Origin of the sequence: Priestia sp. FSL P4-0332 (genome assembly GCF_038005845.1) — a bacterium.
In the GTDB taxonomy this organism is placed as follows: domain Bacteria; phylum Bacillota; class Bacilli; order Bacillales; family Bacillaceae_H; genus Priestia.
The window spans coordinates 710,344-941,029 of the sequence record NZ_JBBOUA010000001.1; the positions used below are offsets into that span (position 1 = coordinate 710,344).

Annotated in this window: 223 protein-coding genes, 1 tRNA gene, 2 pseudogenes and 4 riboswitches (2 of these 230 running past the window's edge); of the genes and pseudogenes, 154 read left to right on the top strand and 72 right to left on the bottom strand. The window is 38.1% G+C overall.

The window, feature by feature from the left end:
• The 4 genes from mgtE to MKY06_RS03755 form a co-directional block, all read left to right on the top strand.
• On the top strand, positions 1–1,015 hold the 3' portion of the coding sequence (mgtE, locus tag MKY06_RS03740; protein ID WP_029324775.1) for a magnesium transporter. Its footprint begins 362 nt before the window's first position; 1,015 of the gene's 1,377 nt are visible here — the last part of the coding sequence; its start codon lies off the left edge, out of view; the stop codon is at positions 1,013–1,015.
• A gap of 158 nt (positions 1,016–1,173) precedes the next feature.
• On the top strand, positions 1,174–3,033 hold the full coding sequence (locus tag MKY06_RS03745; protein ID WP_013055442.1) for a monovalent cation:proton antiporter family protein: 1,860 nt from the start codon (positions 1,174–1,176) through the stop codon (positions 3,031–3,033).
• Between the two features lie 209 nt (positions 3,034–3,242).
• Positions 3,243–3,935, top strand: a complete 693-nt coding sequence (locus MKY06_RS03750; protein ID WP_029324777.1) for a CotO family spore coat protein — start codon at positions 3,243–3,245, stop codon at positions 3,933–3,935.
• 77 nt (positions 3,936–4,012) lie between these two features.
• The gene (locus MKY06_RS03755; RefSeq protein WP_013055444.1) at positions 4,013–4,348 is read left to right on the top strand and encodes a DUF1360 domain-containing protein; all 336 of its coding nucleotides are present in this window, start codon (positions 4,013–4,015) and stop codon (positions 4,346–4,348) included.
• Positions 4,349–4,395: 47 nt separating this feature from the next.
• Here the strand turns inward: MKY06_RS03755 and MKY06_RS03760 are convergent, their stop codons facing one another.
• Positions 4,396–5,229 carry a hypothetical protein gene (locus MKY06_RS03760; protein WP_013055445.1) on the bottom strand — a complete coding sequence of 278 codons (834 nt, stop codon included), beginning with the start codon at positions 5,227–5,229 and terminating at the stop codon, positions 4,396–4,398.
• A 138-nt stretch (positions 5,230–5,367) separates the two neighbouring features.
• A complete protein-coding gene (locus MKY06_RS03765) occupies positions 5,368–6,102 on the bottom strand; it encodes a hypothetical protein (RefSeq protein WP_013055446.1) in 735 nt (244 codons plus the stop codon).
• 261 nt (positions 6,103–6,363) lie between these two features.
• Between MKY06_RS03765 and MKY06_RS03770 the strand changes: the two genes are divergently transcribed.
• From MKY06_RS03770 to MKY06_RS03790, 5 genes are all read left to right on the top strand, one after another.
• The gene (locus MKY06_RS03770) at positions 6,364–6,756 is read left to right on the top strand and encodes a hypothetical protein (RefSeq protein WP_029324779.1); all 393 of its coding nucleotides are present in this window, start codon (positions 6,364–6,366) and stop codon (positions 6,754–6,756) included.
• Positions 6,757–6,823: 67 nt separating this feature from the next.
• A complete protein-coding gene (locus MKY06_RS03775; protein WP_171843210.1) occupies positions 6,824–6,994 on the top strand; it encodes a hypothetical protein in 171 nt (56 codons plus the stop codon).
• Positions 6,995–7,055: 61 nt separating this feature from the next.
• The gene (locus tag MKY06_RS03780; protein WP_029324780.1) at positions 7,056–7,235 is read left to right on the top strand and encodes a hypothetical protein; all 180 of its coding nucleotides are present in this window, start codon (positions 7,056–7,058) and stop codon (positions 7,233–7,235) included.
• An 87-nt stretch (positions 7,236–7,322) separates the two neighbouring features.
• Entirely contained in the window at positions 7,323–7,454 is a 132-nt protein-coding gene (locus tag MKY06_RS03785; RefSeq protein WP_098239230.1) for a YjcZ family sporulation protein, read from the top strand.
• 132 nt (positions 7,455–7,586) lie between these two features.
• Complete coding sequence (locus tag MKY06_RS03790; protein WP_097813390.1) at positions 7,587–7,844, top strand: stage VI sporulation protein F; 258 nt, start codon at positions 7,587–7,589, stop codon at positions 7,842–7,844.
• A gap of 47 nt (positions 7,845–7,891) precedes the next feature.
• On the opposite strand, the gene MKY06_RS03795 is transcribed toward MKY06_RS03790, so the two are convergent.
• The 3 genes from MKY06_RS03795 to MKY06_RS03805 are packed head-to-tail and all read right to left on the bottom strand — an operon-like array spanning position 7,892 to position 8,698.
• Positions 7,892–8,263, bottom strand: a complete 372-nt coding sequence (locus tag MKY06_RS03795; protein ID WP_306471709.1) for a M48 family metalloprotease — start codon at positions 8,261–8,263, stop codon at positions 7,892–7,894.
• A 5-nt stretch (positions 8,264–8,268) separates the two neighbouring features.
• The gene (locus MKY06_RS03800) at positions 8,269–8,430 is read right to left on the bottom strand and encodes a hypothetical protein (RefSeq protein WP_335550459.1); all 162 of its coding nucleotides are present in this window, start codon (positions 8,428–8,430) and stop codon (positions 8,269–8,271) included.
• Positions 8,417–8,698: a hypothetical protein gene (locus MKY06_RS03805; RefSeq protein ID WP_340960251.1), complete on the bottom strand. Its 282-nt coding sequence runs from the start codon at positions 8,696–8,698 to the stop codon at positions 8,417–8,419. The genes MKY06_RS03800 and MKY06_RS03805 overlap by 14 nt, the downstream gene beginning before the upstream one ends.
• 86 nt (positions 8,699–8,784) lie before the next feature.
• Between MKY06_RS03805 and MKY06_RS03810 the strand changes: the two genes are divergently transcribed.
• Positions 8,785–8,958, top strand: coding sequence for a hypothetical protein (locus MKY06_RS03810; RefSeq protein ID WP_155727962.1), 174 nt, complete (start codon positions 8,785–8,787; stop codon positions 8,956–8,958).
• 117 nt (positions 8,959–9,075) lie between these two features.
• Here MKY06_RS03810 and MKY06_RS03815 read toward each other — a convergent pair whose 3' ends face one another.
• Positions 9,076–11,394 (bottom strand): ATP-dependent helicase, encoded by a 2,319-nt coding sequence (locus MKY06_RS03815; protein WP_078081471.1) that lies wholly within the window; start codon positions 11,392–11,394, stop codon positions 9,076–9,078.
• A gap of 385 nt (positions 11,395–11,779) precedes the next feature.
• Here MKY06_RS03815 and MKY06_RS03820 point away from each other — a divergent pair, with 385 nt between their 5' ends.
• Entirely contained in the window at positions 11,780–12,031 is a 252-nt protein-coding gene (locus tag MKY06_RS03820) for a hypothetical protein (RefSeq protein ID WP_029324782.1), read from the top strand.
• A gap of 76 nt (positions 12,032–12,107) precedes the next feature.
• On the opposite strand, the gene MKY06_RS03825 is transcribed toward MKY06_RS03820, so the two are convergent.
• From MKY06_RS03825 to MKY06_RS03845, 5 genes are all read right to left on the bottom strand, one after another.
• Complete coding sequence (locus MKY06_RS03825) at positions 12,108–12,785, bottom strand: DUF421 domain-containing protein (RefSeq protein ID WP_029324783.1); 678 nt, start codon at positions 12,783–12,785, stop codon at positions 12,108–12,110.
• Positions 12,786–12,874: 89 nt separating this feature from the next.
• Entirely contained in the window at positions 12,875–13,309 is a 435-nt protein-coding gene (locus tag MKY06_RS03830) for a GNAT family N-acetyltransferase (RefSeq protein ID WP_013055454.1), read from the bottom strand.
• A 5-nt stretch (positions 13,310–13,314) separates the two neighbouring features.
• Positions 13,315–13,827, bottom strand: coding sequence for a YjcG family protein (locus MKY06_RS03835; RefSeq protein WP_013055455.1), 513 nt, complete (start codon positions 13,825–13,827; stop codon positions 13,315–13,317).
• Between the two features lie 82 nt (positions 13,828–13,909).
• The gene (locus MKY06_RS03840; protein WP_013055456.1) at positions 13,910–14,635 is read right to left on the bottom strand and encodes an alpha/beta hydrolase; all 726 of its coding nucleotides are present in this window, start codon (positions 14,633–14,635) and stop codon (positions 13,910–13,912) included.
• Between the two features lie 162 nt (positions 14,636–14,797).
• Positions 14,798–15,184 carry a hypothetical protein gene (locus MKY06_RS03845; RefSeq protein WP_029324785.1) on the bottom strand — a complete coding sequence of 129 codons (387 nt, stop codon included), beginning with the start codon at positions 15,182–15,184 and terminating at the stop codon, positions 14,798–14,800.
• A 172-nt stretch (positions 15,185–15,356) separates the two neighbouring features.
• Between MKY06_RS03845 and MKY06_RS03850 the strand changes: the two genes are divergently transcribed.
• Positions 15,357–15,893 carry a phosphatidylglycerophosphatase A family protein gene (locus tag MKY06_RS03850; protein WP_013055458.1) on the top strand — a complete coding sequence of 179 codons (537 nt, stop codon included), beginning with the start codon at positions 15,357–15,359 and terminating at the stop codon, positions 15,891–15,893.
• A 125-nt stretch (positions 15,894–16,018) separates the two neighbouring features.
• Here MKY06_RS03850 and MKY06_RS03855 read toward each other — a convergent pair whose 3' ends face one another.
• Both MKY06_RS03855 and MKY06_RS03860 read right to left on the bottom strand, forming a co-directional pair.
• Positions 16,019–16,498, bottom strand: coding sequence for a GNAT family N-acetyltransferase (locus tag MKY06_RS03855; protein WP_013055459.1), 480 nt, complete (start codon positions 16,496–16,498; stop codon positions 16,019–16,021).
• Positions 16,499–16,667: 169 nt separating this feature from the next.
• The gene (locus tag MKY06_RS03860) at positions 16,668–17,513 is read right to left on the bottom strand and encodes a MurR/RpiR family transcriptional regulator (protein ID WP_013055460.1); all 846 of its coding nucleotides are present in this window, start codon (positions 17,511–17,513) and stop codon (positions 16,668–16,670) included.
• A gap of 150 nt (positions 17,514–17,663) precedes the next feature.
• Between MKY06_RS03860 and gnd the strand changes: the two genes are divergently transcribed.
• The 5 genes from gnd (at position 17,664) to MKY06_RS03885 (ending at position 24,300) form a co-directional block, all read left to right on the top strand.
• Positions 17,664–18,563, top strand: a complete 900-nt coding sequence (gnd, locus tag MKY06_RS03865) for a phosphogluconate dehydrogenase (NAD(+)-dependent, decarboxylating) (protein ID WP_013055461.1) — start codon at positions 17,664–17,666, stop codon at positions 18,561–18,563.
• Positions 18,564–18,588: 25 nt separating this feature from the next.
• Positions 18,589–20,130, top strand: a complete 1,542-nt coding sequence (gntK, locus tag MKY06_RS03870; protein ID WP_013055462.1) for a gluconokinase — start codon at positions 18,589–18,591, stop codon at positions 20,128–20,130.
• A gap of 278 nt (positions 20,131–20,408) precedes the next feature.
• Positions 20,409–21,935 (top strand): NCS1 family nucleobase:cation symporter-1, encoded by a 1,527-nt coding sequence (locus tag MKY06_RS03875; RefSeq protein WP_097813387.1) that lies wholly within the window; start codon positions 20,409–20,411, stop codon positions 21,933–21,935.
• Positions 21,936–22,205: 270 nt separating this feature from the next.
• Positions 22,206–23,534: a GntT/GntP/DsdX family permease gene (locus tag MKY06_RS03880; RefSeq protein WP_013055464.1), complete on the top strand. Its 1,329-nt coding sequence runs from the start codon at positions 22,206–22,208 to the stop codon at positions 23,532–23,534.
• Positions 23,535–23,688: 154 nt separating this feature from the next.
• Positions 23,689–24,300: a DUF1349 domain-containing protein gene (locus MKY06_RS03885; RefSeq protein WP_013055465.1), complete on the top strand. Its 612-nt coding sequence runs from the start codon at positions 23,689–23,691 to the stop codon at positions 24,298–24,300.
• Between the two features lie 38 nt (positions 24,301–24,338).
• On the opposite strand, the gene MKY06_RS03890 is transcribed toward MKY06_RS03885, so the two are convergent.
• Positions 24,339–24,959 (bottom strand): YitT family protein, encoded by a 621-nt coding sequence (locus MKY06_RS03890; protein WP_029324789.1) that lies wholly within the window; start codon positions 24,957–24,959, stop codon positions 24,339–24,341.
• 172 nt (positions 24,960–25,131) lie between these two features.
• Here MKY06_RS03890 and MKY06_RS03895 point away from each other — a divergent pair, with 172 nt between their 5' ends.
• Entirely contained in the window at positions 25,132–25,581 is a 450-nt protein-coding gene (locus MKY06_RS03895; protein WP_013055467.1) for an Lrp/AsnC family transcriptional regulator, read from the top strand.
• Between the two features lie 27 nt (positions 25,582–25,608).
• On the opposite strand, the gene MKY06_RS03900 is transcribed toward MKY06_RS03895, so the two are convergent.
• Both MKY06_RS03900 and MKY06_RS03905 read right to left on the bottom strand, forming a co-directional pair.
• Complete coding sequence (locus MKY06_RS03900) at positions 25,609–26,364, bottom strand: arylamine N-acetyltransferase family protein (protein WP_013055468.1); 756 nt, start codon at positions 26,362–26,364, stop codon at positions 25,609–25,611.
• Between the two features lie 20 nt (positions 26,365–26,384).
• Positions 26,385–26,996 carry a DsbA family oxidoreductase gene (locus MKY06_RS03905; RefSeq protein WP_029324791.1) on the bottom strand — a complete coding sequence of 204 codons (612 nt, stop codon included), beginning with the start codon at positions 26,994–26,996 and terminating at the stop codon, positions 26,385–26,387.
• A 130-nt stretch (positions 26,997–27,126) separates the two neighbouring features.
• Between MKY06_RS03905 and MKY06_RS03910 the strand changes: the two genes are divergently transcribed.
• The 3 genes from MKY06_RS03910 to MKY06_RS03920 all read left to right on the top strand — a co-directional run bounded on the left by MKY06_RS03910 (position 27,127) and on the right by MKY06_RS03920 (position 29,506).
• Positions 27,127–27,198 (top strand) — tRNA-Val (locus MKY06_RS03910).
• Positions 27,199–27,366: 168 nt separating this feature from the next.
• Positions 27,367–28,812: a DEAD/DEAH box helicase gene (locus MKY06_RS03915; protein WP_098278235.1), complete on the top strand. Its 1,446-nt coding sequence runs from the start codon at positions 27,367–27,369 to the stop codon at positions 28,810–28,812.
• A gap of 64 nt (positions 28,813–28,876) precedes the next feature.
• Positions 28,877–29,506: a copper homeostasis protein CutC gene (locus MKY06_RS03920; RefSeq protein WP_013055471.1), complete on the top strand. Its 630-nt coding sequence runs from the start codon at positions 28,877–28,879 to the stop codon at positions 29,504–29,506.
• Positions 29,507–29,794: 288 nt separating this feature from the next.
• Here the strand turns inward: MKY06_RS03920 and MKY06_RS03925 are convergent, their stop codons facing one another.
• Positions 29,795–31,186, bottom strand: coding sequence for an amino acid permease (locus tag MKY06_RS03925; RefSeq protein WP_063670565.1), 1,392 nt, complete (start codon positions 31,184–31,186; stop codon positions 29,795–29,797).
• A gap of 445 nt (positions 31,187–31,631) precedes the next feature.
• Between MKY06_RS03925 and MKY06_RS03930 the strand changes: the two genes are divergently transcribed.
• The 12 genes from MKY06_RS03930 to lrgB all read left to right on the top strand — a co-directional run bounded on the left by MKY06_RS03930 (position 31,632) and on the right by lrgB (position 43,200).
• Positions 31,632–31,970 (top strand): general stress protein, encoded by a 339-nt coding sequence (locus MKY06_RS03930; protein ID WP_013055473.1) that lies wholly within the window; start codon positions 31,632–31,634, stop codon positions 31,968–31,970.
• A gap of 282 nt (positions 31,971–32,252) precedes the next feature.
• Complete coding sequence (locus MKY06_RS03935; RefSeq protein ID WP_098278236.1) at positions 32,253–32,975, top strand: MBL fold metallo-hydrolase; 723 nt, start codon at positions 32,253–32,255, stop codon at positions 32,973–32,975.
• A gap of 4 nt (positions 32,976–32,979) precedes the next feature.
• The gene (locus MKY06_RS03940; RefSeq protein ID WP_013055475.1) at positions 32,980–33,558 is read left to right on the top strand and encodes a TetR/AcrR family transcriptional regulator; all 579 of its coding nucleotides are present in this window, start codon (positions 32,980–32,982) and stop codon (positions 33,556–33,558) included.
• Between the two features lie 260 nt (positions 33,559–33,818).
• A complete protein-coding gene (locus tag MKY06_RS03945) occupies positions 33,819–35,768 on the top strand; it encodes a BglG family transcription antiterminator (RefSeq protein WP_098278237.1) in 1,950 nt (649 codons plus the stop codon).
• Positions 35,769–35,928: 160 nt separating this feature from the next.
• A complete protein-coding gene (locus MKY06_RS03950; protein WP_013055477.1) occupies positions 35,929–36,234 on the top strand; it encodes a PTS sugar transporter subunit IIB in 306 nt (101 codons plus the stop codon).
• Positions 36,235–36,247: 13 nt separating this feature from the next.
• Positions 36,248–37,606, top strand: coding sequence for a PTS cellobiose transporter subunit IIC (gene celB / locus MKY06_RS03955; protein WP_340960258.1), 1,359 nt, complete (start codon positions 36,248–36,250; stop codon positions 37,604–37,606).
• A gap of 13 nt (positions 37,607–37,619) precedes the next feature.
• Complete coding sequence (locus MKY06_RS03960) at positions 37,620–37,949, top strand: PTS lactose/cellobiose transporter subunit IIA (protein ID WP_013055479.1); 330 nt, start codon at positions 37,620–37,622, stop codon at positions 37,947–37,949.
• The gene (locus tag MKY06_RS03965; RefSeq protein WP_013055480.1) at positions 37,946–39,274 is read left to right on the top strand and encodes a 6-phospho-beta-glucosidase; all 1,329 of its coding nucleotides are present in this window, start codon (positions 37,946–37,948) and stop codon (positions 39,272–39,274) included. The genes MKY06_RS03960 and MKY06_RS03965 overlap by 4 nt, the downstream gene beginning before the upstream one ends.
• A gap of 121 nt (positions 39,275–39,395) precedes the next feature.
• On the top strand, positions 39,396–41,147 hold the full coding sequence (locus tag MKY06_RS03970; protein ID WP_013081809.1) for a sensor histidine kinase: 1,752 nt from the start codon (positions 39,396–39,398) through the stop codon (positions 41,145–41,147).
• A 1-nt stretch (position 41,148) separates the two neighbouring features.
• Complete coding sequence (locus tag MKY06_RS03975) at positions 41,149–41,889, top strand: LytR/AlgR family response regulator transcription factor (protein WP_013055482.1); 741 nt, start codon at positions 41,149–41,151, stop codon at positions 41,887–41,889.
• Between the two features lie 162 nt (positions 41,890–42,051).
• Positions 42,052–42,486 (top strand): antiholin-like murein hydrolase modulator LrgA, encoded by a 435-nt coding sequence (gene lrgA / locus MKY06_RS03980; protein ID WP_013055483.1) that lies wholly within the window; start codon positions 42,052–42,054, stop codon positions 42,484–42,486.
• A 33-nt stretch (positions 42,487–42,519) separates the two neighbouring features.
• Positions 42,520–43,200, top strand: a complete 681-nt coding sequence (gene lrgB / locus MKY06_RS03985) for an antiholin-like protein LrgB (protein ID WP_013055484.1) — start codon at positions 42,520–42,522, stop codon at positions 43,198–43,200.
• Positions 43,201–43,255: 55 nt separating this feature from the next.
• On the opposite strand, the gene MKY06_RS03990 is transcribed toward lrgB, so the two are convergent.
• The gene (locus tag MKY06_RS03990) at positions 43,256–43,690 is read right to left on the bottom strand and encodes a hypothetical protein (protein ID WP_016763097.1); all 435 of its coding nucleotides are present in this window, start codon (positions 43,688–43,690) and stop codon (positions 43,256–43,258) included.
• A gap of 337 nt (positions 43,691–44,027) precedes the next feature.
• On the opposite strand from MKY06_RS03990, the gene nirB reads away from it, so the two are divergent.
• Complete coding sequence (nirB, locus tag MKY06_RS03995; RefSeq protein WP_218812817.1) at positions 44,028–46,373, top strand: nitrite reductase large subunit NirB; 2,346 nt, start codon at positions 44,028–44,030, stop codon at positions 46,371–46,373.
• Positions 46,374–46,392: 19 nt separating this feature from the next.
• Positions 46,393–48,543 (top strand): assimilatory nitrate reductase catalytic subunit NasC, encoded by a 2,151-nt coding sequence (nasC, locus tag MKY06_RS04000; protein ID WP_098287295.1) that lies wholly within the window; start codon positions 46,393–46,395, stop codon positions 48,541–48,543.
• A 49-nt stretch (positions 48,544–48,592) separates the two neighbouring features.
• On the opposite strand, the gene MKY06_RS04005 is transcribed toward nasC, so the two are convergent.
• Positions 48,593–49,774, bottom strand: a complete 1,182-nt coding sequence (locus MKY06_RS04005; protein ID WP_098278240.1) for an MFS transporter — start codon at positions 49,772–49,774, stop codon at positions 48,593–48,595.
• A 369-nt stretch (positions 49,775–50,143) separates the two neighbouring features.
• Between MKY06_RS04005 and speE the strand changes: the two genes are divergently transcribed.
• Positions 50,144–51,031, top strand: coding sequence for a polyamine aminopropyltransferase (gene speE, locus MKY06_RS04010; RefSeq protein WP_029324801.1), 888 nt, complete (start codon positions 50,144–50,146; stop codon positions 51,029–51,031).
• 3 nt (positions 51,032–51,034) lie between these two features.
• On the opposite strand, the gene MKY06_RS04015 is transcribed toward speE, so the two are convergent.
• Positions 51,035–51,709, bottom strand: coding sequence for a hypothetical protein (locus tag MKY06_RS04015; protein ID WP_013055489.1), 675 nt, complete (start codon positions 51,707–51,709; stop codon positions 51,035–51,037).
• A 245-nt stretch (positions 51,710–51,954) separates the two neighbouring features.
• Between MKY06_RS04015 and MKY06_RS04020 the strand changes: the two genes are divergently transcribed.
• From MKY06_RS04020 to MKY06_RS04045, 6 genes are read left to right on the top strand one after another with little or no spacing between them, the layout of a single operon-like run.
• Positions 51,955–54,576 (top strand): putative amidoligase domain-containing protein, encoded by a 2,622-nt coding sequence (locus MKY06_RS04020; RefSeq protein WP_013055490.1) that lies wholly within the window; start codon positions 51,955–51,957, stop codon positions 54,574–54,576.
• Positions 54,573–55,982 carry a Mur ligase family protein gene (locus MKY06_RS04025; protein WP_098278241.1) on the top strand — a complete coding sequence of 470 codons (1,410 nt, stop codon included), beginning with the start codon at positions 54,573–54,575 and terminating at the stop codon, positions 55,980–55,982. The genes MKY06_RS04020 and MKY06_RS04025 overlap by 4 nt, the downstream gene beginning before the upstream one ends.
• 13 nt (positions 55,983–55,995) lie before the next feature.
• Positions 55,996–57,513, top strand: coding sequence for a phosphoenolpyruvate mutase (aepX, locus tag MKY06_RS04030; protein WP_078081477.1), 1,518 nt, complete (start codon positions 55,996–55,998; stop codon positions 57,511–57,513).
• Positions 57,506–58,636 carry a phosphonopyruvate decarboxylase gene (gene aepY, locus MKY06_RS04035; protein WP_013055493.1) on the top strand — a complete coding sequence of 377 codons (1,131 nt, stop codon included), beginning with the start codon at positions 57,506–57,508 and terminating at the stop codon, positions 58,634–58,636. The genes aepX and aepY overlap by 8 nt, the downstream gene beginning before the upstream one ends.
• Positions 58,629–60,470: a 2-aminoethylphosphonate aminotransferase gene (locus MKY06_RS04040; RefSeq protein WP_013055494.1), complete on the top strand. Its 1,842-nt coding sequence runs from the start codon at positions 58,629–58,631 to the stop codon at positions 60,468–60,470. The genes aepY and MKY06_RS04040 overlap by 8 nt, the downstream gene beginning before the upstream one ends.
• 7 nt (positions 60,471–60,477) lie before the next feature.
• Complete coding sequence (locus tag MKY06_RS04045; protein WP_013055495.1) at positions 60,478–60,900, top strand: NUDIX hydrolase; 423 nt, start codon at positions 60,478–60,480, stop codon at positions 60,898–60,900.
• Positions 60,901–61,011: 111 nt separating this feature from the next.
• Here MKY06_RS04045 and budA read toward each other — a convergent pair whose 3' ends face one another.
• From budA to MKY06_RS04075, 6 genes are all read right to left on the bottom strand, one after another.
• A complete protein-coding gene (gene budA, locus MKY06_RS04050) occupies positions 61,012–61,725 on the bottom strand; it encodes an acetolactate decarboxylase (RefSeq protein WP_029324807.1) in 714 nt (237 codons plus the stop codon).
• A 16-nt stretch (positions 61,726–61,741) separates the two neighbouring features.
• The gene (gene alsS, locus MKY06_RS04055) at positions 61,742–63,421 is read right to left on the bottom strand and encodes an acetolactate synthase AlsS (protein WP_098278242.1); all 1,680 of its coding nucleotides are present in this window, start codon (positions 63,419–63,421) and stop codon (positions 61,742–61,744) included.
• Positions 63,422–63,645: 224 nt separating this feature from the next.
• On the bottom strand, positions 63,646–63,810 hold the full coding sequence (locus tag MKY06_RS04060; protein ID WP_078081481.1) for an aspartyl-phosphate phosphatase Spo0E family protein: 165 nt from the start codon (positions 63,808–63,810) through the stop codon (positions 63,646–63,648).
• An 870-nt stretch (positions 63,811–64,680) separates the two neighbouring features.
• The gene (locus MKY06_RS04065; RefSeq protein WP_013055498.1) at positions 64,681–64,878 is read right to left on the bottom strand and encodes a YwbE family protein; all 198 of its coding nucleotides are present in this window, start codon (positions 64,876–64,878) and stop codon (positions 64,681–64,683) included.
• A complete protein-coding gene (locus tag MKY06_RS04070) occupies positions 64,878–65,057 on the bottom strand; it encodes a hypothetical protein (protein ID WP_013055499.1) in 180 nt (59 codons plus the stop codon). The genes MKY06_RS04065 and MKY06_RS04070 overlap by 1 nt, the downstream gene beginning before the upstream one ends.
• A gap of 84 nt (positions 65,058–65,141) precedes the next feature.
• The gene (locus tag MKY06_RS04075) at positions 65,142–65,510 is read right to left on the bottom strand and encodes a winged helix-turn-helix transcriptional regulator (RefSeq protein WP_013055500.1); all 369 of its coding nucleotides are present in this window, start codon (positions 65,508–65,510) and stop codon (positions 65,142–65,144) included.
• 329 nt (positions 65,511–65,839) lie between these two features.
• Between MKY06_RS04075 and MKY06_RS04080 the strand changes: the two genes are divergently transcribed.
• The 8 genes from MKY06_RS04080 (at position 65,840) to MKY06_RS04115 (ending at position 74,584) form a co-directional block, all read left to right on the top strand.
• Positions 65,840–67,039 carry an MFS transporter gene (locus tag MKY06_RS04080; RefSeq protein WP_014461498.1) on the top strand — a complete coding sequence of 400 codons (1,200 nt, stop codon included), beginning with the start codon at positions 65,840–65,842 and terminating at the stop codon, positions 67,037–67,039.
• Between the two features lie 57 nt (positions 67,040–67,096).
• Complete coding sequence (locus MKY06_RS04085; protein WP_289911463.1) at positions 67,097–68,053, top strand: LLM class oxidoreductase; 957 nt, start codon at positions 67,097–67,099, stop codon at positions 68,051–68,053.
• 433 nt (positions 68,054–68,486) lie between these two features.
• On the top strand, positions 68,487–69,413 hold the full coding sequence (gene mdcH, locus MKY06_RS04090) for a malonate decarboxylase subunit epsilon (RefSeq protein WP_098321942.1): 927 nt from the start codon (positions 68,487–68,489) through the stop codon (positions 69,411–69,413).
• Positions 69,414–69,450: 37 nt separating this feature from the next.
• A complete protein-coding gene (gene mdcA, locus MKY06_RS04095; RefSeq protein ID WP_064471322.1) occupies positions 69,451–71,103 on the top strand; it encodes a malonate decarboxylase subunit alpha in 1,653 nt (550 codons plus the stop codon).
• 5 nt (positions 71,104–71,108) lie between these two features.
• Positions 71,109–71,975: a triphosphoribosyl-dephospho-CoA synthase gene (locus tag MKY06_RS04100; RefSeq protein ID WP_029324813.1), complete on the top strand. Its 867-nt coding sequence runs from the start codon at positions 71,109–71,111 to the stop codon at positions 71,973–71,975.
• A 23-nt stretch (positions 71,976–71,998) separates the two neighbouring features.
• Positions 71,999–72,301: a malonate decarboxylase subunit delta gene (locus tag MKY06_RS04105; protein ID WP_013055506.1), complete on the top strand. Its 303-nt coding sequence runs from the start codon at positions 71,999–72,001 to the stop codon at positions 72,299–72,301.
• Positions 72,288–73,988 carry a biotin-independent malonate decarboxylase subunit beta gene (mdcD, locus tag MKY06_RS04110; RefSeq protein ID WP_289911473.1) on the top strand — a complete coding sequence of 567 codons (1,701 nt, stop codon included), beginning with the start codon at positions 72,288–72,290 and terminating at the stop codon, positions 73,986–73,988. The genes MKY06_RS04105 and mdcD overlap by 14 nt, the downstream gene beginning before the upstream one ends.
• Entirely contained in the window at positions 73,976–74,584 is a 609-nt protein-coding gene (locus MKY06_RS04115) for a malonate decarboxylase holo-ACP synthase (protein ID WP_098287299.1), read from the top strand. The genes mdcD and MKY06_RS04115 overlap by 13 nt, the downstream gene beginning before the upstream one ends.
• 39 nt (positions 74,585–74,623) lie before the next feature.
• On the opposite strand, the gene MKY06_RS04120 is transcribed toward MKY06_RS04115, so the two are convergent.
• Together MKY06_RS04120 and MKY06_RS04125 are read right to left on the bottom strand one after the other, a co-directional pair.
• On the bottom strand, positions 74,624–75,562 hold the full coding sequence (locus MKY06_RS04120) for a response regulator (protein ID WP_013055509.1): 939 nt from the start codon (positions 75,560–75,562) through the stop codon (positions 74,624–74,626).
• Positions 75,563–75,566: 4 nt separating this feature from the next.
• Entirely contained in the window at positions 75,567–76,817 is a 1,251-nt protein-coding gene (locus tag MKY06_RS04125) for an ATP-binding protein (RefSeq protein ID WP_013055510.1), read from the bottom strand.
• A 266-nt stretch (positions 76,818–77,083) separates the two neighbouring features.
• Here MKY06_RS04125 and MKY06_RS04130 point away from each other — a divergent pair, with 266 nt between their 5' ends.
• A complete protein-coding gene (locus MKY06_RS04130; RefSeq protein WP_035439364.1) occupies positions 77,084–78,073 on the top strand; it encodes a glutaminase in 990 nt (329 codons plus the stop codon).
• A 103-nt stretch (positions 78,074–78,176) separates the two neighbouring features.
• A complete protein-coding gene (locus MKY06_RS04135; RefSeq protein WP_078081485.1) occupies positions 78,177–79,607 on the top strand; it encodes an alanine/glycine:cation symporter family protein in 1,431 nt (476 codons plus the stop codon).
• Between the two features lie 30 nt (positions 79,608–79,637).
• On the opposite strand, the gene MKY06_RS04140 is transcribed toward MKY06_RS04135, so the two are convergent.
• From MKY06_RS04140 to MKY06_RS04150, 3 genes are all read right to left on the bottom strand, one after another.
• Positions 79,638–81,137: a sodium:solute symporter family protein gene (locus tag MKY06_RS04140; protein ID WP_013055513.1), complete on the bottom strand. Its 1,500-nt coding sequence runs from the start codon at positions 81,135–81,137 to the stop codon at positions 79,638–79,640.
• Positions 81,137–81,340, bottom strand: coding sequence for a DUF3311 domain-containing protein (locus tag MKY06_RS04145; protein WP_013055514.1), 204 nt, complete (start codon positions 81,338–81,340; stop codon positions 81,137–81,139). Before MKY06_RS04145 ends, MKY06_RS04140 begins: the two co-directional genes overlap by 1 nt.
• Before the next feature lie 378 nt (positions 81,341–81,718).
• Entirely contained in the window at positions 81,719–82,219 is a 501-nt protein-coding gene (locus MKY06_RS04150; protein ID WP_029324820.1) for a cupin domain-containing protein, read from the bottom strand.
• A gap of 485 nt (positions 82,220–82,704) precedes the next feature.
• Positions 82,705–82,783: riboswitch (ZMP/ZTP riboswitch) on the top strand.
• Positions 82,784–82,839: 56 nt separating this feature from the next.
• Between MKY06_RS04150 and MKY06_RS04155 the strand changes: the two genes are divergently transcribed.
• From MKY06_RS04155 to MKY06_RS04180, 6 genes are all read left to right on the top strand, one after another.
• A complete protein-coding gene (locus MKY06_RS04155) occupies positions 82,840–84,435 on the top strand; it encodes an APC family permease (RefSeq protein ID WP_013055516.1) in 1,596 nt (531 codons plus the stop codon).
• A 182-nt stretch (positions 84,436–84,617) separates the two neighbouring features.
• A complete protein-coding gene (locus MKY06_RS04160) occupies positions 84,618–85,664 on the top strand; it encodes a DUF5105 domain-containing protein (protein WP_289920543.1) in 1,047 nt (348 codons plus the stop codon).
• A 151-nt stretch (positions 85,665–85,815) separates the two neighbouring features.
• The gene (locus MKY06_RS04165; protein WP_013055518.1) at positions 85,816–86,325 is read left to right on the top strand and encodes an acyl-CoA thioesterase; all 510 of its coding nucleotides are present in this window, start codon (positions 85,816–85,818) and stop codon (positions 86,323–86,325) included.
• Between the two features lie 464 nt (positions 86,326–86,789).
• Complete coding sequence (ppc, locus tag MKY06_RS04170) at positions 86,790–89,558, top strand: phosphoenolpyruvate carboxylase (RefSeq protein WP_013055519.1); 2,769 nt, start codon at positions 86,790–86,792, stop codon at positions 89,556–89,558.
• A 217-nt stretch (positions 89,559–89,775) separates the two neighbouring features.
• Positions 89,776–90,219, top strand: coding sequence for a hypothetical protein (locus MKY06_RS04175; RefSeq protein ID WP_013055520.1), 444 nt, complete (start codon positions 89,776–89,778; stop codon positions 90,217–90,219).
• 392 nt (positions 90,220–90,611) lie between these two features.
• On the top strand, positions 90,612–91,619 hold the full coding sequence (locus MKY06_RS04180; RefSeq protein ID WP_064471328.1) for an aromatic ring-hydroxylating dioxygenase subunit alpha: 1,008 nt from the start codon (positions 90,612–90,614) through the stop codon (positions 91,617–91,619).
• Positions 91,620–91,649: 30 nt separating this feature from the next.
• On the opposite strand, the gene MKY06_RS04185 is transcribed toward MKY06_RS04180, so the two are convergent.
• The 3 genes from MKY06_RS04185 to MKY06_RS04195 form a co-directional block, all read right to left on the bottom strand.
• On the bottom strand, positions 91,650–92,405 hold the full coding sequence (locus MKY06_RS04185; protein WP_289911490.1) for an ABC transporter permease: 756 nt from the start codon (positions 92,403–92,405) through the stop codon (positions 91,650–91,652).
• A complete protein-coding gene (locus tag MKY06_RS04190) occupies positions 92,402–93,139 on the bottom strand; it encodes an ABC transporter ATP-binding protein (protein WP_029324823.1) in 738 nt (245 codons plus the stop codon). Before MKY06_RS04190 ends, MKY06_RS04185 begins: the two co-directional genes overlap by 4 nt.
• Positions 93,140–93,236: 97 nt before the next feature.
• Positions 93,237–94,544: a homocysteine synthase gene (locus MKY06_RS04195; RefSeq protein WP_289911495.1), complete on the bottom strand. Its 1,308-nt coding sequence runs from the start codon at positions 94,542–94,544 to the stop codon at positions 93,237–93,239.
• Between the two features lie 236 nt (positions 94,545–94,780).
• Between MKY06_RS04195 and MKY06_RS04200 the strand changes: the two genes are divergently transcribed.
• Genes MKY06_RS04200 through MKY06_RS04215 form a run of 4 tightly spaced genes read left to right on the top strand, consistent with a single transcriptional unit; the run spans position 94,781 to position 98,426 of the window.
• Positions 94,781–95,416: a YIP1 family protein gene (locus MKY06_RS04200; protein WP_289911497.1), complete on the top strand. Its 636-nt coding sequence runs from the start codon at positions 94,781–94,783 to the stop codon at positions 95,414–95,416.
• The gene (locus MKY06_RS04205) at positions 95,417–96,547 is read left to right on the top strand and encodes an efflux RND transporter periplasmic adaptor subunit (RefSeq protein WP_013055526.1); all 1,131 of its coding nucleotides are present in this window, start codon (positions 95,417–95,419) and stop codon (positions 96,545–96,547) included.
• Positions 96,544–97,233, top strand: a complete 690-nt coding sequence (locus MKY06_RS04210; RefSeq protein WP_098980046.1) for an ABC transporter ATP-binding protein — start codon at positions 96,544–96,546, stop codon at positions 97,231–97,233. Before MKY06_RS04205 ends, MKY06_RS04210 begins: the two co-directional genes overlap by 4 nt.
• On the top strand, positions 97,230–98,426 hold the full coding sequence (locus tag MKY06_RS04215; protein WP_016763129.1) for an ABC transporter permease: 1,197 nt from the start codon (positions 97,230–97,232) through the stop codon (positions 98,424–98,426). Before MKY06_RS04210 ends, MKY06_RS04215 begins: the two co-directional genes overlap by 4 nt.
• A gap of 69 nt (positions 98,427–98,495) precedes the next feature.
• On the opposite strand, the gene MKY06_RS04220 is transcribed toward MKY06_RS04215, so the two are convergent.
• Positions 98,496–99,488, bottom strand: coding sequence for a S8 family peptidase (locus tag MKY06_RS04220; protein WP_176550157.1), 993 nt, complete (start codon positions 99,486–99,488; stop codon positions 98,496–98,498).
• 347 nt (positions 99,489–99,835) lie between these two features.
• Here MKY06_RS04220 and folP point away from each other — a divergent pair, with 347 nt between their 5' ends.
• From folP to MKY06_RS04235, 3 genes and pseudogenes are all read left to right on the top strand, one after another.
• Positions 99,836–100,684 (top strand): dihydropteroate synthase, encoded by an 849-nt coding sequence (gene folP / locus MKY06_RS04225; RefSeq protein ID WP_078081492.1) that lies wholly within the window; start codon positions 99,836–99,838, stop codon positions 100,682–100,684.
• A 118-nt stretch (positions 100,685–100,802) separates the two neighbouring features.
• Positions 100,803–101,263 (top strand): annotated as a pseudogene (locus MKY06_RS04230) (alcohol dehydrogenase catalytic domain-containing protein); the annotation flags it as partial.
• A gap of 370 nt (positions 101,264–101,633) precedes the next feature.
• On the top strand, positions 101,634–101,828 hold the full coding sequence (locus MKY06_RS04235) for a hypothetical protein (protein ID WP_013055532.1): 195 nt from the start codon (positions 101,634–101,636) through the stop codon (positions 101,826–101,828).
• A gap of 26 nt (positions 101,829–101,854) precedes the next feature.
• On the opposite strand, the gene liaG is transcribed toward MKY06_RS04235, so the two are convergent.
• Complete coding sequence (gene liaG / locus MKY06_RS04240) at positions 101,855–102,724, bottom strand: LiaG family protein (RefSeq protein ID WP_097813374.1); 870 nt, start codon at positions 102,722–102,724, stop codon at positions 101,855–101,857.
• A gap of 387 nt (positions 102,725–103,111) precedes the next feature.
• Positions 103,112–103,213: riboswitch (purine riboswitch) on the top strand.
• A gap of 138 nt (positions 103,214–103,351) precedes the next feature.
• Here liaG and MKY06_RS04245 point away from each other — a divergent pair.
• The 6 genes from MKY06_RS04245 to MKY06_RS04270 all read left to right on the top strand — a co-directional run bounded on the left by MKY06_RS04245 (position 103,352) and on the right by MKY06_RS04270 (position 109,364).
• Complete coding sequence (locus MKY06_RS04245; protein WP_013055534.1) at positions 103,352–104,545, top strand: NupC/NupG family nucleoside CNT transporter; 1,194 nt, start codon at positions 103,352–103,354, stop codon at positions 104,543–104,545.
• A gap of 316 nt (positions 104,546–104,861) precedes the next feature.
• A complete protein-coding gene (locus MKY06_RS04250) occupies positions 104,862–106,298 on the top strand; it encodes an amino acid permease (protein WP_057274357.1) in 1,437 nt (478 codons plus the stop codon).
• 137 nt (positions 106,299–106,435) lie between these two features.
• Entirely contained in the window at positions 106,436–106,999 is a 564-nt protein-coding gene (locus tag MKY06_RS04255; protein WP_013055536.1) for a biotin transporter BioY, read from the top strand.
• Positions 107,000–107,031: 32 nt separating this feature from the next.
• Positions 107,032–107,754: a dethiobiotin synthase gene (gene bioD / locus MKY06_RS04260; RefSeq protein WP_013055537.1), complete on the top strand. Its 723-nt coding sequence runs from the start codon at positions 107,032–107,034 to the stop codon at positions 107,752–107,754.
• Positions 107,735–109,108, top strand: coding sequence for an adenosylmethionine--8-amino-7-oxononanoate transaminase (bioA, locus tag MKY06_RS04265; RefSeq protein WP_013055538.1), 1,374 nt, complete (start codon positions 107,735–107,737; stop codon positions 109,106–109,108). Before bioD ends, bioA begins: the two co-directional genes overlap by 20 nt.
• Positions 109,109–109,229: 121 nt before the next feature.
• Positions 109,230–109,364 (top strand): hypothetical protein, encoded by a 135-nt coding sequence (locus tag MKY06_RS04270; protein WP_255283898.1) that lies wholly within the window; start codon positions 109,230–109,232, stop codon positions 109,362–109,364.
• A gap of 81 nt (positions 109,365–109,445) precedes the next feature.
• Here the strand turns inward: MKY06_RS04270 and MKY06_RS04275 are convergent, their stop codons facing one another.
• On the bottom strand, positions 109,446–109,628 hold the full coding sequence (locus MKY06_RS04275) for a YolD-like family protein (protein ID WP_013081858.1): 183 nt from the start codon (positions 109,626–109,628) through the stop codon (positions 109,446–109,448).
• 377 nt (positions 109,629–110,005) lie between these two features.
• Here MKY06_RS04275 and MKY06_RS04280 point away from each other — a divergent pair, with 377 nt between their 5' ends.
• Positions 110,006–110,671 (top strand): TerC family protein, encoded by a 666-nt coding sequence (locus tag MKY06_RS04280; protein WP_013055539.1) that lies wholly within the window; start codon positions 110,006–110,008, stop codon positions 110,669–110,671.
• Between the two features lie 131 nt (positions 110,672–110,802).
• Entirely contained in the window at positions 110,803–110,940 is a 138-nt protein-coding gene (locus tag MKY06_RS04285; RefSeq protein WP_170960135.1) for a hypothetical protein, read from the top strand.
• Between the two features lie 75 nt (positions 110,941–111,015).
• On the opposite strand, the gene MKY06_RS04290 is transcribed toward MKY06_RS04285, so the two are convergent.
• The gene (locus tag MKY06_RS04290; RefSeq protein ID WP_013055541.1) at positions 111,016–112,284 is read right to left on the bottom strand and encodes a dicarboxylate/amino acid:cation symporter; all 1,269 of its coding nucleotides are present in this window, start codon (positions 112,282–112,284) and stop codon (positions 111,016–111,018) included.
• A gap of 145 nt (positions 112,285–112,429) precedes the next feature.
• Positions 112,430–113,488: a DctP family TRAP transporter solute-binding subunit gene (locus tag MKY06_RS04295; protein ID WP_155660575.1), complete on the bottom strand. Its 1,059-nt coding sequence runs from the start codon at positions 113,486–113,488 to the stop codon at positions 112,430–112,432.
• Positions 113,489–113,596: 108 nt separating this feature from the next.
• On the opposite strand from MKY06_RS04295, the gene MKY06_RS04300 reads away from it, so the two are divergent.
• The 4 genes from MKY06_RS04300 (at position 113,597) to gdh (ending at position 117,747) form a co-directional block, all read left to right on the top strand.
• On the top strand, positions 113,597–115,165 hold the full coding sequence (locus tag MKY06_RS04300; protein WP_029324833.1) for an ATP-binding protein: 1,569 nt from the start codon (positions 113,597–113,599) through the stop codon (positions 115,163–115,165).
• Between the two features lie 12 nt (positions 115,166–115,177).
• Entirely contained in the window at positions 115,178–115,864 is a 687-nt protein-coding gene (locus tag MKY06_RS04305; RefSeq protein ID WP_013055544.1) for a response regulator, read from the top strand.
• A 219-nt stretch (positions 115,865–116,083) separates the two neighbouring features.
• Positions 116,084–116,944, top strand: coding sequence for a RhaT/GlcU family sugar-proton symporter (locus tag MKY06_RS04310; protein WP_028407570.1), 861 nt, complete (start codon positions 116,084–116,086; stop codon positions 116,942–116,944).
• A 17-nt stretch (positions 116,945–116,961) separates the two neighbouring features.
• The gene (gene gdh / locus MKY06_RS04315) at positions 116,962–117,747 is read left to right on the top strand and encodes a glucose 1-dehydrogenase (RefSeq protein WP_013055546.1); all 786 of its coding nucleotides are present in this window, start codon (positions 116,962–116,964) and stop codon (positions 117,745–117,747) included.
• A 32-nt stretch (positions 117,748–117,779) separates the two neighbouring features.
• Here gdh and MKY06_RS04320 read toward each other — a convergent pair whose 3' ends face one another.
• The 6 genes from MKY06_RS04320 to MKY06_RS04345 form a co-directional block, all read right to left on the bottom strand.
• The gene (locus MKY06_RS04320) at positions 117,780–118,358 is read right to left on the bottom strand and encodes a ferric reductase-like transmembrane domain-containing protein (RefSeq protein WP_029324835.1); all 579 of its coding nucleotides are present in this window, start codon (positions 118,356–118,358) and stop codon (positions 117,780–117,782) included.
• Entirely contained in the window at positions 118,333–119,256 is a 924-nt protein-coding gene (locus MKY06_RS04325; protein WP_013055548.1) for an FAD:protein FMN transferase, read from the bottom strand. The genes MKY06_RS04320 and MKY06_RS04325 overlap by 26 nt, the downstream gene beginning before the upstream one ends.
• A gap of 12 nt (positions 119,257–119,268) precedes the next feature.
• On the bottom strand, positions 119,269–119,679 hold the full coding sequence (locus MKY06_RS04330) for a hypothetical protein (RefSeq protein ID WP_240524170.1): 411 nt from the start codon (positions 119,677–119,679) through the stop codon (positions 119,269–119,271).
• Positions 119,680–119,869: 190 nt separating this feature from the next.
• The gene (locus MKY06_RS04335) at positions 119,870–120,337 is read right to left on the bottom strand and encodes an MFS transporter (RefSeq protein ID WP_223268937.1); all 468 of its coding nucleotides are present in this window, start codon (positions 120,335–120,337) and stop codon (positions 119,870–119,872) included.
• Positions 120,330–120,548 carry a helix-turn-helix transcriptional regulator gene (locus MKY06_RS04340; protein WP_013055551.1) on the bottom strand — a complete coding sequence of 73 codons (219 nt, stop codon included), beginning with the start codon at positions 120,546–120,548 and terminating at the stop codon, positions 120,330–120,332. Before MKY06_RS04340 ends, MKY06_RS04335 begins: the two co-directional genes overlap by 8 nt.
• Positions 120,549–120,696: 148 nt before the next feature.
• The gene (locus tag MKY06_RS04345; protein ID WP_013081871.1) at positions 120,697–120,879 is read right to left on the bottom strand and encodes a YolD-like family protein; all 183 of its coding nucleotides are present in this window, start codon (positions 120,877–120,879) and stop codon (positions 120,697–120,699) included.
• Positions 120,880–121,273: 394 nt separating this feature from the next.
• On the opposite strand from MKY06_RS04345, the gene MKY06_RS04350 reads away from it, so the two are divergent.
• Positions 121,274–123,202, top strand: coding sequence for an LTA synthase family protein (locus MKY06_RS04350; protein WP_029324836.1), 1,929 nt, complete (start codon positions 121,274–121,276; stop codon positions 123,200–123,202).
• 76 nt (positions 123,203–123,278) lie between these two features.
• Here MKY06_RS04350 and MKY06_RS04355 read toward each other — a convergent pair whose 3' ends face one another.
• Positions 123,279–123,479 carry a YolD-like family protein gene (locus tag MKY06_RS04355; protein WP_074893948.1) on the bottom strand — a complete coding sequence of 67 codons (201 nt, stop codon included), beginning with the start codon at positions 123,477–123,479 and terminating at the stop codon, positions 123,279–123,281.
• Between the two features lie 229 nt (positions 123,480–123,708).
• Positions 123,709–124,179 carry a GNAT family N-acetyltransferase gene (locus MKY06_RS04360; RefSeq protein ID WP_098278253.1) on the bottom strand — a complete coding sequence of 157 codons (471 nt, stop codon included), beginning with the start codon at positions 124,177–124,179 and terminating at the stop codon, positions 123,709–123,711.
• A 111-nt stretch (positions 124,180–124,290) separates the two neighbouring features.
• Between MKY06_RS04360 and pdxR the strand changes: the two genes are divergently transcribed.
• The 10 genes from pdxR to MKY06_RS04410 all read left to right on the top strand — a co-directional run bounded on the left by pdxR (position 124,291) and on the right by MKY06_RS04410 (position 134,649).
• Positions 124,291–125,688, top strand: a complete 1,398-nt coding sequence (gene pdxR / locus MKY06_RS04365; RefSeq protein WP_064471334.1) for a MocR-like pyridoxine biosynthesis transcription factor PdxR — start codon at positions 124,291–124,293, stop codon at positions 125,686–125,688.
• A 134-nt stretch (positions 125,689–125,822) separates the two neighbouring features.
• Entirely contained in the window at positions 125,823–126,758 is a 936-nt protein-coding gene (gene mmuM / locus MKY06_RS04370; RefSeq protein WP_013055555.1) for a homocysteine S-methyltransferase, read from the top strand.
• Between the two features lie 335 nt (positions 126,759–127,093).
• Entirely contained in the window at positions 127,094–127,726 is a 633-nt protein-coding gene (locus MKY06_RS04375; RefSeq protein ID WP_035439371.1) for a fumarylacetoacetate hydrolase family protein, read from the top strand.
• 178 nt (positions 127,727–127,904) lie between these two features.
• Entirely contained in the window at positions 127,905–128,087 is a 183-nt protein-coding gene (locus tag MKY06_RS04380) for a hypothetical protein (RefSeq protein WP_098278254.1), read from the top strand.
• Positions 128,088–128,703: 616 nt separating this feature from the next.
• Positions 128,704–129,267 carry an ImmA/IrrE family metallo-endopeptidase gene (locus tag MKY06_RS04385; RefSeq protein ID WP_013055557.1) on the top strand — a complete coding sequence of 188 codons (564 nt, stop codon included), beginning with the start codon at positions 128,704–128,706 and terminating at the stop codon, positions 129,265–129,267.
• A gap of 328 nt (positions 129,268–129,595) precedes the next feature.
• Positions 129,596–130,900, top strand: a complete 1,305-nt coding sequence (locus MKY06_RS04390; RefSeq protein ID WP_013055558.1) for a CitMHS family transporter — start codon at positions 129,596–129,598, stop codon at positions 130,898–130,900.
• A gap of 153 nt (positions 130,901–131,053) precedes the next feature.
• Entirely contained in the window at positions 131,054–132,643 is a 1,590-nt protein-coding gene (locus tag MKY06_RS04395) for an ATP-binding protein (RefSeq protein WP_098278255.1), read from the top strand.
• 27 nt (positions 132,644–132,670) lie between these two features.
• The gene (locus tag MKY06_RS04400; RefSeq protein WP_029324842.1) at positions 132,671–133,342 is read left to right on the top strand and encodes a response regulator; all 672 of its coding nucleotides are present in this window, start codon (positions 132,671–132,673) and stop codon (positions 133,340–133,342) included.
• Positions 133,343–133,366: 24 nt separating this feature from the next.
• Positions 133,367–134,335 (top strand): tripartite tricarboxylate transporter substrate binding protein, encoded by a 969-nt coding sequence (locus MKY06_RS04405; protein ID WP_029324843.1) that lies wholly within the window; start codon positions 133,367–133,369, stop codon positions 134,333–134,335.
• A 134-nt stretch (positions 134,336–134,469) separates the two neighbouring features.
• Complete coding sequence (locus MKY06_RS04410) at positions 134,470–134,649, top strand: hypothetical protein (protein WP_098278256.1); 180 nt, start codon at positions 134,470–134,472, stop codon at positions 134,647–134,649.
• Positions 134,650–134,680: 31 nt separating this feature from the next.
• Here the strand turns inward: MKY06_RS04410 and MKY06_RS04415 are convergent, their stop codons facing one another.
• Entirely contained in the window at positions 134,681–135,553 is an 873-nt protein-coding gene (locus MKY06_RS04415; RefSeq protein WP_013055563.1) for a LysR family transcriptional regulator, read from the bottom strand.
• 140 nt (positions 135,554–135,693) lie between these two features.
• On the opposite strand from MKY06_RS04415, the gene MKY06_RS04420 reads away from it, so the two are divergent.
• Positions 135,694–136,812: an AbrB family transcriptional regulator gene (locus MKY06_RS04420; RefSeq protein WP_013055564.1), complete on the top strand. Its 1,119-nt coding sequence runs from the start codon at positions 135,694–135,696 to the stop codon at positions 136,810–136,812.
• Positions 136,813–136,877: 65 nt separating this feature from the next.
• Positions 136,878–137,651: a class I SAM-dependent methyltransferase gene (locus MKY06_RS04425; protein WP_013055565.1), complete on the top strand. Its 774-nt coding sequence runs from the start codon at positions 136,878–136,880 to the stop codon at positions 137,649–137,651.
• 37 nt (positions 137,652–137,688) lie between these two features.
• Here the strand turns inward: MKY06_RS04425 and MKY06_RS04430 are convergent, their stop codons facing one another.
• The 3 genes from MKY06_RS04430 to MKY06_RS04440 are packed head-to-tail and all read right to left on the bottom strand — an operon-like array spanning position 137,689 to position 140,631.
• The gene (locus MKY06_RS04430; protein ID WP_013055566.1) at positions 137,689–138,534 is read right to left on the bottom strand and encodes an ABC transporter permease; all 846 of its coding nucleotides are present in this window, start codon (positions 138,532–138,534) and stop codon (positions 137,689–137,691) included.
• Positions 138,527–139,732, bottom strand: coding sequence for a glycine betaine/L-proline ABC transporter ATP-binding protein ProV (gene proV, locus MKY06_RS04435; protein ID WP_013055567.1), 1,206 nt, complete (start codon positions 139,730–139,732; stop codon positions 138,527–138,529). The genes MKY06_RS04430 and proV overlap by 8 nt, the downstream gene beginning before the upstream one ends.
• 35 nt (positions 139,733–139,767) lie before the next feature.
• On the bottom strand, positions 139,768–140,631 hold the full coding sequence (locus tag MKY06_RS04440) for a glycine betaine ABC transporter substrate-binding protein (RefSeq protein WP_013055568.1): 864 nt from the start codon (positions 140,629–140,631) through the stop codon (positions 139,768–139,770).
• Between the two features lie 596 nt (positions 140,632–141,227).
• Between MKY06_RS04440 and MKY06_RS04445 the strand changes: the two genes are divergently transcribed.
• The 6 genes from MKY06_RS04445 (at position 141,228) to MKY06_RS04470 (ending at position 148,371) form a co-directional block, all read left to right on the top strand.
• Positions 141,228–141,815 (top strand): TetR family transcriptional regulator, encoded by a 588-nt coding sequence (locus tag MKY06_RS04445; RefSeq protein ID WP_029324845.1) that lies wholly within the window; start codon positions 141,228–141,230, stop codon positions 141,813–141,815.
• 135 nt (positions 141,816–141,950) lie between these two features.
• A complete protein-coding gene (locus MKY06_RS04450) occupies positions 141,951–143,438 on the top strand; it encodes an aldehyde dehydrogenase family protein (RefSeq protein ID WP_013055570.1) in 1,488 nt (495 codons plus the stop codon).
• A 25-nt stretch (positions 143,439–143,463) separates the two neighbouring features.
• On the top strand, positions 143,464–144,840 hold the full coding sequence (locus MKY06_RS04455) for a putrescine aminotransferase (RefSeq protein WP_013055571.1): 1,377 nt from the start codon (positions 143,464–143,466) through the stop codon (positions 144,838–144,840).
• 122 nt (positions 144,841–144,962) lie between these two features.
• Positions 144,963–145,919, top strand: coding sequence for an agmatinase (gene speB, locus MKY06_RS04460; protein WP_029324846.1), 957 nt, complete (start codon positions 144,963–144,965; stop codon positions 145,917–145,919).
• A gap of 299 nt (positions 145,920–146,218) precedes the next feature.
• On the top strand, positions 146,219–147,598 hold the full coding sequence (locus MKY06_RS04465; RefSeq protein WP_064471338.1) for an APC family permease: 1,380 nt from the start codon (positions 146,219–146,221) through the stop codon (positions 147,596–147,598).
• Positions 147,599–147,714: 116 nt separating this feature from the next.
• Positions 147,715–148,371, top strand: coding sequence for an HAD family hydrolase (locus MKY06_RS04470; RefSeq protein ID WP_029324848.1), 657 nt, complete (start codon positions 147,715–147,717; stop codon positions 148,369–148,371).
• A gap of 44 nt (positions 148,372–148,415) precedes the next feature.
• On the opposite strand, the gene MKY06_RS04475 is transcribed toward MKY06_RS04470, so the two are convergent.
• The 3 genes from MKY06_RS04475 to MKY06_RS04485 are packed head-to-tail and all read right to left on the bottom strand — an operon-like array spanning position 148,416 to position 151,019.
• Positions 148,416–149,264 (bottom strand): MetQ/NlpA family ABC transporter substrate-binding protein, encoded by an 849-nt coding sequence (locus MKY06_RS04475; RefSeq protein ID WP_013055575.1) that lies wholly within the window; start codon positions 149,262–149,264, stop codon positions 148,416–148,418.
• Positions 149,265–149,297: 33 nt separating this feature from the next.
• A complete protein-coding gene (locus MKY06_RS04480) occupies positions 149,298–149,948 on the bottom strand; it encodes a methionine ABC transporter permease (RefSeq protein ID WP_340960275.1) in 651 nt (216 codons plus the stop codon).
• Between the two features lie 21 nt (positions 149,949–149,969).
• Positions 149,970–151,019, bottom strand: a complete 1,050-nt coding sequence (locus MKY06_RS04485; protein ID WP_013055577.1) for a methionine ABC transporter ATP-binding protein — start codon at positions 151,017–151,019, stop codon at positions 149,970–149,972.
• 251 nt (positions 151,020–151,270) lie between these two features.
• Here MKY06_RS04485 and MKY06_RS04490 point away from each other — a divergent pair, with 251 nt between their 5' ends.
• The 7 genes from MKY06_RS04490 to MKY06_RS04520 all read left to right on the top strand — a co-directional run bounded on the left by MKY06_RS04490 (position 151,271) and on the right by MKY06_RS04520 (position 159,706).
• Complete coding sequence (locus MKY06_RS04490; RefSeq protein ID WP_029324850.1) at positions 151,271–152,656, top strand: LLM class flavin-dependent oxidoreductase; 1,386 nt, start codon at positions 151,271–151,273, stop codon at positions 152,654–152,656.
• Entirely contained in the window at positions 152,653–153,834 is a 1,182-nt protein-coding gene (locus MKY06_RS04495) for an acyl-CoA dehydrogenase family protein (protein WP_013055579.1), read from the top strand. The genes MKY06_RS04490 and MKY06_RS04495 overlap by 4 nt, the downstream gene beginning before the upstream one ends.
• 107 nt (positions 153,835–153,941) lie before the next feature.
• Positions 153,942–155,075 (top strand): FMNH2-dependent alkanesulfonate monooxygenase, encoded by a 1,134-nt coding sequence (gene ssuD, locus MKY06_RS04500; protein WP_013055580.1) that lies wholly within the window; start codon positions 153,942–153,944, stop codon positions 155,073–155,075.
• A 15-nt stretch (positions 155,076–155,090) separates the two neighbouring features.
• Positions 155,091–156,281, top strand: coding sequence for an acyl-CoA dehydrogenase family protein (locus tag MKY06_RS04505; RefSeq protein WP_013055581.1), 1,191 nt, complete (start codon positions 155,091–155,093; stop codon positions 156,279–156,281).
• Positions 156,282–156,625: 344 nt separating this feature from the next.
• Positions 156,626–157,570: an ABC transporter substrate-binding protein gene (locus MKY06_RS04510; RefSeq protein ID WP_029324852.1), complete on the top strand. Its 945-nt coding sequence runs from the start codon at positions 156,626–156,628 to the stop codon at positions 157,568–157,570.
• A gap of 79 nt (positions 157,571–157,649) precedes the next feature.
• Positions 157,650–158,684, top strand: a complete 1,035-nt coding sequence (locus MKY06_RS04515; RefSeq protein ID WP_013055583.1) for a FecCD family ABC transporter permease — start codon at positions 157,650–157,652, stop codon at positions 158,682–158,684.
• Between the two features lie 5 nt (positions 158,685–158,689).
• The gene (locus MKY06_RS04520; protein WP_013055584.1) at positions 158,690–159,706 is read left to right on the top strand and encodes a FecCD family ABC transporter permease; all 1,017 of its coding nucleotides are present in this window, start codon (positions 158,690–158,692) and stop codon (positions 159,704–159,706) included.
• A 176-nt stretch (positions 159,707–159,882) separates the two neighbouring features.
• Here MKY06_RS04520 and MKY06_RS04525 read toward each other — a convergent pair whose 3' ends face one another.
• Positions 159,883–160,884, bottom strand: a complete 1,002-nt coding sequence (locus tag MKY06_RS04525) for a DUF3231 family protein (RefSeq protein ID WP_013055585.1) — start codon at positions 160,882–160,884, stop codon at positions 159,883–159,885.
• 249 nt (positions 160,885–161,133) lie between these two features.
• Between MKY06_RS04525 and nei the strand changes: the two genes are divergently transcribed.
• The 12 genes and pseudogenes from nei to MKY06_RS04585 all read left to right on the top strand — a co-directional run bounded on the left by nei (position 161,134) and on the right by MKY06_RS04585 (position 171,667).
• Positions 161,134–161,952: an endonuclease VIII gene (nei, locus tag MKY06_RS04530; protein WP_013055586.1), complete on the top strand. Its 819-nt coding sequence runs from the start codon at positions 161,134–161,136 to the stop codon at positions 161,950–161,952.
• Between the two features lie 104 nt (positions 161,953–162,056).
• A complete protein-coding gene (locus tag MKY06_RS04535; protein ID WP_013055587.1) occupies positions 162,057–162,434 on the top strand; it encodes an FAS1-like dehydratase domain-containing protein in 378 nt (125 codons plus the stop codon).
• 278 nt (positions 162,435–162,712) lie between these two features.
• A pseudogene (gene murQ / locus MKY06_RS04540) lies at positions 162,713–163,114 on the top strand (N-acetylmuramic acid 6-phosphate etherase); the annotation flags it as partial.
• Positions 163,115–163,126: 12 nt separating this feature from the next.
• Positions 163,127–163,981 carry a MurR/RpiR family transcriptional regulator gene (locus MKY06_RS04545; RefSeq protein ID WP_029324857.1) on the top strand — a complete coding sequence of 285 codons (855 nt, stop codon included), beginning with the start codon at positions 163,127–163,129 and terminating at the stop codon, positions 163,979–163,981.
• 89 nt (positions 163,982–164,070) lie between these two features.
• On the top strand, positions 164,071–165,432 hold the full coding sequence (locus tag MKY06_RS04550) for a PTS transporter subunit EIIC (protein WP_013055590.1): 1,362 nt from the start codon (positions 164,071–164,073) through the stop codon (positions 165,430–165,432).
• Complete coding sequence (locus MKY06_RS04555) at positions 165,429–166,439, top strand: MupG family TIM beta-alpha barrel fold protein (RefSeq protein ID WP_029324858.1); 1,011 nt, start codon at positions 165,429–165,431, stop codon at positions 166,437–166,439. The genes MKY06_RS04550 and MKY06_RS04555 overlap by 4 nt, the downstream gene beginning before the upstream one ends.
• A 219-nt stretch (positions 166,440–166,658) precedes the next feature.
• Positions 166,659–166,761: riboswitch (TPP riboswitch) on the top strand.
• Between the two features lie 114 nt (positions 166,762–166,875).
• Entirely contained in the window at positions 166,876–168,153 is a 1,278-nt protein-coding gene (locus MKY06_RS04560; protein WP_078081505.1) for an acetylornithine deacetylase, read from the top strand.
• Between the two features lie 5 nt (positions 168,154–168,158).
• Entirely contained in the window at positions 168,159–168,830 is a 672-nt protein-coding gene (gene tenA, locus MKY06_RS04565) for a thiaminase II (protein WP_029324860.1), read from the top strand.
• Positions 168,823–169,587 (top strand): ABC transporter ATP-binding protein, encoded by a 765-nt coding sequence (locus MKY06_RS04570; protein WP_013055594.1) that lies wholly within the window; start codon positions 168,823–168,825, stop codon positions 169,585–169,587. The genes tenA and MKY06_RS04570 overlap by 8 nt, the downstream gene beginning before the upstream one ends.
• On the top strand, positions 169,584–170,327 hold the full coding sequence (locus tag MKY06_RS04575) for an ABC transporter permease (protein ID WP_013055595.1): 744 nt from the start codon (positions 169,584–169,586) through the stop codon (positions 170,325–170,327). Before MKY06_RS04570 ends, MKY06_RS04575 begins: the two co-directional genes overlap by 4 nt.
• Positions 170,324–171,334, top strand: a complete 1,011-nt coding sequence (locus tag MKY06_RS04580) for an ABC transporter substrate-binding protein (protein ID WP_078081506.1) — start codon at positions 170,324–170,326, stop codon at positions 171,332–171,334. Before MKY06_RS04575 ends, MKY06_RS04580 begins: the two co-directional genes overlap by 4 nt.
• 87 nt (positions 171,335–171,421) lie before the next feature.
• Positions 171,422–171,667 (top strand): ferredoxin, encoded by a 246-nt coding sequence (locus tag MKY06_RS04585; protein ID WP_013055597.1) that lies wholly within the window; start codon positions 171,422–171,424, stop codon positions 171,665–171,667.
• Positions 171,668–171,790: 123 nt separating this feature from the next.
• Here MKY06_RS04585 and hxlB read toward each other — a convergent pair whose 3' ends face one another.
• The 3 genes from hxlB to MKY06_RS04600 form a co-directional block, all read right to left on the bottom strand.
• Complete coding sequence (gene hxlB, locus MKY06_RS04590; RefSeq protein ID WP_013055598.1) at positions 171,791–172,348, bottom strand: 6-phospho-3-hexuloisomerase; 558 nt, start codon at positions 172,346–172,348, stop codon at positions 171,791–171,793.
• Between the two features lie 10 nt (positions 172,349–172,358).
• Positions 172,359–172,988 (bottom strand): 3-hexulose-6-phosphate synthase, encoded by a 630-nt coding sequence (gene hxlA, locus MKY06_RS04595; protein WP_013055599.1) that lies wholly within the window; start codon positions 172,986–172,988, stop codon positions 172,359–172,361.
• Between the two features lie 268 nt (positions 172,989–173,256).
• The gene (locus tag MKY06_RS04600) at positions 173,257–173,622 is read right to left on the bottom strand and encodes a winged helix-turn-helix transcriptional regulator (RefSeq protein ID WP_013055600.1); all 366 of its coding nucleotides are present in this window, start codon (positions 173,620–173,622) and stop codon (positions 173,257–173,259) included.
• Between the two features lie 256 nt (positions 173,623–173,878).
• Between MKY06_RS04600 and MKY06_RS04605 the strand changes: the two genes are divergently transcribed.
• Together MKY06_RS04605 and MKY06_RS04610 are read left to right on the top strand one after the other, a co-directional pair.
• Complete coding sequence (locus MKY06_RS04605) at positions 173,879–174,460, top strand: hypothetical protein (RefSeq protein ID WP_098526738.1); 582 nt, start codon at positions 173,879–173,881, stop codon at positions 174,458–174,460.
• 16 nt (positions 174,461–174,476) lie between these two features.
• Positions 174,477–174,800: a DUF3243 domain-containing protein gene (locus MKY06_RS04610; protein WP_013055602.1), complete on the top strand. Its 324-nt coding sequence runs from the start codon at positions 174,477–174,479 to the stop codon at positions 174,798–174,800.
• 43 nt (positions 174,801–174,843) lie between these two features.
• Here the strand turns inward: MKY06_RS04610 and MKY06_RS04615 are convergent, their stop codons facing one another.
• The 3 genes from MKY06_RS04615 to MKY06_RS04625 are packed head-to-tail and all read right to left on the bottom strand — an operon-like array spanning position 174,844 to position 177,242.
• On the bottom strand, positions 174,844–175,029 hold the full coding sequence (locus tag MKY06_RS04615) for a FeoB-associated Cys-rich membrane protein (RefSeq protein ID WP_013055603.1): 186 nt from the start codon (positions 175,027–175,029) through the stop codon (positions 174,844–174,846).
• 15 nt (positions 175,030–175,044) lie between these two features.
• Complete coding sequence (gene feoB / locus MKY06_RS04620; protein WP_340960283.1) at positions 175,045–177,015, bottom strand: ferrous iron transport protein B; 1,971 nt, start codon at positions 177,013–177,015, stop codon at positions 175,045–175,047.
• Entirely contained in the window at positions 177,012–177,242 is a 231-nt protein-coding gene (locus tag MKY06_RS04625) for a FeoA family protein (RefSeq protein ID WP_013055605.1), read from the bottom strand. Before MKY06_RS04625 ends, feoB begins: the two co-directional genes overlap by 4 nt.
• 175 nt (positions 177,243–177,417) lie before the next feature.
• Between MKY06_RS04625 and MKY06_RS04630 the strand changes: the two genes are divergently transcribed.
• From MKY06_RS04630 to MKY06_RS04640, 3 genes are all read left to right on the top strand, one after another.
• Complete coding sequence (locus tag MKY06_RS04630; protein ID WP_029324863.1) at positions 177,418–177,903, top strand: GNAT family N-acetyltransferase; 486 nt, start codon at positions 177,418–177,420, stop codon at positions 177,901–177,903.
• A 187-nt stretch (positions 177,904–178,090) separates the two neighbouring features.
• A complete protein-coding gene (locus MKY06_RS04635) occupies positions 178,091–180,466 on the top strand; it encodes a YhgE/Pip domain-containing protein (protein ID WP_029324864.1) in 2,376 nt (791 codons plus the stop codon).
• Between the two features lie 98 nt (positions 180,467–180,564).
• Entirely contained in the window at positions 180,565–181,416 is an 852-nt protein-coding gene (locus MKY06_RS04640) for a class I SAM-dependent methyltransferase (RefSeq protein WP_013055608.1), read from the top strand.
• A 57-nt stretch (positions 181,417–181,473) separates the two neighbouring features.
• Here the strand turns inward: MKY06_RS04640 and rpoN are convergent, their stop codons facing one another.
• Both rpoN and MKY06_RS04650 read right to left on the bottom strand, forming a co-directional pair.
• On the bottom strand, positions 181,474–182,808 hold the full coding sequence (gene rpoN / locus MKY06_RS04645; protein WP_013055609.1) for an RNA polymerase factor sigma-54: 1,335 nt from the start codon (positions 182,806–182,808) through the stop codon (positions 181,474–181,476).
• Between the two features lie 215 nt (positions 182,809–183,023).
• Positions 183,024–183,371 carry a winged helix-turn-helix transcriptional regulator gene (locus MKY06_RS04650; RefSeq protein ID WP_034668472.1) on the bottom strand — a complete coding sequence of 116 codons (348 nt, stop codon included), beginning with the start codon at positions 183,369–183,371 and terminating at the stop codon, positions 183,024–183,026.
• A gap of 163 nt (positions 183,372–183,534) precedes the next feature.
• Here MKY06_RS04650 and MKY06_RS04655 point away from each other — a divergent pair, with 163 nt between their 5' ends.
• Entirely contained in the window at positions 183,535–184,518 is a 984-nt protein-coding gene (locus MKY06_RS04655) for a zinc-binding dehydrogenase (protein ID WP_057274386.1), read from the top strand.
• Between the two features lie 87 nt (positions 184,519–184,605).
• On the opposite strand, the gene MKY06_RS04660 is transcribed toward MKY06_RS04655, so the two are convergent.
• From MKY06_RS04660 to MKY06_RS04670, 3 genes are all read right to left on the bottom strand, one after another.
• Positions 184,606–184,740 (bottom strand): hypothetical protein, encoded by a 135-nt coding sequence (locus MKY06_RS04660; RefSeq protein WP_013055612.1) that lies wholly within the window; start codon positions 184,738–184,740, stop codon positions 184,606–184,608.
• Between the two features lie 112 nt (positions 184,741–184,852).
• Complete coding sequence (locus MKY06_RS04665; protein ID WP_035439422.1) at positions 184,853–186,637, bottom strand: ABC transporter ATP-binding protein; 1,785 nt, start codon at positions 186,635–186,637, stop codon at positions 184,853–184,855.
• 16 nt (positions 186,638–186,653) lie between these two features.
• A complete protein-coding gene (locus MKY06_RS04670; RefSeq protein WP_098287314.1) occupies positions 186,654–188,396 on the bottom strand; it encodes an ABC transporter ATP-binding protein in 1,743 nt (580 codons plus the stop codon).
• A 126-nt stretch (positions 188,397–188,522) separates the two neighbouring features.
• On the opposite strand from MKY06_RS04670, the gene MKY06_RS04675 reads away from it, so the two are divergent.
• A complete protein-coding gene (locus MKY06_RS04675) occupies positions 188,523–189,008 on the top strand; it encodes a DUF6985 domain-containing protein (RefSeq protein ID WP_013055615.1) in 486 nt (161 codons plus the stop codon).
• A 40-nt stretch (positions 189,009–189,048) separates the two neighbouring features.
• Here MKY06_RS04675 and MKY06_RS04680 read toward each other — a convergent pair whose 3' ends face one another.
• Together MKY06_RS04680 and MKY06_RS04685 are read right to left on the bottom strand one after the other, a co-directional pair.
• Positions 189,049–190,599: a solute symporter family protein gene (locus MKY06_RS04680; RefSeq protein ID WP_013081928.1), complete on the bottom strand. Its 1,551-nt coding sequence runs from the start codon at positions 190,597–190,599 to the stop codon at positions 189,049–189,051.
• Positions 190,600–190,615: 16 nt separating this feature from the next.
• On the bottom strand, positions 190,616–190,951 hold the full coding sequence (locus MKY06_RS04685) for a DUF485 domain-containing protein (RefSeq protein WP_034275644.1): 336 nt from the start codon (positions 190,949–190,951) through the stop codon (positions 190,616–190,618).
• A gap of 499 nt (positions 190,952–191,450) precedes the next feature.
• Between MKY06_RS04685 and MKY06_RS04690 the strand changes: the two genes are divergently transcribed.
• From MKY06_RS04690 to MKY06_RS04705, 4 genes are all read left to right on the top strand, one after another.
• Positions 191,451–191,759 carry a hypothetical protein gene (locus MKY06_RS04690; protein WP_013055618.1) on the top strand — a complete coding sequence of 103 codons (309 nt, stop codon included), beginning with the start codon at positions 191,451–191,453 and terminating at the stop codon, positions 191,757–191,759.
• A 216-nt stretch (positions 191,760–191,975) separates the two neighbouring features.
• Positions 191,976–192,731 (top strand): IclR family transcriptional regulator, encoded by a 756-nt coding sequence (locus MKY06_RS04695; RefSeq protein WP_013055619.1) that lies wholly within the window; start codon positions 191,976–191,978, stop codon positions 192,729–192,731.
• A 31-nt stretch (positions 192,732–192,762) separates the two neighbouring features.
• Positions 192,763–193,590, top strand: coding sequence for an aldo/keto reductase (locus MKY06_RS04700; RefSeq protein WP_013055620.1), 828 nt, complete (start codon positions 192,763–192,765; stop codon positions 193,588–193,590).
• 121 nt (positions 193,591–193,711) lie between these two features.
• Positions 193,712–194,473: an SDR family oxidoreductase gene (locus tag MKY06_RS04705; protein ID WP_098476326.1), complete on the top strand. Its 762-nt coding sequence runs from the start codon at positions 193,712–193,714 to the stop codon at positions 194,471–194,473.
• 93 nt (positions 194,474–194,566) lie between these two features.
• Here MKY06_RS04705 and MKY06_RS04710 read toward each other — a convergent pair whose 3' ends face one another.
• A complete protein-coding gene (locus tag MKY06_RS04710; protein ID WP_013055623.1) occupies positions 194,567–195,022 on the bottom strand; it encodes a MarR family winged helix-turn-helix transcriptional regulator in 456 nt (151 codons plus the stop codon).
• A gap of 353 nt (positions 195,023–195,375) precedes the next feature.
• Between MKY06_RS04710 and MKY06_RS04715 the strand changes: the two genes are divergently transcribed.
• From MKY06_RS04715 to MKY06_RS04795, 17 genes are all read left to right on the top strand, one after another.
• Positions 195,376–196,014 (top strand): HlyD family efflux transporter periplasmic adaptor subunit, encoded by a 639-nt coding sequence (locus MKY06_RS04715; RefSeq protein WP_013055624.1) that lies wholly within the window; start codon positions 195,376–195,378, stop codon positions 196,012–196,014.
• 42 nt (positions 196,015–196,056) lie between these two features.
• On the top strand, positions 196,057–197,682 hold the full coding sequence (locus MKY06_RS04720) for a DHA2 family efflux MFS transporter permease subunit (protein ID WP_098278263.1): 1,626 nt from the start codon (positions 196,057–196,059) through the stop codon (positions 197,680–197,682).
• Positions 197,683–197,700: 18 nt separating this feature from the next.
• Positions 197,701–198,231, top strand: coding sequence for an NAD(P)H-dependent oxidoreductase (locus tag MKY06_RS04725; RefSeq protein WP_013055626.1), 531 nt, complete (start codon positions 197,701–197,703; stop codon positions 198,229–198,231).
• Between the two features lie 8 nt (positions 198,232–198,239).
• On the top strand, positions 198,240–198,650 hold the full coding sequence (locus MKY06_RS04730) for a hypothetical protein (protein WP_340960289.1): 411 nt from the start codon (positions 198,240–198,242) through the stop codon (positions 198,648–198,650).
• A gap of 162 nt (positions 198,651–198,812) precedes the next feature.
• Positions 198,813–199,238: a MarR family winged helix-turn-helix transcriptional regulator gene (locus MKY06_RS04735; protein WP_013055628.1), complete on the top strand. Its 426-nt coding sequence runs from the start codon at positions 198,813–198,815 to the stop codon at positions 199,236–199,238.
• Positions 199,239–199,354: 116 nt separating this feature from the next.
• Positions 199,355–200,344 carry a LacI family DNA-binding transcriptional regulator gene (locus MKY06_RS04740; protein WP_029324875.1) on the top strand — a complete coding sequence of 330 codons (990 nt, stop codon included), beginning with the start codon at positions 199,355–199,357 and terminating at the stop codon, positions 200,342–200,344.
• Positions 200,337–201,215: a ribokinase gene (rbsK, locus tag MKY06_RS04745; protein ID WP_029324876.1), complete on the top strand. Its 879-nt coding sequence runs from the start codon at positions 200,337–200,339 to the stop codon at positions 201,213–201,215. Before MKY06_RS04740 ends, rbsK begins: the two co-directional genes overlap by 8 nt.
• The gene (gene rbsD, locus MKY06_RS04750; RefSeq protein ID WP_013055631.1) at positions 201,216–201,605 is read left to right on the top strand and encodes a D-ribose pyranase; all 390 of its coding nucleotides are present in this window, start codon (positions 201,216–201,218) and stop codon (positions 201,603–201,605) included. It begins immediately after the preceding gene.
• Between the two features lie 14 nt (positions 201,606–201,619).
• The gene (locus tag MKY06_RS04755) at positions 201,620–203,101 is read left to right on the top strand and encodes a sugar ABC transporter ATP-binding protein (protein WP_013055632.1); all 1,482 of its coding nucleotides are present in this window, start codon (positions 201,620–201,622) and stop codon (positions 203,099–203,101) included.
• 1 nt (position 203,102) lies between these two features.
• Positions 203,103–204,062, top strand: a complete 960-nt coding sequence (rbsC, locus tag MKY06_RS04760; RefSeq protein WP_098278264.1) for a ribose ABC transporter permease RbsC — start codon at positions 203,103–203,105, stop codon at positions 204,060–204,062.
• An 11-nt stretch (positions 204,063–204,073) separates the two neighbouring features.
• Entirely contained in the window at positions 204,074–204,994 is a 921-nt protein-coding gene (gene rbsB / locus MKY06_RS04765) for a ribose ABC transporter substrate-binding protein RbsB (protein WP_013055634.1), read from the top strand.
• 439 nt (positions 204,995–205,433) lie between these two features.
• Complete coding sequence (locus MKY06_RS04770; protein WP_013055635.1) at positions 205,434–206,702, top strand: 3D domain-containing protein; 1,269 nt, start codon at positions 205,434–205,436, stop codon at positions 206,700–206,702.
• Positions 206,703–207,120: 418 nt separating this feature from the next.
• The gene (locus MKY06_RS04775; protein ID WP_025749707.1) at positions 207,121–207,732 is read left to right on the top strand and encodes a flavin reductase family protein; all 612 of its coding nucleotides are present in this window, start codon (positions 207,121–207,123) and stop codon (positions 207,730–207,732) included.
• Positions 207,733–208,083: 351 nt separating this feature from the next.
• Positions 208,084–209,361 (top strand): ABC transporter substrate-binding protein, encoded by a 1,278-nt coding sequence (locus MKY06_RS04780; RefSeq protein WP_013055638.1) that lies wholly within the window; start codon positions 208,084–208,086, stop codon positions 209,359–209,361.
• Between the two features lie 72 nt (positions 209,362–209,433).
• Positions 209,434–210,288 (top strand): carbohydrate ABC transporter permease, encoded by an 855-nt coding sequence (locus tag MKY06_RS04785; protein WP_013055639.1) that lies wholly within the window; start codon positions 209,434–209,436, stop codon positions 210,286–210,288.
• 68 nt (positions 210,289–210,356) lie between these two features.
• Positions 210,357–211,163, top strand: a complete 807-nt coding sequence (locus tag MKY06_RS04790; RefSeq protein WP_013055640.1) for a carbohydrate ABC transporter permease — start codon at positions 210,357–210,359, stop codon at positions 211,161–211,163.
• A gap of 51 nt (positions 211,164–211,214) precedes the next feature.
• Positions 211,215–211,949 carry a sugar phosphate isomerase/epimerase family protein gene (locus MKY06_RS04795; RefSeq protein WP_029324878.1) on the top strand — a complete coding sequence of 245 codons (735 nt, stop codon included), beginning with the start codon at positions 211,215–211,217 and terminating at the stop codon, positions 211,947–211,949.
• 30 nt (positions 211,950–211,979) lie between these two features.
• Here MKY06_RS04795 and MKY06_RS04800 read toward each other — a convergent pair whose 3' ends face one another.
• Positions 211,980–212,495, bottom strand: a complete 516-nt coding sequence (locus MKY06_RS04800) for an N-acetyltransferase (protein WP_013055642.1) — start codon at positions 212,493–212,495, stop codon at positions 211,980–211,982.
• A 485-nt stretch (positions 212,496–212,980) separates the two neighbouring features.
• Here MKY06_RS04800 and MKY06_RS04805 point away from each other — a divergent pair, with 485 nt between their 5' ends.
• The 10 genes from MKY06_RS04805 (at position 212,981) to MKY06_RS04850 (ending at position 227,469) form a co-directional block, all read left to right on the top strand.
• A complete protein-coding gene (locus tag MKY06_RS04805) occupies positions 212,981–214,588 on the top strand; it encodes a GGDEF domain-containing response regulator (RefSeq protein WP_289911756.1) in 1,608 nt (535 codons plus the stop codon).
• A complete protein-coding gene (locus MKY06_RS04810; RefSeq protein ID WP_013055644.1) occupies positions 214,589–215,638 on the top strand; it encodes a HEAT repeat domain-containing protein in 1,050 nt (349 codons plus the stop codon).
• Positions 215,628–217,037, top strand: a complete 1,410-nt coding sequence (locus MKY06_RS04815; protein ID WP_013055645.1) for a glycosyltransferase family 2 protein — start codon at positions 215,628–215,630, stop codon at positions 217,035–217,037. The genes MKY06_RS04810 and MKY06_RS04815 overlap by 11 nt, the downstream gene beginning before the upstream one ends.
• Positions 217,034–220,282, top strand: coding sequence for a hypothetical protein (locus MKY06_RS04820; RefSeq protein ID WP_289911761.1), 3,249 nt, complete (start codon positions 217,034–217,036; stop codon positions 220,280–220,282). The genes MKY06_RS04815 and MKY06_RS04820 overlap by 4 nt, the downstream gene beginning before the upstream one ends.
• A 2-nt stretch (positions 220,283–220,284) precedes the next feature.
• Entirely contained in the window at positions 220,285–220,653 is a 369-nt protein-coding gene (locus MKY06_RS04825; RefSeq protein WP_013055647.1) for a response regulator transcription factor, read from the top strand.
• Positions 220,643–223,516 (top strand): ATP-binding protein, encoded by a 2,874-nt coding sequence (locus MKY06_RS04830; RefSeq protein WP_340960298.1) that lies wholly within the window; start codon positions 220,643–220,645, stop codon positions 223,514–223,516. The genes MKY06_RS04825 and MKY06_RS04830 overlap by 11 nt, the downstream gene beginning before the upstream one ends.
• A 456-nt stretch (positions 223,517–223,972) precedes the next feature.
• Positions 223,973–224,347 carry a DnaJ family domain-containing protein gene (locus tag MKY06_RS04835; RefSeq protein ID WP_028407648.1) on the top strand — a complete coding sequence of 125 codons (375 nt, stop codon included), beginning with the start codon at positions 223,973–223,975 and terminating at the stop codon, positions 224,345–224,347.
• 36 nt (positions 224,348–224,383) lie between these two features.
• Positions 224,384–225,190, top strand: coding sequence for an alpha/beta fold hydrolase (locus MKY06_RS04840; RefSeq protein WP_098278269.1), 807 nt, complete (start codon positions 224,384–224,386; stop codon positions 225,188–225,190).
• Positions 225,191–225,202: 12 nt separating this feature from the next.
• On the top strand, positions 225,203–225,790 hold the full coding sequence (locus tag MKY06_RS04845) for a histidine phosphatase family protein (protein ID WP_013055651.1): 588 nt from the start codon (positions 225,203–225,205) through the stop codon (positions 225,788–225,790).
• Positions 225,791–226,149: 359 nt separating this feature from the next.
• On the top strand, positions 226,150–227,469 hold the full coding sequence (locus MKY06_RS04850) for an aspartate aminotransferase family protein (RefSeq protein WP_013055652.1): 1,320 nt from the start codon (positions 226,150–226,152) through the stop codon (positions 227,467–227,469).
• A gap of 169 nt (positions 227,470–227,638) precedes the next feature.
• Positions 227,639–227,738: riboswitch (SAM riboswitch) on the top strand.
• A gap of 243 nt (positions 227,739–227,981) precedes the next feature.
• Here the strand turns inward: MKY06_RS04850 and MKY06_RS04855 are convergent.
• Together MKY06_RS04855 and MKY06_RS04860 are read right to left on the bottom strand one after the other, a co-directional pair.
• Complete coding sequence (locus MKY06_RS04855) at positions 227,982–228,611, bottom strand: hypothetical protein (RefSeq protein WP_098602359.1); 630 nt, start codon at positions 228,609–228,611, stop codon at positions 227,982–227,984.
• Between the two features lie 53 nt (positions 228,612–228,664).
• Positions 228,665–229,234 carry a YkoF family thiamine/hydroxymethylpyrimidine-binding protein gene (locus MKY06_RS04860; RefSeq protein WP_289911772.1) on the bottom strand — a complete coding sequence of 190 codons (570 nt, stop codon included), beginning with the start codon at positions 229,232–229,234 and terminating at the stop codon, positions 228,665–228,667.
• 522 nt (positions 229,235–229,756) lie between these two features.
• Between MKY06_RS04860 and MKY06_RS04865 the strand changes: the two genes are divergently transcribed.
• Positions 229,757–230,686 carry the 5' portion of a 5'-deoxyadenosine deaminase gene (locus MKY06_RS04865; RefSeq protein WP_029324890.1) on the top strand. Its footprint extends 414 nt past the window's final position, so only the first 930 of its 1,344 coding nucleotides appear in the window; the start codon lies at positions 229,757–229,759; the stop codon falls past the right edge of the window.

Here is a 230,686-nt window from a genome sequence, read left to right on the forward strand (position 1 = left end):
TATGGATGAAGAAGCAGCCGATGAAATTAAAGAGTTGCTTCATTACGAGGAATATACCGCTGGAAGTATTATGACGACTGAGTTTGTGTCCATTCGTGAAAATCAAACCGTACATTCAGCCATGCACATTCTACGCAGGGAAGCTCCAGAAGCGGAAACGATTTACTATGTATTTGTTATTGATGAACAAAAGCATCTAGCAGGTGTTATTTCTCTTCGTGATTTAATTATAGCAGATGAAGATACGATGATAAGCGAAGTTATGAATGAACGAGTCGTATCTGTGTCAGTAGCAGAAGACCAAGAAGAAGTTGCGCGTATTATGCGCGATTACAACTTTCTTGCGCTTCCAGTTGTTGATTTTCAGCAGCATCTTCTCGGGATCATTACGGTTGATGATGTGATGGACGTTCTTGATGAAGAGGCATCGGATGACTATTCTAAATTAGCGGGTATTAGTGATGTAGATGATACGATTGACCACAATCCTTTAGTAGCGGCCAAAAAGAGGCTGCCTTGGCTTATCATTTTGCTGTTTTTAGGAATGATGACAGCGAGTTTAATTGGACGTTTTGAAGATACGTTGAATCAAGTAGCTATTTTAGCTGTATTTATACCTTTGATTGGCGGTATGGCTGGTAATACAGGAACACAGGCACTAGCCGTTGCGGTTCGCGGACTGGCGACGGGAGAAATCGAAGAAGAAAGCAAAATTAAGCTGTTAATCCGAGAAGCAGCTACCGGAATGATTACGGGCGCATCATGCGGACTTTTAGTTGTATTAATTGTTTATATTTGGCAAGGTGATCTTATTTTAGGCGCTTTGGTAGGCGTCTCTGTATTTTCAACATTGATTGTGGCTACACTAGCAGGAGCGTTTATCCCGCTTCTCATGCACAGGTTCAAAATTGACCCTGCAGTCGCATCAGGACCATTTATTACAACGATCAATGATCTTATCAGTATTTTAATTTACTTCGGTCTAGCGACAACATTTATGAGTTATTTAAAATAATGAAAGGACTTTAGAATTCGACATGAGTAATCATGTCGGATTTTCATTATCAGTTCATATAGTTGACAGAGAACCTTCAAGCTTTTATGATTAACCTTTAATTTTGAATACTAACGTCTTCGTTTTATAAATAGCGAAGGTAAAAGGAGGGGAATCTAATGGAACAGCACGCGTCCTTTACATCACTTGTTATCGTCATTAGTTTGGCCTTTTTAACGCCTATACTGTTGCATCGGTTTAAACTCAACATTATACCTGTAGTCGTAGCTGAAATTATTATGGGATTAATTATAGGGAAAAGTGGTTTTGACCTTGTGGAGCAGGATATGTGGCTTGAAACACTTTCCACTCTAGGCTTTATCTTTTTGATGTTTTTAAGTGGTTTAGAAATTGATTTTTCTGCTTTTGCTGGAGGAAATTCAAAAGACAAAAAGGTATCAGGAGCGAAGGTGCCAAATGCTTTTTCCATTTCTATACTAGTGTTTGCAGCTATCTTTGCGGTTTCACTATTTTTGTCCTATGTTTTTGTATGGACAGGTTTTATTGATAACGCCTTTTTGATGACGCTTATTATTTCTACCATTTCACTAGGAGTAGTAGTGCCGACATTAAAAGATGCACAGATTATGAAAAAGCCGATTGGACAAACCATTTTATTGATTGCGGTTATTGCGGACTTAGTCACGATGATTTTACTAGCCGTATTTGCTTCCGTCTATGATAAATCAGGAAATAGCAATACATGGTTGATTTTAATCTTATTTGGAGTAGGAGTGATTTTATACTTCATAGGGAAGCAGTTTAAAAACCGATCGTTTCTTGAGACAATGTCTAAAGGCACAATTCAAATCGACACGCGCGCGGTATTTGCACTCATTATTATTCTGGTGGGTCTTTCGGAGTCAATTGGCGTTGAAAACATTTTAGGCGCTTTTTTAGCGGGATCACTCGTTTCTCTTCTTGCGCCTAACAAAAACTTAGTTCATAAATTAGATTCGTTTGGCTACGGATTTTTAATTCCTATCTTTTTCGTGATGGTAGGAGTGAAGCTTGACGTTTGGTCATTGTTCAGTGATAAAAAAGTGCTGATATTAATGCCTTTATTATTCATTGCACTGTTGATATCCAAGCTAGTCCCAGCGTTAATCTTAAGAAAATGGTATGATATGAAAACCGTTTTGGCATCGGGTTTTCTTTTAACATCGACTTTATCACTCGTTATTGCGGCAGCAACGGTTGGTGAAAATATTGGTGTTATTGATTCACAAATGTCCGGTGCGCTGATTTTGGTGGCGATTATTACATGTATTATTACACCTATTATCTTTAGAAAGCTGTTTCCAAAGCCAGAAATCAGTGACAGAAAGCTGAAGGTTAATATGCTCGGTGCAAATCAATTTACACTCCCGGTTATTCGAGAAATGGATCTTGATTTATATGATGTTACGATTTATCATCCTACTCAGGACAAAATTGAAAACCGTACGTCGGATTCCATTTTTAATATCGTCGACATCGATGGATATAGTAAGGAAACTTTAATACGTATGGGGATTTTAGATGCGGATGTATTAGTTGTAACAACAGGGGAAGAAGAAAGAAATAGCGACATTGCTCTATTTGCAAAAGAATATGGTACAGAACGGGTTATTGCCCGCGTAGAAAGTCCTGTATTAGATGAAAAGATGAAAGAAAATAACATTGAAGTTTTTTCTGTGCTGTTATCTACGACTGCATTGCTAAAAGCTTTAATCGAATCGCCAAATATTTTAAATATCTTAACAAATCAAGAAACAGCACTTTATCAAATCAATATGCGTAACCCTAAATATGAGGGGGTAGAGCTTCGCAAGTTCCCATTTACAGGAGATGTGATTTTTGTTCGAATTTTTAGAGGCAAAGATTCAATTGTACCTCATGGTGATACGGAACTTGAATTTGATGATCGTTTGATTGTAACAGGGTCTCGTTCGTATGTGAATGAATTGCGTATGCTTCTTGAGTATAAAATTAGATGATTAGGTGTGGACTTATCCTTCTACCTTATTGAATCAGTAAAAAGCGCTGCATATGCAGCGCTTTTTTTTGCGTTTCTTTCAATGCGGGAGACAAAAGTATAGTGCTGGTTTTACATCAAAAAAGGCTACTGCAAAAAAATAAACAAGTTTTTCCGTGTGCAAGCATACATTTTTAAAAGAACGATAACAAGCAATTGGAGGTATGCTTCATGACTAACTCAAAATCTAAGTCAGAAGAAAACGAGCCGCTAATGTACATTGTCCAGCCAAACGCTAAGCAAAATCAGCGTTCTATGCAATATTATTTTAGTTCAAAACAGCAAGACAATAAAGGAATAGAGAAAGAGCATGTATTAAAAGAAGAGCCCAGCTTTTCTTCTATTCAAGAAGTTAACGAGCCTGAGGTAGAAAAAGTGGAAGAAATTAAGCAGGAAGAAGATATAGAAATTAAGAAAGAAATTAAGCAGGAAAAAGATATAGGAATTAAGAAGGAAATTAAACAGGAAAAAGATATAGGAATTAAGAAGGGAATTAAACAGGAAAAAGATATAGGAATTAAGAAGGAAATTAAGCAGGAAAAAGATATAGGAATTAAAAAGGAAATTAAGCAGGAAAAAGGTGTAGAACATTCAATTGTTCCTGTGAATATACCGCAATCAGAGACTCAAAAGCCAAATAAAATGTTTCAGTCTATGACGATCAAAGAAAAAATTGAGTTTCTATGCAGTTTTCCAGCTCATATGTCTCAACCTATTTGTGAAATTGTGTGTCAAAATCAAAAATATATAGGAACAATTTTAGAACTTAAAGAAGGAAGTTTGTACGTAAGCATCCCTCCTAATAAAGAGAAGAAAGTGTTGACATTTAATGATATTCAGACCATATCTATCATTAAAATTTAAGTAAGCCTAAAAGCTAACAGTGAAAAAGCACGTTAGCTTTTATTTTCATAAGCTTGGGAATGCACGGAGGAATGAAGATGACATGGATTTATCTAACGTTATTTGTCTTTGCGACGTTTCGGCTCACTCGCCTAATCGTTTTTGATAAAATTACGGCTTTTATTCGTAAACCGTTTCACAAAATTGTAGAAGATCAAGATGAAGAAGGAAATAGGATAACATATTTAGAGATAAAAGGTAAAGGGTTGCGGAGATGGATTGGAGAGCTGCTCAGCTGTTACTGGTGTACGGGCATATGGTGTGCAGTAGGAATTTATTTTAGTTATGTAGCTGTTCCGCACATTGCTATTCCTGTCATTACGATCTTAGCTATTGCGGGATGTGCGGGGATTATAGAATCTTTTATGAAATAAATGGACGAGTTAAAAGACATATTGAACATCAATATGTCTTTTAATAATTAAGGGAAATTTAGCACGACTTTATTTAAAAAAGGAATGCCTTCTTGCCACTCTTCACTATAGAAAAAGCCTTCGAGAATAAATGAGGTCGTATCAGAGGATAGAGGAATAACTACTTGGAAAGAGTCAAATAGTAATTTGTCCTTTGGCTTTAATGATGTTTGCTTAATAGGTTTGATCCAATACTCACCGTCATGTTGAATTTTTTCGTTCCATTTTGGATGAGCGTAGCGCCATTCTAAAGAAGAAGATGGAATACTAGAAGCTTCAATGCTTTTCTCATCAACAATCTTCCCGCTTAATGTGGACGAAGCGACGGGTTTCATCTTTAAACAGAGCACGGGAGAGTGTAAAGTACTGCTCGTTTGATTTTGAATAATTACGTTGCCGAATATCATCAGCTCTCTTTCACTTTGTTCTGGCAGCAGTATAGAATGTTGAAAAAAACAGAGGATATCACTCTTTTCAAACCTTTCTACGGGCTTTTCTACAACCTTTTCGATTATTTTTTCCACGATCTTTTCTTCAATAACCGGCTGTTTTCTTGATGCCTTCTCTCGAAATGCTTCGGCAATAATTTTTTGTTCGGAAAGCTCGTTTCTCAGTAAATCCAGCTCTCTTTCTAACCCTTCAATTTCTACTTCTTTTTCAGATGTAGAAAGCGTCTCAGCGTGTTTTTTCTTCCAAAATGATGTATTTTCTTTTTCTCGCTCTAAAGCTCGTTCATAGCTTTTTAATTGGTTTTGCACGTGCCGAATTTCCGATTTATAGTGAATGAGCTTTTGTTTTAATTGAGTTAAATCATCTTTAGGAGAAGGGGAGTTACGACTCATCTACTAGTCTCCTTTCCTGCTGAGCTATGAACCAGCTTTGTAAAACAGAGCTGCTCACAGCAGTTTTATTTATATGTATGCACAAAGCTTGTAAACGATGAAAAAAGAGGAGAAATATTCTCCTCTGAGGTTATCCAGTTAATCAAAGTCACTTTCAAAGTCACTTTCGAAGTCACTTTCATCAGAATCACGATAAGGTCTTCCAGGGAAGATAGCTTCACACTGAGGTGGATATTCAATCGGTGAGAAACCGCTGCTTGTAGAAATAACTTCGGGGCGAGGATAACAGAAGCTTCCTTCTACTTCAATCTTAACATCTTTTTCAATTTGCACACTTAGACCTAACACAAGGTCGAAGCTTAGCTGCTGTAAGTGAATGTCTGATAATCTAATAGAACCATCAGTTCCTTCAAAAGAATCAAGGTGTACAACAGGTTCTGTTCCTTCAGGTGCGCAAAGATAGAATGTTTGATGTATTTTCCAAGGAATAACACTAGATTCGACATCGCTGTATTTATGATGTCCACCTAAATTAATTAACCTAATTTTATAAAAACCGCTAATTGATAATTTTACTTCATGAAGAATAACAATTTCTCCGTCTGGTAAAATGACCTTCTTAGGTTTGCGACCACCTTGTGGTACAAGCTCAATTACATGATCGAGCGCCTCTTCATCAGAAACGTCTACCGAGTGTCCTTTACTATCAGTTAAAATAACTTCTACTTCTACATCATGGCCTAAATCTTCAAGCGCCTCTTCATCAAATAGTGAAGCGTCATTAGTAAAGATTTGTGGCAAAACTACTTGACGTCTGACCCAATCGTACACTTTAGGTACGCGGATACACAATGCTTCAAAATGTTCTCCCATTTTTAAACCTCCTAATTGTAATTGTCCTTCCTTTACGCTGTTCGTTACTAGGTATCGGACTACTATAGTGTATGAATGACTTACTTTTATGTTCCTTAGTAAAAGCGGAATTTATAGCAATAATTTCTGGATGAAGCGAGCATAAAAAATGAAGGAAATAATAAACTCAATTACAGCATATTCATGTTAGTAAAAAGTGTTATTCATCTTTAATTGATTTTCAGAGGTTTGTGCATTGTTTATAATGAAGGAGTGAGCAGCATGAGTGAGGAAAAAGTGAAACAAAAGATCTCTTCATTAAAGTCAGAGCTGGCTTTTTATAAGGAAGAATATCAAAAGTTCAAGCACCAAGAATTTGAATATGAAGATATGAAAGAAGAGTTAGCTGAATTAAAGGAAAAGCATGAACAAGAAAAAAGAAAGCTGCAAGAAAAAATAGATTGGCTTAAGGCATGTGTCAATGAACAAAAATCAAAAAATGAACAGTCTATTGTGCAGTATGATGATCATGATCATGCACGAGAAACGATTCAGGAGCTAGAGAGCAGGCTGGGAGAAGTAACAGAGCAAGAAAGGGTGGAAGCACCAAGAGCAAGGAAACCAAAAAGCAGCACCGATTTATTTTTGTCTATGCAGCGTAAAATGGACAAATAAGAGAGAACGTCTTTCTTTAGTCCTGAATATAATGTTATAGATAGGATGCTGTGAAAAGGAGGGAAACATGATGTATTATAATTATAATCCTAATCAATACCCTCAGCCACTGCCTTATCATCCACAACCTATGACAAAGCAATCGGTGAAGAAAGATCAGTCTATTTCTAAGCCAGTTCAGTACCCTTCTCCCAAACAAGATGGTTGCGGCTGTGGTTCAAAGTTACCAAAGCGATAAGCTCCAGAAGCATTGTCACCCTGACAATGCTTTTTTACATATAGTGAAGAGAGGTGTAAATATGCCGGATTTTTTTGATGAATTTGAACGGTTTTTTGAACAGCATATGATGAGAGAGCATCAAAACAGAATGAAAGAAGTAGAAAAAGCAGAAAAGCAGATGAATCAGCAAGAGAGGAAGCTGCAGCAAAATGTAAAAAAACTTGATGAGCAGGATGCTGAAGATCCGTTTGGACAATGAAATTTACAGAGAACAGTTGAAAAGCCCATACGAAATCATGTGATTGAACATACAGTATAGAGAGTCAAACATAGGGGGTGTAATATTATGGGCTGTGGATTCGGAGGATACGGCTACGGTGGTTGTGGTTACGGCGGTGGCTATGGCGGTGGTTTTGCGTTAATCGTTGTATTATTCATTCTATTAATTATTGTTGGTTGTGTTTGTTTTTCTAATTAATCCCTTCTATGAATAAGGCATCCAAAAGTGCGGGTGAAGTTTCACTCGTACTTTACTTTTTTATGAGATGTAAGGTCACCATCTAGGCACATGATGCATACGATGAAGTATAAATAAAGGAGGTCATGTAGAATGGATAATAATATGTTTAAAAATATAGAGAAGAAAACAGGCGTTAATATGAAGGATATTTTTGAACTTGCAAATTCTGTACAGAATGCTAATTTTAAAGATGAGCAAACGGTGCGTAACATTGTGAAACGAGTAGCACAAATTGCGAATAAGCCAATTTCAAAACAAAAGGAAGAACAAATTGTTAAGGCGATTGCAAATAATAACCAATCCATTGATTTTGGGACTATCGCTAAAATGCTAAATGAGAAAAAGTAATTTAATGTTTTTATATAAAGCCCTGACACGTCAGGGCTTTTTTCCATTTATGCAATTTCATTTGTTTGAAACGCGTTAGAATCAAGATCAAACAGTTCCGGATGCTGTGCTAAGTAATTAATTTCTTTAATACGATGAGCGATAGGGGGGTGAGTTGAAGTAGCTTGATTCAACCACATAAAAAAACCTTTTTCCTGTGAGTGCGTATGAACAAATTCCTCCTGATTTACTTTTTTATTTAGACAATGACCAACCGCAAGTATAGTGAGTGCTTGAGTGGCAGCTTTTGCATCACCAATCGCAACGGTAGCTATGCGATCACACGTATATTCACAGGCCCTAGAGTAAGCTTTTCCTAAAAAAGGAACCCAAAGAGCAGGTAGAATAAGTGAGTGGTAGAGTGTATGCTTACGTTTGATATGAACTAATTCGTGGCAATAATAAAAGAAAGGTCTTTTTCTTGATTATCTTCAATCATTTCAACAATGTCCGAGTATAAAACGACAAAGTGTCGTCCAAAAAAACGTGTAGCAAACGCGTTTAACAAGCCGCCTGATTGAACAATATAAATATCAGGCAGCTCCAAATCCAGCTCTGAAGATAACTGTTTTGCCTGAAGATAACTGTTTTGCCTGATGATAAGTGTGCGGGAACTGCTTTTCTGTCAATCTAACTCCATTATTGCGAATTTGAGCAATAGAGAAGCCGTGGAGTATAAATGTAATTAAAAAACCAATTACAAGGTAGATAATACCAATGAGTGAAATGATTAAAAAGAAATAGGTTAATAAGCTGATAACCATACACAGAATGAAAAAAATCTTTTCATTTTCATGAATAAGCTTTTTGTTCAATAATGGAGCCCCCTAAAATATAGTAGTACAGTACATAACGTAGTGTAACGCATCTATTTATGAATATCTACCTCTTGGTGGAATATTTGGTTAATAATAGAAGTTTAGACGTAACGAAATCAATCCAATTTAAAGACGAGCCAATTGGGTACATGAGCTTGTGTGAATCATTTGTTACACCGCTGTTGATTTCTGTGCAAGGCTTTGCTTTCCGCTGGAGTCTTCGCCTCACCCTCCAATCAACAGCTAGAAGCAACTAAACATATTAAATCTACATTTATATGACAATAAAAAATACGAACCGTTAATCAATAATTCTGATTAACAGTTCGTACTTCAATTTAACTAAAATACTTTTGTCCCAGCCTCTTTTTCCTTTATACTTTTTTTATAAACGACTTCAGGAATCTTGAAGGATAAGCAGTTTTACCTCTTCTAGTTTGCGGAACAGATAAGTAAAGTGAATTCTGTGCACGCGTCATTGCTACATATAAAAGGCGGCGTTCTTCTTGAAGCGGCACATCATCTCCGCCTCGATAAGCTTCGAGTGCATAATCATGAGGCAATCCGCCATCTACGCTGCTCAGTACGTATACATGCTTATATTCAAGACCCTTTGCTCGGTGAATTGTGGTTAGCTGAATACTTTCATTAAATTGCTTGCTTAAAGCTTTCATCTCTGTGTTCATGGCAATCATATGATCCACATGCTCTAAAAGTTCAGGTACGGTTTTGAATTTACGTGCTACAACTTTTAAATCCCGCACGTCATCCGAACCTTTTTCCATCATATTTCCTTCATTTCCGCGTTTTTTGACAAAATCATCGAATCCCATATCTTTAGAAATCGTCTCAAGTGCCAAAGAAGGAGACATTGATTTTAGCGACTTGAATAAAGGAATTACTTTCTTGAGCTTTTTTTGCTGAAACGGTTTTAAATCTTGAAGATATTCAAGTGCATCAATAAATGTACCATCATGAAGAATACTTGCTGCTTTTAAGTCATTGACTGCTGTTTTCTTTAAAAAGAGTGCGTTTACTAAATCTTGTAGCGAACTTGCGTCATTTGGATTCACGCTCAAGCGTAGAAATGAAAGTAAACTTCGAACCATTCGTCTTTTATAAAACGAATCCGCATCTTGTTCGATTGAAAATGGCAGGTTTGACTGCGATAAACGTTCAAAGATGGCGCGTGAAGAAGCGTGAGTTCGGTACAAGACCGCGAATTCAGTTGGAGAAGCCCCTTGCTTAATCTTTTCTTTCATATCCGTTACAATCATTGTTGCTTCTTCTTCTTCGTCGTATGGAAAGAAGAATGTAGGTGGCAACTCATTATCAAACTGGGCAGCCATTTCTTTTTGTCGTCGCGCTGTATTTCGTGCAATGACTTTATTAGCGGAAGAAACGATGGCGTGAGCTGAACGATAATTTTGGTTTAACGTAATAACAGTTGTATTAGCAAAATCTTTTTCAAAGTTTAAAATGAACGAAGGGTCGCTTCCGCGGAAAGCGTAAATTGATTGATCATCATCTCCTACGACACACAAGTTTTTAGAGTCTTCACTTAGCATTTTCATAATTTTATATTGAACTTTATTGATATCTTGAAATTCGTCAATTAAAAAATAGCGAAACCTTTTTTGATAACGAGTTAGTAAATCGGGATTTTGTTTTAGCATTTCATAACATCCATACAGCATGTCATCAAAATCGAATAGCTGTTTTTGCTTTTTGACTTCTTCATAGCGACGATATAAAAAGTGCACATCTTGTTCCCATTTGTCCTTTGGGCGAACGTCTTTCACGCCAACAAGCGTGTTTTTCCAATAGCCGATTTGCTGAAGTGCCTGATCAAACGGAAAATCTTTTTCATCCACGTGGAGCTCTCTTGCTGCTTCTTTCACAATCTGTTCTTTTTGCCAATCCCATTTTAGCAGGCGGTCCATTTGCCACGCTTGAGGATTATGATGAACAATCATACGTAAGAAAATGCTGTGAAAAGTTCCAACTAGCATTTGACGAAGATGTAAGCCGGACATCTTTGGGTATGTAGCCAATCGTTCTTTCATTTCTTTAGCTGATTTAGCCGTGAAAGTCACCAGCATAATGGATTTTGGATCAATTTGTTTTTCTTGTATCATATATGCGGTGCGAGCTGTTAATACACGCGTTTTTCCGCTGCCTGCACCGGCTAGAATAAGGAGCGGTCCTTCTGAATGTGTAACAGCTTTCCATTGGTTCGAATCTAATTCAATACCGCTCTCTTTGAATTCATTTAAATAAGGAGAGTCAGAGTGTTTAGGAACAGCTGGTTTTAAGCGAAAAGCAGGAACACTTGAAAAAGGTGCGGAAGACCTCCATGTCGCTTTCTCTTTTACAGTTGAACTTTTCTCACCAATAGCCCGTCCTTTAGGAATACGAAATCCATTGGTTTCTCTGTATTCAGCCGGATTTTCTTTTATTTGTTGCACAGCTGTTGTTTCTGATAGTGTGTCTGAACACTCTTCTCTTTCATGGGGAACTTGAGCATGATAAAAGTAAGGAGAATGCTCAATCCCCAGATATAATTTAACTGGTTCTCCGCAGTGAGCACACGTTATTTCTCCTCGAAGACTAGCTTCATATAAATATTGAAATCGGTCTCTAGCCGTTATAGCAAGATTAAGTATCTGATTTTGATAAAGTGCACGTTGCAAAAAACATGGCCTCCTTTTTAAAACATGAATAATCAATAGTAAATAGTAAATAAGAGGGAGTTAAAGCAAGAAGCCGCTCTCGTTCTACATCGATATAGATGTGTGTATACGCACAGTTTTTGTTTTATAGTCAAAGTCTATCATATCAAAATCACCTTTTTTTAAAAAGAGCACGGATATTTTTGGAGGGATAGGATGTAAAAAAGGGTATATATTGAATAAGACCTCGCATATGTTCAAAAAAGGCGGTATAGATACAATGCGTCATCTGTTTTGAACAAGTCTAAAGTAGAGGATTTAAGTGAGCTGTTTCAATTTCGATACTTCTTGAGAAAAATACTGAGGTCTGGGAGTAGAAGGTATCTTGAAAAAGAGGAGGGTTCATATGGGATATATACTGCCCGTCACGCCTTATCAATCTATTCAATATGCAAATCGCCTTCAAAAAAATAATGCTTCTTTTTCAAATCGTATTTGGCCTATTGAGAAAAAAAGCTTTGACGAAGAGTTTGAATCGCGTTCTCACTCACTGGAATTGACGCCAAGTTCAGTACAAAAGCGAAAAAAGCTTCAAGCAGCAGAGCGTGTATACAGCAAGCTGACAAATAAGGGCCTAGTGATTAATACACGGGCATAATAGAAAAAATCGTGAACGCAGCAGAATAAATGCGCTCACGATTTTTTCACAAAGTAATGAACAAGTAAAAAACACCTTAGTAAGATTCAATAAAAAGAGTACTGCCCTGCTGCCATTCAGCATAAAGCACCTGTTTATAATCGGTAAATCCCTGTTTTTTCAACTGTGTCTTTAGCCAGTCTTCATCAAAGCCTGACTGAATCAAGTTTTTCAAAAGCAAACGTCCATCACTGACGAAGGCGATAGATAAAACAGGTTCAGAAGGAGGGAGCTGCAGGTCGCTTCTTGTTGGCTTAGCATAATCAGATTTTGGCAATACGCTTAGTGATCCATCTGTTTCTAAAATCGCATATTCAACTTCACGAATGGAAAATATGTCTTTTGAACGAAGCATATGAAGAAGCTGATCGATATCTAATCGATTTTTGCTAAGTTCTTTGTACGAAATTTTCCCTTTTCGAATAATAATAGATGGCCGTCCTTCTAAAAACAAGCGCAGGCGAATATTTTTTTGAGTAACAACTTCGGTGACATAAATAAGCGCTCCCCAAAAGATAACAGCAAATAAAATTTTGCCTATTCCTACTTCTGAGTCATATAACGCATTTCCTACTAACTCTCCTAATACAAGAGCAGAGATAAAATCAAAAGTGGTAAGCTGAGTGATCGTCGCTCTGCCTAAAAATTTAGTTAAAATAAACAAGCAGATAAATCCGATAAAGAGTTCTAGTGCAATTCCGATAAGTTCATCCATATTTTCACCTAATTCACATGATTAGGTATTAGTATAAGCAAAGCGAAGGTTCTTATCCTTTAAAAAAGCAAAAACACCAGGTTCAATTCCTAGTGTTTTTTACTTAGTTTCTTTACCATCTCTACATGTGGAATTCCAGCATCCATAAACTCACCCGAAACCGTTACGTAGCCTAGCTTTTTATAAAATCCTTCCGCATGCGTTTGAGCATGCAGCTTAATCTTTTCAATCTCATGCTCTGCTGCGAGCTCTTCTAACTTATCCATCAAAAGCTTTCCTACACCGTCTTTTCGATAAGAAGAAAGAACGCAGATTCGTTCGGCTTTTCCATAGTCCTCTACCATACGGAAGCGTCCTGCACCAATTGGTGCAGTTCCTTTGTATACAACTAAATGCAGGGCTTCAGAATCGTATTCATCGATTTCTTGCTCTACATCAACCTGCTGTTCTTCTACAAATACTTTTTGACGTACGAAGTAAGCATCAGAATGATCTTGTTTGTTCGTTAGTACCTTGATGTTCACGTATCTTATCCCTTTCCAAGACGAAATGTTTCAAACACAGTCCATGTTTCATTTTCAAGCTGGTACATTAAATGAAAGCGATCCACTGTTTCTTCATGAGCGACATCCACAAGTTTCAACTGGCTATACACATCTAAGTGCTCATCATCTGAAAGGCGTTGACCAATTGTAATATGTGGAATAAATGAATATTCAGTTGGCTGTTCAAGATTGCCTTCATGAAGTTTATTGTAAAGTGACGTCAGTTCTGGCTTTTGTTCCACTTTTAAGTAAATAACGTTATTGGCTGGTGAAAATGAGCTTACTTTCGTTACATTTAATGTAAATGGATTTGTTTCTTCGGCAATTTTACGCAAGTTAGCCGCAATTTCATCAATTTGGTCTTCTGTAGCTTCAAAGACTTCTTTTAATGTAAGATGAGGCGGAATTAATGAATAGTGAGAATCATAGCGCTTTCGATAAGAATTCGCTACATCTTGCAATTTTTTAGATGGAAAAAGTACAACGCCAAATTTCATAAAAAATCCCTCCAAAGTAAGATCATAAAATATGTATAAAGCGAGCTTATTATAACAAATTTTCAAAAAATATGATATCTTTCTACTTCAACATATATTGAAGCGACCGCTTTACGTCTTTTTGCCAGTATTTCCACGTATGATTTCCATTAAATTCTTCGTAGAAAACAGAATATCCACGCTGCTTCATTTGTTCGTGCAACAGGCGGTTAGGCTCAATAAAATTCAATATACCATCTTGTGTTGTTTTGACAGCCGTTTCTTCAGTTCCAATAACATGATACAAATCCAGAAGTGAAGGAGAAGCAAATGAGTTGACCGTTTGTAATACAGCATCGTTCACGAAAGGAGAATGCATAATTACTTTCCCGAACGTGTGAGGATACGCAATGGCCGTCAGCAGTGAAACTGTAGCAGCAAGCGAATCACCAATTAGAACACGTGATTTTCCCATTTGATATGTAGGATATGTTTTATCCAAAAATGGCACAAGTTCATGTGCTAAAAAGCGAATGTAAGCATCTACTTGATTTCCTTCTGGATGATACTTATCACGTCTGTCTTCCACGCTTTTATATGGAATTCCAACAAAAATAGTACGATCGATTTCCGACTCGTTCATTAAATCATCAATTAAACGAGGTGTCCGTCCGTACATAACATAATCTTTTCCGTCTTGGGCAATAAGTAAGGAATACTTATAGAGCGTAGAATAGTTTGACGGCAAATAGACTAGTAACGTGACATCTTCTTGCAGTGCGTCACTATAAAAAGAAATTTCTTCTAACTTCCGCTTACTTTCTGACATGAATAATCGACTCCTATGCATTTGAATGAAAGCGTTACCTTTATTGTAACACATTTTCTAATAACCGTTCTTTATTTTATTGTAACGAATTTTTTAGCGAATGACGAGAAAGAGGCATGCGTCATTAAAAAAGCGCTTCAGAATCGACTGAAGCGCTTTTGGTTAATCTAATTTTTTCATTTTTTTAAACATAGCTTTTTCCGCTTGGCTGGCTTTTTCTAGCGGCTTCTTCGTATATTCTTCTTCTTTTTCATCAATCGAAACCAATTCTGTGTCATTTTTTACATAACTTCGGATATTGCGAGCACCGAAATAGCCGTTTACATCTTCTAAAATAGGCTTGTTTTCTTTTTGATCATAAAGAGTATATGAATTCTCTTCCTTAACGATAGCGTAGTGATTCCCTGCTAGAAGAGCTACGGCTTCTTTTTCGCTTTTTCCAAAAGTAGACATGAGAAACAGAACGATTAAGACGATAAAGAAAAGGGCTGTTGCGCCAATGAAAAATAATAATAAGCCTCTGCTAAATTTACTTTGTTTTTCTTCCACAGTAGACAAACCTCCTGATTAGATAATTTCATTATAGCAAGTAAATGTAATGAGCGCCTAAAGAGATATGTGACGAGTTTATGAACTCAGGCAGATGAACAAAAAAGGTTTTTAGCGCCTCTCATCGAATTTAGTATAAAGAGAGACAACAACTTGAAAAGGAGAGAGAGACATGACAGCGAAAAAAATCCCAACGAGCAAAGAAGTAGCAAAGGCAACATTTGATTTGCTAGAAGAGCGTGGCGTAACAGTTTTGGATATTGCTGAAATTGTGTATGATTTACAGCTTCCTTATCATCCAGCTCTAACCATTCAGGAATGCGCTGAAAGCGTAGAAAGAGTACTGCAAAAGAGAGAAATTCAGCATGCGCTTCTAGTTGGAATCGAACTTGATAAGTTAGCTGAGCAAAATAAATTATCAGAACCTCTTCAAAGTATTGTAGAACAAGACGAAGGGTTGTTTGGTGTTGACGAAACGATTGCTCTTGGTGCCGTTTTAACCTATGGCAGTATCGCTGTGACGACCTTTGGCTATTTAGATAAAGTAAAAGTAGGCATTATTGAAAAGCTGGACTGTAAAAAAGAAAAAGGAGTTAATACCTTTTTAGATGATTTAGTAGCGAGCGTAGCTTCTAGTGCGGCAAGTCGTTTAGCTCACCGTCAGCGTGATGAACAAGAACAGCTGCAAGAAGGCAATCCGGCTACGTAATAAACTTCTTTTAGTATGTATATAAGCTGCGTAAATTAACGCGTCGAAATGATTTAGTCTTTTATTTGAATAACGGAGACTAGGCACGTATCACCTACGTGTCTAGTCTCCGTTAATAGAACGATTTATGGCTGTAGTGAAGTAGTCATAAGGTAGCTTAAGTTTTTCAGCCCCAGACTTTCATAAAAAGCACGTGCTTTCTCGTTAAATGCCCATACGGTAAGCTGGAGGTCATTTGCTCCTTTTTGTACAGCCCACTGTTTTGTAGCAGAAAAAAGACCTTTTCCGACGCCATAATTTTGAAAGCCTTTCTTAACGCCAAAATATTGGATGTACGCTGTGTAGGAAAGAGGAGCTAATGTGGTGGGAGGGTTATATTTTAATTCAACAACAGACGCCCCAATAATTTGATTTCGATATTGAGCTACAAGAATATCAATGGTTGCATAATAAAGAGTAGCTTGATATTGTTCCGGAGATAAAACAGCCATTTGATTATCAAACATAGAAGGAAGCGCATTTGCGTGGAGTTCTAGTGATTCCCCTAATATTTTATTTACTTCTGTATAATCATCTAGTTTTGCAGTGCGATAGATAATATCCATACACACTTCACCTACTTTTTAAAAGTTGTGCTTTATCATATGTAGTAACTTAGAAAATGTTAAATGAGAATTAAAACCTGAAAATTTTAAGCGAAGAACTGCACTAAACAGAGCATATATTCTATGCTCTGTTTGGTGTTATAGTTGAAGAATATATAAGGGCGAAACATTAAATTCTAGTTTCAGCAATGGCATCGCGTACTTTTTCAAGCGAGTGTTTAGAGGCATCTTTATTCGCAATCATTACATTAACGTACAAAGCATCAATGAGGCTTAGCTGTCCAATTCTCGAGGCAAGAGCTTCAGAGCGATATTCTGTTTCTTCTGAACTCGTATAAAGAGAAACATCGACATTTTGGCTTAATGGAGATTTTGGAAAACCCGTAATGCCGATCGTTTTGGCACCGTTCGCTTTTGCTGTATTTAAAATGTTCATCGTGTCTTTATTTGTTCCAGAATGAGAAATCACTACCGCTACATCCTGTTTTGTTAATTGAGAAGCGGACATAAGCTGGAAGTGGGAATCAATAAATGCAAACGTTTTAATTCCTGTTCGAACAAATTTATGAAAAGCATCCATAGCCACTACGGAAGAACCGCCCGTGCCATAAAACTGAACTTTATCCGCCTTCATAAGAAGTTTAACGGCTTTTTCAATAGCGTTGCTTTCTAGTATTTGTAATGTATTTTCAAGCGTTCGCACATTGGAGCGAAAGATTTTTTCAGCAATCGTTTTTTCATTATCCGTTTCAGCAATTTCCTCGTGAATCTGCTGAATAGGCGTCATAATTTCAGCAGCCAGCGCTATTTTCATCGCTTGATAGCCCTTGAAGCCAATTCGTTTACAAAAGCGAAAGACTGTTGCATCAGCTACATTTAAATCGTCTGCCACTTCGTTAATGGTACTGTGAATAATTTGTTCCGGCTGTTCTAAAATATAATTTGCTATTTTTTTCTCTTTTTCACTGAATCTAGCATAGTGAGAACGAATTTTTCCTAAGCAATTTTGCGTCATAACTGATGTTCCTTTCCACGAATTTAGTAGTAAAAAGAGTATAGCACAAAAATATGAGTGAAAAAAATTTTCTTGTAAACGATTGCAAAATGAAAAATAATTCGTATAATGGAGGTAATGTGAAATTTTTTTTCAAAGGGAGTTTGTAAAATGAAAATTGGATTAATCGGTTTAGGAAAAATGGGATATAATTTATCATTAAATTTAATGGACAACCATCATGAAGTAGTAGCTTATGATGTAAATAAAGAAGCGGTAGAAAAACTTTCAAATGAAGGAGCAACTGGCGCCTTTACTGTTGAAGAGTTAGTCAATGAACTTCCTCTTTCACCTAAAGTTGTATGGATTATGGTTCCGGCTGGAGAAGTAACGGAAAATGTTATTACAGAACTAAAAGAACTTCTGTCAGAAGGAGATATTATAATAGATGGAGGAAACTCTAATTATAAAGAATCTGTTCGACGTGCTCAGGATCTTCAGGAAAAAGGTATTTACTTCTTTGATGTAGGGACAAGCGGCGGAATGGAAGGCGCAAGAAATGGAGCGTGTACAATGATCGGGGGAGATGCGGAAGTATTCCGTACAATTGAACCAATTTTTAATGATATTTGCGTAGAAAATGGATTTATGTACGCAGGTAAAAGCGGAAGCGGTCACTTTTTAAAAATGGTTCACAATGGTGTAGAATATGGAATGATGCAATCCATTGCTGAAGGATTTGAAGTTCTGGAAAAAAGTCAATTTGATTTCGACTATGAAGCCGTAGCACGCGTTTGGAATAACGGATCTGTTGTTCGTTCTTGGTTGATGGAACTAACGGAAAATGCGTTTTCAAAAGATCCTAAACTAGACAGTATTAAAGGAGTCATGCAGTCTTCTGGCGAAGGGAAATGGACCGTAGAGACTGCTCTTGATCTTCAAACGGCAACTCCTGTTATTGCTTTATCGCTAATGATGCGCTATCGTTCATTAGAGGAAGATACATTTACAGGAAAAGTTGTAGCAGCACTTCGAAATGAATTCGGCGGCCACGGTGTTGTAAATAAGTAAAGTAGTAAAGTAGGGGGACAGCAGCATGAGCAAAAAATATGCAATAGGTGTAGATATCGGAACAACGAGTACAAAGTCTGTATTGTTTTCAGTAGACGGTACAGTCATTGCGAATCATGGGATTGAGTATCCATTATACTCGCCGACGCCCGCGATGGCTGAGCAAGATCCTGAAGAAATTTTTCAAGCAGTTGTACGTACAATTCAAACGGTTGTAAAAACGAGCGATGTAAAACCTGAGGATATTTTATGCGTTTCATTCAGCTCAGCTATGCACAGTGTTATTGCCGTTGATCAGCAGGGAAAACCGCTGACAAAATGTATCACGTGGGCGGATAATAGAAGTGCAGAATGGACGGAAAAAATTAAAAATGAATACAATGGTCATGAAATTTATTTGCGTACGGGTACGCCTATTCATCCGATGTCGCCGCTTTCCAAGCTAACATGGCTTTCTAATGAACAGCCTGAATTAGTGAAGGGAACGCATAAGTTTATTTCGATTAAAGAATATGTATTCTTTAAGTTGTTTAACGAATATGTTATCGACTATTCGATTGCATCAGCAACGGGTTTGTTTAATCTGAAAAATCTTGCGTGGGATGAAGAAGCACTTAAAGTAGCAGGTGTTACAACCGATCAGTTATCTACTCCTGTTTCAACAATGCATCAGTTAAAAGGGTTAAACCCAGAGCTTGCAGTTGACATGCATTTACTTCCGGATACGCCCTTTATTGTAGGTGCAAGTGACGGTGTATTATCAAATTTAGGCGTAAATGCAATTGAACCAGGCGTTGTTGCTGTGACAATCGGGACAAGCGGAGCTATTCGAGCAGTGACTGACAAGCCAGTAGTCGATCCTAAAGGTCGTATTTTCTGTTATGCGTTGACAGAAGACCACTGGGTAATTGGCGGCCCAGTAAATAACGGAGGTATGATTTTCAGATGGGCTCGCGATCAGTTTGGAGCGTCTGAAGTAGAAACAGCTAAACGCCTTGGAAAAGATCCGTATGAAGTATTAACGGATATTGCGGCTTTAGTGAAACCGGGAGCGGACGGCTTATTGTTTCATCCATACCTTTCAGGAGAGCGTGCGCCGCTTTGGGATGCAAATGCTAAAGGTTCATTCTTTGGCCTAGGTTTGCATCATAAAAAAGAACATATGATTCGTGCTGTATTAGAAGGCGTTATTTTTAACTTGTATACAGTATTATTGGCACTTGAAGAGTTAATTGGAGAGCCTACAAAAATTCAGGCAACAGGCGGATTTGCACGTTCCGCACTTTGGCGTCAAATGATGGCAGATATCTTTAACCAAGAAGTATCCGTGCCGGAAAGTTTTGAAAGTTCATGTCTAGGAGCAGTTATCCTTGGCTTATATAGCCTTGGCGAAGTTGACTCATTAAACGTTGTTTCTGATATGGTTGGAGCGACTAATCATCATTATCCAATCAAAGAAAACAGTGAAGTATATAAAGAGTTAACGGCTATCTATATTCGTTTGGCTCGCTTATTTAAAGAAGAATACGAAAGCATTACGGCTTTTCAAAAAAAATATGTACATTAAGTTTAAAAATCATCGCTTGAAGTTTTCAAGCGATGATTTTTTGTGTGTTAGGTTATCTAACAACAAAAAGAGTTGACACTACACAATATATAAAAGTTCCCTCAAATAATGTTACAATTTGTCCAGTGTATCCCCGTTTCGCATTAAATATAATAAGGGATAACGTTAGTATTTATCACATACTAGAAGGAATCGTCACAAACGCCTTTATATTTCAGAAAATTCAAACAAAATTTGTTTTTTGGAATGAACTTATTTTATGAAAAGGGGTTTTATGGATGAAAACACAAATTGAGCAAGATGGAATTGTGACGCTCACAGATGAGACGCACAACCAGCTGAGCGGCAGTGACCTTTGGAATGAGGATTTACGTCCGACTACGATGAAAGAGCATTCTTGGAAAGGAGTTAACTTTGCCACGCTTTGGATTGGGATGTGTCTGTGTATTCCAGCTTACACAATGGCGAGCGGAATGATGACGCTTGGAATGAACTGGTGGCAAGCAATTGGTACAATCTTTTTAGGAAATGTTATTGTTCTTATTCCTATTTTGCTTAATTCTCACGCTGGAACCAAGTTTGGCATTCCTTATCCAGTATTTGCCCGCCTGTGGTTTGGAGATAAAGGAGCACATATCCCAGCACTGGCTAGGGCCATTGTGGCTGCTGGGTGGTTTGGAATTAATACATGGATTGGAACGGAAGCAATTGATACGCTCCTAAGCGCTTCGTTTTCGTCTTGGAACGGTTTAGCTGGTCATACAGCCATTGTATTTGCTCTTTTTTGGCTTTTAAATGTAGGAGTAGCATATAAAGGACCGCAAGCGATTAAAGTGTTAGGAGCGATTGCTGCTCCGGTTATTGGTATTTCAGCTATTATTCTTTTTATATGGGCTTATACAAACTCGGGAGGGTGGGGCCCCATTTTATCTACGCCTTCTAAATTTACATCAACCAGAGAATTTCTAGCCGTATTTTTCCCAGCTTTAACGGGAGTTATTGCATTTTGGGCGACGCTCGCTTTGAACATTCCGGATTTCTGTCGATATGCTAGAAGTCAGAAATCTCAAATGGTTGCACAAACCTTCTCTTTACCGTTGACAATGAGTATTTTTTCATTTATTGGGATTGCTGTTACCTCAGCAACAATCGTTATATTTGGAGAAGCTATTTGGGATCCAGTGGCCTTAGTAGCTAAATTCCCTCCGTTTATCATTTTCTTAGGAACAATCGTTATCGTGCTTTCTTCTTTAACGATTAATGTGGGAGCAAATATCGTCGCGCCAGCTCGTGCAATTGAGAATCTGAATCCAAAGAAAATCACGTTTGCGATGGGGGCGCTAGTGACCGGTATTTTTGCTATTTTACTTCAGCCATGGTACATCATGTCTAATTTCGGGAACTATATTTTCGGCTGGCTTGGAACATACGGAGCGCTGCTTGGCCCTATAGACGGCATCGCCATTGCTGACTACTGGCTTGTAAGAAGGAGACAGATGGCATTAAAGGATTTATATGAGGTAAACGGTCGCTACAGTTATTCAACAGGTTTTAATAAAAACGGTATTTATGCATTAGTAATTGGCGTGGCCATACCCGTTTTAGGCTTACTGATTCCTGGACTGCGCTTTTTATGGGATAATGCCTGGACATTTGGTCTATTCATTTCTATCATCGTTTACACGTATCTCATGAAAGGAGATAAAAGCGTATTAGCGCCGGGGGAATATGAAGAAATAACGTTAAAAACAAGCGAAAAACCGATTATCGACAGTCAAACGGCTGATCCAACCATCACCAAATAAATAAGATGAATCCAATCATTAACATGATTGGATTTTTTTATGAGTTAAAATTGTATGGAAGAAAATTGATAAAATTTTTTTGAGTTTTTTTGTTGATTTAAGAATTTTTTTTTCATATAATTTAAGTAATAAAAAAATGAAATCGTTTTCTAAAATAATTGATGTAAACGATTTCGATAATTGGAACTTATTTTTTAAAAAATTCACAGGGTGTAGAGCTTTTTTGCTACATAGAGAAAGCGTTTACTTAAAGGGAAGGTGGAAAGCAAGATGGATGCATACTTATTAGCTATTACAGTTGCCGCAATTGTTATTGTTATTGTAGGTGTTTCAGTTTTTAAATGGCATGCGTTTATTAGTTTAACGGTTGCGAGTTTGTTTTTGGCAATTGCTTCTGGGTTATCAATGGATAAAATTGTTGGCGCTTACGAAACGGGAGTGGGCGGTGTTTTAGGCCACTTAGTAGGAATTTTAGCGTTGGGAACAATTTTAGGTAAGCTGATGGCCGATTCAGGTGCCGGCATGCAGGTAGCGGATTATTTCGTAAGAATATTCGGTGTGAAAAGACTGCCATGGGCGATGCTAGTAGCAGGTTTCATTATTGGTATTCCTGTTTTCTTCGAAGTAGGAATTTTAATTCTACTGCCTTTAGTTATTTCCATTCATAAAACGACAAAACAAAATATATTATTGATTGCTCTGCCGGTTATTGCAGGATTATCAATTGTTCACGGTCTCGTTCCTCCTCATCCAGGAGCGATGGCAGCTATTAGTATTTACGGAGCAAATACGGGGAAAGTGCTTTTATACGCATTAATCATTTCAATTCCAGCTGCAGTTATCGCTGGACCAGTTTTTGCAAAATGGATTCACAAACGAGTGATTCCAGAAGGAGAACCTGATCTAATTCGTGTTACGACAACATCAAAAGATCTTCCTGGTACAGGCGTTTCATTCTTTGTCATTTTACTGCCCGTTCTATTAATGGTCTTAGCAGCTATAGCACCTGTTATTAACGGATTGCCAAGCGGCGTAGTGAAGTTTGTAGAATTAATAGGAAGTCCATTAATTGCACTTTTAATTGCTTGTTTTGCAGCGTTTTACCTGCTTGGAAAACGTCAAGGTATGACAAAAGATGTGATTAAAAAACTAACGGAAGAATGTTTGCTTCCTGTAGGATCTATTGTCTTAATTATTGGTGCAGGGGGTGGCTTCAAACAAGTATTAATTGATAGCGGAGTAGGTACAACGATTGGTCAAATGTCTGAACATCTATCTCTATCACCACTTGTGCTTGCATTTTTAATTGCTGGATTAATCCGTATTGCTACAGGTTCAGCAACAGTTGCATTAACAACAGCGGCTGGTATTGTCTCCCCAATCATTGAGCACATGTCCGGTGTTAACTTAGAACTGCTTGTTATCGTTACGGGTGCGGGTTCACTAATGTTCTCTCACGTTAATGATGCTGGCTTCTGGATGGTGAAGGAGTATTTAGGATTAACAGTGAAAGAAACGTTCAAAACATGGACCGTTCTGGAAACGCTTCTATCCTTTATTGCTTTTGCAGGAGCACTTATTCTAAATGCATTAATTTAAAAATAAGACTCTTTTACTCTATGTAAAAGAGTCTTATTTTTTTATGAAAGAAAAGAATTTACAAGAAAAATAATCAAAATATTTTATTTATTCGTTAAATTATGGCAAAATAGAAATAGAAGAATAATAGCTTCTAAGAAGGGAATGACAGAGAGTGAGTAATCAACTAGTATTTTTCACAAACTTTTCAGAAGGAAAATTAGATTCAGACGTTTCTTGGTATTGTCCACCAGCTCAATTTCAAATTGACACAGAAACGAATCGATTAGTGATTAAAACAGACGCTAAAACGGATTTTTGGCAGCGTACTCATTATGGCTTTGAAGCGGACAATGGACACTTTCTTTACCGTGAAGTAGAAGGCGACTTTGAAATCATGACAAAGGTGCATACATATCCAGTTAATCGCTACGATCAAGCAGGTCTCATGATTCGTGTATCAAAAGATACGTGGATCAAAACGTCAGTTGAATACAATCCCGATGGTCCTAACCAATTAGGAGCAGTCGTAACCAACCAGGGCTTCTCAGATTGGTCCAGTCAAAATTTTACTCAAAACAAATCAGCGCTTTATTTTAAAATTCAGCGTAAAAACGATGATTACACCGTTTGTTATTCAAGTGATGGAGATTCTTGGACTCAGCTCCGACTCGCTCACTTATTGAACTCAGCCAAAGAACCTGTTCAAGTTGGTATTTATGCCTGCAGTCCTCAAGGAGCAGGGTATGAAGCCCAATTTGATTTTATAAAAGTAGAAAAAATGTAAATAAAAACCACGATTTAGCCACAGCTAAATCGTGGTTTTTATTTAGAAAGCGCATTATCTAAAGGCTGTGTGGCAGAAGCGGATGTCGGTTGATTGTGTAAAGCAATTTTTTGCTTGAAGTAGCTGATGACAAAACCTGTAATAGCAATGGATATAACAGAGAAAATTCCTTTTGAAAGTCCAATTGAATACATGCTCGACAGCACGACAAGGAAATCAAATGAAAAATTCACTTTTCCAGGATCCCAGCCGAATTTTCGCTGTGCGAATAACGCTAGAATATTAGCACCGCCGAGAGAAGCTCCGTTCATAAATAAAATGGATAAGCCAAGGCCGGCAATTAGTCCGCCCGTAACAGCACCCATCAGGCTGGGAAGTGTAAAAGAAGGAAGCAAGTGATCGAGTGAAGTGAGAAGCGATAGCAAAGACACTGATCCTATAGTTGTGGCGGTAAATTTCCATCCCATTTGAAAGAAGGAAAAGAGATAAAAAGGAATATTAATGAGAAAAAAGATCACCGCAAACGATAAGGGAAGGGCATATGATAAGCTAAGAGACAGACCAGCTGTTCCCCCCGTCACTACGTGAGAGTGCCGCAAGATAAGAACACCAATACTTGCAATCGTACATCCAAGAATAATCCATAAAACTTTTTTCATAAATAAACCCCTTTGTTTGTTTTTTCGGAATTTTCATTTTCAATCATCTACTTTAATGATAGGATATTAAATAAAGAAAACACATGTATAAATGAAGGAAATAATACTTGTTCTGTTATCAACTTGAATAAAGATTTTATTTATTATATTCATTTTGAAAGGAAAGGTTTGTATGGATCAAATCGATGCACAACTATTGTCTATTTTGCAAAGGGACGGACGTATGACGATTAGTGATTTATCAAAAAAGCTGGCTCTTAGCCGTCCAAGCGTATCAGAAAGACTTCAGCGTCTTCAGGAACGAGGAGTGATCCAGCGTTTTAGCGCTACGGTGTCTCCGAAAGCTTTAGGAAGAGATACACAGCTGTTTATTCAAGTAAGCGAATTAAAAAGAAAACCGGAGGAATTTGAAGACTTTATTGAGCAAAATGAAGACGTGCTTGAATGTCATCGCGTAACTGGACCGGTTTCTTACTTTATCAAAGCAGCCGTGTCTGGAATGGATGGACTTAGAATGCTAGTGGATGAACTGATTCCTTATGGAAATGTGAATACCTCAATTATTTTAAAGTCGCCTGTAGAAAACAGGATGATTACTCCTGTACAAAAACCGGCCCCATAAGAGGCCGGTTTTTCGTGTAAGGAGATATTAATAAAATCCTTTAATAATATAAAAATGATTTTGTAAAATATCAGGTATTTCTTCTTCTGAAACGTTCCTTTTCGTCTTTTTTTCTCCATCTGTTACAGTTAGCGTTTCACCAGATAGGGTAATGCGCCCTATAGGGGTTGCGATCGTAACAAGACGTTTGTGTACAAACGGAGAATCGGCTGACGTTTGATTGAACTCACACATGGGAGTAAAGTCAGTCAGTTTCTTAGGAAGCGTAGACACACGGTACAGCGTTTTCCATACATCATCTTCCCATCGCTGCAAATCATACATATGCTCAGCAACGTTTGTCATACGATAAGAGCCGCTTACATCTCTTACTACTTCGCCATTTAGAGGCATTGGTTTGCGCACAGAATCTCCGAATCCAACGTCTACGATGTAAGATTGATTTTCAACCATCACAAGGTTTGTAGCGTGACTTCCTTCAATGGTCCACGTGCCGTCGGGTTTTTTGACGGTAGCTGAAACGTAAGAGACTTCATATCCGCTTTCTTTTAACAGCCAGCCAAATAGACCGTTTAATTCGTAGCAAAATCCTCCACGCAAATTTACAATTACTTTTTGAAAAATTCGTTCTAAATCAATTATGATAGGGGTTTGAGACAGAACATCTAAGTTCTCAAAAGGAACATGAAGCATGTGTTTGTTCTGTAAAGCAGCTAAGCTTTCATACGTTGGGCTATCCGGTTTCTTAGCTAAAAACCGACTAAAATAATAATTAATATTCATCAAATGCACCTCTTAGTAAATCATTTCTCTCTGTCTTTAGCAGAACGTTCATGGAACAGCGCTTTTTCAAGTGTTTCTTTGGAAGCGAATCCTTGAAATACACGGCTGCCAATTTTTAAAGTTGGTACTTTCGTTACATGAGCATCTTCATACGCATGAACTAAGCTATCTTTATGAACTTGTTCGAACGTCCGGTCTTTTAAGATACGTGTAAATATTTCTTGATCTAAATGCAAGGAATCAGCGATTTCTGCTAAGACTTCAATCTGGCTAATATCTTTTTCCTCTTCCCAATAAGCTTTAAAAACAGCATCTATATAGGCAATTTCTTGACCATGTTTTTTAGCAAAATGAAAGCCTTCATGTGCTAAATGAGTGCGCGGGACTGGAGGCATGTCCGGCATATTTATTTCTACGTGCAGCTGTTGTGCTAAGGGAGCTATCGATTGATTCCAAGGTCTCTCTAAAAAATCTTCTATTTGCTCCATCTGCTGGGCTGGCTCAGGACAAAGTTCAAAAGGCTTCCATTCAATCTCAGCTTTTTGTTCTTTAATGACTTCTCTTAAAGGCTTAGTGGCTAGAAAACATAGTGGACAGACAAAATCAAAATAAAATTCAATATGCGCTTTCATCCCGTCACGCTCCTTTATGGCATGTTTTTATTTTATCAAAAGTAAAGACGATCCTTCCAACTTGGGAACTGTGGAAAAATAGTTGACAAAATTGGATAACTCTTTCTATAATAAAGTCAATACATATCACGAGCGATTAGTTCAGTGGGAGAATACATCCTTGACAGGGATGGGGTCGGGGGTTCGAATCCCTCATCGCTCATACCAAAGCCGTTTTCTTATTAATAAGAGAGCGGCTTTTCTCTTTTGTTTGACAAATCAATGCTATATTAAATCTTGAGCGCGTATAGAAGAATTAAAGTATAATGAAACATAGTGCATCAGGTCATGATAAAGATAATCACTAATTTAAAATAAATGAGGGTACAAAATGAATCAAAGAAGTTTTAGTCAATATGGTCTTAGTGACAAGGTAGCTAAGGCGCTTTCTAGCCTGCAATACAATCATCCCACGGAAGTACAAAGCAAGGTACTTCCCATCGCGCTAGAAGAAAGAGATGTGGTCGTGAAGTCTCAAACAGGAAGTGGAAAAACGGCTTCCTTTGGTATTCCACTGTGTGAATTAGTTAATTGGGAAGAAAATAAGCCCCAGGCCTTAGTGTTAACACCGACACGAGAGCTGGCTGCGCAGGTAAAAGAAGATATTACTAATATCGGCCGTTTTAAGCGAATTAAAGCAGCAGCTGTCTACGGAAAATCACCATTTGCCAAGCAAAAAGTAGAGTTAAAGCAAAAAACACATATTGTTGTAGGTACGCCTGGACGAGTGCTTGATCATATAGAAAAAGAAACGCTTGCATTAGAGAAAATTCGTTATTTGGTTATTGATGAAGCAGATGAAATGCTAAATATGGGTTTTATTGACCAAGTAGAAGCAATTATTCAACATCTTCCTAGTGAGCGTGTAACGATGCTTTTCTCCGCTACGCTTCCTGAAGATATTGAAGAGCTTTCTCGCAAGTATATGAAAAAGCCGGTTGATGTTGAAATCAAAGCAAATGGATTAACGACAAGTACGATTGACCATTCTGTTATATCAGTAGAAAACGAACATAAATTTGAACTGCTGAAAGACGTAACCACAGTAGAAAACCCTGACAGCTGCATCATTTTTTGCCGCACGCAAGAGCAGGTAAATACGCTGTTAGATGATTTAGATGATTTTGGGTATCCTTGTGATAAAATTCACGGGGCAATGGTGCAAGAAGACCGTTTTGAGGTTATGAATGATTTCAAAAAAGGTAAATTCCGCTATTTAGTGGCGACAGATGTAGCTGCGAGAGGAATTGATATTGATAATATCACACACGTTATTAACTACGATCTTCCGTTAGAAAAAGAAAGCTACGTTCACCGTACAGGAAGAACGGGACGTGCCGGTAAAAAAGGGAAGGCTATCACATTTGTAACGCCTTATGAAAAGAGAATGCTATCGGAAATTGAGGAATATATCGGCTTTTCAATTCCAACATCTACTCCTCCTTCTAAAGAAGAAGTACAGCAGGCAGCATCCGCTTTTACTGAAAAAATTAATGAGCGTCCAGAAGTTAAAAAAGATAAAAGCGAGTCATTAAATAAAGACATTATGAAGCTGTATTTTAACGGAGGAAAGAAAAAGAAAATTCGAGCGGTCGATTTTGTAGGAACAATTGCGAAATTAGACGGAGTAACCGCGGACGATATTGGAATTATTACGATTCAAGAAAACGTCTCTTATGTGGAGATTCTGAATGGAAAAGGTACCAAAGTGTTACAAGCAATGAAGAACAAGACAATTAAAGGAAAGAAATTAAAAGTTCATAAAGCGATTAAATAGCAGAGGGAAGTCCATCTTTTTAAAGATGGGCTTTATTTATACAGCCAATAAAGGAGTTGAGAGTATGAAGTACATAAAAGAAGCGTGTGTAGAAGGGTATGAGCAGGCAAAAAAAGCAGAGAAGCTAGGAGCAGACCGCATTGAATTATGTGACAATCTCAGTCAAGGAGGCACTACGCCAAGTTACGGCACCATTCAATATGCAAGCGAACATCTTGATACAGATATCAACGTGATTATTCGCCCAAGAAGCGGTGATTTTATATATTCCGAAGCAGAATTTCAAATTATGAAAAAAGACGTTAAAGCATGTAAAGACCTTGGAGTAAACGGAGTAGTATTTGGCATTTTAACAGAAGAAGCTGAAATCGATTACGGACGCACTAAAGAGTTAATAGCAGAAGCTCATCCTTTAAGCGTTACGTTTCATATGGCATTTGATGAGATTAAAGATAAATACAAAGCCATTGATATACTTAGTGAATTGGGAGCAGACCGTATTTTGACCAAAGGAGGGAAAGGATCTGCTTTGCAAAATCTGCATATGATCCGAGAATTGATCACATATGCTAATGAACGTATTATTATTTTGCCCGGCGGAGGAATTCATGAAGGCAACGCAGAGCGGGTTATGAAAGAAACAAAAGCAGCTGAATTACACGGAACAAAAATTGTAGGAGATTTATCTCCTTAAATAAAAAGAGGCTGGGACAAAAGCATTTTAGTCCAAGTGAAAAACGAACCATTAATCAATATGTTTGATTCGTGGTTCGTTTTTTTTGATGGTGAATATAGTTTCATCTGTTTCGTTCCTTCTAGCAGGTGATTGGAGGGCAAGGCGAAGACTCCTGCGGGCTCAGCGGCCGCCCGCGGAAAGCGAAGCCTTGCACGGAAATCAACTGCGGTGTAATAAGCAGTCCAGCTCATCTATCTCATTTGTTCATCTTTAGGTTGGATTCATTTAGTTATGTCTCAACCTCTTTTATTTTGATGTATTTTCTTTTGCTGCTAAGCCGCTCGTCACTTTTGTACGCTGAAAGAAAAAAGAACCTACGACGAGTACAGCAATTAAAAGAGTTAAGAAGAACTGAGAACGTAATGAATCAATAAATGCCATGGCAATAAAAATACTAGTGATGGCAAGGATTGTAGCGTAAGTTAAGTAAGGAAATAACCACATTTTAATTTTTAATGCTTCAGGATTTTCTTTTTCATATTTTTTTCTCATTTTAATCTGTGAAAATGCAATAACAAGATATACAAGAAGCGCTACGCCGCCTGATGCATTCACTAAAAACAAAAAGATTTTGTCCGGTGAAATGTAGTTAAAGATAACGCTAATGTACGAGATAACTGTACATGCTAATATCGCACTAACTGGTACGCCTTTTTTATTTAATTTTGAAAAACTTTTTGGCGCATCGCCGTTTTGAGACATGGAAAACAGCATGCGAGAACTTGTATACAGACCAGAATTCAGACAGGAAAGAACGGCTGTTAAAATAATAAAGTTCATAATTTGAGCTGCGGCCGGTACATTTACTAATTCAAGAATAGATACAAATGGGCTTTTCATTAGGCTTGACGAATTCCACGGAAGAACCGTTACTAAAATAAAAATAGAGCCTAAATAGAAAAACAAAATGCGATAAATAACGGTATTGGTCGCGATGGTAATGGCTTTTTCAGGCTGAGACGATTCACCTGCTGCGGTTGCGACAATTTCTGTTCCCATAAAGGAGAACATGACAAGGGCAATTCCTAAAAATACAGAGCTAATTCCATTCGGTAAAAAGCCGCCTTTGTGCAAAAGGTTGGAAGTGCCGGGAGAATCAATTCCTGGAATGAATCCACAAATAATAGCTATACCTAAAAGTAAAAAAAGAACGATACTGACGACTTTAATGAGGGAAAACCAATATTCAAATTCTCCGAAAGATTTAACAGAGTACAGATTGGTCATCGTTAATAAAAAAGTAAGAGCCAGGCTTACTCCCCAAGACGGCAAAGACGGGAACCAGTATTGAATAATATTTGCACCTGCAATAGCTTCAACAGCAATAACGATAACCCAGAAAAACCAGTAGAGCCAGCCAATCGTGTAGCCTGCCCAAGGGCCTAATGCCTCTTTTGCATAAGTGGAAAAAGAACCGCTGGAAGGATTTGCAGTAGACATTTCTCCAAGCATTCGCATGACTAAAATAACGAGCAAACCAGCAAACGCGTACGAAAAAATAGATCCCGGTCCAGCGGTGTTAATGAGTGATCCGCTTCCGATAAACAATCCAGCCCCGATAATTCCTCCAAGAGAAATCATGGTGATATGCCGGATCTTTAACTCTTTTTTTAACTGTGGCTGTGGATGGCTGTTCATTTGTAACCTCCTATATAACCTGAATTTTTAGTTAATATAGAGAATTATAGTATGTTGTAAGACGTATGGACAGAATGTTGTTAGAGGTTCTTTCATACAAAAAACGGATATGAATTGTTGCATTCATATCCGGCTTACTCTGACACAGACATTCATTATGCGTATAAAGTACCTGATTAGCGTTTTTTTTCTTTTTCATAATAAGCAATGTAGATGAATTTCTTATGAATGGTAGCTGAAAATAAGCTGAATGATTGTTTCAAATAAGTTAATCAAAAGAGGTATACATCCTATTAAAGGATAATGTGGAATGATATTCAAACTCTCTGCAAAGCGTTAAATGCGGGTTTCCCTTTCTGAAAACGGGTATATATAGTAGTAAGAAGTTTATTCTTTTGCTAAGTATAAAAGAAAGATGTGCTATAGAAACAGGAGGTTATAAATAATGAAACATGTTGAAGTAGTAGAAAGCGGAGCGGATATTAACGAAGCAATTAATCAATTTGCAGACAAAGGTTTTGAGAAAAATGAAGTATACGTGTTTACTTATGACAAGGAAGATTCTAAAAATTTAACAGAAGTAACGGACACAAATATTATTCGACTGTCTGAAGAAGGTCCTTTACATTCAGCAGCGAGTTTATTTTTAACAAGAGAAGATGAGCTTCGAACAAAAATGGCTTCACTAGGCTTATCAAAAGACGAAACAAAGAAATATGAAGAAGAGTTAAAGAAAGGCAGTGCGATTGTAGTGGCTGCTACAGGGGAGAGAAAAGACATTTAATTTTAATAGAGGCTAGGGCAAAAGTAGTTTAGTTAAAGGAAGATCCGAACGCGTTTGATTCTTGATGGAGAACCAAACGCGTTCGGATTTTTTGTGGGGACAGTGTAACAATTGATCTATACGAGCTTCTTTATCTCATTTGTTCGTCTTTAGATTCAATTGATTTCGTTATGTCTCACACTTTTTTTGTTTTTTCCACTATATGATTGATAAAACTAATGGTATTAGTTAAAATAAAAACTAATACCATTAGTTTTTATTTTGATAATAGGGGATGAGGAAATGAGAATAGTTCGTGAGAAAATGTTGTATCAACTGACGTTTTTGCCTCGTTTTTTTCCAGTGAATTGTTATTTAGTTGAAGAAAAAGATAGCCTTACATTAATTGATGCAGCTCTTCCGTACAGCGCGTCAGGTATTTTGAAAGCTGCAGATCGAATTGGAAAACCGATTACGCGAATTGTTTTTACACATACTCATGAAGATCACATCGGGGCGATTGATACTTTGAAGAAAAGTTTACCGAATGCTTCTGTTTATATGTCGCAAAGAGATTATCGATTATTTTCAGGAGATTTAACACTCGATTCTGAAGAACCTCAAAACCCAATCCGTGGAGGAGTACCAAAGCTAGGAAAGATCTCAACTGAAGTTGATCATTTCATTGAAGAAGAGTCTTACATAGGCTCACTTGCTCCTATTTTTACACCTGGACATACACCTGGGTCTATGTCTTTTTTAGACCAGAGAACGAACGCATTAATTGCGGGAGATTCTTTCCAAGTGCGAGGAGGAGTTGCGGTATCAGGTCAGTTAAAGCCGCTGTTTCCGTTTCCCGCTTTTGGAACGTGGAGTAAGGAGCTGTCACTTAAAAGTGCAGAAAAGCTATATCAACTAAACCCGTCACTTCTTGCTGTTGGACACGGAAGACTCCTTTCTCGGCCGCTGAAATTGATGGGAAAAGCAATACAACAAGCAAAAGTGAAAATGGAAAAAAGGGGATGAAGGGATGTCGCCACGACAGGGACTAGATTTTAAAAAGGTTATTCAAACAGGTGGAAATTTGGCCAATCGTGAAGGGTTTTATGCTGTTACAATTGCTTCATTAGCCAAAGAATTAGATGTTCGTCCACCGTCTTTATATAATCATATAAAAGGATTAGAAGAGCTGCGCAAAGAACTGGCTTTAAGTGGACTGCAGCAGCTATATCATCTTTTAAAAAGTGCTGTTGAACATGCTTCTGCAGAAGACGCTGTTTATCAGCTAAGCAAAGCGTACGTTTCATTTGTAAGAAAGTCTCCGGGAATATACGAAGCAACAGCAACAGTAGCACCAAGGATACAAGATGAAGAAGTACAAAAAGCATCTGATAACATTGTGCTTTTAGTGCTGGATGTGTTGAAACCGTATCATCTTCCAGAAGATGAAGCCCTTCATGCTGTTAGAAGTCTTCGCAGCATTTTACATGGATTTGCTTCTTTGGAGCAAAAAGGGGGATTTGGAATGCCTTTAAGCACTGATGAGACCCTGGACTTTTTAATTCGTACGTTTGTATTGGGGCTACATCGGTATGAAGAGACCACATAAATTCTATTAATGCCACTAAGCCTAACGCTTTAGTTAAAATTGAAAAAAAAGAGAAAGAATGATAGATTACAAATAAAGACATTTATTCCTATTGTTTTAGGGTTGTTACTGATGAAGCAGGCAAAACCTAAGCTGCAAGGACAGAAAAGGTAGTTTCTGTTTGTTGCTGTTTAGGTATTTTTTGTTTTTGTTTAAAATAACCGGCCCTTTTGATTTGTTTTATAAGGGGGGAAATCTTCTGAGAATGGAGAGAAGCAAACATGCTTAATTCAAGAATGATCGTTATATTAAGAGAACTAATGTCCGTACAGTCTACATTATCAACCGTTACGAGCGAATATTTGGCAACAGTAAATCAAGTATCTTCTCGAACTATTCGAACGGATATAAAACAGCTAGATGACATTTTGTCTCAGTACGGGGCTAAAATTAAATCAGCTCGAGGGACAGGATATGAACTTAGCGTTTTAGATGAAAAACAGTTTCATCAGCTATTAAAAGAACTTTCAGCTAATCAATTATTTGATACAGCGTCTATTCCAACCGTTCCTGATGAACGCGTGCATTATTTGATCAAAAGATTGCTGCTAGCAGACGGATATTTGAAGCTCGAAGATTTAGCAGACGAGTTGTATATTAGCAAGTCAACGGTTCAAAACGATTTAAGAGATGTTAAAAAACAGCTGTGTAAGTATGATATCCTTTTAGAAAAACGTCCTAACTATGGCTTGAAAGCTAAAGGGGACGAAATGAAAATGAGATTTTGTATGTCTGAGTACATATTCAACCGAAAAGATAAAGAAGTAGATATGGTACACAATGAAATATCTATCCTGCCCCAAGAATCAATCTTAACGATTAAAGCCCACATTTTAAATCAAATAAAACGATACAATATTATGGTTTCAGACATTGGATTAAACAATTTAATCATTCATTTGGCTATAGCTTGTAAGCGAATACAAGAAGAAAATTTTATCTCTTTGTATTCAGAAGACCTGCTTGAGATTATGGAGCACAAAGAATATGAAGTAGCAGCTGAAATTGTACGAGAAATTGAAAAGGCATTCAAGGTTCGTTTTCCGAAGTCAGAAACAGCGTATATCGCCATTCATTTGTTAGGGACAAAAATGCTCAATAATGGCAATCATGAAGAAAAAGAAGTGAAGCAGTTTATTGATACAAATATTTATGAATTAACAGCGGCTATATTAGAAGCAATTGAAAAGGAGCTTCATTTAGAAATTAGTGAAGATTCAGAGCTGATCCTTGGTATGAGCTTGCATTTGAAACCGGCTATCAACCGCTATAAATATGGAATGAATCTACGAAACCCAATGCTTGAAGGGATTAAGAGCCATTACCCTCTGGCTTTTGAAGCTGGAATTATAGCTGGAAAGGTACTAAAAAATCGCCTTGAAATCGACATGCATGAAACAGAAATTGGCTATTTAGCTTTACATATTGGAGGTGCCATTGAACGTCGGAAAATTATCAATCAGCCTAAGCGCTGTTTGATTGTATGCGCATCGGGAGTAGGGAGTGCCAAGCTATTATCATATAAGCTGCAGGCTACGTTTGGATTAAATCTGACTATTTTAGGAACAACGCAGTATTATAAGCTTCACCAAATGTCGCTGCACTCTTTAGATTTTATTGTTAGTACCATTCCAATTCCAGATCATCTTCCTGTTCCTGTAGTACAAGTAAGTACTATTCTAGGAAACAGTGATTTTAAAAAAATTGATTGTTTAATGAAGAACAAACCGCAGCCTTCATTAGAATACACAAAAAAAGAATTGGTATATTTACAGCAAGAATTTCAAACAAGAGAAGAAGTGCTTCATTTTTTAGGAGAGAAATTAACTCATCTAGGACTAGTTCCTTCTCAATTTATAGAATCTGTTTTTGAAAGAGAAGCTGCATCACCAACAAGTTTTGGCAATCTCGTTGCGATTCCTCATCCTATGGTTCCTCAAACGGATACGACGTTTTGGGCCATTTGTACGTTGAAAAAACCGATTATGTGGGAAGGAAACCTCGTACAATTTATTTGCCTTTTAAGTGTAAAAGCGAATAATCAAGGCGATTTGCAGAAGATGTACAGTTTGTTAGTCCGCGTTGTGGATGATAAGCAGGTCGTGCAGCGCTTAGTAAAGTGCAAGGATTATGAGGAATTTATAGAGGTGTTTATGAAAAATATTAGATAAAAAAAGAAGTCTAAGAGAGGGGCTTCTTTTTTATCTGAATGTTCAAACATATTTTTTCCGTTAGTAGCGGAAAAAGGTTGTGTATAAATGTAAGCGCTTTTATTTTAAGATAAAACTATCAACAAAACAGATAGCAAAATAAAAAACGGGGGAATGACAAATGAATATTCTATTATGTTGTGCAGCTGGAATGTCTACAAGTTTACTAGTAACAAAAATGGAAAAAAGCGCTCAGGAGCAAAGCACGGAGTATAAAATTTGGGCGGTTCCTGGTGACTCTGTTCGCAACCATATTGATCAAGCGGATGTTCTTTTATTAGGACCTCAAGTGCGCTACTTGCTGCCGCAGCTTAAAAAGCTAGGTGAAGAAAAAGGAGTGCCAGTTGACGTTATAAATCCTGTTCACTACGGAACGTGTAATGGAGAACAAGTGTTAAAATTTGCAGTTCAACTAGTTTCAAAATAGGAGTGTGGACTACATGAGCAAATTTAATAGTATGCTTGAAAGCAAAGTAATGCCTATCGCTGGAAAAATGGCGGGTCAACGCCATTTACAAGCACTTCGAGACGGTATTGTTCTGACAATGCCGCTCATTATTATCGGTTCAGTATTTTTAATACTGTCGAATTTACCGATACCAGGTTATAACGACTTTATGGCAGGGATTTTCGGAAAAGAATGGGCAACAAAAATGGCCTATCCAGTTGGAGCTACATTCGATATTATGGCGCTGCTTGCTTGTTTCGGAATAGCCTACCGGTTAGCTGAAAAATACGGAGTAGATGCTTTGTCCGCAGGGGCTATTTCACTTGCTGCTTTTTTACTTGCTACTCCGTATAAAGTGTCCTTTCTCCCAAGTGGAGCCAAAGAAGCTATTTTAGTAGACGGCGGAATTCCAACCGCTTTAATGGGAAGTAAAGGACTCTTTGTAGCAATGATTGTCGCGATTCTCTCTACGGAAATTTACAGATGGTTTATTCAAAAAGACATTATCATCAAGATGCCTGATGGAGTTCCTCCCGCTGTTGGAAAATCGTTTGCTGCTCTTATTCCTGGCTTTACGGTAATAGCATTTATTTGGATTTTACGTTTGTTAGTAGAACAAACGCATTTTGGAAGTCTGCATAATATCGTTGGAGAATTGCTTGGAAAGCCTTTAGGTGTGTTAGGCGGCAGTTTAGGCGGTACGCTAGTTGCCGAACTTGTTATTATGCTCATGTGGTCATGTGGACTTCATGGAGCGAATATTGTCGGTGGAATTATGGCTCCCATTTGGTATGGAGCTATGGATGAAAACCGAATTGCATTTGCTAATCATGAAGCATTACCAAATATTTTTACACAGCAGTTCTTTGATATTTGGATTAATATCGGAGGCAGCGGAGCCACGTTAGCTCTAGTTGTAGCTATGATTTTAAAAGCACGCAGTCAACAAATGAAGCAGCTTGGTAAGTTAGGAATAGGACCAGCTCTTTTTAATATCAATGAGCCGATCATCTTTGGACTTCCGATGGTGATGAATCCAATGATGCTTATTCCGTTTATTATTACCCCTCTTGTGACGGTAGTAGCAACCTATATTGCGATGTCGACAGGACTGGTAGCAAAACCAGCAGGTATTGCGGTTCCTTGGACTATGCCTCCGATTATTTCTGGCTATTTGGCAACAGGAGGGGAATTATCGGGTGCAGTTATGCAAGCTATTAATATCGGAATCTCTGTTTGCATTTATTATCCTTTCTTTAGAATGTGGGATAAACAAAAATTCACTGAAGAAAATGGTATACAGCCTGCAGCTGAAGGGGTACCAAGTGATACAAAGAAAGATATTGTGTGAGGAGGGATAAAGGATGGAAGGCATTCAAGAATATATTTTTAAATTAATCTTACACGGTGGAAACGGCAGAAGTTCAGCCATGGAAGCGATAGCAGCTGCCAAAAGCGGAAATTTTTCAGAAGCACGTGAAAAGCTTACACAAGCTGCAGAAGAATTAAATGCTGCTCATCATATCCAAACGTCGTTAATTCAAGGTGAAATTAGAGGGGAAAGCACAGAAATTTCTCTGCTCATGATTCATGCTCAAGATCATTTAATGAATGCGATGACGATAAAAGAAATGGCTACTGAATTTGTAGATTTATATGAAGCAATCAAAATTTCTGGGGGGATTACACTATGACAAAAGGTATTAAGATTGTAACGATTGGCGGAGGTTCAAGCTATACGCCTGAACTAATAGAAGGATTTATTAAACGATACGATGAACTTCCAGTTCGAGAACTGTGGCTAGTAGACGTTGAAGAAGGAAAAGAAAAGCTAGAGATTGTTGGTAATTTGGCGAAACGAATGGTGAAAAAATCAGGTTTGCCAATTAATGTTCATTTAACGTTAGATCGAAGAGAAGCACTAAAAGATGCGGATTTCGTAACGACTCAATTTCGCGTTGGTTTGTTAGATGCACGAGCGAAAGATGAAAGAATACCGCTTAAATACGGGGTGCTTGGTCAAGAAACAAATGGACCGGGCGGATTATTTAAAGGACTTCGCACGATTCCCGTTATTTTAGATATCTGCCGTGACATTGAAGAGTTATGTCCAGAAGCTTGGCTGATTAACTTCACAAATCCTGCAGGTATGGTAACAGAAGCTGTGCTCCGCTATAGTAACATTAAAAAGATTGTAGGGCTTTGTAATGTACCAATCGGAATGGAAATGGGGATTGCTAAGCTGCTTGATGTAGATCACTCCCGCATTCGAATTGATTTTGCTGGTTTAAATCACATGGTCTATGGATTAGATGTATATGTAGATGGTGTAAGCGTTAAAGATCAAGTTATTGATTTATTGAGTGATCCAACTAACAGCAGCTTTGTGAAAAATGTAGCGGGACTTGGATGGGAGCCAGAATTTACAAAAGCCCTAAATGCGTTAACGTGTCCATATCACATGTACTATTATAAAACGCGTGAAATGGTAGAAAAAGAGCTTATTAATTATGAAAAAGGTGAAACGAGAGCAGAAGTCGTAAAACAGTTGGAAAAAGAGCTGTTCGAACTGTATAAAGATCCTAATCTAGACATTAAACCGCCTCAATTAGAACAGCGCGGCGGAGCCTATTATAGTGATGCAGCCGTTCGATTGATTACATCCATTTACACGGATAAAGGCGATATTCAGCCCGTAAATACTATCAATAATGGTGCCATAGCAAGCATTCCTGCTGATTCTGCCGTAGAAGTAAGCTGTATTATTACAAAAGATGGACCGAAGCCAATTTCAGTCGGCGACCTTCCTGTACCTGTACGAGGTCTTGTTCAAACAATTAAGTCATTTGAGCGTGTTGCAGCTGAAGCAGCAGTGACCGGAGATTATGACAAAGCTATTTTAGCATTAACCATTAATCCTCTTGTGGCTTCTGATAAGCTAGCTAAGCAAATTGTCGATGAGATGCTAGAAGCTCATAAAGATTACTTGCCTCAATTTTTTAAAACGGTTCAAGCTTAAAATCAAGCTGTGCGAATACAGTACGTATTCGCACAGCTTTTTTTCTATTTGTAAAGCTAGATTTCTGCCACCATCAATGTAACAATATAAAATAGAAACGGACAGCAAAGGGTGGCTAGAAATGATTCATTTATTAATTATGATGGTAGAACGAGTCGGAGTTATTGTCATCTTAGGTTTTTTGCTGGCACATACAAAAGTTTTTCGGCAATTTCTCCGCAAACAGCAAGGGTATAAAGGAAAAGCTGTACTTATTTTTATTTTTTCTCTTTTTAGCATTATTAGTAACTACACGGGAATTGAAATTCAAGGAACAATTATTCGAAATGAAGACTTATTATTAAAAGTAGATCCATCAAGCTCGATTGCAAATACACGAATTATGGGTGTGGAAATGGGCGGTCTGCTTGGCGGTCCATTTGTTGGTTTAGGAGTAGGAATACTTGCTGGCGTTCATCGTTTTATGTTAGGAGGGAGTACGGCGTTTAGCTGTGCAGTTTCATCCGTTTTAGCAGGGGTGTTAACTGGATATATCGGCTATGCCTACCGGAAAAAACATCGAACGATTACACCGCGCTTTGCTGCACTTGTAGGCATAGCGATGGAAACGCTTCAGATGCTGATTATTTTATTATTTGCTAAACCGTTTGATTCGGCATGGACGCTAGTGAGTATTATTGCTATTCCAATGATTATTGTAAATGGCACAGGAAGCTATATTTTCTTATCTATTATTCAGTCCATTTTACGGCAAGAGGAACAAATGAGAGCGCTTCAGACACACAAAGTATTATTAATCGCGGATCAAACTCTTCCACATTTTCGTCAGGGTCTCACTAGTGAATCATGTGAAAATGTTGCAAATATTATTCATCGCTTCACAGGTACGGATGCTGTTTCGCTAACTGATACGCACAAAATTTTAGCTCATGTAGGGGAAGGAATTGATCATCACGTTCCTTCGCATAGTTTAATTACCGGGCTGTCTCACGAAGTGCTGAAGACAGGAAAAATTATGAAAGCAAAATCGAGAGAGCAAATTGATTGTCAGCATAAAGACTGCCCGCTTCATGCCGCTATTGTGATGCCGCTTACTTCTCACGGTACTACCATTGGAACACTAAAAATGTACTTTAAAGATGCGAGCGGGTTAAGCCGGGTGGAGGAAGAGCTGGCAGAAGGATTGGCTAAACTTTTTTCAACTCAGCTAGAGCTCGGCGAAGCAGAGCTTCGAAGTAAATTGCTAAAAGATGCGGAGATTAAAGCTTTACAGGCACAGGTGAATCCTCACTTTTTATTTAATGCCATTAATACGATATCGGCGCTGTGCAGACAGGACGTAGAAAAAGCCAGAAAGCTGCTTTTGCAGTTAAGCATTTATTTTCGTTCCAATTTGCAAGGTGCAAGGCAGCTGTTGATTCCGTTATCAAAAGAGCTTGATCATGTCCACGCGTACTTATCGCTTGAACAAGCCAGGTTCCCTAATAAATACGAAATTGACATGTATATTGAAGAAGGGCTAGATGATGTCTTGCTTCCGCCATTTATTCTTCAAGTGCTTGTGGAAAATGCCATTCGGCACGCGTTTCCGCGTAAACAAAAGCACTGTCGTGTAGAAGTTTATATTGAGACAAAAGATAAATATGTATACGTAAAGGTAAAAGACAATGGACAAGGTATAGACACAAAACGATTGCAAATGCTTGGCAATCAGCCCGTTTTTTCAGAAAAAGGAACGGGGACGGCTCTTTACAATATTAAACAACGTTTGCATGGATTGTTTGGAAAAGAAACAACGCTGGAGTTTGACGTAACAGAAGGAACAGCGGTTTCGTTTGTTATACCAATTGAATTAAAAAGCGAGGGTATGTAATATGCTGCGAGTACTAATAGTAGATGATGAAATGTTAGCGCGAGATGAATTAAAATATTTATTACATCGAACGAAAGAAGTAGACTTCATTGAAGAAGCTGAAAGTATCGAAGAGGCGTTGGATAAAATGATGGATGAAAAGCCGGATTTATTATTTTTAGATATACAATTGTCAGATGACAGCGGTTTTGATATTGCTAAAAGGCTTAAAAAAATGAAAAATCCGCCAGCTATTATATTTGCAACCGCGTACGATCAGTACGCTTTACAAGCCTTTGAAGTAGATGCAATTGATTACATTTTGAAGCCTTTTGATGAAGAAAGAGTGATGCAGGCTATTCATAAATATAAAAAAATGCGTGTTCCTCATCCCGCTGTAAAAGAAGAAGAATCGATAGGAGAGTCTTCTTCTCAAACTGGAAAGTTAGCGATTTCTGTAGATGATTCGATTGTGTTGGTGAGTATAAAGGACATCTTGTTTGTAGGATTAATAGAAGGAGAAGTCACCATTCAGACCATAACAGAATCCTACCATACTGCTGATACGCTTGCTATGCTAGAAAAAAAGCTCCCTTCTCAGTCGTTTAGTCGTGTGCACAGGGGGTATATCGTCAACGTAAATCATATTTCCGAAGTACAGCCTTGGTTTAATTCTACGTATAATTTAGTAATGAAAAACGATGAGCGAGTTCCTGTCAGCCGTACATATGCTAAAGAATTGAAGAAACGTTTAGGAATTTAAGGAAAAAGCAGCTTGCGTATGCATTTTGGCAAGCTGTTTTTTGCATTTCAAGGCTCGATTTTTGTAAGTGAGCACAAATATTTGACTCTTTAATTTGAAAACGCTTTCTTATTGATTTTCATTTTATATAATGAAGTCAACAAACAGAGAGAGGTGAAAGAAATGAGTGCTAAAAAAGTGTATGGCTTTTTAACACAAGCATTTATTTTTTCCGTAATTATGTTGATTTCAGATTTTATTGCAGAGCATTTGCCTTTTCCAATGCCTGCTTCAGTCATTGGACTTGTGCTGTTATTTCTTGCACTCTGCTTGAAGATTATTAAACTAGAGCAAGTTGAATCACTGGGAACGGCTTTAACTTCTTTGATCGGATTTTTATTTGTACCAGCAGGTATTTCTGTTATGAATTCATTAGGTGTTATGCAGCAGTACGGCATTCAAATTTGTTTAGTTATTATCGTGGCAACGATTATTTTGTTAGGCGTTACAGGCTTATTTTCACAGCTTATACTTGGCATGACAAAAGATAATAAAGCAAAAGAAGAAATAAAAGATGCAGATATGAGTGAAAAAACGAAAAAACAAGGTATTGCTTAACATCAATTATAAAGAGACAAGGTGGTTGGAAAGATGAATCCGTATTTTGGAATCGTGGTTTCTTTAGCTGCGTACGGCATTGGAACGTATTTATTTAAAAAGTCAAAAGGTTTTTTCTTATTTACTCCTTTATTTGTGGCAATGGTACTCGGAATTGCTTTTTTGAAAATTGGTCATTTTTCTTATGAGGAATATAGCAGCGGCGGGAAGATTATCAGCTTCTTTTTAGAACCGGCAACAATTGCTTTTGCCATCCCTTTATATAAGCAAGCCGATAAATTAAAAAAGTACTGGTGGCAAATTCTTTCTTCTATTGCGGTAGGGTCAGTTTGTTCGGTAGCGATTATTTTTGCGATTGCTAAAGGTATTCATATGGATGAAGTTGTGATGAAATCAATGCTTCCACAAGCAGCTACAACAGCGATTGCGCTGCCATTGTCTCAAGATATTGGAGGGATTCCTGCTATTACTTCCTTTGCTGTTATTTTTAATGCAGTCATCGTATATGCGCTGGGCGCTTTATTTTTAAAAGTATTCAAGGTGAAGAATCCAATTTCGAAAGGATTAGCTCTTGGAACTTCTGGGCATGCGCTGGGAGTAGCCGTAGGGATTGAAATGGGAGAAGTAGAGGCAGCCATGGCAAGTATTGCAGTTGTTATTGTAGGCGTTGTCACAGTTGCCGTTATTCCACTTTTTGTTCAGCTAGTCATGTAACAAAAGCCTGAAGGAGTCAGAGGTTTTCTGACTCCTTCAGGCTTTTGTTTGTTAATTAATACACCACTCCAAAATGTCGTGATGCGCAGTTTTGACAGGTTGTATGGTCAAAAAGACTCTCAGGAATGATAAATTCAAAACAAAATTGACATTGTTTGAATTGACTTTGTCTATAAAACATTGTCTCTAAGAAAATAGCTGTAATATGTTCAGTTATGTGCTTATGGGAACGTTGTTCTAAAGTGGACCATGGAATAGACTGATGCTCTATGTAAATCGGACAGGAAGTATAGGGTGTATCCCATTGAATGGCTTGATATCCAAACGTAAGGCCATGATGAGCTGCTGATGTAAATATGATTAGGTTTTGATGGAATTCTGGCAGAGGTAATTCTAGTTTTTGATCTTTAAGCGATCTCGTTTTGGAATGAAGGTTATACAATTTAATTTGAAAATGAATCCACTGAGTGGCGTGAACGGTTATTGACATGTTTTAAACCTCCAATTCAGACTCTTTCTTTTATCATAATTGATTTCAAAATAAATAAATAGTAGGCAAAAAGAAGATAACAAAATTTTATATAGATTACTTATAAGGCGTAGGGAAAGGTGATATAAGCATAGCATCCTTTTTTCTACCCCTTTTTAAAGTATAGTAATCTTCTATATAAAAGCTTGCTTTCAACGAATGGTATCGGCGTATTCATACGCTTTAAACAGATTTTAATGTTAGAAGTTATAACAAGGTTCATTTCTTTTAGAGAAGTTTATGAAATAATAAAAACTGTATATTTTACGGTCTGAATCTATGTGTTGGAGGTTTTTATATGACAAAACAAAAGCTGGTATTAATCGGAAATGGAATGGCAGGAATGCGCTGTATTGAAGAAATTCTTATTCATTCTCCAGATTGTTTTGATATTACTGTTTTTGGAAGTGAGCCTCACGTTAACTATAATCGAATTTTATTATCAACCGTTTTACAAGGCAGTACAAAGCTTGAAGATATCAATATTCATTCTTTGGCATGGTATAAGGAAAATAATATCACTTTATTTAAAGGAGAAAGCGTTACGCACATAGACACCAAGAGAAAAATAATAACAACAGATAAAAACAGAGAGACGAGGTACGACAAGCTTATTATTGCTACTGGTTCGAGCCCGTATATGCTCCCCGTTAAAGGGTCTGACAAAGAAGGTGTCCTCGGTTTTCGTACCATCGAAGACTGTCAGGAAATGATTAAAATTTCTAAACAGTATAAAAAAGCAGCGGTTATTGGAGGGGGTCTGTTAGGGCTGGAAGCTGCTAGGGGACTATTGAATTTGGGAATGGATGTTCAAGTCATTCATCATTCGGGTTTCTTAATGGAGCGACAGTTAGACAGAGCAGCATCTGCTATGTTAAGAGAAGAATTAGAAAAGCAAGGCATGAGTTTTCTATTAAACAAACATACAGATGAGATTATAGGGGGAAATCGAGCAGAAGGCGTCCGATTTAACGATAGCAGCAAAATTGCAGCTGATTTAGTTGTAATGGCTACAGGAGTGAGGCCAAATGTTAATCTAGCTAAAAAAAGCGGAATAGAAACAAATAGAGCAATCATCGTAAACGATTATTTAGAAACGAGCATCCCGGATATCTATGCAGTAGGTGAATGCGCTGAACATCGAGGGATGACATACGGCCTTGTTGCTCCTCTTTACGAACAAGGAAAAGTCTTAGCGCGACACCTTTGCCAAATAAAAAACGATGGTTATCGCGGGTCCGTTCTTTCCACTCAATTAAAAATATCAGGAATAGACGTTTACTCAGTCGGAGAGTTCAAGGAAAATCAAGGTGCAAAAGCCATTACGATTTCGAATATGTTAGATGGTATATACAAAAAAGTCGTTTTTCGCGAAGGGAAAATAGTAGGAGCTGTTCTTTTTGGAGATACCAGTGAGGCTATAAAGCTATCACAAATGATTAATGAAAAAAAGGATTTGTCGCAAGCGGAAAAAGTACAATTATTTCCTTCTCAACATGGAAAAGAAAATGCAGTAACTTCTATGCCACTTACGGGTATCATATGCAACTGTAACGGTGTAACAAAGGGAGCCATTATTGAAGCAGTACAGAAAAATGATTTAACGACAGTAGATGAAATAAAAAATTGCACGAAAGCTTCTGGTTCATGTGGAGGATGCAAACCCCTTGTAACAGATCTTTTAACATATATTCAAAGCGATGAGTTTGATGAAATCATTGAACAAAAAACCTTTTGTACATGTACACATTTATCAGAAGATGAGCTGGTAAGAGAAATGCAGCAATATCAATTTGAGACGGTTCAGCAAGTAAGAGAAATATTAAAGTTTAAAGACATGAAAGGCTGTTCGTTATGTGAAGGCGGTCTTCATTACTATTTAGATATGATGAATCCTCATTATGAAAACAATCGACATTCTTTATTTACTACGGAGAATGAACAGGCCGTTTTGCTTCACGATGGGACTTATGCAGTGGTACCGCAAATTCACGGTGGTCTGACAAATGTACAGGAATTAAGGAACATAGCAAATGTAGCTGAAAGGTACAACATCTCTAACATTCGTTTAACAAGTGATCAGCGCATTCAACTTATTGGAGTGAAAAAAGAATATCTTCCGTTGATAAGTGAGGAAATAGATAGAGGACTTCAGCAGCTATATGAACGTACAGTTAAAAATGTATCTGTTTATATAGGAAAAGGAACGTGTATTTGTCAGTATGAACCTGCTCTTGCTTTATCAAATGAATTAGATAAACAGCTTGAATATGTAAAGACCCCATGTGATATCAAAATCAGTATTGCTTCGTGCTCTCACATTGCAGAGAATGTAACAACAAGTGATATAGGATTAAGAAGAATAGACAGAGGATGGGAAATATATGCCGGCGGAAGCAGCGCAGAAGCCAGAAGCGGGGAGCTGTTTTATGTGGCCGAAACAAACGAAGAAGCAGTAGAAATCAGCTGTTCTTTGATTCAATATTACCGTGAAACGGGGAACTATTTAGAAACTGTCGGGAGCTGGATCGAGCGAGTAGGAATTGTTCATATCAGAGAAGTTTTGTTTGAGGTAGACAATCGAGAGTATTTAATGAAGCGGCTCAGCTCAGAACGCTCTCGTGCAATCACATATTTATTATAGGAAAGAAGGGTGACCTACGATGACTGAGATGCTATTGAAATATTTTCGTGAGCAGCAAAAGCAAGTTGAAACCGAGCGTATCTATAATACTCAGTGTCCTTACTGCAGCATGCAGTGCAAAATGCAGTTAGTTGAACAAACACATGTAAAAAGGAAAACGTATAAAACAATTGGAACAGATAACCCTACCTCTCAAGGAAGGTTATGTATCAAAGGAATGAATGCGCATCAGCATCCTTTGCATAAAGATCGGATTCAATATCCTTTATTAAAAGTAAACGGAGAGTTTGTAAAGATTTCTTGGAAAGAAGCTCTTCACTATATTAAAGAAAACGTTACAGAGATTCAAGAGAAGAATGGAGCAGATGCGCTAGGTGTTTATGGAAGTGCCTCTATTACAAATGAAGAAGCTTATTTATTAGGGAAATTTGCTCGAGTTGCGTTAAAAACAAAGTATATTGATTACAATGGACGCTTATGTATGTCGGCTGCTGCTTCTGCTGCTAGTAAAACATTTGGCATGGACAGAGGATTTACGAATAGCTTGCAAGAGATTCCGTTTACTGAATGTATTATGTTAGCTGGAACAAATATTGCGGAATGTCAGCCAACGATTATGCCTTATTTTGAGAAAGCAAAAGAAAACGGAGCTTTTATTATTGCAATTGATCCAAGAGAAACAGCTACAACTAAAATAGCTGATTTACACTTGAAACTTAAGCCGGGGAGCGACGCGGCATTAGCCAATGGAATCTTGAAGGTCCTTATCGAAGAAAATTATCTAGATGAACGATTTCTACAAGAACGTGTCAATGGATTTGAAGAAGTAATTCAATATGTGGCGTCTCTGGAATTTAATATCATTGAAGAAATAACGGGAGTGCCACTTGAAGAGGTGTACCAAGCTGCCCGTATGTTTGGCCAAAGAAAAACGGGAATGATTTTTACTGCTAGAGGGGTAGAGCAGCAAACAGACGGAAGTGCTGCGGTGCAAAATTTTTTGAATATTCTACTTTCTGTCGGGAAAATTGGTAAACCTGGCTGCGGATATGGGGCCATTACTGGTCAAGGAAATGGGCAAGGAGCCCGAGAGCATGGTCAAAAAGCGGATCAGCTTCCAGGCTACCGTTCAATCGAAAACCACGAGCACCGGATGTATATAGCGGATGTGTGGAACATAGAGGAGAAAGATCTTCCTAGAAAAGGTGTTTCTGCATATGAGATGATTGAAAAAATTCATGATGGTGAAATTAAAGGGTTGTTTTTGATGTGTTCAAATCCAACAGTTTCAAATCCAAACGCTAATTTTGTTAAGAAGGCTTTTGAAAAGCTTGAATTTCTAGTAGTAGCAGATATGTTTGAATCAGAAACGGCAAAATTAGCAAACTTGATCTTACCAGCATCTTCCTACTTGGAAGATGAAGGAACCATGACAAATATAGAAGGAAGAGTTACATTACGCGAAGCTAGCTTTCCATGCCATGGCGAAATCAAACACGACTGGGAAATACTATGTGAAATTGCTAAAGTTTTAGGAAAAGAGGAACATTTTTCATTTGCATCAGCTGAAGAAATATTTAATGAACTGCGAATAGCAAGTAAAGGAGGGATCGCCGATTACTCCGGTATTACGTACGAACGATTACGAGAGGAAAAAGGAATTTTATGGCCATGCAGAAGCTTAACAGATAAAGGAACCGAGCGCCTGTTTGAGACGCGTTTTGCTCATAGTGATGGAAAAGCGATGATGGTCCCTGTCTCGAATCAAGCTATTGTTCCTAAAGCAAAAATAACCGAAAAATATCCTCTCTATTTAACAACGGGGAGAGTGATGTCGCACTATTTAACGGGTGTACAAACGCGAAAAAGTGCGTCTTTATCTGCTAGAAATTTCGAATCTTTTATGGAAATCCACCCTTCAACAGCGAAAAAATATGAAATTTCGAATCAAGAATTAGTACAAATTGAATCTTCATATGGAAGGATTGTGGTAAGAAGCAAATTTTCAGAGGGCATTCGGCCAGATACCGTATTTGTTCCTTTTCACTGGGCGGATTCTCAAAATGTTAATAACCTTGTCTCTGAGAAATTAGATCCTGCCTGTAAGATGCCAGGGTTTAAAGTAAGTGCTGTGAATATTAGCCCTTCTGTAAAAAGAAGCAGCTATTAAAAATGCTGATGCAAAAAGCCTCTTGAAAAAAGAGGCTTTTTACATGGAATCAGGCAAGGTGCTTTTGGTTAATACGTACATCTTGTTTTTTGAATCCAGAATAATTCAGTAAGAGACAGAATAGGGCAAAAAGCGCTAGTAAGGAAAAACCGACAACGTAATCTCCGCTTGTATCTTTTATAAAGCCTAGCACAATAGGGGGAAAGAAGCCGCCTACTCCTCCGAATGCGCCTACGATCCCGGTAACAGCTCCAATATTTCCTGTTGAAACAGATGGAACCATTTTAAAAACAGCTCCATTTCCGATACCAAGAGTAATGGCTGCAAGTAAACAACCTACGCTAAATAAGGAGAAGGCAGTGATGGTAAATGCAATAAATAACCCTATTAGTAGCATTCCGGTAAAGACGAAGGTGAGTACTTTTTTTGCTCCGAAGACATCCGATAAATAACCTCCAAGAGGTCGTACAAACGTTGCTAGTACGACAAATCCAGCTGTTTTTAGCCCACTGTCTACAGTTGAAGCATTAAATTGATCATGCAAAATGGTAGGGAGATAGATGCTGAACGTTACAAATCCACCAAATGTTAAAAAATAGAAAATGGATAAAAACCACGTTTCTTTAAATCTTAATACCGATAAAGATTCCTGCAGCGTTTTGGGGGAAGCAGCAGAAGGGTGGTCTGAAGTTCCTACCCATAATAAAAGAGCCATTAAGGCTACCGCAATTGCTAAACTCCAAAATACCCAAGGCAAGCCAAAAGAAGAAAAGATAAGTGGAATACTAAAGCTTGCTACCGCCGATCCTAAGTTGCCCATCCCGGCAATTCCTAAAATAAAACCTTGCTTTTGAGGTGAATACCATTTAGAGACATATGTAATGGAAATAGCAAATGTTGTTCCAGCCATGCCGATAAAAAATGCCCAAAAGAGCAGCATGGAATAAGAATGAGTAAAGCCTGCACAAATGGTAGGGAGTAAAAGAGCCAGCATAGTCAAAGAATAGACTTTTCTTCCCCCGAAGCGATCTGTTAAAATCCCCATCGGAATTCGCATGAGGGAACCTAATAAGACGGGAGTGGCAATTAAGATACTTTTTTCAGCATTGGTTAATGAATACATCACTTGAATATCTGCAGCGATAGGCGCGAAGACAGACCATACTGAAAAAGCAATAATCATAGATAAAGTCGAGATAAGAAGTACAGATAAGGGCCGTTTAGAAAACATTGCTTAAAAACCTCCTTTTTTATATGCAGCGTAAAGCTGTTGCAATATGGTAATTATGATACTACGCTTTCTTTCTTATGTATCATTCTGTGTTAGGTTTTCTTCCGTACTTTTGCTGAAGAACGGACGCAGATAAAAGTGGAGAGATAACTTAGACTTACACTCTATCTAAGTGCTGATGAAGAAACGGTTAAAAAGCTTTGAAAGAACAGTAAGTAGAAATATTGTCGAAAGAATGGAAGAAAAATTGAAATTAGAAGAGATTAATAGAGTAAGCATCTATAAATTTGTGCTATCGAATTATAGCGAAATAAAAAATAATTCATATTTTATATAGAACACAAATTTTTGAAATAGAAGGTGGAAAAAGTGACAGAAAAGCATCCTCTTTCAGGTTATAAAAAGGATGATAACGGAGTGCTCTGGATATGGAGTTACGTTGGACAGGCTAGAGTGACAATGGGGTATAAAGTAAAAAGCCTGCTTCACTATGAGCAATCTTCCTATCAACAAATCAGTATTGTGGATACAAAATGGTATGGGAAAATGTTGGTGCTAGATGGTACTCCACAAATTTCAACAGGAGAAGGGTTTATTTATAATGAAATGATTAGCCATGTGCCAATTATAACGCATTCAAATCCCAAAAAAGTTGCGATGATTGGCGGAGGAGACTGCGGTCCTGCACGGGAGGCCATGAAGTATGACGGAATTCAACAAATTGATGTAGTCGAAATCGATCCAAAAGTTACAGAAATCTGCCGCACATGGCTAACTCCGGCTTCTTGTTATGATGGTGAAACCAGGCTCAATATGATACATCGCGATGGAATAGATTGGATTCAAGAACACAAGGGAGTTTATGATGTTCTCATAATTGATCGGCCTGACCCTGTTGGACCGGGAAAAAAACTATTTCAACCTGATTTTTATCAATATGTCTACAACAGCCTTAAGGATGATGGCGTGGTTGTTTTTCAATCAGGATCTCCTTACTACAATACTTCTACATTACAAGGCACAATTAAAAATCTAAAGGAGCTATTTCCAATTGTCCGCACATATTTAGTGACTATACCTCTTTTCCCTTGCGGCATTTGGAGTTTTACGATTGCTTCTAAAAAAATGGATCCTCTTCAGGCCGATTTGACGAAGCTAGAGCATACAGATACTCAATATATTGATCCTGAAATTTTCCGTGCATCATTTGTTTTACCTAAATATATAAAAGAAATAGTAGACGGAAAAGATTCCTAAAAACTAAGTAGCGACGAATGTTTGTTGAAAGTCATCAATAATCTCGGAAAATATATTTGTTATAGTAGTTCTGTGTTTGCTGCGCAGGGTCCGGGATAATTCAATTTGAAATGTATTAAAATTATGACTGTAACCTAAATAGCCGCTGTTGTCGCCTTTTCTGTGAAAGGCAATTGATTCGTTTCCAACAAATTTATTATCAAATATTACATGGATTTTCGGGAACGAATCTTCAGATTTTTTAGTCAGCGCCTGTTGAAACCAATCTTTAACTTCCTTTGAGCAAGATTGTCCATATAAAGTCCCCACTTCAATTGCATAAGGTCCGTAATGTGTATCCTTCATTCCATGAAAAGATAAATGCAAATAGGGCGTTAGAAGGCGATTATTACTATCTGCTATTTTTAAATATTTAACAATTTCTTGGATTGTTCTTCTATATTCATGTATCCCCTCATGGTTTGTTTCATTTAGATTTCTATTTAAATCTGCTATGGTTCTGGAAACCGTACTAACGATTCCTGCACATCCTGTTTTCTTGACTAAATTTTCTACAACTTTATCCGTAAATAAATCAGCAGCAGGTGGTTCTGCATGAAGTGCATCCACATGACAGCTTATAAAACCAGTTCCTTTGTTGTATTTTAAGTAGTTTCCATGAATGAATTTTAATGTCATTGACTATTTCTCCTTTTATATCGTTTGAAATCTATCCTTTCTATAATAAATGCAGTAAAAATAAAATCGGTGAATTATTACACGTGTTAAATACATACATAAAAAGTTTTTAGAGATGGTGGAGATAAATAGATAAATGTACAGGATTATTTTGAATAGTTACATACTATATGAGTAGCTGATTATTGTTATAGGGCATTAAAGTAGCAAAATACGATAGAAAGTTCTAATTAGGAGGCTTTAAAATGGATCCAATGAGAGAAGAGTTAGGGATATTATCTGATAAAGAAATGACGTTGCAAACTCTTAATCTGAATAATATACCGTCTGTTGAATTAGTTGACCCCAAAACCTGTTCATATCCAGTGATAGGGAGGAAGTATGGGCACCATAGCGGAAGAGATATTGTTATCGTAAATACAAAGGATCAAGCAATATATGAAGGATATGACTATTTTACGAAAATATATGCAATAGACAAAGAATATTGTCTAGAAGTAGAAGGACTGAGCGTAAAAACAGTACAAGTAGTGACCAGTGAACATGTTGTATTTAATGAAATACCCATTCGAACGCAAGCCTTCGGCTGGAAATTAGAACAGGTAAACGGCATGGATGTACCGGAAATGCTGATGAACGTAGCCATTCGAGCGCTCTACGTAACGGGAGCTAAAAGCGGCTTTGTCAAAATGGGGGTATTAGAAAATGGAGAGTGTATCGTCACAGATATTAACTCATCAGAAAGTGAATGGATAGAAAATCCATTAAAGCCTAGCGTTCCTTTTAGCATGGGTGCTGACGTTGAGTTTATGTTAAGTTGTGATGGAGAGCTTCTACCAGCTTCTACTTTTTTTTCTGTTGAAGGTCCGGTAGGCTGTGATGAAAGACAAATAGAGCAAGATAGCGGTGAGTATGCATTAGTAGAAGTTAGGCCTGAAAAAGCAAATTCATCAACAGAACTATTTGAGAATATCCAAAAGTTAATAGAAAAAGCATCTGCACAGGTACCATATGAAAATATTCATTTTCGGGCAGGCAGCATGCCGTTTTCAGGGTATCAATGTGGAGGACATATTCATTTTGGTATTCCGCTTTCTTTATCCTTATTAAGAGCTCTTGACCACTACCTTGCTATTCCAGTAGCGCTGATAGAAGAATCTAAGACCGCTAAACTCAGACGGAAAACGAACCATGGAGGTCTTGGACGCTATCGTGAGAAACCGTATGGATTTGAGTATTTAACTTTAAGCTCTTGGATTATCGACCCTAGAATTACTCTCTCCACTTTAGCTCTTGCTCAGCTAGTTGCTACCCATCATCATGAATTAAAAAGCGAATTTTTATTTCATCCACTTACGCAGCGTGCCTACTATCAAGGGAATAAAATCTTTCTTAAACGAATGTGGAAAGATATCAAAGCAAATCTTATGAAAACATCCAGCTATCCACACTATCAAAATGAACTATCTTTTCTATTTGAAATGATAGAAAAAGAAATTCCTTGTGATGAATCAAATGATATTCGCAGGAATTGGAATGTGAAGATTTCTAAAGAAATCTATGACCGCGGACATATTATCCAAATCCCCAAAAAGCTCCGTTTAAAATACGGCCTCAAAGAGGGGCAGTCTACGATTGTTAGTGCAGGAAAGGCAATATCAACTGCAACTGTTCATTCTTATCCTTTTTCATTTCGCCATCCAAATATGGTTCAACTCTCTAAATCTCTCCGTGATAAACTATCTCTCCCGAAAGATTGGTGCCCCAAGCTATCAGCTTCAGAAGGCATCATAACTTTAGGTCCTATCATTGGCATTCTTGCTAACCGTCCTTTTGAAAGACAAACAACCTATTTCCATCATCTATGTCGCTTAGCAAATGAAAAGCGAATGCTTGTATATGTGTTTGAACCCGAAGATATTGATTGGGAGAAAAAATTGGTTAAAGGAACAACCATTAACGGTGAAGGGCTTTTTCCTTTTCCTGCTGTTATCTATGACCGTTATTTCATAGATAGTAGAAAAAATATTTTAATAGATGAAGTAAGGGCAAAACTTCAGGCGATTTATAAAATTCCTTTTGTTAATTCTTCAAATTTGTTTCAGCTCACGGGAGATAAGTGGGCAACATATGAACTTCTTATGAAAGAATATGAAGAATTTCTTCCAGAGTCACGTCTCGTACAAAAATCTGCTGACATTGCAGAAATGCTTGATAGCTACGGAGAAGTCTATTTAAAACCGCTTGGCGGGGCCTTAAGTAAAGGAGTCATGCGTATCGTTCGCCGACCAACAGGCATCTTTTGGTTTGATCTTAATAAAAAAGAGCTGCATCAATTCAGTAATATGGAAGAATTATTTACTTTGCTCTCTCCTTTGATGAAAAACAATCCTTATCTTGTTCAAGAAGGAATTCGCAGAAAACAGCATAAAGATAAAAATTTAGAAATACGGGTTTATATGCAAAAAAATGAAAAGCAAATTTGGCTTCGAACGGGTATGGTTGCGCGTCTCACCGGTGAAGATGTGCTAACGGAAGATTCTGAAACGAATATGCGCCTCAGTAAAATATTAAACAGTTTATATCCTGATCCAACAGACAGAAGGCTCATTATAAACCAATTAGCTAAAATATCTAAAAATATTGTTGCAACAGTAGAGGAGAAAGTGGGTCCTTTTGGGGAGCTGGCGGTAGATTTATGTATAGATCAGTACGGTTCCATAAAGTTACTTGAAATAAATGCAAAACCAGATAGTCTATTCTCACAAATTAGAGCCTACAAGCTGCGTACTTTGGCGGGGATTCGCCTGCTCAATTATGCGTCTTCACTGGCTGGCTACGAAGAAGAAAAGGAGGATTTAACATGAAGCACTTCACATTAAATGAAATCCTTAAACAAACGGGGGGAGACCTTTGTTATGGATCAGGAAATCCTGTTATTAAACATGCTATAAACTACGCTAAAAAGGATATAGAGGATCATACACTCATCTTTCATTTAGATAGAGAACCGATTAGAGGGAAGTATTGGAAAGGAAATCATTCAATTGTCGTTATAACAGATCACCCTGAGCTGTGCACGAACTTAGAGGGAAATATTATTCTTGTTAAAACAGCTCAATTAGAAGAGGCTTATTGGAAATTTATCGAATACTACCGAGGGCTTTTTGATCTTCCTGTTATTGGTGTTACAGGAACTTGTGGAAAAACGACCACGAAAGAGATGATCCGACAAATATTAATTGAAGATTATAAAGTGAAAGCTACGTGGATGAGTATGAATTCTATGTCTGTAAATCTACGTTATTTAACAGGTATTGATGATACGACAGAAGTAGCTGTTTTTGAAATGCCGGTCGCTTATCCGGGCTATTTAAAAGTTGCGTGTCGCTACTTTCAGCCACAAATACGAATTCTATTAAATATAGGCGTGCACCATCTCGCTGATTGTGAAACACCTGAAGAATATATGAAAGCAAAAGCCGAAATTGTAGAAGGCTTAGATCCAAATAGCGGCATTTTGATTTTAAACGCAGATGATGAAAATATTAAGAGAGTGCTTGATGTTAGTCATCTTCAAGGTGTTGTATATATAGGTAAAGGTGATGATTCCCAATTTCAAGCAAAAGATATTAAATATGCTAAGGGAGGAATGGCTTTCACTTTAAAGTACCAAAACAAAGAGTACGATGCCTTTATCCCTGGATATGGTGAACATAATGTGTATAATGCACTGGCAGCCATTGCTGCAGTATTTTATGTGGGCGTTGATATTTCCGTTGCCATACAAAGACTTAGCTTATTTGAACAAGTAGAAGAACATTTGGAATTTAAAAGAGGACTGAATGAATGTACGGTAATTAACGACACATGGAACTCTTCACCTTTATCGATGGCTACAGCTCTTGGAGTTCTTAGTGATATGTCAAAAGAGCAACAGTCTATCGCTTTATTAGGCTACATGCCTCAACTAGGAGAAGGACCATATGCAATTAAACAATATGAAGATATGGGAAAAAAAGCAGCGGAATCCAAAATTGACATTCTAGTTGTAGTAGGAGATGAAGCAAAAGCTATTGGAACAGGAGCTTTAAAATGTGGAATGGACCCTAATAAAGTCTATTTTTGCAAGACTGGTGATGAAGTATACAATGTGCTAGCTCCATATTTAAATGAAAATACAATAATTTTATTAAAAGTAACGCACCGTGTTATGACAAAACCTACTTTTAAAGAATTAAGAAATAAACTTATTCCAGACAACGAAGAGTAAAAGGAGGATAGACATGAAGAAGACTAAACAGCTAAGAGAGTTGATAGAAAGTAAACAGCTAGAGTTTATTATGGAGGCTCACAGTGCGCTATCTGCAAAGATTGTAGAAGAAGCAGGGTTCAAAGGGATATGGGCCAGCGGCCTGTCATTATCTGCAGCACTGGGTGTAAGAGATAATAACGAGGCTTCATGGACACAGGTGTTAGACATCTTAGAGTTTATGAGTGACGCAACGTCCGTTCCAATTCTTCTTGATGGTGATACAGGCTATGGGAACTTTAATAATGCAAGAAGATTAGTTAAGAAATTGGAGCAGCGAGACATTCCAGGCGTATGTATTGAAGATAAATTGTTTCCAAAAACAAACTCATTTATTAAAGGTGAAGCACAGCCGCTTGCAGATATTAATGAATTTTGCGGCAAAATTAAAGCAATGAAAGATAGCCAAAATGACGAAGATTTTGTAGTGGTATCGCGTGTAGAAGCTTTTATTGCAGGGTGGGGGCTGAAGGAAGCTTTAAAGCGTGCAGAAGCTTATCGCCAAGCAGGAACCGACGCCGTTTTGATTCATAGTAAAAGGTCAGATATGACAGAGATTGAAGCTTTTATGAAAGAGTGGGGAAACAGGCTTCCGGTTATTATTGTTCCAACCAAATATTATTCGGTTCCAACTGATAAATTTAGTGATTTAGGAATTAGCTTGAGCATTTGGGCCAACCATAACTTAAGATCTTCCATTACAGCTATGCAAAAAACGTCCGCTCAGATTTATTGCGATAAAAGTTTGATTAATGTAGAAAAAAATGTCTCTCCGCTTGAGGAAGTTTTCCGTCTTCAAAAAGCTGAAGAGCTCGATATGGCAGAGAAACTTTATTTAAGCTCTGCCAATCATAGCACGAACGCTATGATTCTGGTAAAAGAATCAGCAAATGAAGCTTTGATAACCGAGCAGATAAATCAGTTAAAAAAAGTCGGCGTGACAAATAGTATAAAAGCAGGTTCCAACAAAGATATGGAAGATAAGGCGTTTCCTAATAAAGGAGAATTATATCATCTCTATGCTGCAAGAGATAAGCTAGGAACGGCTACTTTAATAAGCGATAGTAACATCGTATATAAAACACATGTTTTTGAGGAGTTAATTCATGAAAGTGGCGATATCACTATCGTAGCAGGAGCTGATTATGAGTTAAAAGGGAATCAAACATCTTATGTAACTGCTAAACTTCCCTATTCCAAGCAGCTGTATTCTAAAACAGTAGACTTGATTCAAATGTCGTGCAATCCAAACTCTAACAACATTCATGGTGAATTCATTGGTCTTTGGAAAGTTTCTGGAAAAGGCACTGAGGTTGTAAAAAAAGCTTTGGAAGAACTGGCACAAAGAAAAGATTTTGCTCAGCTCACGTTTTCTGATTTCTTTAATTATATTAATCTAATTCACCCAGTTGCTGTTAAATATACGATGGGGTCATGGATAGATACCGAAACGTATACAAAGATTCAAAAAGATGGTGGGAAAAATGATTAGTACGTCCGTATTTGGAACTCAATTAAAAAAACTAGGTTTTCAATTTTATAGCGGGGTTCCTTGTTCCTATCTTAAACATCTTATTAACTACGCTATCAACGAATGTGAATATGTTGCAGCAGCAAACGAAGGAGAAGCGGTAGCGATTGCTGCTGGGGCATCAATTGCTGGCAACAAAGCGGTTGTTTTAATGCAGAACTCCGGATTAGCAAATGCTGTTTCCCCTTTAACCTCTCTTATTCATCCGTTTAAAATTCCTGTCCTTGGATTTGTCAGTTTTCGCGGAGAACCTGGATGTCCAGATGAACCACAGCATGAATTAATGGGAGAAATTACTCCTGCCCTACTAAATACGATGAAAATAAAATGGGAATATTTATCTTTTGATTTTGCGGAAGTTAAAAAACAATTACAGCGGGCTAATCAAGCTGTTGAAAATAATGAAAGCTACTTCTTTATTGTAAAAAAAGGAACGTTTGAGCCAGTTAAGCTTTTAGAAAAATCAATAAAAAACGTTACTCCTAAAATGAAAAGTGAACAGATAACAACCGACGAGTTACCTTCAAGGTATGAGGCATTACAAGTAGTTAATTCATTAAAAGACAACGATACTATTCAATTGGCCGCTACAGGAAAAACAGGAAGAGAGCTTTACGAAATAGAAGACGCAAGAAATAATTTTTATATGGTTGGATCTATGGGGTGCGTTAGTTCCATTGGTTTAGGCTTAGCTTTGAGCAGAAATGAAAAGAACATCATTACAATTGATGGAGACGGAGCGTTGCTTATGCGCATGGGAAATCTAGCAACCAACGGATACTACTGTCCAGCAAATTTATTACACATTCTTTTAGACAATCAAACCCATGACTCTACAGGGGGACAACATACGGTCTCTCATAACATTAATTTTGTAGATATTGCTTCTTCCTGTGGGTATCAAAATTCCATTCATGTTCATAACTTATATGAGTTAGAGACGTATATCAAACAGTGGAAAAGTGATAAAAAATTAACGTTTTTATATCTTAAAATAGCGAAAGGATCTAAAAAGAACCTGGGGCGTCCTGAAATGAAGCCTTATGAAGTCAGAGAAAGACTGCAGGTGTTTTTAGATGATTAAAACAGCTGTTATTCTAGCTGCAGGGATGGGGAGCAGGATTCGTAAAAGAGCTGGAAACCGCCCTAAAGGTTTTTTGATGATTGATGAAAAATCGATTATTGAACATTCCATTTCCAAGTTAATAGAAGCAGGAGTCAAGACGATTTTTATTGGAACAGGTTATATGAAAGAAGAATATGAAAAGCTAATGGTTAGATATCCTCAAATAAAATGTGTTTATAATTCTAGATACGAAACAACGGGAAGTCTGTTTACGCTGTATCAATTTAAAAATTATATTAAAGAAGATTTTTTACTATTGGAATCGGATGTAATTTATGAAAAGAATGCGTTGGAAACATTAGTAAATCATTCGAGATCAGATGTCATACTAGCGAGTAAATTGAACGGTGCTGGCGATGAAGTTTATATTGAAGCTGATGAAGATAATAACCTTAAGAATATGTCAAAACAAAAAGAAGAGTTGAATAGTATCTATGCAGAACTAGTTGGTTTAACCAAACTCTCTTATGCTACATTTCAGAGACTTTGTGATGAAGCAAATACGCTGTTTCAGTTTAATCAAACGATCGATTATGAATATGGCCTCGTTAAAATTTCCGAAAAAGCAAATGTGTATGTTCATAAACTGGATAATTTGGCATGGTGTGAAGTGGATGATGAAGATCACTGGGCAAGAGCAACTACTATTGTTTATCCGATTATTAAAGCTCGAGAAGGTATTCCACATACAGTTAAAAGAAATATACTCCTAAACCCCGGACCGGCAACTACAACAGATACCGTCAAATATGCTCAAATAGTGGAGGACATTTGCCCGAGAGAAAAACAATTTGGAGAGACAATGGAATTTATCTCTGCTGAACTAACAAAATTTGTTGGGAATCCAGAGAAGTATACTACGGTATTATTCGGCGGATCTGGAACGGCGGCAGTGGAATCGATTTTAAGTTCAGTAATTGATAACGGTACGGTTGTTATTATCAATAATGGTCCATACGGTGAAAGAATGTGTAAAATCGCTGAAATTTATGGACTGAATTATTTAGAATATAAAAGCTCCGCCCAGCAGGCTATTGATATGAACGACTTAAAAATTTTTATAAAAAAGATTTCAACGAACGTTTCCTATCTGGCGCTTGTTCACTGTGAAACTTCCACGGGGCTTCTTAATGATATTGAACAAATTGGGGAATTTTGTGCAGTGAAAAATATCGAAATGATTGTGGATGCAATGAGTTCGTATGCAGCTGTTCCAATTGACATGCAAAAAATGAATATAAGCTATCTGGCCGCAAGTGCAAATAAGAACCTTCAAGGAATGGCAGGCGTGTCGTTTGTTATAGCAAATAAAGACCGGTTAGAAAAAACGGAGCAAATAAAGCCTCGTAACCTTTATCTTCATTTATATGATCAGTATCGATATTTCCAAATGAATAAACAAATGCGTTTTACTCCTCCTGTTCAGACTATGTACGCCTTAAAGCAGGCAATTATAGAAACTCAGTGGGAAGGAATTGAGAAACGATATGAACGCTACTCAAAATCATGGACTACTTTAACGGATGGAATTACTCGGCTTGGGTTAACCTATTTGGTTCCTGAAACACATCATTCTAAAATTATTACCTCTATCATCGAGCCTTCCAATAGAAAGTATAATTTTGATATTATGCATGATTTTTTTTATAAACAAGGATTCACCATTTATCCTGGTAAAATTGATAAATTAGAAACGTTTCGAATAGCAAATATTGGTGATATCACATATAGAGATATAGAAAGATTTCTTCACCTTCTTGAACAATATCTTAAAGCTTTAAAAGGAGAGTGAGAAAAAGTTGAATCAAAAATTAGCTGTAGCAGTTATGGTGGTAAATCAAGATCATCACGTGCTTCTAGTCAAGAACCATAGACGGGGATGGGAATTTCCAGGCGGTTTTGTTGAAGCAGGTGAATCAATAAAAGATGCGGGGATACGAGAAGTTAAAGAAGAATCTGGAATTGTTATTGAAGTGACCAACTTTCTAGGAGTAGAACAAGATGTTAAACGATCTACTACTGTTATTTTATTAAAGGGAAAAGCGATTAGCGGAAAAATTTCTGTCTCCAATGAAACGCAGGATGTGGGATATTTTACGTTAGAAGAAGCAAAAAATATAATTAAATTAGATAACTTTAAGGATCGAATGGCTAGATGTCTAAAAGAGACTGAAATACCATTTTTCTATGTTTTAAAAGACACGGGCTCCTTTTACGTATAGGCGGAAGGTTTCTGTGTTGTGCTAGAAATGAAGCCTGAACGCGATTAAATAAAAAACGCTCATCGTCATGCGTGACGATGAGCGTTTTTTTATCAGTAAAAGTATGGTTGTTTATTCAGCCGTGGCAATTTCTTCTTCTACATCATGGTCTTCTAAATTAGCACTTAAAAATTCACTTGTTTCCGATAAATTGAGATTTAATTTCGTTTTTTTGCAGATTTGAATTGTAACATCCTGAACGGAGACATCTAAAACATGCCCCCCTTCTTTTTTATATTCATCAATAAAGTGCAGGTGGTAGCCGGGAACACCGATGCCTGAAGAATATTCTGGCGTGTAAAAACCTGCTAGTGTTCCATTTACATCTGAAGATGTAAATGTAGGCTGATCAGCAGCCGCATCTACCATGGAAGGATAGGGCTTCTCTTGCTTTGCAACCGTGCGCGTTTTTACTTCTTTAAACTTCCCGTCAATGCGAACTGCATAGAATAAATTCGGGCTAGGAATAAGCTCGTTCATTAAGGTTTCTAGTTGTTCACGATTCATTTCCTTTTCTACACGATAAGAGATATCTTCATAAAAGGTTGTCATAATGGCAAAAGGTGTTTTTGCATCTTTACTAATAGGTGAGGCTTTACCATCAGCAATATGATAAAATTCTCCGTCAAAGGCAATCATTTCACCATCCAATTGATTAAAGGTACCAATGCCGAAATCCCCTTTCTTAGCTAAATCCTTGTATGTGACAACACCGTCAAATACTCCGTCTAATAAAGCGATCATAGTGGAAGTTTGGTGAATCGTTAATTTTTCTTTATTGCTCATTCTTTACTCAGTCCTTTCAGTTAATTTGATCTGGCAGTAGCTGTGTATTTAATTTTTCATTATCTTTATAATCTACAGGAACATCGATGATAACGGGGCCCTGTTCACGAAAAGCGCTTGCTAGAGTGTCCGAAAATTCTTCTGGTGAGTTAACTCTAAATCCTTTGGCACCAAAACTTTCAGCAAGCGTAACAAAGTCTACACTGCCAAACTCTACTGCAGATTTTCGGTCATATTTAATCTGCTGTTGAAAGCCAACCATATCGTAGGTTTGATCGTTCCAGATAATGTGAACAATTGGTAAGTTTAACCGAACGGCTGTCTCGAGCTCCATGGCTGAAAATAAAAACCCCCCGTCTCCAGACATGGACAGAACTTTTTTATGGGGGCGAACGAGTGCAGCTGAAATAGCCCAAGGCAAAGCAACACCTAGTGTCTGCATGCCGTTGCTGAATAGTAAATGCTGAGGTTCATAGGAACGAAAATAACGAGCCATCCATATGTAATGCGAACCAACGTCACATGTGATGGTAGTATCATCTTCAACAAAGTTCTGCAGAGCTTCAATTAATTGTAGGGGATGAAGGTGAGTGTCATTAGAAAACTCGTACTGATCGTCAGGTTGTTCAAGTTTGCTTTTTAGCGTTTTTAAAAAAGAAGCACTTTCTTTTGAACGTATTAAATGTGGGAGTTTATCCGCTAATATGTCAATTGTGCTTGGAATATCCCCTACTAACTCAATTTCCGGCTGATAATGGTGGTCAGCTTGTGCTTGTAAATCATCTAAATGAATAATGCTTCTTTGACTTTCTGAGTTCCAAAGAGAAGGAGGGTATTCAACTGGGTCATATCCGATTGTTAAGACGACGTCAGCATGCTTCAATAACACGTCTCCAGGCTGATTGCGAAAAAGACCTACTCGCCCAAAAAAGTGAGTTTCAAGCTCTCGTGAAACAGCTCCCGCACCTTGGAACGTTTCCACCACAGGAAGGTCATGTTCTGCTATAAGCTGACGGATTGATTCCACTGCTTTAGATTTACTTGCTCTCATACCTAAAAGTAAAACAGGTAGTTTTGCTGTGCGAATAGTGTGTATAGCTTGGGCAACAGCGTCTAAATTAGCAGCGCCAATCGTAGGAGCTTTTAAAACGGATAGAGTGGAAGCTGATGTTTCGTTATCCATTACATCCTGCGGCAAGCTGACAAAAGATGCTCCTGAAGGAGAAGAAACAGCTTCGCGAAAGGCGTCTGTTATCACTTCTGGAACGTTTGCAGCGTCTTCTACCTCAACGCTGAATTTGGCGATAGATTTAAATAGTCCTTCATTATCCATTGATTGATGCGTCTTTTTTAATCGATCTGCTCTTGGAACGGCTCCTGCTAGGGCTACCACTGGATCACCTTCAGAAGTAGCAGTGACAAGGCCAGTGGCTAAGTTAGCGGCACCTGGACCTGATGTGACAAGGCAAACGCCCGGCGTACCTGTCAGTCTTCCCATAGCAGCTGCCATAAACGCAGCATTTTGTTCATGGCGGCAAACAATTACTTCTGGTCCTTTTTCTTTCAAAACATCAAATACGCCATCAATTTTGGCTCCTGGAATGCCAAAAATATAAGGCACATTCTGACTTGCCAAACTTTCTACTAGTAAGTCGGCGCCTTTTTTTGTTTGGGTAGTATCAGCATTACTCATCATGCACTCTCTCCTTTATATTTCTTAGATAGGTTTTAAGGCCTACTGATTGGATACCCAATTTGTATGACAACTAACCTAAGGAAAGGAGAAGGTTTAATTTTCCAAATAAAAAACTTCCCTATTAATTAGGGAAGCAGAGATATACCTATTGCGAATAAAACATATCTGTTTTATTTGTAGTTTATGGTACTTGAGGGATAGCAAGTGAAAGTCCTACGCGGCTCTTATTTGGTACGGTTAAAAAGCTTTTGGTAACTAACAATTTTTTGATCTAGCTTTTGACTTAATTTTAAAATCTCACCGTGAGAATAGCTGCTTGTTTTTTTAGCTAATTGGTAAATATCTGATTGTAAGGCTCGAATTTCTTTTTCTAACTGAGGTTGCTTCATTGAAATCCTCTCCAAGTCAGAATACTTCTATCTTCTATGTTGTATCTTTTATCTAATAGTATGAAATTCCTTCATATTTGTAAAATGTTTTTTGTTTTGAAAAATATGACATAGGTGAAGAGCTGCTGACAAGCTTTGTCGAACACTTTTTTTACCTGTTTTCAACAAGTATGATATACTGAGGCTAGGAAAAATGACAATCTGGAGCGCACGTTCAGTTATTCTTAACAAGCGAATGAATTCTTAGCTTTGACAAGTTTAGCTTGTAAGGTGAAGAAATTCATCACATAATCTTATTAGATCTGAACCTTGTTAGCCCGGATGAGGATTTGTCGAAAACGATTCACTAGAAAAAACCTTCGAGACCGCCAACTCGGAGGTTTTTTTATTTTTGTGTATGGGAAGTGAAAAAAAGACATAGACTAATAAAGAAAAAGGTCCCGCACCCATAATTGGCCGTAGTTGATTACACCTTGTCCATTTCTGCAAGGAAGCTGTCTTTTTACTATAGGGAAGTGCCGCCAAACACCATTCCCTAAAGACAATCAGCACACGAGCCTTATGGATGAAGAACCTTTTAGACGATACTTATCGGTGATTACTTATTTTACTACTGGAAAAATAGCAAAATAAGAGCGACTATGGCTCCTAAAAGCTCTACGTAAGCCGTTAGGAGCTGAACATTCTCAGCATCTAGGAAAAATGACTTGAGGATTCGTCTCAGACTATCCACCACCTTTTTCTTCCTTGCGTGAATTCCCAAGGGAAAGAAAGGGGACGACAGTGCTTCTTTATTTTAACAAAAGTAGGAAATGATAAGTAGATTTATTTGAAGTGTAAATTAAAAAAGCATGTAGAATACATGCTTTTTTAATTTGGATAAATTTCTTTTATGCGTCCGACTTGTCCATCTGTTAAACGGACTTTGATGCCGTGTGGGTGAAAGCTTGAATTGGTCAGAATGTCTTTGACCGTTCCGTGTGTAAGTTTTCCAGAACGCTGATCTGCTTTTAAAACAATGTCGACTTCAATTCCAGGAGCTACGTCTTTTCTATTTTGTCCGTTCATTATACACCTGTTCTCTTTCGCTGATTATTCGTTTTTTTTGTTTGTTGACTCGTCAGCTTTTTGGTTGCTTGATTGGTGCTGCTATTTTGAGCTTTACTTGAAGATTGATTTTTCTTATTAGCAAGCTGCTGTTTGATAGCATCTTGAAGACTAATTTTCTTTTTAAGTTGTTCTGTCATATGGGTTCCTCCTGAATATATACATCATCTGAAAAAACAAAGAAAGTAAGGGAATGAAAAAGCTGACTAGATAGTCAGCTTTTTTTAATTAGAAACAGTGACTTCTTCTACAGGCTGCATAAGTACAGCTTCTTTATCAGGATACGTTTTTTCAATATGATGTTCTCCCCAAGAGCATAATGAATCAAGAATGCTTTTTAAAGACCATCCGTAATCTGTTAAAGAGTATTCTACTCGAGGCGGCATTTCATTGTACATTTTTCTAACAATGATGCCGTCTGCTTCAAGTTCGCGAAGCTGCTGCGTTAATACTTTTTGCGTAACGCGCGGCATAATTCTTTTTAATTCTCCAGGGCGCTTTGTCCCTTTAATTAAGTGGCAAAGAATAACGACTTTCCACTTGCCTCCAATGACTTCTAGTGCCGCTTCCACTGGAATATTATATTTTTTCACGTTAACAACTCTCCTTGTTCTAGAGATAACGGTCAAATGCATGTTTTCGCATTTTTTCTGATGTTTATCATATCACTATAGAGCAAAATTTTCTAGGTGTAAGCATTTTTTTAGAATACCCAATAGTTCATGACTTTAGTATTTACGCTTATTGTAACCTCCAGGTGCCTATATCACTTGAAAGTGCGTACTTTTTCTTTGGTTTTACATCGCTCATAATAACAATTGTTGATGGCGAGTTAGCGAATATATGAAAGGTACCTAAGCTAATCAGCCGTAAGAGAAGCTATTATGAAGAAGTTATCATAACGAACAGGAGGCGTTAAGAAGTGAACACACTTTCACAAACACAACAAAGTAAAAAAAGCGGTGCTTTGCCGCTATTAGCGCTAGCTATTAGCGCCTTTGGAATCGGGACTACAGAGTTTGTTCCAGTAGGTTTATTATCATCGCTTGCAGATGATTTAAATATTTCCATTACACTAGCAGGGTTATTAATTTCAGGATACGCAATGGGAGTTGCATTTGGAGCTCCCGTATTAACAGCTTTAACAAGTAAAATGAGCAGAAAATCACTGTTGATGCTATTGATGGTTATTTTTATCGTAGGAAACTCAGTAGCAGCTTTATCAACAAGCTTTGGGCTGCTGCTTATAGCACGAATTATTACTGCATTTTCACACGGAATTTTCTTTTCCATCGGTGCGACTATCGCTGCTGATTTGGTGCCGGAAGATAAGCGAGCAAGTGCCATTGCTTTAATGTTTACAGGTTTGACAGTTGCAACTGTTACAGGTGTTCCGCTTGGTACATTTATCGGACAAGCTTTCGGCTGGAGAGCAACATTTTGGGGAGTAGCGTTACTTGGGGTTATTGCCATTATTGCAAGTGCTCTTTTAGTGCCTAAAAACTTAAAGGAAGCGCCGCCAGCAAAGTTTAGTGATCAATTGAAAATTTTGAAAAACGGGCCGCTTTTACTATCGTTTGCTATTACCGCCTTAGGGTATGGCGGAACGTTTGTAGCTTATACGTATTTAGCACCTATTCTTGAAAAACTAACAGGATACGCACCAAGTGCGGTTAGTATCTTGCTACTGGTATACGGTGTAGCAGTAGCCATCGGAAATACGATCGGAGGAAAAGCTGCGAATAAAAACCCGTTAAAAGCATTATTTTGGATGTTTTTAATTCAAGCAGTTATCTTAGTTATTTTATCGTTTACTGCATCGTTTAAAGTAGCGGGAACAATTACGATTTTTGCCATGGGCTTATTGGCATTTATGAACGTACCTGGACTGCAAGTACTGGTTGTGAACTTAGCTGAAAAGTATGTTCCTTCAGCAGTGAACGTAGCCTCTGCGCTTAATATTGCTGCATTTAACGTTGGAATTGCTATTGGTTCTTTTGTAGGCGGCCTGATTGTTGATTCGATTGGTCTTGTTCATACTCCTTGGATTGGGGGAGTTATGGTTTTAGGAGCGGTCTTATTAACAGCATGGAGCCGCTCAATAGAAGCAAAAGCAAAATAAAACAAGAGATCATCGCCTTTTGCGATGATCTCTTAGCTATAAAAGGAGAGGAAGCAAATGACTACATTTCAACATCATAAGGCATATCGTCGTATATACAAGAAGAATGAGTTAACGTTAGGTTTGCATATGCCACTTGAAAATTATCAATATGCCACGCCTACGATGGAAAAACAAGTAGAGCTCACGCAGCTTGCAGAACAATATGGATTTACAAGCTTATGGTTCCGCGATGTCCTTCTTCAAGATCCATCATTTGGCGATCCAGCCACGGGTCAAATTTATGATATGCTTATTTATTTGACTTATCTGGCCAGTCAAACAAAAGAAATTGCTCTTAGTACAGCTGCTATTGTGTTGCCTTTGCGCCATCCGCTTCGCGTAGCTAAAGAAATGGCAACCATTGATCAGCTTTTTCCTGAGCGTTTGATTATGGGCGTATCTTCTGGAGACCGTCAAGCAGATTTTGGAGGGTTAGGTATTCCTCATGAAGAAAGAGGAAAGCGATTTGCAGAAGCTTTTCATTATTTAGAAGAAGCGTTAAATAAAGAATTTCCATCTATCCAGTCTGCTTTGGGATCCATTCAAGGAGCAAATGTCGTTCCTAAGCCAACGAAACGTATTCCAACGATGATCACGGGATACAGTCAGCAAAATATGGAGTGGTTTGCACAGTATGGAGACGGCTGGATGTATTATCCTCGTCACCCCCATTTTCAAGCAGAAGCTATTACACAATGGAGGAAACTGGTTGACATCTATCATCCAGGCGTTTTTAAACCTTTTACACAACCTATGCATCTAGATTTGGCAGAAGATCCAAATGAAATGCCAACGCCGATTCGTTTAGGATTTCGAGCAGGGCGCAATGCATTAGTTGAGCTTCTTTCTATTTATAAAGAAATAGGAGTTAATCACCTGTTTTTTGCTCTTTTTGATAGTAAGCGTCCGGCTGAGGAAGTCATACATGAGCTTGGTGAAGAAGTGCTTCCGCATTTTCCGTCTCATATGTAGCAAAAAGAGGCTGGGACAAAAGTAGTTTAGTTAAAGGGAAATCCGAACGATGAATCGAGATTCTTAATGGAGAATCTAACTCGTTCGGATTTTTTTATTGGTAGGATGAACGTAGCATTTATGTATGTAGTTGCTTCTAGCGGTTGATTGGAAGACAAGACGAAGACTCCTGGGGGGCTCACGGGCCGCCCGCGGAAAGCGAAGTCTTGCACGGAAGTCAACCGTGATGGAACAAGCAACCCATATGAGCTCCTTTATCCAATTAGTTCGTCTTTAGATTCCATTGATTTTGTTATGTCTCAATCTCTTTTTATATAGATTTCAAGTTATAGGATATATAAGAAATATGTATTAGAGTTATTGATCCTATGTTCTTTATAATAAAATTATCCATTATCTCCTTGGATGATATAAAGTCGAAAGGAGAAACACGATGAGTGTTGCATTTCTATTTCCAGGACAAGGCGCACAATACGCTGGTATGCTTCATGATATAAAAAATAAATGGGGATTAGCCCCTACGTTTGAAGAAGCAAGTGAGGTTTTAAATCAAGACGTATTATCATTAGATTCGTCAGAAAAATTAAAATGTAATAAAAATGTTCAGATATGTCTTTTTATTGCAGGAGTGGCTACGGTTAGGTCGTTTAAAAACAAAGGATGCTCGCCAGACGTGGTAGGAGGGCATTCTATAGGGGCGTTTGGAGCAGCAGTTGCATCTGAAGTGTTATCTTTTAAAGAAGCTCTTCTTCTTGTGAAAAAAAGAGGGGAACTGATGGAAAATGCTTATCCTGATGGTTATGGTATGGGGGTTGTGATGGGACTGCGTGAACATCAGATTCTCTCTATTGTACATGAACTATCAACTGATGCAGCTCCTGTGTACGTAGCGAATCTAAATTCTCCTGATCAAATAACGATTTCTGGCACCTTAAAAGCAATTGAGAAAGTTCTTGAAAAAGCATCTAAAAAAGGGGCTAGAAAAACTAAAATGCTTCATGTAACGGTGCCTTCTCACTGTCCTCTTATGGAAGGAGTTTCGAGTGAATTACGAAAAACCATAACGGAAGTGAAAGGAAAGGACCCGGCCGTTCCTTTTATAGGTAATTGTAAAGCTCGGAAATTATGGAAAGCTGCTGATATTAAGGAAGATTTGGCAGCGAGTGTTGCCCTGCCCGTCCGTTGGCATGATACGACGGAAGTTATGTATGAAATGGGCACAAGATTATATATTGAAATGGCTCCAGGAAGAGTGCTAACGGATTTGGCTGCTAAGAGTTTCCCTGAAGCAAGGGCTATTTCGGCAGCCGAATCTACGATGAAAACTTTGCTGATTTTAATGGAAAAAGAAAAAATGTAAGCGTATTAATTTAGAAGTGTCAGAAAGGAGATAGAACATGAGTGGCATAAAAAAAACTTCAAAATCATGGACAACTCGCCGAGATCAAAAAGCAGTTCGCCTTGCGAAAATAGACCATCTTCTTAAAGGAAAGTTATTGGGTAATGCACACATTATTGAAGCGTTAGAATTGCTTATATCACCCGGAGATAAAGTAGTGCTTGAAGGAGACAATCAAAAGCAAGCATCTTTTTTATCAAAGGCGCTGAATGAAGTAAGCGCTGATAAAATAAACGGCCTTCATATGATTATGTCTAGTATTTCACGTCCGGAACATCTCGACATATTTGAAAAAGGAATTGCTGAAAAAATTGATTTTTCGTACGCCGGTGCTCAAAGCCTTCGCGTGTCTCAAATGATTGAAGATGAGACGTTGAAAATGGGAGAAATTCATACATATCTAGAGCTTTACGGACGCCTTTTCATTGATTTAATTCCGAACATTGCCTTAGTGGCTGCTGACAAAGCGGATGCACAAGGTAATTTATATACAGGAGCAAATACGGAAGAAACACCAACCATTATCGAAGCAACCGCGTTTAAGGATGGAATTGTTATTGTGCAGGTAAATGAACTTGTTGAAGAACTTCCGCGAGTTGATATTCCGGCTTCTTGGATTGATTGTATCGTCGTGGCGGATCAGCCTTATCAATTGGAAGCTTTATTTACGCGAGATCCTCGTCATATTACAGAACTCCAAATTTTAATGGCTATGATGACGATTCGAGGTATCTATGAGCGCCACAGCGTACAATCATTAAATCATGGCATTGGCTTTAATACCGCTGCAATTGAGCTTTTGCTGCCTACTTATGGAGAAAAGTTAGGACTGAAAGGTAAAATATGCAAGCACTGGGCTCTGAATCCTCACCCCACGTTAATTCCGGCTATTGAAAGCGGATGGATTGAGAGCGTGCACTGCTTTGGCGGAGAAGTAGGAATGGAACAATACACAGCAGCGCGTCCAGATGTGTTTTTTACAGGACGCGACGGCAGCCTGCGCTCAAACCGTGCGATGTGTCAAGTGGCTGGTCAATATGCGGTAGATGCTTTTGTAGGATCAACTTTGCAAATAGATGGAGAAGGAAATTCTTCTACCGTCACATCTGGACGTTTGTCAGGGTTTGGCGGAGCGCCTAATATGGGGCATGACCCTAGAGGCCGCCGACATTCTACGCCTGCTTGGCTGGATATGATAAACGAGCAGCACGAACTAGCAAGAGGCAGAAAGCTAGTTGTTCAAATGGTTGAAACCTTTCAATCAGGAAATGAGCCTGTTTTTGTGGAGTCTTTGGATGCGATAAAGGTAGCAAAACAAGCAGGCTTAGCTACTGCTCCTGTCATGATTTACGGGGATGATGTGACGCATGTTGTGACGGAAGAAGGAATTGCTTATTTATATAAAGCACAAAGCTTGGACGAAAGAAAAGCAGCGCTTGAAGCAGTAGCAGGGGTAACACCTATAGGCCTGCGACATAACCAAAATAAAGTGGAAAAGATGCGCAGAGATGGCCTGGTGGCTTTTCCCGAAGATTTACAGATTCGCCGTACAGAAGCAAAGCGTTCATTATTGGCAGCAAGAAGTGTCGAAGATTTAGTAGAATGGTCGGATGGCTTGTATAATCCGCCTGCTAAATTTAGGAACTGGTAAGGAATATGCGTATTCAAAGTATTCAAGAAGAGCCAAGACCAGCTGTGTTTTACTCATGTCTAATAGCTAAAATGGCAGTTACCGCTCTGGTTGATGAAGCGGTGCTTACACCTAAGCCTGGGCTTGTGGATGCAGCAACAACTGGATCTCATCAAGATATGAATATTGAGACGCTGTTAACTTCTGCTTATGCTTTACAACCGACCTTTTTACAGATTGCATTATATAGTCAAGGAAAGCAGCCAAGTCAGATGCTAAGGGAAGAAATTGCTCGAATTGGACGCGAGGGCGAACAAATTATGTACGCGGCTACGGATGGTGTTAATACACACAAAGGAGCCATTTGGGCATTAGGCCTACTTGCGTCTGCAACAGCGGTTTGCGGCATTCAAGCATCACCTGCATCCATCACAGAAGCTGCAGGACAAATTGCTCGTTATGCAGATCGTTTTTGTCCTCTGCATTCATCTAATGGACTTCGTGTGAAAAAGCAGTATGGCGCAAAAGGAGCAACTGGAGAGGCGAAGCAAGGATTTCCTCACGTAATTCATATAGGCTTGCCTGCTTTACATAAAGCTCGCAAGCTAGGCATACATGAAACATCAGCAAGGATTGATACTTTAGTAACACTAATCGCCAACCTTGATGATACGTGTATTTTGCATCGTGCTGGTCCGGTTGTGTTAGAGGAGGTTAAAATGGCGGCATCCAATGTGTTAGAAGCTGGAGGGGTATCTACATCAATGGGAAAACAGCGGCTAGAAGCGTTAGATCATATACTTCTATCATCTAACGCTTCTCCAGGCGGAAGTGCAGATTTGCTGGCTGCTGTATTATTTTTAGATCGAATATCTCTTTTTAAAGAATCGTAAACGTCTGCAGGGAGGAGTGGCTAATGGAAACGTTAGTGTTTAAATATAAAGCCGATCGAAAGTTAACTCAGCGCGCACATGTAGGTGTTGTTGGTTCAGGGGATTTAGAAATTTTAATGGTTCCTTCTGATGAAGAACATGCTCACGTATCAGTACGAACAGGAAGTGAAGGGTTTAGCGAAACCTGGAAAGCCGTATTAGACCGGTTCTTTAGTGTTCATACCATTCAAGCGAAAATTGTAATTAATGATTTTGGTGCTACGCCTGGTGTAGTCGCCTTGCGTCTTGCACAAGCTTTGGAGGTGAGTGAAAATGGGAGTGAATAATCAAAGCTTTATTGAGTTAAATGGAAGAGAACGAGCGCAGGCAATCTTAGATCAAGGAACATTCTTTGAGCTGCTTGGGCCCTTTGACGGAATCGAATCGCCTCATTTACCTAAGCAAAATATTGTTCCTCAAAGCGATGATGGTGTCATTATAGCAGGTGGGCTGATAGCAGGAGAGCCAGCCGTTGTCATTTCAATAGAAGGAGGGTTTCAAGGGGGAGGCATTGGTGAAGTATCGGGAGCTAAAATTGCAGGAGCTTTAGAACTAGCCCTTAATAATCACAAAAAAGGTATTCCTGTTAGACCTGTTTTTCTATTCGATACAGGAGGGGTAAGGCTCCAAGAAGCGAATTATGGACTTTTGTCGATATCTGAAATTGGCTCAGCTGTGGTTGCTTTGCGTGAGCATACACCTGTTGTCGGAGTTATTTCAGGAAATGTAGGCTGCTTTGGAGGAATGTCCATCACTGCTTCACTCTTTAGTTATCTCATTATGACAAAAGAAGCAAGGTTTGGCCTTAACGGCCCTGAAGTGATCGAACAAGAAGCAGGGGTTGAAGAGTTTGATGCAAGAGACCGAAGCTTAATCTGGAAAACGATTGGCGGTATTCAACGCTATGAAACCGGGTTTGCAGATGCCTTAGCACAGGATGATGTCACTGCTATTCAACGAGCGGTTCAAGAAACGTTTCAGAAGAAAGAAAAAGTAACTAGTAAAACAGAACAAGTAGATTTTTACAGACATTTGCTTAGTAAGGTTGATCCTTCAGAAAAACTGGCTTCTGATCAGTTTCAAGAATTGTATAAAGCAACAAAAAATGAACCTATCCCTTCAACAGTCTCTTACTCGCTAAATGAAGTTCCAGGTAACATGCCCAACAGCCGCGGTCGCGTGTGGATCAACGCCTTAATAAATGATGAAGAAGCAGATTTTGAAATTCCTTCCGTTCTTTATAAAGACGCATTGCTAGGAAGAGAAAAGGTCCGATATATCTCCGTTGTACCTAATCCTTATAATCGTTTCTTACGTGCACGGAAAGGGGAAGTAGGACTAGATGAAGGCTGGGCAATTGCCAAGCACGTTCGTGAAGTAATAAAAGAAGATCGAAATCAATCTCCGCGCCCTATAATCGCCATTGTGGACGTACCGAGTCAAGCGTATGGCTATCATGAAGAACTTCTAGGTATTCACTATGCTTGCGGTGCTGCGGCTGATGCTTATGCAGCAGCGCGCTTAGCAGGTCATCCGATTATTACGTTAATTGTCGGAAAAGCAATTTCAGGAGCATTTCTGGCTCATGGATACCAATCAAATCGAATTGTGGCTTTAAAAGACGAAGGAGTGAATGTTCACGCCATGTCCAAACAGTCAGCAGCGCGCATTACTAAAAGAAGTATAAAAGAACTTGAAGAAGCTTCAAAGAAAGTCCCGTCCATGGCTTATGATATTGAATCATTTGCCTCACTTGGCGCTTTATATGAGCTGGTTAGCGGTATTCAAGCAGAGCAGCCCACAGATCGCGACGTTCAAACGATTCAAGATATTTTGACTGGAGCGGTAGAAAATGTACGCCGTGAAGGTTTGTACGATTTAAGCAGCCGGCTATACAGTGAGCAAGCAAGGAAGGAAGGGCGTAAAGCTTCTTTAGTAGTAAGAGGTGAGTTGGAAAGACAATGGAATATATAGCTCATGATTTGCTTCAGTTAAAAGAGGAAGCAAAGCTTATCAGTTATACACCTATCCCCGAGTGGGTGGAGCATTCTTTAGCGAAGGCTCCGTTTGTAGTTGTAAGGCGGGCTGTTCACCGAGATAGCCTGATACCTGTTGGAGTAAGAGGAGAAAGAAGAAATCAGCGTTTTGGAGCATTTGTATCTGAGCAGGCCGTTAAACAAAGAATTAGGCCGGAAGATCTCGTTTCTATTTTTCAAAACGGGCACTTTAGAAACATGCCAGCCATAGGTGCTTTAAAAGAAGTCGCTATTATTTTAAAAGATTTTGCGTGGGGACCAACCGGCAGTGTGGGATTCGAATTTGCAAGTGGTGCCGAAGTTATTACAACAACTAGTGATTTGGATATACTTATTAGCCTTTCTTCTTATTTGTCGGTGGAACAAGCGCAACTGATAGTTAATCAGTTAAAAGAGTGTCCAGTTTCTGTAGATGTACAGGTAGAAACAGAAAAAGGAGCATTTTCTCTGGTGGAATATGCAAGGGGAGAAAAGACGCTGCTTCTGCGTACTGTATATGGACCTTCCTTAGTAAAACTGAATCAATTAGTATAAAAGACGGAAGAGGTATTTGCACCTTTTCCGTCTTTTCTGTCAATACCAGCTTTTTTCCTTGCTTAACAAGCGCTTTGCTTCAAAAAAGAATATTTGAATAAATTTTTTGGTGTTAATGCGAATCGGCAAAATTTTAGAATCTCCCTGTAATTCTTTCATTTTTTTACGAACAGCTGTAAAGTCAAAAAACTTAGAAGCATAATTTTCAAATTTTGGATTTGAAAAGTCTGTTAATCCAATAGAAGCAAAGTGATTTAGTGAGTGAGTAACTGCTCGTCTTATTCGCTGTTCACAGGCTTTGGTTTCGCGATTAATTTCAATGGAAGACGCGTGAGCTCCTAATTTTTTCTCAGCCACATTCACAAAAATATTTTTTAGAGAAGGGAAATGTTTTTCCACACTTTCTCTTTGGTCATAAGTGTACAGAAACTGTAAAATATCCAGTAAATCTTTTGCACCATTTTCTCCTACAATACCTAACTCGGCTAATAAGAATTTACCTACATCGTATAGATGGGCTTGTTTCGTTACCGGCTGACTTGAAGGGAGGGGGTGATGAGCTGTCGCTAAACTATTCAAGGAGGTTTTAATATCATCGATTGATTTCTCAAGGGAGATTCGTTCCATTACTTTTCGAATAACCGTTAAAATTTCAATTCGGTTAATTGGTTTTGTAATATAGTATTCAATTCCTAATGAGTAGGCCTCTCCTATCAATTCTTTGGACTCTACCTGTGAAATCATAATCATTTTTCCTTTAAATGAATCTTTTAAATGACGGATCGTTTCGATTCCGTCCCGTCCTGGCATAAGTAAATCGATAAATAAAATATCAATTTGTTTTAAATTTAACGTAGAGGCATCTAAAAAGCTTCCGTCGACGACTTCTTCTACAACTTCTCCTAAATCCTCATCTTCAATCAGCTGACTGAGCGTTGAACGAATAGCTGAATCGTCATCTGTAATACAAAATCGCATAAACTCATCCTTTCTGAATTAGATTACGAAGGGGGATTTGAATGATAAACGTCATTCCGCTGTCTTCTTGTGTAGCTTTAATCGTACCTTCAAGTTCTTGAACAATATCTTTTACATAAGAAAGACCAATGCCAGTAGAGGGGTTTCCAAATTGATCGTACTTTGAGGTGAAACCAGGCTCAAAGATAGCTTTTTCGTACTTTAAAGGTACTCCAGGACCGTTGTCTTGTACATGAAATTCTACATGTTCAGCTTGTCTATGTACCGATAAAACAATCCTTCCTTCATCTTTAATCGCTTCCACTGCGTTGGCTACCAAGTTATTAATTATCGATAAAATGGTGTAAACGTGGTAGCTGAAATGTTCCCCGTTTACAGAAGAAAAAAAGGTAATTTGTTTGTGAAGAGAATCGGCATATTTTTTGTTGATGCGTACGATCAGCTCGATTAATTCCTCTGCTTTCATATAATTTTGGAAACTTTCATTTGAAATTGTTTTAGATAAGCCCGCAAAAATACGCTGGTTATCTTTTTTTACTTCGTGAATATCTCCGGCAATCCGAAGCGCTTTTTTACTGAGCGTTTGGTTTAGCACAGAATGATCTTTTTCCTGCTGATTTAATACGCGGTATAAATCGTACGAAGCTTTTGTAATCGCTTCTGTATTATGAAGGGTCTTTTTTAAATGAACCGTTTCTTCATAAAGGCTTGTAATGAGCATTAGCATGTGCTCATTTTGTTTGCGAATTTGACGTTCTCGTGACTGTGATTCATAAATCGTCATCATATTAAAAAAGCTAAGTACAATGAAGCTGTGAGCAAAAGCAATAACCGCCATGTCAGATAATGAATCGACATGGATTGTTGTGTGCAAAACTATATACTGCGCAGTTAGTTCCACTATATCAGCAGCAATTTCAATGATGAGTCCAATCAATCCAATTACAATAGCACTATAGTTCATGCGGCTTACCTTAAAAACAAAAAATAAAAGTGCATACGTAAAGTAGAAGAAAAACGTAGGGTAATGCGTATGTGCAGAAGCCGCAAATTGAAAATGATCGAGCATGATATAATCGAGCATGATGCGAAAGAGAACGACGCTTAAAGCGGTTAACAAGCCCCCGGCTAAAACGGTTTTCCGTTTTAAAAGCAACAGGAAAAAGAAAAATGTAGGAGCTCCAAATGTAATTCGAAATGTTTCATTTAACGGATAAAATTTTAACTCTCCCGCCAGGGGGACAGTAATGAGCATGAGCAATAAAATGTACGGATCTTTTCGAATGAAAGATTTAAAATTCAGATAATTTCACCTCCTGAAGTGATTCGTGAATTAGTATACATTGTGACAGCGTCCAGCACAATGGAGAAGAGTGCCAAAGATAAAAATATAATTCCAAAAAGTTTTGTAGGTTTTTGTATGCTCTCGTAGGTTGCATTGTACATTAAAAACGAAAATGAAATCTCGCTTTATGAAAGCGCTTTAAAATAAAAAGTTAATTAAGTGATGAGGTGATTTTAATGAAAAGAGAAATTGAACAGGAAATGTCTTACTTACAGGTCACTGCAAAAGAGCAGTTACATGAGTGGGTAGAGCAAATAAAAGAATTTTCTTCAGAAGGAAAAACGGCTGATTACATTCCAGCTCTGAAAGATATGGACTCGTCTCAATTAGGTATTTGTTTGATTGGTGCTGACGGTACTGTTATCCAGTCTGGAGATTATGAATCGGTATTTACTCTTCAAAGTATCTCTAAAGTTATTAGCTTTATAGCAGCTTGCTTATGCTGCGGCATTCCTTATGTGCTAGAGAGAGTGGATGTAGAGCCAACTGGAGATGCATTTAATTCTATTATAAGACTGGAAATGCATAAACCAGGAAAGCCGTTCAATCCTATGATTAACGCCGGTGCTTTAACGGTTTCATCTCTTTTATCTGGGGAGACGGCAAAAGAAAAATTAAGCTATTTGTTTGATGTGATAACAATGCTTACTGGGAAAACACCACTCATTAATGAAACGGTCTTTGAATCAGAATGGCAAACGTCTCATCGAAATCGTGCGCTTGCCTACTATTTAAAAGAAACGAACTACTTACAAGGAGAAGTAGAAGAGGTTCTAGAGGTTTACTTAAAGCAGTGCTCAATTGAAGTAACGACTGAAGATATTGCACTGATTGGATTAATTCTGTCATTAGACGGATATCATCCAGTGTTTCACAAACAAGTAATTCCAAAAGAAGTAGCTAAATTAACAAAAGCGCTCATGCTTACATGCGGTATGTATAATGCTTCAGGAAAGTTTGCGGCATTTGTTGGTATGCCAGCTAAAAGCGGTGTATCGGGAGGAATCATGTCATTGGTGCCGCCTAATACGAAAAAGCAGTCTCCATTTCCAGACGGATGCGGTATTGGAATATACAGTCCAGCTATTGATGAGTACGGGAATAGCGTAAAAGGCGTTACGCTGCTAAAAAAAATCGCAAAAGAATGGGATTTGAGTATTTTTTAGTCTATTTACGTACTCTTCATTCGCTTCAATAATATAAACACCAAGAGAAAAAACTTTCATGTTTTGCATTTGTTCTACCAAATTTTTTAATGAGGTGATAGGCATGCAACAAGCAGTTGAAAGTGTGATTAGCGTCATCAATGATTTTTTTTGGTCGAATTTATTAATTATTTTACTTGTATCAATTGGTATTTATTTTACGATTCGCTCTCGTTTTTTGCAGTTTCGCATGTTGAAAGAAATGGTACTTGTTTTGAAAGAAGGACGAGCGGCTAAAGGTGGAGGAGTCTCCCCGTTTCAAGCTTTTTGCATAAGCATGGCAGCTCGAGTAGGAACGGGAAATATTACAGGGATAGCGATTGCTATTGCACTTGGTGGCCCGGGTGCTGTATTTTGGATGTGGATTATTGCCATTATCGGTTCAGTATCAAGTTTTGTAGAAAGTACACTCGCTCAAATTTATAAAGTAAAAGGATCAAACGGGTTTCGAGGAGGGCCCGCTTATTATATGGAAAAAGGGTTAAATAAAAGGTGGATGGGCGGGCTATTTGCTGTACTCATTACACTATCATTTGGCCTGGTGTTTAACGCTGTGCAGTCTAATACGATTACGCTAGCATTTGAGAACTCTTTTGGAACGAGCCGCTTGTTGATTGGGATTATTATGACAGTTATATTTGCGATAATTATTTTTGGCGGAATCAAACGCATCGCCAAGATATCGGAATACATCGTGGTCGTATTAGCCGTTTTATACATTGGAATGGCTCTGTTCATTATCTTTAAAAATATTGATCAAATGCCTGAGGTTCTATCTCTAATTGTGAAAAATGCATTTGGGTTTGAACAGGCGCTTGGGGGATCAATTGGTGCAACGTTAATCAACGGAGTAAAGCGCGGACTGTTTTCCAATGAAGCAGGAATGGGAAGTGCTCCCAACGCCGCGGCAACTGCAGTGACGAGTCATCCAGTTAAACAAGGTCTTATCCAAGCATTTGGTGTCTTGACGGATACACTCGTGATTTGTACAAGCACAGCATTTATCGTTCTCTTATCCCCCGCCTATAAGCAGGGACTAAGCGGCATTGAATTAACGCAGGCTTCTCTTAGTACCCATATCGGCTCTTGGGCATCAGGGTTTTTAGCTATTATGGTATTTCTATTTGCTTTTAGTACGTTAATTGGGAATTATTATTATGGAGAAACGAATATTGAATTTTTAAATTCAAATAAGGTGTGGCTTTGGTCTTATCGTGTAGGTGTTTTAGCGATGGTTATTTTTGGATCGGTCGCTCAGCTTCAGCTTGTATGGAATTTGGCAGACTTATTTATGGGGATGATGGTAGTCGTGAACTTGATTGCTATTTTTCTATTATCGAAAGTGGCATTTTCTGCCTTGCATGACTATACTCAGCAGAAAAAGGAAGGGAAAAACCCAGTCTTTTATAGAGATGCGCTAGAAAACAATCAAAATATTGAATGTTGGGAAAGAGAATCTACTCCATCCTCTTCTGAAAAAGAGAATATTATCTAAAAAAAGTTCAGCCAATTGGCTGAACTTTTTTTATGCGTTTTTCTTTAATTCAGATTGGACAGTGTCTTTAGAAAATAATGTTTCTTTCACACCGTTAGTTGCTGCTTTCGTTTTTACCGCAAAAATTGGATTTAAAATAACAACTACGAGTAAGTTAGATAACAATCCCCAAAACCCTTCATAAAGACCAAATGAATTTCCTGTGGCATGAACGGTAAACGTTACAACCAGCCCTACTACTAATCCAGCAATCGTACTTTCTTTCGATTGATTTCTCCAAAACAGGCTGATAACGATAGCCGGGAAGATTTGTACCATACCGGATACCCCTAGTAACTGTAGGGAAACAAGTGCTTGAGGGAATAATAAACCAAATAAAAGTGCCAGTCCAATAACAACGAAAACCATAGAACGAGTAACCATTGTTAATGTTTTACCCTGTACATTTGGATTAATTAAATCTCTAAATATATTATTTGCAAATAAGTTAGACGCTCCGATAGCCATGATAGAGCATGGAATTAATGAAGCAAGAGCAATCGTTGCATAAGCTAACCCTTGGCCAATGCCGCCATATGAATATTGAATTAAGGTTAATAATGCTAATCTAGGATCCGTCGTATCTTGAGGTAATACTTGATAAGCAATAAATCCTAAGAAGATGACTAGAATTAAAACGATATTGTAAAGCGGTAAGAAAATAGCATTTTTACGAAGCGAATCTGCACTTTTAGCAGTGAAAACACCTGTAGCAGCGTGGGCCCACATGAATAAAGCTAAAGCAGATACGAGTGATGCTGTAATAAACCATGGAATGCCTTTAGGTCCTTGTGTTGGGATCGTTAATAGCTGAGGTGCATCCTTTGCAACATTGTCGATCATGTTGCCCCAGCTTCCAAAATGCATAATTGGCAGAGAAACAACCATAAATAACATAATCGCCCATACTAAAATATCTTTAATAATTGCCGTATATGTGGGACCTTTAATTCCGCTGAAAAAGGTATAAAGAGCCACAAGAAAGAATGAAAGAATAACGACAGCTTTTACGTTAATGTAGCCAGTTCCTGCAACGCGAAGAGTATCTTGAATACCGCTAAGCTGAAGATCAATATATGGAATGAGCATCAATACACCTACTATGGCAATTAAAGAGGAGAGAAATTTACTGTTAAAACGTTCTCTGGCATAATCAGCAAGCGTAGTAAGTTTGTGCTTTTTAGCAACAGTCCAAAGCTTTGGAAGAAAAAAGTATGAAATTAAAAAGGCTAAAACAGAGTAAGGAATGGCAAAAAATGCGATGCTTCCTCCCTGATAAGCTGTACTCGTAAGACCTAGGAATGTATAAGCAGTATATAAATCTGCTCCTACTAAAAGCCAGACGAGCAGGCTTCCAAAACGTCTTCCACCTACAGCCCACTCTTCAACTGAGCTTCTAGATGATTTGTCACGTCCCGCTATAAAGCCAATTGCGATAACGACAAGAACAATTGCTGATGTGATTAAAAGTGCGGTTAAATTTCCTTGCATTATTCAATGTCCCCCCAAGATTTTTGTAAACGATAAATAATAAATGTACACACAGGCGTTAAGAAGACCCATAAAAATAACCATAAATGCAAAAGAGGTAATCCAAAAATAATTGGATGAATGTTATTTACAAAAGGTAAAAAAGCGAATTGAGCAATAAATGGAATGATGAATAAAATAAAAATTATGAATTTTCTGTTCAATTTTACTCCTCCTACTAAAAATTTATCTAACAATGTTCACTATGATAGCAAGTCTGACATGGTAAAGCAATAAGTTTTTTGAAAATTTAGTTATAATCTATGGAAATTTTTTCAGAAAAACAAAAAAGAGCTTATGGTGGGAGTATATTTGAAATGATTATGCAAGAAAAAAAGGGGGATAATCTAAGCGAAGTTGCTCTTGAAGCAAAAAAGAGAACGGAAAAGAAGAAATTTAGTTTTGACCGGGAAGTTTTTGTTATTTCGCTGAGATAAAGTATATTGCTATTGCATCATAAGAAAAGAATTTGTATGTTCAAATAGAGATTCATGGAAAGAATAAAACAAAGCAAATAAAAAAACTAGACAATAAGTGCTTGTCTAGTTCCACCACTCTGTCAATGGTCCTTTGTCGCCATAAACAGGATCTGTTGTAGGAATAGGTACTTGTGCAATTTCATCAAATACGTGAGGGCGATCAGTTTGTTTTCCTGTTCGTAAATTGTACTCCATGCCCTCTGGATAAGCTCCAACCACTTTAAAATCAGCAGTTGACTGCAGACGCATATGCCCTGTACCTGCAGGAAGTACGAGCACATCACCAGCATGCACCACGATATTTTCCCCCATATGTCCACCTAGTTTTAAACGTGCAGATCCCCTAATTACACCTAGTGCTTCATGAGAATTGCTGTGGTAATGGTGAAAATCATATATGCCGCCTACCCAGCTATTTTTCCAGTCGTGAGAATTAAAAATGCTCTCCACTTTCTCTTTCTTACTAATAAATACGTGTTCATACAACAAAACTGGAAGACGAGGGTGATTTGGAATGGTTCCGTCGTCATCAAAATAAAGAACTTTTACATTTGCATAATTCATAAGCATCCCTCTAACAATCTTTTTTTCGTAATTTTCCCTGTTTTTTGCTGGCGTAAACAGAGAAGTTTGCTCGAAGTACTTCATTTGTTGCGAAGTGCATGATATGTAGGTTTTAACGTTTTCCTAAAAGAAGTCTCCCACTTCAAGCGTAGCTATGTGGTGGGCAGTTCCCTTTAGTATCTTTTCTTCATATTGTATATAAGTAAAGGGTCTAGTGCAAGAATTCTATGGATATATAGCTGTTAATTCTTATTTTGTAAATGAATAATGTATATTAATATAATTTTTAGAAGGTGATCTGTTCGTGGAGTAAAAGAATCAAATAATAGAAAAAGTTAGGATTTTAGTTCTTTTTATAATTAAAAAGAGATTTTCAGAAGATTAATTCGGAATTTTACGAATAATTTATTATTTTTAGAAAAGTAATGTAAACATTTTTGTGTATTGAGTAATAGTAATGAATGTTATATACTGATAAAAAATATATTCCTATATGTGACTGGCGCAACATGGATGACCATGGGGGAGCATATAGCGTATAAGCCGCGCGCCTGGGCAAACACTTGAGAAAATTTCGCAAGTGTTTTTTTTATTTTCCTAGGGAAGAGGAGTAGATTTGGATGAGCAATATGCAAAGGAAGATGGGAACATTTGCTTTAACCATGACAGGCATAGGTTCGATTATCGGTTCAGGATGGCTGTTTGGAGCATGGAAAGCAGCTCAAATTGCGGGACCCGCGGCTATTTTTTCATGGGTTATTGGAATGGTGGTTATTTTGACCATTGCTCTATCATATGCTGAACTGGGCGCGATGTTTCCACAAGCAGGGGGGATGGTCAAATATCCTCAGTATTCACACGGATCATTTATTGGTTTTTTGGCTGCTTGGGCTAACTGGATTTCAATCGCTTCAACGATAACAGTGGAGGCTATTGCATCTGTGCAATATATGAGTACTTGGCCGTGGAAATGGGCTCGCTGGACTCATGAATTAGTAGACAATGGCATTTTAACGTCCAAGGGCTTGGCAGTTGCGTCTTTGTTATTATTCGTTTACTTTTTTGTGAACTATTGGACGGTAAATCTCTTTGCTAAAGCAAACTCATTTATTACGATTGTTAAATTAATTATTCCTGGTTTAACGGCAGGGGCTTTATTTTTTGCTGGTTTTCATAGTGGAAACTTTTCAAGTGAGCATGGGGTAGCACCTTACGGATGGGCCAGTGTTTTAACGGCAGTGGCAACATCAGGTATTGTGTTTGCATTTAATGGGTTTCAAAGTCCTGTAAATATGGCAGGAGAAGCGAAATCACCTAATAAATCGATTCCGATAGCTGTAATTGGTTCAATCTTTATTGCAGGAATTGTATACATTATATTGCAAATTGTCTTTATCGGAGCAGTAAGTCCGTCATCAATTGCTGATGGATGGAATCATTTGAATTTTAACTCTCCTTTTGCTGATTTAGCGATTGCGCTTGGAATTAACTGGCTAACAATTGTGTTATACGCAGACGCATTTGTTTCTCCTTCCGGCACAGGTGCTACATATACGGCAACTACTTCTAGAATGTTATACGGGATGCAGCAAAATGGATACTTGCCAAAGATATTTGGTACTCTTCATCCACTTTACAATGTCCCGCGCCCAGCTATGTGGCTAAATTTAGCAGCGTGCTTCTTGTTTCTCTTTTTATTTAGAGGATGGGGTGTCTTAGCAGAAGTGATCTCAGTAGCGACGCTTATCTCTTATATTATGGGTCCTGTAGCGCTTATAACATTAAGAAAAACGGCTTCACACTTTTACCGTCCATTTTATTTAAAAGGGGCATCAGTTATTGCGCCATGCGGCTTCGTTTTTGCTTCCTTGACGCTTTACTGGGCAAGGTGGCCACTTACAGGTGAAGTGATCTTTATTATGGCAATTGGCCTGCCTGTTTATTTTTATTACCAAGCGAAAAATAAATGGGTGGGCTTTAAAAAAGAATTTTTAACCGGGGCTTGGATGCTTATCTATTTAGCGTGCATGATTTTTATTTCCTACATAGGAAGCGAAAAATTCGGAGGAAAAAATATTTTGCCTTTCGGATGGGATATGCTAGTGATTGCTTGCGTATCATTAGCTTTTTATTACTGGGGAATTAAAAGCGGCAAATCTAACCGATATATGAAAGAAGCTGAACAAATCAATCAAGAAAATTTTAAATCTAAATAAAAAAACACGAGCCCGTGCTCGTGTTTTTTTATTTAGGTGAGTAGAGAATTTAGACTTATTTTTTATCAAAATATTGTAAAAAATATAGATTTTAAGGTTTAAGTATTTATACAGAGGGAACCTTTATTTGGGATAAAGTTCTAAAAAAACAAAATAAAGGGGATTAGGCAGCTGTGAAAAAAATGAATGTTTTGGCTTTGGCTTTTGTACTTATGCTAGTATTAGCGGCTTGCAACAGTTCTAAGGAAACGGGAGGATCCACTTCGGCTAAAAATAAGGCGATTGAAGCATCCATTGACAGCGCATCTTATATTTTAGTAGATAGTGATGAAGGAGCTACAAGTGAAGAAAAAGGGCTGTTGAAAGTTGATTTAAAAGTGAAAAATGTATCCAAAAACAGTATATCTTTATCGGATTATGACGGTGTGTATTTATACGAAGGAGATGAACAGCTGTCTCCAAAAACGGGAGTGAACAGTCGTGAGCTTGGACTAGAAAGCAGTGCATCTGACAAGATTGGCGCTGGAAAGCAAAAAAATTTAACGTTTGTCTTTGAAGTCAAAAAAGATAAAAAGTACAAAATTGGGCTTCAGCCAAAATCATCTGATTATGATGAAGAAATTGACGAAGTGACATTAACACTGGATACGAAAAAGTACGCGAAAAGCTATAATAAGCTGCAAGAGCCAGAAAAAGCTCTGCAAGCTTACACAGAAGTCCTTTACTTAAACAAAGAAAACGTAGACTATGATAATTATGTAACAGCAGATAAAACAGCTGTCATAGAAGAACAGAAAAAAGCGTTTAATGAGGAATTAAAAGGTGCGTTTTCTAACAGTTTAACCGACAAAGCAAAAAAAGATTTTTTTAACATGTATAAAGATGTTTTAAAAGAAAAAGCAAGTGTGAAAACAAATGTGATTGCGAATGCAAATAATAAAGCCGTAGTAGAAGTGGAGTACACTACTCTTGATTTATCAGACTTATATTCATACGTATCGCAGCTTAAGCGAGCATACACAGATGAAACGAAAGATTACGATACACAACACTCTGAAGAGTTTGCGGCTTCTAAATTCAAAGATATTGTAAATGAATTAGAAACGAAAGAAGGAAGTCGTCCCCTACGAATTTTTATGGTGAAAGAAGATGGGAAATGGACTGTAAAGTCAAGTGACCTATACAGTGATTCTTTAGGTAAAACGTTTGGATCAAGCTATATTCGATAGACAAAAAAGAGAAGAATTTTTCTTCTCTTTTTTGTTTTCTGTAAATAAATCAACGAGTTTTTTGTAAAGCTAAATTTATCAAAATATGCTAGTATAGGTTCATTCATTCTTTTATTCTTATTATGATAGGCATCAATGGAGGTTCTTACTAATGAAAGCAAATTATTGTAAAGATACAAAGGCCGTTCGAACGAGCCGCATTTTTCCTAATGATATTAATAATCACAATACGTTATTTGGCGGAAAGTTAATGAGTGATATTGATATGATTGCGTCCATTTCAGCTTATCGTCACAGTCGTACAGAGTGTGTGACAGCTTCAGCAGACTCTATTCATTTTCTGCACCCTATTACGCCTCAGGATTCTGTATGTTTGGAGTCATACGTATCATGGACAGGTCGTTCATCCATGGAAGTGTTTGTGAAAGTGATTAAAGAAAATTTAAAAACCGGGGAGCGTCAAATTGCAGCTACATCATTTTTAACTTTTGTGGCAATGGATGATGATGGAAAGCCCCGCGCAGTACCGGAGCTTATTCCAGAAACAGAAGAAGAAAAATACCTATTTCAAACGGGGGCAGATCGCGCTGCCACGCGTAAACAAGTGCGTAAAAAAAGCAATGAACTAGCCTCGGTATTGGATTTAGGACAACCTTGGTAGCATAAAAGAGAGGCCGAGACAAAAGTATTTTAGCTCAAATGAAAAACGAACTATTAATCAAAATGTTTGATTAGCGGTTCGTTTTTTTTTGTTATGGTGAACGTAGGTTTCATCTGTTTCGTTTCTTCTAGCAGTTGATTGGAGGGCAAGACGAAGACTCCCGGGGGGAAAAGCGGAAGCGACGAGGAGGCTCAGCGACCACCTGCGGAAAGCAAAGTCTTGCACAGAAATCAACTGCGGCGTCACAAGTGGTTCGGCTTATGTATCCCATTTGTTCGTCTTTAGATTGGATTCATTTAGTTATGTCTTAACCTCTCTTTTATATTTGATGAATCTCCTCTCCTGAACGAGAGGAGGAAATAAAATTATATGAAATTTATTTTCGTTCATGGTAATATGAATTTAATATAATTTTCTAAAAAGTTTAAAAAGTACAATATTTATGAAGAAAGGTGTCGTGTCTAATGGTAACAGTAGAAGCAGCAGAAAGACAAAACAGCAGCACTGCCCTGCGCCGTGATGTAAAGTTTCTCGGTCAATTGTTAGGGAAAGTTCTGGTTCACCAAGGTGGAGAAGAACTGCTCAGCAAAGTAGAAAAAATACGCGAAGTAGCAAAATCACTTAGAGAAAACAAAGATGAAGTTATCTATAAAGAAATAAAAAATGAAATCGTTACTCTTGAACAGCCGATGCGCGAGCAGGTTATTCGGGCGTTTGCAGTTTATTTTCATTTAGTTAATATTGCAGAGCAAAATCATCGAATTCGTCGTAGACGCGAATATCAGCAGCAAGAAGATTCTATTATGCAGCCGGGCTCATTGGAAAGTGCCGTTGTTTCGCTTAAAAATAATGGCGTGGCGCCAGACGTAATTGCTAACTTGCTTCAAACTCTATCTCTAGAGCTCATCATCACTGCTCATCCAACAGAAGCCACTAGACGAAGTGTCCTTGATATTCATAAACGAATGGCTGAGCTTCTGAAAAACTTGGATAATCCAACGTTAACAAAACGTGAACGTACGGAAATTGAAGAAAGACTGTTTAGCGAAGTATTAATTTTATGGCAAACAAATGAACTGCGAGATCGCAAGCCGACTGTGATGGATGAAGTATCCAATGGATTATATTATTTTGATGAAACGTTATTTGAAGTGCTTCCTCAACTTCATCAGGAGTTAGAAAATTCATTGCAGGAGAATTACCCTGAAGAAAATTGGAAGGTGCCTAATATTCTTCGATTTGGTTCATGGATTGGCGGAGACCGAGATGGAAATCCAAACGTAACTCCTAAAGTAACGTGGCAAACGCTTGTCAAACAAAGGAAGTTAGCTATTCGTAAATATAAAGAGTCGCTTACTCAATTGAGACAAAGGTTAAGTCAGTCTACAAAAAGAGTCGCAGTTTCAGATAATCTTCTTGATTCTATTAATCAAGAAATATCGCTGCTGCCTGAGAAAAAGCGATGGAGAATCAAACACGAAGTATATCGCTGCAAGCTTACGATTATGCTTCATAAATTAAATTTAGTTGGAGAATCGGAAGCAGGCTATCAAAGGTCGGAAGAACTTCTACATGATTTATTTCTAATCAAAGATAGCTTGCAAAAGCACCAGCCTCAGGATTATCAGTTAAAAAGCTTATGTAAATTAATTCGCCAAGTTGAGCTGTTTGGTTTTCATTTAGCAACGCTTGATATCCGTAATCACAGCGGGGAACATGAAGCGGCAATCAAAGAAATTTTCCATGCTGTTTCTTTAGCTGAAGATTATTCAGCGTTAACGGAAGAGAAAAAAGTTGAGCTGCTAGGGAAAGTTCTTCAAGACCCAAGACCTGTGATATCATTTGTAGAGAATTACTCTAAAGAAACGCAGCAAGTAATTGAAGTATTTAATATGATACATCGAGCACATAAAGAATTTGGAGAAAGATCTATTGAAGTCTACTTAATCAGTATGACGCAGTCTGCAAGTGATTTATTAGAAGTCATGGTACTCGCCAAAGAAGCGGGTATTTATCGCCTTCATGCAGATGGCCGCATTGAAAGTAAGTTAAATATAGCTCCGCTGCTTGAAACGATTGATGATCTCACAGCAGGTCCTAAAATCATGGAACAGCTATTTCAATTAGATTTTTATCGAGAGCACTTAAGGAAACAGCAGGATTTGCAGGAAATTATGCTTGGCTACTCAGATGGAAGTAAAGACGGAGGAACGCTTACTGCTAATTGGAAGCTCTATAAAGCGCAGCAGGAAATTCACGATATGGCGAGGAAGTATCAAGTTCGTCTGAAGTTTTTCCATGGCCGAGGCGGCTCACTAGGCCGAGGAGGTGGGCCGTTAAACCGAAGCATTTTATCTCAGCCTGTTGAGACGCTAGGAGACGGCGTCAAAATTACAGAGCAAGGAGAAGTTCTTTCTTCTAGATACTCTTTATATGACATTGCTTACCGAAGCCTTGAACAAGCGGTTTCAGCTCTTCTTACAGCGGCAGCAAATGTTTCTCAAGAAGCTGAACAATGTGATATTCGTACACATGAATGGGAAGAAACAATGGACGAGATTTCAACTGCTTCTTTACGTAAGTATCAAGAGCTTGTTTTCAAAGATCCAGACTTTTTAACGTACTTTAAACAAGCTACACCTCTTCCTGAGCTGGGGGCTTTAAATATTGGGTCACGTCCAATGAGTCGAAAAGGAAGTGATCGCTTTGAAGACTTGCGAGCAATTCCGTGGGTATTCGCATGGACGCAAAGCAGACAGCTGCTTCCAGCCTGGTACGCTGCAGGTACAGGCTTACAGCATTTAGTAGAGAAATCCGGAGATATACAGCTTCTTCAGCAAATGTATAAAGAATGGCCATTCTTCCGCTCGACCGTCGATAATCTGCAAATGGCCTTAACAAAAGCAGATTTAATGGCAGCAAAAGAATACACGGAAATGGTACAAGATCCGGTTATTTCAGAGCGGATTTTTACCGCCATTAAAAAAGAGTATAATCTCACAAAAGAAATGATTCTTCAAATCACAGGTCAAAAAGAATTAATGGATCATCTTCCAACGATTAAAGAATCTATTAAATTACGAAATCCGTATGTGGACCCTCTAACGTTCTTACAAGTTAAGGTCATTTCCAAGCTGCGTGAAGATGAGGCTGGAACGTTAAATGAAGAACTTTTAAAAGAAGCGTTATTAACGATTAATGGCATTGCAGCAGGGTTACGTAACACAGGCTGATGATACTAAAAGACACCTCAACAAAATAAAAGAGGTGTCTTTTGTTTATTCTTCTCACATAAAGAACTGCCTGTCAGTTCCCTCTCTTTTAAAGAGAACTTCCGCTTGCGAAATAGGCATTGAGAAAAATCAATGATAGAATAGAAAAGGAATGGAAATATTCTACAAATGGGTGCGGGTGACGGGATAACTAGATTGAATATGGAGGACGAGGACAATGGTAAAAAATTCGCAAATCTTCATTGAAGCTGACTCCGAGAATTCTATATTTATTGGACTGGAATTTTGTGAGTATACACAAAAAATGAATCCTACTTGTTTGTCCAAACAGCATATAAATGTGTTTATTCATCCAGAAGAACTCACTGTGGAATTTAAGAAAACAAAAAGTGATAGAACTATCGACGATTTTCATCTGATGCATATCGTTCCGGTTCATTGCTTTAATTATTTATTATGTTCGATTTCGCAAGGTATTGTTACAGATGTTCAGCTGAAAGCGGTCGGTCATCAGGGAGAAACGTTGTTTGAAGAAAATCTTACATTGAAGTTTCATGAAAAAGCGACGGATTATGAAGAAACCCTCTCATTTTTCAAACATTTAAATCAAGAAATACAAAAGCAGACGAAAAAATATACAGCCAGTTATATGAGCTCATAATAAAGCAAGCTGCGGTTTTAAAAACCGCAGCTTTTATTCGTTTAACCGAAAAAATTATGTTAGAGATGCTTACAAAGCAAGAGATTTTTCAGTGGGAAATTGATAAAGTAAAACTAAGAGAAATCAGTGGACAGAAAAGCTTTTATCGGCTGGCCGCTCTTTATTCAATATATAAGGGTTAGATTTTAAGATTAAAAAAATAGCGATGAATACGTATTGTCATTGTAGATGAAGTGCTAAGGTCGCTCTATCTGCAATCATGTAGAATCTTCGCGCGCTTATAGTCTGTTTTACGGAACGAAAAAGCTGCGGAATTAGAAGCACTCCTTCTATTTCTGCGGTTTTTTTTATAAACAAGAAATAAATTTACTTATTGTACGGAGGCGATGCAGATGATTAAAGATTTAGTATTGGCTAAGGAATGGCTGCCTGCAGCTTATTCACATGATTTAACAGATCAGCCCTTGCAAGTAACGATTTTAGAAGAGCGAGTTGTGCTTTTTCGCACAACTAATGCCATTAAAGCATTTAAAGATTTGTGCATCCACCGCGGTGCAGCGTTATCTCTTGGAAAAGTGGTAGATGATTGCATTGTATGCCCTTATCACGGATGGAAATACGATGATGCCGGGGCTTGTGTGAAAATTCCTCAACAGCCGCCGGGAAGAGCTATTCCTTCAAAAGCAAAAGCACAGGTATATGCCTGCGTTGAAAAGTACGGGATTATATGGGTGAAGATGAACAGCGAGGCAGGTGATACTCCTCTTCCCTTTTATGATGAACATCTTAACTCCGGATTCAAAACGGTTTGCGCCAACCCTCATACTCTGCAGGCAGCAGCTCCTCGTGTCGTAGAAAACTTCCTAGATGTAAGCCATTTGGCTTTTGTTCACGAAGGAAGCCTTGGACACTCTGACTACGCTGAAATTCCTGATTATAAGGTGCATTGGAAAGATAACCGATACGTTTCTGATGAAATCGCTGTGTACGCAGATGCAGATGGTACGGGTAACTTTGCAACTATTTATTATACCTTTGAAATTCTTCGTCCTACCGTTGCAAGGTTGAAAAAAGTGAACTACGAAACGGGTGAAATCTTTTCAATGCTGTTTGCGGTTTTACCTGAAGAGGAAAGGAAGTCCACGGTGTTTGCGCTGGTTTCTAGAAACTATTCGTTTGATGCACCTGATCAATATTTCCGCGATTTTCAGCAGCTTATTATTGAACAAGATACCAGTATTGTGGAAAGTCAAAAACCAGAAGAGCTGCCGCTTGACTTACAAGCAGAGCTTCATTTGAATCCGGACCGACTGAGTATTGCGTATAGAAGATGGCTCGGCGATTTAGGAGTAACCTTTGGAAGTGACATAGGATCAGGATTAAAAAAAGCTGCTCAATAAAAAAAGAAGAAAGGAGTCTCCTTTCTTTTTTTATGTATGCTCACGGATAAGCTGCTGATAGCTATTAAAAAGGGTAGGGTATGTTAATCGGCTTAAGATGACGCAGGAAAGCGTAGCAGACGCTAGAATAGTAAAAACGATAAGCAGCTGGAATTTGACAGCTTGTATCGGATCTGCCCCTCCAATAATCTGGCCTGTCATCATACCCGGAAGCTGAACGAGTCCAATTGTTTTTTGACTTTCTACAGTAGGAATCATGCTAGCTTTGATTGCGGCATTTAAAATACTATGAATAGCTTGTTGAGGAGTGCCGCCAAGCGCCAGAATCAATTGAATTTCGTCTCGTCTTCTATTTACTTCAGCATCTAACCGATTTAAAAATAAATTGGCCAAAATCATCGAATTTCCAATAATCATACCACTGACAGGAATGATATATCGCGGAGTAGCAGGGATAATATGTAGTCCGAGCATAATGCTTTGGGTCAGGATTTCTACAATAAAAAGAGTGACAAATACACGAAAGAAAGCTTTAAATCCCTGCTTTTTTTTCTTTACAACATTTTGGGAAGCGACCGTCAGCATAACGAATAAAATGAGAATCATAAAAGCAGGGTGATTCGCGTCAAGAATAAAAGATAAAACATATCCTATCACTAACAGCTGAACGGCTGCTCGAATACTGGCAATGATAATATCTTTTTCGAGTCCTATCCGAAAAGATTTTGATAAAAAAAGAGCAATAAAAACAAAAATGATTGTAAAAATCAGTGAAAGTGAACTCATAGAAAGGCTCCTTCAATAAATTGTTTTGTTTCAGCTTTTACAGGAGCATGAAAAAAGGTCTCCGTCTTCGCTTTTTCTACAATCACTCCGTTCATTAAAAGCCAGACTTCCTCTCCTAAACGTTTCGCTTGATCTAAATTATGGGTAACCCAAATAATCGTTTTATTCTGCTCTTTATGTAAATGAGAAATAAGCTGCTCAATTTCATGAGCAGAAGTGGCATCCAAAGCGGAAGTGATTTCGTCTAAAAGTAAAAGGTCAGATCCGTTCGACAGCGTGCGGGCTAATGATAACCTTTGTCTTTGACCACCGGATAAATCTCTTGCATCCTGCTCTAACAAGTCAGGGGAAAGACCGGTTAAGGCACAGAGTTCTTCAGGCATAATATCCTGCTTGCCATGCAGTTTTTGAACAAGCATCATATTATCACGCACTGTTCCATCAATAACAGGAGCTGATTGAAAAGCAATGCCCACTTTTTTTCGTAAATCAGAAATATTCCATTTGCTAATGTCTTTTCCATATACTTCAATGCTTCCTTCATCAGGTGCGGAAAGTAAATTGCACATGGAAAGAAGGGTGCTTTTTCCGGATCCTGATGGTCCTACCATCATGACGAGCGAGCCTTGCATCACTGTACCCGATATGCCTTTTAAAACACTATGTTCTTTATCCTTAAATGTTTTATGAACGTCTGTAAATGTGATAGCAGGTATTGAATTGAACGTGTTCATAGTAACTCCTTTTTCATTCGTTTTGTTTATTGTAGCATAAGCGAAAGTATAAAAAGTTATTGGATGATATAAAAAAAGCTGTGAAAAATCACAGCTTTTAAACAGTTGTATTCACTTTTTGGCTGGCTTTTAAGGCATAATCTAAATCTTCAAGAAGGTCGTCGATTGCTTCTGTTCCAACCGATAAACGAATGAGTTCTGGCGTCACACCCGAAGCTTTTTGTTCGTCTTTAGATAGCTGTTGATGAGTGGTGCTTGCCGGGTGAATAATGAGTGATTTAGAGTCGCCGATATTGGCTAAATGAGAAAATAACTGAACCGAATTAATTAACTTAGCCGCAGCGTTTTTTCCTCCCCTTACACCAAAGGTTAAAATTGCTCCTTGCCCTTTAGGCAAGTATTTTTGTGCCAAAGAATAGGAAGGGTGGGAAGGAAGCCCCGCATAATTTACCCATTCTACTAATTCATGCTGCTCTAAAAATTTCGCTACCTTTAATGCGTTTTCGCTGTGACGCTCTAATCGCAGATGGAGTGTTTCTACCCCTTGAAGGAGTAAAAAGGAATTAAAAGGTGATAAAGCAGCTCCAATATCTCGTAAAAGCTGAACGCGCGCTTTTGTAATATAAGCAGCTTCACCGGCAGCTTCTGTGTATACAAGGCCATGGTAACTTGGATCTGGAGTTGTTAAGTCTGGAAATTTCCCGCTCGCTTCCCAATCAAATTTTCCACTGTCTACGATAACACCCCCAATTGCTGTTCCATGCCCTCCAAGAAACTTAGTAGCAGAATGAACGACAATATCTGCTCCGAAATCGATGGGACGAAGAAGGTAAGGGCTTGGAACCGTATTATCAATAATAAGAGGAATTCCATGTTCATGGGCAATGTCTGCAACTGCTTCGATGTCTAGCACATTTCCCTGCGGGTTTCCAACGGATTCAGCATAAATTGCCTTTGTTTTGGAAGTGATTGCACTTCTAAAATTTTCTGGATTATCGGCGTTTACAAATTTGACGGTAATGCCCAGTTTAGGAAGCGTAGACGAAAAGAGGTTGTATGTTCCCCCATATAAACTGCTTGCTGATACAATTTCATCTCCTGCGGAAGCGATATTCAAAATGGAAAAGGTAGTAGCTGACTGACCCGAAGCTACTCCTAGAGCACCTACCCCGCCTTCTAACTCAGCAATTCGCTGTTCAAAAACGTCCGTAGTAGGGTTTACAATTCGAGTGTAGATGTAGCCTTGTTCACTTAAATTAAATAAAGATGCAGCGTGCTCCGTATCTTTAAAACCAAATGAGCTTGTTTGATAAATAGGTACCGCACGCGAAAAAGTAGCCGGGTCAAGCTGTTGGCCAGAATGGATGGCTTGTGTTTCAGGACGAAATGGTTTCTTAGCAGACATTGAAACTCCTCCTTAAATATAAAACTTACAAAAAACATAGGAATAATAAACTTTAATCATAATATACGAATTATATTGAACGATGTCAAATTATAATTAGAATATTTAGAAAATATAAATAAAATTAATACTGTAATTCAGCATTAAGACATCTCTTTAATTTCTAAAAATACCATAAAAAATATAAAATGTAATAAAAATGTAAATTTATTTGTATAATTATGTTAGAATATTAGGTGTTTGAGGGTTTTATTACGAGTCCGGTTGTACAGTTTAAGAAAATGAAAAGCAGCCCGGTCATCTGGGGACCTCTTTTTCTTATCCTCATCTTAACAGCTGCAACAACGATTCTAGCCGTCTATACCCCTCAGGGACAAGAAGCGCTGCAACAGCAAAAAGAAGCTGGCATTGAAGTGAATTCAACATTTAGTATGATTGGCGGAGCGATTGGAGGAGTTATTGCAGTAGTTGCTACACTGGCATTCACAAGTTTGATTCTGTTTTTAATTGCAAAGTTAGGGACTGGAAAAACAACTTACCGCCAAATGTTTAGTTTGAATTTGTTTGTTACGTTCATCACAGCAATCGGTCAGCTAATTAATACGGGAGTAGCTGCACTAGCCCATACTTCAGCTAATGTGACTTCGTTAAATGGAATGGCTGGTGCTAAAGGTGCTATGGGAGGAGTATTTACTTCCATTGAAATCTTTTCTATCTGGGGACTTATTCTGACAGCAGTAGGACTACAAAAAGTGGCAAATGTATCAAAAGCTGCTTCTATTATTACAGTGATTATTTTATTCATCTTAGGAGCCGCTATTTCAGGAGTTGGAGGAGCTGCTTCAGAAGCGCTTAAAGGAGCAGGGTTGTAAATGAAAAAAGGAATAATTATTACAGCTGTAGCAGTTGTTATTGTTGCGGTTATTGGGATTAACGTATATCGTGCACAAAGTGTAAGTGGGAAAGCAGTCAATGTTCACGTAGCAAATATAAAGGAAAAAAAGTTAAGAAATACAGTTATGGTTCCGGGTACGTTAAAGCTTGCTGATGAACAATATGTCTATTTTGATGCTGAAAAAGGCGAGGTTGAACGATTTCACGTAACAGAAGGCTCTCGTGTACAGCAGGGCACCTCTCTTGTAACATACGAGAGCGATGCGCTTGATTTAGAGCAAGAACAAAACAATCTAGAAAAAAAATCCAGTCAGCTGCAAATTGACTCAGTAAGTAAACAGCTTTCTAATTTAAATAAAAAACAAAAAGAATTGGAAAAAGAAATGAGTAAGCAAGAAGCGAGAGATCAAATCGATACAGAGCGTACGCAGCTCAATCTCGATTTAGAAACGGCTAAAATTGATTTAGAACGAAACAAACTAGAAGCCAAATCAATTGCTAAAAAAGAACGTAATTTAGACGTAGCGAGTGATATTAATGGGACGGTGCTAGAAGTAGATAAAGAAGCGGTTAATAACACAAGTGACGTTCAAAAACCGCTTATACATATTGGTAATACCGATGAATACTTAGCTACTGGCGTGCTGTCTGAGTATGATGCATTAAAAATTAAAACCGGTCAAGCTGTTAAAATTACATCAGATGTGCTGCCTGATAAAGAATGGGCAGGGAGCGTCAAACAAATTGACTATCTACCTCAGCAGCAGGCATCAGCAGAAGCGGGCAATGATGCGGCTAATCAATATCCAATTGAAGTAAAAGTAGATGACCAGGATATCACGATGATTAAGCCGGGATTTAAGCTGCTGCTTGAAATTGAAACAAGCAGTAAAAAAGCTTCATCTTTGCCGATAAAAGCAGTTGTAAATGAAGACGGAGAAAAATATGTATATGTAGTGAAAGATAAAAAGGCGGTTCGTAAGGAAGTAAAGATTGGAGAAACAACAAATAAATTTATTGAAATCAAAAGCGGCGTATCTTCTAAAGACAAAGTCATTACAAATCCTACAAAGAACTTAACTGACGGTGCGGAAGTGACTGTTCAATGATTGAGCTTGTGAATATTCATAAAAGTTATCATCTTGGCAAAGAGGAAGTGCCAATTTTAAAAGATATTAATTTGAAGATTTATGACGGTGAATTTGTTGCGATTATGGGACCTTCTGGCTCAGGTAAATCAACGCTAATGAACATTATCGGATGTTTAGACCGTGCGTCTTCAGGGTCCTATTTATTAAATGAACAAGAAATCTCTACTTATAGTGATGAGCAGCTTGCAAAAGTAAGGAATATTCATATCGGTTTTGTTTTTCAGCAATTTCAGCTGTTGCCGCGTTTAACAGCGGTAGAAAACGTAGAGCTTCCAATGGTATACGCCGGTGTAACGCGTAAGGAAAGACGAGCCAGAGCAGAAGCTGCGCTTGAAAAAGTAGGGCTGAGTGAGCGGATGAAACATTTACCGAGCGAGTTATCAGGAGGGCAAAAGCAGCGTGTTGCTATTGCTCGTTCTATTGTTAATAATCCGACGCTTATTTTAGCGGATGAACCGACAGGAGCTCTAGATACAAAAACAAGTGCTGATATTATGGAACAATTTTCTAAACTTAATGCAGATGGCACAACAGTGGTAGTCATTACCCATGAACCTGAAGTGGCAGAATACACATCGCGTACAGTTATCGTTCGTGACGGTAAAGTGCTAAGTCATAGCGATAAGGAGAAAGATAGCTTATGAGTTTGATAGAAAATATTCGTATGGCTCTCTCTTCGGTTCTTGCTCATAAAATGCGCTCTATTTTGACGATGCTTGGTATTATCATTGGCGTAGCGGCTGTTATTATCGTTGTAGCCATTGGTCAAGGCGGAGAACAAATGATTAAGTCGGAAATAACAGGAGCAAGCAATACAGTTGATGTATACTATCAGCCTCCTGAAGACGAGATGCAAGCTGATGACCTTTCAATGACGGGTGAGCCCATCTTTACAGAGGATGATATTAAAGCTCTTTCGACTATTCCCGGAGTGAAGAATGTGGTGGCTTCTAGCTCAATGGGAATGGGGATAAGATATAGAGACAAGGAATCTGATACGACTGTTAATGCTATTAACGAAGGATATATTGAAGTTAATCAGCTGGAAGTTTCAAAAGGAAGAATGTTAGACAGCTCTGACTTTTTATCAGGTAATCGAGTAGGTGTTATCACAAGCGATATGAAAAAAGAGCTATTTGATAAGAAAGAAGCTCTTGGGCAAGTAGTATGGGTTCAAGGACAGCCTATCAAAATTATTGGTGTCACAAAAAAGGCAACGGGCTTTTTAGCATTTGAAATACCGACCATTTATATTCCGAATAATACGTATAAATCAAGCTTCGGTAAGCTCGATTACACCAACCTTAGTGTTCAAGCAAAAAGCTCTGATCAACTAAAAAAAGTAGGCAATGACGCAACGGATTTGTTAAATAATTTGCATGATGCGGAAGATGCTTACCAAGTGCAGAACTTAGAAGAAATAGCAGATAGCATTGGAAATGTAACGCGAATTATGACAACGATTATTGGATCGATTGCAGGCATTTCCCTGCTTGTTGGCGGGATTGGCGTTATGAACATTATGCTGGTTTCTGTAACGGAACGTACAAGAGAAATTGGTATTCGTAAAGCGTTGGGAGCATCTAAAAGACAAATTCTAACTCAGTTTTTGATTGAATCCATTACCCTCACGTTAATTGGTGGTTTGCTTGGAATTGGCCTCGGCGCGGGCGGTGCAGCTCTTGTTTCGTTATTTGCTGGCTGGCCGTCATTAATTTCGTGGCAAGTAGTACTTGGAGGAGTGTTGTTTTCCATGACGATTGGCATTGTATTCGGCATGCTTCCTGCAAACAAAGCGGCAAAGCTAGATCCAATCGAAGCATTAAGATATGAATAAAGACATGCGTTCGCATGTCTTTATTTCAATTTAACGAGAACCAAGAAGATTTCTCGTTTTTCTTATTTATTACTTACTAGGACTGATGCGGGCTACGTTAATAATATCATGTATTTTTTCTACCAAATCGAGCATGAGAAATCCGTTTCCTTCAGAGCTTTTTCGATATCCTAGAGGAAGCGTCCTTTTTACAAGTTGAGCATAGATTTCAGCTTCAATTAAAGACCGGCCAAATTCCTTCTCACATAAGTTAATCAATAGAGCTAAAGCTCCAGCCACGTGGGGAGTTGCCATTGAAGTTCCTGAAAGAGTAGCATATTTACCTTCTAAAAAAGTAGAGATGATGTTAACTCCGGGTGCGACTAAGTCTACTTCTTCATTGACATTGGTAAAAGGAGCTAAACTTAAGCTGCTGTCTACAGCTCCTACTTGAATGACTTCGTTATAACTTCCCGGATATGAATATTCAAAGGTTTCTTCACGGTCATCACCTTCATTTCCAGCTGCAACAACAACAGAAACGTCTTTATTCACAGCGTTTTGAACAGCTTCATGAAGTTCTGGAACGTCCTGTGGTCCGCCGAGTGACATGGAAATAACTCGTGCTTGTTCATTGTTAGGGCCCCGCCATTCGACGGCGTAGTTAATAGCGTCAATAATCCATTCGTAATTTCCGGATCCTTCACTGGTAAGTACTTTTAAGCTGAGAATTTTTGCTTTGGGTGCCACTCCTACTACCCCTTCATTGTTGAGCGCAGCAGCAATGGTACCAGACACGTGAGTACCGTGCCCATTATTATCTTCAAATACAGAAGAATCTCCGTTATGATCCGAAGTGAAGTTTCTTCCTCCGATAATACAATCTTTTAAGTCAGGATGATTTGTGTCAACACCAGTGTCGATAACTGCAATTACAATGCCTTCTCCTTGATTGCTTTGTTCCCAAATAGCAGGTGCTTGAATTAAGCTTACTCCTTTAGGCGTTTCGTTTGTTGAGTCGATAATCGACTCAATTGTATAAGGAATTAATTTGACTTGTAACGGTTGTTGAGTCATAGTCATCCTCCTTAAAATGAATTCCATAAAAATGGAAGTTACTTAATTATAAATTCCCAACTATTGCTATAAATTAAACGCTTTTCATGCGAATCCTTTCTTTTTGAATAAAAAGACTCACAAAAGATGTGAGAAGAGGAAAAAAGACCCTAAAGACAAGCCCGATAGAGATTTTTAATGTTATCTGTGTATTCACTTTTAATGTTTATCTCACACTATAGAAGAAAGAAACTCCAAGAAAAATCACATAGGACTGGTGACTTTTGATATAATTACGAACGGTATGACATTCTCAAAATACATGATATTTATAAATATACATCAATTTGCAAATTACGAAGGGGCTGAGGATAGTGTCAACTTTAACGTCTCAATCCGTCATTAAATGCGGAAAGTATGAACTTAATTATGCAGACCGTACGCTTATTATGGGGATTTTAAACGTAAACCCGGATTCATTTTCAGATGGCGGAAAATACTACGATGTAGATAAAGCGGTTGCTCATGCTGAGGAAATGGTGAAGCAAGGAGCAGACATCATTGATATCGGGGGAGAATCAACTCGTCCTGGTTATACAAGAATTAGCGATGAAGAAGAGATTAAACGGATTGTGCCTGTTATTTCTGAAGTGGCTAAGCGCGTAGAGGTGCCGATTTCTGTAGATACATACAAGTCGGAAGTGGCCAAGCATGCGCTAAAAGCAGGAGCACATATTATTAACGATATATGGGGCGCAAAGGCTGATCCCAAAATGGCTCAAGTTGCAGCTGACTATAATGTTCCTATTATTTTAATGCATAACCGTCATGAGCCCAATTATACAAATCTGATTACAGATATGATAAGTGATTTGGAAGAAAGCATATCAATTGCAAAAGCTGCAGGAGTTCGAGATGATCAAATTATTTTAGATCCAGGCATTGGCTTTGGAAAAACGGCTGCGCATAATGTAGAAGCGATTCAGCATCTAGATCAGCTGACAAAGATGGGCTATCCTGTCCTGCTTGCTACTTCTCGTAAAGGATTTATTGGGCAAATAGTCGATGCTCCTCCTACGGAAAGAATGGAAGGAACTGCAGCTACTGTATATGCAGGGATTGCACAAGGCGTTCAAATGGTTCGAGTTCATGACGTATTAGAAATCAAGCGCTTTGTAAAGATGGCAGATGTACTGGTAGGAAAACATTTATTTAAGTTTTAATAATCATTTAAGCAGACGCGTAAGCGCTGCTTTTTTATTTTCCTTGATTTCTCCAGATTGAATACATGCCTTTAGATAAATTTAAGTAATATGAAGTTTGTAAAAATGGAGGGTGAAAATGAGAGCGGTAACGTATTAAGGGCCTAATCAGGTAAAAGCAGCAGAAGTAGAAGATGCGAAGTTAGAGAAGAAAGATGACATTGTCATTAAAATAACGTCAACGGCTATTTGTGGTTCTGATCTGCATTTATATCAAGGAAGCATGCCATTGCCTCACGGTTATATTATTGGTCATGAACCAATGGGGATTGTGGAAGAAGTAGGACCGGATGTTACAAAAGTAAAAAAAGAGATCGCGTTATTATTCCGTTTTACGTAGCATGCGGACAGTGTGCGTACTGTAAGGATGATTTAACGAGCCAATGTGATAATTCTAATCCATATTACGATTCTGGCGGCTATTTTGGTTATACTGAAAAGTTTGGAAATCATCCAGGAGGTCAAGCCAAATATTTAAAAGTGCCATTTGGAAATTTTACACCATTTGTCATTCCGGTTATGCCGAAATTGTATGATCAAATTGTAAAAGGAGAATTCGATCCAAAAGAAATTATTACTCATAAAGTCGCTTTAGAAGACGCAGCTGATGCCTACAAAATCTTTAATGATCATCAAGATAACTGCATTAAAGTCATTTTAAAACCTTAAAATGCCATTTCTATTAGGTGAAGATTCCTGAGCAGTGAAGCTCGGGAATTTTTTATGTATGTAAAGTGGTGGAGGAAAATAATGCACGATTGGATGGTTGATTTTACATAATTTAGCTTTATGATAGAAAGAGAAGATATAACGCTTTCATATTCTGATTAAATCGTGCTGCTTAAAATGAAATAAATAACATCATGGTATTCAGTCTTATTCAATCACCGAAATATGGAGGAGAGAATGAATGAAATTAGCATTGCTTCTTGTCATTATTATCGGCGTTGCTGCCCTTGCAGGTACGATCAGTGCTGCAAAGAAAGTAGATGAAGATTACGGAAAATCTAAAAAGAAAAGTATAGTGAATTTATCTATTATTTACGGAGTCGTATTCATAGGATCAATCGTAGGAGTAGCGTGGTATATTGCAGTGAGACCATAAATAAAACGAACACTTCCGTGTTCGTTTTATTTTGATTTTAACGTTAATTCTCCGCTTGAAACAGCTACATCAATAGGATATTTTCCATTTCCATGCTTTCCTTTTAATACATCTTCTGTTACGGTTGCATTGCTTAACTTAAAGTCATTGTTTATATCACCGCTGCTTACTTTTCCATTCACTTTAAAACCAGCGCTTTTCGGAAGAACCAGCACGGCATCTCCAGATCCTACATCTACAGAAACGGCCTCTTCTAGCTTTTTAAAATCCATATAAAGATCACCAGATCCAATGCGCGCCTGAAGTTTTCCTTTATAGTTTGTTCCTTTAATTTCCCCAGAGCCTACAGCAAATTTAGCCGTTTGGCTTTCAACATCACTCAGCTGTAAATCTCCAGAATTGACATCCGTGCGAAGAGAGGTGCTAATCAAGTTTGAAATACTTGCATTTCCAGAACCTACTTTAATCGAAACATCTTTCAGCTGAAGCGCTTGCTCAGGCTGTGCAGCAACTTGAAGGTCCCCAGAACCTACCGTAAGCGCAAGGTTGTGGTGATAATCTCTAGGAATGTAGATTGTCACTTTTGTGTTTGAAAAAATAGAAAGCCATTGAAAAGGACTTTTTTGATAAGTGACGACTAGGGTGTCTCCATTTTGCTTTACATCTACTTTTCCTTTCCCTTCTACTTTTGTTTTAATATCTTGACGATCTTGCGGCACGACAGTTGTACTAATGCTTGGAGAGTCAATTTGAATATGCTGAATATCACTTGATAACGCTGCTTCAGACTTGGACGTCTTGAATGAACTTAACGACCAAGAGGAAGGTGCAAACGCAGTAGAAAAGAGGACTGCCGTACCACCTATCACTAAAATAAAAGCCAATATTTTTTTCACGTTATAACCCGCTTTCTACCTAAATTAAATTTGTTTTCTTCTACCATAAAGTGTAAATTGAAAAGCGGTTAATTTCAACGAACAGCAGGATTATTTTTTTCTACGCCTCAAGTCGTAAAAACGAAACATTTTTTTGAGGAATTAAATGAAAAGCGAAGTAGATATTTAAACATACTCATCAAAGAATCAATTTCTTTGCTTCAAAAATAGGAAAATAATTGAGTTAAAAGAACGATTAAATTCACTTTTTTTGTGTGATTTTGGGATAAGTAGTTCAAAAGAAGTGATAAATAAATAGAATTTTCATACCAATTTTATTATTCCGAAAAACTTTTAAAGTGTTGATTATTAAAAAAATAAAGGGTAGAATTTGTTCATATCAATTGAATACAGCTAAGATTACGATCTTGTATATTATCAGTAATATGGTCTGATAGTCTCTACCTAGTAACCGTAAAAAACTAGACTACAAGAAAGTTTGGATATAAGCAGCAAAAAGAAGGGCGTATTATCATAGATACAGCCTTCTTTCAAAGCTCTTACTTTTCATACTTTCTGTTATTGTCAGAATTTATGAAAAGTAAGAGCTTTTTTTGGTTTTCAAATACACACCTGGGAGTGGCTTGCATGTACTTTTTATTAAATTTATTAGGCGTTTTTGTAGTAATGGGTGTCGTCTTCTTATGTTCTCCTAAAAAGAAAGAAATAAAGTGGCGTCCTATTGCTTCACTGTTGGTCGTTGAAGTGCTCATTACTTGGTTTATGTTAGGAACTTCAATCGGAACATGGATCATTAATAAAATTGCTTCGTTCTTTACTTGGCTAATTTCCTGTGCTAACGATGGAATTGCTTTTGCGTTCCCATCCGTAATGGGAAATGAAACGGTTGACTTTTTCTTCAGTGCATTACTGCCTATCATCTTTGTCGTGACATTTTTTGATATTTTATCTTACTTTGGTATTTTAACGTGGATTATCGATAAAGTAGGCTGGGTCATTTCGAAAGTTTCTCGTTTGCCTAAATTAGAAAGCTTTTTCGCTATTCAAATGATGTTTTTAGGAAACACGGAAGCATTGGCTGTTATTCGTAATCAACTTTCTGTGTTAAAAGACAACCGTTTGCTTACGTTTGGAATTATGAGTATGAGCAGTATTAGCGGATCTATTATCGGTGCTTATTTAACGATGGTTCCCGCTACGTACGTGTTTACAGCAATTCCACTGAACTGTTTAAACGCGCTTATTTTAGTGAGCTTATTGAATCCAGTTCATGTTACAAAAGAAGAAGATATGATTTACGTACCGCCAAAGTCGGAGAAAAAAGACTTTTTCTCTACCATTTCAAACAGTATGTTAGTCGGAATGAACATGGTTATTGTTATTTTAGCGATGGTTATTGGATATGTAGCTCTTACATCTGCGCTTAACGGTATTTTAGGCGTTATCGTAGACGGCTTGACTGTACAAAAGATTTTCTCTTATATCTTTAGTCCATTCGCATTCTTACTAGGGCTCACGGGGCATGATGCAATGTACGTAGCTCAGCTGATGGGTATCAAGCTAGCAACAAATGAATTCGTCGCGATGATGGATTTGAAGAAAAATCTAGATACACTTCCACCGCATACGATTGCAGTTGCTACAACATTCTTAACATCTTTTGCTAACTTCAGTACGGTGGGTATGATTTATGGAACGTATAATTCTACGTTATCAGAAGGTAAATCAACGATTATTGGAAAAAACGTATGGAAACTGCTTGTGAGCGGTATCGCTGTTTCATTATTAAGTGCTATGATTGTTGGATTGTTTGTTTGGTAAAAAGTGTGAAAAAGCTGTGCTTTCGTCTTCGAAAGCACAGCTTTTTTCTTGTTGCATCCTCTATTCATTTGAAGAAAAGCGGTTATGAATATCAACAGTAAAAGAAAATTACACTATTCAAGAAAAATTCATTTTACTTTTGCAGAAAAACATTTTAAATCTAGTGAGCATTATGTTAAGATTACAAAAGGCTGTTTCATTTAAATTGAGAACACCGCATAAATATGTAAGTAAATATGCATAGAAAACAAAGGTTTATTAATTTTTTTCTAGGTAATATCTCGTAATAAATAGGTTGAAAGGAAATGTCGTTAATATGATAGAAGGACAACAGCAAACAAATGAATTAAAAAAGACGATGAAAAGCAGACATTTGTTTATGATTTCGCTCGGCGGGGTTATCGGTACCGGTTTCTTTTTAGGAACAGGATACACGATTAGCCAAGCAGGAGCGATTGGAGCTATCCTTTCGTTTATCGTAGGTGGCTTCATTATGTACTTAACAATGCTTTGCTTGGGGGAACTTGCAGTAGCAATGCCAGTTTCCGGTTCGTTTCAGACATATACAACAAAATTTATTGGCCCTGGTGTTGGTTTCGCTTTTGGATGGTTATATTGGTTGGGCTGGGCTGTAACGGTTGCATTAGAATTTTTGTCAGCAGGTCAGCTCATGCAAAGATGGTTTCCTGATTCTCCTGTATGGATCTGGTGTGCTATATTTGCACTTTTATTATTCTCATTAAATGCACTGTCAGCTAAAGCGTTTGGTGAAGCGGAGTTTTGGTTTGCCAGCATTAAAGTGTTAGCTATTATTTTATTTATCGTGCTTGGTGGAGCTGCTATGTTTGGTTTTCTTCCATTAAGTAATGGAGACAGCGCACCGCTTTTCTCTAATTATACGGCTCACGGCGTGTTTCCTCACGGAATTAGTGCCGTGTTGATTACCATGATTACAGTTAATTTTTCATTCCAAGGCACGGAGCTTATTGGTGTAGCGGCTGGGGAAAGTGAAAACCCAGACAAGACTGTACCAAGAGCAATTAAACAAACGGTATGGAGAACGCTTGTATTTTTTGTACTAGCTGTAGCTGTCTTAGCGGGTATGATTCCGCTTGAAAAAGCAGGCGTAGTTGAGAGTCCATTTGTTGTTGTATTTGACCAAATTGGTATTCCATATGCAGCAGATATTATGAACTTTGTTATCCTAACGGCACTGTTATCTGTAGCTAACTCAGGTCTTTATGCAGCAACGCGTATGCTGTATTCATTGTCAAAAGATAACATGGCAAGTTCAGCTTTCATGAAAGTAAATAAACGCGGTGTGCCGATGAATGCCCTGCTTTTAACATTAGGCATTGCGCTTTTATCTTTACTTTCAGGATTCTTTGCTCAAGAAACAGTATTTGTATGGCTCATTTCTGCAGCGGGTTTAGGTGCACAAATCGGCTGGATTACGATTGCTGCATCACTGCTTGCATTTAGAAAAAGATATATCAATCAAGGAGGGCAAATCGAGGATTTAAAATTTAAAGTCCCTCTTTACCCGGTATTACCTTTAATCGCATTAGTATTAAATACAATCGTATTGGGAAGCATGGCATTTGATGCAGAACAGCGAATGGCACTGTATGTTGGTATTCCACTAGCGCTGCTGTTTTATGCTTATTATCATGCCCGTGTAAAAAAGAAAGTTGATTTATCTATCAGCCGTCAAGAAGTGCAGCTTAAAGACAACAAAAAAGTAATTTTATAAAAATCAAAAAGACGCAAAAGCCCAGGTTTTTGCGTCTTTTTTTATTGTTTATTTGTAAACTTAAAATAAAATTAAGTTGACAAATAAAAAGAAATTATTGCAAACTTAAAGCAACGAAAAGAGAAAGGAGGGTAAATATGAAACCGAAAACAATGGCGTATGTTTCCTTATTTGCAGCTTTAACGGCGATCGGTGCATTTATAAAAATTCCTATTCCCTACATACCGTTTACTCTTCAAATTGTTCCTGTTTATTTAGCCGGTGCGCTGTTAGGTCCGCGTTTAGGCTTGTATAGTCAGCTATGCTACATAGGTATTGGTTTAATCGGTGTTCCGGTTTTTGCAGAAGGAGGAGGTTTAGGGTATATCTTCAAACCAACGTTTGGCTATTTAATTGGCTATGCTGCAGGTTCATTTATGAACGGCTATCTTATTCAAAAATATGACTTAAAGAAACCTTTTTCTATCTTTTTAGCTAATTTATCTACGTTAGCTATTGTGTACGCAGTCGGCTGCTTCTGGCTTTACGGAGCAATGAAATGGATAATTGAAAAGCCTCTTTCACTGAGTGATACACTTCTTTTTGGAGCTGTTTTGCCAATGCCTGGAGATCTTTTATTGTGTATTTTATGTTCAGTGCTGATTCACCGAATGCAGCCTCAATTTAGTCGTTTGTCATCAAAGCGGGTTAAAGCAGGGTAACTAAGACATAGAAAAAAAGGAGAAAAAAGAAAATGGGCAAAGCGTATTTTATTACGGGAACTGGAACAGATATTGGAAAAACCCTGGTTACAAGTATTTTGTATAAAGTACTTGGTCGTCTAGGAATAAAAACGACAATTTGCAAACCATTTCAAACCGGCTACCAAGACGAAATTGGAGGTTATCCGGATATTCACTGGTTTGAAACAAGGCTCGGAGTAGCAGATACGGGTATTTATCAGTTAAAGCCGGAGACGTCTCCTCATTTGGCTATTGCACTGAGCAACAAGCAAGTAGAGCCTTCAATCGTCTTAAAACGCATTAATGAATTAAAAAAGAAATTTGATGTAGTGCTCGTGGAAGGAGCGGGAGGTCTTGCCGTACCTTTAATTGAGGAGGAAACAACATTCTATATGACAAAAGATTTGATCATAGATGCGCAAATGCCGGTTATTGCTGTTGGAACAACGGGGTTAGGAGCCATTCACGACGCGCTTTCTACCTTTTCATATGCAAGTGAGCATCACCTTAAAATCAACGGACTCATTTTTAATCGTTTTAATCACAGCAGTATCATTCATAATGATAATGTTCGAACGATTGAAAAGCTGCTTCAAATATCATCTTTAATGACCGTTCCAGTATTCACACATATCGATGAAGAGTTAGATGCATATATTGAGAAAATGATGAGGCAAAAAAGTGTTATTCAACATATTCAGGAGGTGTTTGACTGTGCCGTATCAAAAAGCTGAGCTGGAGAAATGGGATAAAGAATATGTATGGCATCCGTTTACACAAATGAAAGCTTACCGTCAATCGAATCCTCTTATTATTGAAAGAGGAGAAGGAAGCTATTTATATGATGTAGAGGGAAACAAATATTTAGATGGATACGCTTCTCTATGGGTGAACGTGCATGGACATAATGATCCGGAATTAAATACAGCTTTACATATACAAGTGGAAAAATTAGCGCATTCTACGCTGCTTGGATCCGCAAACGTTCCATCCATTTTGTTAGCCAAAAAGCTAGCGGAAATTACTCCTGACAGCTTATCGAAAGTCTTCTACTCTGATACAGGCTCCGCCGCTGTCGAAATTGCGTTGAAAATTGCCTATCAATATTGGCAAAATCTCGACTCTGTAAAGTACAAAAACAAAAGTAAATTTATCTCATTGAATGAGGCATATCACGGAGATACAATTGGGGCAGTCAGTGTGGGAGGCATGGATTTATTTCATCGCATCTTTAAGCCTTTGCTGTTTGAACGAATTCCCACACCTTCTCCTTATACTTACCGTATGGAAGGATTCGAAACGGAAGAGCAAGCTTCAGCTTACTGTATTCACCAGCTAGAGAAGCTCTTGCAGAACAAAGGAGAAGAAGTAGCCGGTTTGATTATTGAACCGCTTGTGCAAGGAGCAGCGGGTATTATTACACATCCTCCTGGCTTTTTAAAACAAGTAGAGCGTTTGTGTAAAGCGTATGGGGTATTGCTGATTTGTGACGAAGTAGCCGTTGGATTTGGACGAACAGGAACGCTGTTTGCATGTGAGCAAGAAGATGTTGTACCGGATATTATGTGTGTAGGAAAAGGGATAACAGGAGGGTATATGCCGCTTGCTGCTACGTTAACAACCGAACAGATATTTAATGCTTTTTTAGCTCATCCAGATGAAAATAAAACCTTCTTTCATGGACATACGTATACGGGAAATCAATTAGCCTGTGCAGTAGCGCTTAGAAATATTGAACTGATAGAAGAAAGAGAGTTAATCCGTAGTGTAAAAGAAAAGGCAAAAGTTTTTAAACGTTATCTATTAAAGCTTTATGAACTGCCTAACGTGGGAGACATTAGACAAAGAGGATTAATGGCAGGAATCGAAGTTGTGAAAGACCGCCAAACAAAATCTGTTTTTGAAGATAAAAAAGTGATGGGAGACATTATTTTAGCGGCTCGCCAAAAAGGTTTAATTATTAGAGAACTAGGTCCTGTGGTTACAATGATGCCTATTCTTTCAATGACGGACGAAGAATTAAAAAGAATGGTTGAAATTGTATATGAATCAATTAAAGAAGTAATCGCACGCTATAAAGTGAGCTAAATAAAAAGAGGGTAGGACAAAAGTATTTTATTTAATTGAAAGAAGATCCGAACGATGAATCGTTCGGATCTTTTTATGGTTATGATAACGTGAATTTACTCTATTTAGCTGCTTCTAGCGGTTGATTGGAAGGCAAGGCGAAGGCTCCTGCGGGAAAAGCGGAACAGGTGAGAACCCGCAGGAGCGTAAGCGGCGAGAAGGCTCAACGGCCGCCCGCGGAAAGCGAAGTCTTGCATGGAAATCAACCGCGGTGTAACAAGCAGTCCAGATTATTTGTCCAATTTGTACGTCTTTAGATGGGGTTGGTGTAGTTATGTCTAAATCTCTTCTTTTTTTATCAATAAATATTTTTAATACTTGATAGGCGAAGTGATCGTACATGCTGATTTTCATCTTTTAATAGAAGAGTTTGTTCAAGTAAGTTTAAGTTTTGAATATAACCTTTTACCGTTTGAACAAAACCGTTGTTTTGATAGTTAATAGTTAATAATTTATTTGTTTTTAGCGCTTTTAAAATCATACCTATTTTCTCCCTTCTTATGTCGTAGCGGTCGAAAAACTACAAAATAACGAAGAAGCATTGGAGGCTTGTATTATTTATAAAAATTACTCTATTTTTTATAAATGCTCTCCTGCTACTAATAGTAGAGGGTGATGGTGAAAAACAGATGAAAGATAAAGGATAAGGTTTGATTTATTGTAATGAACTGACTTTTCCTTTACAAATCCCTATTTCAAATTTCTTTTTAGTGATAAAATACTGTTAGTGAAATAACTACTTCTCTTCATTAAAGGGTAAGAACGGGTTATATTGATAGAGTTTTAGTTCTCTATTTCTAGTAATGAAATAAGAGATAGAGAAATAGACTAATAAAAATCAATCAAGGAGTTTTTTTTATGGATCAGAGTTTTATTTTAAATCTTTTAGAAATTTTACTGATTAACATTGTACTGAGTGGCGATAACGCAGTCGTGATTGCTTTAGCTTGTCGGAATCTTCCGGACGAGCATCGAAACAAAGCGGTTGTTTTCGGTACATTAGGAGCGGTTGTATTACGTGTAGGGCTAACGTTTGTCGCTGTATATTTATTAACAATCCCATTTTTAAATTTCATCGGAGGCCTGCTTCTTCTATGGATTGCGATTAGTCTTTTAAAAGGTGAAGATGACGGAGATATTAAAGCGAATTCAACTCTAGCAGGTGCTATTAAAACAATTATTATAGCGGATCTTGTTATGAGTTTAGATAACGTAGTAGCGGTTGCGGGTGCGGCTAACGGCAATATTCTACTCATTATCCTTGGTCTTGTTATCAGCATTCCGTTAATCATTTGGGGAAGTCAGCTTTTAATGAAAATCATGGAAAAATTCCCGATTATCATCATTGCCGGAGCAGCGCTTCTTGGCTATACTGCTGGTGAAATGATTTTTAAAGACAAAGCGGTGGGACATGTATTAGAAGGATTAAATCCGCATTTGCATATGATTGTTCCTATTTTGTTAGCTATTTTAGTTGTTGTTGTTGGGAAACTTAGCGGACGTTCTAAAAAAGAAACGCATTAATCCTAAAAAAGAGGTTGGGACAAAAGTATTTGATGAAGTGAAAAACGAACCACTAATCAAAATGTTTGATTAGTGGTTCGTTTTTTTGTTGTGGTGAACGTAGGCTTCCTTTGTTTAGATCCTTCTAGCAGTTGATTGGAGGACAAGGCGAAGACTCCTGCGGGAAAAGCGGAAGGGATGAGAACCCGCAGGAGCGTACGCGACGAGGAGGCTCATCGGCCGCCCGCGGAAAGCGAAGTCTTGTACGGAAATCAACTGCGGTGTCATAAGCGGTTCAGCTCATGTATCCCATTTATTCGTCTTTAGATTGGATTCATTTCGCTATGTGTCAACCTCTTTTTTTATTACTTAGCTAATGGAGGTGCGGAATTAACGTCTTGTATCGTCTCTACAGGAGGATGAAATTCATTTTCCATTTTCGATACAACTACAGTTGCTACACCATTTCCAATTAAGTTTGTAATGGCACGAGCTTCCGACATAAAGCGGTCTACCCCAATTAACAGCGCGATTCCTTCAACTGGAATCATCGGGAATGCAGCAAGCGTAGCTGCTAGTGTAATAAATCCAGAGCCAGTAACTCCGGCAGCTCCTTTAGACGTTAGCATTAAAATACCAAGTAGCGTAATCTCTTGCATTAACGACAGGTCGACTCCATACGCTTGAGCGATAAAGATAGCAGCCATGGATAAGTAGATGGCTGTTCCATCTAGGTTAAATGAGTAACCAGTTGGAATGACAAGTCCTACCACAGATTTTGAACATCCGTACTTCTCCATTTTGTCCATCATTTTTGGCAGTGCAGATTCCGAAGAAGACGTACCTAATACAAGTAGAATTTCTTCTTTAATAAAAGCAATGAATTTAAAAATATTAAATCCATAAATCTTAGCAATGGTTCCAAGTACAAATACAATAAATAAGAACATAGTAATGTAAACAGATCCCATTAAGAAACCGAGTTTTTGAAGAGAGCCTATTCCAAAGTTACCGATCGTATAAGCCATCGCTCCAAACGCCGCAATAGGTGAAAGTTTCATAATCATATTAACAATTCCAAAGAAAATATCTGTACAGCGTTCAAAGAATGTAATGACAGGAGCCGCTTTTTCACCGAGTGTAGCTGTAGCCATTCCAAATAGTACGGCAAAGAATAAGATTGGCAATAATTCACCATTTGCCATTGCCCCAAATACGCTGTCTGGAATAATTCCCATGATAAACTCCATAAAGCCATGCTCCGCTTCAGCTGCTTGCTGCGTATATTGAGTAACATCAGCTCCGCTTGCACCATTGATATTAAATCCAGCCCCAGGTTTGATAAAGTTTACAACGATAATTCCAATTGCTAAGGCAAAAGTAGTGACAATCTCAAAGTATAAAAGAGCTTTACCTCCAATTCGTCCCACTTTCTTTAAATCTCCCATGCTTCCGATACCGATGACCACTGTTAAGAAAATAATTGGGGCAATCACCATCTTAATTAATTTAATGAAGATATCAGCCAATACTTTTAATTTAGCTCCAAATTCAGGAAACATGAAGCCAATTGCAATACCAAGAAGGATACCGATAACAACTTGAACAGTTAGATTTTTAAAACTTAATTTCATACGTAATGCTCCTTTCGAGAGTGTTTTTGTTAACGCTTACATTATTCTTATCCTTATATTAACTGATAATTTTAACTATTTATATTTCTGGTGATAATGTTCTTTTTGGTCATTTTGGTCAAAAAAAGTGATGACTATATAGTCATCACTTTTTGCTTTCGATATTTTTTATTTGTTGAATGATATCAAGCGTTTGTTTTGTTGCATTGTTTTCAAACGATTGATAAAGAGAGTTAAACTGTTTTTTCCATTCGGCTTTTTGTAAATCATTTAAGTAATAAACGCGCATGCCAGATTTATTTTTTATTTGCTGCAGCTGTTCATCGTTCATCATTTTTGATTGAGTCCAAATCCAGTTAGTTGTTTCTACCATTGCATCACTTAATAGTTGTTTTACATCTTCAGGGAGGCTGTCCCAATACTTTTCATCCATTAAAACAGCGTAGCCCAAGTATCCATGGTTGCTGATGGTCATATATTTTTGCAGCTCGTACAAACGTTTTGAATAAATATTAGAAATGGTATTTTCCTGTCCATCAAATTCCTGTCGTTCAAGGGATTGATATACTTTATTAAACGAGACAGCCTGAGGCTTGGCGCCAAGAAGTTCGAATTGTTTTTTGATTACTTCACTTGGCATAATGCGAAACGTTTGACCTTGAAAATCTGCTGGATAGAGCAAAGGCTTCGTATTGCTAGTCATTTGTTTAAAGCCGTTGCTCCATAAAGCAAGCCCTTTAATGTTTTTCTCTTGCAGCGTACTCAACAAATCCTGTCCGATTTTACCGGTAAACACTTGTTTTGCCTCGCTGTAATCATCGAAAATGAAGGGAAGATCAAAAAGTTGCCACGTAGGGGAGAGGTCGCTTAGCTTGGAAATGGAAGGTGCAATCATTTGTACATCATTTCGGCGAAGGGCGGCAAGTTCTTCGTCGTCTGAATACAATACACCGTTTGAATATACTTCAATTTTAACTTTACCATCCGATTTTTGATTAACGATTTCAGCAAACTTTTGAGCGGCTAAGCCTTTTGGAGTGTTTTCAGCTACCACATGGCTAAAATTAATCACAATTTGCTTATTTAATCCTTTTTGCTCATCGTCATGATACACATTATCCTGATTTATAACCGTATACTGCAAAAAAACATAGATCATCAAGAAAACGCTGACAATTATACTTGCCCCTATAAACATCTTCAAAATGTCCAACCCCGCGATTCAATAATTTTTCTCTACAAATATTCTAACACGCAATTTCTCAACGTGGTAAAATTAAAATAAACTTCAATCAGCAGTAGGTGTTCCGCTATGATGCGCTTATCGATGCAAACGAAAATGACGGGGTTAATCTTTTTTATCGTGGCCTTTTCGTTGTTTTTAGCAAGTATCGTGGTGATTAATAATTTTGTACAGTCAAAAGAAAATGATTTAGAGCAAAGGGCTTTAATCACTTCGAGAACAGTTGCTGAAATGCCTGAAATTCGAGAAAAAATTGAAAAAGATAGTAAGAACATTAATCAAATTGTAGAGCCGATTCGCATTATTCACGGTGCTTATTATGTAGTAGTTATGAATATGAATCATGAACGTTTGTCTCACCCTTTGCAAAGCATGATTGGAAAAATCTCTAAAGGAGATGATGAGGGACAGGCGTTTGCAGAACATACCTATACCGATAAAGCAAAAGGAGAAGGCGGAATGGTCATTCGCTCTTTTGTGCCCGTTGTAAACGATCAGCATGAACAAGTAGGAGTGGTTGTCTCAGGCTATCTTCTTCCGAAATTTACAGAGGTCATTTTAAGTTTAAAAAAAGAAATCTTTCTTATCTCAGGTCTTGCTCTTTTTTTTGGAGGATGGGGAGCGTGGGCGCTTGCATCTCGTATCAAAAAAGAGATGTTTGAGCTTGAACCTCATGAAATTGCTCGTTTGTTCGTAGAACGAACGGAGACCTTTAATGCCATGCATGAAGGAGTCATTGCCATTGATAAAGAGGAGAATATCACTATTTTTAATCATAAAGCGAAAATTATGATGGATGTACCCGATGAGGTAATTGGAAAAAAGATCTATGATGTGATTCCAGATACAAGGCTTCCAGAAATTCTGCAGCTCAATCAGCCTGTTTATAATCGAGAGCTTCAAGTTCGAAATTTGAATATTTTAAGCAATCGTGTGCCGATTAAGGTTAATAATCACACAGTCGGTGCGGTCGCTATTTTTCAAGACAGAACAGAAGTTAAAAAATTAGCCGAAGAGTTAACAGGAGTTAAATCATTTGTAAGCGCTCTTAGAGTTCAAAACCATGAATACATGAATAAACTTCATACGATTGCAGGGCTTATCCAACTTGGAAATAAAGACAAGGCTCTTCAGTATGTTTTTCAAGTGTCTGAACAGCAAGAAGAGCTCACCCAATTTCTTCATAAGCATATTAAAGATGAAAGTATATCGGGATTGCTGTTGAGCAAAGTCAGCCGTGCCAAAGAACTTGGAATTGAGTTAGCTATCGATCGCCACAGCGAGCTTCACTCATTTCCTCCTTACTTAGATCATCATGATTTTGTGATTATTATTGGTAACTTAATTGAGAACGCTTTTGATTCGTATCAACATATGGAGCGTCGTGAACGGAAGATCTATATAAGTATGGAACAAAATGACGGCATTCTTTCTATACTAGTTGAAGATAACGGGTGTGGCATGAATGAGGATCAAGTAGAGAGAATCTTTGATGAAGGTTTTTCAACCAAAGCAAAGGAAAATAGAGGAATTGGTTTGCATTTAGTAAAACAAATTGTTGAAAAAGGAAACGGTCAGATCGAAGTAGAGTCAGAATTAGATGTTGGAACGACTTTTATCATTACATTCTTTTTATAGGGGGAGTGGGAAATGAATAAAAAAGAATGGACGGTGCTTCTCATAGAAGACGATCCTATGGTACAAGAAGTGAACCGCCAATTTATTGAACAAGTTGAAGGATTCATCGTTATCGCTGCAGCTTCGAATGGTTTAGAGGGGGTACAGCTCATTAAACAGCATCAGCCTGATTTAACGATTATTGATATGTATATGCCTAGTCAAGATGGCTTAACTACCTTACAGCAAATTCGAGCAAATGGCTATAAAACAGACGTGATAGCAGTTACGGCTGCAAGTGATATTGAAACCGTACGGAAAGTTCTTCAATACGGCGCGGTAGATTATATTATGAAACCGTTCAAGTTTGAACGAATGAAGCAAGCGCTTGAGCAGTATCGTTCGTTTCAAGTTAAAATAAGTCAAAAAGAACATATTACTCAGTCTGAATTAGATTCTATGCTGTTTCAGCAATTTGAAGAAAAAGCCGATTTGCTTCCAAAAGGGCTAAATGCGGTTACGCTAAGGAGGATACAACAATATCTTTCCGAACAAAATCATCCAATTTCTGCTGAAGAAGTGGCGGACGGCGTAGGAATTGCGCGTGTTACAGCAAGAAGGTATTTAGAGTTTTTAGAACAGGAAAACGAGCTGAAATTATCAGTTGAATACGGCAGAGTAGGGAGACCTATTAATCGCTATATGTTAAAAATAAATTAAATGATACAAAACAGCTTTTATTTGGAAAAGCTGTTTTTTTGCGTTAGAAAGTATATCTTTTTCTCTCCTAGAACAAATTAAGGTATACAGTTTTCGATATCCAAAGAATATTTCGTGCGGTCATTAATTCATAAAATGTCCCTGAAAAAGGATTAATGGCGGAAAAATTGGGGAATATGCACTTTGACATTTAATTTTAGCACAGGAAGGTTTTGAAACATGGACATATTTTTAGCTGTCTTACCAGCCATATTTTGGGGAAGCATTGTGCTTTTCAATGTGAAACTAGGCGGAGGACCTTATAGTCAAACGCTTGGAACCACATTGGGAGCTTTGATTTTCTCCATCGGTATTTATATTTTTGTACACCCTACGCTTACACCTTTAATCTTTGGGGTTGGAGTTGTATCCGGGCTATTTTGGGCAGTTGGACAAAGTAATCAGCTGAAAAGTATTGATTTAATTGGAGTTTCTAAAACGATGCCTATTTCAACTGGGCTTCAGTTAGTTTCCACTTCATTATTTGGAGTAATTGTGTTTCACGAGTGGTCTACAAAAACTTCAATCATTCTTGGTGTGCTCGCTCTTATCTTTATTATTGTAGGGATTGTTTTAGCATCACTTCAAAGCAAAGAAGAGAAAGAGGCTGAAGAAGGAAAAGGAAACTTCAAAAAAGGAATTGTTATTTTATTAATTTCAACCGTTGGTTATTTAGTTTATGTTGTAGTAGCCCGTCTATTTAATGTAGACGGATGGTCGGCTTTATTACCTCAAGCAATTGGTATGGTTATTGGAGGAGTATTGCTGACGTTTAAGCATAAGCCATTTAATAAATATGCAATTCGCAACATTATCCCAGGTCTTATTTGGGCCGCTGGTAATATGTTTTTATTCATCTCACAACCTAAAGTAGGCGTAGCGACAAGCTTTTCGCTTTCTCAAATGGGAATCGTCATTTCAACATTAGGCGGGATCATCATTTTGGGTGAGAAGAAAACGAAGCGTCAGCTAGTTGGGATTATTATCGGGATTATACTGATCATCATAGCAGGAGTCATGTTAGGGCTCGCCAAAAGCTAACTAGGAGGTTATTAACAATGTATAAAGATTTAGAAGGAAAAGTAGTTGTCATAACAGGTTCATCTACCGGTTTAGGAAAAGCAATGGCGATTCGTTTTGCGACAGAAAAAGCTAAAGTAGTTGTGAATTATCGTTCGAAAGAAGAAGAAGCTAACAGCGTTTTAGAAGAAATTAAAAAAGTCGGCGGAGAGGCAATTGCGGTTAAAGGTGACGTAACAGTTGAGTCTGACGTGATCAATTTAGTTCAATCTGCTATTAAAGAATTTGGAAAGTTAGACGTTATGATTAATAACGCAGGAATGGAAAATCCGGTTTCATCTCATGAAATGTCTTTAAGCGATTGGAATAAAGTAATTGATACGAACTTAACGGGAGCATTTTTAGGCAGCCGTGAAGCGATTAAATATTTTGTGGAAAATGATATTAAGGGAACAGTTATTAACATGTCGAGTGTTCACGAGAAAATTCCTTGGCCATTATTTGTTCATTACGCAGCAAGTAAAGGCGGAATGAAGCTCATGACCGAAACACTTGCATTAGAATACGCTCCAAAAGGTATTCGTGTAAATAACATTGGACCGGGAGCGATTAATACACCGATTAACGCTGAGAAATTTGCTGATCCTGAGCAGCGTGCAGATGTAGAAAGCATGATTCCAATGGGATACATTGGAGAGCCGGAAGAAATTGCAGCGGTTGCTGCATGGCTAGCTTCTTCAGAGGCAAGTTATGTAACAGGGATTACGCTCTTTGCTGACGGCGGTATGACACAGTACCCATCATTCCAAGCAGGACGAGGATAAGAAAAAACGCACTCTATAATAGAGTGCGTTTTTTAGTTTTCCTGAGCTTTTTTTTGGTTCTTAGGAGCTGACTGGTGTTGAATTCGTAAAAAAAGCAAAATCAAAACGATGCAGCCAGTGATGCTGTACATCCCAAGAATAAGCGGCTGCTGTGTATCTGTTCCAGAAGTAATGCCGTGATACAGTGCGAGCAAATAGCCTGGAAAAGCAAGAAAATGAATGGCTTTCCAAGTTTTTCTCCCCAGCTGTTTTATAAAATCGGATGTAATAATCAGTACGAATAAAATGTAGAGTGAAATAGTACCAAGACCTGTGCTAATTGGTTTGTAATCGGAAGTGAACGGAATTAAAATGTCATAAAGTGGAAAATGAATCGATTGATCAAATGATAAAACAAGTCCGTGAATCATGCCAAATAATAACCCGAACCACCCTGATGATTGATGAACCAGCAAGAACTGTTTTTTTCGTTTTGGTTTAAAAAACGAAAAGCTGTGAGAAATGCCAGCGGCAACCGATACAAACATTAGTAAATAAGAAGTTAAGCCGGCTGCCCGAATGGTATTCCAAACGGGAAAGTGGGCACTAAATTGCGCGAGGAGAGTAGCCATAGTGGTATACCTGACCTTTCGCATTTTTTTCGATTAACACCTTGCCTTCTTTTGTAACCGCAATTACCTCTAAAGAAGGGTGATGCATTTTAGCTAATCTTAATCCGGCGTCCCATCCGAGAATAAGCATGCATTTTGCATAGACTTCAGAAACGGTCAAGTCTTCTGAAACAACCGTTGCTTGCAGAAGCTCTGATGAACTAGGCTTGCTGATTCTGCCGTCAATAATATGATGGTGAGTGTGTCCGTTTACTTTCCACAATCGCTTGCCCACACTGCTTGTGGCAATGCCACTGTTGCTCTTTACTTTAATGCTCATGAGATTTTTTGATAAATCAAATGGATGAGAGAGCGCGATAGACCAGTGCTTGCTAGCAGGCCCCCACGTTACAATATCACCGCCTCCATCGATTGCCCCAAGTGAAGTTCCTTTTTTCTTTAATTGATTCGCCATTTGCTGAATGCTCCAACCTTTTGCGATTCCGCCTAAATCCAGACCGACATTAGAAGCAAGCTGAATACTTCTCATTCCTTTATGAATCATAATAGGGTTAACAGCATCAAAAGCTGCTACTTCTTGAGGAAGCTGATTGTTAGGCAGTTGTTCAAAACTTTGGTCATATCCTAGAGTTTGAATAGAATGATACAGAAATGGGTTGAAAATTCCGTTTGTCTCATTGTAATAGTAAGAGGCTGTTTTTACAGCTTCATACAACATTTTTGACGGTAAAAATAATCTTCCGTTCAGCGAATTAAGCTGTGAAAGCTCGCTTGTTGGAAGAAAGCGGCTTAGCGTTTCTTCTACAAGATAACACCAGCTCTCCACTTTTTGGCTGACAGGTGTTTCAAGCTGGTATACGTTAAATGTAGTATTCATTGCTTTAAATGAGTAGCTCATTACATCACATCCTTAAGAAGGTCTTGACTGCATAGAAGAATCATCGTTATTGCCCCAATTATCCTGACTATTTCCGGAATCATCATTAGACCACTGATCTTGCTGGCTACTTGAATCATCGTCTGACCATTGACCACTTTGTTCACTAGAACTGTCATTTGACCATTGATCTTGCCCGTTAGTTCCATTGTCCATATTGGAGTCGGATCCTGAATCTGGAAATAGGTCCGTCTCATCTTCCGTTTGAGTTTGAGATGAATTATCGGCTGATGTATCGTTATTTAGTGCTGTAGCTGTTGAATTTGTTTGATCATATTTTTGAGAAAGTCCTACAAAAGTGGTAAATGCAGCAACGCTCGATAAACCAACCATCCATTTTGTCCATTTATTAGCTGCCATTGATATGCTCCTTTTATCTTTCATATTTTGCAACTGAACACTGAAGAAAAACTGCAGTGGAAGGTAACATTCATCGTTCAATTGTTATAGTTCAATATAGACAGAAAAAATGAAAAAATAGTGAAATAGATGTAGGTTGGATTATTTTTGTAGGAAATTCAGTGAATTATTAGATTAAAAAAGGGTTGTTCTTTTTAGAACAACCCTTTTTTAATCAGCGATAAATCTTACTAATTGATACGTAATAAACCGTTAACTGCACAAGAGAAAGAAGCAAAAGAACGGCAATGGGATAGAAGCTAAAAGAATTAGGCAACAGCGGATAAAAAGCTATTAATATAGCACCTATAGGAATAGAAAATAGGAGAAAAACAAAGGCTTTTTTACAAGCTTCTGCTGTTATCATCTTTTCACGTTCATCTTCTTCTGCAAATTCAAAAGGAAATAATAAAGGCGAAACGTTCTTCGTCTTTTTACGCGCGCGGTAGTAAAAAAATGAGACAATTAAAAGGACAATTAAAGAAGCAAAAGAGCCTATAGACATAGTAATTTCCCACGGGGGTTCAGGGTCGGTCATAACTTCACTAAATTGAATATTTAGGCTTAAAAAATCATATAAAAACCACCCTACGCATAACAGAGACACTACATTCAATAAATAAGATTTAATAACATTACTCAATATTTTTCTCCTCCTTTTGAAGTCTAAAAACATCTTCCATTTTTAATTGAAAGACATCACAAATTGTTAAACCAAGTAGTAGGGAGGGAACGTAATTTCCCTTTTCAATAGCTGCAATGGTTTGGCGAGTGGCTCCAACTTTTTCAGCTAAATCTCCTTGTGTATATCCATGTTTAGCTCTAAGCTCTTTTACGTGATTAATAAGAGTCAATATGATCACCCGCTGCCTTTTTAATAAATTTGTTAAGTTGATTTAACATTATGTAAAGTTAATTTAACACCAATGGGATGATTTTTCAATAAGTAATGGATAAAAAATACAAAAAAGATCCTAGAAGAATTCTTCAGGATCTTTTTTGTTAATAAATTTCTTTAATGCCAGACAAACGAATGGAAAAAATGTTTTGTTTTTCATCTCGTAGGGAGAGGGTTTGGTCGGTTAGGTTTAAATTTTGGATTTTTCCTTTGAAGGTTTGAAGCAGGCCATTTTCGTAATAATTCACGGTTACATGTTTGTTTTTCTTTAGCGCTTTTAAAATCATTTATTCATCTCCTTTCATGTGTGCATCTGTTATGAAAAGAAAGCTGTGGCTTAAGCATAGGAATTTGGAGAATGCTCAAGGCAGAATTATTATTATACAGCAAGATGAGAATAGTTTGTAGATAAATTGTGAAAAAATGCACAAGTTTGCAGTACGGGTGTTGCAACAGAATACAGTATATGAGGGGAGAAGGGGTTTTATGATAAAAAAAGGTGATTTTAGTTTATTTATTTGTGGGTATTAGGTAAACTAGTAGATGAATTTAAAGAATCTATCTATAGTTGTGAAGGCTAGGATTTCATTTAATTTTCATTTTCTATGAGTATAATGATAAAGGTTTTCTATATGTTCTTTGTGAATCTACTCATAAACTAATCGAGAAAGGAAAATCAAAATGAAGCGAATCGTTTCTAAGCCGCTGCACTATTTCATATTAGCCGCTGTTTTAATGTGGATAAAGTCGTACGTGGCTTATAAAACTGAATTTAACTTAGGCGTAAGCGGCGTAATGCAGCAAATACTGCTGTTCATAAACCCTGTGAGTTCAGTGCTGATTTTTTTAGGAATCGGCTTATTTTTTAAAGGAAAGAAAGCAGGAGCTTGGATTCTTGCAGGCAGTTTCATTATGACGCTGCTGTTATACAGCAACATTCTCTATTATCGTTTTTTTAACGATTTTGTAACGCTTCCTACACTATTGCAGACAAGTAATGCGGGAAGTATGGGCGGAAGCATTATGGATTTATTAAAAGCACATGATGTTTTTTATTTTGTTGATTTTATTATTTATTTTTTCTTCTTTTTTAGTAAAAAAATTGACTGGCATAATGAAAAAGTATCGGTTAAGAATGCTGTAACTATTCTTTCTTTAGGATTCATGGTCTTTTCTGTCAACTTAACATTAGCAGAAATTGATCGCCCGCAGCTTCTATCTCGAACTTTTGACCGCAATTATTTAGTAAAGTATCTAGGCGCCTATAATTATACGATGTATGACGGTGTTCAAACTGCTCAAAACTCTAAACAGCGAGCTTTTGCAAGCAGCAATGATTTAACAAACGTCGTTAATTTTAAAAACAGTCATTATGCGGAACCTAATTCCGTTTATTTTGGAAAAGCTAAAGGGAAAAATATTATTAAAATTCATTTGGAATCATTTCAGTCTTTTTTAATTGATTACAAATTAAATGGCCAGGAAGTGACACCTTTCTTAAATTCGTTGGCCCATGGAAATGACTTTACGTATTTTGATAACTTCTTTCATCAAACAGGACAAGGAAAAACATCAGATGCTGAGCTGATGATGGACAACTCTCTATACGGCCTTCCTCAAGGTTCTGCCTTTGTACTGAAAGGAAGCAATACGTATCAGGCAGCACCAGCTATTTTAGATCAAAAAGCTGGCTATACGAGCGCTGTGCTGCACGGAGACTATAAGACGTTTTGGAACCGTAACGAAATTTACAAGCAGTTCGGTGTGGATAAGTTCTTTGATGCAAGTTATTACAATATGACGGGTGAAAATAAAATTAATTATGGCTTAAAAGACAAACCGTTCTTTAAAGAATCTGTTCCAATGCTGCAGTCTTTACCACAGCCGTTCTATGCGCATTTAATTACGTTAACAAATCATTTTCCATTTTTACTTGGAAACAATGAGGCAAGCATACAGCCGGCTAACACAGGCGATGCAACAGTTGACCGTTATTTCCAAACGGCTCGTTATTTAGACGAATCATTGCAATCTTTCTTCCAAGAACTGAAAGCTTCTGGGCTTTATGATAATTCTGTAATTATGATTTATGGAGATCACTACGGTATTTCTGAAAATCATAATGCGGCAATGGAAAAAGTAATGGGAAAAGAAATTACGCCTTATGAAAATGCTCAGCTGCAGCGTGTACCTCTATTCATTCACGTTCCTGGAGTGAAAGGCGGAGTTAATCATACGTACGGTGGAGAAATTGACGTTGTGCCAACTCTTCTTCATTTAGTAGGGATTGACAGCAAAGAGTTTATCCAATTTGGCACAGATTTATTTTCTAAGGATCATGATGATGTAGTGGCATTCCGCAATGGCAACTACGTATCTCCGAAATATACATTAGTGGATGGAACGTATTATGATTCTAAGACGGGCCAAGCGCTTAAAGAAAATAATCAAATGAAAGCTTATAAACAGAAGGTAGCGAAAGAACTGGAATTATCTGATCAAGTGCTTTATGGAGACTTACTTCGTTTCCACAAGCTGAAGGATTTCCAAACAGTCGACCCTTCGAAATATATGTACGGGAAAGAAGAAACAGAAACATCAGCTAAATAAAGCTAAAATCAAAAGAACATGATGACTTCTGCAAAGCAGAATGAACATCATGTTCTTTTTTACTGTAAACTATTCATCAATAAATTTCTTTAATTCCCGATAAGCGAATAGAGAAAGTATTTTGCTGTTCATCTTTTAATGAAAGCGTTTGGTCTGTTAAATCTAGGCGCTGTACTTTTCCTTTAAACGTTTGAAGCAAACCGTTTTTATAATAGTTAATTGTAACGGCCCCGTTTTTTCTTAATGCTTTTAAAATCATTTTCAAAACTCCTTCCATATTTAAAATGTGTATGATTAACGAGCTGTAACATTCATTTTCATTTGCATATTTTTATTATACACAAAAATAGAAAGCGTTTTCACTTAAAGTTTGAACACTTTGTGAAAACTTTAACAGAGAATGTGACAAATACATACAGAAACTGATTTATTTGTCGTATTCATCATAAAACACATTTATGAAAGGAGTGTTAAGAACGTGTTAAAACTTTATGGATGGAAGAATATTATAAAATATCGTTTGAAATGTCGTAGTGAATCCATTCATCGTTCGTTACATTTCCGCCCATTTTTCTGTAAAGCATTTGGGCTCTTGTATTATCATAAGCCGTTTCCCAAGACATAGCTGCATACTGATGTTCTTTTGTATACTGATGACTGGCCGAAAATAACTTTTCTCCAATTTTTTGTCCTCTTGCTTTTTCAGTAACGTACAAGTCATTTAAGATCGCTACAGGCTTTACACGCGTGGTGCTAAATGTAAAATAAAGCGTCGAAAACCCTACTGCCTCGTCATTTTGAGTCGCGATAAACTGAACGCCAGCATCCGGATGGTGAAACAAGTGATTAATTAAATTTCTCAGCTGCTTTTTGGTAGGCTGAGGGCGCTTGTAAAAATCAACAATGTATTCGTTCATTAATGAAATAATTGCTTCCATGTCAGCGGCATTAGCTTGACGAATTGTAATAGTAGTCATTAAATCTTCTCCTTTTTAATCAGATGATCTACACTTATAGTAAAAGAAATGTATCCCCTCTAAAAGAGCCAGATTTGAAAAATAAAATAGGGACAGATGAAAGGAGCTAGCGTGAAGTTCACACCTTTATTAAACCGCAAAGATGATATGCCTTTGTATCACCAGCTATATGAATATATAAAAAAAGAAATTGTATCCAGCAGGGTTGAAGTAAATGACAAACTGCCGTCTATCCGGTCTCTTGCTGATTACTTGAATGTAAGTCGAAATACTGTAGATATGGCCTATCAGCAGCTTTTAGCTGAAGGATATGTAGAAAGCAGGCCCAAAAGTGGACTGTACGTAACGAATACACAGTTTGATTTACTGCAAACAGATAAAAAGCCGACTGTATTTTTACACCCTCACTCAGAAACAAAGTTGTGTACCTATGATTTTCGGTATGGAAAAGTTGATAGCCGTTTGTTTCCCTTGAATGAGTGGAAAAAACGATACAATGAAAGTCTTCAAACTTATAGAGAAGCGCTGTTCACGTACCAAGAAAGTCAAGGAGAAGAATCACTGCGAGAAGAAATTGCGACGTACCTTTATCAGTCAAGAGGAGTGGTTTGTTCAAAACATCAAATTATTATTGGAGCAGGTACGCAGCAATCACTCAGTTTATTAGCGCAGATGTTAAAGCAAAGCATCAGAGATATTGCCTTTGAAAATCCTTGTTATGACGGGGCTAGCTTTGTATTTAAGCAGCATGGATTTTCCTTAAAACCCGTGTCGCTTAATAACAAAGGTATAAACATCCAAGAGCTTTATGATAGCCTAGCACGAGCTGTTTATGTCACACCATCTCATCAGTTTCCATACGGAATGATCATGCCTGTTTCAAGAAGAATAGAGCTTCTTAAATGGGCGAATGACCGCAACGGGTTTATTATTGAAGATGATTATGACGGAGAATTTCGTTATAAAGGCTCTCCCATCCCTTCATTGCAAAGCTTAGACACTAAGGGTCGCGTCATTTATACGGGTACATTTTCAAAATCTTTTATGCCTTCTTTAAGAATCAGCTACCTTGTACTACCTGAAGTTCTTCTAAAAGAATATCATGAACGTTTCTCTTTATACGAGCAAGCTGTTCCAACTCTCCATCAACAGACGCTCGGGCTGATAATGAAAAATGGAGAGTGGAGTAAGCATTTAAGAAGAGTGAGAACTGCTTATCAACTGAAACACGGTACTCTTTTAGCAGCTTTACAGAAGGGGTTTAACAAAAACATCACGGTGTCAGGAGAATCTGCAGGTTTGCATATACTTGTACGCGTGCACAACGATATGAACGAACAGCAATTAATTAACGCAGCTCGAAAGCAAGATGTCTCCGTCTACGGTACCTCTCGTTATTGGCTTACGGAAGTACCTAAACAAAAGCCTCATATTTTGTTAGGCTTCGGAAGTTTAGGGAGAGAAGAAATAGAAGAAGGAATAAAACGATTAAAAAAGGCTTGGTTATAAATCCATGCTCGTTTTTTCGGTTTCTTGACAAAAGTTGCCTAGTCCTTTAGACTTTTTTGCATATATTTTAAATTATCTGAAAGGAGGATAGGGTAATCGAAGCTAACTGCTAGTGGACAACCCTAGATTAAACAATGAATCCTATCCAACAAATTTTACATACATTCCCTGTGATTGTACTAGATGGTGCAATGGCAACTGAACTTGAAAGATATGGCTGTGATTTAAACGACAGCTTATGGTCTGCAAAAGTGTTGATGGAGCAGCCGGAACTGATTAAGAGAGTCCACCAAGATTACTTTGCAGCGGGAGCTGACTGTGCAATTACAGCAAGTTATCAAAGTACATTTGAAGGTTTTGCTAAACGTGGTTTGAGTGAAGCAGAGGCTCGCGAGTTAATTCAAGCATCTGTAAAAATTGCGGCTGAAGCAAGAGATGAATTTTGGCAGCAAGAAGAGAATCGTCGTAATCGTCCAAAACCAATTGTCGCCGCTTCGGTAGGGCCTTACGGAGCATTTTTAGCAAACGGATCGGAATATACTGGACAGTATGACGTAACAGAAGAAGAGTTAATGGAATTTCATCGTCCTCGTATGAAAGCATTAATTGAAGCAGGAGCGGACGTGTTAGCTTGTGAAACCATTCCTAATGTAATGGAAGCAAGAGCCATTGCGAGGCTGCTAGAAGAGTTTGAAGGAGCGTACGCATGGATTACGTTCAGCGCAAAAGATGATCTGCACATTAGCAGCGGAACATTAATCTCGGAGTGTGCACGCTACCTGGATTCCTATGAGCAAGTAGCGGCGCTTGGAGTTAACTGTACGCCGCCTCAATATATTTCTTCACTTATTAAAGAAATTAAATCTCAAACGGATAAGCCGGTCATTGTGTATCCAAATTCAGGGGAGCATTATGATGCTGAATCTAAAACATGGAACGGGACATCTGCGGGCGAAACGTATGGCTGCAGCGCTCACAGCTGGTATGAAGCAGGTGCTCAGTTAATCGGAGGGTGCTGTCGTACAACTCCAGATGATATCAAAGGCATTACAAAATGGGCTAGAAAATAACAGATTGAAAGAAAGAGAATGTGAGAAAAGTGTTTCGCTAACGTTAAACACGAACGATCTATCAAAAATAGATAGTTCGTGTTTTTTATGGTCATGGTGAACGTAGGTTTCGTGTGCGCAGGTCCTTCTAGCTGTTGGTTAGAGGGCAAGGCGAAGACTCCCGCGGAAAGCGGAGCCTTGCACGGAAATCAACAGCGGTGTCACAAGCAGTTCAGCTCATTTATTCCCATTTTCCGTCTGTAGATTGGATTCATTTTATTATGTCCCAACCTTTTTTTTCTGTAAAATAAAAGAATACAAGTTGAAAAATCTTTATTTGAACGAAAGAAGGGATGATGAAAGTGAAAGATATTAAAAATATTTATTGTGTAGGCCGGAACTACGCACTGCATGCAAAAGAATTACATAATGATATTCCAACATCACCTTTTTTATTTTCCAAACCTACTCACGCTCTCGTTGAAGCAGCTGGACAATCAATTACTCTTCCTAGCGACCAAGGAGAGGTGCACTTTGAAACTGAACTGATTCTTCATATTGGACAATCTTACAAAGAGGGCATAACAGTGGATGAACTTGTTGACGAGATGACGATTGGATTAGACTTGACGCTTCGAGACGTGCAGAGCGAATTAAAACAAAAAAAGCACCCTTGGCTGCTTGCAAAAGGATTCAAACATTCAGCGGTCGTGGGAAACTTTATTCCATTTGAAGGAGTAGAAGCATCTAAGAAGAAAGACTTTTCGCTAGTGAAAAACAATGAACGCGTGCAGCTGGGGAATATTAAAAATTTGATTTTTGACTTACAAACGATTATTGATTTTACAGGAAAACATTTTGGTCTTGATAAAGGAGATCTTATTTTTACAGGGACACCTGAGGGAGTAGGTCCGCTTTCTCATCATGATGAGCTTTCACTTAAATGGGGACAGCAAGAGCTTGGTTCCTGCATCATTTCCTTTCGTTAACAAAAAGAGGCTGGGACAAAAGTAGTTTAGTTGAAGGAAGATCCGAACGATGAATCGAGATTCTTGATAGAGAATCCAACTCGTTCGGATTTTTTATTGTGATGGTGAACGTAGATTATATATTTGCTTCTAGCTGTCGATTAGAGGGCAAAGCGAAGACTCCTGCGGGGGAAGTGGAATGGATGAGACCCTGCAGGAGCGTAAGCGACGAGGATGCTCAGCGGCCGCCCTCGGAAAGCGAAGTCTTGCACGGAAATCAACAGCGGCGTACCACGCAGTCCAAATCATTTATCCCATTTGTTCGTATTTAGATTGTCTTGATTTCGTTATGCCTCAATCTCTTTTTTTTGCGAAGTCTTAATTTTTTAGCCTTCAGAATGAATTTAATACCCAATGGGAAAGCTGTTTCTATCTCCTGTAGAAAACGAGGTCCTCAGCATGGTGCTCTTAATCCTTACAACGGTGATTTCTATTTTGAGCGTACTAGTTATGCCAAAACGTATCAGCTGGATAGAAATGTACACAACTTCTTTGTTTGTCATGTTTTTAGGATCAGTAGCAGATGTATATCTTGATGTTAAATATAATCTTTATGGATTCTTTACAAAAGGAGTACCCAAACAGAAGTGTTTTATTATAACGAATGGAAGACGCTATACTCATTTTTTTGCTATCCTTTTCTTTATATAGCAATGGTTTTAAATTTAAAAATGATACGCAGGCTTCAGATTATCGATAAACAAAAATAGAAATAAAAAAAAGTAATGATAAATCATAAAAAAATGATATTTTATTAATGGCTACATATGTAATATAGTAAAAATAGAAAATAAACGAAGCAGCATATAAGCAGGGTTAAAAAACATCAAAACGGGAATCTTGACATTAACTTCATGTTTTTAACCATGTATTGTGAATGAATATACTTATTGCTAAATAATATGTTGTAGAAGGAATTTAGCAAAGGAGGCAAGAAGATGTTTAAGCGTAGTGAAAAAATCCAAATTCATGGCGTAACATTTCATGGAGTCATGAGTGCGAAGCAAAAAGCCGTCCTGCAGGAAATTGCTAATGTAACAGACGAAAAAGACTGGGATGGGCTAAAAGGTGTATATTGCTTAGGCAGTGTAAAGGTGCAAGGAAAAGATGTGCTAGGTGTGTACTATGGCCAATTTAATGATAACCTTCCAAAAGAGAAGCGCAAACTTCAGTTTGAAATTGACTATATTAAATATACAGTAACGGAATGTCCTATTGTCTTTATCGATACAACAAAAAATAAAAAGCCTCATCAATTTGCTTTTATCATTCTGCATGAATTAGGCCATCATGTGGATCGTATGACAAATGGAACGCTTTTAAAAGAAGGAAATAGAACGCAAGAAATGTTTGCTAATACGTATGCTTTAGAGAAATATTCAAAAATAGAAAAGTTCCAAACAAAGAAGTTGAAAAACATTCCATTTTTAGAGGAGTCTCTTACTCAATGGAATAAAACTCCTCATCCTGGAGCTTATTCTCTTAGAGTTCAAATTGAATAATTCACGAGAATAGTTCCTCTCTCTCCGTTTTTTATTTTCCTATCTTTTTTCCTCTTCCTTTCTTTTATCCTTCCAATGAACAAAAAGGATTTAATTACCCATAAAGTTTTAAAAGTTTTTATAGTACGAATTATTTACACTATACCCTCCTGTAAATTATGATTATTTTAAGAAAAAACAGAAAATTTTAAAGTTTTAAGGTACAACTTAATAGTGAACAAGCGATGTTGTAATCGTATAGACGAACTGGCATACATATGCGAGTCATACATACAAACGAATCGCTTCCACTGTTATGAAAGCGGATTCAAAAATAGGAGGGGTAATAATGTTAGCTATTCTTGGGTTTTTGATGGTTTGTACATTTATGTTTCTAATTATGACAAAACGATTAACGCCGCTTATTGCTTTAATGGTTATTCCAGTATTGTTTGCCATCATAGGGGGATTCACAAGTGATATTGGAGAAATGGCTTTAAATGGTGTAAAAGAATTAGCACCTACAGGCGTTATGTTAATGTTTGCTATTTTATATTTTGGAATTATGATTGATGCTGGTTTGTTTGATCCAGTTGTAGGAAGAATTTTAAAAATCGTAAAAGGTGATCCACTAAAAATCACAATTGGTACAGCTATTTTAGTTCTTATTATCTCATTAGACGGAGACGGAACAACAACATATATGATTACGCTTTCAGCGATGCTTCCGCTTTATAAAAAGCTAAACATGAAGCCGATGATTTTAGCCTGTATCGCTATTATGGGTAGTGGAGTTATGAACTTAACGCCTTGGGGCGGACCTACTGCTCGTGTGATGAGCGCATTGAAGTTAGATGCTTCACAGGTGTTTACACCACTTATTCCAGCCATGATTGGTGGAGCTGGTTGGTTATTATTCACGGCTTACTATTTCGGGAAAAAAGAGCGCCAGCGCTTAGGTGTTATTGATATTCAAGACGTCACAAATGCTCAAGTAGCTTTTGCAGAAGCAGCCGCTGCTGAAGGAATCGAGTACAAGCGTCCGAAGCTTTTATGGGTAAACTTTGCTTTAACAGCTCTATTATTAGTAGGACTTATCACAGCAGTTATGCCGCTTCAAATTCTATTTATGATTGGATTTGCAATCGCTATCATGATTAACTATCCAAATTTAGAAGTTCAAAAAGAGCGTATTACAGCACATGCTGGTAATGTACTTGCTGTTGTATCTCTTGTATTCGCAGCAGGCGTATTCACAGGCATTTTATCTGGTACAAAAATGGTAGATGCAATGGGTAATAGTTTAGTAGGATTAATTCCAGATGCGTTAGGGCCTTACATGTCTGTGATTACAGCCATCACAAGTATGCCATTTACGTTCTTTATGTCAAATGATGCTTACTACTATGGGATTTTACCAATTATTGCTCAAGCAGCTTCAGCATACGGTATTGATGCTGCAGAAATTGGCCGTGCTTCATTGATTGGTCAACCTGTTCACTTACTAAGTCCTTTAGTTGCTTCTACGTATCTATTGGTCGGTATGGCAAAAGTCGAGCTTGGTGAATTCCAGCGCTTTACTTTAAAGTGGACGATTGGAACAGCGATGGTGATGCTTTTAGTAGCTATTATTACAGGAGTTATTACGCTGTAAAGATCATGAACCTAAAAACTTATCAATTCCGCTTTTGGGATTGATAAGTTTTTTTGTCTAAAAAGCTTTTGGAATAAGGAGCGGATATACAAAAAATTTTGATAAAATAAAAGAGGAATAGAACTATAAGGTAAAGGCTAAAGGTGCGATGAAATGAAAAAATGGTTTCAAGTATCGCTGCAAACAAAAATCGTAGGTTTATCCGCAGCATTAATCATAACTGTTATTGTTCTTTTAGCGAGTATTTTCTCTTACATGCAGTTTGTAGAATCTAAAAGGCAAGCCGAGCAGCTGGCTCTTCAAGCAGCCAAATCAATATCATTTATGCCCGAAGTCAAAGCTGCTTTTCAAAAAAAACAGCCGAGTCGCTATATTCAGCCGCTTGCCGAGCAAGTGAGGGAACAAATCGGAGCAGCAAGTATTGTGGTTCAAAACCGTGAGCAAATCATCTATTCTCATTCTAATCAAAAATGGATAGGAAAGAAAAACAAAGAGCCGGTTAACGATAGAGCACTATTATTCGGCGGATATTATACGCTTGACGGAGAGGGAACCACAGGTCCTGCTATTATGGGGAAAGCGCCTATTGTCATCAGTCACGGAAAGTATACGGAGGTCGTAGGAGTAGTGACGGTTGAGTTTTTAAAGTCTCATGTTCATGCTCAGCTTATTACGCGTATTCAGCAAATTATCCTATTTTCACTAGCTGTTTTATTACTTGGTATGATCGGAGGTATTTTTTTAGCTAAAAGTATTAAAAAAGATACTCTCGGTCTTGAGCCCCATGAAATCGCTTCTTTATACCGTGAACGAAATGCGATTTTACTTTCGATAAAAGAAGGAATTATTGCTATTGATCATCAAGGCTTTATTACGATGATGAATACATCAGCTAAAAATATGCTAGGGCTACAGGCGGAATATTTACATCATCATATCATTGAAGTATTTCCTTATACGAATATGATTGAAGTGCTAGATACAGGAATAGCCCGAAGCGACCAAGAGATTTTTCTAAATGAAAAAACGTTTATCTTAAACTTAACACCTATTATTGAACATCAACGAATTGTAGGAGTGGTCGCTAGTTTTCGTGATAAGACAGAATTAAAAAGCTTAATCAATACGATTTCAGAAGTACGAAGGTATTCAGAGGATTTACGAGCTCAAACGCATGAGTTTACGAATAAGCTGTATGTTTTGTCGGGTTTGCTGCAGTTAGGGCAGTACAAAGATGCATTTGAGTTTATTCAAAAAGAATCAGCCGTACACCAAACACAAAATCGTATTCTATTTGATCAGATATTAGATTCTAAAGTCCAAGCAATATTGCTTGGGAAGATTGGAAAAGCATCTGAAAAGAAAATTCATTTTTCGGTTGATTCGGAGAGTACACTCGATACGCTCCCAGAACATATTGAAATTTCTCATCTCATTATCATTATTGGGAACTTAATTGATAATGCATTTGAAGCGGTGAGTCAGCAGTCTAAAAAAGAAGTGTCGTTTTTTATTACCGATATTGGTCATGATTTAATTATTGAAGTGATGGATAACGGACCAGGTATATCAGAAGAAGTACTAAATCAAATTTTCACAAAAGGTTTTTCAACCAAAGGTACAGATAGAGGATACGGACTGGCAAATATAAAGAAAATGGTAGATGAACTTGGAGGATCTATTGAAGTGTATAATCAGCCAGAAGGAGGAGCCATTTTTTCAGTTTACCTTCCAAAAAACTGAATCATGAGAAGTAAGGGGAGAGTCGAAATGTTACGAGTCGCAATTGCAGAAGACGATTTTCGAATTGCTCAAGTTCAAGAGCGATTTTTATTAGAAGTAGATGGTGTAGAAGTTGTAGGCAAAGCGTTGAATGCAAAAGAGACGCTTGAGATGTTAAAGGAGAAGAAAGTTGATTTACTTCTTTTAGACATCTATATGCCAGATGAAATGGGAACGGATTTACTGCCAAAAATTAGAGCGCAGTTTCCACAAGTTGACGTTATCGTGGTAACGGCTGCAACAGAAAAAAACATTGTAGAAATCTGTTTGAGAAACGGCGTCGTTAATTATTTGATTAAGCCCGTTATGATGGAATCCTTCATTAATGCTATTAAACAGTATCAAGAGAAAAAGGAACTGTTTAGTACGCATGAAGAAGTTGATCAATCATTTATTGATGCGTACTTTGGACATGTCAGAACAAAGCCAAAAGCGGATAAATCTCTTCCTTCAGGTATTGATGGTATCACATTACAAAAGTCAAAAGACATTTTAAAAAGCATCAAAGGAATTACAATCGAAGAGATGGGGCAACAAATGGGAGTATCTAGAACGACAGCTAGACGATATTTAGAGTATCTAGTATCAACTGGTGAATGTCACGTTGAATATGATTATGGGATTATTGGACGGCCGGAGCGCAAGTACTATTTAGCGTAGCATTAGCCTTGAAGGATGGTATATATGATCAAAAAGCTCATGATAGTGTTTATAAGTGTATTGCTTGTTAGCTGTTCTTCTCCCTCTAAAAAAGAACGTATTGATATGAAAAAAATTGAAATTGTGGCAGCCGGTGCAAAAGGCGGAGGAGCAGATGCAACAGTAAGAGCCATTCAACAAGTGCTAACGGAAAAGAAGATTGTGAAGGTACCCGTTTCTGTTAGTAATAAAATAGGTGGGCAAGGTGAAGAAGGATGGAAATATATTAAACAGAGAAAAGAAGGGAATATTGTTTCCGGAAATTCCAGTTTGCTGATTACAAATAATTTGCTAGGGCAAAGTCAATTAACCTATAAAGACTTTACTCCGCTCGCTATTTTAACATCTGAATGGGAGGTCATCGTAGTCCCTGCTAACTCTCCTATATATAATTTAAAACAGCTCATACGCACGTTAAATCAAAGTGAATCCAGTATGAAAGTGGGAATATCACCTCGCTTAGGAAACGACGATCATTTATCGTTCATGCAGCTAAATAAAAAAGCAGGCGTAGACTCTTCCAAGCTTGAGTTCTTCGTTTACAACAGCAGTCATAAAGTGATCGATGCGCTCGTTCATCATCAGCTAGATGTAGCACCTATGTCATTATCAGAAGTAAAAAAGCAGTACGAACAAGGGCAGGTAAGAATACTCGCCGTTTCTTCTCCCAGCAGGCTAGAAGAGCTAAAAGAGATCCCCACGTGGAAAGAAGCGGGAATTGACGTAACATTTAGCCATTGGAGAGGTCTAATGGGACCGCCTAATATGACCAAAGAGCAGGTAGCATATTGGAATAAGACAGTGTATGAAATGGTTCATACAAAAGAATGGGAACAACTGCTTAAAGATAACGATTTAACCTCTTTTTATAAAAATAGCAGCGGTGCTAAGGTATTTCTTGAACAGCAAAGCAAGCTGTATTCTGACTTAATGGGTGGAACAAATGATGAATAAATACAATAGAAAGACGTTGGGACAAAAGAATTTTAGACGAAGTGAAAAACGAACCATTGATCAAGATGTTTGATTCGTGGTTCGTTTTTTTGTTGTGGTAAGCATAGTTTCATCTGTTTCGTTCCTTCTAGCAGTTGATTGGAGGGCAAGACGAAGACTCCTGCGGGAAAAGCGGAACAGGTGAGACACCACAGGAGCGTAAGCGACGAGGAAGCTCACCGGCCGCCCGCGGAAAGCGAAGTCTTGCACGGAAATCAACTGCGGTGTCAAAAGCAGTTCAGCTCATATATCCCATTTGTTCGTCTTTAGATTGAATTCATTTCGGTATGTCTCAACCTCTTTCTATCAGTGTACATCCTTTAAATCCAAGTTTTGAATGAACTCAATAAAAGCTTTTACGATGTTAATTTTTAATGAATCCTCATGATAAAACATCCATGTACTGCGTGTTAAAGGCTGCTGGTCTTTTGTTTTTAACGTGTATCTGTAAATCTCTGCTGCGTCATCAAGCAGCATACTCGGCAAAATCGCATAACCGAGTCCGTTTACAACCATCTTTTTGCATGTTTCTGCTTTATCCACTTCAATACTGACAAGGGGAGGCTGAGAGTAATTTTCAGCCCACCAGTTATCAACAGATGTTTTTAAAAAACGATCCTGGTGATAGTCAATTCGAGGTATATTGGGAAGGTTGTTTATGTCAACAGGCTGTGCAGACGCAATGCAAATCGTTTCTTTAAAAAGCAACTCTTTCTGATCCTGCCAGTTATAATCACCTTTTACAAACGCAATATGAACATCGTGCTTATAAAGTAAGTGGGCCATGTCACTGCTCCATCCGGTCGTGACTTTGAATTCAACGTCAGGAAATCGCTCTTTAAATAACCGTAATAGTCCAGGGAGCTTGTAGTCAGTGAAAAAGTTAGACACTCCTAGACGTAAAGTACCGGTTAATTGATCATCCATGTTTAACACATTTTCTTTTATTTTTTGAAGCGTGAGCAGCATTTCTTCTGCGCACTTCACTAAATATTCTCCCTGCGGTGTAAACTGAACTCCGCGGCGTCCTCTGTTCACAATCTGAACATGAAATTCCTTCTCCATCTGCTGCAGTCTATGCGTAAGCGCAGGCTGAGAGATAAACAGTTCCTTGGCTGCTTTTGTAATGTTTTTTTCTCGATACAACACTTGTAGAATAAGCCAATCTCGATCGTCCATACTACCCCTCCAGGAATAAAAAAAATGAATGGTTTATAATAAAATTTCGATATTTTAATTATCTCTAAAATTATACTATAGTTAAGAAGAGGAATGTTCGGTGTAAGAAAGAAAAGCCTTGTAGAAGGAAGGAAGTAGATATGAACGCAAGAATTATTTTTTTACAATCTATATTTTTTATTTTATTAACAAGCGTGGGAGGATTTCTTTTATCGTTAACAGGCTTATCCATTGGCTGGATGCTTGGGACCCTCATTTTAGCTGCTATTCTAGCTTTCCGAAAGCCGGGTTTTTTATCTCAAACAAGCAAAAAAGGTATTCCAAAATATTGGCTGTACGCAGGACAGTGTATTTTAGGAATTGAATTAGGTCAAAAGATTAACTTGTCTGTATTAACTACGTTTCAATCTCACTGGTCCACCATTACGATCATGCTTTTGCTGTCCGTTGTTTTTTCTCTTTTATCCGGTTATTTGCTATGGAAGTTCAGTTCCACAGACTTATTAACAAGCTTTTTCGGCACGACTCCTGGAGGAATGAGCGCAATGCCAGGTATGGCTGAAGAGGTAGGGGCCAATACGGCAGTTGTAAGCATCATTCAAACGATGCGCGTGTTTTTAGTTGTGCTTGCTGTTCCTTTATTTGTGGTCTATTGGGGAAGTAATACAGGTCGGCATGCAGTGTCAGCTACTCCAAGTATTTTTGGGTGGGAATCACTGCTATGGACAGGCGTTTTAATCGTTACAGCAGTAGTAGGCTATTATATAGGAAAAAAACTAAAATTTCCTGCTCCTTGGTTAGTAGGGGGAATGCTTACTGTTGCGATTGTTCAAACAGCTGCTTCATCGTACGCGGGCTATAATCTTCAAGCATACTGGCCTCATTCTGTGATGATTTTATCGCAAATTTTTATCGCGTCAAGCATTGGTTCTCGCTTCCATAAAGAAATGTTTATTGGCGTAAAAAAAATTATAGTTGTTGCGCTTATTAATACAATCGGCTTAATTGCTGCTATGTTTGTTTGTGCACTATTCGTCTCCAAAATAACTGGAATTGAGCTTATTACGTCTATTTTAGCTTTTGCTCCTGGAGGCATTGCAGAAATGGCGACTACATCCATTGTATTGCAAGCCGATTCGACGTTGGTAGTAGCGGTCCAAGTGCTTCGAATTTTAACCATTTGGCTGCTTCTTCCTCCGCTGTTTCGCATGTTTCATCAATGGGGAGAAAGAAAAAGAATACATTCACACGTTTCATAATAAATATGTGAATGCACTAGGCAAAGTAAGAGAGAGTTTTAAAGAGGGAAATGGGGGGAGAATAGATGAGTAATAAAGAAATGGTGGTCAGTCAGTTCGGGGGGAATGCTGGAAAGTACGTCAAAAGTAAAGGTCATGCGAAAGGCAAAGATTTAGCTGTTTTAGCGGAAATTGCTGAAGAAAATAGAGGAGGAAAGCTGCTTGATGTAGCAACAGGAGGAGGACACGTGGCAAATAAGCTAGCACCTGTCTTTCAAGAAGTAACGGCTTTTGACTTAACTCCTCAAATGTTGCAAAGTGCTGAAGGCTTCATTACAGGAAATGGTCATGAAAACGTATCTTTTGTTCAAGGAGATGCTGAAGATATGCCATTTCAAGATGACGAGTTTGATACTGTAACGTGCAGAATTGCACCGCACCATTTTCCAAACATTAAACAGTTCATCAAAGAGGTATATCGAGTGTTAAAGCCAGGCGGACAATTCTTGCTCATTGACAATGTAGCCCCGGAAGTGAATGCTTATGACGAGTTTTATAATCGAGTTGAAAAGACAAGAGATCCAAGCCATTATCGTGCTTATAAAAAAACAGAGTGGCTTTCTATGCTTGAAATGCAAGGATTCCGTATAGAAGTGCTGACAACTTTTCCAAAGCGTTTTTTATTTGATGACTGGTGTGGGATGATGAATGTTCCGGAAGAGACAAAGCGTGATCTTACTCAATATATGCTGAATATACCAAGCGGATTTAAGCAGTTTTTCGAAATCAAAACGAATCAACAAAGAATTGAATCGTTTCAAGGAGAAGCAATCTTTGTAGCTTGTTACAAGAATAAATAAAAAGAAGCCAACTCACCGGAGTTGGCTTCTTTTTTACTTATGCTCGTTGTTTTGAACGATTTCCAAAATATTGAGTAATACGGTCTAAAATAATCGCTAAAATAACGATTGAAATTCCGGCTTCAAAGCCCGTGCCAACTTCAAGTCGAGAAACTGCACGATATACTTCCGCACCAAGTCCCGGAGCACCTACAAGAGAGGCGATAACAACCATTGAGAGAGATAGCATGATGCTTTGGTTAATTCCTGCCATGATTGTTTTTGTAGCTAATGGAAGCTGTACTTTAAATAATTTTTGTTTTGTTGTTGAACCGTAGGCATTTGCTGCTTCTACTAAGTCAGCGGGTACTTCACGGATACCTAAGTTCGTTAAGCGAATCGTTGGAGGCATTGCAAAGATAACAGATGAGATAACACCTGGTACCACACCGATTCCAAAGAAGAAAAGTGCTGGAATCAAATAAACAAATGCGGGCATTGTTTGCATAAAGTCTAAGATTGGCGTAATAATTCGAGCCGTCTTTTCGCTTTGAGATGCCCAAATGCCTAGCGGGATTCCTACTATAATCGAAATAAATACGCTTGTTAAAACGAGGGCGAGTGTGTCCATTGTTTCTTGCCAGTAGCCAAGGTTAAGAATAAATAACAGGCCAATCATCGATAAAATAGTAAACGACCATTTTTTACTTGAAAACCAAGCAATGATTCCGACAATTAAGATTAAAATTAATGCTGGGGGAAAGGTTAGCACTAGTACAATAAAACTTACAATACCATCGACAATAGCTGAAATAACATCAAAGAATCCTTTGATATTGTCATTTAAAAACGTGACAAAATGGTCAATCCAATTGCCAACGGGAATTTTAGGGATACTATTCATTTACGTTCACCTCATTACTATCAGTACCGGCGAGTGCTTCAATCACTCGTTCTTTTTTTATGATGCCGCGCAGACGATGGTTTTCATCTACAACTGGTAGCGGAAAGCGACTGATAACCATTTTGTCGTACAAGTTTTCTAGTAGCGTATCTGTTGTAACAGTCGGAATATCCGTATCTAATACGTCTGCTGTCAGTTTATCTTGTTTAATGGCGCGGCTAATATCATCTGCAGTTACAACTCCTAGAAGAGTTTTTTTCTTGTCTACTACATAGATGCTTGAATAACCAGCTTCTTGCATAATTTTAAGCGCCACGCGCGGACCTCGGTCTACGGTAATGGATTCGGCACGATTCATCACGCTTTCAGCTGTGTATACTTTAGCTACATTAACGTCTTCGACAAAGCGCTCGACATAATCATTAGCGGGATTTGTCATAATTTCTTCGGGTGTTCCTACTTGAACAACACTGCCGTCTTTCATTAATACGATTCGATCTCCGATTCGAAGGGCTTCATCAAGATCATGGGTAATAAAAATGATTGTTCGTTCCATTTTTTCTTGAAGCTCTAGTAAGAAATCTTGCATATCTTTACGAATAAGCGGATCTAATGCACTGAATGCTTCATCCATTAGTAAAATGTCAGGGTCATTGGCAAGCGCTCGAGCGAGTCCGACACGCTGCTGCATACCGCCGCTCAGTTCACCAGGATATTGATTTTCGTATCCTTTTAAACCTACTAGTTCAAGCGCTTCTTTTGCTTTTTTTTCACGTTCGGCCTTTGGTGTACCTTGAACTTCTAATCCGTATTCTGTGTTATCAAGAACTGTACGGTGAGGGAATAAGGCAAAGTTTTGGAAGACCATGCTCATTTTTTTTCGGCGCATGTCGCGAAGTTCCTCTTTGTTCATTTTTACTACATCGGCACCGTCTAAAATAAGGGATCCAGATGTTGGTTCAACAAGGCGATTAAACATACGAACTAAAGTGGATTTACCACTTCCAGACAGTCCCATAATAACGAAGATTTCACCGGATTTGATTTCGAAGTTTGCTTGATTAACTCCGATTGTCATTCCTGTTTCTTCTAGAATTTCTTTTTTTGTTTTTCCTTTTTGAAGTAAATCAATCGCTTTTGACGGATTCTTACCAAACACTTTGGTTATATTTTTTACTTTTAATTTTACGTGTTCCATATGTCCACCTCAATTGTTGTTTTCTTTTACGTTCATTAATCTTTTGTCCAACTGTCGACTAGCTTTTTATGCTTTTTTACCCATTCTTGCGCTGCTTCTTCAGGATTGGAAGATTTTTCGACTTGTGACAGAAGAGGACTGATTAATTTATCATTCATCTGTGCATTATTCATCCATTTTATGACTTGAGGATTTGTCTTTTTAAATTCCTTGCTTGTCATTGTGTATATGTTGTCAGGGTCTCCAAACGAATTTTTAGGATCTTTTAAGTATTTGATATCAAAGTCTGCAAAAGCCCAGTGCGGATTCCACATAGTAACAACAATTGGTTTTTTGGCATCATAAGCTTTGCGCAGTTCACTGAGCATAGCTGCTTCAGACGATTTTACAAGCGTATAGCTTTTTAGGTTATAATCTTTTAACGCTTGTTCGGCTAATCCGTTAATACTGGAGCCTGGGTCAATTCCAATGACTTTGTTATCGACATCGGAAGCAACTTTAGCAAGGTCTTCCGTTGTGTTCACGTCTTTCATGTAGGCGGGAACTGCGAATCCTAAGCGTGCGTTTTTAAGCCAAGGGTCTTCAATGTTCACTTGATCTTTATATTTTTTGTAAAAAGGCGCATCTGTTGTAGGGAGCCATGGTGCAAATGAAATATCAATGTCGTCATTAGCTGTTCCTACCCAAACACCAGCTTTCTCTAAGAAAACAGTTCTAACCTTGTAGCCTCGATCTTCTAAAATGTGTTTCCAGACGTACGTGTAGGCGATGTTTTCAGTATAGTTATTCATGCCGATGGTAATGGTTTTTTTATCTTTAAATGCTCCATTACCGTTACCGCAAGCTGAAGTAATAACTAGAAGAAAACAAGTCATGCTGATTAACAATAGTTTCTTCATGCAATGTAACTCCTTTATAAAGTTTTAAATCAAACTGATTAATATGTAAAACGGCTACTAAACACAACGAAATGTATACCCGCTTTTTCAAATGATAAACCTAGAAAATTTAAAATGTGAAATAAACATAGTGGATGATTTTAGATGATGTAAAGTTATTTTTAACTAAAAATGTACATCGTAGTTAAGAGAAATTATGGGAAATAAATGGATGGAATAAGTGACTGTTGAATCAGTTTTACATGTTACCACTCTTTTTTTTACTCCGTCAACTTCAAGTCAAGAGTAATTAGACGATCAAGCTGTATAAATAAACGCGAAAAAGTATCTTTCTAATATAGTTATTTTTTCGGAAGAATAGGTGCTTAAAGAGCGTTGTATCAGCTTTTGCCTTGAATTATAAAAGGAAGGGAAATAACAGTGAGGTATATAAGAACCCTGAAGGGAAATTGATAAAATAAAAAATATTTTGGAAGCCGGCATACGACCAATTCTTTAATTAAATTTAAAGATTCAGAAAATTTTATCTTGCGTAATTCTGGTTGCTTATAGTAAAATGAATGAAAGTCATTCATTTTATAGGTGGAGGGAAAGAGTTGGTTACAAGCACAAGTGAAAAATACGATAAAATCTTACAGGCAGCGATTGAAGTTATATCTGAAAAGGGGCTTGATAAAACGTCAATTTCAGACATTGTAAAGCGTGCAGGCGTAGCTCAAGGAACTTTTTATCTTTATTTTAGATCCAAAAATGCCCTTGTTCCTGCTATTGCAGAAAACTTACTTTCTTTGTCGCTTGAAAAAATTAAAGAAAGAGCTAAAGCAGCAACAAATTTTTTAAGTACATTAGAGGTAATGATTGACGAAACGTATAAAACAACAGATGAATATAGAGATGTTCTTGTTTTATGCTATTCGGGGCTTGCTTTTGACTATTCATTAGAAACATGGGAAGCTATTTATTTACCTTATTACAACTGGTTTGAAGAGGTATTAAATGAGGCTGTAAAAAAAGAAGAAGTCATCAAGCAGCTTAACGTTAAATGGACAGCTAAAACGATGATCAATTTGATTGAAAATGCTGCTGAACTTTTTTATATCGGGCGAGAGCAAGATGTCACACTTGAGCAATCGAAGGAAGAACTTTTTCAATTCTTAAAGCGTTCTCTTGTGCCATCCGTGTAATATTAGCGCTGCTGGTATTACACCTATCAAAATGACTGACATTCATTCAAAATATATAATCAATTATCAGAATTATAAGTTTTTGAAAGTTTAAAGTGACTGACAATCAGTCGTTATTTAATAAGGAGGTATCTTATGGATCGTACAGCCGTTAAAACGTTAACTTTGAATATGTACATAAACGGAGAGTGGAAAAAAGCAGAGAAGCAGCGTCCTACTGTTAATCCAGCTACAGGTGAAGTGATTGGATATGCTGCAGAAGGCAGCATAGAAGATATGAAAACAGCGATTGGAGCAGCACGAGAAGCTTTTGACAGCGGAATTTGGTCTGAGACTTCTGCATCTGAAAGAGCAGCTATCTTATTTAAAATTGCCGATAAGCTTGAAGAAGCGAAAGAAGAATTAGCAGCGCTAGAAACAATGGATAACGGAAAGCCCTATCGCGAAGCTGAGGCTGATGTGGAAGATGCAGCTGCTTGTTTTAGGTATTACGCTGGATTAATTACAAAGCCAGACGGTCAAACGTACAGTGTTCCGGCACCTATGCAAGCAATGGTTATAAAAGAACCAATTGGGGTGTGCGGACTGATTGTACCTTGGAATTATCCGCTGTTGATGAGCGTGTGGAAAATTGCACCTGCTTTAGCTGCAGGAAATACGATTGTATTTAAACCTTCTGAAGTGACACCGGTTACTCCTACAAAACTTTTTGAGATTTTAGAAAGCGTAGGATTGCCAAAAGGAGTAGCAAACCTTGTTATGGGAGCCGGAGATACTGTGGGAAATACGCTTATTCAAGATAAGCGTGTTGATAAGATTTCCTTTACAGGAGGAACGGTAACTGGAAAACACATTATGCGTCAAGCAGCAGAGAATGTAACGAAAGTCTCTTTAGAACTTGGAGGAAAGTCACCGAACATTATATTTGCTGACGCTGATTTTGAAACAGCTGTAGATTATGCCTTATTTGGAATTTTTGCAGGGAGCGGCCAAATTTGCGCTGCAGGTTCTCGTATTTTAGTAGAAGAAAGCATCGCTGAGAGATTTATCGAACGTTTTGCAGAGCGTGCTCAAAAAATTAAAGTAGGAAATGGAATGGATCAAGAGATTGAAATGGGCCCTCTTGTAAGTGAAGAACATATGAAAAAAGTATTAAAGTACATCGAAATCGGAAAGCAAGAAGGCGCCCGCCTTGTATGCGGAGGCAATCGAATCACTAGCAGTGGATTGGAAAAAGGATTCTTTGTAGAACCTACGGTTTTTAGTAACGTTACGTCAAATATGAAAATTGTGCAAGATGAAATCTTTGGACCCGTTGTCGTTATTCAAACGTTTAAAGACGAAAAAGAAGCTATTAAGCTTGCAAATGATACGGAATATGGTTTGGCAGGCAGTGTGTTTACAAACGACGGCGCAAAAGCTCTTCGGGTGATTAAAAAGCTGCGTGCGGGCATCACTTGGGTAAACACATATCATTTTACATTTAACGAAGCGCCTTGGGGCGGATATAAGCAGAGCGGAATTGGTCGAGGACTGGGCACGTTTGGATTGGAAGAATTTCAAGAAGTAAAACAAATTAATATTAATTTACAAGTAGAGCCAATCGGCTGGTTTAAAAATTAAAAAGTAGAGAAGGAGCGATATAAAAATGAATACAGTGACGAAAAATCAAGAGGTAAACAAAGCATATGGTGAAGTAAACGAATATATCAACAAAGTATTGGGGCTTATTGAAAAAAGCCAAGTGTCAGCTGAAGAAGCACAGTGGATTACGAAAGAAACAGTAGACGGATTTCGTGAGCATGTCAACCCAGGCTTTTTAGAATATCGCAAAACAGTAACGGTGGATACGCAGTTTGCAGCTGTTGAATGGTCAGATGAAGGCTCTTGTTTTACGGATGTAAACGGTAAAAAATACATTGATTGTTTGGGCGGATTTGGAATTTATAACGTGGGGCACCGCCATCCTAAAGTAGTCAAAGCTGTTCAAGATCAGCTTCAGCGTCAAGCGCTCCATAGCCAAGACTTATTAGATCCACTTCGTGCGATGCTGGCGAAAATTTTAGCGGATATTACACCGGGTGATTTGAAGTATTCCTTTTTCACAAACAGCGGAACAGAAAGTGTAGAAGCCGCTTTAAAATTAGCGAAAATGTATAGTGATCGAACAACGTTTATTTCCACAACACGTTCTTTTCACGGAAAAAGTCTAGGTTCTTTATCAGGTACGGCAAAAGGAATGTTCCGTAAACCATTTCTGCCGTTAATTCCAGGTTTCCGTCACGTGCCGTTTGGTGATATTGACATGATGCGTAAAACATTTGAAACGTGCGCGCTTGTAGGGGAAGATGTGGCAGCTGTTTTATTAGAACCGATTCAAGGAGAAGGTGGCATTATTCTTCCTCCTGAAAATTATTTAAAAGAAGTGCGTGCACTATGTGATGAGTACGACGCTATCTTAATTTTTGATGAAGTTCAAACAGGTATGGGACGTACCGGTGAAATGTTTGCATCAGAACTATATGATGTTGTACCCGATATTTTATGTCTTGCTAAAGCGTTTGGAGGAGGAGTTATGCCTGCTGGGGCAGTCGTAGCAAAAGAAAAAGTGTTTTCAAGCTTCTTTGATAATCCTTTTATGCACACAACAACGTTTGGAGGCAACCCGCTTGCCTGCGCAGCCGCTATTGCAACCATTAACGTGTTGATTGAAGAACAGCTGCCAAACCGTGCAAAAGAGCTGGGAGAATATTTCCTTGCTGGTTTAAAGAAAGCCGCTGAAAAACATGGAGATAAAGTACTTGAAATCAGAGGGCAAGGTTTAATGATTGGAATTGAGTTTCACCAAGATGAAATTGGCTACGCGCTTTCTAAAGGTATGTTTGATGAAGGGATTCTAGTAGCCGGGACGCTTGTAAACTCTAAAACAATTCGTATTGAGCCGCCGTTGACTATTTCAGCGGAAGAAGTAGATCAAGTCATTTCTACATTTGAAAAAGTATTAAATGAGCTGAACCACCAATAAATGTAACAAGGAGCAATGAATATGAGTCGGCAAACGTTTCTTATTCCCGTATTGCTTTCAATGATTTTAGTAGTGGAAATGCCTAGCGACTAACTGAAATCATTGAAACGGAGGAGTAAATTATGAAATATCCATTGTCCCCAGATGTCAAACCAGAATTTTGTACAACGGGCTCATTTATGAGGCTGCCAGCGGAAAGAGAAAATGCAAAAGTAGGGCTAGTAGGGATGCCGTTTGATACGGCAGCATCTTTTAGAGTAGGTGCGCGCTTTGCACCTCAGGCAATTCGGCAAGCTTCCATGACGCTGTTTCCTTATCACCCGGTACACGACGTATATCCATTCGATGATACAAATGCTATCGATATTGGTGATGTGCCCGTTATTCCGCATAATATTCACAGAAGCTATGAATTAATGGAGGAAGCAGTAGGCACTCTTATGGATAGAGGAATTGTTCCAATTGGAATTGGAGGAGATCATTCGATTACCTTAGCAAGCCTTCGTGCTGCTGCTAAAAGATATGGTCCAGTGGCTATGATTCATTTTGATTCTCATACAGACACGTGGGATACGTATTACGATGAAAAATATTGGCACGGATCTCCTTTTATACGCGCATATGAAGAAGGGCTAGTAGATCCAAAGAAGGTCTTTCAAATTGGTATCAGAGGAACATTAAATCATCCGGGAGATGTTCAAGAAAGCAAAGACCTTGGTTATCATGTAGTAACGGCAGGGGAGCTTGAACATCAAGGATTTTCAGTGATTTTAGAGCAAATGAAGACAGCGATTGGAGATACGCCGTGCTTTTTAACGTTTGATATTGATTTTGTTGATCCTTCTTGTGCACCAGGAACAGGAACGCTTGAAGTAGGCGGATTCAGCAGCAGAGAAACGCTAAAAATGATCCGTTCTCTGACGGAATTTAACTATGTTGGATTTGACCTGGTGGAAGTGCTGCCTTCTTATGATCCAACTCAGATAACCTCGTTGCTTGCAGCTACAATCATTCATGATTTTGCTAGTTTAGTTGCAGTGAAAACGAAAAGAGAGTCATTAGATACGATGATTGAATAACGGCTTGTAAGCAGAAATCCCTCTTATTCAGAGGGTATTTCTGCGTTGATATAGCAGGAGATTAGGAACATATAGCTATTTAAAATAAAGCGCTTTCATAATATGATAAAAGAAAAAGAGAGTTTGTTAGCAACCCTTACTAACTTAAAGAAATAAATCATATATTTGTTATAGTAAATGTAACTACTCTTTATATAAAAATGAATGAAAGTCATTCATTTTTATATAAAGAAATTAAATACAGGCATTTATGGATTTAATTGTCAGAATGTTCTTAATAAATAGAAGGGGGAAGATAAATGAAACATGAAACAGTAACATTAAAAAGGTCGTTGAAATTATGGCAGATTGTATTAATGGGGATCGGATATATGACTCCGATGGTAGTGTTTGATACGTTTGGGATTGCGTCTGATATGACGAATGGACACGTTCCCACGTCTTATATAATAGCCCTTGTCGGGATGCTTCTCACGGCAGTAAGCTACAAAAAGATGATTCAAGTGTTTCCAAATGCAGGGTCAGCTTATACATATACGCAAAAGACAATCAATCCGCATTTAGGGTTCTTAGTTGGCTGGTCTGCACTAATGGATTATCTCTTTTTACCGATGGTTAACGCACTTATTTTTCAAATTTATTTATCATCTATTTTTCCTTCGGTACCATCGTGGATTTGGGTTGTCAGCTTCGTCATTATCGTTACGCTGCTAAATTTACGAAGCGTTAATTTCACCGCCAATTTCAATACGTTTCTTGTTATATTTCAAATGACGATTTTAGTATTGTTTGTTGCTGTTTCAATCAAAGCCTTGCTAGGAGGAATGGGAGAAGGTACTCTTTTTTCTATGAAGCCTTTCTTTAATCAGAACATGACGTCATCAGGGCTAATAGCGGGAGCCACACTTATGTGTTTTTCCTATTTAGGATTTGATGCAGTGGCTATGTTATCAGAAGAAACGCCCAATCCTAAAAAAACGATTCCGCAAGCTATTTTTTTAGTTGCATTAATCGGAGGAGTCATGTTTACCGTGACATCTTATTTTATTCAAGCGGTTTTTCCAACGTTAGAAGGATTTAAGCATCCAGACGCTGCGGCTCCTGAAATTGCTATGTATGTGAGCGGTACGCTGTTTCAAATTGTCTTTTTAGCTGGAGGAATTGCAGGAACATTATCATCAGGCATGTCATCGCATGCAAGCGTTTCGCGTTTATTATACGTAATGGGACGCGATCGAATTTTACCTCAGTCATTTTTTGGTTATGTTCATCCTAAGCTGCGCACTCCCTCTCGAAATATTGTATTAGTCGGATTTGTATCAGCAACTGCCATTTTCTTCAGTCTGGCAACGGCTACGTCATTTATTAATTTTGGAGCACTCATTGCGTTTTCTTTTGTTAATATTTCGGTTATTGCGCACTATGCTGTTCATCAAAAGCAGCACCGGTCGGCTAAGGGTTTTTGGTCATACATTATTATGCCACTATTAGGAGCAGCGGCGATTGGCGTTTTATGGCTTAACTTGGAGCGCAATTCATTTTTACTTGGTATTGGCTGGGCGATTGCTGGTTTAGTTTATTTAGCGTATGCAACGAAAGGTTTTAGAAGGCAGCTGTCTTCCATTGAGTTTAAGGAAACAGAAGAAATGTCACCTTTGATGAAAGTCGGAGAAAAGTAAGGATAGAAACTACCTGTTTAAGCCTATCTTATTAAGGAAGCCACATTTATGGATTACGTATTTTGAACGTGTTACTATGTAAGAACGATAAGATAGAAAAAGGTAGGTAAATTATGATTAAAGCAGTTGTGTTTGATTTTGATGGATTAATTATTGATACAGAATCAGTGTGGTATGAGGTATACCGCGAAATGTTAGAAGACAGGGGAGTAGATCTACCGATTGCAACGTTTGCTTCTTATGTAGGAACGGATGCTACAGCACTTTACGATTACTTGCTTCAGCAGTTTAACAATGAGTTCACAAAAGAGGAACTAGCTCAAGAATCGTTAAGACGTCATCAAGAAAAAATGAAATCATTAGTAGCCCGAGAAGGTGTAGCGGAGTACTTGGCAGAAGCAAAAGAACTTGGATTAAAAATTGGTTTAGCAAGCAGCTCATATCGAGACTGGGTAACAGCATTTTTAAAAGAGCTAGATTTGCTGCACTATTTTGAAGTCATTCAAACGCGCGATGATGTAGAAAAAGTGAAGCCAGATCCGGCTCTTTACCGAAATGCAATTGAAAAGCTAGGAGTAGAGCCCTCTGAAGCTTTAGCATTTGAAGATTCTTCTAATGGTGCGAAAGCTGCTATGGCAGCAGGCTTACGCTGTGTGATTGTACCAAATCCGTTAACTAAACATCTGTCATTCGAGAGATATCACTTACACATTGAATCGATGAAAGAGAAAACTTTAAAAGAAGTAATTCAGTATCTTTGTATTGAAGACTAACGCTAAAAGCGCCACATTTTTCAAAAGAAAATGTGGCGCTTTTTTTATTGTTTTACTGCTTCTTCAGTCAAATCAAAAGGATTATCTACAGGGTTATAGACGCCGTCGTAATGCTTTTTAATATATGCTTTCATTTCTTTTGAGCCATATAATTCAACTAGTTTTTTAATCTGTTTATTGTCTTTGTTTTTGGGAGTGACTGCCGCAAATGTTGCAAACTTATCACTGTCTTCTAGGAACAATGCGTCTTTTTTAGGATTATATCCATTTTGCAATGCATAGTTGCTAGGTATGATAGCAGCATCCAAGTTTTTTAAAGTAGGTGCTAACATTCCTGCTTCGAGTTCTTTAAACTTTAGGTTTTTAGGATTTTCTTCAATGTCTTTTATGGTTGCTTTGCTGTTTGTACCGGGTTTTAATGTAATAAGACCGGCGCTTTGATAGATAAGTAAGCCTCTCCAAAGATTAATTGGGTCATTTGGGATGCCTACTGTGGCGTTTTTTGGAATATCTTTAATATCATTGTATTTCTCAGAATAAATAGCTTGAGAGCTAGTATATGCTTTAGCGATTGCGGTGATATTTGTTTTGTGATCCTTGTTATATTGTTCTAAAAATTGACTTGTTTGATAAACATTTACGTCGATTTTACCTTGTACTAGAGCTTGATTAGGTAAAATATAATCATTAAACGTAGTGACTTTAACAGTAATACCTCTATTTTTTGCTACTTCTTTTAGTTTATTTGCAATTTTTTCAAAAGGACCAGATGTAACTCCAATATTAATGATTTGCGTTTTCTCAGAAGTCGCAACAGAATCCGGTTTGCTACATCCTGCAACTGCAAAAATGATTAAAATAACAATTAATAACCTTACTAGTTTGTTATTCACTTTGATTTTCCTCCTTATTGGTAATAATTAGCTTTATTTTCGCTGCAATTTTTTAGATAAATAATTACCGCTAGATTGAACGAGTTGAACAATTGCGATTAAGATAATAACAGTAATAAACATTATCTTTAAATCCCACTGTTGATATCCATATCTTAACGCCAAATCACCAAGTCCCCCGGCTCCAACCGCACCTGCCATAGCAGAAGCCCCAATTAAACCAATAGTTGCAATAGTAAGACATAAGATAATACCGGATCTAGATTCGCGTAACATGATTCGAAAAACAATTTGTACTTTAGAAGCTCCCATTCCTCTATAAGCTTCGATGACTCCCAAATCTACCTCTAATAAAGTAGTTTCCATCAAACGTGCAATATAGGGGGCAGTATATACAATTAGCGGTACAACAGCTCCTCTTATACCAATAGGAGTACCAACTATAAAAGTGGTAAATGGAATAATAGCTACGAGTAAAACGATAAAAGGTACCGATCTTAAAATATTTATAATCGTGTTGAGTATTGTGAAGATATATGTATTAGATAATAAGTGGTTTTGTCTAGTGATAACCAGAAGAATTCCTAAGGGTATTCCTATAAGAGTAGAAAGAATGAGTGAAATCAAAACCATAACAATGGTATCAATGATACCTTGAGAAAATAATGAGTATAATTCTTGCATTAGATATTCTCCTTTAAATGATTATGAAGTAATAGACATTCCTTGGTTTTTTAGTTGAGGTTTTGAAATTATTTCTGTGTAAAAAACATGATTTTGTATATAGTTCTTAGCATTCGCTATATCTAGGTGTGGGCCGTTGATTCGAAGAAGTAAAATGCTTAATGGATTGCCTTTAACGGCAGTGATGGTACCAGATAAAATAAACGTAGATACATTAAACTGTTGTTTTAATTCTTCTAACAATGTAGCGGTATTATGTTCTTCTCTCATGATAATTTTTATTATTAGCGAATCTTTAAAGCTTTTATTAACAGTTGAAAAAGAAAGTTCCTCATTAAAAATGGTCTTTACAAAACTTTTCGTAATAGAGTGTTGAGGATTACTAAATACGTTAATGATGTTTCCTGATTCTACAATTTTTCCTTTATCCATAACAGCAACCTTATCGCAAACTCTCTTTATTACTTCCATTTCATGCGTAATAAGTACTATGGTTAAGTTGAACTTTTTATTGATATCTACTAAAAGTTGTAGAATAGATTCTGTTGTTTGAGGATCTAATGCTGAAGTTGCTTCATCACACAAAAGTATCTCCGAATTAATAGCAAGCGCTCGTGCAATACCAACACGTTGTTTCTGTCCCCCAGAAAGATTTGCCGGATAGGCGTAAACCTTATCTTCTAAGCCAACAAGCTTGAGGAGTTCCATTACGCGTGAGTTGATTTCTTTTTTAGGGTAGTGATGAATTTTTAGCAGTTCTGCGATATTCCCGTAAACATTAAGTGAAGATAATAAGTTGAAGTTTTGAAAGATAATTCCTATTTTCTTTCTGGCCTTTAATAATTGCTTTTCAGTTAAGGTAGTTAAGTCAAGGTTATTAACAAAAACATGTCCATTATCCGGACGTTCTAGTAAATTTATTGTTCTTAACAAGGTACTTTTACCAGCTCCGCTTAACCCAATAATCCCGTAAATTTCTCCTTTATCCACCTTTAAATTAATCTCGTTTAAAGCTTGAACAGGTTTGTTTTTTATAAAAAAATCCTTATTTACATTTTTGAGTTCAATCATGTTATCAACTCCTTTAATTATTGTATAAACCAACTAAATTTATTGGTATAGTTAGTTAATTTACAGTTATTAGAATCATAAGTCAATAACCTTTAAAGAAATCCTAATTCAGCATTAGTAATGGCTTCATTTATTTTTCATTATAAAGAGAGAAGTTTCATTGACACTCTGGAAGAATATGTTTTAAGATTACTTCCAAACAGATTTAATTCTTAGTTAATTTATGTATTTAATTAGTTTTGGAGGTTTCTATGGGGAAACATATTTATTTAAATGCGTTTGATATGAATTGTGTTGTACATCAGACACCTGGTTTGTGGACGTACCCAAGTGATCAGGCGGCCGAATATAAAACGTTAGATTACTGGGTGAAGTTAGCTAAGCTATTGGAAAAAGGAAAGTTTGACGGTTTGTTTTTAGCCGATGTATTAGGTGTTTATGACGTTTACAGGAAAAGTAACGAAGGAGCTCTTAAGCAAGCTGCTCAGCTTCCAGTGAATGAACCAACTGCGCTTATTTCCGCTATGGCCTATGCCACAAAGCATTTAGGGTTTGGGGTAACGGTGTCTACTACTTATGAGAAGCCTTATGCGTTTGCGCGAAAATTTTCGACGTTGGACCATTTAACAAATGGACGTATTGCATGGAATATTGTGACTTCATATCTTGAAAGCGGGTCAATTAATCTAGGATTAGAAGAACATTTTACGCATGCAACCCGCTATGATATTGCCGATGAATTTTTAGAAGTTTGCTATAAATTATGGGAAGGAAGTTGGGAGGAAGGAGCTGTTGTAAAAGATAAAGAAAAAGGGATCTTTACACTTCCAGACCGGGTTCATCCGATTAATCATAAAGGGAAGTGGTTTAGTGTTCCTGGTGTACATTTATCAGAACCTTCCCCGCAGCGAACTCCAGTTTTATTTCAAGCAGGGGCTTCTGCCCCAGGAAGAGCATTTGCCGCCAAACATGCTGAGTGTATCTTTACAAGTTTTCCTACTAAAAAAGTAGCCGCAGATTATGTGAAAAAAATGCGCGCTCAAATCGCTGCAGAAGGCAGAGACCCACAGAGCATATTAATTTTTAATTTATTTACACCAATTGTTGGACGAACTGAAAAAGAGGCTGAGGAGAAGCTTGCTCAGTTTGAGAGCTATGTCAATTTCGAAGGAGCAGCTACGCTGTTTAGCGGCTGGACGGGAATCGATGTTTCTGCCTATGAACCAGAACAGCCTATTGAATTTATTGCGACGAATTCAGTTCGTTCCGCTTTAGAGAAATTTACAATAAGTGATCCCGATAGAAAGTGGACGGTAGAAGAAGTAGTGAAATTTGTCAGTATCGGAGGAATGGGACCGGTTACTGTGGGAAGTCCGGAACAAGTAGCTGATTTTATGGAAGAGTGGATAGACGATACAGGCATGGATGGATTTAATATGGCTTATGTGACCACGCCGGGAACGTTTGCTGACTTTATTGATTTAGTGATTCCTGTTTTGCAGGAAAGAGATTTATTCAAAACAGATTACAGTGAAGGAACTTATAGAGAAAAGCTATTTAAAAAATCACATTTCTTGCCTGATGAACACTATGGCGCTCAGTATCGAAAGACGAGCCAAAAGGAGAGTTTAACATGACTGCAACAACTGTAAAGGAAGAAATTTATCTTGATCAAGCAAAAAAGCTGTCCGTTTTTTTTGCAAAGGATGCAGCACAGAGAGATAAAGAAGGCGGAACACCTAAACAGCAAAAAGATGCTATTCGCCAAAGTGGGCTGTTAAATTTATTAATTCCTCAAAAATATGGCGGAGAAGGCGGGAGATGGTCAACGGCTTTAGCTATTGTTCGAGAGTTGGCGAAAGGCGATGCAGCATTGGGTCATCTATACGGCTATCACTCCTTGTTTGTCTCAGATATTCGAATCAAAGGCACAGAAGAACAGCAGGCCTATTTTTATCCTTTATCTGTTCAGCAGCAAGCTTTTTGGGGAAATGCCTCTAATCCTTTAGTAGAAAGCCTAAAAGGTGACAAGCAATTACAAGGTTATCTGTTAAATGGAACGAAAGCGTTCGGTTCTGGTTCACCTGATTCTCAGTACTTATGGCTATCATTTAATGACAGAGAAACAGGGCAATATTTAAACGGCGTCGTGCCTACTGACAGAACAGGCATTACCGTCAAAGATGATTGGAATGCGATGGGACAAAGACAGACGGGAAGTGGAAATGTAGATTTTAAAAATGTACGAATAGAAGAACATGAAGTGATTCGAGATTTTGTTGAAAATCCTACTCCTTTTTCAACTATTGGAGCCTCGCTGTCGCAAATTATTTTAACGAATGTCTTTATAGGAAGCGCTTTTGGAGCAATTGAAGAAGCACAAAACTACACGGCTTCTAAAACAAGGCCTTGGTTAACATCAGGAGTAGAAAAAGCTTCTGATGATCCAGGTATACTGCGAAAATACGGTGAACTCTGGATTCAAGCAAAAGCAGCCAGTGCACTTGCAGATGAAGCAGCTCTCATATTGGATGAAGCGTGGGAAAAAGGCAAAAAATTAACGGAAGAAGAACGTGGAAACTTAGCAGTTCACGTAGCGGCTGCCAATGTTTTTGCTGGTAATGCTGCACTGGATATCACAAGTAAGATATTTGAAGTTATGGGAGCGCGTTCGGTTCATGCTGAATACGGATACGACCGATTCTGGCGTAATGTAAGAACTCATACTCTTCATAATCCAGCTGAATACAAGCTTCGAACGGTTGGGAACTGGGTGTTGAATCAGCAGTACCCTATACCTAATCCATATGCTTGATTTAAAAATAGTAAAAAATGAAGCTATCAGACAACTGAGGCTCCTTATTGCAGTTTATTTGTAATAACGGAGTTTTTTTATGTAGCTTTAAAAAGGGGCGAATACAAGTGGAGTTATTTTGGTTTATTCCAACGTATGGAGATGGACGTTATTTAGGAAGCCATGAGGGAGCCAGGGCTGCAAGCTATTCTTATTGCAAACAAGTTGCACAAGCTGCGGATGAGCTAGGCTATAGCGGAGTTTTGCTTCCGACGGGAAAATCATGTGAAGATGCATGGATTGCTGCCTCTACTTTAGTGCCAGTTACTGAAAATCTGAAGTTTTTAGTAGCGGTACGCCCGGGTTTAATGTCGCCTACACAAGCCGCAAGAATGGCTGCAACGTTTGACCGCTTTTCTAAAGGAAGGCTCCTTATTAATGTCGTAGCAGGAGGAGATCCCGTTGAGTTAGAAGGAGACGGAGTGTTTTTAAACCATCACGATCGCTATGAGCTGACAGATGAATTTTTGACAATATGGAGAAGGGTATTAAATGAATCCGATGTTCACTTCGACGGAGACTACTTGAGTGTTAAAGGTGGCGACGTGCTTTATCCGCCGATCCAAAAACCGTATCCTCCCCTTTATTTTGGAGGTTCTTCTCCTGTAGCGATGGACGTTGCTTCAAGGCATATAGACGTCTATTTGACTTGGGGAGAGCCTCCTGCACAAGTCAAAGAAAAAATTGAACGAATGAAAGAAAAAGCAAAGCAGACAGGAAGAGAAATTCGATTTGGCATCAGGCTTCATGTCATTGTTCGTGAAACTGAAGAAGAAGCCTGGAAAGCTGCAGATGAACTGATTCAACATGTAGATGAAGAAGCTGTTAAATCAGCCCAAAAAGTATTTTCTCGAATGGATTCAGAAGGTCAAAAACGTATGAGCGCCTTGCATCAAGGTGACCGTTCAAACTTAGAGGTAAGTCCTAACCTATGGGCTGGTGTAGGGTTAGTTCGAGGAGGAGCAGGGACTGCTTTAGTAGGAGATGCTGATACGGTGGCACAACGAATCAAAGAATATGCAGAGTTAGGTATCGAAACATTTATTTTATCTGGATATCCTCATTTAGAAGAAGCATATCGAACAGCAGAGCTTTTGTTTCCAAGGCTTCCAGTTAAGTGTAAGCACGATGAGAACGAGCGCACATTTATCAGTCCATTTGGTGAAGTGAAAGTGAATGATAAAGCACCCGCTAAAAGGTGAGAAAGGAGGGTAATCATGAACAACACCCAAACGATTGCAGCGTCTCAAGAGAAGATCCTTGAATTGGCTAACCAGTTGGCTAAAGAGTTTTCCAAAACTGCTGTAAAAAGAGATAGAGAAGGTGGAACGCCTCTACATGAGCGTAATCTGCTTAGAAAAAGCGGTCTTTTAGCCCTCCCAATTCCTAAGGAATACGGAGGTTATGGAGCCGGCTGGCCGATTGTTTTTAAAGTCGTGAATATCATTGCGAAAGCAGATAGTTCACTTGCACACTTGTTGGGGTATCATTATTTGACGGTTTGTTCAACGTTTCTGTTTGGAAGTACTAAGCAGTACAAAACTTTTTACAAAGAAACAGCCTCTCAGCAGCTATTTTGGGGCAATGCCTTTAATCCTAGAGATTCAGGACTAAAAGCAGTTCGAGAAAATGGACGATTAATGCTCAGCGGAAGCAAGAGTTTTTGTTCCGGGGCAACGGATTCAGACCGTTTGTTAGTGTCGGCTCAAGAAGAAGGAAGCGATGAGGTATTGCTATGTGTACTTCCTACTCATAGAGCCGGAATCGTTACTGAAGATAATTGGGACGGATTTGGACAGCGCCAAACGGATAGCGGAAGTGTAAAGTTTGAAGATGTTATCGTTTATGAAGAAGAAATATTGTATAAAGCAGCCGAAGAGCAAAAGGTTTTTCCTACGGTACGAACGCATTTGGCTCAGCTTATGCTCACTCACTTATTGTACGGTATTGCTCAAGGAGCTTTGGAGGAATCAAAAGCTTATGTGAAGGCTCATACAAAGCCGTGGATAAGTTCGGATGTTGAAGCAGCGGAGCAAGATCCTTACATTATTCAGCAATACGGTGAAATGAGTTTAAATCTTCATGCTTGTTCAGCACTTATAGAAAAAGCTGTTGCAGAATTTGATCATGCATGGAAAAAAGAAGATGCGCTAACGAAACAGCAGCGGGGCGAGTCCGGAGTTGCGATTGCGTTGGCCAAAACATTTACTGTCAAAACGGTCTTACATATTACCTCTACTATATTTGATGGGATGGGAGCGAGAGCCACGTCTGATCAGTATAAATTTGATCGATACTGGCGCAACGCCCGGACAATTAGCTTACACGATCCTATTGCTTATAAGCTGCGTGACATAGGTAAATGGTGTCTTAGCAGTGAACTGCCGCCTATTACACCATATTCATAGAAAGTCTGCTAAAAAGAGGCTGGGAGAAAAATAGTTTAGTTGAAGGAAGATCCGAACGATGAATCGTTCGGTTTTTTTCATGGGTAGGGTGAACGTAGGTTTCGTATATTGAGTTGCTTCTAGCGGTGTCTCAAGCAGTTCAGCTCATATATCCCATTTGTTCGTCTTTAGATTGGAATGATGTAGCTATGTCTCAATCTCTTTTTTTGTAGAATAGATATAATTTTTTTAATTAAAAAATAACGAATCAGCTTGTTTAAATAGATAAAACTGATATAATGATAACGATTATCAGTTTCAAGAGTCGATTATCTACATAAAGATACAAGCAGGAGGAATGACATTTGAATAAGAAAAAAATAGGACTGCTGGCTTTTATTACAATGCTGGCAATCGGAATGCTTATCGGCTGCAGCAGCACGAATAAGGAAAATTCAGCTGATGAAAAAAGTGAAAAAACAAGAGTGGTCAAGCATGAGCTTGGAGAGACAAAGGTAAAAGAGAATCCAAAGCGAGTAGTCGTATTAGAGTTAGGCTTTATTGATGCATTGTTAGATGCTGGTATCAAACCTGTAGGAGTAGCTGATGATGATAAAGCAGAACAGCTTATTGATAAAGATGTACTAAAAGAAATCAAAGGATACAAATCAGTTGGCACGCGAGCGCAGCCAAGCTTGGAATCGATTAAACTGCTGAAGCCCGATTTGATTATCGCCGATTCAGAACGTCATAAAAATGTATACAAAGAATTATCGGAAATTGCGCCAACGATTGAGTTAAAAAACTTAAATGCTAATTACGATGATTTACTAAATACAGAGTTAAAAGTAGGAGAAGCGGTTGGCAAGAAAGCAAAAGTTGAAAAAGTGGTAGAAGAGCATAAGCAAAAAATGAAGGATTTAAAAGCAAAAGCACCAAAAAATCCGGGCAATGTACTTGTTATCGCTGATGCAAATGGTAATATTAATGCTAGAACTTCAAATTTCTTTACAACGGGTGTTCTTGAGCAATTAGGCTTCAAAAATGCATTAACAGATCCTACAAAAGAGTACAGTGTAAAAATGACAATGGAACAGCTCGTAAAAGCAGATCCGGACAAACTCATTGTTATGCGAAATGAAAAAGGTCATACGCCTTTAGCAAAACAGCCATTATGGAAAGAGCTAAAAGCGGTTAAAAATAATCAAGTGTATGAAGTTGATGTATTTAAATGGTCTCTTCGCCGAAGTGTACAAGGTGCAAATGGTATTGCAGATGAAGCAGAAAAGTTATTATTTGAAGGCAAATAATAACGAAGAAAAGAACAATCCAGCGGGATTGTTCTTTTCTTTTTATTGAACTTTCAAATGAAAGGAGGCGCAGTCTACTATGAAAGCTGTTCACGGCTTATCCAAAAGAAACAAATCTCCGCTTCGTATAATAGCTATTTTTCTTGCGGTTATTATTCTTTTACTGATTTCAATGTTTTTATCTATTTCCATCGGTTCTATACATATTTCTTTTGGAACGATTAAGCAAGCTATACTAAATTTTGACGGATCAAAAGAACAGTCTATTATTCAAAGTGTCCGTCTGCCTCGCTTACTGGTAACCACATTTGTTGGCGCTAATTTGGCTGTCGCTGGAGCGTTGATGCAAGCATTAACTAGAAATCCATTAGCTTCTCCTGGTATTTTTGGTATTAATGCCGGCGCATCAGCGGCAATGGTATTTTTAACGGTTTTAGTGCCTAGTGTAAGCATGATTGGCGGGGTATTCGGTGCATTTTTAGGAGGCGCATTTGCTGCTGTTATTGTTTATGTCATGAGTTCGTTGATTAAAGGAGGCGACAGTGATGTAAAGCTTGCTTTAACAGGTGTTGCTATACAAGGTATGCTTATGTCTCTCACGCAAACACTGCTGATTTTTAATGAAAGCAAAACAGAAGGCGTTATGTTCTGGCTCACCGGTTCAGTTATTGGGCGAGATTGGGGACATGTTCATGTATTGGTTCCTTTTAGCATCGCGGGCCTGCTTATTGCGTTTGGTCTGGGAAGAGCGTCTTCTTTATTGTCTTTAGGAGATGACGTAGCTAGAGGACTCGGACAGCGAGTCTTTGCCATTAGAGCGTTCACTGCAGTTGTTGTGATTGTATTAGCAGGTGTTTCGGTGGCAATTGCGGGTCCCATTGGCTTTGTAGGGCTTGTTGTTCCTCATATGGTACGCTATTTAATAGGTGTAGATTACCGGGTCGTTTTGCCAATGAGCGCGCTGCTTGGTGCATCTTTATTGCTATTAGCAGACGTATTATCACGATTTATTACATACCCGTATGAGACTCCTGTAGGTGCAGTAACAGCATTGCTCGGAACGCCGTACTTTATTTACTTAGCGAGACGCAAAAAAACAGAAAGGAAGGCATGAGTTATATGCAGACTGTCAATAAAACAAAAAAGCAGCCATCTCGATTCAAGTCTGTCGGCCTGTTTATCATTCTTTCTGTCTTAATTATAGCGCTGAGTGTCATAAGCCTTAGCTTAGGAGACATTAACATACCTCCTCTAGACATTATTACGTCTTTTATTGGTATTGGCGATCCTGACTTGACGTCCATTTTAGTAGAATTTCGTCTACCTCGTATTTTGCTGGCTATTTTAACAGGAGTCGGCCTAGCTGTGTCCGGAGTCGTCGTACAGTCCATTATGAGAAATCCGCTCGCTAGTCCAGATACATTAGGTCTATCAAGCGGATCAGGATTAGCAGCTGTTGCAGTCACTATTTTACTGCCTTTAGCAAGCCCATCTGTTTTATCCGCCGCTGCGTTTGCAGGAGGATCGCTTGTCTTTGTCATCGTCTATTTGCTTGCTTATAAAAAAGGAGTAGAACCTATTCGATTTGCATTAATAGGTGTAGCAGTCAGCGCTTTTTGTTCATCCGGTATTCACTTGTTAATTTCAAAAGCAAATCCAAACGTAAATGCGGCACTGATTTGGCTGAGCGGCAGCTTATGGGGAAGGACATGGGATCAATTAATTGGTTTACTTCCCTGGGTCGTTATATTAGTACCGCTGATTTGGCTGTTAGCTGCCCGATTAGATTTAATTCATTTAGGTGATGAAGTGGCTCGAGGACTAGGGGCTAGAGTAGAGTTAATTCGTTTAGTATTGCTAGCAAGCGCGGTGGCAATGACGGCTGCGGTTGTATCGGTTGTTGGCACCATTGGCTTTGTAGGGCTTATTATTCCTCATGTGGCCAAACGGTTAGTGGGACCGAGACACAAAAAATTGATTCCTATAGCCGCTTTGCTTGGCGCTTTGTTTGTACTAGGAGCAGATTTAATTGGGAGAGGAATTGCTCCTCCGATTGAAATTCCGGCCGGATTAATCATTGGCATTATCGGCGCTCCGTATTTTCTTTATTTACTGTGGAGAGAATCTAAAAAATGAGGCTGTGACAAAAGTAGTGTAGTTAAAGTTAAACACGAACTATCCATCAAAAATGGATGAATAGTTCGTGTTGTTTTGTAATCATGGTGAACGTAGGTTTCACAAGCAGTCCAACTCATATATTCCTATTGCTCGTTTTTAGATTGGGTTCATTTCGTTATGTCCCAATCTCATTTTTATTCCAAATGAATTTTTGGGAATGGAATATGCGGAGGCTCTTCTAGCCATCCTTGTTCAATACTTATTCTTGATACTTCTTTGGCGTATTCCAAAATTTCATTCGTGAAGTTTGTATAGTTTAAAGCGAGATCTAAACGCGGGCTCGTTGACATCGCAAGCCCGTATCCACGTACATTTTCAGTAATCATCGCGGCTAGGTGAAACATCATGAGTTTTTCTGAAAATGGAGGAACGGAAGACTTTTCTACTCCGTAATCCCACTTCATTGTGACCGGTATGTTTTCTACCATTAGCGGTTGTGACAGGGATTCAATGTGCTGCTGTACCTGCTCTCTACCTTTTAACAAAAAAGCTTGAATTTCCTGAGAAGGAGCTGTTTGAGCAAACCCTAAAATTAAATCCTTTGCAATTAAGTTCGTCTGTATGCTTGACACGATATGAGAAATTTCAATGACGGTTAACGGCCGCTTTTCATCAAAATAGCTTCCCAAGAAGAGTTCTTTATCGTTCATATCAGACGCATCTGCAATAGGAATAGGAGGAAGCTCTATAAAAATTTGTTTTTCTAACAGCAAATCTGTAATCGTTTGGTTAAGCTTTTCTGCTTTTAATAGCAAGCTGCGAAAAAAAGATCGTACATCATTTCTTGCGGCAACATCGACACCCGTAGTTGCTGATAGCAGAAGGACATTTGAAATATGCTTCAAATAAAGCAAATAAAAAGAATCCGAAAATAATTTTGGAGCTTCAACATCAAGGTCTTCTTCGCCGAAACCGAGCGGGATTGGCATATTTTCTTTTAAAAAGATAGCAGTGAGCGCATCACTGTTTTTTGTTGTGATGTGCAGTGTACCTTGAATCGCTTTTTGAATATCTAAATCGTCTACATGACACAGAAAATGTTTAAGCATACAAGAAATTGCTTTATCGTTCATATATTGCTTCCAAATAACAGCCATCTCGGCGGCTGATAGTGGAGAAAATGATTGATTGTTCATAATAAACTCCTCATATATAGATAATTAACAAGTTTCTAAAAGGTTATCAACTAGTATAAGTCAAAGGAAGTAAGATAAGCACTATAGAAAGTAAAAAAAGGTATCAACATTTTACTATAAGAGTAACCGTCATGCATAATTTAAAGGTTCTTTTAGGAAAAAAAGAGTTCAACCGCTTCTTTCTTGCAAAGCAGAAATAAAACCGAAATAATAAATGAAGAAAGTCAGGCAAGAAAGGAGTTTCATTATATGCCAGAAGGTCCAGAAATTAGACGAGCAGCTGATGAAGTGGAAAAAGCGATTATCAGTCTTCCCGTTAGAGAGATATGGTTTGCTTTTCCATCTTTACAGCATTACGAAGAAGTATTAACGGGTGCTCGTATTAAAAGGGTAGATACAAAAGGGAAGGCTATGCTTATTCGTTTTGACAACGGCTATACCATTTATTCACATAATCAGCTTTATGGAAAATGGTATGTACGTTCGTCTTACAATTATCCATCTACAAACAGACAGCTGCGTCTTGCTATTCATAATGAAAAGAAATCAGCGCTGCTCTATAGCGCTTCTGATATTGAAGTATTACGTGATGAAGAAGTTTCTGCTCATCCTTTTGTATCAAGAGTAGGTCCGGATACTTTAAGTGAAGAAGTAACGGCAGATGAGCTTTTAGATCGCTTTTACTCTAAGCCATTTTACCGCAGAAAATGGGCGTCGCTGCTGCTAGACCAAAGCTTTATAGCGGGGATTGGAAATTATTTGCGCAGTGAAATCCTATTTGTAGCGGGAATTAATCCTGCTGCTCGTCCAGTAGACTGCACGGAAGAACAGCTTAAAAAGGCAGCTGAAGCAACCATTTCTCTTGTAAAACAGTCCTATGAAACAGGTGGCATTACAAATGATGTAAAGCTTGCTGAAACGTTAAAAAAGAAAGGCCAAAAGCGCTCTCAATACCGCCACTGGGTTTTTAACCGTGAAGGAGAAGCTTGCCGAATTGACGGCACGCCTATCTTAAAAGTGCAAGCTGCTTCTAGAAGGCTTTATTACTGTCCTACTTGTCAAAAATAGCAGGATATATTTATTCTGCTATTTTTTTGATGTGTAAATGAATGACTGTTCATTTTTGTGATATAGTTAAAAAGTAAAGTCATAATCTTAAGGGGAGGGATAAGATGGAATGTAAAGCAGGAGATACATTTACGTGGCAAAGAACGTTTCAAGAGGAAGAAATCATGCAGTTTGCGGAGATGACTGGAGACCGGGGCAAACATCATATAGAACGTGACGAAAAAGGGCGGCTAATGGTGCATGGACTTATGACTGCTAGTATTGGGACAAAAATAGGAGGAGACTTAAACTACATTGCAAGAGAAATGGTGAGTGAATTTCTTCGTCCAGTTTTTGCGGGAGATACAGTTACCTGTGAATGCATATTAACTGAAGTAGAAAAAGCAGATGGTTTTCAAAAAGTGAAAATCAAATCAGTGTATCGAAATCAACAAGGTAAAGAAGTACTGATAGGAACAAGTAATGGAATTATTAGAGATTAAAATGAAAACGCTAACAAGAAATAAGTTATGAATGTTGTTAGAAAAGTCACGGGTTCGTGACTTTTTTATGTTGTTTTTTAAAACGAAATTTTAAAAAGAAAGAAAATTATCGAAATTATATTTTAAAGAGATTATAATAACCATAACTTTACTACAAGATTAAAAAGGAGCTAAAAAGATGAATGAACAGCTTACATTGTTAACCACAGAGTCTCAAAACGAGTAGGCAATGAAGGTAGATGCGGCTAGTAAAAAAGAAATTTTAAACGTAATGAATAAATGGTAATTCTCTTATTGGAAAAGAAGCGGACCATAGTATTGAGGTAGTAGTAGGTCCGGAAGTGCTAACAGGTTCCACAAGGTTAAAAGCAGCAAGCGCTCATAAAATGATTCTCAACATGATTTCTACAGCGGCTATGATTAAAGTAGGAAAAGCGTATGAAAACTTAATGATAGATGTTCATGTGAGTAATAAAAAGCTTAAAGAACGAGCGATAGGTATTATTTGTAAAATTACAGGTGTTTCTTATGAACAAGCAAATCAAACGCTTGAAGAAGCAAATAATGAGGTGAAAACAGCAGTGGTTATGATCAAAACAAATGAAAATTACGACACCGCGAAGATGTTACTGAATGATGCGGGCGGTTATGTGAGAAAAGCGATTGAACATTACGTATAAAGGAGAGAAACGATGTCAACAGGTGGATTAACAATGATTAAAAACACGGTGGCAAAGCTTCCTGATTCGGAGAGGAAAATTGCTGAATATATTTTAAATAATCCGCATACTGTGGTAAACAGTACGGCTGGGGAATTAGGTAGACTAGCGAATGCTAGCAGTGCTGCTGTTATTCGTTTGTGTAAATCTATCGGGGTTAGCGGGTTTCAAGAATTAAAGGTAAGAGTAGCCGGAGATTTAGCTAGAGATACGGAGCAAGGATACCGCGATATTGAAACAAATGAAACGATTCAATCTATTGTCAAAAAAACGGCAAGCAACAGCATTCAAAGTCTAAGTGATACGGCCGAGCTTGTGAATTATAAAGAAGCAGAGCGGGCTGTTTTGGCACTGATTGAAGCCAAAAATATTCATTTTTTTGGAATCGGTGCTTCACATATTATTGCTATAGATGCGCAGCAAAAATTTCTTCGAATTAATAAAAATGCTACGGCTTTTGCAGATAGCCATCTAGCAGCTACACTCATCGCAAATGCAAGTAAAGACGATGTAGTTGTGGGTATTTCTTTTTCAGGGGAGACTCCTGAAGTAAGCAACGTCTTATCTTTAGCTAAAAATCGCGGAGTAAAGACGATTAGCTTAACCAAGTATGGACAGTCTACCGTTTCGTCTTTAGCTGATATTTGTTTGTATACGTCTTGTTCTCAAGAAGCGCCGTTTCGAAGCGCGGCTACATCGTCTCGTTTAGCCCAGCTTTATGTGATTGATGTGTTATTTTTAAGTATTGCAGCGCAGCAGTATGACCAGACGATTGAGTATATTGATAAAACAAGAGATGCCATTCAGTTTTTGAAAACTAAGAAATAAAAAAAGAAAGCGATTACAAAAAGGGGATTTTGTGGTCTGTTTCCTCAGTACCGTATCCATCTAAGAGGAAAATACAAAGGGGGATTAACATGTCTTTAGATAATCATCAATTAGCAAAGGTTATTTTGGAGATGCTTGGGGGAGCATCGAATATTGAAGCGTATACGCATTGTATGACTCGGCTGCGGGTGACTGTAAAAGATGATTCAATTGTAAAAAAAGCAGATATACGAAAGCTTGAAGGCGTGCTCGGATTAGTTGAAGAAGAAACGCTGCAAATCATTATTGGTCCTGGAAAAGTAAACAAAGTAACAGAGGAATTTGGAAAGTTAATTGATGAATCCGGCGGTATTAATTTAGAAAATCGTGCGGCTCAGCGGAAATCGGAGCTGAAAGAAAAAAATGCAACTCCGTTTAAGCTCTTGCTTCGCCGAATTGCGAGTATTTTTATTCCGTTAATACCTGCTCTTGTAGCATCCGGACTTATCACCGGAGTGACAAAAGCAGCTGTTCAAGCGAAGTGGCTTCCGGCAGATTCACAGATTGCTATTCTTTTAACCGTTATCGGGAGCGGTTTATTTGCCTATCTTGGTATTTTAGTAGGTATTAATGCCGCAAAAGAATTTGGTGGTTCGCCGGCTCTAGGAGGCTTAGCAGGCATTTTAGTCATTAATCCTGCCGTAGCTGATATTAAACTTTTTGGTGAAGCTCTTTTGCCGGGGCGTGGCGGCTTAATAGGCGTGTTGCTTGCAGCAATCTTTATGGCCGTGGTAGAAAAACGAGTACGTAAATTTGTCCCTCAGTCACTGGATATTATTATTACACCAACCGTTACGGTGTTAATTACAGGCATTATTACGTATGTAGTATTCATGCCAATCGGAGGCTTAATTTCAGATGGAATCACAAAAGGTCTTTTAGGAGTTCTAGAGGTTGGAGGAGTTGTAGCAGGCTTTGTTTTAGGAGCAACGTTTTTGCCGCTCGTTATTACAGGACTGCATCAAGGTCTTACTCCTGTTCATTTAGAGCTTATTAATTCAATTGGAGATGATCCGCTTCTTCCTATACTAGCAATGGGCGGAGCCGGTCAGGTAGGTGCAGCTTTTGCTATTTATATCAAAACAAAGAAAAAACGTTTAAAGCGAGCAATTGGAGGGGCACTTCCTTCAGGTCTGCTGGGAATCGGAGAGCCGCTTATTTTTGGAGTCACACTTCCTTTAGGGCGCCCATTTTTAACCGCTTGTCTTGGAGCCGGAATCGGAGGAGCGTTTCAGGCGCACTTCCATATTGCAACTGTAGCAGTGGGGGTATCCGGTTTGCCGCTTACGTTTTTAGTTCATGCGCATCAAATTCTTCTTTATTTACTTGGATTAGTTATTGCTTATGCAGCAGGGTTTATTTGTACCTATTTCTTTGGATTTAACGATGAAATGGCGAGGGAGTTTGAATGATCGGTATTTCGTTTTATTTAAATGATAGTGATGCCAAAAAAAGATTAATAGAAGCGAGTGAATGCGGAGTTACACGCGCATTCACTTCGCTTCACATTCCAGAAGAAAAAGGAGATTTGGCTGAACGGGCAAAAGAATTGCTTCATGTGGCTAGAGATTGTGGAATAAGCGTGTATGCAGACGTATCCAAGCATACGCCGGTTCATTTAGGTATTGAAAGCCTTATGACGCTATCTTCACTTGGCGTATCGGGTATTAGACTAGACGATGGCTTTAGTGTAAAAGAAACTCTTTCGCTTGCGAATGAATTTTATATTGCTGTTAATGCAAGTACGTTATCCAAACAAGAAATAGAATCGCTGTTATCTGCAGGCCTTCATCATCATCAGCTGCTTGCATGGCATAATTTTTATCCGCGGCCTGAAACAGGACTTGAAGAAACGTTTTTTCAACAGCAGACAGATTTATTTAATGAACTTCGTATCCCAGTCTGCGCTTATATTCCTGGAGAAGGCGAAAAAAGAGGCCCTGTTTATCAAGGTCTTCCTACTAGAGAAAAAGACCGTAATAGATGTCCTTTTACCTCTGCAGTAGATTTATACGGATGCGGAGTAACGGAGGTTTATATTGGAGATCCATACGCCGGTTCAAGTTTATTAAAGCGTTTAGTTCGATATCAAGAAAACCGCATTATTCCGCTGCGCATTCGTTCACTTCATATAGAGGGAACGTACAGCGTGCGTCCGGATGTATCAAGAGACGTTCTGCGGTTGGTTGATACTCGATCTGTAAAACCAGTGCCGCCATTTCGTACAGTAGAACGCAGAATCGGAGCAATTACAATGGACAATGATGGCTACGGACGCTACAGAGGAGAGGTTCAAATAGCTAAAACGAATTTGCCTGCAAATACTAATGTTAACGTGATTGGGTATGTGATAGAGGAAGATCATGAGCTACTTTCATTAGTGAGACCGGGGCGAAAACTTGAGCTTGTCACTGTCTAAATGGAAAAATCGTGTATTTTTAAAAAAGCCGATAGCTAACTAGTAAGCTTATAAAAGTAAAGAGCACACACTGCTTAAAAAAGGTGTGTGCTTTTTATTTTACTAAAAAGGAAACTATTTTCATTGCTGAATCATGAACCTTTCTATTGAATAAACCGCTTTACTATGATAAAACTATTAAAGGTAAACATATGATAATAGTTTAATTTCATAGAGATACAACACCACTAGGGGTGCTTTCGAAGCTGAGAGAGACGAGAAGTCTTAACCCTTATAACCTGAACTAGGTAATACTAGCGTAGGAAAGAGGTATTGTAATGGATGTTTTGTATGGGATTTCCTTACGAACTCGTTATAATAATTTTGTGTATATAAACAAAAACACTTCTTTCCTGCGAAAGAAGTGTTTTTTTATGCATAAAGGAAGGTGTCATACATGGAAGAAACAATTGATTTGCTTGTCAAACAGGTAGAGGAGCGCAAAGGGGAGCTAATCCAGTTATTAACAACGCTTGTTTCATATAAAACGCCGGCGCCTCCTGCACGAAATTCTCATGAAGCGCAGCTATACGTAGCGGATTTCCTTAAAAACTGCGGTTTTTCCATCGATATGTGGGACTTATATTCCAACGATCCCATCGTAGTAGGTACGTTAAAAGGACAAAAATCAGCTGACTATCAAAGCTTGATTATTAACGGGCATATGGATGTTGCTGAGGTACAAGAAAATGAAAAGTGGGGGACAAATCCGTTTGAAGCTGTGGTAAAAGACAATATGATAATCGGACGCGGAGTTGCTGATATGAAAGGCGGCTTGGCAGGAGCATTATTTGCAGTGCAGCTTTTAACGGAAGCAGGAATTGAACTGCCGGGAGACTTGATTTTTGAATCCGTTGTAGGAGAAGAAGTGGGAGAAGCAGGTACGCTGCAATGCTGTCAGAAAGGATATACAGCTGACTTTGCGCTTGTAGCCGATACGAGTGATTTACATATTCAAGGTCAAGGCGGAGTAATCACAGGATGGATTACGATAAAAAGCAGCAAAACCTATCATGACGGTACACGCCGAAGCATGATTCATGCTGGAGGAGGGCTGTTAGCTGCGAGCGCTATCGAAAAGATGGCAAAAGTGATCGGAGGGCTACAAGAATTGGAGCGCCACTGGGCTGTTACAAAGAGCTATCCAGGATTTTTGCCAGGAACAAACACGATTAACCCAGCAGTAATCGAAGGCGGAAGGCATGCTGCGTTTATTGCAGATGAATGCAGGCTGTGGATCACCGTTCACTATTATCCTAATGAATCATACGACCAAGTATCAAAAGAAGTGGAAGAATACATTTTAGCTATTGCAAAAGCAGATCCATGGTTAAAAGATAATCTGCCAACCTTTGAATGGGGAGGCACATCAATGATTGAAGACAGAGGAGAAATCTTTCCGTCATTAGAAATTGATGAAGGTCATGCAGGAGTGCAGCTGCTTGCACATACTCACGAACAAATTGAAGGGGAAAAGCCTCCAATTGATGTGTCAACTAGCGTAACAGATGGCGGTTGGCTAGCTGATGCGGGTATTCCAGCAGCTATTTACGGTCCTGGGAATTTAGCAAATGCACATGCTGTGAACGAACAATTAGATATCAATCAGCTTATTCAATATACAAAAGTGATGGTGCAGTTCATTTATACGTGGCTGCATACGCATAAGGAGTGATCATCATGAAATTTAGTGAACGATTATATGAAAAGCTGCAGCCGATTTGGCGCCAAAATCATAATCATCCCTTTGTACAGGGAATGGGAGACGGAACGCTTGAAAAGGAGAAGTTTCGCTTTTATATGATTCAAGATTATCTTTACCTAATTGATTATGCTAAATTATTTGCGATTGGAGCCATGAAAGCTACCAATGTTCAAACGATGGGGAAATTTGCTGCACTTTTAGATTCTACATTAAACGAAGAAATGAGCCTGCACCGTGAGTATGCCAAGAAATTTGAAATCAGCGAAAAAGAATTAGAAAAAGCGCAGCCATCTCCTACAACGCTTGCATACACACACTATATGCTGCACGTTGGTCAAAGCGGAACATTGGCTGAATTAGTGGCGGCTCTTTTGCCTTGTATGTGGAGCTACTGGGAAATAGGAAAAGAACTCAGTGAAAAGCCTGGAGCTAACAATGAGTTTTATCGTGAGTGGATTGAAATGTACAGCTCAGAAGAATTTGGAGAACTAGCGACGTGGTGTATCAACTTATTTGACTCACTTACTGAAGACAAATCAGAAGCGGAGTTAGAAAAGCTCGAAGAAATTTTCTTAAACACAACGCGTTTTGAGTATATGTTCTGGGATATGGCTTATAACGAAGCGATGTGGCCAATTTATGAATAAGTCTGTGTTATCTTTTCAAAACGTAAGTTTTACGTACAAAAACGGTGATCAAGCGATTTTAAAATCATTAAATTTAGACGTGAAAGAAGGCGAGTTTGTAAGTATCGTTGGAGCAAGCGGATCTGGAAAAAGTACGTTGTTTCGTCTCATTACAGGTCTTGAACAGCAGAGTGAAGGCGATATCATGATTAACGGACAGTCTTACGAAAAACGTCTTGGAAAAGTAGGCTACATGCCGCAGCAAGATTTGCTTCTTCCGTGGCGCACGATTCTAGACAATGCAGCACTGCCTCTTGAGCTTCACAATGTGTCAAAGGCAAGTGCTCATAGGCAAGTATCTCAGCTGCTCGAAGAGTTTGGGTTAAAAGGGTATGAAAACCGTTTTCCAAGTGATTTATCCGGAGGGATGAAGCAGCGTGTTTCTTTTCTGCGAACGGTATTAAGCGGTTCTAACGTGCTGCTTTTGGATGAGCCTTTCAGTGCGCTTGATGCCATTACGCGTCTATCGATGCAGGAATGGCTGCTTGAACAATGGCAAAAGCGTAAACACACCATCTTATTTATCACTCATGACGTAAACGAAGCGCTTTTTTTATCAGATCGTATTTTTATCTTTTCAGACAAGCCGGTAAGTCATCTTGAAGAGATTCAAGTGCCGCTTAGCAGACCTCGAACGCAAAAAGATTTGAATCAACAGCGTGTGCTTGACGTGAAAGATTATTTAATTGAACAGCTTAGATCGAAGGTGAACACATGAAAAAGTACGGAGCTTCAGTGATATTAGTAGTCATTTTACTGGCTGCTTGGGAAATTGGAGCACGCATTGTAAACTATCCGTTTATTTTACCAACGCCCACCGGTATTTTAACAAAGCTTTGGGATTTGCGAATGGATTTATTGTTTAAGCATTTACCAGCTACGTTATCTATTGTCGTAATTGGGCTGCTTATATCCGTTGTGCTAGGGGTTCTGCTGGCCGTGTGGATGAATTGGAGTCCGCTTATTGAGCGTGCTTTCTATCCGCTTATTATTGCGTCACAAATGATCCCGACCATTGCCATTGCTCCTGTATTTGTTCTCTGGTTTGGCTACTCCATTTGGAGCAAAGTGATTGTGACCGTATTAATTACTTTTTTTCCTATTACGGTTAGCACATTCGACGGGCTTCGTTCCACAAACAAAGAGTTAAAAGAACTCATGTTAACGATGGGAGCAACAAAAAAAGATATTTTCTTTAAGTTGAACATTCCTTCTGCACTGCCTCATTTTTATTCAGGGCTCAAAGTAGCGGTTACCTTTAGTATAATAGGTGCTGCCATTGGGGAATGGTTAGGTGCACAAGCAGGCTTAGGATATTTCAGTCGTCGCATGATGACACAGTTTGATGCAGCTGGTGTATTTGCACCAATTGTGATTTTATCCGCGCTTGGTATTTTATTCTTTATTATTGTAGTAGGTTTCGAAAAACGTTCATTAAAGTGGAGGAAAACAGAATGAAAAAATGGTTTGCGATTGGGTTAAGCCTGATGCTTGTTTTGATGCTCGCTGCTTGCGGCCAAGACAAGGAAAATAAAGCTGGTGACAGTAAAAAATTAAAAGACGTTACAATTATGCTTGATTGGTACCCAAATGCAGTGCACAGCTTCATTTACGCTGCACAAGAAAAAGGATATTTTAAAAAAGAAGGGCTGAATGTAAAAGTACAGTTTCCTGCTAATCCAACAGACTCGCTTAATTTAGCAGCTGCGGGGAAAGTTACGCTCGGCCTTTACTATCAGCCTGATGTAGCAATGGCACGAGCAAATGAAGATGTGCCGGTAAAGTCGGTAGGAGCGATTGTAAGGTCTCCGTTAAACCGAGTTGTGGCGCTGAAGGATAGCGGTATTACGCGTCCTAAAGATTTAGAAGGAAAAGTAGTAGGCTACAGCGGAACACCATTAAGCGAGTCTGTTCTAAAGAAAATGGTAAAAAGCGATGGAGGAGATCCTAATAAAGTAAAACTAGTAGACGTAGGATTTGAGTTGAATTCATCGCTGATTAGTAAAAAAGTAGATGCCGTAATAGGTGCGTATATTAACCACGAAGTACCATTGCTTCATAAAAAAGGATACAAAACGGTTGACATTGATCCTTCAGATTACGGTGTACCATCTTATTATGAGCTAGTGGCAGTTACTGGGGATCAAACGTGGGCAAAAGATTCTGATACGATTAAAGCGTTTTGGCGTGCTGCGACAAAAGGGTATGAGTACACAGAGAAGCATCCAAAAGAATCACTTCAAATTTTGTTAGATAACCAAGATAAGTCAAACTTTCCTCTTGAAAAAGACGTGGAAACAAAAAGTTTGAATATTTTACTTCCGAAAATGAAGTCTGAACACGGATTTGGCAGTCAAACGAAAGAATCATGGCAGTCAAATGTGGACTGGTTAAAAGAGTCGGGATTAATTAAGAAAAAGCCAAATGTAGATGAAATGTTTGAGAATATCGGAGAATCCAAGTAAATAATTTAAGACAAATTTAAAAAAACCTTCTTATACTGAACGTAACTTTCTGAACGAGAAAGTGAAAAGGTAAAGGAGGTTTTTTTTATGGCTTTTACGATAGTAGATAAGGAAACATGTATTGCTTGCGGAGCATGTGGAGGAAGCGCACCAGATCTTTATGATTATGATTCAGAAGGTCTTGCTTATGCCGTGTTAGATAACAACGAAGGAACAAAAGAAGTTCCTGAACATCAGCAAGATGAGATGATGGAAGCGTACGAAGGATGCCCCACAGAATCGATTAAAGTTGCAGAGCAGCCCTTTTATGGAGATGCACAAAAATTCGAATAGGGCTTTTGAAAAAAGTAAATAATGATAAAGTACATTTAGTTTCTATGTGAGATAAGTTAACATTTCGGCATGTTCAGTATAAGGTTTCAAAACAAAAAGGTCTTGCCTAGGCAAGACCTTTTTTTATTCTAAATTTGCATGCTTTCCGTACATTGTATGGGTATCAAGTTCTTTCTTCTCCATGAAGCGAAGAATCAGCGCATCGTAAAAGAGAAGAAGCGTTTGTTCAAACAGTGACGCCATAGGCTGCACTGTTTGATAACTGCTTTGTTCTTGATCCTTCGGAGCACCGGGCAGCTTCACGATAAAGTCAGCCAGCTTGCCAAGCGTGGAGTCGGGAGAAATTGTGACTACTCCAACTTTTCCCCCAAGTTCTTTTGCTTTTTGAGCGATAGGAATCAAGCTCTTCGTCTCGCCAGAACCTGATCCGATGATTAATAAATCATCCTGCGTGAAAGTGGACGTCACGGTTTCTCCAATGACATAAGCATCAATGCCCATATGCATCATACGCATAGCAAACGACTTGCCCATAAGGCCTGAACGGCCTGCTCCTGTGACAAACACTTTTTTAGATGAGATGATGCCATTTACAAGCTGTTCAGCTTCATCGTCAGCGATTAGAGCTGTTGTTTGTAAAAGCTCATTCATAACCGTTTTTAAATGTTCGCTCGTCTGCATAGAAAGCTCCTTAATTTGTAATAAGCTCTTTCATTTGAGAAGCAACTGATTTTTTATCATCTTGGCTCGTGATTCCTCCGCCAACGATAACAAGATCAGGCTGTGCTTTTACTACTTCAGGTAAAGATTCTAATTTAATGCCGCCAGCAACGGCTGTTTTTGCATTTTTTACAACGCTTTTGATTGTTACTAAATCTTCAAAAGAGTTTTGGCCAACTGCTTGAAGATCGTATCCTGTGTGTACACAGATATAGTCAACGCCAAATTCGTCTAGCTCTTTTGCGCGTCCTTTAATATCTTTTACACCAATCATATCGACTAGAATTTTTTTACCTTGTTTTTTGGCTTCTTCAACTGCACCTTTGATTGACATATCTTCAGCAACACCTAAGATGGTAATGATGTCTGCTCCAGCTTGAGAAGCTTGCTGTACTTCATAGCCAGCTGCATCCATAATTTTTAGGTCAGCTAATACTTTTAAATTAGGAAATGCTTCTTTAATTTCTTTAACGGCGCGAAGCCCTTCATTGATTACAACGGGCGTACCGATTTCCACGATATCAATATGTTCTTCAACTTCTTTTACTACCTCTTTTGCTTGAGAGATATTAACAAGATCTAATGCTAATTGTAATTCCATTCTACTCCACTCCTTACAGAAATCTATAAATACCTTTTGTGCTTTTTTACATAAAAAGCAGCTGGTGTAGTTATTGTACCCGCAGTTTGAGGTTCTTAAAAGTACGCACTTTTCCCACAAATAGTGTGGGAAATGATAGTATACAGAAGTATACTAATGGACATATCAGTCTTGTAACCGCTTAATTTTCATTAAAAATACGGATGACATTGAGTAACATCATCCGCATAAAAAAATAAAAACTATGGAATAGAAGGAGTAGTTTCCATCATTTAATTAACGTTTCCGCCTTTTGTTCTTGATTGATCAGCACTGTATCCCGGTAATTTTTACCCCAATCATACATGGCTGTCAAAATGGGCATTAAACTTTCTCCTTCTTTTGTAAGTGAGTATTCGACTTTAGGTGGTACGACAGGGTAAACTTTACGGTTAACAATTAGATCTTCTTCCAGTTCCCGCAGCTGGTTAACCAGCATGCGCGGCGTAATATCAGGAATAAGCGATTTTAGTTCCCCGAACCGTTTTGTTCCTTCACGTCCTAAGTGCCATAGTATCAGCATCTTCCATTTTCCACCGATAATAGCAAGCGTTAATTCTTTTTCACAGTTAAATTCCTTATTAAGCTGGCTCAATTGCTTCACCCCTATGACCAATAGTATAAAATTTAAAGTACTACTTATTATACCGGTGCTGACAATCCTTTTACAAAAATCCGGCTTGTATCTTCCCATTAAAAAGCTCAGCTTTTCTTACTATATAGTTATTCTTGACTAGTGAGGTGTAAAAGGTGGCCTTTAGTCATGTTTTTTATTTTTAAGGAATTCAATTGTTTAAATATAAAAAAAGATGGGAAATCACTCAATAACAATGCTAAAGGAGGCAGTAAAAATGGAAAGAAGCCGATCTGAATTACAAAACCCTGCTTTAAGCAACAGCGCAGGCATTAATAACGACGTAGGAATCAATAACAATCCACAGACAGCTAATAGCACTACTGCTGTTAGCGCTGGAAAAAGCTGCAGCAGCAAGCTAGTAAAAGGTGTTGTTGTCGGGGCAGTTGTGGGTGGATGTATAACATTGCTTGATAATAAAACTCGTTCATCTGTTAAAAGAAGAGCCGTTACATTAAAGGACTCTTCTGCAAACATGATTAATCAAGTAAAAGAGAACCCTCAAGAAACAAAAGAAAAAATGGTGCAACAAATGAAAAACGCATCGAATCTTTTAAAAGATGCAATTAATGATGCTAAACATTTGTACGAGCGTGTAAATGAAGATTTCTTTAAGCAAGCAGAAGATGTGAAAAGCGTTACGCATGATGCAAAATCGACGGTAGAAGATGCTAAAAGTGATTTACAGCAAATTGGTGAAAAAGTGAAAGATGCAACTTCTGAAATAAGTAAAGAAAAAATGACATCAGACGAAAAACCAGAAGCTGAGCGTGAAAGAACATACCAGTCTATTCACTAAAAAGGAGATGTTAACTGTGAGTCAAATGAATGAAGGAACTACAAAAGACATGAATAAAATTGAAGAAACGGCAGATAATTTAGGGACGGAGAAAAAAGAAGCAATTTTGCAGAACTTTGATACGTTTACTGATTATTTGAGTCAAAAAGTTCATGTCGGTAAAAAGCTCGGGTTAAGCGAGGAACAATTAACGGCCGCTACAAAAAAAGTGGCTAGCTATTTAGCCAAAAATGAGGAGCCTCGAAACCGAGAAGAAAAAGTCCTTCATGAGTTATGGAAAGTCAGCAGTGAAGAGGAAAAGGAAGTCCTTTCTCATCTCATTTTAAAACTAGTTGCGTAACATTAAAAAAGCATCCCATCTATCAGGATGCTTTTTTAATGTATTAAGATGATTGATTTTGAGCCTCTTGAATCGTTTTATCCCAGTCAATACCGCAATCATCCGTTGTACAAGAAGATTGCTGTGCGCAGCTTGCACATTTTCCCTGAGTACTCTTGCGGAAGAATTTTGTCATATGATAAAGGGCATATCCAAATATCAAAACCCCAATTAAAATGTTAATAATCAATATTATTCACTCCTTTTAAGAAAAACCAAGTACTTTTCCAATAGTGTGTACAAGCAAAGCTACGAGATAAGCGACAACCAAAGGGTAGGCCACAGCAAATGCTGTCCATTTCAATGAGCCGGTTTCTCGTCGAATAACAGCGACGGTTGCTAGACACGGAACATAAAGAAGAACAAACACCATAAACGTATAGGCTGTTAGCGGTGTAAAGAATGTCTTCATTGTGTCGCCAAGCTGTCCTTCTTGTACTTTATAAATGATGCTCATAGTTGAAACAACCACTTCTTTTGCTAGGAAGCCTGTAATCAGTGATGCTACAGCTTGCCATGTCGCAAAACCTAAAGGGATAAATAGAGGAGCGATAGCACCTCCAATAATAGCCATAAAGCTATTTTCCATATCTACTCCAAAACCGCCAGGGCCAGCGTAAGATGATAGCCAGATAAATACAGAGCCAGCTAAAATAACCGTACCTGCTTTTCGGACGAAATTTCGGCCTTTTTCCCACGTGCTTCTCCAAAGAGTCTTGGCTTGAGGTACGCGGTAAGGAGGAAGTTCGACAATAAAAGTTGATTGTTCGTCTTTAAGAAGCGTTACTGATAAAATTTTCGTTACAACAAGTGCTAAAATAATGCCAAGCAAGTACATAGAAAACACCACAGCTGCTCCGTTTTGCACAAAAAACGCACCTACAAACAAAGCGTATACAGGAAGGCGTGCTGAGCAGCTCATAAATGGATTTACTAAAATGGTCATAAGGCGCTCTTTTCGCTGTTCAATTGTACGCGCGGCCATGATCCCCGGTACGTTACATCCAAAGCTAATAATCATCGGAATAAATGCTTTTCCGTTCAAACCGAAAAATTCCATGATACGATCCATTACTACAGCAATTCGAGCCATGTATCCTGAATCTTCAAGCAGTGAAATGAAAAAGAACAGGACAAAGATTTGTGGTACAAATACTAGTACGCCGCCTACGCCTGCGATGATGCCGTCCACAATTAAATCATGAATAAATGGAGCAGCACCAGCTGCATTTAGAAGAGAATCAGCGCCTTTACTAAGCGTTCCGCCAAAAAAACCGTCCAGTTTATCAGAAAGAGGAACGCCAATCCAAGTAAACGTAATATTAAAAATCAAATACATTAAGCCAAGAAAAATAGGGAGACCAAGCCACTTATGCGTCACAATTCGATCGATTCGATCTGTGAAGGTTAGAGGTGCTTCACTGCCCTTTACGATACACTCGCTGGAAATGCGCTCGATAAATGCTGTACGCACGTCGAAGAAATGCTCGCTAAGCGGCTTGGTTAATTTTTGTGCAGCTGCTTTTCGAAGCTCAAGCAGCTCTGAGTAACTCGTTTTTTCTTTTAATGTTGATTCAATTACGCTATTTTCAGCTAAAAATTGAATGGCAATCCATCTGCTGACATCCGCTTTTGTTTGAATCATATGAATTGCGTGTTCAGCGGTTTCCCCGTAATTTAGTTGAAATAACGGGGCTTTTAAATCTTGCTTCAAATTGGAGAGAAGCTCATTAATTCCTTTTCCATTGCGGGCAATAATTGCAGAAACCGGAATATGTAATGATTTGCTAAGCTTCTCCAAATGAAAAGTCAATCCGCGTTTTTCCGCTACATCAATCATATTTAAGCCGATTACTAATGGCTTTCCATATTCCAATGCTTGAATAGTGAGATGCATGCTTCTTTCAAACTGAGAAGCGTCTACAATATTCAGCATACTGTTAAATTCTCCGGTTAACAAAAAGTTAGTTACCACTGCTTCATCTGAAGAAAGAGGAGTAAAATCATACACACCCGGCAAATCAACCAGCTGGCTGTTTTGCTTTTTAATAGACCCAACTTTCTTTTCAACGGTTACACCGCTCCAGATTCCTACGTATTCATAGGAATCTGTTAATATATTGAATAAAGAAGTTTTTCCTGTGTTTGGATTTCCTAAAAGTGCAATTGTACTCATGCTGTCTCAACCTCAATTTTAGCCGCATCGCGTTTTCGGATGCTAATCATTTGACCTTGACATTCAATAATACAAGGTCCTCCTAAGATGGTTTTTTGCTTCATGCATAGTTCGCAGCCTTTTTTTACTCCAAAAGAAAGAAGGCGGCGTTCTAATGATCTATCTAAAAATTCAATGTTTTTAACTTTTACTTTGTCGCCAATACTCACGGTAGTTAAATTCATCATTCAGCACTCCTGTTAATGATAATCATTTTCAATTTGTATCTATCTCGATTATACATAAGGTTCTAAAATCAATCAATGCTTCTAGAGCGTTACAATTAAAAATATATATTTATAACTATATTTTTCAGGTGAAATTATGTACGATTTTAGCAGCAAATTGTCAGGAGGGATGTGAGTGGAGGTAATCATTCGCAAAATGAGAAAAGAAGATATTACGTCTGTTCAATACGTCGCAAAGATGAGCTGGTATGATACATATGAAGGAATTATTCCTAGAAGCGTTCAGAATCGGTTTCTTTCAGAAGCATACTCCAATAAAAGGCTGCTGTGGCGCCTGCGCAATTCGTTCATTTATGTAGCAACTATTGATGAGAAAATCGTAGGGTACGCTAACTTTTTCCGACTACAAAACAGAGGGGAAATAGAACTAGGATCTATCTATATACTGCCTGCTTATCAAGGAAAAGGAATCGGTTCGCAATTGTTAGAAAAAGGAATGAAGCGCTCGAAGGAATTAAAAATCGTTTACATTAACGTAGAAAGGGAAAACGGAATAGGCCGTGCTTTTTATCAATCAAAAGGTTTCCAGCTCGTGGGTGAATTTGATGATGAATTTGAAGGGCATTTGTTAAAAACGATGCGGATGAAGTTAATGATTTAAGCCTATAGCATGAACGTTATCTTAAAAAAGCTGATTTTAAACTTTCTGCTAAAATCAGCTTTTAATTACAGAATAACGATTGACCTTATTCTTGTGAATATGGTAACATTAATCAGAACTTAATGACCGAAAATGTTTTTCGGTCAAACAGTCAGGCGGAAGTAAGGATTATTGGAGGCTAAAAAACATGAATATGATTAAAGGAGAATGGAAAAAAATCTTTTCCAAACCAATGACTATTGTTGTGATTTGCGGATTGTTATTTGTTCCATTACTTTATAATGTCATCTTTTTATCTGCTTACTGGGATCCATATGGAAAAACAGATCAAATTCCAGTTGCAGTGGTAAATGAAGATAAAGGTGCTACATTAAATGGAAAGAAATTGAATGTCGGTCGTGATTTTGTTGATGATTTAAAGAAAAACGATAAATTTGACTGGAAATTTACGAACAAAGAAAAAGCGTTAGAAGGTTTAAAAAATGAGGACTACTATTTAGTTTTAGAAATTCCAAAGAATTTCTCCAAAAATGCAACAACATTAATGGATAAAGATCCTAAAAAAATGAAATTTATCTATCATACAAATGCCGGAAAGAACTATTCAGGCGCTCAAATTAGCTCAAATGCAGTGGCTAAAATCAATGATCAGATTAAAGAAGCGGTCACAAAGCAGTATGCTGAAACGGTATTTGACAGCTTTAAGCAAGTAGCGGACGGTCTTCAAAAAGCAAGTGACGGTGCAGGAGAGCTCGAAAACGGCTCAAAAACGCTGCGAGATAACATGAAGAAATTAGCAGACAGCACGGTTACATTCGAAGACGGTACAGCTAAATTAGCAAACGGGTTAACGGATGCACGAAAAGGAGCAACAGATTTAAATGCTGGTGCAGCTAAGCTACTAAACGGTGCGGACACAATTAATGAAAACTTAGGCAGCCTAAACAGCGGTTTAGGAAAGTTAGAAAGTGGGAGCGGACAGCTTTATGCAGCTTCTAAAGAACTTGAAACAGGTGCAGGAAAGCTTAGCAATGGATTAGGACAACTACAAGACGGAACTGCAAAACTGCAAGGTGCGACACAACAGCTCAATGAAGGAACAAAGACACTTCAAGGGAAATTACCGCAGTTTACAAGCGGCTTAAATCAAGTGGACGCTGAAGTGAGCAGTGTTACGCAGCAAATTAATCAAGCGGAACAGGAAATTACGCAGATTAAACAGCAGGTCGATTCAAAAAAATCAGAGTTTGAACAGCAGCAGCAAGCCCTCATTGACAGCATTAACAGCAACGAGTCCATTCCTGATGAGCAAAAACAAACGCTGATTGCAGGAATTAAAAAACTCACGTCGCAGCAGTTTATGGATGAACAGCAGCAAAAAGCAGAGCAGTTAAAAGCAAAAGTAGATAAAGTGCAAGAGTTATCTGCGGCTCTTCAAAAGCTGTCTAAAGGCGGAGAAGATATTCAAAGCGCTATTAATAAAATTGCTGATGGACAAAGTCAGCTGTACAATGGCCAAACAAAATTATATAATGCCCAAACTCAATTATACAACGGTGCTGTTAAACTAGCAGACGGAGAAAAGCAGTTCAACAGCAAATTTGCAGAGCTAAACAGCGGTATTGCTGACGCTCATACAGGAGCTGGAAAGCTTGCTGACGGGCAGCAGCAAATTGTGGATGGGCTTAAGAAGTCTGAACAAGGAAGCGCAGCGCTAGCAAATGGTTTAACACAGCTAGAAAACGGGGCAACCAAGTTAGCAAATGGTTCTAAAGAGTTAACAAATGGTTCGTCCAAACTATATGATGGTTCATCTAAATTATCAGATGGAACGAGCGAGCTTCATTCATCTTTAGCAGATGGTGCAAAAGATGCAAAAGATGTTAAAGCGGATGATAAAACATATAGTATGTTTTCAAATCCAACGGATTTAAAATCAGATAAACAAAACAACGTAGATAAGTACGGTGTCGGATTAGCTCCATACATCTTATGTATTGGCTTGTTTGCGGGAACATTAATGTTTTCAGCGGTATATCCAATGAAAGAGCCATCAATTCGACCGACATCAGGCATTTCGTGGTTCTTAAGTAAGTTTAGTGTCATCACTATTGTAGGTATGCTGCAGGCAGCGATTGCTGTTACAGCTCTTCTATGGGGCTTGCATTTAAACGTAACAAGCATTTGGCACTTCTATATCTTTACCATGATTACAGGTGTGACGTTCTTTACACTTATCTTGTTCTTAACAACAGGGTTAGGAAAAGTAGGGCAGTATTTAGCCTTCATTATTCTGCTGCTTCAAATTGGCGGCAGTGCAGGTACATTCCCTAAAGCACTTGTGCCGGAATTCTTCCAGGCAATTAATCCGTACTTGCCTATGACCTATGCAATTCGCGGTTTCCGTGAAATCATTTCAATTGGTGATGATTTCGGCTATGTATGGCATCAGGCTGGCGTACTTGGAATCTTTGCAGCAATCTTCATCACTCTTTCATTGATAATGTTTTATATCAATGCCAGAAAAGAGAAGCATCACACAGAAGAAGAGGCAGCAGCATAATTTAACTAATACAAAAAGAGAGTTCCAGTTTAAAAAGGAACTCTCTTTTTCTTTATGATAGTATAGGTTTACGTATATAAAGAGGGGAACGTGAATGCATGCAGCTTACAAAATTTTCGGTATATGAAAGTGATCGTGTAAAAAAGTGGCAGGAAGGGCTGAAGGAATGGGACGGTTCAATATCGGAGCGGATGATAAACGACCGAGCTGAAGATGAATTTTGGCAGCAGTATTTAGAGAAAATGTCTTTTAATTCAGTAAATGACCCTGTAGTAAAACAGCTTCAACAAGAACTTCTTGCTTTTTTGAATCCAAATGACTCTGTTATGGAAATTGGCCCTGGCTGGGGGAATTATACGTTTTCGATTGCTGATTATGTAAAAGAACTTACGTGTATGGATTGTTCGCCAAGCATTATTCGCTACTTACAAACGCAATCAGATGCCCGCTCTAATCTAAAGTTTATAGAAGGTAAATGGGAGTATGAGCGTCTAACAGATAACTATGATGCCGTAGTAGGAATAAACTGTTTTTACCGTATGCATAATATTGTCGATGGTCTCTTAAATATGAATGATTCGGCTAATCGTTTGGCGGTTATCGGCATGTCGACGGGTCCAGAAAAGCCTCATTACGTAGAGTTACATAGAAAACTTGGGTACGAGATTAAATGGCGCCGTAAGGAATATATTGACTTACTAAATATTTTATATGAACTGGGTATTTACGCAGATTGTAAGCTGGTTCCTATAACCAAAACGGTAACCTATGAGACGTACGAAGATCTCATCAAGAAGAACTCGACAAAGGTGCTTTCTAAAGATATTGACAAGTTAGAAACTGAGAAGATTATTTTACAGCATGTAAAGAAAATAAATGGCAGATATGAATATACGTATCAATATCATATGGCTTTTATTTATTGGAAACCGATAAAAAGAACCCGTTGAGTAAAATCAACGGGTTCTTTTTAGTAGTGATAAAGCTGTAATTTAGAATAAGCAATATTAAAATCGTCGCCGCTTAGAAGAACTTTCAATTCCTGCTTCTTCACGGTATTTAGCTACTGTTCTTCTTGAAATTTGAATTCCTTCGCTGGAAAGAAGAGACATGAGCTTTTGATCTGAAAGAGGTTTTAATTTATTTTCTTCGGCAATTAATGTTTTAATTTTTTCTTTTATAAAGGCAGTAGAATTGCTTTGTTCGCCATCAGTTCGCTCTAAAGAATTGGTGAAAAAGTATTTTAACTCAAACAGCCCGCGTGGCGTTTGAATATACTTTCCGTTAGTCGCACGGCTTACCGTTGATTCGTGACAGTCTACTTTTTGAGCAATATCTTTTAAGGTAAGCGGCTTTAGCCCCGAAATACCCATTTCAAAAAAATCTTGCTGATGTTCCACAATGGCTTTGGACACGTTGTAAATCGTCGCATTACGCTGCTCAATACTATTGATTAGCCAAGTAGCTTCATGAATTTTTTCCTGTACGTATCGATCGGTTGTTACGCATGCAGAGCGATGAACCAGCTTTTGATAGGTACCGTTAATTTCGATGGGCGGAAGCAGCTCGCTATGAAGAATAACATGATAGCGGCCGTCAACTTTTTGTACCGTTACATCAGGCGAGATGTACTTCGTAAGCGGGACGTGGAAATCTCCTGCTGGACGAGGATTTAATGTCCGCAAGCAGTCAACAATTTCTTGTACTTCACGCATCGAAATAGAGTATTTTTTTGAAATGTTCCGATATTTTTTGTTAGCAATATCTTCAATATCGTGTTTTACCACGTCGTATAAAAGAGGAGGCTTTGACGTTTTGGCCTTAATTTGAATAAGCAGTGAATCGACAAAATTTTGAGCGCCCACGCCAATCGGATCAAAGCTTTGTAAAACGTGAATCATATCGTTGACTTCGTTAATTGAAACATTCAACAGTTCGGCTGCCAGTTTTGGCTCAATTGCTAAAAAGCCGTTTTTATTTAAGTTTCCAATTAGAAATTGAACGATGTGTTTTTGATGTGAGTGTAAATGATTTAGCATAGACAGCTGCTCTAATAAATGACTCTCTAATGTCACAGTTTGATCAGATATATAATTAAACGGATTATACTCGTCGTCGGTATAACCTTTTGAATATGAACGCTGTTCTCGAGTATCAAATGAATCTTTTTGCTGAGAGTCGCCAGCAGACAGTTTAATTACAGGATTTTCATTGACTTGCTGATGAAGATAATGAACTAAATCGGCCGTAGAATAATTTAAAATGTTGATAGACTGACGTAATTCAGGTGTCATGGCCAATTTTAATAGTTGTTTTTGGGATAAATCTAAACCTAATTGCATCATTGAATCACCTATCATTCTTGAGTTTTATTTCGACAATTCTGGCTGCATCGTTCGACATCATCATAGCTGAAAATGCGAAAGAATTCTATAGTGTTGTCAGATGTTCTTACACAGGGACGAATCGCAAGAAAGAGTAGGAGAATAGATAAAACAAAAACGAATAGCTCCTGGCAATAGCTATTCGCTTGTTTTAACAGAGCCGCTAGGAGAACTTAGCTGCAATTTGGGGTGTTTCCCATTCTTCTATCTCCCCATGCGCACATCATATTTAAAATTTCTCGTAAGGTTTCGCCCTCTTCACTGAGTGAGTACTCTACTTTAGGAGGAACTTCATTGTATACTTTTCTATTAACCACACCGTCTTTTTCTAATTCTTTTAGCTGTTGGGACAGCATTTTTTTGGTAATAGCAGGCATAGCTCGCTGAAGTTCACTAAAACGTTTTTCGCCTTCTTTTAATAGGCATAAAATAACGACTTTCCATTTCCCGCCGATTACTTCAAGTGTTGCTTCAACAGGTACATTATAGTGGGGTGCTTTCACCGTTAATCCTCCATTCATAAACAGATATGAAATATGGATATAATAATTTAATATCCATAGACCTAGGTTACCGGGAAGGTACCTGGTTACATGAAAGTGCCGTCTTTTGTAAACAACATGTATTTATTATACTGAAAAAGAACTTTTAATTGAAGGAAGAAATGTAAAAGGGGAGATCTTGATGAAAGCTTTACTGCTAGAAGGCAAAGGGAAAGTAAGTGAGATGAAAGTCGGAAATATCCAAAAGCCGCATCCAGCTAAAGGTGAAATTTTAGTTAAAATTAAAGCTACTGCCCTGAACCCTGTAGATTATAAAACAGGAAACGGCGGTAATCCTAGTTGGACATATCCTCACGTATTAGGACTTGATTCAGCTGGCGTTGTCGAGGAAGTGGGAGAAGAAGTCACAACTGTCAAAGTCGGAGACCGCGTTGTATATCATAGCGATTTATCAAAAAAAGGCGGGTTTGCACAATACGGAGTGACAACAGCCCACACAGTTTCTCTTATTCCGCAAGGAGTTTCATTCGAAGACGCTGCGGCTATTCCATGTGCGGGATATACAGCATATCAAGCATTGTTTCACAAAATGAACGCTTCAAAAGGCCAAACGATTTTAATTCACGCAGGTGCTGGAGGGGTTGGAGGGTTTGCCATTCAGCTTGCCAAAAATGCAGGCCTTACAGTGCTCACAACCGCATCTTCTGCCAATCATGAGTTTGTAAAAAGTTTAGGTGCTGATTATGTAATCGACTACCGTAAAGAAGACTTTGTGAAAAAAGTGCTGGAGCTTACCGATGGAATCGGTGTAGATTTAGTCTTGGATACCGTTGGACGAGACAATGCAGACGAGTCGGTAAAGGCTCTTGCTTTTAATGGTCAAATTGCATTCATCGCAGGACCGCCTAATGTAAACGATGCGATTTCGTTTGTGCACCCACTATCGTTTCATCAAATTGCATTAGGAAGTGTACATCAGTCTAATAACGTAAAAGAACAGCGGAAGCTTGCTGAGATGGGAAATAGAATGCTTTTGCTTTTACAAGAAAATAAGCTAAATGCACTCGTGGAAAAAGTCATTTCACTAGAAGAAGTGCCAGCAGCATTAGATGAACTGGCGACTCGTCGAGTAAAAGGGAAAATTGTAGCTGTAATAGATAAATGATAGAACGAAAAAGAGATTGAGACATAACTACATCAATTCAATCTAAAGACAAATAAATGGAATAAAGGAACTCGTATCGACCATTTATTACACCGCTGTTGATTTCCGTGCAAGGCTTCGCTTTCCGCGGGCGGCCGATGAGCCTCCTCGTTGCTTGCGCTCCTGCGGGGTCTCATCTGTTCCGCTGTTCCCGCAGGAGTCTTCGCCTTGCTCTCCAATCAACAGCTAGAAGCAACTAACTGGATGAACCCTACGTTTACCAACACAATGAAAAGGTCCGAACAATTACTCGTTCGGACCTTCCTTAAACTAACATACTTTTTATTTTACTCTTTTAAATCGTAAACTGCTGCGTATAGAGCTTGTGATAAAACCCTTGTTTTTCTAGCAGCTCGCGATGATTTCCTTCTTCAATAATTTGTCCGTCTTTTAAGACAAGGATTTGATCTGCATTTTCAATCGTTTTAAGGCGGTGGGCAATCACAAAGCTTGTTTTTCCTTTTAATAGATTACTCATTCCTCTTTGAATATCAATTTCTGTTTTTGTATCAATGTTGGAAGTAGCTTCGTCTAAAATTAAAATATCACAGTCAGAAAGCATGGCTCGAGCAATCGATAAAAGCTGCTTTTGACCTTCACTTAAATTTCCTCCGCCAGCTGAAATCACGGTATTGTATTGCTGCGGCAGATGCTTGATAAACGAATGAGCATTGGCCATCTTTGCGGCGCTTTTAACTTCTTCGTCGCTGGCATCTAACCGGCCAAATCGAATATTATCCGCAATCGTACCGGAAAATAAATAGGTATCTTGAAGAACAATGCCGATTCGGTTTCGTAAATCATGGATGTTATAGTCACTGATGGAACGTCCGTCAATTTTAATGTCTCCGTTTGAGATGTCATAAAATCGTGTGAGCAAGTTAATGATTGTTGTTTTACCAGAACCTGTCGGACCGACCAAAGCAACCATTTCACCTTTTTTTGCTGTCAGTGTAACATCTTTTAAAATCATTTTTTCATCGTTATAGCCAAATGATACGTTCTCAAAAGCAACGTCTCCTGCAAATTTTGTAACAGAAAGAGCGTTTGGTTTGTTTGTGACGTCCGGCTGCTCATCCATAATCGCAAACACGCGCTCTGCGCCGGCAATAGCCGAAAGAATGGTGTTTACTAAGTTTGCCATTTGACTGATTGGGCGAGAGAACTGACGTGAGTAGTTAACAAATGAAGCGATCATCCCAACTGTAACGCTACCTTGAACAGCCATAAATGCTCCCGCTCCAATCACTAGTGCTAAGCCTAAGTTGTTAATAAAGTTTGTGACAGGACCTAAAAAGCCTGAAAATGTTTCCGCTTTTGTTGCTGAACTTCTCAGCTGTTCATTTCGTTCATTAAAAACAGTTAAAAAGTCTTTTTCCTTACTAAAAAGCGTAACAACTTCTCCTCCAGAGATTGCTTCTTCTACAAAGCCGTTTAGCTCACCTAAATCTTTTTGGCGTTTGACAAAATTTTCACTGCTTCGTTTTAATATTTGTCGAACGATTATAACCATCAATGGAATAACAATCAGCGTGATAATGGCAAGAATCCAGTTGAGCGAGAACATCGCAATGGTAATGCCCACTAAAGACAAAATAGAGGACAGAGCCTGAATAACGCTTTGACTCAGAGCGTTGTTTAGATTATCAATATCATTTGTGACTCTGCTCATTAACTCTCCGTGAGCTCGTTTGTCAAAAAAGCGAAGGGAGAGAGTCTGAAGCTTTGCAAATAAATCTTGGCGGAGCATTCCAATAGTCGTAAACGAAACGTTCACCATTAAATAGGTTTGCAGCCATGTTAATAAAGATGTCGTGATATAAATTCCTGCAAGAATAAGGGACATTCGTATCGTCCCGCTGATATCTTTAGGAATAATATGCTCATCAATAATAACCCCAATTAAATAAGGGCCTAATAAATTAAGCAGGGAAGTCACAATAACTAAGATTATCGCAGCTGCAAGCGGAGGTTTTCGTTTCCCCATATATGACCAGATTCTGTACAGTGTTTTTTTCGCATTCTTTGGCTTAACTACAGGGCCTTTCATCATTCCTCTAGGGCCGCGAATAGAGCTCATTTGATTTTTACCTTGATTATTCACTAGGCAACACCTCTTTTCCGCCTTGTGCAAGATAAATGTCGTAATAAAGAGAGCGATAACGAAGCAATTCTTCATGAGTCCCTTGTTCAGCAATTTTGCCTTCATCCATGACGATAATATGATCAGCGTGGAGAAGAGACGAAATTTTAGAAGCAATGATGATAACGGTCGCATCAGCAAACTCTTCTTTTAAATGTTTTAGTACCTGTGCTTCTGAGACAGCGTCTAATGCCGAAGTTGCATCATCGATGACCAGGATAGCGGGCTTTCTAACAAATGCACGCGCGATTGAAAGACGCTGCTTTTGCCCTCCTGATAAATTGGTCGCCCCTCGCGTTAAAGGATACTCATATCTTTCTGGGAGTTTTTCAATAAACTCCGTTGCGCATGCAAAATCCGCAGCATCTTCAATTTCTGAGGAAGAAGCATGATCTTTTCCCATTCGAATATTCATATCAATCGTACCGGTAAACAGCGTAGCTTTTTGAGGAATAAACCCAATGGATGAGCGAAGCTCTTTTACGTCATAGTCCGTAAGATTTTTTCCATCTACAAAAATTTCGCCGCCATCGGGATCATATAAGCGGGAAATAAGTTTTGCAAGCGTCGACTTTCCGCTTCCAGTAGAGCCAATAATGCCAATGGTTTCCCCGTGTCTAGCAGTAAACGAAATATCTTTTAATACGTTTTCGCCATTTTTACTATAGCTGTATGTAACGTTTTGAAACGATAGATCACCTTTAAGTCTGTTGATTTGAGCAGCAGAGTTTGCTGGAGGAATGTCTATTTTTGTTTTTAAAACAGAATCGATTCGTTCAGCTGAAGGGAATGCGCGTGTAATTTGCATCAGCACCATGCTGCTTGACATAAGTCCGTTTAAAATAATCGTTAAGTAATTAATAAAAGCTAAAATCACACCTGCTTCAATTTTTCCTGCTTCGACTTGAAGTCCTCCCAGCCATAGAGTAGCTACCATTCCGATATTTACTACAAATAAAATAATGGGCATTAAAAGCGAAATAAGCTGAACAGCACTCATATTAGCTCGCGTCAAGGAACTGTTTGCTTCTTTAAACTGATTGATTTCATACGATTCTCTTACATACGCTTTTACTACACGCATCCCTGATAAGTTTTCTTGGACTTTTGTGTTTACACGATCAACGCTTTGCTGAACTTTTTTAAAAAGTTTTCCAGCTTTCGTGATCACAAACCAAATGCATAAAAATAAAATAGGGACGACCACGACGATAATAGGAAACAAAGAACGAGCGGTTAATAACACGATGACAATACTTCCTGCAAAAAGTAAAGGACCTCTAACTAATACTTTGAGCGTCATATTCAATGCGTTTTGAACACTCGTTACATCATTTGTGATGACGGTAATTAAGTGACCAGTCCCTAGTTTGTCTCTGTTGCTGTTTGAGAGGTTTTCAATCTTCTCAAAAAGCGATTTCCGAATATCGGTAGAAAAATTTACTGCCGCTTTTGTGCTAAGGGTGGCGCAGACGATACCGGCAGCTAAACCAATGAGTGCTAACATGAGCATAAGGATACTTCGGGTGATAACATATGTTTGATTGTTGTTTGCAATGCCATAATCAATGATATGCTGCATAATAGTAGGCTGAAGAAGGTCAGCTAACACTTCAATTACCATCAATAGCGGGGCAAACAGCGCGAGCCATTTGTAAGGTTTTAAGTAAGGGTACAAAGATTTAATTGTATTCACACATTGTGGCACTCCTTTCTGTAAAAAATATGGTAACATAGAATAAGTTTAGAAGTTTGTTTCAAGCACCATTTATTATACGCCAATGCAAGCAGAAATCCACTTTTTGAGAGGGTCAGGTATGCAATGAATCAAACATTACGAGTACATCATCCACTTTTTGGATCTTTGTTATATGACTCGGCCTGGGTTGGAGAAAAACAGGTCACTTTCTTTGGACAAAAACAACAAGTGTTGCTGACAATTGATGGAGATAAAGAGAAGCCATTTCAAAAACGGCAAGAAGAGGCCTTTCAAGCATTTTGGCTTCAAGGTGAATTATTGTTAAAGAGGACGGAAAAAGCTCTTTTTGATTATTATCAACAGGTGCGAGATGAATACAGAACTCAAGTTGAAAAAGACGTGGTAGACTTATTAGTTCCGAATGTGAAAAAGCGAAAAGACATCGGTTTTTTAGTTGAGTGTATTCAAATCTTTGTTCCTGAAGCACCTCATGATACAAGAGAACTTGGTTTGTTTTTTGAATGTACGTGGGAAGAAGAGCATATGTTAGCTGTAAAGTTTAGAAATGAACAAATTTCCGCTATTGGTTTACAAGAAGATTTATTCTAGTAAAAAGCCTTGAAGCAACCTGCTTCAAGGCTTTTTGGCATTAATGTTTGACAGGCTCTTCGATTCCCATACCTGTATTTGCTTTTACTAAAATCTCATCAAATTTCTTTTCGTCTGCTTTTTTAGACGAAAGAAGTGTTCCTATAAAAGCAGCTAAGAAGCCTAGAGGAATAGAGATAATACCAGGGTTTGTTAATGTGATGAGCGGTTCACCTACAAAGATAGCAGCTCCAGGCTCAGGTGCCCACACGTTTGGACTAATGGCAACTAAAAACAGTGAGCTGAATAGTCCAACCAGCATGCCAGTGACTGCTCCTGCTGTATTAAAGCGTTTCCAAAAAATAGTAAGAAGAATAATTGGCAAGTTAGCGCTCGCTGCTACAGCAAAGGCAAGTGCAACTAAAAATGCTACGTTCATGTTTTGAGCAAATAATGCAAGAATAATAGATAGAATGGATACCCCAATAGAAGCCCATCGTGCAGCCACTACCTGTTCTTTTTCAGTTGCAGCTCCTTTACGGAGAATATGACTATAGAAGTCGTGCGCGAATGCTGAAGCTGCTGAGAGCACCAGCCCAGCTACAACAGCTAAAATCGTAGCAAAAGCTACAGCTGAGACAAACGCAAAGAGAAAGTCTCCGCCAAGAACTTGAGCGAGCAGGGGAGCTGCCATGTTTCCTGCTGCATTTGCTTTGATAATATCATCGTACCCTACAAATGCAGCAGCACCGAACCCTAAAAAGATTGTCATAATGTAAAAAACGCCAATGATCCACGTTGCATAAATAACAGACTTTCGTGCGGTGATGGCATCTTTTACTGTAAAGAAACGAATAAGGATATGAGGAAGGCCTGCTGTACCAAGAACAAGAGCTAAATTCAACGAAATCATGTCCAGCGGATTTTTGAATTTATTTCCAGGATTTAAAAAGCCGTCACCAAGAGGAGTTGCGGTTTTCATCTCAGAAAACATTTTAGCTAAGCTAAAATCAAATTTTGAAAATACAATAATGGAAATAATGAACGTACCAATCATCAGAAGCAAGGCTTTGACAATCTGCACCCAGCTGGTCGCCGTCATCCCTCCAAATACAACGTAAACCGTCATCAAGACGCCGACAATCAAGACAGAATACACGTAATCTAGACCAAGTAATAAATGAATTAATGCTCCTGCTCCAACAAGCTGTGCAATCATATAAAAAATGGAAATGGTGATCGTGTTTAACGCAGCAACTCCCCGCACTTTCTTTTCGTTAAAACGAGCTGCTATCATATCTGCCATCGTGTACTTTCCTAAGTTGCGAAGTGGTTCAGCTACAATGTATAACACGACGAGATAGGCAACTAAAAAGCCGATGCTGTAAAAAAAACCGTCAAATCCAGAAAGCGCTACCATTCCAGCTATGCCTAAAAATGACGCAGCAGACATATAATCTCCGGCAATCGCCATGCCGTTTTGCCAGCCGGTTAAACTTCCATCTGCTGTATAAAAGTCACTGGTCGTTTTTGTCCGCTTGGATGCCGCATACGTAATGATTAGCGTAAGACCTACAATGGCTAAAAAAAGTGAAAAAGCTAGTACGTTCATTCATTTAACCCCCTATTCAATTTGCAGCTTCTTTTTTTATCGTGTCAACAAGTTCATCAAATTTCGAGGCTCTTTTTGTGTATAGAATGCATAGGGTCCAGGTCATCACAAACTGTGCAAAAGCAAATACCCACGCCCAGGTCATAGAAGCAAAAGCTGGTTTGTTTAAGACGGTTGTGTAAGCCGTTAAGATAGGCAAGGTAAAATAAAAAGCAAGAAAAAACAGAGAGAGCGGTAAAATAAAATTGCGTTTTTGTTTCAAAAGCTTTTGAAATGAAGCAGACTGTACAATTTCTGTGTAATCAGGAGAGGAAGAAGCATTGTTTACCTTCTTTAAAGAATTTTCATTCATCGCCAAGCGGAATTCCCCCTTTGATAATAAATAGATGAAGCGAAAAGCTTCATATCACTTGAATTATATTATTTTCGGAATAAAAAGTAAATTCTGTCTTTTTTCGAGAATGGTAACTGTGTAAGTTTTTTAATATACTGAAGGTTCACAATAAATGCATACTGCCATAATAAAAAAAAGAACAACATTCAATACAAAGGAAAAATCATTCGCAAAAGAAATGTTGAAATTCATCCTTAGTTTCTTTTATATATAAGGCTTTTCTTTATTATTTAAACGTTATTTGGTTGTTTGATCTTTTGAAAAAGAAGAGAAGATGATAATAAAATCATAAGCACACAATAATGCTTAGAGAGGAAACAGGTTGAGAAAATAAGCTATTATTTAGAGATGGTTATAAATAGACAAGATATTATGAAAGATTTCTATATGAATGATATTTTTTCTTTATAGTAAACAAATAATGTGACTACTTATATAAAAGAGAAAAGGTGAAAGAATGGCATTTGGAATTAAACGCCCGGAACTAAACGCATGGAAAGCAGCTGTTAAGCGAGGAGAGATCGCATTTTTAACTCATTATTGGCTTGATGAGCGTTTTCCACATGCAACTACCGTAACAAAAGTAGGTTGCAGTGACTTAAATAAGCTGATTAAGTGGGGAAAAAAGTATGGTATTCCCGCTAAGTATATTGATAATCGATCCGGCTATCCTCATTTCGATTTACTAGGCGAGCGTCAGAAAGAAATTATGAAAAAGGAAAATCAGCTGGAGCAGCTGAAGCGATTTGAAGAAGTTAATGAGTGAGAAGCAAAACTAATTTAAAAAACTGTAAAAAAATTCTATTGTTAAGGCTTTTTTTATGTTTAAATAGAAAAAACAGTGGAATAGATTAAGAAGAACAATTACGTCATGTATTCTCTCTTATAGGGAAAATAAATTAGAAAAGTTTCCTTATTTGATACAATAAAGAGCTTTGCTTTATAATAAAATTGTTGTTCGGATAAAAGGAGGAAGAAGGGCATGTCCGAGGTTGGAACTTTAAAAAAAGGATTAGATATCTTCTCTTTGCTTTTAAACCGTCCGAATATGACTATTCCAGAAATGATGGAAGCGCTCGGTTTTAATAAGAGTACGATGTATCGTCTTGTGAGCACGCTTGAACAAAATGGATTTATTGTAAGAAACCCGTCTAACCGCTATACGGTTTCACCACAACTGGTGCTGGCACTCGTGCAAAATACGATGCATACGAACTATGAAATGAATTGGCTGTCTGTTCCTGCTATGCAGAAGCTGAGTGAAGAGACCAATGAGACCATTTACGCGGGAATTCTCCATCATAAACAAATGGTTACAACTCAGGTGGTGAACGGGCAATATAGCACTCGTACGCATTCCGAAGTAGGAAATAAAAAGCCGCTTCATGCAAATGCTATTGGGAAGTGTATTCTTGCTTATCAAGAGGACAGCGTGCAAAAATCTATTCTTCACGAACTTTCGCTTGAAGCTTATACAGATCGAACGATCACCGAGCTGGACGAGCTTGAAGCTGATTTGGCTTTAAGTAAGGAAAGAGGCTATGCTGTCGATGATGAAGAACGGGAGCCTGGCGTTCGCTGTATTGCAGCCCCTATTTTCAGAAAAGGAAAAATAATGGCGGCTATTGCTTTATCAGGTCCATCCGTTCGTATTTCACAAGAGAAAGACGAAAAGCATGCTGCACTTGTTAAACAGTGCGCAGAACAAATTTCACAAGCAATTACTCTTTACGAATAATTCAACAGTAAAAAAGGGGATGAACAGCAACATGGAAAACTTACAGTCAACGACGACCTTAGCAAACGGCGTTAAAATGCCTTGGTTAGGTTTAGGTGTTTATAAAGTAGAAGATGGTCAAGAAGTTGTAGATTCAGTTAAATATGCAATCAAAGCTGGATATAAAAGCATTGATACGGCTAAAATTTATGAAAATGAAGAAGGCGTGGGACAAGCGATCAAAGAATCAGGTGTTTCTCGCGAAGAACTATTTGTTACATCAAAAGTGTGGAATGCAGATCAAGGATATGACACAACTCTTCAAGCGTTTGAAACAAGCTTAAACAAGCTGGGTCTTGAATATTTAGATTTATACTTAATTCACTGGCCAGTTCAAGGTAAGTATAAAGATACGTGGAAAGCACTTGAAAAGCTTTATAAAGACGGGAAAATTCGTGCAATCGGCGTATCGAATTTCCAAGTTCATCATTTAGAAGACTTAATTGCAGATGCAGAAGTCAAGCCGATGGTAAACCAAATCGAATTTCATCCACTTTTAACACAAACAGAAGTGCGTGAATACTGCAAAAAACAAGGAATCCAAGTGGAAGCATGGTCACCGCTTGCACAAGGTGAGCTGCTTGATAACGAAGTGTTAACTCAAATTGCTGAAAAGCACGGAAAATCAACTGCTCAAGTTATCTTACGTTGGGACTTACAAAACGAAGTAGTAACTATTCCTAAGTCAACAAAAGAACATCGTATTATCCAAAATGCAGACGTATTTGATTTTGAATTAAATGCAGAAGAAGTTGAAAAAATTAACGCATTAAATCAAAATCATCGCGTAGGTCCAGATCCGGATAACTTTGACTTTTAATTTTAAAGCAAGACTAAAACGTCTTGTAAGATAAATAATAAACAAAGCGCTATTGTCATTCATGCAGTAGCGCTTTGTTTATTAAAAAGTAAATGTGACGGTTGAACGAGGAGGAAAAGTAATGAAAATGTCAGGAAACACTCTTTTAATTACGGGCGGAGCATCCGGAATTGGGTTGGCGCTTGCAGAACGTTTTTTAAATGAAGGAAATGAAGTCATTATTTGTGGAAGAAGGGAATCAAAGCTGCAAGAAGCAAAAGAAAGATTCCCTTCATTACATACAAAAGTGTGCGATGTATCAATGGAAGAAAGCAGAGTAGAGCTAGTAAAATGGGTGACTGAAAGGTTCCCAAAATTAAATGTTATTGTGAATAATGCAGGCATTCAGCAGCGCGTAAATCTTTTACATATGGACGAAGAGTGGCAGTATTACGAAAAAGAACTAATGAGTAATGTAAGTGCTCCTATTCATTTAACGTCGTTATTGATTCCTCATTTCGTTCAGCAAGAACGTGCTGCGGTTATTAACGTAACGTCCGGGCTGTCTTTAACACCTGGAGTATGGGTGCCAATCTACAGCGCAACAAAAGCAGCGTTAAGGTCGTTTACGATTAGTTTAAGACATCAATTAGAAGAAACAAATACCGAAGTGATAGAAATTCTTCCTCCAGCCGTGAACACGGATTTAGGAGGACCGGGACTTCATACATTTGGAGCACCGCTTGATGACTTTGCTGATTCGATATTTGAAGAATTGAAAAAAGGTAAAATCGAAATTGGCTATGGAGATAGCGCTAAGAGGCTTCAAGCTTCCAAAGAAGAAATTGAGAAAGCTACAGCACAGGCTTGGAATGGATTTTTGAAAAATAATCCTGAATTTTAAAGGCAGCAAATAAAAAGCTTCCTAAACTCGTCAAGAGTAGAGGGTCATAAAAAGCGTGTGTCCATAAAATAAATGAACACACGCTTTTTGGCATTAACGATCCACAGTTTGTCTAATTCGTTTTTCCATTTTTTCAAGCATGCGGAGGTACTCATCCTGTTCTTCAGGAGTTAGAGCAAAAAGCATGTCTTGCCAAAATAAATTTCGCTGCTCAATTACATAGTTCACTAATGTTTCGCCAGCCTCTGTTAAGGATATCCATACAATCCGGCGGTCTTTTTGGTCACGTACGCGCTTAATGAGTGCATCATCTTCTAATTGATTTAATAAAATGGTAGTAGCCCCGGAGGTTAGCTTTAGATTTGAAGAAATTTCGGCTACCATACGTTTAGAGCTGGCTCCAATGAATTTTAGAATTAAAAATTTCGTAATGGTCAAATTATAGGGTTGCTCACTGATTTTATCTTCCAAGAGCTTTCGCTTGAGTTCAAATAATGAGGTTTTAACTTGGTCAAGTTTTTCTAGTTTATCTATTAACTGCTGATCCATTATAATCACCTTTTCTTTATTATTATAGGTGTTAAACAATTGCTGCTAGTTACCTATTGTGGTTTATGTATATAGGGAGTTTGTTCCAAAAAAAGGAGCTGTTTTTTGTGTATAATCCTATGCTTATATATCTAACTTTAAAGTAAAGTAAAGTACTTGTAAAGAAACCAAAACTTTTAAGTTGTATTTCAGTTAAAGATGTAGTAAAGTATTCAGTCGGGAAAACTTTATGAAACATAAATGTTTAGTTTTAAAAATAAATTAAAATCAAAGTTATTTACAACTAAATATCTTTGTGATAAAGTTATCTAGCGTAATACTTAACTGAATGAAATATTAAGGAGGTAAAATAAATGTCAAGAGGGCGTTTAATTTTAATGAACTTTATCGGAATTATTGTAGTATTAGCTTTAATTATTGGTGGGGGATACTATTATATTCAAAAATCTAATTATGTATCCACAGACAATGCAAAAGTGTCCGGCGACCTTTATACAGTAGTAGCGCCAGCGGCAGGTAAAGTAGCAAGCTGGAACGTTGAAGAAGGTAAAGATGTTTCAAAAGATGATGAGGTAGCTAAAATCCAATCAGAAGATGGAGAAAAAACAGTTACAGTACCAGAAGACGGTAAAATCATCAAAACACAGGTAAAAGAAAATCAAATGGTTCAAGCTGGTCAACAAATTGCTAGCGAAGTAGATATGAATAACTTATTCATCATTGCAAACATTAAAGAAGACAAATTAAAAGATATTGAAGCTGGCGATGACGTTGATGTAACAGTTGACGGAGATACTAAAACAACAATCGATGGAAAAGTAGAAGAAATCGGTTATGCAACAAACTCAATTTTCTCATTAATGCCAAGTTCTAATTCAGACGGCAACTATACGAAAGTATCGCAAACAGTTCCTGTTAAAATCTCTATTTCTAACTACTCTGAAAACGTACTACCAGGTATGAACGCAGAAGTTAAAATCTCTAAAAACTAAGAACGTACATGATTAAGAAGAGAAGAAAGGAGGAAGGAACTGATGTCAGCAAACACGATACAACCAGAGGAAAGCTCAGTTAAAAAGCATATTCCGCTGCTAGTCGTACTTATGCTTGGATTGTTCTTAGCAATTTTAAACCAAACGCTGCTAAATGTTGCGATTCCGCATCTGATTACAGAGTTTGGTGTTACGGCTAATACGGCACAGTGGTTGCTTACAGGATATATGCTTGTAAATGGTGCGCTTATTCCATTATCAGCCTATTTAATTGAACGTTTTGGCGTTCGTCGCTTATTCTTATTTGCAATGGCCTGCTTTACAATAGGGGCACTTATCTGCGGAATTGCGCCGACTTTCTCGCTTATGCTAATCGGACGTCTGGTTCAAGCAGTCGGAGGCGGAGTGTTAGCACCTCTAGTTATGACCATTATCGTATTTATTTTCCCTCCTCATATGCGCGGAAAAGGAATGGGTATCTTTGGTTTAGCCATGATGTTCGCTCCGGCAATTGGACCGACGCTTTCAGGATGGGTTATTCAGAACTATGACTGGCACATTTTATTTACGGGAATGGTGCCACTAGGTGCGATCGTACTTATTATTGCAGCTTTTAAATTAAAAGATATTAAACCACCTCAAAATGTAAAAGTAGATCTAATTTCTGTGTTTACATCTCTTGCAGGTATGGCTTTACTTCTATACGGCTTCAGTGAAGCTGGAAACGATGGCTGGACGGATTCAGTTGTATTGTCAACGATGATTGGCGGTATTGTCTTATTAATCATCTTTGTCGTGCAGCAGCTTCGACTTAAGAGTCCATTACTTGATGTGAGAGTATTTAAATACAGTATTTTCTCATTATCTAATATCATTAGTATTGCCATCACAATTAGCATGTATGCTGGTATGTTCTTATTGCCAATTTACTTGCAAAATATTCGTGGCTATTCAGCATTTGATTCAGGTTTATTAATCTTGCCTGGTGCACTTGTTATGTTAGTTATGTCACCAATTTCTGGTACACTGTTTGATAAATTAGGACCGCGTCCACTAGGGATTGTCGGGATGTTGATTACGGTTGTGACAACATTTGAATTTACAAAATTAACGCTTGAAACACCGTTTAGTCATATTGTTATTATTTATATGATCCGTGCATTCGGTATGTCATTATTGATGATGCCAATTATGACGGCTGGTTTAAATCAGCTGCCGGCAAAATTAAGCAGCCATGGTACATCAATGGCGAACACGCTTCGTCAGGTGAGTGGTTCAATCGGTATCAGTTTAATGACTACAATCTTTACAAATCGCACAACATATCATGTGAATGAAATGAGCAGTTCAATGACTACATCCGATCCATTCTTTATGAATAACTTCCAGGTATTTGTTCAAAAGATTGCTCAAACGCTTCACCTTTCTCAAACAGAGGCGCAAAAACAAGCTTTAACAACATTAGCTGGAAAAGTTCAAGCGCAAGCAACTGTACAAGGAATTAACGACGCGTTTTACTGGACAGTTATTATTGCCATTATTGGATTGATTTTAAGTTTCTTCCTACGTGATGTTCGTAAAGATGCAGTAGTAGAAGTAGAAGAGACAGAAAAAGAAACAACAGACGATATTCGTATGTTACCGGCACCAAAAGATATGAACTCATAAGCAACGGAGGGATAAAGGATGAAAATTTGTATCGTATATGATAGTGAAGGCGGACATACAGAGGCATTAGCAAAAGCGATTGCTTCTGGCGCCGAGCTGTCTGGAGAAGCAACCGTATATGTAAAGCATGTCGAAGATGCAGATGTACGTGAACTGCCTGAAATGGATGCTATTATTTGGGGCTGCCCAGGGCATTTTGGAACAATTAGTTCAGGGTTAAAAACGTGGATCGATAAATTAGGTTATCTATGGGCAGAAGGTAAATTAATTAATAAAGTAGGTGCGGTGTTCTGTACAACAGCTACAACGCATGGTGGCTTAGAAGCGACGCTTTTAAATTTAATTACACCGATGCTTCATCAAGGTATGATTATTGCTGGGTTACCAGGTAACATCCCAGAAAATGCGCTTTACGGTACTTATTACGGTGTTGGAATTACTTGTCCAATCGAAGGTGACGAATTATTAACAGAGAACGACCAAGCGCTAGGTAAAGCATTAGGAGAACGTGTTGTTCAAGTGACTAAACGAATGACACAAGGACAGTAGGTGACGGTATGTTAGGTATTTTACTGATCGTTGTAGCTGTGATTCTGGTTGTACTAATTATTACAATGAATGCCAAAGCATCATCTTCTAAGCGCCAGCGTACAGTTCCACCTAAAAAAGAAGCGGCTGCTTCAAATGCTCCTAAAGAGCCAAAAGTAGAAGAGAAAAAAGTAGAAGAAGAAAAACCTGCAGCACCAAAAGAAGAGCCAAAAGAGCCGCAGGCGAAGACGGAAACAAGAACATCTAGACATAAGAAAGAAAAAGATGTCATGAACGATGATATGTATCGTCAAGTGCTGCAAAAGTTTAGAGAAGGCGAAAAAGACGACACGGTTTTTACAAAAGAGGAACGTGACGTTATGAATGATGACGCTTTTCGTAAAGCTTTAAGATCGTTTAAGAAAAACGATAATGAATGAGTTTCTTCTATTATAATAGTACGGAATAAAATAGATAGAAAATAGGTTATAAGCATTCCGCGAAACCAGCCGCTCTCCCCAGGTTAGGTTTCGCTTGGAGTGCAGCAGGGGGCTGACATGTTAACATCGACTCCCTGATTATAAGAAAGGGGACGTCAAAACATGGAACAGCTCACATTTATTGAAGAGGTCCAGAGAATTTCGATATCCCTTAACAAAAAGGTAATGACAGAGATAAAAGAAAGGTTACTTTCACAAGGGATTACACCTTTTCAATATCATATCTTATTAATTATCGGTAAGTGCAGTCACATTGGGGTAACCAAGCTGGCAGAAGAGATGCGCGTCAAGCCTAGTGCGATTACTCCTGTTATTAATCGTTTAATAGACTTAGAGTTAGTTTCACGCTATCACTCTAAAGAGGATCGCCGTAAAGTAAACATTGAGTTAACAGCTAAAGGTGAACAAGTGATTGAAGAAGCAAATGAAATTGTGCAAAAGATGATTGCTCATTTCTTTTCTTGCTATGAACCGAAAGATCAAGAGCAATTTTTGAAATTATTTAAGAAACTAGACGCTAATATCTAATGAAAGAAAAATCACTTCTTAATGAAGTGATTTTTTTTAATAAAAAGATTGTCAACTTCACTTTTCCATGTTATCATTTGTGTAAACGGTTACATATATGAAGGGAGGGAAATAAGGTGGTAACAATTCGCGATGTAGCAAAAGAAGCAGGCGTGTCCGTTGCGACCGTTTCGCGCGTTTTAAACAGTACAGGATATGTAAAAGAAGACACGCGTGTGCGAGTAATGAATACAATTCAAAAATTAAACTACAGCCCTAACGAGGTAGCCCGTTCGCTTTATACACGTGAATCGCGTTTGATTGGTCTCTTGCTTCCAGACATTACAAACCCTTTTTTCCCTCAGCTTGCACGAGGAATAGAAGATGAAGTACATAGCCATGGATTTCGTTTAATTCTTGGCAATAGTGATGAGCAGTTAGAGAAAGAATTAACCTATCTCCAAACGTTTACGCAAAACCATGTAGTAGGGATGATCACGGCAACAACAAGTCTAGCTCAGAAACTATATGAAGGTCTTACATTTCCCGTTGTGTTTTTAGATAGAAGTTCTGATCAGTATCCATCCGTTTATGCTGATGGTTTTGAAGGTGGAAAACTTGCTGCAGAAGAAATAATTAAAAGAGGAAGTAAAAGAATTACACTTATCAAAGGTCCAGTAAATGTAAAGCCTGCCCAGGAACGTTTTCAAGGCTCTCTGTCTGTTTTGAGTCAGTCTGATGCAGACTTTTACGTATTAAATACAAATTCTCTAGCGTTTGACGATGCGCAGAAATGGGCAAAGGAAATCTTTCAAAAGTACCCGGAAACAGACGGGATTATTGCAAGTAATGACATTGTAGCCGCAGCCGTTTTACATGAGGCGTTTCGATTAGAAAAAAGCGTGCCTGATGATCTGCAAGTAATTGGTTTTGATGATATTCCGCAAAGCCGCTTTTCGTTTCCAGCGCTGTCTACAATTCGTCAGCCTGCTTATGAAATGGGCAAGCAAGCAGCATGTCTGTTAATGAAATGCATTAAGAAAGAACCTTTAATTCAAAAGCAAGTACAACTACCCGTTACGTTTATTGAACGAAATACGACACGAAAGGTTGAGGAACATGGCTAAAGTAACTGTGATTGGAAGTTCATCAATGGATTTAGTAGTAACATCAAATATTCGTCCTGGAGCTGGAGAAACAGTGTTAGGAGAATCATTCAAAACCGTTCCTGGAGGAAAAGGAGCGAACCAAGCTGTTGCAGCAGCCCGTCTTGGAGCTGATGTGAGTATGATTGGGTGTGTGGGTGAAGATCATTACGGAAAAGCAATTCTGGAGAATTTCAAATCAAACGGTGTATCCGTGGAAAATGTGAAACCGGTTACAGATTCAGATAGCGGAACAGCTCACATTATACTCGCTGAAGGAGATAACAGCATTGTAGTTGTCAAAGGAGCAAACGATTATATTACTCCAGACTACGTAGAAAAAGCAAAAGAAAAAATTAAAGAAGCTGATATCGTACTTATTCAGCAAGAGATTCCAGAAGAAACGGTTGAATATGTTGCTCAGCTTTGTCAGGAACTTAAAGTACCGCTTTTGTTAAATCCAGCGCCTGCAAGACCATTAAAAGCAGAAGTGATTGAACAAGTTTCTTACATCACTCCAAATGAACATGAAGCAGAGCTTTTATTTGAAGGAAAAGAAAAAGAAGAAGTATTAAAACAGTATCCAAATAAATTGTTTATTACAGAAGGAAAACAAGGTGTACGCTATTTTAACGGCGAGAAAGAAGTATTGGTTCCTTCTTATCAAGTAGAAACGATTGATACAACAGGAGCAGGAGATACATTTAACGCAGCGCTTGCTGTGGCACTTGCCGAAGGAATGGGTTTTGAAAAAGGAATTCAGTTTGCTAATCGCGCAGCTTCGCTATCCGTCACTAAATTTGGTGCGCAAGGCGGTATGCCGACTCGAAAAGAAGTGGAGGAGAGTCTGTAAATGAAACGTCACGGAATGATTAACAGTCATATTACGAAAATACTAACAGATCTAGGTCATACAGACACTATTGTCATTGCAGATGCAGGGTTACCTGTTCCGAGTGACGTGCCTAAAATTGATTTATCTTTAAAGCTAGGGGTGCCTAGCTTTGAAGATGTAGTAGTAGCTGTGTTAGAAGATATGGCTACAGAAAAAATAGTGATTGCTTCTGAAATGAAAGAAAGAAATCAAAAGGCTTACGAGCTGATGGAGAAGCAAAACATCTTAGTAGAAGAAGTATCGCATGAACAATTAAAAATGCTGACAAGCAAAGCGAAAGTTGTGATTCGTACAGGAGAAGCAACTCCTTATGCAAACTGCATTTTACAAGCGGGAGTTATTTTTTAAAAGAGGTGAAAAGCATGCATATTGCAATGAGAGGGATTCATAAAGCCTTTGGAGCAAACCGTGTACTAAGGGGCGTGGATTTTGAATTACATGAAGGTGAAGTTCACGCACTAATGGGGGAAAATGGAGCGGGGAAATCTACGCTGATGAATATTTTAACCGGCCTTCATAAAAAAGATCAAGGGCAGATTCTGATTGATGGCAAAGAGACGTATTTTCAAAATCCAAAAGAAGCAGAACAAAACGGAATTACCTTTATTCATCAAGAGCTGAACGTTTGGCCTGAAATGACGGTGCTTGAGAACTTATTTATCGGCAAAGAATTAAAAACGCCTTTAGGTTTTTTAAAAACAAAAGAAATGAAAGCGTTAGCAAAGAAGCAGTTTGAAAAATTAGCTGTGACCATTCCTCTTGACCAAGAAGCGGGACTTTGTTCTGTAGGACAGCAGCAAATGATTGAGATAGCCAAAGCGCTGATGACGAATGCAAAAGTCATTATTATGGATGAGCCAACCGCAGCGCTTACTGAAAGAGAAATTCAAAAGTTATTTGACGTAATTAATGCGCTGCGAAAACAAGGTGTATCGATTGTCTATATTTCACATCGTATGGAAGAGATTTTCGCTATTTGTGATTCCATTACGGTCATGCGTGACGGACAGACGGTAGACAAAAAGCCGATTCCAGAAACTAGCTTCGATGATGTTGTTCGCAAAATGGTAGGAAGAGAACTAACAGATCGATTTCCTGCTAGAACTTCTCCTAAAGGAGACGTTGTATTTGAAGCAAAAGGCTTAGAGAGAAAAGGTGTCTTTCAAGACGTTCATTTTTCAGTGCGATCAGGAGAAATTGTTGGCGTTGCGGGGCTAATGGGAGCTGGCAGGACCGAGATTATGCGCGCTATCTTCGGGCTTGATCCGTTAGAAAAAGGCGAAATTATCTTAAATGGAAAGCGTGTCAACATCACAAAGCCCGATCAAGCCATCAAATTGGGTCTCGGCTTTATTACAGAAGACCGTAAGACAGAAGGGCTCGTCCTGGATTTTTCTATTCGAGAAAATATTGCGCTTCCAAGTCTATTCAGCTTTTCGCCAAAAGGATTTATTGAACAAAAAAGCGAGCAGCAATTTGTAGATTTACTTATTAAACGTTTAACGATCAAAACCGAGTCGTCTGAGACGAGTGCGGGTAACTTATCGGGAGGAAATCAGCAAAAAGTAGTTATTGCCAAGTGGATTGGCATTGGACCAAAAGTGCTGATTTTAGATGAACCAACTCGAGGAGTTGACGTCGGGGCAAAACGTGAAATTTATCAGCTTATGAATGAACTGACAGACAGAGGCGTGGCCATTATTATGGTGTCTTCAGAGCTTCCCGAGGTACTCGGCATGAGCGATCGCATTCTTGTTGTGCATGAAGGAAAAATAACGGGTGAACTGACAAGTGAAGAAGCAACTCAAGAAAAAATTATGACATTTGCAACAGGGGGTCAGTAAAATGAAAGCAAACACAGCGATAAAAGAAAATCGCGTTGATAACGTGATGCAAAAGCTAGGTCCGTTACTAGGTCTATTTATTCTTATTGTCATTGTATCAATTTTAAATCCAAGCTTTTTAGAACCTTTAAATATTTTAAACTTGCTGCGTCAAGTAGCCATTAATGCTTTAATTGCATTCGGTATGACGTTTGTCATTTTAACGGGCGGAATTGATTTATCGGTTGGCTCTATACTTGCTCTGTCAAGTGCGTTAATGGCTGGTATGATAGTGTCAGGCGTAGATCCTATTTTCGCTATTTTAATAGGATGTGTGTTAGGAGCTGTAATGGGTATGATTAACGGCTTGCTTATTACAAAAGGAAAAATGGCGCCGTTTATTGCGACGCTAGCGACGATGACAATTTTTAGAGGGTTAACGCTTGTTTATACAGATGGAAATCCGATTACGGGCTTAGGCGAAAACTATTACTTCCAGTTATTTGGTCGCGGCTATTTTCTAGGTATTCCTGTTCCGGCGATTACGATGATACTAGCATTTGCTGTCCTATGGGTGATTTTGCATAAAACGCCGTTTGGCCGCAGAACATATGCAATCGGGGGAAATGAAAAAGCAGCATTTATTTCAGGAATTAAAGTACCAAAAGTTAAGGTTATGATCTACTCACTAGCAGGATTATTGGCAGCGTTATCAGGAGCGATTTTGACTTCTCGTTTGAACTCTGCTCAGCCAACGGCAGGTACGTCTTACGAGTTAGATGCTATCGCTGCAGTAGTACTGGGTGGAACAAGCCTTTCTGGAGGACGTGGACGCATTGTTGGAACGTTAATTGGTGCGCTGATTATCGGAACGTTAAACAACGGTTTGAACTTACTCGGCGTTTCGTCATTTTACCAAATGGTCGTAAAAGGAATTGTTATTTTAATCGCGGTATTAATTGATCGCAAAAAGTCAGCTTAGGAGGGAAAAACATGAAGAAAATTTGGCTCGTGCTATTATCATTTTCATTATTACTGTTAGGGGCTTGTTCACTTCAGCCTCCTGAGTGGGCGAAACCATCTGAAAGTAAAAATTTAAAAGATATTAAAATTGGTTTATCCGTTTCTACATTAAACAATCCGTTCTTTGTTTCGCTAAAAGAAGGGGTACAAAAAGAAGCAAAAAAACTGGGCATGGAAGTAGTTGTAGTAGATGCTCAAAATGATTCAGCCAAACAAATTAACGATGTAGAAGATTTAATGCAGCAAGGTGTTAACATTCTGCTTATTAACCCAACGGATTCAGCTGCTATTTCAACAGCTGTACAATCGGCTAATAATGTAGGCATTCCAGTTATTACGCTAGATCGTTCAGCAGAAAAAGGAAAAGTAGAAACACTGGTAGCTTCAGATAATGTAAAAGGTGGTCAAATGGCTGCTGATTACATTGTGAAAAAAGTAGGGGAAAAAGCTCAAGTAGCAGAACTTGAAGGCGTGCCGGGAGCTTCAGCAACTCGTGAACGAGGAAAAGGGTTCCACAACGTTGCAGATCAAAAGCTAGATATTACGGCTAAACAGTCGGCTGATTTTGACCGTACAAAAGGCTTAAACGTTATGGAGAATGTTCTTCAAGGAAATCCTGGTATCAAAGCCGTATTTGCTCATAATGATGAAATGGCATTAGGAGCTATTCAAGCGATTAACAGCTCAGGAAAAGATGTGCTAGTAGTAGGGTTTGATGGAAACGACGATGCAATTAAAGCGGTAAAAGAAGGGAAGCTAGGAGCAACTGTAGCCCAGCAGCCTGTTTTAATTGGTAAACTTGCTGTAAAGTCTGCTAAAAATGTTCTTCAAGGCAAAAAGGTAGATAAGCAAATTCCAGTGCCTTTAAAACTAGTAACCTCTGACAAATAATAGTTTTATACGTGTGTAGAAAAAAGACGCTCATTTGATTTATGGGCGTCTTTTTATGTATATAAAGTGTAAAAAAGAAGTGAAAAAGTCACAACTTTATAAATAGTGTAGGAATTATGTAGGTGGAATTTATGTAATAAAAAGTAAAAAACACCGAAAAAAGACGGTAAAACACATAATTTTCTGTGAAAAATTTGTAATATACCTGTAATAATAAGCGTTTATTTCTATTTTCAAAGAGCAATTTTGCCCTGTTTATGACAAAAATATATCTTTTTTAATAAACAGTAAACCTCTCTATCAAGGGATTCTGGGGATGAATTCCCAGAAAGAGATTCTTGGTTATACAGATTATGGGAAACTTTTAACTGTATTGTAACATAAACAGATAGTTTTTTATGGTATAACTATGTCTATGAGGAAAGGGGACTATTACTTTATGAAAATTTTTAAGCGTATGACTCTTGCAGCAGTCACAGGAATTTTCTTCATGACCGGCATCACAGAGACTCACGCCCAATCGAATGAAGAAGCGCTCCAGAGTACTGAAAATAAAATTAAAGAAACAGAAAAGGCTGTTCAACAAAAAGAGAAAGAGAAACAGTCTATCAATTCAGATGTTCAAAACATTCAATCACAATTAAATTCATTACATACAGTAATCTCTAGCAATAAAAAAGAGTTAGCATCGACTGAAAAGCAGATTTCAGAAGCGAACAAAATGATTGAGAAAAAGAAAAAAGAAATCGTTTTGCTTCAGGAAAAAGTGTTAAGTCGTAAAGATATTATTGAAAATCGATTAGTTGCTTTACAGCAAGACGATAAAACAAGCGTTGTTATTGATACATTAATGAATGCTGATAACTTTGGAGATTTTGTTGCACGTATGGGTGCTGTCACAACTTTATTGTCAGCAGATAATGATATTTTAAAGCAGCATCAAAATGATTTAGATCAAATTGAAAAAGATAAAAAAGAAATTGATAAGCAAGAAAAAGTATTAGAAGCAGCAAAAGGTAGCTTAGCGGCTAAACAAGCTGAATTAGATAAAAACGTTGCCAAACAAACAGCAACGTTAACAACTATGCAAGAAAAATACAGCACGGTCGTAAATGAAATCGATGCAGCTTCTTCAGAAAAAGCAAACCTTCAGTCTGAATTAACAGGCATTCAAGATAAGATTGCAAAAGAAAAAGAAGCAGCTCAAAAGCAAGCTGAGCAAGTGGCAAAACAGCAGGCAGCTGAAAAGGCTGAGGCTGATGCAGAAGCAAAGCGTCAAGCTGAACTGGCAACAGCTAAAAAAGAAGTAAAAACAGAGCCAAAACAAGAAGTAAAAACAGCTGCGGCTACAGAGAAGAAAGCATCCGTTTCTTCAGAAGCAAAAGAAACGAAAAAAGAAGAAAGCACACAAAAGCATTCTGGAAAAGAAATGTATGTAGAAGCAACAGCTTATACAGCTAATTGTGCAGGCTGTAGCGGAGTAACAGCCACTGGACAAAATGTAAGTTCAGGCACTCATAAAATTATTGCGGTAGATCCATCCGTTATTCCATTAGGTTCGAAAGTATATGTAGAAGGATACGGAGTGGCAACAGCAGGTGATACGGGCGGTGCGATTAAAGGATATCGAATTGACGTATTAGTACCTTCCGAGTCAGCTGCAAAAGCATTTGGACGTCGTACAGTGAAAATTACGGTGTTAAATTAAAGAAATAGACTGGAACAAAAATATTTTAGTTGCAGGAAAATCCGAACGATGAATCGTTCGGATTTTTTCATTGTTGTAGTGAACGTAGGTTTCATCTAGTTAGTTGCTTCTAGCTGTTGATTGGAGAGGAAGGTGAAGACTCCCGAGGGAAAAGAGGAAGTGATGAGACCCCGCAGGAGTGTACGCGACGAGGATGCTCATCGGTCGCCCGCGGAAAGCGAAGCCTTGCATGGAAATCAACAGTGGTGTCACAAGTGATCTATACCAGCTCATTACTTCCATTTGTTCGTCTTCGGATTAGGTGGATGGAGTTATGTCTCAATCACTTTTTTGCATGTTTGGTGAGCAAGTTGCTAGCTAATCTATACTCTTTTCGTTACTATACAATAAAGTAAATGGAAGAAAAGGAGTGGGTAAAATGAAGATAGTCGATCCAGCGGTACAAAGTGCAAAAGACAATTATCATTTGTTAACAGGTGTCGTCATTCCCCGGCCGATTGCATTTGTTACAAGTCAAAACGATGACGGTGTAGTGAATGCCGCGCCGTTTAGTTTCTTTAATGTAGTTGCGGCAGAGCCTCCGCTGATTGCTGTTTCGGTTTCGAGAAGTGAAGGTCAAATGACGAAAGATACGGCCAAAAATATTAGTGCATCTAAAGAATTTGTAGTTCATCTTGTAGACGAAAACTTAGTGGAACAGGTGAATCAAGCGGCATCTTCTTATCCTTCTTCCGTCAGTGAAGTCGAAGAAACAGGATTAACACTAGCACCGAGCAAAAAAGTGCAGGTTCCTGGAATTCAAGAAGCCAGCATTCGGATGGAATGTAAGCTTCACCAAATTGTTCCATTAGGAACGGATGAGGCATACAGCTCAGATTTGTTTATCGGTGAAGTTGTGATGTTTCATATTAGTGAAAAAGTGATAGAAAACGATCGCGTTTCTGCAGAACGTGTGAAGCCAGTCAGCCGACTTGCGGGTTCTAACTATAGTAAATTGGGGCAATTATTTTCCTTAGAACGTCCCAAATAAGCAAGAAAGTGTTACTTATGTAGCAAAAAAATAGTATACATTGGATTTTTTTAAATAAGCGATTGTGTTCTGTTTCAACAACGACAGTACATTCGCTTTTTTTCATGAACGAAAAAGTTAATAGAAACCATAATAACAAAATCAATTTAGAAAAAGGCAAAAATGTAAGGTTTTTGCCTTTTATATTTACCATTGAGGAAAAGGGTATTCATTCATATAATTTAGATTAAGTAAATTGTATACGCTTTCAATATACAGAATTATTTTTCAATAACTCTCTCGAGAAAGAATCATGAGCGTTTACAAAAAAACTTGCCACGCTAGGAGACGAGATTATAGGAGGGGTATTCATTGAAACGTTGGTTTAGTTTAATCAGTTTTGCACTCATTTTAACCCTAGTACTTGCAGGATGCGGAGGAAAGTCCGCTAATGAAACAAGTGGTAGCGGTGGAAAAGAAGTTGTTGCATGGGCTTGGAATATTAACGTACCGGTATTAAAGAAAGCAGCAGCAGAATACCAAAAAGAGAATCCAGGGTTTAAATTAAAAGTAGTGGATATGGGACGTGAAGACGTTTATTCAAAATTAACAACAGGATTGCAAGCTGGCGGAAAAGGCCTTCCTGATATTGTATTAGTAGAAGACGATCGTTTCCAAGGATACTTGGATGCATTTCCAAAAGCATTTTTAAACCTATCTAAAAAAGGATTTGATAAGCAAGAAGATAAGTTTCCAGAGTTTAAGAAAGCTCTTTTATCAAAGGATGGGGACATGTACGGCTTCCCGTTTGATGCAGGTCCAACAGGCGTTTTCTACCGCACAGATTACTTTGAAAAAGCAGGCGTAGATCCAAACAGTATCAAAACATGGGATGATTACATTGCGGCTGGTAAGAAAATTAAAGAAAAAGTTGGCGTTGATTTACTAGGTTTAGATTTTAATAATGACGATGGCTTATTCCGAATGGCGCTGACGCAGCAAGGTACGTTCTATTTTAATAACAAAGGAAAGTTGAATTTAACTTCTAAAGAAGCGAAAAAAGCAATGGAGTTAAATAAGAAGTTAAAAGAAGCAGGCATTGTTAAAAATACAGTGGGCTGGGATGCTTCAATCAGTGCTTTAGCAGAAGGTAAAGTAGCAAGTTCACCATCTGGTGCTTGGCTATCCGGTTCTATTACGCAGCAGGCTCCGGATTTAAAAGGAAAATGGGGAGTGTTTTTATTACCTTCGTTTGAAGAAGGAGGCAACCGTGCTTCTAACTTAGGCGGAAGCAACTATGTGATTTCAGCAACTAGTCAAAAAGCAGATGAAGCGTACAAATTTATGGAGTATTTCTCAACAACGGATAAAGTTCAAGAAGAAGCGATGAAGGGCGGATTATTCCCGTCATTAAATACCGTATATTCTTCAAAATTATTCACTGCACAAGATGAGTACTTTAACAATCAAACGATTTGGAAAACATTCGCAGATGAAATGAAAGATATTAAGCCGGTTAACTTTACGGGCAATTACTCAGTTGCAAACAGTGAAGCAGTCAAAGCTGTGTCAGAAGTAACAAATGGTAAGGGCGTTACAGACTCGCTTGAAGCAGCTCAAAAACGCTTAGAAAACCGAATTCAAAAATAATCAAGAAGCATAGAAGGTGATTTCTAGAAAATTGCCTTCTATCTCTTCTTCTTGCGGTACTAGGAGGTCATCATGAAGACAAATAAATCGTTGCCTTACTTATTTATTGCTCCAGCACTTTTGCTGTTCGCGCTGTTTACAATCTACCCTATTTTTTCATCGTTTGTTTTAAGCTTTCAGAGTATGGAAGGCGGAAAGTATGTATTTACCGGGTTATCAAACTATACACGTTTGCTCGGAGATGATATTTTCTGGAAAGCGCTTGGAAATACGGGTATTATTTTAATCGTTCAAGTACCCGTTATGATTTTATTAGCGCTTGTACTAGCTAACGCTTTAAACAGTCAGCTTTTAAGACTAAAAGGTTTTTTCCGAGTTTCTTTTTTCTTGCCGGCGGTAACGTCACTAGTTGCCTACTCTATTTTGTTTTCAATAATTCTTCAAGATGAAGGAATTATGAATACTATTTTAGGATTTTTCGGTATTGATGCCATTCAGTGGCTGGGAGATCCATTTTGGGCTAAAGTCTCAATCATCGTTGCGATGACTTGGAGATGGACAGGTTATAACATGGTTATTTTTCTAGCAGCTCTTCAAAGTTTATCTCATGAAGTTTACGAAGCAGCTGATTTAGATGGAGCAAATCGTATTCAAAAGTTTTTCCACGTAACGGTTCCACAATTAAAACCCGTTATCTTGTTCGCTACTATTTTATCGACAATTGGCACGCTTCAATTGTTTGACGAACCTTTTAATTTAACAAAAGGCGGCCCTGCTGATTCAACGATGACGCTAGGCTTATATATTTATCAAAATGGCTTTAAATACTTTGATTTTGGATATGCGTCAGCCATTGCGTACGTTGTTGTATTATTAGTTGGTATTTTAACGTTCTTCCAATTTAAATTTACGGGTGATAAATCATGAGTGTATTAGAGAGAGTAGAAGCAACCGCAGTAGCTACCGTGCCTAAGGTTAAAAAGAAAAGTAACATTATGCGCAAAATAGGATTATACAGCATGCTTGGGCTGTTCACGATTATTTCTATTTTTCCTTTTTACTGGATGATTATCGGCGCTACGAATGAATCAGGAAAAATGTTTACAAACCCTCCAACGCTGAAGCCTGGCGATCAATTTATGACAAATCTACAAAATTTAAATGCTTCAATTGATTTAGGGCGCGTCTTTTTTAACTCAGTATTTGTTTCAGTCGTGTATGTTATTGTAGCTTTAATGGTCTGCTCCACAGCTGCATATGCGCTATCTAAATTTGAATTCAAAGGCCGAAACGCAATTTTCACTACGCTTTTATTGTCTATGATGATTCCATATCAAGCAACGCTCATTCCGCTTTTTCAGCTGATGTCGAATTTTAATTTGCTTGATACGTATTTTGCACTTATTGTTCCGCAGCTGTGCTTTCCGTTTGCTATCTTTTTATTACGTCAGAACTTTTTAGCTTTTCCAACAGAACTTATTGAAGCAGCTCGTTTGGACGGAGCTGGAGAGATGAGAATCTTTTTAACTATTGTGCTTCCTTCTATGAAGCCTGCTATGGCTGCAGCAGCTATTTTCTTATTTATGACACAGTGGAATAACTTTATGTGGCCTCTAGTTGCGACTACATCTAACGAAATGGCTACATTGCCAGTTGCTCTTTCAAGCTTAATTGGCTTATCGATTATTGATTACGGTCAAGTAATGATGGGGGTAACGATTGCAACCATTCCAATCATTGTATTCTTCCTGGCACTTCAGCGTCATTTTATTTCAGGAATGCTTGGAAGTGCAGTAAAATAAAAGCAGAAGCTCCTACTATAGGAGCTTTCTCAATGAACAGGGGGAGAGAAGATGGGAGAAATACCTGTAGGAGTTCAGCTTTATACGCTGCGTGAAGAAACGAAAAAAGATTTTAAAGAAACTCTTCAAAAAGTAGCTGCATTAGGATATCAAGGAGTAGAATTTGCAGGGTATGAAGGACATACAGCGCAAGAAGTAAAAGCATGGTTAACGGATTTACAGCTGAAGCCAGCTTCTAGTCATGTGCCGCTTGAACAATTAGAATCTAATTTAGCGCAAGTGCTTCACTTTGAACAGCAAGTTGGCAATTCACATATTGTTTGTCCTTATTTAATGCCTGAACGTCAAACGGAAAAAGGGTATTACGAACTTATTGATTCTTTAAATGATATTGATACGTATTGTAAAAAAGAAGGCATGTCGTTTAGCTATCATCATCATGATTTTGAGCTGAAGAAATTGTCAACTGGAAAGTCAGCTCTCCAAACAATCTTAGAAGAAACTGAGGTAAACGTAGAGCTGGACATTTATTGGCTGACTAAAGCAGGCGAAGATCCAGTGGAATGGATGAAGCATTATCAAAATCGGACGCCTTTCATCCATTTAAAAGATATGACAACAGACGGCGAGCAATTTTTTGCTCCTCTTGGTACCGGAGGAGTAGATGTGAAGGCTGTAATGCAAGAAGGACATAGAGCAGGCGTAAAATGGTGGATCGTTGAACAAGATCAATGCAAAGAAAGTCCTCTTAGCAGTATTAAAAAAAGCTTAGCATATATCAAATAAAAAACGAACAGACAGCGTCTGTTCGTTTTTTTATTGATAAGCTGGAGTCCACTCAATTTCTCCGCACTTATTCGTATAATCAATATTTACCTCAAAGTTATGTTTTTCATAAAAATGAATTAATCTTTCGAGATGATCCCAATCGCGCTCAGCGATATCGCCTTTAATGACATGAACATTTTGATCAACCGCTACTTCTTTTAAATAATTCATACATACAGAGCCATATCCCTTATTAGCGGGCCCTTTAATGTCACCAATAAAAATCGTGTGATTATCTTCATATACGCCATCGATGGCAAAATCCCAAGCCCCTCTATAGGCTTTTGTACATTCATTTAGCATAATTTTACATGCGTTTCCGTCATTTTGTGCCGATACAATAACTAACTGATTATCTTCAGGCTGATCGACACCAATAACTTCATACTTTTTAGCAATTTCTTTTAAATTATCCTGCATGCGAAATAGCTGAAACTCTAAATCATCAAGTGTTTCTTTTAGTTCTTCTGCATTCTGGTTTTTTTCTGTAAGCTGAGTAAACATTTTATACTCCTTTCCGTCTGTTTTCGGTCTAAGTGCGCCTATGACAAAGAGGACACGGTGTATAAAGCGAAACTTTATTTAGCAAAGTATCTACCTTAGTAAAAATATAAAAAGGAAAGAACCTGATTTGATTGATTATTCATCAAAACGGCTGCTTTCCTTAACATTCACTTTTAAATTTTTCACAACGTGTATAAGGGTAACAAAGACTCATTAATTTTGTCAATAAGGTTGTAAGTCTATTTATAAAGAAGATAACAGGACATTTTGCTTATTGGGAAGAAAAAATAATGAGTGAAAAAAGAATCATTTTAAAGTAAAATCATTGGAGGAAAAGTATGGTTAAAAAGGAATTGCTTTTCATTTTAAAAAAACATACTTAAAATAAAAGTAAGAAAATATTTCATTTACTTACAAAATATTATAAAAAATGGATGGAGTAATATGGGGTAAGTGTTAACTATATCGAACAAAGGGTGTATAAGATGGATAAATATCAAATTACATTATTAGCTAATGTGCGTAAGCAGCTGCAAGAGTGGACCGATCAAAATGAAGAAATACCTCATGAAGAAGTGTACCGCTTTTTGCATTCAATTTCTGGAACGTCTGCAACCATTGGACTGAATTATTTAGGAGATCGTTCCCGCGAGTTAATAGAAGCTGTTGAAAAAAATCAGAAAAAAACCTGGAATTACGCGGAGTTGAATACATTTTTATTAGATATTATTAAAATTTGTTATCAAGATGAAATTCAATCCGTAGAAGATATAAATAAACCGATAGAAATTAGTGAACAAACAGCTAATGTTTTACTTGTGGATGATGATCTTTCAATGCTGATGTATTTAAAAGAACAGTTTGAAAAACAAGGGTGGTACGTATTAGCAACTGCCTCTAAAGAAAAAGCCATTACGGCTTTTTACGAATTAAAGCCGGATTGTTTTGTTGTTGATGTACATATGAAAGACTGTACAGGCTTTGACATTCTTTCATTTTTACGTGATAAAACAAAGCAACTGTTCGTCCCCATTGTCATGATGAGCGTTGATAATCAAAGAGAGACGCGTTTGAAGGCTTTTAAATTAGGGGCCGATGATTTTTTTGTTAAACCTCTCGATATGGAAGAAAGTCTACTTCGAATTGGTCACCATATTGAACGAAAGCAGATGTTTAACTCCTATTTAATGTTTGATGAATTAACAGGAGCCTATAACCGAACGTATTTAAAAGAAATCTACAGTCAGCAGCTATCCAGCTACGACCGCTTAAAAGATCCTTTTTGTTTAGCGATTTTAGATTTAGATTTCTTTAAGAGAATAAACGATCAATATGGACATCTTATGGGAGACCGTGTGCTGCAAGCATTTGTAGAGTATATGAAGCATGAAATTCGTCCAACAGATCACATTTTTAGATATGGAGGCGAAGAATTTATTCTTTTACTGCCAAAAACCAATATAAAAGAGGCAGAAACAGTATTAAATAGACTGTTGGATTTGTTTGTGAAAAAAGTGTTCACACATCAAAGCAATTCGTTTTATTGCAGCTTTTCCGGCGGAGTTGTAGAAGTTCATAACACTGAATGGCCGTTAGAAAAAGCTCTTCATCAAGCTGATGAGGCATTATATATAGCGAAGGAATCAGGACGTCAAAAAATTGTAGCTTCTTCTCAAAGCAAGCTGGTCAAAAAGCGAACGCTTCGTATGGCTATTATTGATGATGATTCTATCATTCGAACGATGCTGAAAGAGCTTTTAAGTAAGATCGATGTAGGAGATCGCTATGAAGTGAAAATAGAAGTGTTTAAAGATGGCATCGAATTTTTTGAGTCCCAATGGATTCATTCTAGCGATCAGTACTTTGTTATTTTAGACGGAATGATGCCTAAGATGGATGGCTTAGAAGTGCTGCAAAAATTAAGACAGCATAAACGTCACGATCAGTACACGGTTATTATGCTTACATCAAGAAACAGCGAACAAGATATTCAAAGAGCATTAGAACTTGGGGCAGACGATTACATCACAAAGCCATTTAAGTTAATGGAGCTTGAAGCGCGCGTGCGTCATTTAATGAAGAAGGTGAAATAAATGGCGATGTCAATTCAAGTGGTATATGTCTTATTTGGCGGATTGCTATTGCTTTTAGTCTGTTTTCTGAGTTATTTACTTATTCAAAAAGCGCGTTTAAACGCTTTTCGAGCAAAAGTAGAATCCTATAAAGATAGTATGAAAGAATCTCTTTTTATTTATTTATACAGAAAAGATGAAGAACATCGGGTAGAGCCTAAAAATAAAATAGAGCTGGCGGGTGTAGAGGAACTATTGAGCAGTTTTTCTGCAGCTGTGCAAGGCGATGAAATTCTAAATAACATCACGCTCTATGCGGAGAAGGTTTTTACACCCAAATATAAAAAAGAGCTGCATCATTCTAGATGGAGTGTCAGAATGAATGCCCTTTATGCTATCGAAGACTTTGGTCTAACTACGCTAACACACCAATTAGTAGAAATGTATGAGAAAAAAAATAGTACAGCGGCTGAAAAAAATCAAATTTTAAAAATTTTAGTTAAGCTGAACCGCCCTGAGTTTGTTGTGTACATGACGAACGCTTCTAGACCGCTGTCTGAATTTATGTACCGCTCTTTGTTTGGAACTATGAACAGTGAGCAGTTTCAGCAATTTATTAATAAATTTGAACATCTACAAGAAGAAATTCAGCTGCCTCTTATCGATATGATAGGTATCAATCATAAGTTAGAGTATATAGATTTCTTAAAAATGCACATGAAAAGTTCATCAGAAGAACTGCGAATTCGTTCGTTGAAATCACTTAATGCTTTATCTTTTCCATTAAGAATAGAGGAGCTCACGAAACATCTTCAGTCAGGTATTTGGCAAGAAAGAATGATGGCTACAAAACTAATAGGCAAAACGAGAGATGAGAAGGGATTGTCACTTCTTGAGCAGTCGCTAAAAGATTCTCATTTTCTTGTGCGTTCGAATGCTGCTCAGTCAATGATGAAAATCCCAACAGGTAAAGAATATTTAGTTCATGTATACAAAACGACCGATGACAAGTTTTCGAAAGATATGGCAGCAGAATGGCTTGAAAAAGGAGGAGTTACGGTTGTGGAATAGTGTTTGGCATCTTTTATTGTCTATTTGCGGATGGGCTGTATTTGCTTATATGATTTTTGTGCTTTGTTTTTATTTTATGATGTTTATCATCTCTGCTTTTCAACTGCGAAAGCAATATCAATTAAATGATGAAGAACCTTATGAAGATTTGCTTGCGGTTAGCTATACAACACCGTTATCTATATTAGTTCCCGCTTATAACGAATCTGTCGGGATTATTGGAAGCGTGCGTTCGCTGCTTGGAATTGAATATCCGGAATATGAAGTAATTGTAGTAAACGACGGATCTTCAGATGATACGTTAGAAAAGCTAATCGAGGAGTTTTCTCTTGTGAAAATGAATCGAGTTGTGAGAAAGCAAGTAGAGACGAAAGAAGTAAAAGCTGTATATCGTTCTAAATTATACGATTATTTATATGTAGTCGATAAACAAAATGGGGGAAAGTCAGATGCATTAAATGCAGGAATTAATTTATCCAACTATCCTTATTTTTGTTCAATCGATGGCGATTCAGTGTTAGAAAGAGATGCTTTTTTAAAAGTTATGAAGCCAATTATTGATTCAGACGGAGAAGTAATTGCTTCAGGGGGAAGTATTCGAATTGCAAACGGATGTAAAATCGAAAACGGTGCGGTCGTATCGATTGGACTTGATACGCAGCCGCTTGTTGTGATGCAGATTATTGAATATTTACGTGCCTTTCTTATGGGGCGCATTGGTCTCAGTCGCCATAATTTATTACTTATTGTGTCAGGAGCATTTGGCGTATTTTCTAAACGCTGGGTGATTGAGGCTGGGGGTTATTCTCATACAGTCGGCGAAGACATGGAACTTGTTGTTCGCCTGCACCGACTGATTAAACAGAAAAAAACCAACAATCAAATTGTTTATATTCCAGATCCCGTATGCTGGACAGAGGCACCCGATGAAATCAAATATTTGCGAAGACAGCGGAACCGCTGGCACCGCGGTTTATTTGATAGTCTTTGGAAGCATAAAGAGATGCTGTTTAATCCGAGATACGGAAGTATCGGAATGATTTCTATGCCTTATTTTGTGTTTATTGAACTAATCGGTCCGGTCATGGAAATGTTAGGCTATTTGTTTATTGTTATTTCTCTAGTTGTAGGCGGGATTTATGTAGAATTTGCTTATTTGCTTTTTCTCTTGATGGTTGTATATGGTTCTCTTTATTCGATGGCGGCCGTTTTGCTAGAAGAGTGGAGCCTTCGCAAATATCCAAGAGTATCCGATATTGCTAAGCTATTTGTCTTTTCCCTGACTGAATCCTTTTGGTATCGCCCTCTAACTGTTATATGGCGCTGTCATGGATTGTTGGATGTTATTCGCAATAAAAAAGGCTGGGGAGACATGCAGCGAAAAGGAGTTTCACAATGAAAAAATGGTTGTTAATTGGCGGCATTATTTTGGTTATGGCAGTAACGGCTTCTCCATTTCTTATTTGGCAGCTAAAGAAACCAACTGATTTGGATATGCTTGTCATTGATAAAACAGTGCCGGATCAAACGTTTCGAGAGCATCAAGGTTTAATGTGGATGCTGAATCAAGCGAAAGTACGCAAAGACGGGAAGCCTTATAAAATCTCAAAGGATTATGCAGGGTTTTACCCAAAAGGAGATAAAACATACAGCATTAAATCTCTGCCAAAAACAAACTCTGCAGATATGATTTATATCACGGACACGTATGGCGTATACAAAGAAGATTTAGGCGTAAAAGCTAAAAGAGGAGATCGCTCTCAATTGGTGTATGGTGGCATGACTTCTGAAGACGTGAGCTACGTTAAGAAAGCTCTAAATGGACGTACAAAAACGCTGATTGGAGAGTTTAATACATTTGGGAGCCCTACTTCTTTAGACGTTCGCAAAGAACTGTATGAATTGTACAATGTTACGTGGTCCGGCTGGATCGGACGCTATTTTGAGGAATTCGGCAGTGAAGAAGTTCCTGCTTGGGTGAAAAGTGCTTACAAAAAGCAGTACAACAAAGAGTGGAGCCTTACAGGAAAAGGCTTATTATTCGTTAATGAATCCAATAAGCTCGTTATTATAACGGAAAAAGAATTAAAAGAAAATCCAGTATGGTTTCAATACACAAAACAAGGAAAGAAAACATTGAATTTACAGGATGAATCTGCTTATCAATATTGGTTTGACGTAATTGCACCGCAGCAAAAAAGTGATGTGCAGGCTCAGTTTGTCTTTCACTTGGATTCTGAAGGGAAAAACAAGCTAAAGGAAAATGGTATTCCTTTGTCCATACCAGCAGTCATTCATCATAATAAAGAGCGATATGATACCTATTACTTTGCAGGAGATTTTGCAGATCAAGGAGAAATACCTTCCATTTATCAAACCTCTTTTTACCCGCTGTGGAAGAAATGGACAGAGAAAATCGGAAAAGAAGATGAGTCTTCTTTTTACTGGACTGTTTACCTGCCTCTTATGAATAAGATCATAGATCAACAGCAAAATGAATCGCAGCCTGCTTCTGTTACTTTTAATAAAAATATGGAAATCTATGAAGATGCTGACCTTAAAGTAGCAGGGAAAGTAGGAAAAGATTATTTGCAAATTTATCAAAACGGCAAGTGGCAAGATGTGCTGATTAAAGGAGTAAATATGGGCATTAGTAAGCCAGGCCATTTCCCTGGTGAGACTGCTATTTCGAAAGAAGAATATTTGCGCTGGTTTAAAGAAATTGGAAAGATGAATGCAAACTCAATCCGCGTATACACCATTCATCCTCCCGCCTTTTATGAAGCGCTTGCTGAGTATAACCAAAAAGCCAAAGAACCCATTTATCTTTTTCATGGGGTATGGGTGAATGAAGAAGTTTTCTATGATTCACAAGATGCTTTTGCAAAGGAAAACACAAAAGAATTTGAAGCTGAAATGAAAAGGATTGTAAACGTTATTCACGGAAATGCAACACTGCCAAAACGGACAGGACATGCAAGCGGAACGTATACAGCAGACGTGTCTCCTTATGTTTTAGGCTGGATTATAGGAGTTGAATGGGATCCCACGGTAGCCCTTTCGACAAATGAAAAACATAAAGGAATGAAAGATTTTAAAGGGCAGTACATCTATACCGAAAAAGGCAATCCCTTTGAAATTTGGCTTGCTCAGCTTATGGAAAAAACAATTTCCTATGAGCAGGATAAATATGATTGGCAGCGGCCTATGAGCTTTACGAACTGGGTGACAACGGATTTGCTTACTCATCCATATGAGCCTTCTGAAGACGAAGATAAAGTGTCTGTTAATCCTAATTTAATTCACATAACTAAAAAATTTGAGCCGGGCTTATTTGCCTCTTATCATATTTATCCGTACTATCCTGATTTCTTAAACTATGAACCTCGTTATCTCGCTTATCGAGATCATCGAGGAGAGAAAAATAACTACGCAGGCTATTTGCAAAATATGAAAGAAGTTCATCATATGCCCGTTCTTGTTGCTGAATTTGGCATTCCGGCTTCGCGAGGACTCACCCATAGAAACGTATACGGGTGGGATCAAGGCTTTCATACGGAACAAGAACAAGGAAAGATTCTGTCACGCTTATACGAAGACATTGTTGAAGAAAAAATGGCTGGCGGTATGGTCTTTACATGGCAAGATGAATGGTTTAAGCGAACGTGGAATACGATGGAGTACGACAATCCGAACCGCAGGCCATTTTGGACGAATTTGCAAACGGGAGAGCAGCATTTTGGATTGCTGAGTTTTGATCCAGGAACGAAGCTGAAAGTCAAAGTAGACGGTAAATCAGATGATTGGAAAAAGCTGAACAGCAAGTCGGTATATAAGCCGTCTAAGAAGTTAAAAGCATTGAACATTACAAGTGATGAAGGTTATCTATATCTACACGTGAGTGCAAAAGAACTGGAAAATCAAAAGCTTTATTTCTTGTTTAACACAATTAACAATCAGGGACAGTCAAAGATTCCTCAAATCCCTTCCTTAAAAACAAAAGGAATTGATTTTGTAGCAGAATTAAACGGAAAAGAAGACAGTCATTTATGGATAGACAGCTATTACGATACGTATTATTTTTCATATGCTCATCAGCTCCAAATGATTCCCGCGGTAAAAGGAACCGATACAAAAGACAACGGCATGTTTAATCCAATCAGGCTCGCCCTTAACAAAGAGTTAGCGATTGGAGAGGGGAAAAACAAGAGAACCATTCCTTTTGACGCCTATGAAACAGGGAAGCTCCAAGAAGGAAACAGCGATCCTAACTCTTCTTCATTTGATTCGCTAGCAGATTTTAAAGTGAATGAATCAAATGGAATTGCTGAACTTCGCATTCCCTGGGCGCTTTTAAATGTAAAAGACCCGAGTCAAAAAGAAATAATGGGAGATATTTGGTCCAAAAAAGGATTAGAATCCAGCGAGAAAATAAAAGGAATTCAAGTGGGAGTCGTAGCTGTTAATAAGAAGAGCAATGACGTAGAAGATACGTTTCCGACTCAGAAAAAAGGCGAACTTTTATTAAAAGATTTTTACTTATACAAGTGGAAAAATTGGGAGTATCCAACTTTTCACGAACGAATAAAGCCGTCCTACTTCATATTGCAAAAAACGTATGGACGACTACAAGCGGAGGAATAACAATGGCAAAAATTTTATTAGCGGAAGATGAAGAAGTGCTTCGTATGTTAGTGGTAGATACGCTTGAAGATGAAGGACATGATGTGACGGAAGCAGAAAATGGCGAAGAAGCTTTGGAATTTATTAAAGAACGTGATTTTGACTTAATTATTTTGGATTATATGATGCCCGTGTTCACCGGGCTTGAAGTCATTCAGCAGCTGAAAGAAATGAAAGATAAGCGCCATACAAAAGTATTGATGCTTTCAGCTAAGAGTCAAGCTGCTGATCAAAGCCGAGTGTTAGAAGCAGGGGCTGCGTATTTTATGTCTAAGCCGTTTAGTCCCCTATTACTAGCTGAACGTGTCGAGGAAATTTTAGATGAACAATAAACTAAAACGAAGAAGTATCTCAACCCAGTTCATCCTCTTAGCAAGTATCCTTTTACTTGCTTTTGCGGCGGGTTCAACTGGACTTGTTGTACGGCAAAAAGAAATTACAGCTGATTATGCCCAGTACAGGGCACAAGTACGGGAAAAGGCACAGCTGCTATCTACAATTGATAAATCAATGAACAAGGCTTTTTTGCAGGCTCGTGGGTTTATTGCGTTTGATTCAGAGGATATGTATAACGAGGCTGCAAGTCAGCAAAAAATTATCGAAGAAAATCTTGACCGACTTTCAGGTCTAGCCGCAGATAGACGTGAGCGTACGTTTGTAAATGAAGCGACGGTGATGCTAAACACGTATTTTAATCAAACGCTTCCTTATTTTAAAGATATTTACGACAAAAAAGGTATTGAAGGAGTCCGCTCTAGTCCTGAGCGGAAGGCTGCTTCTAAATCAATAGAACAAATGCAAAAAGAACTTGATGACTACCAAAGTGAATTAACTAAAGACTTAAATACACAGTACGATGATACGTCGAGTGACATGCAGAAAAGTCAAACATTCTTTATTTTATTTTTAGCGTTTACAGTGGTCATTTTATTATTGCTTACACGGGTACTGCTAAATAAGTTTGTAAAGCCACTGAGTCAGCTAGCATATACCGCAAGCGAAATTGCTGCCGGAAAAGAAATGCCTATGACATTTAATGAACATAGAAGAGATGAAATTGGTATGCTATCGCAAGCCTTTTACAAAATGGTATCGACTTTGCAAAATAATGAACAGGAGTTAACGGCTCAAAATGAAGAGCTGATTGCACAGCAAGATGAATTGCACAGTCAGCAAGATGAACTTCAGCACGCATTAGAATTGACAAAGGAACGAGAAGGGGAGTTAGAATTGCGCAATTTATTTGTGCATGGACTAACAAATTCTCTTCACAAGCAAGAGGTTCTCACGAGTGCTGTCACAAGCATGAGCCGGGTGATGAAAGCTGATCACGGGTTTATTATGCTAGCCGATGAAAAGACACATGCTTCATTTGGTCTATCTTCATCAAGTGTTCAACAGATGGTGGCAAATCTTCATAATAATTACGTTGATCATGTGCAGAAGACGAAAAAATGTATGGTAGTAAAAAGAGAGTGTATAGAACATGAGCGCCTATATCATCAGCAAACGTTTTATTTGTATGATGTTATCGTACCGGTGCTGTCTTCACAGGGAGATATGCTAGCCTATATGTTTTACAGCCGCTACGCTGATGAATACACAGACCATGAATTACAGACATTTGAAATACTGGCCAAACAAATCACGATTGCTCTTGAAAAAATTTATATTTACGAAGAGTCTGAGCATGACCGATTGCTATCTCAAGATATTTTAAATTCGATTCAAGAAGGAATGCAGCTTGTAGATACAAGCGGTACGATTCTACAAGTGAATACGAAGATTAGCGAATTGTTTCAATATGAGCATCAAAGCCGGCTTCTTCAGCTCTCTCGCGATCAATGGCTAGATGCTCTCTCTCAAAAAGTCGAAAATATACAGCAGCTGAGACAATACGTTGAAGCCATTTGTAAGGGAGAGCAAGTAGAAAAGTCTTTTGTTTATTACCTGCACACGGAAGGTAAGCGAAAAGTTATAAAGGTTTATAGTGAATACGTATATCGAAACCGTCAGATGTTTGGCGTATTGTTCGTTCATCGGGATATTACGAAAGAATTTGAAGTTGATCAGATGAAGTCGGAATTTGTAAGTACTGTGAGTCACGAGCTGCGCACACCTTTAGCAAGTGTATTAGGGTTCACTGAGCTTATGCTAAACAAAACATTAAAAGAAGAAAGACAGAAGAAGTACTTAACTACTATTTATCAGGAAGCACAGCGGTTAACGTCTTTAATCAACGATTTTCTGGACGTCCAAAGAATGGAAGCGGGGAAACAAACCTACGACAAAAAGTATCAAGACATTCTGCCGCTTATTAAGCAGGTGATTGAGGTCCAGAAAATACAAACAAGTAAGCATGAATTTGATATGATTTCCGATCAAGAGCATTTTACAGTAATGGGAGATAAAGATAAGCTGCTGCAATTGTTTAATAATGTAATTAGCAATGCAGTGAAATATTCCCCCGATGGAGGGAACGTTACAGTTAAAGTGTATCAAAAGGAACACGCTGTTTATATTGATATTCAAGATGAAGGAATTGGTATACCAAGTGAAGCGCTAGGTCAATTGTTTACCAAATTCTACAGAGTAGATAACTCCGATATGCGCAAAATTGGCGGAACAGGTCTAGGATTAGCAATTGTAAAGGAAATTGTAAAAGCTCATGGTGGAGACATTACTGTACAATCGGAATGGAAAAAAGGAACAACATTCACGGTTGTTCTCCCGCTTCTATATGAAGTTCAGTACGATGAAGAGATGATAAGTACGAATGATAACCGTAAAAGCGTAGTGATTGTAGAAGATGATAAAAGTTTAGCGACGCTTTTACAGGTAGAATTAAAAGAAAGCGGTTTTCACGTTCGGTATTTTAACAACGGAGAAGACGCATTAAACTCTATTCATCAGCAAAAGCCTGAAGTGGTTGTTCTAGATATTATGTTGGGAGAAAATAAGTTAGACGGCTGGGATGTTTTAAGACAGCTCAAAGAAAATACAGAGACAGAAAAAATTCCTATTTTAATCTCATCTGCTTTAGACGAAAGAAGCAAAGGGTTAGAGCTTGGAGTGTGTGAGTTTCTGATTAAACCCTATCAGCCTAGTAAATTATCCAAAACGATTCTCCAGCTGCTTTTGAAAAAACAAGAGCACGAAGGAGAAATTATGATTCCATCAGATAAAGAAGAGTAGAAATTTGGTGAGGCTTCGTTATATTTGCGGAGTCTCATTAAACGAAAAGAAAATTAGCAAAGTAATATAAAAAAATATTGAAAACGCTATCAAAATGTGGTTTTATAGAAAGTAGGCATAACATGATGACCTTAGAATTACCTTTTTCCACCTCCTTACATGCGTAAGGAGGCTTTTTTGTATAAATATAGTAAGATAAGATAACAAAACCTGATGCAGAATCGTTTATTGAATTTCAGCTAGTTAAGAAACTGCTCAAGAAAGTTTGATAGTGAAAGGAGTGAAGCTCTGGAAATCATTTCACAAAGGGAGGATAGTCTATCCTAGAAGTGAAGGTAGTTCAATTTTTATAATCATAGTATAATAAAAAATACGGTTATAAAAGTTGTGTTTGTTATACATCATTTATATAGAAGGTAGGATTGAATTTTATATTTGCTTAAAGGAGGTCTTTCCTTGGATATTGCGTATATAATTGCTGAAGAAAGAATTAGACAAGCAATAAAAGACGGTGACTTTGATAAGCTGCCTGGGGAAGGAAAACCATTAAAGTTAGAAGATTTGTCACACATACCTGAAGAACTGCGCCAAGCGTATAGGATATTAAAAAATGCAAACATGATAACGGATGAACAAGAGCTAAAACGAGATATGGCTACAATAGAAGAATTGATTTCTATATGCACGGATGCTAATGAAGAACAAAGGCTAACAGAGATGCTTACGGAAAAGCGTTTGCGCTTTGAGCAGCTCGTTGGCAAGAAAAAGATGACAAGTTCTGCAGCTTACAGGACGTATCAGAATAAAATTTACTCCAAATTTTTTTATTAATGAGTGTAATGAACGAGACGATCGGAGGGTGAGAACTTGCGGCTGTTAATTTTATTGATCAGTATCATACTATTTATTTCGCTTTGTTTTTATATTTTTGCCCCACAAATAAAACGAGGTGCCCAATCGAAAAATGTGCCGGTTTTATTTATTCATGGCTATTTAGGCAGTCAAAAAAGCTTAGGGAAAATGATTAAACGATTTGAACGAAACGGATGGGGAACTAAAGTAGGTTACTGCGTTGTTCAAAAAGATGGAGCTATTCAGTGGAAGCATATTATGAAAGCAAAAGAGGGAAAACTTCCGCTTATTCATATCGTTTTTAAAAAGCCAGATGCCAGTATTGCACAGCAGCAAAAATGGATTGAAGCTATTATGCAAGATGTACGTGATACATATAAAGCATCTTCTGTTGATTTAGTTGGACATAGTATGGGAGGAGTAACAGCAGCAGCTGTTAGTTTGTCTAACCCTCAGTATATTCAAAAGTTAGTTACGTTAGGATCGCCAATTCAAGGATTAGATTATCAGGAATTAATGGAGATGTATCCTCATGCACGCAATCATATTGAATCTATGGGTGCTCGTGATTTAGCTTTTCACTCTATAGCGTTAAACAAGCTGTACGAAAGTCGTCAAGAGTTCTCAAAAGAAATCGACGTTTTTTCAGGAGCAGGAGATGTGGGAGATAAGACAGATGGAGTGGTAACAGTAGAAAGTGCGTACGGGCTGCAAGAGTTCACCGAACACATTCATCTCCAAACGTTTCATGAAGCACATTCAGATTTACATGAAAGCTCAGAGGTTGATAAAGCTGTCTATCAATTTTTAAAACGGGATTAAAGGGGGATTACGATGCTTTACTTAATTAGGCACGGCCAAACAGATTGGAATAAAAACAAACTTATTCAAGGGCATGCTGATATTCCGCTCAACGAAGCGGGAAAGCAACAAGCTAAACGCGTAGCGGAACGTTTTCGAGATATCCATATTGATGTAATCTATACAAGCGATTTGCTTCGTGCGCAGGAGACGGCTAGGGAAATTGCAGCAGCTGCTAAAGTAGAGAAAGTCGAGGTTTGTGAGCAGCTGCGTGAGCGCTCTTTTGGAGAACTAGAATCAAAGAACGTAGAAGTTCTGCATGAGCTTGTGCCAAACTATGCGACAAATTGGGGAGAAGAACCTTTATATAATATCGAAACACTCGAAGCCGCTCAAGAACGGATGGTTCGGCGGTTAACGGAAATTATGAAGAAGTCTATCGGAAAGAAAGTAGCAGTTGTTAGTCACGGGGCGGCAATTAATACATTCATTCATCATGTAACAAGCGGAGAACAAGGAACAGGGACTACTATTTTACAAAATACATCGATTACAACTTTTGCTTATGAAAGTGGAAAATGGCGCCTTGAAACGATCAATGATGCCAAACATCTTGAATAAATATACTTAAAGAGGCTGTGACAGTAGTATTTTAGTTGAGGGAAGATCCGAACGATTAATCGTTCGGATTTTTTTTGGTGATGGTGAACCTAGGTTTCATATATGTAAGTACTTCTAGCAGTTGATTGGAGGGAAAGGCGAAGACTCCTGCGGGAAAAGCGGAAGGGATGAGACCCCGTATATTAATTTTATATATAAATATTTATACAATTGATTTTAATAAAAATGCATAGTAAAATAAGTTTTATTACTATTCTATTAAAGCGTTTAGTATAACTGAATTTCCTAATATTGTTTAATAAGTAACTATATTTCGGAATAAGATTAATTGATTTGTATAATTTCAAGGAGGATGTAGTATGTCAAAAGATTGGAGTCACTTATTTGAAAGAATGCCTGAATTGCTAGCACCGACGATGGCTAAAGACCATCCGAATTTGCCCGTTGTGAAGGAAGAAGGATGCTATTATTATGGATTGGATGGTAAAGAATATCTCGATTTTACTTCCGGAATCGCTACGACAAATGTAGGACACAGACATCCGAAAGTAGTAAAAGCAATCAAAGACGGAGCAGATCAATTATTGCACGGTCCTTCAGGTGTTATTATGTACGAATCGATATTAAAGTTAGCCGATGAGTTAGGAAAAGTAACGCCGGGCAATTTAGACTGCTTTTTCTTTGGAAATAGTGGCACCGAAGCAATTGAAGGAGCCTTGAAATTAGCGAGACATGTCACAAAGCGTCCGTATGTTATTTCTTTTTTAGGGTGTTTTCATGGCCGCTCGATGGGAGCTTTAAGTGTTACAACCTCGAAAAGCAAATATAGACAATTTCAGCAGCCTTCGGGACTGACGTATCAGATTCCATATGCCAATCCAAAAGAGTGCCCTGCGGAGCTAGACAGCGATGTGTACTTTACTGAAAAGCTTGAAAAAGATTTTGAAATACTCTTTAAGCACCAAGTCACGCCTGAAGAAGTGGCTGCCGTTATTTTGGAACCAGTATTAGGAGAAGGCGGCTATATTATTCCTCCGAAAAGTTGGATGAAGAAGTTAAGAGAGATTTGTGATCGTCACGGAATATTACTTATTTTCGATGAAGTGCAAACAGGGTTTGGCCGTACCGGCGAATGGTTTGCTGGACAAACGTTTGATGTCGTGCCAGATATTATGGCTATAGCAAAAGGAATTGCTTCTGGAATTCCGCTTAGTGCAACGGTAGCTTCTCAAGAATTAATGAAGCAGTGGCCCCTTGGCACACATAGTACAACATTTGGAGGAAATCCTATTGGATGTTCAGCAGCCCTTGCAACTCTTGAAGTGATGAAAGAAGAACAACTGCTGGATAATACGAAAAAAATGGGCGCTTATGCGTTAGAAAAGCTGCATCTTTTAAAGGAAAAACATTCAATTATTGGGGATATCCGTGGTTTAGGACTTATGATTGGAATTGAAATTGTTAATCCGGATACGGGAGAAGGCGATGGAGACGCCTTATTCGAGATTTTGGACTTAGCTTTAGAAAAAGGCGTGTTATTTTATTTTTGCGGAAATGCAAGTGAAGTTATTCGCATGGTACCTCCGCTTACTGTAACAAAAGAACAGATAGATGACGGCATTCGCATGCTAGATGAGGCTATCACTTCTTTTGAGAAAAAGTCAGCTGTAAAAGCGTGATAAAAAAATTATATATTTGTAACCTAGTTGTCATAGTAATGGTAGCGATATCATAGTTTTAGAGGGAAAAGAATTTTCTGAAAAGTAGTTGACATCTGTTTGTGCAGCATGTAACATAATATTTATCTTACCAACAATTATCAACAAAAATCAACAAAATTCGACAAACTTCTTATCAAGAGAGGTGGAGGGATAGGCCCTTTGAAACCTCGGCAACGGACTTTATAGAACCGTGCCAACTCCCACAAGCAGTGCTTGAAAGATAAGAAGAGACCAGGCTTACTAACAATTGTGATCCCAACCTCTTCTTACAGGCACTTAGACACTGTAAGTGGAGGTTTTAATTTTATGACAAGAATACGACATTTAGATAAAAAACAGCAGGCGAAATTACCTGCTGTTTTTATATGCTGTAAAATGATAAATAACCTACCAGAATTCCTAGTAAAAGTACTCCAATCGTAATACCAACAATCCACCACATCATTTTTTTCATTATTTATTCCTCTTTATCAATTAACTGTAGCTGTTGATCCGCCTGAAGCGCCGGAAGCTGTACCGTAAGCAGTTTGTCTTTTGATTCCGGCATTTTTAGCTGCAATTTTCCACTGCCAGTCAATTCGCCCGTAGGCTCGATTATTTTGCACCCAAGATTTTGAGCTCTTTTTTGAAATAGACACAAGGGGGTTTACATTTTTCGTGACGACGCCTCGTACACTTTTGACTGAAGTCACCGATGAGTTTTTCGTGTAATAGTCTACATACACCGTTAGTTTTGTTGTTGTAAATCCAGCCGCTTTATAAGAAGCCGTATAAGCTGCTGTTTTGAATAAAGGTGAAGCCGTTCTTGCTCCGTATGCTGCTGTACTTGCAGCTTCGACTGTGCCGCTAGTCTCTTCAATTTCCATTTTTAACAGAGATGGATCCTTTAGTGATTGTACAACTTTTTGTTTTTGTTGACGCGACAGTTTTGAAAATTCATACAGTGAACTTTTATCACTTTGCGCTTTCAAGAACTGCGTGTAAGAAGCAAGCGTTAAATGTGCAGGTTTTTCACTAGCCATAACAGAGTTTGGTACGACTAATAGACATAATAACGCACTTATCAGGAAAAAAGAAAAAAACGTTCTTTTTGTAGCCATATTTATATAAATCCTTTCTAGTATTCTATCTTTATAAATAGATAAGAAGTAATTTATCGTTTTGAAGAAGGACTGTGTGCTGACATATTAACTGTCATCACGACACGAGCTTGCTGTACAGATTTCATAAAACATTCGTATAGAGAAGCGAATACTTTATCCACATCTCCTTCTAAAGCTGTTGCAAAAGGCACGGTTTCGGCAAATACTCCCTGTTGTTTAACTGCGCCAATTCCGCTTTTGATGATGTCTACATAATGCGGCGTATCTAATGGATACAAAGAAAATTGAGTGGATACAGGGAACGAAGCACAAAGCTGTTGGTTTGAAGACATGTTTTCTTTTGGTTTTATTTTTCTTTCTTCGAAATATTCTTCGTGCTGCCCTGTTGAAAACGTGGCATTCAGCACAATATGCTTTCCTGATTTTCCAGCACTTTTATAAACGGCTTGAACAACTCCAAATACGTCTTTGGCAGTTCCTTCAATAAACGTACTAACACGGTCTGTTTTTCGCTGAACTTTAGACATATCCACTTCGTTTAGTGCGCCTAAAATAATATCGATAAAGTTATCACTCATAACGGAAAGCGTAAAACGGCAGCCAACATTTATTTTTTCCAAGTTAATCACCCCTAAAATATAGATTTGTAGTTTTTTAATCATACAAATCATAAAATAACTTTTCTGTTTTGTATAGAAACAGAAGATAGATTCTTTATTTTTAGGAAATATTACATAGAAGAAACGAAAATAAATTGCATAACATGAAAAATAAGGGTGTTAAGAAAAGTCACATAATAAAAAAGAATAAAAAAACAATGTTAGAACTTCTGACAAAAAGCTGGTATATAGACTGAAAACACCATATTATAAATACAAGATCACATTATTCTCCTGCGATTTCGTATAACCTCTTGAAAAAGGGACTTGGGATTTTATCATAAATCCAACCTCCTAGCTGTATAATCAGCTAGGAATTTTTTTTACCCAAACTCTCTATCGCGCATGAGGTTACCTACACTTATTCAACTCAGAGCATACACCATATATATTTAAGACCAGTGTAAGAAAGATTGCTTGAAGATGTTAGTGTTCGGCTTGAGCTAGAAATAGATAGATGTTACGAAAGAGGGGAAAGAAGGTATGACGCACACATTAATTAAAAATGCAGAGATTATTACGATGAATGAGAAGAATGATATTATTTACGGTGACCTTTATATTGTTGGAAATCGTATTGCAGCCATCGGGAAAAACCTGCATCCGGAAAAGGTAGATAAAGTCATTGACGCAGCAAATAAAACAATTGTGCCGGGCTTTATACATACTCATATTCATTTATGTCAAACGCTTTTTAGAGGGCAAGCAGATGATTTAGAGCTGCTAGACTGGCTAAAGAAGAAAATATGGCCGCTTGAAGCTTCACATGATGAAGAATCTATCTATTATTCAGCACTGTTAGGGATCGGCGAACTCATTCAAAGCGGGACTACAACAATTGTAGATATGGAAACTGTTCATCATACGGACTCTGCTTTTCAAGCTATATCTCAAAGTGGAATCCGAGCTCTTGCAGGAAAAGTAATGATGGATAAAAAAGGCGATGATCTGCCAAAAGCTCTGCAGGAGACAACGGCTGACTCGATCAAAGAAAGTGTAGAGCTGCTTGAAAAATGGCATAATTCAAATAACGGTCGTATTCGATACGCATTCTCCCCAAGATTTGTGCTGTCATGTACGGAAGATTTGCTGCGTGAAGTGAGCCATTTATCAGCTGCCTATAATGTTCATGTCCATACTCATGCTTCTGAGAATCAAGAAGAAATTCGCATCGTAGAAGCTGAAACGGGTATGAGAAATATTATGTATTTAGACCATTTAGGATTAGCCAATGAGCGCCTTATTTTAGCGCACTGTGTGTGGCTAAATGATCAAGAAAAGCAAATTATTAAGAATCAAGGAGTAAAAGTCAGTCATTGCCCAGGATCAAACTTAAAACTTGCATCCGGAATCGCAGATGTGCCCGGTTTATTAGAGCAAGGTGTATTTTTAAGTCTTGGCGCTGATGGTGCT

Excerpts from the sequence above, each read along its gene's own strand:
- MKY06_RS03745 (WP_013055442.1), top strand. The coding sequence starts at position 1,174 with ATGGAACAGCACGCGTCCTTTACATCACTTGTTATCGTCATTAGTTTG.
- MKY06_RS03750 (WP_029324777.1), top strand. The coding sequence starts at position 3,243 with ATGACTAACTCAAAATCTAAGTCAGAAGAAAACGAGCCGCTAATGTAC.
- MKY06_RS03755 (WP_013055444.1), top strand. The coding sequence starts at position 4,013 with ATGACATGGATTTATCTAACGTTATTTGTCTTTGCGACGTTTCGGCTC.
- MKY06_RS03760 (WP_013055445.1), bottom strand. The coding sequence starts at position 5,229 with ATGAGTCGTAACTCCCCTTCTCCTAAAGATGATTTAACTCAATTAAAA.
- MKY06_RS03765 (WP_013055446.1), bottom strand. The coding sequence starts at position 6,102 with ATGGGAGAACATTTTGAAGCATTGTGTATCCGCGTACCTAAAGTGTAC.
- MKY06_RS03770 (WP_029324779.1), top strand. The coding sequence starts at position 6,364 with ATGAGTGAGGAAAAAGTGAAACAAAAGATCTCTTCATTAAAGTCAGAG.
- MKY06_RS03775 (WP_171843210.1), top strand. The coding sequence starts at position 6,824 with ATGATGTATTATAATTATAATCCTAATCAATACCCTCAGCCACTGCCT.
- MKY06_RS03780 (WP_029324780.1), top strand. The coding sequence starts at position 7,056 with ATGCCGGATTTTTTTGATGAATTTGAACGGTTTTTTGAACAGCATATG.
- MKY06_RS03785 (WP_098239230.1), top strand. The coding sequence starts at position 7,323 with ATGGGCTGTGGATTCGGAGGATACGGCTACGGTGGTTGTGGTTACGGC.
- MKY06_RS03790 (WP_097813390.1), top strand. The coding sequence starts at position 7,587 with ATGGATAATAATATGTTTAAAAATATAGAGAAGAAAACAGGCGTTAAT.
- MKY06_RS03820 (WP_029324782.1), top strand. The coding sequence starts at position 11,780 with ATGGGATATATACTGCCCGTCACGCCTTATCAATCTATTCAATATGCA.
- MKY06_RS03825 (WP_029324783.1), bottom strand. The coding sequence starts at position 12,785 with ATGGATGAACTTATCGGAATTGCACTAGAACTCTTTATCGGATTTATC.
- MKY06_RS03835 (WP_013055455.1), bottom strand. The coding sequence starts at position 13,827 with ATGAAATTTGGCGTTGTACTTTTTCCATCTAAAAAATTGCAAGATGTA.
- MKY06_RS03840 (WP_013055456.1), bottom strand. The coding sequence starts at position 14,635 with ATGTCAGAAAGTAAGCGGAAGTTAGAAGAAATTTCTTTTTATAGTGAC.
- MKY06_RS03850 (WP_013055458.1), top strand. The coding sequence starts at position 15,357 with ATGACAGCGAAAAAAATCCCAACGAGCAAAGAAGTAGCAAAGGCAACA.
- MKY06_RS03855 (WP_013055459.1), bottom strand. The coding sequence starts at position 16,498 with ATGGATATTATCTATCGCACTGCAAAACTAGATGATTATACAGAAGTA.
- MKY06_RS03860 (WP_013055460.1), bottom strand. The coding sequence starts at position 17,513 with ATGACGCAAAATTGCTTAGGAAAAATTCGTTCTCACTATGCTAGATTC.
- gnd (WP_013055461.1), top strand. The coding sequence starts at position 17,664 with ATGAAAATTGGATTAATCGGTTTAGGAAAAATGGGATATAATTTATCA.
- gntK (WP_013055462.1), top strand. The coding sequence starts at position 18,589 with ATGAGCAAAAAATATGCAATAGGTGTAGATATCGGAACAACGAGTACA.
- MKY06_RS03875 (WP_097813387.1), top strand. The coding sequence starts at position 20,409 with ATGAAAACACAAATTGAGCAAGATGGAATTGTGACGCTCACAGATGAG.
- MKY06_RS03880 (WP_013055464.1), top strand. The coding sequence starts at position 22,206 with ATGGATGCATACTTATTAGCTATTACAGTTGCCGCAATTGTTATTGTT.
- MKY06_RS03890 (WP_029324789.1), bottom strand. The coding sequence starts at position 24,959 with ATGAAAAAAGTTTTATGGATTATTCTTGGATGTACGATTGCAAGTATT.
- MKY06_RS03895 (WP_013055467.1), top strand. The coding sequence starts at position 25,132 with ATGGATCAAATCGATGCACAACTATTGTCTATTTTGCAAAGGGACGGA.
- MKY06_RS03900 (WP_013055468.1), bottom strand. The coding sequence starts at position 26,364 with ATGAATATTAATTATTATTTTAGTCGGTTTTTAGCTAAGAAACCGGAT.
- MKY06_RS03905 (WP_029324791.1), bottom strand. The coding sequence starts at position 26,996 with ATGAAAGCGCATATTGAATTTTATTTTGATTTTGTCTGTCCACTATGT.
- MKY06_RS03915 (WP_098278235.1), top strand. The coding sequence starts at position 27,367 with ATGAATCAAAGAAGTTTTAGTCAATATGGTCTTAGTGACAAGGTAGCT.
- MKY06_RS03920 (WP_013055471.1), top strand. The coding sequence starts at position 28,877 with ATGAAGTACATAAAAGAAGCGTGTGTAGAAGGGTATGAGCAGGCAAAA.
- MKY06_RS03925 (WP_063670565.1), bottom strand. The coding sequence starts at position 31,186 with ATGAACAGCCATCCACAGCCACAGTTAAAAAAAGAGTTAAAGATCCGG.
- MKY06_RS03930 (WP_013055473.1), top strand. The coding sequence starts at position 31,632 with ATGAAACATGTTGAAGTAGTAGAAAGCGGAGCGGATATTAACGAAGCA.
- MKY06_RS03935 (WP_098278236.1), top strand. The coding sequence starts at position 32,253 with ATGAGAATAGTTCGTGAGAAAATGTTGTATCAACTGACGTTTTTGCCT.
- MKY06_RS03940 (WP_013055475.1), top strand. The coding sequence starts at position 32,980 with ATGTCGCCACGACAGGGACTAGATTTTAAAAAGGTTATTCAAACAGGT.
- MKY06_RS03945 (WP_098278237.1), top strand. The coding sequence starts at position 33,819 with ATGCTTAATTCAAGAATGATCGTTATATTAAGAGAACTAATGTCCGTA.
- MKY06_RS03950 (WP_013055477.1), top strand. The coding sequence starts at position 35,929 with ATGAATATTCTATTATGTTGTGCAGCTGGAATGTCTACAAGTTTACTA.
- celB (WP_340960258.1), top strand. The coding sequence starts at position 36,248 with ATGAGCAAATTTAATAGTATGCTTGAAAGCAAAGTAATGCCTATCGCT.
- MKY06_RS03960 (WP_013055479.1), top strand. The coding sequence starts at position 37,620 with ATGGAAGGCATTCAAGAATATATTTTTAAATTAATCTTACACGGTGGA.
- MKY06_RS03965 (WP_013055480.1), top strand. The coding sequence starts at position 37,946 with ATGACAAAAGGTATTAAGATTGTAACGATTGGCGGAGGTTCAAGCTAT.
- MKY06_RS03970 (WP_013081809.1), top strand. The coding sequence starts at position 39,396 with ATGATTCATTTATTAATTATGATGGTAGAACGAGTCGGAGTTATTGTC.
- MKY06_RS03975 (WP_013055482.1), top strand. The coding sequence starts at position 41,149 with ATGCTGCGAGTACTAATAGTAGATGATGAAATGTTAGCGCGAGATGAA.
- lrgA (WP_013055483.1), top strand. The coding sequence starts at position 42,052 with ATGAGTGCTAAAAAAGTGTATGGCTTTTTAACACAAGCATTTATTTTT.
- lrgB (WP_013055484.1), top strand. The coding sequence starts at position 42,520 with ATGAATCCGTATTTTGGAATCGTGGTTTCTTTAGCTGCGTACGGCATT.
- MKY06_RS03990 (WP_016763097.1), bottom strand. The coding sequence starts at position 43,690 with ATGTCAATAACCGTTCACGCCACTCAGTGGATTCATTTTCAAATTAAA.
- nirB (WP_218812817.1), top strand. The coding sequence starts at position 44,028 with ATGACAAAACAAAAGCTGGTATTAATCGGAAATGGAATGGCAGGAATG.
- nasC (WP_098287295.1), top strand. The coding sequence starts at position 46,393 with ATGACTGAGATGCTATTGAAATATTTTCGTGAGCAGCAAAAGCAAGTT.
- MKY06_RS04005 (WP_098278240.1), bottom strand. The coding sequence starts at position 49,774 with ATGTTTTCTAAACGGCCCTTATCTGTACTTCTTATCTCGACTTTATCT.
- MKY06_RS04015 (WP_013055489.1), bottom strand. The coding sequence starts at position 51,709 with ATGACATTAAAATTCATTCATGGAAACTACTTAAAATACAACAAAGGA.
- MKY06_RS04020 (WP_013055490.1), top strand. The coding sequence starts at position 51,955 with ATGGATCCAATGAGAGAAGAGTTAGGGATATTATCTGATAAAGAAATG.
- MKY06_RS04025 (WP_098278241.1), top strand. The coding sequence starts at position 54,573 with ATGAAGCACTTCACATTAAATGAAATCCTTAAACAAACGGGGGGAGAC.
- aepX (WP_078081477.1), top strand. The coding sequence starts at position 55,996 with ATGAAGAAGACTAAACAGCTAAGAGAGTTGATAGAAAGTAAACAGCTA.
- aepY (WP_013055493.1), top strand. The coding sequence starts at position 57,506 with ATGATTAGTACGTCCGTATTTGGAACTCAATTAAAAAAACTAGGTTTT.
- MKY06_RS04040 (WP_013055494.1), top strand. The coding sequence starts at position 58,629 with ATGATTAAAACAGCTGTTATTCTAGCTGCAGGGATGGGGAGCAGGATT.
- budA (WP_029324807.1), bottom strand. The coding sequence starts at position 61,725 with ATGAGCAATAAAGAAAAATTAACGATTCACCAAACTTCCACTATGATC.
- alsS (WP_098278242.1), bottom strand. The coding sequence starts at position 63,421 with ATGATGAGTAATGCTGATACTACCCAAACAAAAAAAGGCGCCGACTTA.
- MKY06_RS04060 (WP_078081481.1), bottom strand. The coding sequence starts at position 63,810 with ATGAAGCAACCTCAGTTAGAAAAAGAAATTCGAGCCTTACAATCAGAT.
- MKY06_RS04065 (WP_013055498.1), bottom strand. The coding sequence starts at position 64,878 with ATGAACGGACAAAATAGAAAAGACGTAGCTCCTGGAATTGAAGTCGAC.
- MKY06_RS04070 (WP_013055499.1), bottom strand. The coding sequence starts at position 65,057 with ATGACAGAACAACTTAAAAAGAAAATTAGTCTTCAAGATGCTATCAAA.
- MKY06_RS04085 (WP_289911463.1), top strand. The coding sequence starts at position 67,097 with ATGACTACATTTCAACATCATAAGGCATATCGTCGTATATACAAGAAG.
- mdcH (WP_098321942.1), top strand. The coding sequence starts at position 68,487 with ATGAGTGTTGCATTTCTATTTCCAGGACAAGGCGCACAATACGCTGGT.
- mdcA (WP_064471322.1), top strand. The coding sequence starts at position 69,451 with ATGAGTGGCATAAAAAAAACTTCAAAATCATGGACAACTCGCCGAGAT.
- MKY06_RS04100 (WP_029324813.1), top strand. The coding sequence starts at position 71,109 with ATGCGTATTCAAAGTATTCAAGAAGAGCCAAGACCAGCTGTGTTTTAC.
- MKY06_RS04105 (WP_013055506.1), top strand. The coding sequence starts at position 71,999 with ATGGAAACGTTAGTGTTTAAATATAAAGCCGATCGAAAGTTAACTCAG.
- mdcD (WP_289911473.1), top strand. The coding sequence starts at position 72,288 with ATGGGAGTGAATAATCAAAGCTTTATTGAGTTAAATGGAAGAGAACGA.
- MKY06_RS04115 (WP_098287299.1), top strand. The coding sequence starts at position 73,976 with ATGGAATATATAGCTCATGATTTGCTTCAGTTAAAAGAGGAAGCAAAG.
- MKY06_RS04120 (WP_013055509.1), bottom strand. The coding sequence starts at position 75,562 with ATGCGATTTTGTATTACAGATGACGATTCAGCTATTCGTTCAACGCTC.
- MKY06_RS04125 (WP_013055510.1), bottom strand. The coding sequence starts at position 76,817 with ATGCTCATTACTGTCCCCCTGGCGGGAGAGTTAAAATTTTATCCGTTA.
- MKY06_RS04130 (WP_035439364.1), top strand. The coding sequence starts at position 77,084 with ATGAAAAGAGAAATTGAACAGGAAATGTCTTACTTACAGGTCACTGCA.
- MKY06_RS04135 (WP_078081485.1), top strand. The coding sequence starts at position 78,177 with ATGCAACAAGCAGTTGAAAGTGTGATTAGCGTCATCAATGATTTTTTT.
- MKY06_RS04140 (WP_013055513.1), bottom strand. The coding sequence starts at position 81,137 with ATGCAAGGAAATTTAACCGCACTTTTAATCACATCAGCAATTGTTCTT.
- MKY06_RS04150 (WP_029324820.1), bottom strand. The coding sequence starts at position 82,219 with ATGAATTATGCAAATGTAAAAGTTCTTTATTTTGATGACGACGGAACC.
- MKY06_RS04155 (WP_013055516.1), top strand. The coding sequence starts at position 82,840 with ATGAGCAATATGCAAAGGAAGATGGGAACATTTGCTTTAACCATGACA.
- MKY06_RS04160 (WP_289920543.1), top strand. The coding sequence starts at position 84,618 with ATGAATGTTTTGGCTTTGGCTTTTGTACTTATGCTAGTATTAGCGGCT.
- MKY06_RS04165 (WP_013055518.1), top strand. The coding sequence starts at position 85,816 with ATGAAAGCAAATTATTGTAAAGATACAAAGGCCGTTCGAACGAGCCGC.
- ppc (WP_013055519.1), top strand. The coding sequence starts at position 86,790 with ATGGTAACAGTAGAAGCAGCAGAAAGACAAAACAGCAGCACTGCCCTG.
- MKY06_RS04175 (WP_013055520.1), top strand. The coding sequence starts at position 89,776 with ATGGTAAAAAATTCGCAAATCTTCATTGAAGCTGACTCCGAGAATTCT.
- MKY06_RS04180 (WP_064471328.1), top strand. The coding sequence starts at position 90,612 with ATGATTAAAGATTTAGTATTGGCTAAGGAATGGCTGCCTGCAGCTTAT.
- MKY06_RS04185 (WP_289911490.1), bottom strand. The coding sequence starts at position 92,405 with ATGAGTTCACTTTCACTGATTTTTACAATCATTTTTGTTTTTATTGCT.
- MKY06_RS04190 (WP_029324823.1), bottom strand. The coding sequence starts at position 93,139 with ATGAACACGTTCAATTCAATACCTGCTATCACATTTACAGACGTTCAT.
- MKY06_RS04195 (WP_289911495.1), bottom strand. The coding sequence starts at position 94,544 with ATGTCTGCTAAGAAACCATTTCGTCCTGAAACACAAGCCATCCATTCT.
- MKY06_RS04205 (WP_013055526.1), top strand. The coding sequence starts at position 95,417 with ATGAAAAAAGGAATAATTATTACAGCTGTAGCAGTTGTTATTGTTGCG.
- MKY06_RS04210 (WP_098980046.1), top strand. The coding sequence starts at position 96,544 with ATGATTGAGCTTGTGAATATTCATAAAAGTTATCATCTTGGCAAAGAG.
- MKY06_RS04215 (WP_016763129.1), top strand. The coding sequence starts at position 97,230 with ATGAGTTTGATAGAAAATATTCGTATGGCTCTCTCTTCGGTTCTTGCT.
- MKY06_RS04220 (WP_176550157.1), bottom strand. The coding sequence starts at position 99,488 with ATGACTATGACTCAACAACCGTTACAAGTCAAATTAATTCCTTATACA.
- MKY06_RS04235 (WP_013055532.1), top strand. The coding sequence starts at position 101,634 with ATGAAATTAGCATTGCTTCTTGTCATTATTATCGGCGTTGCTGCCCTT.
- MKY06_RS04245 (WP_013055534.1), top strand. The coding sequence starts at position 103,352 with ATGTACTTTTTATTAAATTTATTAGGCGTTTTTGTAGTAATGGGTGTC.
- MKY06_RS04250 (WP_057274357.1), top strand. The coding sequence starts at position 104,862 with ATGATAGAAGGACAACAGCAAACAAATGAATTAAAAAAGACGATGAAA.
- MKY06_RS04255 (WP_013055536.1), top strand. The coding sequence starts at position 106,436 with ATGAAACCGAAAACAATGGCGTATGTTTCCTTATTTGCAGCTTTAACG.
- bioD (WP_013055537.1), top strand. The coding sequence starts at position 107,032 with ATGGGCAAAGCGTATTTTATTACGGGAACTGGAACAGATATTGGAAAA.
- MKY06_RS04275 (WP_013081858.1), bottom strand. The coding sequence starts at position 109,628 with ATGATTTTAAAAGCGCTAAAAACAAATAAATTATTAACTATTAACTAT.
- MKY06_RS04280 (WP_013055539.1), top strand. The coding sequence starts at position 110,006 with ATGGATCAGAGTTTTATTTTAAATCTTTTAGAAATTTTACTGATTAAC.
- MKY06_RS04290 (WP_013055541.1), bottom strand. The coding sequence starts at position 112,284 with ATGAAATTAAGTTTTAAAAATCTAACTGTTCAAGTTGTTATCGGTATC.
- MKY06_RS04300 (WP_029324833.1), top strand. The coding sequence starts at position 113,597 with ATGATGCGCTTATCGATGCAAACGAAAATGACGGGGTTAATCTTTTTT.
- MKY06_RS04305 (WP_013055544.1), top strand. The coding sequence starts at position 115,178 with ATGAATAAAAAAGAATGGACGGTGCTTCTCATAGAAGACGATCCTATG.
- MKY06_RS04310 (WP_028407570.1), top strand. The coding sequence starts at position 116,084 with ATGGACATATTTTTAGCTGTCTTACCAGCCATATTTTGGGGAAGCATT.
- gdh (WP_013055546.1), top strand. The coding sequence starts at position 116,962 with ATGTATAAAGATTTAGAAGGAAAAGTAGTTGTCATAACAGGTTCATCT.
- MKY06_RS04320 (WP_029324835.1), bottom strand. The coding sequence starts at position 118,358 with ATGGCTACTCTCCTCGCGCAATTTAGTGCCCACTTTCCCGTTTGGAAT.
- MKY06_RS04325 (WP_013055548.1), bottom strand. The coding sequence starts at position 119,256 with ATGAGCTACTCATTTAAAGCAATGAATACTACATTTAACGTATACCAG.
- MKY06_RS04330 (WP_240524170.1), bottom strand. The coding sequence starts at position 119,679 with ATGAAAGATAAAAGGAGCATATCAATGGCAGCTAATAAATGGACAAAA.
- MKY06_RS04345 (WP_013081871.1), bottom strand. The coding sequence starts at position 120,879 with ATGATTTTAAAAGCGCTAAAGAAAAACAAACATGTAACCGTGAATTAT.
- MKY06_RS04350 (WP_029324836.1), top strand. The coding sequence starts at position 121,274 with ATGAAGCGAATCGTTTCTAAGCCGCTGCACTATTTCATATTAGCCGCT.
- MKY06_RS04355 (WP_074893948.1), bottom strand. The coding sequence starts at position 123,479 with ATGGAAGGAGTTTTGAAAATGATTTTAAAAGCATTAAGAAAAAACGGG.
- MKY06_RS04360 (WP_098278253.1), bottom strand. The coding sequence starts at position 124,179 with ATGACTACTATTACAATTCGTCAAGCTAATGCCGCTGACATGGAAGCA.
- mmuM (WP_013055555.1), top strand. The coding sequence starts at position 125,823 with ATGAATCCTATCCAACAAATTTTACATACATTCCCTGTGATTGTACTA.
- MKY06_RS04375 (WP_035439371.1), top strand. The coding sequence starts at position 127,094 with ATGAAAGTGAAAGATATTAAAAATATTTATTGTGTAGGCCGGAACTAC.
- MKY06_RS04380 (WP_098278254.1), top strand. The coding sequence starts at position 127,905 with ATGGATGAGACCCTGCAGGAGCGTAAGCGACGAGGATGCTCAGCGGCC.
- MKY06_RS04385 (WP_013055557.1), top strand. The coding sequence starts at position 128,704 with ATGTTTAAGCGTAGTGAAAAAATCCAAATTCATGGCGTAACATTTCAT.
- MKY06_RS04390 (WP_013055558.1), top strand. The coding sequence starts at position 129,596 with ATGTTAGCTATTCTTGGGTTTTTGATGGTTTGTACATTTATGTTTCTA.
- MKY06_RS04395 (WP_098278255.1), top strand. The coding sequence starts at position 131,054 with ATGAAAAAATGGTTTCAAGTATCGCTGCAAACAAAAATCGTAGGTTTA.
- MKY06_RS04400 (WP_029324842.1), top strand. The coding sequence starts at position 132,671 with ATGTTACGAGTCGCAATTGCAGAAGACGATTTTCGAATTGCTCAAGTT.
- MKY06_RS04405 (WP_029324843.1), top strand. The coding sequence starts at position 133,367 with ATGATCAAAAAGCTCATGATAGTGTTTATAAGTGTATTGCTTGTTAGC.
- MKY06_RS04415 (WP_013055563.1), bottom strand. The coding sequence starts at position 135,553 with ATGGACGATCGAGATTGGCTTATTCTACAAGTGTTGTATCGAGAAAAA.
- MKY06_RS04420 (WP_013055564.1), top strand. The coding sequence starts at position 135,694 with ATGAACGCAAGAATTATTTTTTTACAATCTATATTTTTTATTTTATTA.
- MKY06_RS04425 (WP_013055565.1), top strand. The coding sequence starts at position 136,878 with ATGAGTAATAAAGAAATGGTGGTCAGTCAGTTCGGGGGGAATGCTGGA.
- MKY06_RS04430 (WP_013055566.1), bottom strand. The coding sequence starts at position 138,534 with ATGAATAGTATCCCTAAAATTCCCGTTGGCAATTGGATTGACCATTTT.
- proV (WP_013055567.1), bottom strand. The coding sequence starts at position 139,732 with ATGGAACACGTAAAATTAAAAGTAAAAAATATAACCAAAGTGTTTGGT.
- MKY06_RS04440 (WP_013055568.1), bottom strand. The coding sequence starts at position 140,631 with ATGAAGAAACTATTGTTAATCAGCATGACTTGTTTTCTTCTAGTTATT.
- MKY06_RS04450 (WP_013055570.1), top strand. The coding sequence starts at position 141,951 with ATGGATCGTACAGCCGTTAAAACGTTAACTTTGAATATGTACATAAAC.
- MKY06_RS04455 (WP_013055571.1), top strand. The coding sequence starts at position 143,464 with ATGAATACAGTGACGAAAAATCAAGAGGTAAACAAAGCATATGGTGAA.
- speB (WP_029324846.1), top strand. The coding sequence starts at position 144,963 with ATGAAATATCCATTGTCCCCAGATGTCAAACCAGAATTTTGTACAACG.
- MKY06_RS04465 (WP_064471338.1), top strand. The coding sequence starts at position 146,219 with ATGAAACATGAAACAGTAACATTAAAAAGGTCGTTGAAATTATGGCAG.
- MKY06_RS04480 (WP_340960275.1), bottom strand. The coding sequence starts at position 149,948 with ATGCAAGAATTATACTCATTATTTTCTCAAGGTATCATTGATACCATT.
- MKY06_RS04485 (WP_013055577.1), bottom strand. The coding sequence starts at position 151,019 with ATGATTGAACTCAAAAATGTAAATAAGGATTTTTTTATAAAAAACAAA.
- MKY06_RS04490 (WP_029324850.1), top strand. The coding sequence starts at position 151,271 with ATGGGGAAACATATTTATTTAAATGCGTTTGATATGAATTGTGTTGTA.
- MKY06_RS04495 (WP_013055579.1), top strand. The coding sequence starts at position 152,653 with ATGACTGCAACAACTGTAAAGGAAGAAATTTATCTTGATCAAGCAAAA.
- MKY06_RS04505 (WP_013055581.1), top strand. The coding sequence starts at position 155,091 with ATGAACAACACCCAAACGATTGCAGCGTCTCAAGAGAAGATCCTTGAA.
- MKY06_RS04515 (WP_013055583.1), top strand. The coding sequence starts at position 157,650 with ATGAAAGCTGTTCACGGCTTATCCAAAAGAAACAAATCTCCGCTTCGT.
- MKY06_RS04520 (WP_013055584.1), top strand. The coding sequence starts at position 158,690 with ATGCAGACTGTCAATAAAACAAAAAAGCAGCCATCTCGATTCAAGTCT.
- MKY06_RS04525 (WP_013055585.1), bottom strand. The coding sequence starts at position 160,884 with ATGAACAATCAATCATTTTCTCCACTATCAGCCGCCGAGATGGCTGTT.
- nei (WP_013055586.1), top strand. The coding sequence starts at position 161,134 with ATGCCAGAAGGTCCAGAAATTAGACGAGCAGCTGATGAAGTGGAAAAA.
- MKY06_RS04535 (WP_013055587.1), top strand. The coding sequence starts at position 162,057 with ATGGAATGTAAAGCAGGAGATACATTTACGTGGCAAAGAACGTTTCAA.
- MKY06_RS04545 (WP_029324857.1), top strand. The coding sequence starts at position 163,127 with ATGTCAACAGGTGGATTAACAATGATTAAAAACACGGTGGCAAAGCTT.
- MKY06_RS04550 (WP_013055590.1), top strand. The coding sequence starts at position 164,071 with ATGTCTTTAGATAATCATCAATTAGCAAAGGTTATTTTGGAGATGCTT.
- MKY06_RS04555 (WP_029324858.1), top strand. The coding sequence starts at position 165,429 with ATGATCGGTATTTCGTTTTATTTAAATGATAGTGATGCCAAAAAAAGA.
- MKY06_RS04560 (WP_078081505.1), top strand. The coding sequence starts at position 166,876 with ATGGAAGAAACAATTGATTTGCTTGTCAAACAGGTAGAGGAGCGCAAA.
- tenA (WP_029324860.1), top strand. The coding sequence starts at position 168,159 with ATGAAATTTAGTGAACGATTATATGAAAAGCTGCAGCCGATTTGGCGC.
- MKY06_RS04570 (WP_013055594.1), top strand. The coding sequence starts at position 168,823 with ATGAATAAGTCTGTGTTATCTTTTCAAAACGTAAGTTTTACGTACAAA.
- MKY06_RS04575 (WP_013055595.1), top strand. The coding sequence starts at position 169,584 with ATGAAAAAGTACGGAGCTTCAGTGATATTAGTAGTCATTTTACTGGCT.
- MKY06_RS04580 (WP_078081506.1), top strand. The coding sequence starts at position 170,324 with ATGAAAAAATGGTTTGCGATTGGGTTAAGCCTGATGCTTGTTTTGATG.
- MKY06_RS04585 (WP_013055597.1), top strand. The coding sequence starts at position 171,422 with ATGGCTTTTACGATAGTAGATAAGGAAACATGTATTGCTTGCGGAGCA.
- hxlB (WP_013055598.1), bottom strand. The coding sequence starts at position 172,348 with ATGCAGACGAGCGAACATTTAAAAACGGTTATGAATGAGCTTTTACAA.
- hxlA (WP_013055599.1), bottom strand. The coding sequence starts at position 172,988 with ATGGAATTACAATTAGCATTAGATCTTGTTAATATCTCTCAAGCAAAA.
- MKY06_RS04605 (WP_098526738.1), top strand. The coding sequence starts at position 173,879 with ATGGAAAGAAGCCGATCTGAATTACAAAACCCTGCTTTAAGCAACAGC.
- feoB (WP_340960283.1), bottom strand. The coding sequence starts at position 177,015 with ATGAGTACAATTGCACTTTTAGGAAATCCAAACACAGGAAAAACTTCT.
- MKY06_RS04625 (WP_013055605.1), bottom strand. The coding sequence starts at position 177,242 with ATGATGAATTTAACTACCGTGAGTATTGGCGACAAAGTAAAAGTTAAA.
- MKY06_RS04635 (WP_029324864.1), top strand. The coding sequence starts at position 178,091 with ATGAATATGATTAAAGGAGAATGGAAAAAAATCTTTTCCAAACCAATG.
- MKY06_RS04640 (WP_013055608.1), top strand. The coding sequence starts at position 180,565 with ATGCAGCTTACAAAATTTTCGGTATATGAAAGTGATCGTGTAAAAAAG.
- rpoN (WP_013055609.1), bottom strand. The coding sequence starts at position 182,808 with ATGCAATTAGGTTTAGATTTATCCCAAAAACAACTATTAAAATTGGCC.
- MKY06_RS04650 (WP_034668472.1), bottom strand. The coding sequence starts at position 183,371 with ATGAATGGAGGATTAACGGTGAAAGCACCCCACTATAATGTACCTGTT.
- MKY06_RS04655 (WP_057274386.1), top strand. The coding sequence starts at position 183,535 with ATGAAAGCTTTACTGCTAGAAGGCAAAGGGAAAGTAAGTGAGATGAAA.
- MKY06_RS04665 (WP_035439422.1), bottom strand. The coding sequence starts at position 186,637 with ATGAGCTCTATTCGCGGCCCTAGAGGAATGATGAAAGGCCCTGTAGTT.
- MKY06_RS04675 (WP_013055615.1), top strand. The coding sequence starts at position 188,523 with ATGAATCAAACATTACGAGTACATCATCCACTTTTTGGATCTTTGTTA.
- MKY06_RS04680 (WP_013081928.1), bottom strand. The coding sequence starts at position 190,599 with ATGAACGTACTAGCTTTTTCACTTTTTTTAGCCATTGTAGGTCTTACG.
- MKY06_RS04685 (WP_034275644.1), bottom strand. The coding sequence starts at position 190,951 with ATGAATGAAAATTCTTTAAAGAAGGTAAACAATGCTTCTTCCTCTCCT.
- MKY06_RS04690 (WP_013055618.1), top strand. The coding sequence starts at position 191,451 with ATGGCATTTGGAATTAAACGCCCGGAACTAAACGCATGGAAAGCAGCT.
- MKY06_RS04695 (WP_013055619.1), top strand. The coding sequence starts at position 191,976 with ATGTCCGAGGTTGGAACTTTAAAAAAAGGATTAGATATCTTCTCTTTG.
- MKY06_RS04700 (WP_013055620.1), top strand. The coding sequence starts at position 192,763 with ATGGAAAACTTACAGTCAACGACGACCTTAGCAAACGGCGTTAAAATG.
- MKY06_RS04705 (WP_098476326.1), top strand. The coding sequence starts at position 193,712 with ATGAAAATGTCAGGAAACACTCTTTTAATTACGGGCGGAGCATCCGGA.
- MKY06_RS04710 (WP_013055623.1), bottom strand. The coding sequence starts at position 195,022 with ATGGATCAGCAGTTAATAGATAAACTAGAAAAACTTGACCAAGTTAAA.
- MKY06_RS04715 (WP_013055624.1), top strand. The coding sequence starts at position 195,376 with ATGTCAAGAGGGCGTTTAATTTTAATGAACTTTATCGGAATTATTGTA.
- MKY06_RS04720 (WP_098278263.1), top strand. The coding sequence starts at position 196,057 with ATGTCAGCAAACACGATACAACCAGAGGAAAGCTCAGTTAAAAAGCAT.
- MKY06_RS04725 (WP_013055626.1), top strand. The coding sequence starts at position 197,701 with ATGAAAATTTGTATCGTATATGATAGTGAAGGCGGACATACAGAGGCA.
- MKY06_RS04730 (WP_340960289.1), top strand. The coding sequence starts at position 198,240 with ATGTTAGGTATTTTACTGATCGTTGTAGCTGTGATTCTGGTTGTACTA.
- MKY06_RS04735 (WP_013055628.1), top strand. The coding sequence starts at position 198,813 with ATGGAACAGCTCACATTTATTGAAGAGGTCCAGAGAATTTCGATATCC.
- rbsK (WP_029324876.1), top strand. The coding sequence starts at position 200,337 with ATGGCTAAAGTAACTGTGATTGGAAGTTCATCAATGGATTTAGTAGTA.
- rbsD (WP_013055631.1), top strand. The coding sequence starts at position 201,216 with ATGAAACGTCACGGAATGATTAACAGTCATATTACGAAAATACTAACA.
- MKY06_RS04755 (WP_013055632.1), top strand. The coding sequence starts at position 201,620 with ATGCATATTGCAATGAGAGGGATTCATAAAGCCTTTGGAGCAAACCGT.
- rbsC (WP_098278264.1), top strand. The coding sequence starts at position 203,103 with ATGAAAGCAAACACAGCGATAAAAGAAAATCGCGTTGATAACGTGATG.
- rbsB (WP_013055634.1), top strand. The coding sequence starts at position 204,074 with ATGAAGAAAATTTGGCTCGTGCTATTATCATTTTCATTATTACTGTTA.
- MKY06_RS04770 (WP_013055635.1), top strand. The coding sequence starts at position 205,434 with ATGAAAATTTTTAAGCGTATGACTCTTGCAGCAGTCACAGGAATTTTC.
- MKY06_RS04775 (WP_025749707.1), top strand. The coding sequence starts at position 207,121 with ATGAAGATAGTCGATCCAGCGGTACAAAGTGCAAAAGACAATTATCAT.
- MKY06_RS04785 (WP_013055639.1), top strand. The coding sequence starts at position 209,434 with ATGAAGACAAATAAATCGTTGCCTTACTTATTTATTGCTCCAGCACTT.
- MKY06_RS04790 (WP_013055640.1), top strand. The coding sequence starts at position 210,357 with ATGCGCAAAATAGGATTATACAGCATGCTTGGGCTGTTCACGATTATT.
- MKY06_RS04795 (WP_029324878.1), top strand. The coding sequence starts at position 211,215 with ATGGGAGAAATACCTGTAGGAGTTCAGCTTTATACGCTGCGTGAAGAA.
- MKY06_RS04800 (WP_013055642.1), bottom strand. The coding sequence starts at position 212,495 with ATGTTTACTCAGCTTACAGAAAAAAACCAGAATGCAGAAGAACTAAAA.
- MKY06_RS04805 (WP_289911756.1), top strand. The coding sequence starts at position 212,981 with ATGGATAAATATCAAATTACATTATTAGCTAATGTGCGTAAGCAGCTG.
- MKY06_RS04810 (WP_013055644.1), top strand. The coding sequence starts at position 214,589 with ATGGCGATGTCAATTCAAGTGGTATATGTCTTATTTGGCGGATTGCTA.
- MKY06_RS04820 (WP_289911761.1), top strand. The coding sequence starts at position 217,034 with ATGAAAAAATGGTTGTTAATTGGCGGCATTATTTTGGTTATGGCAGTA.
- MKY06_RS04825 (WP_013055647.1), top strand. The coding sequence starts at position 220,285 with ATGGCAAAAATTTTATTAGCGGAAGATGAAGAAGTGCTTCGTATGTTA.
- MKY06_RS04830 (WP_340960298.1), top strand. The coding sequence starts at position 220,643 with ATGAACAATAAACTAAAACGAAGAAGTATCTCAACCCAGTTCATCCTC.
- MKY06_RS04845 (WP_013055651.1), top strand. The coding sequence starts at position 225,203 with ATGCTTTACTTAATTAGGCACGGCCAAACAGATTGGAATAAAAACAAA.
- MKY06_RS04850 (WP_013055652.1), top strand. The coding sequence starts at position 226,150 with ATGTCAAAAGATTGGAGTCACTTATTTGAAAGAATGCCTGAATTGCTA.
- MKY06_RS04855 (WP_098602359.1), bottom strand. The coding sequence starts at position 228,611 with ATGGCTACAAAAAGAACGTTTTTTTCTTTTTTCCTGATAAGTGCGTTA.